This is a genomic window from Nonomuraea sp. NPDC049129 (assembly GCF_040648495.1).
Lineage (GTDB): Bacteria > Actinomycetota > Actinomycetes > Streptosporangiales > Streptosporangiaceae > Nonomuraea.
The window spans coordinates 1-164849 of the sequence record NZ_JBEZDU010000024.1 but is presented as its reverse complement, the minus strand read 5'-3'; the positions used below and the strand labels follow the sequence as shown (position 1 = coordinate 164849).

144 protein-coding genes are annotated in these 164849 nt (G+C 69.6%); 49 read left to right on the top strand and 95 right to left on the bottom strand.

Annotated features, from left to right (window positions below):
* The first annotated feature begins 262 nt into the window (after positions 1-262).
* Positions 263-1303 (top strand): AI-2E family transporter, encoded by a 1041-nt coding sequence (locus tag AB0B64_RS47795; protein ID WP_357943090.1) that lies wholly within the window; start codon positions 263-265, stop codon positions 1301-1303.
* Here the strand turns inward: AB0B64_RS47795 and AB0B64_RS47790 are convergent.
* The 10 genes from AB0B64_RS47790 to AB0B64_RS47745 all read right to left on the bottom strand — a co-directional run bounded on the left by AB0B64_RS47790 (position 1260) and on the right by AB0B64_RS47745 (position 11566).
* Entirely contained in the window at positions 1260-1982 is a 723-nt protein-coding gene (locus AB0B64_RS47790; RefSeq protein ID WP_358191958.1) for a DUF6597 domain-containing transcriptional factor, read from the bottom strand. The two genes, AB0B64_RS47795 and AB0B64_RS47790, sit on opposite strands and share 44 nt — an antisense overlap.
* 59 nt (positions 1983-2041) lie before the next feature.
* Complete coding sequence (locus AB0B64_RS47785) at positions 2042-2902, bottom strand: hypothetical protein (RefSeq protein WP_357943087.1); 861 nt, start codon at positions 2900-2902, stop codon at positions 2042-2044.
* Positions 2903-3003: 101 nt separating this feature from the next.
* On the bottom strand, positions 3004-4206 hold the full coding sequence (locus AB0B64_RS47780; RefSeq protein ID WP_358191947.1) for an ABC transporter permease: 1203 nt from the start codon (positions 4204-4206) through the stop codon (positions 3004-3006).
* Positions 4203-4907, bottom strand: coding sequence for an ABC transporter ATP-binding protein (locus tag AB0B64_RS47775; protein ID WP_358192014.1), 705 nt, complete (start codon positions 4905-4907; stop codon positions 4203-4205). Before AB0B64_RS47775 ends, AB0B64_RS47780 begins: the two co-directional genes overlap by 4 nt.
* Positions 4907-6001 (bottom strand): peptidoglycan-binding domain-containing protein, encoded by a 1095-nt coding sequence (locus AB0B64_RS47770; RefSeq protein WP_358191938.1) that lies wholly within the window; start codon positions 5999-6001, stop codon positions 4907-4909. The genes AB0B64_RS47775 and AB0B64_RS47770 overlap by 1 nt, the downstream gene beginning before the upstream one ends.
* Positions 6002-6035: 34 nt before the next feature.
* Positions 6036-6578 (bottom strand): hypothetical protein, encoded by a 543-nt coding sequence (locus tag AB0B64_RS47765; RefSeq protein ID WP_358191930.1) that lies wholly within the window; start codon positions 6576-6578, stop codon positions 6036-6038.
* A gap of 44 nt (positions 6579-6622) precedes the next feature.
* Complete coding sequence (locus tag AB0B64_RS47760; protein ID WP_358191923.1) at positions 6623-8011, bottom strand: ATP-binding protein; 1389 nt, start codon at positions 8009-8011, stop codon at positions 6623-6625.
* Complete coding sequence (locus tag AB0B64_RS47755) at positions 8008-8688, bottom strand: response regulator transcription factor (protein ID WP_357943077.1); 681 nt, start codon at positions 8686-8688, stop codon at positions 8008-8010. Before AB0B64_RS47755 ends, AB0B64_RS47760 begins: the two co-directional genes overlap by 4 nt.
* 41 nt (positions 8689-8729) lie before the next feature.
* Positions 8730-10508, bottom strand: a complete 1779-nt coding sequence (locus AB0B64_RS47750) for a hypothetical protein (RefSeq protein ID WP_358191913.1) — start codon at positions 10506-10508, stop codon at positions 8730-8732.
* Positions 10505-11566, bottom strand: a complete 1062-nt coding sequence (locus AB0B64_RS47745) for a MoxR family ATPase (RefSeq protein WP_357943118.1) — start codon at positions 11564-11566, stop codon at positions 10505-10507. Before AB0B64_RS47745 ends, AB0B64_RS47750 begins: the two co-directional genes overlap by 4 nt.
* Before the next feature lie 226 nt (positions 11567-11792).
* On the opposite strand from AB0B64_RS47745, the gene erm reads away from it, so the two are divergent.
* A complete protein-coding gene (gene erm, locus AB0B64_RS47740; protein ID WP_357943073.1) occupies positions 11793-12614 on the top strand; it encodes an ErmE/ErmH/ErmO/ErmR family 23S rRNA (adenine(2058)-N(6))-methyltransferase in 822 nt (273 codons plus the stop codon).
* Here erm and AB0B64_RS47735 read toward each other — a convergent pair.
* Positions 12603-13994: a hypothetical protein gene (locus tag AB0B64_RS47735; RefSeq protein WP_358191895.1), complete on the bottom strand. Its 1392-nt coding sequence runs from the start codon at positions 13992-13994 to the stop codon at positions 12603-12605. The genes erm and AB0B64_RS47735 overlap by 12 nt on opposite strands.
* 117 nt (positions 13995-14111) lie before the next feature.
* Here AB0B64_RS47735 and AB0B64_RS47730 point away from each other — a divergent pair, with 117 nt between their 5' ends.
* A complete protein-coding gene (locus AB0B64_RS47730) occupies positions 14112-15695 on the top strand; it encodes a molybdopterin-dependent oxidoreductase (protein WP_357943069.1) in 1584 nt (527 codons plus the stop codon).
* A 56-nt stretch (positions 15696-15751) separates the two neighbouring features.
* Here AB0B64_RS47730 and AB0B64_RS47725 read toward each other — a convergent pair whose 3' ends face one another.
* From AB0B64_RS47725 to AB0B64_RS47715, 3 genes are all read right to left on the bottom strand, one after another.
* Complete coding sequence (locus AB0B64_RS47725; protein ID WP_358191885.1) at positions 15752-17416, bottom strand: carbohydrate binding domain-containing protein; 1665 nt, start codon at positions 17414-17416, stop codon at positions 15752-15754.
* 317 nt (positions 17417-17733) lie between these two features.
* Positions 17734-19422 carry a carbohydrate-binding protein gene (locus AB0B64_RS47720; RefSeq protein WP_358191874.1) on the bottom strand — a complete coding sequence of 563 codons (1689 nt, stop codon included), beginning with the start codon at positions 19420-19422 and terminating at the stop codon, positions 17734-17736.
* A gap of 392 nt (positions 19423-19814) precedes the next feature.
* Positions 19815-21647 carry a M14 family zinc carboxypeptidase gene (locus AB0B64_RS47715; protein WP_358191861.1) on the bottom strand — a complete coding sequence of 611 codons (1833 nt, stop codon included), beginning with the start codon at positions 21645-21647 and terminating at the stop codon, positions 19815-19817.
* A gap of 192 nt (positions 21648-21839) precedes the next feature.
* Here AB0B64_RS47715 and AB0B64_RS47710 point away from each other — a divergent pair, with 192 nt between their 5' ends.
* A complete protein-coding gene (locus AB0B64_RS47710; RefSeq protein ID WP_358191853.1) occupies positions 21840-23462 on the top strand; it encodes a CocE/NonD family hydrolase in 1623 nt (540 codons plus the stop codon).
* Here the strand turns inward: AB0B64_RS47710 and AB0B64_RS47705 are convergent.
* Both AB0B64_RS47705 and AB0B64_RS47700 read right to left on the bottom strand, forming a co-directional pair.
* Positions 23435-26791 (bottom strand): BTAD domain-containing putative transcriptional regulator, encoded by a 3357-nt coding sequence (locus tag AB0B64_RS47705; RefSeq protein WP_358191843.1) that lies wholly within the window; start codon positions 26789-26791, stop codon positions 23435-23437. The two genes, AB0B64_RS47710 and AB0B64_RS47705, sit on opposite strands and share 28 nt — an antisense overlap.
* Positions 26792-26879: 88 nt before the next feature.
* Complete coding sequence (locus AB0B64_RS47700) at positions 26880-27974, bottom strand: putative sulfate exporter family transporter (protein WP_357943056.1); 1095 nt, start codon at positions 27972-27974, stop codon at positions 26880-26882.
* A gap of 196 nt (positions 27975-28170) precedes the next feature.
* Between AB0B64_RS47700 and AB0B64_RS47695 the strand changes: the two genes are divergently transcribed.
* The 3 genes from AB0B64_RS47695 to AB0B64_RS47685 all read left to right on the top strand — a co-directional run bounded on the left by AB0B64_RS47695 (position 28171) and on the right by AB0B64_RS47685 (position 30995).
* Positions 28171-29376 (top strand): serine hydrolase domain-containing protein, encoded by a 1206-nt coding sequence (locus AB0B64_RS47695; RefSeq protein WP_357943054.1) that lies wholly within the window; start codon positions 28171-28173, stop codon positions 29374-29376.
* A gap of 47 nt (positions 29377-29423) precedes the next feature.
* The gene (gene leuE / locus AB0B64_RS47690) at positions 29424-30104 is read left to right on the top strand and encodes a leucine efflux protein LeuE (protein WP_357943052.1); all 681 of its coding nucleotides are present in this window, start codon (positions 29424-29426) and stop codon (positions 30102-30104) included.
* Between the two features lie 261 nt (positions 30105-30365).
* Positions 30366-30995, top strand: coding sequence for a VC0807 family protein (locus AB0B64_RS47685; RefSeq protein ID WP_357943050.1), 630 nt, complete (start codon positions 30366-30368; stop codon positions 30993-30995).
* Here the strand turns inward: AB0B64_RS47685 and AB0B64_RS47680 are convergent.
* Positions 30903-31880, bottom strand: a complete 978-nt coding sequence (locus tag AB0B64_RS47680; protein ID WP_357943048.1) for a hypothetical protein — start codon at positions 31878-31880, stop codon at positions 30903-30905. The genes AB0B64_RS47685 and AB0B64_RS47680 overlap by 93 nt on opposite strands.
* Before the next feature lie 438 nt (positions 31881-32318).
* Between AB0B64_RS47680 and AB0B64_RS47675 the strand changes: the two genes are divergently transcribed.
* The 8 genes from AB0B64_RS47675 (at position 32319) to AB0B64_RS47640 (ending at position 41882) form a co-directional block, all read left to right on the top strand.
* Positions 32319-32936, top strand: a complete 618-nt coding sequence (locus AB0B64_RS47675) for a DedA family protein (RefSeq protein ID WP_357943046.1) — start codon at positions 32319-32321, stop codon at positions 32934-32936.
* Positions 32937-32972: 36 nt separating this feature from the next.
* Positions 32973-33776: a DMT family transporter gene (locus AB0B64_RS47670; RefSeq protein WP_357943044.1), complete on the top strand. Its 804-nt coding sequence runs from the start codon at positions 32973-32975 to the stop codon at positions 33774-33776.
* Between the two features lie 93 nt (positions 33777-33869).
* Positions 33870-35084, top strand: a complete 1215-nt coding sequence (locus AB0B64_RS47665) for a glycosyltransferase (RefSeq protein ID WP_358191808.1) — start codon at positions 33870-33872, stop codon at positions 35082-35084.
* A complete protein-coding gene (locus AB0B64_RS47660) occupies positions 35081-35791 on the top strand; it encodes a DUF998 domain-containing protein (RefSeq protein ID WP_358191803.1) in 711 nt (236 codons plus the stop codon). The genes AB0B64_RS47665 and AB0B64_RS47660 overlap by 4 nt, the downstream gene beginning before the upstream one ends.
* A gap of 111 nt (positions 35792-35902) precedes the next feature.
* The gene (locus tag AB0B64_RS47655) at positions 35903-36688 is read left to right on the top strand and encodes a cytochrome P450 (protein ID WP_357943038.1); all 786 of its coding nucleotides are present in this window, start codon (positions 35903-35905) and stop codon (positions 36686-36688) included.
* Positions 36685-37437, top strand: coding sequence for an isocitrate lyase/phosphoenolpyruvate mutase family protein (locus AB0B64_RS47650; protein ID WP_358191794.1), 753 nt, complete (start codon positions 36685-36687; stop codon positions 37435-37437). The genes AB0B64_RS47655 and AB0B64_RS47650 overlap by 4 nt, the downstream gene beginning before the upstream one ends.
* Positions 37438-37506: 69 nt before the next feature.
* On the top strand, positions 37507-40326 hold the full coding sequence (locus AB0B64_RS47645; protein ID WP_357943034.1) for a BTAD domain-containing putative transcriptional regulator: 2820 nt from the start codon (positions 37507-37509) through the stop codon (positions 40324-40326).
* A 35-nt stretch (positions 40327-40361) separates the two neighbouring features.
* The gene (locus AB0B64_RS47640) at positions 40362-41882 is read left to right on the top strand and encodes an MFS transporter (RefSeq protein WP_358191782.1); all 1521 of its coding nucleotides are present in this window, start codon (positions 40362-40364) and stop codon (positions 41880-41882) included.
* Positions 41883-41885: 3 nt separating this feature from the next.
* Here the strand turns inward: AB0B64_RS47640 and AB0B64_RS47635 are convergent, their stop codons facing one another.
* The 7 genes from AB0B64_RS47635 to AB0B64_RS47605 all read right to left on the bottom strand — a co-directional run bounded on the left by AB0B64_RS47635 (position 41886) and on the right by AB0B64_RS47605 (position 49651).
* The gene (locus tag AB0B64_RS47635; protein WP_357943030.1) at positions 41886-42758 is read right to left on the bottom strand and encodes an alpha/beta hydrolase; all 873 of its coding nucleotides are present in this window, start codon (positions 42756-42758) and stop codon (positions 41886-41888) included.
* An 82-nt stretch (positions 42759-42840) separates the two neighbouring features.
* Complete coding sequence (locus AB0B64_RS47630) at positions 42841-44235, bottom strand: FAD-dependent oxidoreductase (RefSeq protein WP_358191772.1); 1395 nt, start codon at positions 44233-44235, stop codon at positions 42841-42843.
* Positions 44236-44270: 35 nt separating this feature from the next.
* Positions 44271-45056 carry an ABC transporter permease gene (locus AB0B64_RS47625; RefSeq protein WP_357943026.1) on the bottom strand — a complete coding sequence of 262 codons (786 nt, stop codon included), beginning with the start codon at positions 45054-45056 and terminating at the stop codon, positions 44271-44273.
* Positions 45053-45904, bottom strand: coding sequence for an ABC transporter permease (locus AB0B64_RS47620; RefSeq protein ID WP_357943024.1), 852 nt, complete (start codon positions 45902-45904; stop codon positions 45053-45055). Before AB0B64_RS47620 ends, AB0B64_RS47625 begins: the two co-directional genes overlap by 4 nt.
* Positions 45905-45907: 3 nt before the next feature.
* Positions 45908-47101 carry a spermidine/putrescine ABC transporter substrate-binding protein gene (locus tag AB0B64_RS47615; RefSeq protein WP_357943023.1) on the bottom strand — a complete coding sequence of 398 codons (1194 nt, stop codon included), beginning with the start codon at positions 47099-47101 and terminating at the stop codon, positions 45908-45910.
* A 39-nt stretch (positions 47102-47140) separates the two neighbouring features.
* Positions 47141-48208: an ABC transporter ATP-binding protein gene (locus AB0B64_RS47610; protein ID WP_358191746.1), complete on the bottom strand. Its 1068-nt coding sequence runs from the start codon at positions 48206-48208 to the stop codon at positions 47141-47143.
* 9 nt (positions 48209-48217) lie between these two features.
* A complete protein-coding gene (locus AB0B64_RS47605) occupies positions 48218-49651 on the bottom strand; it encodes a gamma-aminobutyraldehyde dehydrogenase (RefSeq protein ID WP_357943019.1) in 1434 nt (477 codons plus the stop codon).
* Between the two features lie 265 nt (positions 49652-49916).
* On the opposite strand from AB0B64_RS47605, the gene AB0B64_RS47600 reads away from it, so the two are divergent.
* Positions 49917-50411 carry an Lrp/AsnC family transcriptional regulator gene (locus AB0B64_RS47600; protein WP_225290547.1) on the top strand — a complete coding sequence of 165 codons (495 nt, stop codon included), beginning with the start codon at positions 49917-49919 and terminating at the stop codon, positions 50409-50411.
* A gap of 54 nt (positions 50412-50465) precedes the next feature.
* Here AB0B64_RS47600 and AB0B64_RS47595 read toward each other — a convergent pair whose 3' ends face one another.
* From AB0B64_RS47595 to AB0B64_RS47550, 10 genes are read right to left on the bottom strand one after another with little or no spacing between them, the layout of a single operon-like run.
* Positions 50466-50720 (bottom strand): hypothetical protein, encoded by a 255-nt coding sequence (locus AB0B64_RS47595; protein ID WP_357943017.1) that lies wholly within the window; start codon positions 50718-50720, stop codon positions 50466-50468.
* Between the two features lie 34 nt (positions 50721-50754).
* Positions 50755-51600 (bottom strand): hypothetical protein, encoded by an 846-nt coding sequence (locus AB0B64_RS47590; RefSeq protein ID WP_357943015.1) that lies wholly within the window; start codon positions 51598-51600, stop codon positions 50755-50757.
* A gap of 49 nt (positions 51601-51649) precedes the next feature.
* Positions 51650-54328 (bottom strand): alpha-mannosidase, encoded by a 2679-nt coding sequence (locus tag AB0B64_RS47585; protein WP_358191727.1) that lies wholly within the window; start codon positions 54326-54328, stop codon positions 51650-51652.
* The gene (locus tag AB0B64_RS47580) at positions 54325-55416 is read right to left on the bottom strand and encodes a Gfo/Idh/MocA family oxidoreductase (RefSeq protein ID WP_357943011.1); all 1092 of its coding nucleotides are present in this window, start codon (positions 55414-55416) and stop codon (positions 54325-54327) included. The genes AB0B64_RS47585 and AB0B64_RS47580 overlap by 4 nt, the downstream gene beginning before the upstream one ends.
* Positions 55417-55450: 34 nt before the next feature.
* The gene (locus AB0B64_RS47575) at positions 55451-56344 is read right to left on the bottom strand and encodes a TIM barrel protein (RefSeq protein ID WP_358191718.1); all 894 of its coding nucleotides are present in this window, start codon (positions 56342-56344) and stop codon (positions 55451-55453) included.
* Positions 56335-57519, bottom strand: a complete 1185-nt coding sequence (locus tag AB0B64_RS47570) for a CehA/McbA family metallohydrolase (RefSeq protein ID WP_358191712.1) — start codon at positions 57517-57519, stop codon at positions 56335-56337. Before AB0B64_RS47570 ends, AB0B64_RS47575 begins: the two co-directional genes overlap by 10 nt.
* Positions 57516-58586 (bottom strand): ABC transporter ATP-binding protein, encoded by a 1071-nt coding sequence (locus AB0B64_RS47565; RefSeq protein WP_357943005.1) that lies wholly within the window; start codon positions 58584-58586, stop codon positions 57516-57518. The genes AB0B64_RS47570 and AB0B64_RS47565 overlap by 4 nt, the downstream gene beginning before the upstream one ends.
* Positions 58586-59404: a carbohydrate ABC transporter permease gene (locus AB0B64_RS47560; protein WP_357943003.1), complete on the bottom strand. Its 819-nt coding sequence runs from the start codon at positions 59402-59404 to the stop codon at positions 58586-58588. Before AB0B64_RS47560 ends, AB0B64_RS47565 begins: the two co-directional genes overlap by 1 nt.
* Positions 59401-60327, bottom strand: coding sequence for a sugar ABC transporter permease (locus AB0B64_RS47555; RefSeq protein ID WP_357943001.1), 927 nt, complete (start codon positions 60325-60327; stop codon positions 59401-59403). The genes AB0B64_RS47560 and AB0B64_RS47555 overlap by 4 nt, the downstream gene beginning before the upstream one ends.
* Positions 60302-61696: an extracellular solute-binding protein gene (locus AB0B64_RS47550; RefSeq protein WP_358191690.1), complete on the bottom strand. Its 1395-nt coding sequence runs from the start codon at positions 61694-61696 to the stop codon at positions 60302-60304. Before AB0B64_RS47550 ends, AB0B64_RS47555 begins: the two co-directional genes overlap by 26 nt.
* A 260-nt stretch (positions 61697-61956) precedes the next feature.
* On the opposite strand from AB0B64_RS47550, the gene iolC reads away from it, so the two are divergent.
* From iolC to iolD, 4 genes are read left to right on the top strand one after another with little or no spacing between them, the layout of a single operon-like run.
* The gene (gene iolC / locus AB0B64_RS47545; RefSeq protein ID WP_358191672.1) at positions 61957-62880 is read left to right on the top strand and encodes a 5-dehydro-2-deoxygluconokinase; all 924 of its coding nucleotides are present in this window, start codon (positions 61957-61959) and stop codon (positions 62878-62880) included.
* Between the two features lie 5 nt (positions 62881-62885).
* Positions 62886-63782, top strand: coding sequence for a deoxyribose-phosphate aldolase (locus AB0B64_RS47540; RefSeq protein WP_358191999.1), 897 nt, complete (start codon positions 62886-62888; stop codon positions 63780-63782).
* Entirely contained in the window at positions 63779-64618 is an 840-nt protein-coding gene (iolB, locus tag AB0B64_RS47535) for a 5-deoxy-glucuronate isomerase (protein ID WP_357942995.1), read from the top strand. Before AB0B64_RS47540 ends, iolB begins: the two co-directional genes overlap by 4 nt.
* Positions 64615-66471, top strand: a complete 1857-nt coding sequence (gene iolD, locus AB0B64_RS47530) for a 3D-(3,5/4)-trihydroxycyclohexane-1,2-dione acylhydrolase (decyclizing) (protein ID WP_358191647.1) — start codon at positions 64615-64617, stop codon at positions 66469-66471. The genes iolB and iolD overlap by 4 nt, the downstream gene beginning before the upstream one ends.
* A 58-nt stretch (positions 66472-66529) precedes the next feature.
* Here iolD and AB0B64_RS47525 read toward each other — a convergent pair whose 3' ends face one another.
* Positions 66530-67078, bottom strand: coding sequence for a DivIVA domain-containing protein (locus AB0B64_RS47525; RefSeq protein WP_357942991.1), 549 nt, complete (start codon positions 67076-67078; stop codon positions 66530-66532).
* A gap of 142 nt (positions 67079-67220) precedes the next feature.
* Here AB0B64_RS47525 and AB0B64_RS47520 point away from each other — a divergent pair, with 142 nt between their 5' ends.
* The 3 genes from AB0B64_RS47520 (at position 67221) to AB0B64_RS47510 (ending at position 69409) form a co-directional block, all read left to right on the top strand.
* Entirely contained in the window at positions 67221-67958 is a 738-nt protein-coding gene (locus AB0B64_RS47520; protein WP_357942989.1) for an ATP-binding cassette domain-containing protein, read from the top strand.
* Positions 67955-68626, top strand: a complete 672-nt coding sequence (locus tag AB0B64_RS47515; protein WP_357942987.1) for a hypothetical protein — start codon at positions 67955-67957, stop codon at positions 68624-68626. Before AB0B64_RS47520 ends, AB0B64_RS47515 begins: the two co-directional genes overlap by 4 nt.
* Positions 68627-68707: 81 nt before the next feature.
* Positions 68708-69409 carry a GDSL-type esterase/lipase family protein gene (locus AB0B64_RS47510; protein ID WP_358191622.1) on the top strand — a complete coding sequence of 234 codons (702 nt, stop codon included), beginning with the start codon at positions 68708-68710 and terminating at the stop codon, positions 69407-69409.
* A 24-nt stretch (positions 69410-69433) separates the two neighbouring features.
* On the opposite strand, the gene rlmN is transcribed toward AB0B64_RS47510, so the two are convergent.
* Positions 69434-70534 carry a 23S rRNA (adenine(2503)-C(2))-methyltransferase RlmN gene (rlmN, locus tag AB0B64_RS47505; protein WP_358191609.1) on the bottom strand — a complete coding sequence of 367 codons (1101 nt, stop codon included), beginning with the start codon at positions 70532-70534 and terminating at the stop codon, positions 69434-69436.
* A gap of 132 nt (positions 70535-70666) precedes the next feature.
* Here rlmN and AB0B64_RS47500 point away from each other — a divergent pair, with 132 nt between their 5' ends.
* Positions 70667-71689 carry a suppressor of fused domain protein gene (locus tag AB0B64_RS47500; protein WP_357942981.1) on the top strand — a complete coding sequence of 341 codons (1023 nt, stop codon included), beginning with the start codon at positions 70667-70669 and terminating at the stop codon, positions 71687-71689.
* A 7-nt stretch (positions 71690-71696) separates the two neighbouring features.
* On the opposite strand, the gene AB0B64_RS47495 is transcribed toward AB0B64_RS47500, so the two are convergent.
* From AB0B64_RS47495 to AB0B64_RS47470, 6 genes are all read right to left on the bottom strand, one after another.
* Positions 71697-72536 (bottom strand): phosphatidate cytidylyltransferase, encoded by an 840-nt coding sequence (locus AB0B64_RS47495; RefSeq protein WP_357942979.1) that lies wholly within the window; start codon positions 72534-72536, stop codon positions 71697-71699.
* Between the two features lie 68 nt (positions 72537-72604).
* The gene (gene frr, locus AB0B64_RS47490; RefSeq protein ID WP_357942977.1) at positions 72605-73162 is read right to left on the bottom strand and encodes a ribosome recycling factor; all 558 of its coding nucleotides are present in this window, start codon (positions 73160-73162) and stop codon (positions 72605-72607) included.
* Positions 73163-73205: 43 nt separating this feature from the next.
* A complete protein-coding gene (gene pyrH / locus AB0B64_RS47485) occupies positions 73206-73904 on the bottom strand; it encodes a UMP kinase (protein ID WP_225290523.1) in 699 nt (232 codons plus the stop codon).
* Between the two features lie 123 nt (positions 73905-74027).
* Positions 74028-74861, bottom strand: a complete 834-nt coding sequence (gene tsf, locus AB0B64_RS47480) for a translation elongation factor Ts (RefSeq protein ID WP_225290522.1) — start codon at positions 74859-74861, stop codon at positions 74028-74030.
* 300 nt (positions 74862-75161) lie between these two features.
* Positions 75162-76091 (bottom strand): 30S ribosomal protein S2, encoded by a 930-nt coding sequence (gene rpsB / locus AB0B64_RS47475; protein WP_358191569.1) that lies wholly within the window; start codon positions 76089-76091, stop codon positions 75162-75164.
* A 220-nt stretch (positions 76092-76311) separates the two neighbouring features.
* Positions 76312-76920: a winged helix-turn-helix domain-containing protein gene (locus AB0B64_RS47470; protein WP_357942971.1), complete on the bottom strand. Its 609-nt coding sequence runs from the start codon at positions 76918-76920 to the stop codon at positions 76312-76314.
* Between the two features lie 110 nt (positions 76921-77030).
* Here AB0B64_RS47470 and AB0B64_RS47465 point away from each other — a divergent pair, with 110 nt between their 5' ends.
* A complete protein-coding gene (locus AB0B64_RS47465; RefSeq protein WP_358191992.1) occupies positions 77031-78365 on the top strand; it encodes an MFS transporter in 1335 nt (444 codons plus the stop codon).
* Between the two features lie 338 nt (positions 78366-78703).
* Here the strand turns inward: AB0B64_RS47465 and AB0B64_RS47460 are convergent, their stop codons facing one another.
* On the bottom strand, positions 78704-79180 hold the full coding sequence (locus tag AB0B64_RS47460) for a GNAT family protein (protein WP_357942967.1): 477 nt from the start codon (positions 79178-79180) through the stop codon (positions 78704-78706).
* Between AB0B64_RS47460 and AB0B64_RS47455 the strand changes: the two genes are divergently transcribed.
* On the top strand, positions 79179-80588 hold the full coding sequence (locus AB0B64_RS47455; RefSeq protein ID WP_358191554.1) for a M23 family metallopeptidase: 1410 nt from the start codon (positions 79179-79181) through the stop codon (positions 80586-80588). The two genes, AB0B64_RS47460 and AB0B64_RS47455, sit on opposite strands and share 2 nt — an antisense overlap.
* A gap of 1655 nt (positions 80589-82243) precedes the next feature.
* Here AB0B64_RS47455 and AB0B64_RS47450 read toward each other — a convergent pair.
* The 7 genes from AB0B64_RS47450 to AB0B64_RS47420 all read right to left on the bottom strand — a co-directional run bounded on the left by AB0B64_RS47450 (position 82244) and on the right by AB0B64_RS47420 (position 91501).
* Positions 82244-82453: a hypothetical protein gene (locus AB0B64_RS47450; RefSeq protein ID WP_357942963.1), complete on the bottom strand. Its 210-nt coding sequence runs from the start codon at positions 82451-82453 to the stop codon at positions 82244-82246.
* A gap of 276 nt (positions 82454-82729) precedes the next feature.
* Positions 82730-83626, bottom strand: coding sequence for a tyrosine recombinase XerC (locus tag AB0B64_RS47445; RefSeq protein WP_358191544.1), 897 nt, complete (start codon positions 83624-83626; stop codon positions 82730-82732).
* Positions 83627-84650: 1024 nt separating this feature from the next.
* Complete coding sequence (locus AB0B64_RS47440) at positions 84651-86213, bottom strand: cellulase family glycosylhydrolase (RefSeq protein ID WP_358191537.1); 1563 nt, start codon at positions 86211-86213, stop codon at positions 84651-84653.
* A gap of 179 nt (positions 86214-86392) precedes the next feature.
* Positions 86393-87142: a sulfite exporter TauE/SafE family protein gene (locus AB0B64_RS47435; RefSeq protein WP_357942957.1), complete on the bottom strand. Its 750-nt coding sequence runs from the start codon at positions 87140-87142 to the stop codon at positions 86393-86395.
* A gap of 703 nt (positions 87143-87845) precedes the next feature.
* On the bottom strand, positions 87846-89534 hold the full coding sequence (dprA, locus tag AB0B64_RS47430; protein WP_358191529.1) for a DNA-processing protein DprA: 1689 nt from the start codon (positions 89532-89534) through the stop codon (positions 87846-87848).
* A 76-nt stretch (positions 89535-89610) separates the two neighbouring features.
* Positions 89611-91146, bottom strand: coding sequence for a YifB family Mg chelatase-like AAA ATPase (locus AB0B64_RS47425; protein ID WP_357942953.1), 1536 nt, complete (start codon positions 91144-91146; stop codon positions 89611-89613).
* A 1-nt stretch (position 91147) separates the two neighbouring features.
* Positions 91148-91501 (bottom strand): YraN family protein, encoded by a 354-nt coding sequence (locus AB0B64_RS47420; RefSeq protein WP_357942951.1) that lies wholly within the window; start codon positions 91499-91501, stop codon positions 91148-91150.
* A 728-nt stretch (positions 91502-92229) separates the two neighbouring features.
* Here AB0B64_RS47420 and AB0B64_RS47415 point away from each other — a divergent pair.
* Complete coding sequence (locus AB0B64_RS47415) at positions 92230-92883, top strand: maleylpyruvate isomerase N-terminal domain-containing protein (RefSeq protein ID WP_357942949.1); 654 nt, start codon at positions 92230-92232, stop codon at positions 92881-92883.
* 1009 nt (positions 92884-93892) lie between these two features.
* Here the strand turns inward: AB0B64_RS47415 and AB0B64_RS47410 are convergent.
* The 14 genes from AB0B64_RS47410 to AB0B64_RS47345 form a co-directional block, all read right to left on the bottom strand.
* Positions 93893-94216: a DUF2469 domain-containing protein gene (locus AB0B64_RS47410; RefSeq protein ID WP_026215037.1), complete on the bottom strand. Its 324-nt coding sequence runs from the start codon at positions 94214-94216 to the stop codon at positions 93893-93895.
* Positions 94217-94255: 39 nt separating this feature from the next.
* Positions 94256-94924, bottom strand: a complete 669-nt coding sequence (locus tag AB0B64_RS47405) for a ribonuclease HII (RefSeq protein ID WP_357942947.1) — start codon at positions 94922-94924, stop codon at positions 94256-94258.
* 53 nt (positions 94925-94977) lie between these two features.
* Positions 94978-95577, bottom strand: a complete 600-nt coding sequence (gene lepB, locus AB0B64_RS47400; protein WP_357942945.1) for a signal peptidase I — start codon at positions 95575-95577, stop codon at positions 94978-94980.
* On the bottom strand, positions 95577-96437 hold the full coding sequence (gene lepB, locus AB0B64_RS47395; protein WP_357942943.1) for a signal peptidase I: 861 nt from the start codon (positions 96435-96437) through the stop codon (positions 95577-95579). The genes lepB (AB0B64_RS47400) and lepB (AB0B64_RS47395) overlap by 1 nt, the downstream gene beginning before the upstream one ends.
* Positions 96438-96578: 141 nt before the next feature.
* Entirely contained in the window at positions 96579-96941 is a 363-nt protein-coding gene (rplS, locus tag AB0B64_RS47390; RefSeq protein WP_214641562.1) for a 50S ribosomal protein L19, read from the bottom strand.
* A gap of 137 nt (positions 96942-97078) precedes the next feature.
* Positions 97079-97939: a tRNA (guanosine(37)-N1)-methyltransferase TrmD gene (gene trmD, locus AB0B64_RS47385; RefSeq protein ID WP_358191498.1), complete on the bottom strand. Its 861-nt coding sequence runs from the start codon at positions 97937-97939 to the stop codon at positions 97079-97081.
* A complete protein-coding gene (rimM, locus tag AB0B64_RS47380; RefSeq protein ID WP_358191489.1) occupies positions 97939-98439 on the bottom strand; it encodes a ribosome maturation factor RimM in 501 nt (166 codons plus the stop codon). The genes trmD and rimM overlap by 1 nt, the downstream gene beginning before the upstream one ends.
* A 70-nt stretch (positions 98440-98509) precedes the next feature.
* The gene (locus tag AB0B64_RS47375; RefSeq protein WP_020546537.1) at positions 98510-98755 is read right to left on the bottom strand and encodes an RNA-binding protein; all 246 of its coding nucleotides are present in this window, start codon (positions 98753-98755) and stop codon (positions 98510-98512) included.
* A 1-nt stretch (position 98756) separates the two neighbouring features.
* Positions 98757-99218, bottom strand: a complete 462-nt coding sequence (rpsP, locus tag AB0B64_RS47370; protein WP_358191473.1) for a 30S ribosomal protein S16 — start codon at positions 99216-99218, stop codon at positions 98757-98759.
* A gap of 220 nt (positions 99219-99438) precedes the next feature.
* A complete protein-coding gene (gene ffh, locus AB0B64_RS47365; RefSeq protein ID WP_357942936.1) occupies positions 99439-100989 on the bottom strand; it encodes a signal recognition particle protein in 1551 nt (516 codons plus the stop codon).
* Positions 100990-101138: 149 nt separating this feature from the next.
* The gene (locus AB0B64_RS47360; RefSeq protein ID WP_214641567.1) at positions 101139-101729 is read right to left on the bottom strand and encodes an ATP/GTP-binding protein; all 591 of its coding nucleotides are present in this window, start codon (positions 101727-101729) and stop codon (positions 101139-101141) included.
* Positions 101710-102057 (bottom strand): DUF742 domain-containing protein, encoded by a 348-nt coding sequence (locus AB0B64_RS47355; RefSeq protein ID WP_214641717.1) that lies wholly within the window; start codon positions 102055-102057, stop codon positions 101710-101712. Before AB0B64_RS47355 ends, AB0B64_RS47360 begins: the two co-directional genes overlap by 20 nt.
* A 65-nt stretch (positions 102058-102122) precedes the next feature.
* A complete protein-coding gene (locus AB0B64_RS47350; RefSeq protein ID WP_214641568.1) occupies positions 102123-102545 on the bottom strand; it encodes a roadblock/LC7 domain-containing protein in 423 nt (140 codons plus the stop codon).
* Positions 102542-105268: a nitrate- and nitrite sensing domain-containing protein gene (locus AB0B64_RS47345; protein ID WP_358191456.1), complete on the bottom strand. Its 2727-nt coding sequence runs from the start codon at positions 105266-105268 to the stop codon at positions 102542-102544. The genes AB0B64_RS47350 and AB0B64_RS47345 overlap by 4 nt, the downstream gene beginning before the upstream one ends.
* A 559-nt stretch (positions 105269-105827) precedes the next feature.
* Between AB0B64_RS47345 and AB0B64_RS47340 the strand changes: the two genes are divergently transcribed.
* From AB0B64_RS47340 to AB0B64_RS47320, 5 genes are read left to right on the top strand one after another with little or no spacing between them, the layout of a single operon-like run.
* Positions 105828-106817 carry an ABC transporter substrate-binding protein gene (locus AB0B64_RS47340; RefSeq protein ID WP_358191450.1) on the top strand — a complete coding sequence of 330 codons (990 nt, stop codon included), beginning with the start codon at positions 105828-105830 and terminating at the stop codon, positions 106815-106817.
* Entirely contained in the window at positions 106814-107623 is an 810-nt protein-coding gene (locus AB0B64_RS47335; protein ID WP_357942930.1) for an ABC transporter permease subunit, read from the top strand. Before AB0B64_RS47340 ends, AB0B64_RS47335 begins: the two co-directional genes overlap by 4 nt.
* Complete coding sequence (locus AB0B64_RS47330; protein WP_357942928.1) at positions 107620-108396, top strand: ABC transporter permease; 777 nt, start codon at positions 107620-107622, stop codon at positions 108394-108396. Before AB0B64_RS47335 ends, AB0B64_RS47330 begins: the two co-directional genes overlap by 4 nt.
* A 9-nt stretch (positions 108397-108405) precedes the next feature.
* Positions 108406-109863 carry a dihydroorotase family protein gene (locus AB0B64_RS47325; RefSeq protein WP_357942926.1) on the top strand — a complete coding sequence of 486 codons (1458 nt, stop codon included), beginning with the start codon at positions 108406-108408 and terminating at the stop codon, positions 109861-109863.
* Positions 109864-109874: 11 nt separating this feature from the next.
* Positions 109875-110642 (top strand): ABC transporter ATP-binding protein, encoded by a 768-nt coding sequence (locus AB0B64_RS47320; RefSeq protein WP_358191428.1) that lies wholly within the window; start codon positions 109875-109877, stop codon positions 110640-110642.
* A 96-nt stretch (positions 110643-110738) separates the two neighbouring features.
* Here the strand turns inward: AB0B64_RS47320 and AB0B64_RS47315 are convergent, their stop codons facing one another.
* From AB0B64_RS47315 to AB0B64_RS47290, 6 genes are all read right to left on the bottom strand, one after another.
* Complete coding sequence (locus tag AB0B64_RS47315; RefSeq protein WP_225290495.1) at positions 110739-111317, bottom strand: ATP/GTP-binding protein; 579 nt, start codon at positions 111315-111317, stop codon at positions 110739-110741.
* A complete protein-coding gene (locus AB0B64_RS47310) occupies positions 111298-111699 on the bottom strand; it encodes a DUF742 domain-containing protein (RefSeq protein WP_225290601.1) in 402 nt (133 codons plus the stop codon). Before AB0B64_RS47310 ends, AB0B64_RS47315 begins: the two co-directional genes overlap by 20 nt.
* A gap of 26 nt (positions 111700-111725) precedes the next feature.
* A complete protein-coding gene (locus AB0B64_RS47305) occupies positions 111726-112139 on the bottom strand; it encodes a roadblock/LC7 domain-containing protein (RefSeq protein ID WP_214641718.1) in 414 nt (137 codons plus the stop codon).
* Between the two features lie 5 nt (positions 112140-112144).
* A complete protein-coding gene (locus AB0B64_RS47300) occupies positions 112145-115450 on the bottom strand; it encodes a nitrate- and nitrite sensing domain-containing protein (protein WP_358191419.1) in 3306 nt (1101 codons plus the stop codon).
* Between the two features lie 173 nt (positions 115451-115623).
* Entirely contained in the window at positions 115624-117021 is a 1398-nt protein-coding gene (locus AB0B64_RS47295; RefSeq protein ID WP_358191414.1) for an aminobutyraldehyde dehydrogenase, read from the bottom strand.
* Positions 117014-118297: a glycosyltransferase gene (locus tag AB0B64_RS47290; RefSeq protein WP_357942918.1), complete on the bottom strand. Its 1284-nt coding sequence runs from the start codon at positions 118295-118297 to the stop codon at positions 117014-117016. Before AB0B64_RS47290 ends, AB0B64_RS47295 begins: the two co-directional genes overlap by 8 nt.
* Before the next feature lie 119 nt (positions 118298-118416).
* On the opposite strand from AB0B64_RS47290, the gene AB0B64_RS47285 reads away from it, so the two are divergent.
* Entirely contained in the window at positions 118417-119022 is a 606-nt protein-coding gene (locus AB0B64_RS47285) for a TetR/AcrR family transcriptional regulator (RefSeq protein WP_225290491.1), read from the top strand.
* A 20-nt stretch (positions 119023-119042) separates the two neighbouring features.
* On the opposite strand, the gene AB0B64_RS47280 is transcribed toward AB0B64_RS47285, so the two are convergent.
* Genes AB0B64_RS47280 through AB0B64_RS47265 form a run of 4 tightly spaced genes read right to left on the bottom strand, consistent with a single transcriptional unit; the run spans position 119043 to position 122953 of the window.
* Positions 119043-120104, bottom strand: coding sequence for an ABC transporter ATP-binding protein (locus tag AB0B64_RS47280; protein ID WP_358191398.1), 1062 nt, complete (start codon positions 120102-120104; stop codon positions 119043-119045).
* Entirely contained in the window at positions 120091-120951 is an 861-nt protein-coding gene (locus tag AB0B64_RS47275; RefSeq protein ID WP_357942913.1) for an ABC transporter permease, read from the bottom strand. Before AB0B64_RS47275 ends, AB0B64_RS47280 begins: the two co-directional genes overlap by 14 nt.
* Positions 120944-121783 carry an ABC transporter permease gene (locus tag AB0B64_RS47270; RefSeq protein WP_357942911.1) on the bottom strand — a complete coding sequence of 280 codons (840 nt, stop codon included), beginning with the start codon at positions 121781-121783 and terminating at the stop codon, positions 120944-120946. The genes AB0B64_RS47275 and AB0B64_RS47270 overlap by 8 nt, the downstream gene beginning before the upstream one ends.
* A gap of 51 nt (positions 121784-121834) precedes the next feature.
* Positions 121835-122953 (bottom strand): spermidine/putrescine ABC transporter substrate-binding protein, encoded by a 1119-nt coding sequence (locus AB0B64_RS47265; protein ID WP_357942909.1) that lies wholly within the window; start codon positions 122951-122953, stop codon positions 121835-121837.
* 256 nt (positions 122954-123209) lie between these two features.
* Between AB0B64_RS47265 and AB0B64_RS47260 the strand changes: the two genes are divergently transcribed.
* Both AB0B64_RS47260 and AB0B64_RS47255 read left to right on the top strand, forming a co-directional pair.
* Positions 123210-124283, top strand: a complete 1074-nt coding sequence (locus AB0B64_RS47260; protein WP_358191360.1) for a hypothetical protein — start codon at positions 123210-123212, stop codon at positions 124281-124283.
* Between the two features lie 40 nt (positions 124284-124323).
* Entirely contained in the window at positions 124324-125316 is a 993-nt protein-coding gene (locus AB0B64_RS47255; protein ID WP_357942905.1) for an SIS domain-containing protein, read from the top strand.
* Between the two features lie 55 nt (positions 125317-125371).
* Here the strand turns inward: AB0B64_RS47255 and AB0B64_RS47250 are convergent, their stop codons facing one another.
* From AB0B64_RS47250 to AB0B64_RS47235, 4 genes are all read right to left on the bottom strand, one after another.
* Entirely contained in the window at positions 125372-125950 is a 579-nt protein-coding gene (locus AB0B64_RS47250; RefSeq protein WP_357942903.1) for an ATP/GTP-binding protein, read from the bottom strand.
* Complete coding sequence (locus tag AB0B64_RS47245) at positions 125931-126245, bottom strand: DUF742 domain-containing protein (protein ID WP_357647311.1); 315 nt, start codon at positions 126243-126245, stop codon at positions 125931-125933. Before AB0B64_RS47245 ends, AB0B64_RS47250 begins: the two co-directional genes overlap by 20 nt.
* A 67-nt stretch (positions 126246-126312) precedes the next feature.
* Positions 126313-126726: a roadblock/LC7 domain-containing protein gene (locus AB0B64_RS47240; protein WP_357943114.1), complete on the bottom strand. Its 414-nt coding sequence runs from the start codon at positions 126724-126726 to the stop codon at positions 126313-126315.
* Between the two features lie 8 nt (positions 126727-126734).
* Positions 126735-129218 (bottom strand): nitrate- and nitrite sensing domain-containing protein, encoded by a 2484-nt coding sequence (locus tag AB0B64_RS47235; RefSeq protein ID WP_357942901.1) that lies wholly within the window; start codon positions 129216-129218, stop codon positions 126735-126737.
* A gap of 347 nt (positions 129219-129565) precedes the next feature.
* Here AB0B64_RS47235 and AB0B64_RS47230 point away from each other — a divergent pair, with 347 nt between their 5' ends.
* From AB0B64_RS47230 to betA, 5 genes are read left to right on the top strand one after another with little or no spacing between them, the layout of a single operon-like run.
* Positions 129566-130627 (top strand): glycine betaine/L-proline ABC transporter ATP-binding protein, encoded by a 1062-nt coding sequence (locus AB0B64_RS47230; protein ID WP_358191347.1) that lies wholly within the window; start codon positions 129566-129568, stop codon positions 130625-130627.
* Complete coding sequence (locus AB0B64_RS47225; protein WP_358191338.1) at positions 130624-132537, top strand: ABC transporter permease subunit; 1914 nt, start codon at positions 130624-130626, stop codon at positions 132535-132537. The genes AB0B64_RS47230 and AB0B64_RS47225 overlap by 4 nt, the downstream gene beginning before the upstream one ends.
* A complete protein-coding gene (locus AB0B64_RS47220; protein WP_358191330.1) occupies positions 132534-133502 on the top strand; it encodes an ABC transporter substrate-binding protein in 969 nt (322 codons plus the stop codon). Before AB0B64_RS47225 ends, AB0B64_RS47220 begins: the two co-directional genes overlap by 4 nt.
* A 56-nt stretch (positions 133503-133558) precedes the next feature.
* Positions 133559-134512 (top strand): ABC transporter substrate-binding protein, encoded by a 954-nt coding sequence (locus tag AB0B64_RS47215; RefSeq protein WP_357942893.1) that lies wholly within the window; start codon positions 133559-133561, stop codon positions 134510-134512.
* Complete coding sequence (gene betA, locus AB0B64_RS47210; protein WP_357942891.1) at positions 134509-136137, top strand: choline dehydrogenase; 1629 nt, start codon at positions 134509-134511, stop codon at positions 136135-136137. Before AB0B64_RS47215 ends, betA begins: the two co-directional genes overlap by 4 nt.
* Positions 136138-136214: 77 nt before the next feature.
* On the opposite strand, the gene AB0B64_RS47205 is transcribed toward betA, so the two are convergent.
* Both AB0B64_RS47205 and AB0B64_RS47200 read right to left on the bottom strand, forming a co-directional pair.
* Positions 136215-137051 (bottom strand): ABC transporter permease, encoded by an 837-nt coding sequence (locus AB0B64_RS47205; protein ID WP_358191315.1) that lies wholly within the window; start codon positions 137049-137051, stop codon positions 136215-136217.
* Positions 137052-137132: 81 nt separating this feature from the next.
* Positions 137133-138056, bottom strand: a complete 924-nt coding sequence (locus tag AB0B64_RS47200) for an ATP-binding cassette domain-containing protein (protein ID WP_358191309.1) — start codon at positions 138054-138056, stop codon at positions 137133-137135.
* Between the two features lie 78 nt (positions 138057-138134).
* On the opposite strand from AB0B64_RS47200, the gene AB0B64_RS47195 reads away from it, so the two are divergent.
* Positions 138135-138908 carry a TetR/AcrR family transcriptional regulator gene (locus AB0B64_RS47195; RefSeq protein WP_358191299.1) on the top strand — a complete coding sequence of 258 codons (774 nt, stop codon included), beginning with the start codon at positions 138135-138137 and terminating at the stop codon, positions 138906-138908.
* Positions 138909-138967: 59 nt separating this feature from the next.
* Here the strand turns inward: AB0B64_RS47195 and AB0B64_RS47190 are convergent, their stop codons facing one another.
* The 8 genes from AB0B64_RS47190 to AB0B64_RS47155 all read right to left on the bottom strand — a co-directional run bounded on the left by AB0B64_RS47190 (position 138968) and on the right by AB0B64_RS47155 (position 148072).
* The gene (locus AB0B64_RS47190) at positions 138968-139759 is read right to left on the bottom strand and encodes a hypothetical protein (protein WP_358191292.1); all 792 of its coding nucleotides are present in this window, start codon (positions 139757-139759) and stop codon (positions 138968-138970) included.
* An 8-nt stretch (positions 139760-139767) separates the two neighbouring features.
* Positions 139768-140346, bottom strand: a complete 579-nt coding sequence (locus tag AB0B64_RS47185) for an ATP/GTP-binding protein (protein WP_225290471.1) — start codon at positions 140344-140346, stop codon at positions 139768-139770.
* Positions 140327-140689: a DUF742 domain-containing protein gene (locus tag AB0B64_RS47180; protein WP_357942881.1), complete on the bottom strand. Its 363-nt coding sequence runs from the start codon at positions 140687-140689 to the stop codon at positions 140327-140329. Before AB0B64_RS47180 ends, AB0B64_RS47185 begins: the two co-directional genes overlap by 20 nt.
* Before the next feature lie 26 nt (positions 140690-140715).
* Positions 140716-141138 (bottom strand): roadblock/LC7 domain-containing protein, encoded by a 423-nt coding sequence (locus tag AB0B64_RS47175; RefSeq protein WP_214641598.1) that lies wholly within the window; start codon positions 141136-141138, stop codon positions 140716-140718.
* A 25-nt stretch (positions 141139-141163) separates the two neighbouring features.
* Positions 141164-144073: a nitrate- and nitrite sensing domain-containing protein gene (locus AB0B64_RS47170; protein ID WP_358191272.1), complete on the bottom strand. Its 2910-nt coding sequence runs from the start codon at positions 144071-144073 to the stop codon at positions 141164-141166.
* Between the two features lie 131 nt (positions 144074-144204).
* Complete coding sequence (locus tag AB0B64_RS47165) at positions 144205-146430, bottom strand: [protein-PII] uridylyltransferase (RefSeq protein WP_358191266.1); 2226 nt, start codon at positions 146428-146430, stop codon at positions 144205-144207.
* Positions 146427-146765, bottom strand: coding sequence for a P-II family nitrogen regulator (locus AB0B64_RS47160; protein ID WP_184756141.1), 339 nt, complete (start codon positions 146763-146765; stop codon positions 146427-146429). Before AB0B64_RS47160 ends, AB0B64_RS47165 begins: the two co-directional genes overlap by 4 nt.
* Complete coding sequence (locus AB0B64_RS47155) at positions 146762-148072, bottom strand: ammonium transporter (RefSeq protein WP_357942875.1); 1311 nt, start codon at positions 148070-148072, stop codon at positions 146762-146764. The genes AB0B64_RS47160 and AB0B64_RS47155 overlap by 4 nt, the downstream gene beginning before the upstream one ends.
* Before the next feature lie 189 nt (positions 148073-148261).
* Here AB0B64_RS47155 and AB0B64_RS47150 point away from each other — a divergent pair, with 189 nt between their 5' ends.
* Entirely contained in the window at positions 148262-149176 is a 915-nt protein-coding gene (locus AB0B64_RS47150) for an iron-siderophore ABC transporter substrate-binding protein (protein WP_357942873.1), read from the top strand.
* Here AB0B64_RS47150 and AB0B64_RS47145 read toward each other — a convergent pair whose 3' ends face one another.
* Positions 149177-149974 (bottom strand): alpha/beta hydrolase, encoded by a 798-nt coding sequence (locus tag AB0B64_RS47145; RefSeq protein ID WP_358191247.1) that lies wholly within the window; start codon positions 149972-149974, stop codon positions 149177-149179.
* 113 nt (positions 149975-150087) lie between these two features.
* Here AB0B64_RS47145 and AB0B64_RS47140 point away from each other — a divergent pair, with 113 nt between their 5' ends.
* On the top strand, positions 150088-150657 hold the full coding sequence (locus AB0B64_RS47140) for a TetR/AcrR family transcriptional regulator (protein WP_358191241.1): 570 nt from the start codon (positions 150088-150090) through the stop codon (positions 150655-150657).
* 147 nt (positions 150658-150804) lie between these two features.
* Here AB0B64_RS47140 and AB0B64_RS47135 read toward each other — a convergent pair whose 3' ends face one another.
* The 4 genes from AB0B64_RS47135 to AB0B64_RS47120 all read right to left on the bottom strand — a co-directional run bounded on the left by AB0B64_RS47135 (position 150805) and on the right by AB0B64_RS47120 (position 155188).
* A complete protein-coding gene (locus AB0B64_RS47135; protein ID WP_357942866.1) occupies positions 150805-151746 on the bottom strand; it encodes a sigma-70 family RNA polymerase sigma factor in 942 nt (313 codons plus the stop codon).
* A 105-nt stretch (positions 151747-151851) separates the two neighbouring features.
* Positions 151852-153015, bottom strand: coding sequence for an imidazolonepropionase (gene hutI, locus AB0B64_RS47130; RefSeq protein WP_358191232.1), 1164 nt, complete (start codon positions 153013-153015; stop codon positions 151852-151854).
* Positions 153012-154358 carry a formimidoylglutamate deiminase gene (locus tag AB0B64_RS47125; protein ID WP_358191224.1) on the bottom strand — a complete coding sequence of 449 codons (1347 nt, stop codon included), beginning with the start codon at positions 154356-154358 and terminating at the stop codon, positions 153012-153014. Before AB0B64_RS47125 ends, hutI begins: the two co-directional genes overlap by 4 nt.
* Positions 154359-154501: 143 nt before the next feature.
* Positions 154502-155188, bottom strand: a complete 687-nt coding sequence (locus tag AB0B64_RS47120; protein ID WP_357942859.1) for an SDR family oxidoreductase — start codon at positions 155186-155188, stop codon at positions 154502-154504.
* Positions 155189-155241: 53 nt separating this feature from the next.
* Here AB0B64_RS47120 and AB0B64_RS47115 point away from each other — a divergent pair, with 53 nt between their 5' ends.
* The 3 genes from AB0B64_RS47115 to AB0B64_RS47105 are packed head-to-tail and all read left to right on the top strand — an operon-like array spanning position 155242 to position 157482.
* Positions 155242-155775 carry a PadR family transcriptional regulator gene (locus AB0B64_RS47115; protein WP_357942857.1) on the top strand — a complete coding sequence of 178 codons (534 nt, stop codon included), beginning with the start codon at positions 155242-155244 and terminating at the stop codon, positions 155773-155775.
* 10 nt (positions 155776-155785) lie between these two features.
* Positions 155786-156739 (top strand): ATP-binding cassette domain-containing protein, encoded by a 954-nt coding sequence (locus tag AB0B64_RS47110; RefSeq protein WP_358191210.1) that lies wholly within the window; start codon positions 155786-155788, stop codon positions 156737-156739.
* Positions 156736-157482, top strand: a complete 747-nt coding sequence (locus tag AB0B64_RS47105; protein ID WP_357942853.1) for an ABC transporter permease — start codon at positions 156736-156738, stop codon at positions 157480-157482. The genes AB0B64_RS47110 and AB0B64_RS47105 overlap by 4 nt, the downstream gene beginning before the upstream one ends.
* 62 nt (positions 157483-157544) lie before the next feature.
* Here the strand turns inward: AB0B64_RS47105 and AB0B64_RS47100 are convergent, their stop codons facing one another.
* Both AB0B64_RS47100 and AB0B64_RS47095 read right to left on the bottom strand, forming a co-directional pair.
* Positions 157545-158369, bottom strand: a complete 825-nt coding sequence (locus AB0B64_RS47100) for a MurR/RpiR family transcriptional regulator (protein WP_358191196.1) — start codon at positions 158367-158369, stop codon at positions 157545-157547.
* 234 nt (positions 158370-158603) lie between these two features.
* Positions 158604-160316 carry an ABC transporter ATP-binding protein gene (locus AB0B64_RS47095; RefSeq protein WP_358191187.1) on the bottom strand — a complete coding sequence of 571 codons (1713 nt, stop codon included), beginning with the start codon at positions 160314-160316 and terminating at the stop codon, positions 158604-158606.
* Between the two features lie 219 nt (positions 160317-160535).
* Here AB0B64_RS47095 and AB0B64_RS47090 point away from each other — a divergent pair, with 219 nt between their 5' ends.
* The 3 genes from AB0B64_RS47090 to AB0B64_RS47080 all read left to right on the top strand — a co-directional run bounded on the left by AB0B64_RS47090 (position 160536) and on the right by AB0B64_RS47080 (position 164758).
* Positions 160536-161912: a DUF4331 domain-containing protein gene (locus AB0B64_RS47090; protein ID WP_357942849.1), complete on the top strand. Its 1377-nt coding sequence runs from the start codon at positions 160536-160538 to the stop codon at positions 161910-161912.
* Positions 161913-162074: 162 nt separating this feature from the next.
* A complete protein-coding gene (locus AB0B64_RS47085) occupies positions 162075-163280 on the top strand; it encodes a hypothetical protein (RefSeq protein ID WP_357942847.1) in 1206 nt (401 codons plus the stop codon).
* Positions 163277-164758 (top strand): High-affinity nickel-transporter, encoded by a 1482-nt coding sequence (locus tag AB0B64_RS47080; protein WP_357942845.1) that lies wholly within the window; start codon positions 163277-163279, stop codon positions 164756-164758. The genes AB0B64_RS47085 and AB0B64_RS47080 overlap by 4 nt, the downstream gene beginning before the upstream one ends.
* Positions 164759-164849 lie beyond the last annotated feature (91 nt).

The window sequence follows — 164849 nt, the reverse complement described above, 5'->3', positions numbered from 1 at the left end:
CCGGCCCGGTGTCAAATTGACCCGACCCGCTCCGACCTGCTGGAATAAAGACCGCCCCGTTTCTGGGACAACCCCTCTAACTTACCAGACCATCCTGAGTGATGCGAACACCATCCGAAGGGATCTGTTTGGAGGTTGCCCCCGAGTGAGACCGACGATCATCGCCGTCCTCGTGGGACTGGTGAACTCTATGTACGCCTCCCGGAACCGTCAAATCAACCACCCGCCGGTGTCATCCGCCGCCCACGGGTAGGAAGCCACTGTGCCCCGAGCCCTCACCATCCTGCTGGGTATCGCCTGCGCGGTGATCGTCCTGTTCGGCATGCGCGAGGTCGCGTCGATCCTGGGTCCGGTCGTGCTCGCGCTCGTGCTGGTCATCGCCGTCGCCCCAGTGCGCGGCCGGCTCGCCCGCGCGGGCGCTCCCGGCTGGGTGCAGGTCGTCGTGCCCTTCCTCATCGTGCTGTTCGTGCTGCTGGGCATGGTCGCGGTGCTGACCGTCTCCGTCACCCAGCTCGCCTCGCTGCTCCCCGCGTACGCCCCGCAGTTTCAGCAGTTGCTCACCGACGCCCAGAACTTCGCCACCACCCACGGCGTCAGCAACGCCCAGCTCGACAAGGCGATCCAGGCCTTCGATCCGGCCAAGGTGCTCGGGCTGGCGCAGAGTCTGTTGTCGAGTCTGCTGGGGATCCTCTCCAGCCTGTTTCTCATCGTGGTGCTGTTGCTCGGGATGTGCCTGGACACCCCGGCCATCGCCAGGATCATCGCGTCGGGTGAGGCGGCCAAGCCGCACCTGGTGGAGGCGTTCGGCACGTTCGCCCACAACACCAGGCGCTATCTCATCGTCTCCACGATCTTCGGTCTCATCTGCTCGGCGCTGGACGTCGTGGCCCTGTCCATCCTGGGTGTGCCGTTGCCCCTTCTCTGGGGTGTCCTGGCGCTGATCACCAACTACATCCCGAACATCGGCTTCGTCCTCGGACTGATCCCGCCCGCGATGCTGGCGCTGCTCGACGGCGGCATCAAGCAGATGCTCCTCGTCGTCGCCGCCTATATCGCCATCAACGTGGTGATCCAGTCGTTCATCCAGCCCAAGTTCCTGGGTGACGCGGTGGGGTTGTCGACCACGATGACGTTCCTGTCACTGATCGTCTGGGCGTTCGTCCTGGGGCCGCTGGGCGCGCTCCTGGCGATCCCGCTGAGCCTGCTCACGCGGGCGATCCTCGTCGACAGCGATCCCAGCGCGGGCTGGGCGGCCGCTCTCATCTCCGGAGCTCCGCCAGAGTCACGCCGCTCAAGCGCTTGACCTCGTTGGCCAGGTGCGCCTGATCCGCGTAGCCCGAGACCACCGCCACCTCCACCGGCGCCACCCCCGCACGGGCCAGTTTCAGCGCCCGCTGGAACCGGACGACCCGCTGCAGGACCTTCGGCCCGTATCCGAACGAGGCCAGACTGCGCCGCAACAGCTGCCGCTCGCTGAACCCCAGCGTCCAGGCCACCTCTCCCACGGTCCGCCCCGTCCGGAGCGCCTCGGCTATCGCGGGCGCCGCGGCGTCGGCGGGCGCGGTGGCCCGAAGCCGGGCCACGACCGCGGCCCGCATGCTCGCGAGCCGCCCACCGGACATCGCCACATGCCGCCCTACGGAGAACTCCCCGTCGAACACGGACGACCCCCCGTCGGACACGGAGAACCCCAGGTCCGCCACCGGCACGCGCTGGTCGCGCAGGGCGTGCGCCGGAACGCCGAACACGTCCCCGACGCCGCCCGGCTTGAACCGGATCCCGGTGAAGGCATCCCCCGCGCGCACCCGCACCGGCATCGGCCCGGTGTCCGGACCGGCCACGAACGCCCCCGAAGGCCCCCAGATGAGGTCCACGCACCCATCGGGCACCACGAGTCGCGCGCCGTCGACGTCGCTCACCTGCCGCCACACGCAGGCGACCCGTCCGTCGAAGCCGTCCCCAGGAGGCCGCTCTTCGTACATGCCTCCAAGCTACGCACCCCCACCGACAAGAAGTCGCACCCGCCCGTACGCCCGAGGAATCACAGCCGCCCGTACGCCTGGAGCGTCCGCAGCCGGTGCACGGTGATGAAGCCGCCCCACTCGTGCTCCACCACGGGCGTCCAGATCAGCCAGTTCCCCTGCCACCCGCCCTCGTCCGACTGGGCGGCGGCGAGCGCCTCGAGGTGCCGGTCCAGGACGTCCTGCGTGAAGAGCGGCAGCCGCAGCGGCGACGGAGCGAAGTCGAGGGGGAAATGCACCTCGCCGGACGCGTCGGGGTCGAAGGTGACCATGGCCAGCAGGGCCTCGCGCAGCCGGGCGAACTCCGCCTCGGCCCGTGCCCGGTCGGGGACGAGGTCCAGGAACTGGACGACGGCCCGCGCCTCGTACGGGGTCGTGGCCGAGATGCCGGCGATCGCCGCCCAGCAGAAGTCGGTGGCGGGCCCGAGCCATGGATGGGCGACGCCGTGCTTGTGCAGGAGCCCGGCGATCGACGCGGTGGGGATGAGGTTGCCCGGAGACTCGTCACCGGGCTCCCACCAGGGCGCCCGCGGCGTGTCGCGGACGCTCGGCAACGCGAACGGCACGCCGCCGTCCTTGGCCGTGATCCCCAGGAGGTAGTCGCAGGCGGCGGCCACCATCGGATCGTCGAAGGCGTCCAGCTCGTCGAGGATCCAGAACGCCACCTCCACCGGCTCCGGCTGGCTGCCCGACCCGCGCAGGTCCGGTTCGAGCGCGTTGCCGAAGCCGCCGTCGTCGTTCCGGTAGCAGCGCAGGGCGTCGAGCACGCGTGTACAGGAGGCACCCTTGAACAGGGCCTCGAACCTGAGCCTGTCGATCAGCCGCCCGTGCAGCAGCAGGTATCTCTCAGCGCGGGAGACCGCCCGCGAATTCAGCTCCATAGCGGTGAAGCTATCCCGGTCTGGCCAGGCTCTTCTTGTAAGAAACGGACACGCGGGGCGCCGGGGTGCGCGCCGCACGGGCATCTCCGCCCGCCTGTTCGTCACGGCGTGGCCAGGGCCTCCGTGGGCGACATGCGGGCGGCTCGTACGGCCGGATAGAACCCGGCGATCCCGCCGATGACCAGGGTGGCGAGCACGCCGCCGAGCATGGCCCAGACCGGCACGATCGCCGGCCAGCCCTGGAAGCTCGCGTACGCGGCGGTGACGCCGATGCCCAGCATGACGCCGCCGACACCACCGATGGCGGACAGGAGCAGCGATTCGGCCAGGAACTGCAGCCGGATCTGCCCGCGGGTGGCGCCCAGCGAGCGGCGCAGCCCGATCTCGGCGCGTCGTTCGAGCACGGAGATCACCATCGTGTTGGCCACGCCGACCCCGCCGACCAGCAGGGCGACGCCGCCGAGACCGAGCAGGAGGGCATTCAGCGTGGCGTCGGTGGCCTGTTTGGCGGCCAGCGCGTCCGACGGTCGGGAGACCTCGACCTCGTTGGGCTTCTCCGGGTTGGCGGTGGGGCCCAGCACATCGCGTACGGCGACGACGGACGCCTCCTCGGCCCTGGCGTAGATCGTGGTCGGGTAGCCGTCGAAGTCCAGCCGTTCCTCGGCGACCGGCCAGCCGATCAGTGCCGCGGTGTCGAGTTCGGGGGCGAGCGGCGCGGGACCGAGCACGCCGACGACAGTGAACCACTCCCCGCCCAGCCAAACCCGCTGGTCGGGGCCCGCCCGTACGACACCGAGCCGGTCGGCCGCCTTGGCGCCGAGCACGGTGGCCGGGTACCGCTGGGTGGCCTGGTTCAGCCAGGTGCCGCTGACGATCTGGGCGCCCACGTCGTGCGGCAGGTCGAGGCGGGCGGCCGTGACCGAGATGCTGCCCGACTGGGCCGCCGGAATGTGGTCGTTGCGGTAGACCTTGGCGGGCGTGGTGCCCGTGGCGGTGACCGAGGTGACGGGTGCGATCCGCTCGATCATGCCCTCCGCCTCGGCGGGCAGGTGGGAGCTCTCGCCGAAGAGCGTCTGGCCGGGTGAGACGGTGAGCAGGTTCGTACCGAGTGCTTCGAGCTGGCGGTTCAGGTCCTCCTGGCTGGAGGCGGAGATGCCGACGACGCCGAGCATGGCCGCAATGCCGATGGCGATGCCGAGCGCCGACAGGAACACCCGCAGTGGCCTGGCCCGCAGGCCCGCGCCGCCGACCCTGAGGACGTCGCGCGGGCGCAGCCGGGCGGAGGTGAGGATGGCGGCGGTCATAGCCCACGTCCGTCCGCAACAAAGCCGCCCACCACAAGGCCGTCCGCAGCGCCGTCCACCACGAGGCCGTCGAGCATCTCGACCTGCCTCGGGAGCGAGGCCGCGATGTCGCGGTCGTGGGTGATGACGACCACGGTGGTGCCGCCGGCGTTCAGCTCGCGCAGCAGGTCCATGACGCCCGCGCCGGAGCGCGAGTCCAGGTTGCCCGTCGGCTCGTCGGCCAGCAGCAGCCGCGGCCCGCCGACCACAGCACGGGCGATGGCCACCCGCTGCCGCTCGCCGCCTGACAGCTCGTGCGGCCGGTGGCCGAGCCGGTGCCCGAGCCCGACCCGTTCGAGTGCCTCGCAGGCGCGCAGACGGCGTTCGCGCAGGGTGGGACCCGCGTACAGGAGACCGTCGGCGACGTTGTCCAGCGCGGGGACGCCCGCGGCGAGGTGGAACTGCTGGAAGACGAAGCCGATGACGTTCGCCCGCAGCGCCGACAGCTGCCTGTCGTTGAGGGTGAGCACGTCGTGCCCGGCGATGCGCACGGTGCCGCTCGACGGGCGGTCCAGGGTGCCGATCATGTTGAGCATGGTCGACTTGCCGGAACCCGACGGGCCGACGATGCCGACGAGTTCGCCGTACTCGATGCCCATGGAGACGCCGCGCAGCGCGGCCACCTCGCCGTACTCCTTGCTCACCGCACGCAGTTGGACGATCACTTGGGCACCGCCACGGTCGCGCCCTCTTGGACGCCGCCGACCTCCACCTTGCCGTCGGCGAACATGCCGATGTCGACGGCCGCGTACTGGGTGGTGCCGCCCGTCACGACCTGTACGCCGTAGCCGCCCTCCGCGAGGGCCAGCAGCGCTCCGACGGGTACGGCCAGCACGTCCTCGCGCTGGGCCGACACGATCGTGACGTCGACCGGGGCGGAGTCGAACGGCTTCTTCAGACCCCTCACCGACACCTTGACCTCGATCGTGGTGGTGGCGTCGCCGCCCGTGCCCGTCTCGGTCGCGACCTTGCCCACGCTGGTGACCTTGCCCTTCACAGTGGAGCCGTCCGGCAGCTCGACCGTGGCGCCGAGGCCCTTCTTGACCAGGTGCGCGTCGGCCACGTCGAGGTTGACGAGCACCTGGCGGGTGGTGCCCGTCGCGGTGAGCACAGGCCCCGTGCCGCCGGCGCCGAGCGTGGTCTTGAGGCCGGCGACGCGGAGGGGTCCGCGCTCCACGACCACGTCGGTGGGCTGGACCTCGCCGGTGACGTCCAGGCCGAGGTCGTCCTGCCAGTCCTCGACGGCCTCGCGGGTGGCCCAGGTGAACTCCTTGTCGACGTCGAAGCCGGTGTAGCCGAGCTTGGCCAGGTTCCGTTCCAGCAACTCGACGTCCTTGCCCTCGACGCCGTCCTTGAGCACGCGGTAGAGGGGCATGCCACCGTAGAGCAGAGGGCGGCGGTCGGCGTCGACGCTGTAGACGGCCTTGCCCCGGGTGATGGTGGCGCCTTCCTCGGGCAGCCAGGTGATCGTGCCCGGCGACTTCGCGGTGACCGTGATGGTGTCGCCGTAACCGAGCGTGCCGTCGACGGTCTTGGTTTCGGTGAGCGTCGTGCGGGTCACCTTCGCGGTGGCCGGGGGCGTACGGCCGGCGACGGCCGTACCCGAGCCGTTGCCGCCGAAGCCGATGGCGGCGGCCGCGACGGCGGCGGCGAGCAGGGCGGTGCCTCCGGCCCAGGCGACGGTGCGGAACGAGCGCCGCCTAGGTCGGAGCGGGCGGCCGGGAACGACCTCAGGCTGGGACTTGACCTGCGTCATCGAGTCCGTCCCAACTGCGAGAACGTGACCCGCGTCATTGCGTCTTGCCCAGCTTCGGGAACTTGGCTCGGCAGACCTCATAGGCCTGCTTGAAGTCGGGGTCGTCCAGCCTGAAGCTCTTGGCGAGGTTCTGGTTGGTCTTCCCGCTGAAGTCCGGGTCGGGCAGGTCGATGCCGTTCTCGCGCATACAGGCGGCGAACTGGCGCATCTTGTCCTGGTCCGCCGGGCTCAGCTCCTTGGCGTCCCTGATGGGGGCGACGGAGCGGCAGGCCTGCAACGCCTCCTGGACCTTGCCCGAGTTCATCTCCGACTTGGGCAGCGCCTGGAACATCCCTTCGCCGTTCGGGTCGGGGTCGGGAACGTCGAGGCCGTGCTCACGTAAGCAGGCGGCGAACTTCCTGCCCTGCTCGGCCTTGTCCACGCTGGCCGAGGGCGACGGACTGGCCGTGGCGGCGGGCGAGGTGGTCTTGACGGAGGCGACTCCGGCGGAGCTGGGCGCCGAGCCGCATCCGGCGGCGGCCAGGGCCAGCACGCCGGTGGCGCTCAGGATTTTTCTGGTCAGGAATCTTCGCTTCATGTCCCGAATGTGCCGAGCGCCGATCAAAGGAGCCTGGGAGCCGCCTAGGAGCCGGGTAGGAGCACGCGGAAGGTGGCGCCCCGGCCCGGCGCGGAGTCGAGTTCGATCGTGCCGCCATGGGCGTGCACGATCGCGGCCACGATGGCCAGGCCCAGTCCCGCGCCGCCGTCGGTCCTCGATCTGCCCTGGCCGACGCGGTAGAGGCGGTCGAAGACGTGGGGGATGTGCTGCTCCGGCACGCCGGGCCCGGTGTCGGCCACCTCGAACACCGCCATGCCGCGTGCGGTGCCCACGCTCACCGTCACCGACGCGTCCTCCGGGGTGTGAGTGAGGGCGTTGCCGACGAGGTTGGCGGCGACCTGGCGCAGCCGGGCCTCGTCGCCCACCACCGAGACGGGGGCCAGCGTCCCGCCCAGGCCGCTCAGCCTGACCTGCCTGCCGGGCACCCGGACGCGGGCGTCCCGGATGGTGTCGGCCGCCACCTCCAGCAGGTCGACGGGGTGGCGGTCGATGGGGCGTTCCTGGTCGAGCTGGGCCAGGGTGAGCAGGTCGTTGACGAGCATGCCCATCCTGGCGGCTTCCTCCTCGATCCTGCGCATCGTCTCCTGCTCGTCGCCGCCGCCCCGGCGGTAGAGCTCGGCGAAGCCGCGGACCGAGGTGAGCGGGGTGCGCAGCTCGTGCGAGGCGTCGGCCAGGAAGCGGCGCATGCGGGACTCGGAGTCGGTCCTGGCGGCGATCTCGTTCTCGACGCGGTCCAGCATGACGTTCATGGCCGCGCCCAGGCGGCCCGCCTCGGTGTGCGGGTCGGGGGCGGGGACCCGGCTGGCGAAGTCGCCCATGGCGATCTGACCGGCCGTACGCTCCATCCTGGTCAGCGGGCGCAGGCCGAGGCGTACGACGGCGTCGGCGGCCAGGCCGAGCAGGAGCAGGATGAGCGCGCTGACGGCGAAGGCGATGGCGACGAGCGAGGCGCGGGTCGCCTCCAGTTCGCCGAGGGACTGCGCGACCACCACGGTGCCGCCGTCGCGGGTCGTGATCGCTTTCAGCCGCCAGGACGGCCCCGTGGTGCCGCTCACCGTGTAGGGATCGCCCACGTGGACGTCGCCCAGCACCGGGCCGGGGTCCGAGTCGCCCGGCAGCTCGCTGACCAGCCTGCCGTCGGCGGAGTAGATGTAGATCCTGGCCACGGAGGCGACCCGTTTGGTCAGCACCTTCTCCCAGTCCATGGTCTTACCGCCGGAGATCAGGCCGGCCATCATCGGCAGCTTGCCGACCGCGCCGCCCATCGTGTTGAGCTGGGAGTCCACGCGTCGCAGCAGATTGTCGCCGAGCAGCGCGATGCCGACCACGTTGGCCAGCACGAGCGCGACCGTGGTGAGCCCGAGTATCGCCATGACGAGCCGGGCGCGCAGCGTCCACCTGCCCGGCCTCACCGCGGGGTCCTGAGCGTGTAGCCGACACCGCGCACGGTGTGGATGAGCTGCGGCTCGAACTTGTCGATCTTCTTGCGCAGGTAGTAGACGTACGACTCGACGATGCTGGAGTCGCCGTCGAAGTCGTAGCGCCACACGCTGTCGAGGATCTGCGCCTTGCTCACCACCCGGCCGGCGTTCGTCAGCAGGTATTCGAGCAGGTTGAACTCGGTGGGCGACAGATCGACGAGCACGCCGCCGCGGCGCACCTCGTGCGCGGCCACGTCGAGCTCCAGGTCGGCGTAGCGCAGCACGTCCGCGCGCCCGGTCTCGGTACGGCTGCGCCGCAGGATGGCCCGGATGCGCAGCACCACCTCCTCCAGGCTGAACGGCTTGGCCACGTAGTCGTCGGCGCCCAGCGTGAGCCCCTTGACGCGGTCCTCGACCGTGTCGCGCGCGGTCAGGAACAGCACCGGGACGCTCTCCCCGAGCCGCCTGGCCACCTCGAACCCGTCGATGTCCGCCATCATCACGTCGAGCACCACGATGTCGGGCTCGAACTCCCTGGCGGCCCGCACCGCCTCGGCGCCGGACTCGGCGGTCCTGACCTCGAACGAGACCAGGCGCAACGTCTGCGAGAGCAGGGCACGGATGTTCGGCTCGTCGTCCACGACGAGCACCCTGGCCGGTCGATCCATGGTCAAAGGTCTACCCAAGCCAGCTCAAAGCCGGCTCAAAGTCATTTCATGAAGAAGATCGGCCCGCGCGGCCGGAACGGCAGCGAAGCGCCCTGTGGCACGAGGAAGGCGTGGTCGCGGCGGATGCGGATCACGTCGCACTGGCCGTCGGTGATGAGCAGGATCGGCCCGTCCGTCGGGAAGTCGTCGGCCCGTTCCAGCAGGCTGACTCCGGGCTGCAGGATCGTGCCGCCCCGGCCGCGTACCTTGACCCGGTCCGCGATGTCCTCGACCGGCAGGTAGCCGGCGTCGTACGCGATGGCGTCGCAGAACACCACGCGCGCCCGCGGCACGTCGCGGACCGAGGCGTAGGAGGCGATCGCGCCGAGCGCCTTGCCGAGCAGCTTGACGTCCATCGAGCCCGAGGTGTCCAGCACCACGCCGAACGTGGCCTTCCTGACCACCTCCTCCGGCCGCACCCGGCAGGGGCGCGGGATGTGCGGGGTGGCGGCCTGGCGGCGGGAGGCGCGGGCGTAGGAGCGCCGCGTCTCCTCCGGCTGGAAATGCTCGTCGAACCAGCGGGCCAGCTGCGCGTCCCACGGCAGCGGCGGCTGGTCGAGCGCCCGGATCTCCTGCTCCAGCCCGGCCGGTACGTAGCCGCGGCCGTTGCCCTGGTGGAAGGCCAGGCCCGTGCAGAGGGCGCTGCGGTAGTACTCGTCGAGGTCGACGCCGCCGCGGGCCGGGCGTGGTGGCCGGTCGAGGAGGTCGCCGAGGCCGCGCCCGCGCAGCGTGGCGAGCTTCCGCATCCGCCGCAGGTCGGTGACGATCGTGTCGTAGACCGCCTCGGCCGACATGCCGGACAGGGTCTGGTCGAACAGCAGCCCTTCGGGCATCTCGCCGACGCCCATCTCGGTGAGCCAGCCGTTGATCACATAGTCGCAGGCGACGTTCCAGATGTACGGCTCGCGCGGGCCGACCCGCTCGCCATGGCGGAGCGCGGCGTGCAGCATCTCGTGGGCCAGTACGAACCGCCACTCCTCCTCGGAGTGCCGGGCGAGCGGATTGATGTAGATCTCGCCGGCTTCCGCGCTGACCGCGGCGATGGAGATCCCCCAGCTCCTGGCCAGCTCCACCTCGGCGACGATCTTCATGCCGGCGGCGAGCGCGCCCAGCAGCGGGTAGGAGGAGACGAACCAGCGCAGCGCCGCGTCCCACGGCCCCTCGACGTGCTTGTCGGTCGTGACGCGCGGGGTGCCCGCCTGGTCGAGCGCGGCGGTGGCCGCCTCGGCGACGCCCACCGCGAACATGGACGGGAAGTCGAAGTGCTTGGCCATCTCCGCCGAGCAGACGCGGAAGTCCTCCTCGCCGAGCGGTTTGTACGCCTCGGGGATGCCGAGCCTGCGCCAGCGCTCCGACAGCGTGACCTCGTCCTGCTCGGGCAGTTCGGCGGGCAGCGGCGCGGGGCAGCGGCCGATCTTGAGCGTCCGCAGGAACCGGTCGACGGCCAGGCAGCACGCGGCCCGGTAGGCGGGCTCGGGACGGTCGCCTTCGACGTCCTTCGGCGCGCAGGTGCGCGGGTCGGCGTGGCCGAAGCCGAGATGGAGCAGCAGGTGGGCGAAGATCCACGCCCACTCGGCCGCCTCGGCGCGGCGGCGGGGGTGGTGGCGGATGTCCCCGTCCTCCGTCACCACCGCCCAGGTGTCGGCCGACAGCTCCCCCTCATCCGCCGCGTAGAGCCAGCTGTGGTAGACGGAGAACAGCGGGTGCCGGTCGACGAGCTGCCAGCCCTTGCGCACCTCGGCGCGCCACGGGTCGGTCTTGGCCTTGTTGCGGGGGCTCATGATCGGGCCGCCATCAGCCTGGGCACGTCCCTGCCGACCTCGACGAGGAACCAGGTGGGCAGCGCGGGCGCGCCGTTCGCGTCGGAGGCGATGACGAGCTGGGCGCACTCCAGCGAGATTTCGGCCAGCTCGACCAGCAGCGTCTTGGCGCGGAAGCCCAGGTCACGCCCTCTGGAGGAGGCGCCGCGCTTGTCCGCGGGCAGCTCCTTGACCAGCCGGGCCCGGAACGCCTCGGCCAGGAAGTAGAGCAGGTCGCGCTCCTCGGGCCGGCGCGGCCATGGCGCCTCGCCCTTGATCACCGCGTTGAGGTCGTACGCGTGCCGGACGGTCTTGACGTAGGCGCGGAAGGCGGAGGCGTGGTTGGCGGTGAGCGTGCCGAACGCGAGCATGGCGAGCGTCTCGTCGGCGACGTCATCGCCGTAGGAGGTCAGCACGTCGGAGAGCATGTGCCAGGCGCGCGGCGAGGAGAACGGCTCCTCGGTCTTGGGCGGCGCGCTCCACAGGTGGTCGGGCCGCTGCGCCAGGTAGTCGACGATCCACGGGTGGATGCCGTTGGCGGCGGCCCACTTGAGCCAGTCGTCGGGCGAGGCCCGCAGGTGTACGTGGACCAGCCGGTTGATCAGCGCCGAGGCCATCGGGCGGGCGAGCGCGTTGTCGGTGGCCCGGTTGCCCGCGCCGATCACGACCGATCCGGCGGGCAGCTCGTACGCGCCGATCCTGCGGTCGAGGATCAGCGAGTAGAACGCTTTCTGCACCTCGGGCGCCGAGGCGTTGAGCTCGTCGAGGAACAGGCAGTAGGGCTCGGCGCGGGCGATCGACTCGGGCGGCGCGAACCGGCTGCGGCCGTCGACCAGCTCGGGCACCCCGATGAGGTCCTCGGGCGCGAGCTGGGTGCCGAGCAGCGTCACGCAGTCGAGGCCGAGGGAGTCGGCGAACTCGCGGACCAGCGAGCTCTTGCCGATGCCGGGCGCGCCCCACAGGAACACCGGCCGGACGACGGCGACGTGCAGCAGCAGCTCGGGGAGCTGCATGGGAGTGACCGTGACCGTCGCCTGCACGTCTTCAGAGTGGCGAATCGTGGCTGTCACGCGCATCAGGTTTTTTATTGGGTTGCCGCGCCGGCTGCCGCGTTCCTAGCATCGTCGGCATGTATTGCTGCTTCATGCGTCTGCGCAGCGACCGGGCTCGGGCCCGCTAGCTGACGCGGTTACGATCTAGGCGTCCGCCGGCGCGCCCCGGGCCCTTCGAGAGACCCATACATCTCGAAGACCCGAGAGGGCGGCTGTGGCGCAGAACTTCGCGCACGGAAACTATTCACATACCCAGAAGAACGCCAGGAACAGCGGCGGTCGCACGCCCAGAGACCGGGCCAGGCGGGCCTTGTCGCAGAACTTCCTGGTCGACCGGCATGCCGTCGAGCTGGTGGTCAAGGCGGCCGCCCCCGAAGGGCTGGTGCTCGAACCCGGCTCGGGCGAGGGCGTACTGACCTGGGCACTGGCCGAGGCCGGCGCCCAGGTGATCGGCTACGAGATCGACCCGCGGCTGGCCGGCCGGCTCGCCGCGCGCACCCGCGACGATCCCCGGATCGACGTGGTCAGAGGCGACTTCACGAGCGCGCGGGCGCCGCGTGAGCCGTTCGCGGTCGTCGGCAACATCCCCTACTCGGTCACCTCGCGGATCGTCGACTGGTGCCTGCGGGCGCCGGGGCTCACCTCGGCGACGCTGCTCACCCAGCGGGAGTACGCCCGCAAGCGCTCGGGCGACTTCGGCCGCTGGAGCCTGGTGACGGTGGAGTCGTGGCCGTGGTTCCACTGGCGGCTGGGCGACCGGATCGGCAGGGAGAGCTTCCGGCCGGTCCCGTCGGTCGACTCGGCGATCCTGCGGATCGAGCGGCGGCCCACGCCGCTGGTCGAGGCCCGGCGTGGCTATCAGGAGCTGGTGGAGGTGGGGTTCGGCGGGGTGGGCGGCTCGGTGCGCGCCTCGCTCAGACGCCGCTATGAGGGAGTCGACGTCGCCATCGCCGCCGCGGGCATCGCCCGCGACACGGTGGTGGGCCACGTCCACCCCGACCAGTGGATCACGTTGTGGGAGCGGCTATGCCGCTGACGTGACCGTGGCCTTCTCCGCCGGCCCGACGGGCGGGGCGAGCACCTGGGCCGCCGGGGACCGGCGGCCCCAGGGCATCGCCATGAGCAGGATCGGCAGCAGCACGATCGACGCTCTCGACCAGTCGCGGTGCAGCAGCCACCAGGCGTTGTCGTCGAACTGGGTCATGTACAGATAGCCGTACGCCGACCACAACGAGACGCCGATGATCGCCGGCCAGGCGAACTTGGTGGGCCTGGCGATCAGGAACGGCATGAACCACAGGAGGTATTGGGCGCCCAGCCGCGGCGTGACGACCATGAAGATCAGCAGGATGGCCAGGGTCATGTCGATCGGGTCGGCCCGCCGCCAGATCAGCACCGCGAGGACGACGCAGATGTAGATCAGGTAGGTGCCGATCTTGGCCAGGCCGGGGATCAGCGCCCAGTCGCCGCCGGTGAAGTGCGGCGTCCAGCCCCACTCTCCGATGATCGGCCGGATGTCCTGAATGGTGTCGATGACCGCGGGGATCTGCTTGAGCGACGTGCCGGCGAAGATCGGCAGGGTGACCAGGAAGAACACCGGCAGCGCGCCGGTCATGAACAGAGCCGCGATCCTGGCCCGCAGGTTGGGCAGGAGCAGCAGCATGCCGGGGATCAGCCAGATCGGCCAGCTCTTCGCGCACAGGGCCAGGCCCATCAGCAGACCGGCCAGCGCGCCGCGCTTCAGATCGGCCCGGTCCATCGGGCCGGGCATGAGGGCGCGGTGGAGCATGCCGCCGGGGCCGATGACACGGGGCAGCGAAGCCCGCCAGCCGTAGGCCGCGACGCCTCGGCGTACCTTGGCGACCACCTGAGTCGTGACGCCGGCCCGATCGGGCGAGCCGGGGCCGCGGGCCACCACGAAGGCGGCCACGCCGAAGGCCAGCGCCACCGGCTCGACCTGGCCATGGATGCAGGCGACGAGCAGGGCGAGCGGGTTGAGCGCGTACTGCAGGGCGCGCAGCGACGCCTTGGGGCCGCCGGCCAGCTTGGCGACCAGCGGGATCAGCACGATGTCGGCGACCACGGTGACCAGGCGTCCGGCGTAGACCCACGGGATGCCCAGCCACAGCAGGATCCCGTAGACGTAGGGGATGGTCGGCAGGAAGTGCCAGCCGCCCTCGCTGGCCAGGACCGGGTCCTGACCGTTCAGCACCGCCTGACCCGCCGGCTGGAAGCTCTCCATGAAGTCGACGGGCTGCCAGGAGTCGTGGGCCGCGGTGAACATCAACACCACGCGTACCGCCACGCCGACCAGCACGGAGACAAGGAGAGGGGGTCGCCAGTCACGCCATTGGGCGATGAGAGCGAACAAGACACCTGCGACGAGGATCGTCCCCGTGAGAACTGCGTAATCCATGGCGGCTTCTAGCCTGCCGTACTCCTCTGAGTACTTCCACCGAGGCTTCCGATTCTTAACTCTGACATGGCGGGTCGTAACGCGATAGAACATGACCCTCTGTGCTGAACTTTTCTCATGGGGGGATCGCAGGTCAACCAGGCTCTGGTCAGGCTCTACTTCGAGGTGAAAGACGGGCTGCGTGACCCGGTCGCGGCGTGGGCGAAACTCACAGGAAATTCGCAGGTCTACCAGCAGGCCAGGGGTGGAAGGCGGGTTCCGCTGGACGACGGGACGGCGGCCGAGCTGACCGCCGCGGCGATCGTGCACACGGCCAGCGAGCACGGCGCGGACCGGGTGGCCGCGCTGTCCACCTCGCCGCTCGCCGGGCTGATCGGCGGCCTGGGCGGCGCGGTGCTGACCGAGCAGTCCAGCGTGCCGGACCAGCTGCTCGGCCAGGGGTTCCCCGGCACCTCGCCGGAGGACTGGCCGCGAGCGGCGTATGTGCTGCTGTGGGGCGAGAACAACAGGCTCGTCCGCACGCCCGACATGCCCCTGGTGATCGCCGGGCGCTACAAGGGCCAGAAGGTCGTGGCGATCGGGCCGCATCCGACGCGCCTGTCGGACGAGACCCTGGTCGTCCGGCCGGGCACCGACGGGGCGCTGGCCATGGCCATGGGGCATGTGCTGCTCAAGGAGTTCTTCCTGGAGCGGGCGGCGTTCGCCGGGCACGCGATGGAGCATACGGACCTGCCATACCTGGTGCGGCTGCGCGAACACGGCGGCGCCTTCGTGGCCGGCGGGCTGACCGGGCGGCCCGCCGAAGGACTGAGCGTGTACGGCGGCGACTCGGTGGAGGTGCTGCTGCCGCGCTTCGACGACGGGCCGGGGCTGCTGCGCCGCGGGGTGCCGGTGGTCAGGGACGGCGACGAGCCGGTGACGACGGTGTTCGACCTGCTGCTGGCGGTGTACGGGGTGGCGCGCGACGGGTTGCCGGGCTGCTGGCCCGACGGCTATGGCGATCGCGGTGAGCCGTACACGCCCGCCTGGCAGGAGGCGTACACGGGGGTGGCCGCCGCGCGCACGCTGAAGATCGCGCGGGAGCTGGGGGCGACGGCGGAGCGGACCGGCGGGCGGTGCATGATCGTGCCGGGGCGGCTGGAGACGAACCACGCCGACACCGCCTACCGGGCGATGCTGGCGCTGCTCGTACTGACCGGCTGTGGCGGCGGCTGGGCGCAGGCCGGCGCGGGGTCGGCCATTCCGCTCGTGCCGTACCTGTGTCTGCACGCGTGCGGCGAGGACGGCACGGACGTGGGCGCGCTGAGCTGGCCGCTGGCCGAGGGGCTGTTCGACCGGCGGTCGTCGCGGTCGATGCTGCTCGAAGCGGTGCGTGACGGGTTGCCGATGGCGCCGACGCCGCGCGTGCTGGCCATCCCGCGCCCGATCTATCCGCTTCCGCCCGAGGTGGAGTTGCTCATCGGGCCCGACGACCGGTGCGACCTCGCGCCGCCCGACGCCTACCTGGTGGCGGACGCGGTGGCCAAGCTGACCGTCGATCACATGGAGCCCGCCGCGCCGGATCCGGCGGGGGTCGCCGCCGGAGGACGGATGCGGTTGCTGGTCGATCACGCGTGGATGCACGAGTACGGGGAGGCCCTGCCGACGTACCGTCCGCCGGGGCAGGGCCTGCCCGTGAAACCGACCCAGTTGGTGCGTTAGCCGGCTGGCGCGTTAGCCGGCTGGCGCGTTAGCTGGCTTGGTGCGTTAGCCGGCGCTCATCCGGCGAACCCAGTGAAGCCCTTGAAGATGCCGGTGAACTCGTACGCCGACTGGGAGATCCCGCTGCACGTCGGCGAGACGCTGCCGTTGGGGCAACCGCCGTTGTCGCGGCCCACCGACCAGAAGCCGACGAAGCCGATGTGGTTGGTGTTGGCCCAGTCGCGCAGCTTGCGGGCGTCGGCCTGAGTGGTGGTCTGGCCCGTGTCGTTCTTGCCGATCATCGGGGTCACGCCGAGCATGCGCTTGAGCTGGGCATCGGTCTTCGACGGCCACACGCCCTTCATCTGGCCGAGCGTCGCCTGGGCGGCCGAGACCATCGCGTCGCCCCAGTTGCCGGTGTAGCCGAAGTCCATGACCATCGGGTTGACGATCACGTTCAGGCCCTTGGCGGCGGCGTCCTGGAGGATCTGCACCGAGAACGGGTCGAGGCCGTAGTCCTGTGCCTGCACGCGCAGCGTGTACCTCACCACGGTGCCGCGTTCGGACTGCAACTGCTTCAGCGCGCTGTTGACCTTGTTCACATCGATCGACGCTTCGACATCGACGTCCAGCTGGTTCGTGCCGACCGCGTCGAGCACCTTCTTGTAGGCGGCGAGCAGGGTGGCGGTGGTGCCGCAGTTGTGCTCCAGGTACGGGCCCTGGGCGCCGCCGCTGGCGACGACCACCTGGCCGCCCTGGGCCTGGAGCGCCTTGACGTCGTTGATGATCCTGGAATCGGTGAGCGGGATGACCCCGCCCCAGGCCGGGTTGCAGCCCGTGCTGTCGCCGAGCACGAAGGCCAGCGTGTAGTTCTTCACCCCGGTCGCGGCGGCGGCGCCGGTCAGGGACGGGGTGTTCATGGTGATGTCGATGTAGGGCGCGTAGCGGATGTCACCGGTCGGCGGCGGCGTGGTGTCGTTGGTGGTCTTCCCACTGACGGAGGCCGTGTACGCCGAGCAGTTGCCGGCGGCGTCACACGCCCGGACGCGGAAGCCGTAAGTCGTGGCGGCGCTGAGCCCGGTGGCCGTGTAGGTGGTTCCGGTGACCGCCGTGGGCGCCGCGTTGTCCCTGGACACCTCGTAGCGGGCGACGCTGCCGGAGTTGTCGGTGGAGGCGGACCACGTCACGGTCAGGCTGGAGTTGGTGGCACCGCCGACCGCCGGGCTTCCCGGCACGGTCGGCGCCTGCGTGTCCGGGGCACCGCCCGGTCCGTCTAGCACGACGTCATCGGCGTAGTAGGCGCCCTGGCCGTACCATCCGTTGACGTAGACGATCACGCTGGTCACTCCCGCGCCGGTGGTGAACGACGTTTTCAGCTGCTGCCATTGACCGCCCGGGGCACCCCAGGTGCTGACGTCGATCCCGGTGCCCGTCGCTCCCAGGAAGATGTAGTTGCCCTGGACCCATGCCGACAGCTGGTAGGTCGTGTTGGGCTGGACCGTCACGGTCTGCTGGCATCGGGCGTAGTCATTGCCCGCCGGGGTGGCCTGCAGGGCCTTCGTACCGCCGTGAACGGGTTGTGACACCGCTTGGGCGGCGGCGGAAGTCTGGCAGGTCCAGCCGGACAGGGCGGACTCGAAGCCGGGGTTCGTCAGGATGTTGGCGGCTGAGGCGGGTGTGGCTTGGAGGGCTATGAGGCCCAGGGCGATGGCGGCGGTCGCCGCGAGTCCTCGCAGGTTCATGGAGGTCCCTAATGTTCTCGGGTCTTCACGTTCTCGTCTTCGCGAAGCTCGGGTCTTCGCGAAGCTCGGGTCTTCGCGAAGCTCGGGTCTTCGTGGAACTCGGTCTTCGCGAAAGTGCCGCCGCGCCCCCGTGGGCCACCCGTCGCACCGGCGGCGGGACACCGGTGCGACGGGTGCGGTGGGCCGGTCCCGGTTCAGGAATCGGCAGTGGGTCGGTTCGGTTCAGAAACCGGCGGTCGGCCGGTCCTGGTTCAGAAGCCGACGGTGGGGCCGGTCCCGGTTCAGAAGCCGGTCCCGGTTCAAGAGCCGGTCCCGGTTCAGAAGCCGGCGGTGATCCTGGTGAAGTCCCAGTTCGACTGGGCGATCCCGCTGCAGTTGGACACGACCCCGCCGCCCGGGCACGGCCGGTCGCGGTTGACGGCCCAGTACGCGAGCCTGGTCAAGCCGTTGTTCCTGGCGTAGTCACGGATCTGCGTCCAGGTGGCCGTGGAGGTGAGCTCCTGCTGGTCCGACAGGCCGTTCATGCCCGAGATGCCCATGTGCGCGTACGCCTGTGCGTCCGACCAGCCGAAGGCCGTCTTGAGGGTGTTCTTCAGCCCTTCGGAGGCGTTGACCGTGCTCTGGTACATGTTCGAGCCGCCGCCGAAGTCGAACGGCATGATCGTGTAGTTGTCGATCGGGACCGCGAGCTCCTTCGAGCGGTTGATCAGGCGGGTGCCCCAGTAGGTGGGGCCGGTGGTCGAGGTGCCGAAGGTGACGACGACCTTGACGTTGGGGTTGTTCTGCTTGACGATCTTGAGGCCGTTCAGGATGCGGTCCTGGACCGCCTCGCTCTCGAACTCGTCGGTGTTCTCGATGTCGAAGTCGACGGCCGCGGGACCGACGGCGTTGATGACCGTCTGCACCGCGCCGGCGAACGCCGAGGGCGAGGAGCAGTTCGGGCCGAGCTTGTTGCCCGACCAGCCGCCGAAGGAGACCTGCACGCTGCCGCCGGCCGACTTGATGGCCGAGATCGCCTGCGCGTCGGCGCCGCCGGTCAGCGGACGGCTGCCGTCCCAGGCCGCGTTGCAGCCGCCGCTGGACAGGATGAACGCCATCGTGAACGACTTGACGCCGGTCGCGCTCATCACCGTGGCGGGCGCGGGCGGGTCGCCCCAGCCCATGTAGAGGTAGGGGGCGCCGGGCAGCTTGCTGCCGCCGCCGGTGCAGCCGGTGGTCGTCCCGGTGACCGCGGCGCTGGAGGCCGACTCGCCTACCGAGTTGTACGCCCTGACGGTGAAGGTGTGCGAGGTGCAGGTGCCCAGGGAGCCGATGGTGGCCGATGTCCCGGTGACGGTGGCCTTGACCGTGCTGCCCTCGTACACGCGATAGCCCGTGACCGTGCCCGACGACGCGCCCCACGACAGGGAGAGCGAGCTGTTCGTGGACCCGCTGACGCTCGGCGAGCCCGGCTGGCCGGGGGCGCCGGTGCCGGCCGAGGTGGTGGCGGTGACGGAGTTGCCGGCCGCGGAGAGGTTCCCGGCGGCGTCACGGGCGCGGACCGTGTAGGTGTAGCTGGTGGAGGCCGCGAGCCCGCCGTCGGTGTAGGTGGTGCCGGTGGCCGTCGTCACCAGCGTCGAGCCCCTGTAGACGTTGTAGCCGGTGACGCCGACGTTGTCGGTGGAGGCGTTCCAGGCCAGCGAGACGCTGCTGGAGGTCGTGCCGGTCGAGCGGAGGTTGCCCGGCACCGAGGGGGCGGTGGTGTCGCCGCCGCCGCCGGAGACGGTCTTCCACAGGGCGGGCACGGCATCCGGCGTCCAGTCGGGCTGGGAAGTGTGAGCCTGGATGCACTCGTAGTCGACGCCGTTGTAGGTGACGCGGGTGCCCACGCTGTAGGCGGTCCATGCCGTCCACGCGGGGTAGGCGAGGGCCACAGCCCCATAGGCGCTGGTCGAGACGGTGGTGAGCCCGGCCCCCATCATGGCCAGGGCGGCGAGTAAGGCGAGGAACATGCGGCGAAATCTCATGGCATTCCCTGGTGGTGCGGCTGTGACGGGTCATGTCCTTGTGGCGTGCCGTACGGCTTGCGCCGGGGGGTGAGAGCGCAAGCCGTACGGCATGGGCCCGCGGGGTGGCGCGGGCCGCTGGGGGGTGGCAGCAGGAGGGGTTCGCTTTGTTCGGCCAGTCAGCGGCCTACGCCGGAGGGTCACTTCGACGGCCCGGAACACTCTGGGTCAGAGTGGAGGAAGGCGGCGGCGACCGGGACATGGCTTCCTGATTCATGATTTCTTTTAGGAAAGTTTCCTAAGAGTTGCCGCGATCGTAGCCTTGACACCGGGGTCTTACAAGACCCAAAGAAATGGTTACGGCGGAGCACCCGCACTCGGTGCTCCGCCGTGGTGACCGGCCGAAGAGACGATCAGTTCTGCTGGGTGATGCGGACGTCGTCGACGCCCGCCTCGACCAGGGACGCGCCGGAGGCGTCGGCGGCGTCGATGAGGATGCGGACCGTCTGCCCCGCGTACGCGCTCAGACTGGCCGTGGCCGTGGCCCAGGTCCCGTTGCGGTTGGCCGCCGCGCCGGCCTGCTGGAAGACGGTCGTCGTGGTGTTGCCGACCACCCTGACCCGGAAGTAGTCGGCGCTGGAGGCGTTCGAGCCGTGCGCCAGGTACCACGACAGCGAGAGGCTGAGCGTGCCGGTGGCGGGCAGCGTGATGGGCGGCGACTGGATCGAGGTGATGCCGCCGTCGACGTCGAAGTCACCCGCGGCGGTGCCCGCGAGGCGGCCCGTCACCAGGTCGTTGGTGCCGCTGACCGTGGTGGCGAGCTGCTTGGCGCCGGAGGAGGTGGTCGCTTCTGGGACACCGCGCTCCCACGCGCCGAGGGTGGCCGTGTCCGTGGCGCTCGGGTTGACGGTCCAGCCGGTGCCCGTCTCGAAGGTGTCGGAGTAGACGGTCACGGGCGGGGTGCCGGTGCCGCAGTACTGGGACTCCTTGCCGATGATCCGGTAGACGCAGTCGGAGTACTCGAGGAAGCGGAGCACCGCCTCCCTGTTCCGGGTGGTCTGCGGGACGATCTGCTCGTCCGGCGGGTAGAAGCCCGGGCTGGAGCTGACGGGGTACATCTCGAAGGTGAAGCTGAAGATCTTGTACGCGCCCCACAGCCAGTCGTCGATCGTCCCGTCGGTGATGTAGAGGTCGCTGGCCTGCTCCGGGGTGTAGTTGTTGGTGGAGGCCATGTTCCGGCCGAGTGTCGCGAACGCGTCGTGGTCGTCCTGGGTCAGGCCCGGGGCCGTGTCGTTGAAGGTGAAGCCGTAGGGCCACAGGACGAGCTCGGCGTAGGTGTGGAAGTCGATGTTCGACTTGATCTGCTGGACGCCGCCGACGACGCGGCCGCGTACGAAGTTGGCCACGGCCCTGACCTCGGGCGCCGACTCGGCCGCCGCGCCGCGGTAGGTCTCGCTGGAGGTGCTGCCGGAGGAGCCGCCGCAGCAGCCGAAGTTGTAGGCCCAGTTGCGGTTCAGGTCGGTCCCGACGGCCGACGAGCCGCTGTTCGGCTGGCGGTTCTTACGCCAGGAGCGGTAGGAGCCGCTGGCGATGTCGTACTCGCCGCCGTCCGGGTTCAGGTCCGGCATGATCCAGATCTCCCGGGAGTTCACCAGGTTCGTGATCCGGGGGTCGGTGCCGTAGTTGTCCACCAGCAGGTGCGCCAGGTAGAGCGCCATCTCCACCGTGAGGTGCTCGCGGGCGTGCTGGTGCGCGGTGAAGAGCACCTCCGGCTCGGCCTCGTCGGTCGCGACGTTGTCGCTGATCTTGATGACGCGCAGGGCTCTGCCCTCGTACGACGTGCCGTACGTGGAGACCGTCGCGAGGTTGGGATGAGCGGCGACGAGCGCGTTGATGTCGGCGTTCGCCTCGGCGTAGTTGTGGTAGCCGGAGTCCGCCGGCGGGAAGTCAAAGGTCCCGACGCCGCCGGACGGCGATAACGGGCGCGGCACCTCCGAGACCCGGTAACCGAGGCGCCTGATCGCGTCCACCTCGGCCGTCGTGGCGGTGATCAGGACCGACCCCGTGGCCACCTCGTCGATCGCGGCGCCGGTCGCGGCGACGGCGCTGCGTTGCTGGGCGTTCGCCGGTCCCTCCACGCGATACTGCCGGTTCGGCGGCGGCTCGGCGGCGGCCCCGGCTCCGGTCATGCCGGTCAGGCAGACCAGGCCGAGGACGGCGAGCAGGATGACAAAACGGCGTTTCACCTAGTCCTCCTCGGGCGCGTGGGATGTCGTTGACACGCGCCTGAACCGAGGGTGAGGACGTTGCGGTGGTTGGGAAAGGCCCAACTTTCCGGCCCGTCCGGTGGGCCCGTTTCCTGCCGGCTCCAGAGCCTGACAGACAGGTGCCAGGTTAATGCCAGCCCTCTACCAGGGCGTTCAGACACGCTGAGTGACATGAGCATCAGTGCTGAGGGCCTGCGACAGGAGGATCCCGTGATCAAGACCACGGAGACCATGACCACCCGCGACGGCGTCACCCTCGTCGCCACGCTCTGGCGGCCCGCCGGGCCCGGCCCCTTCCCGGTGCTGCTGTCCCGCACGCCGTACGGCAGGACGGATCCGGGGCCTGGAATGCACCTGGACCTGGCCCGGCTGGTGGCCGCCGGATACGCGGTCGCCGTCCAGGACGTGCGCGGGACCGGCGACTCGGACGGCGAGCTCACCTTCATCGCCGGCGAGGCCGCCGACGGCTACGACGCGGTGCGGTGGGCGGCCACGCAGCCCTGGTCGGACGGGAACGTCGGCATGTTCGGCGATTCCTACCTGGGCATCACCCAGCTCCTGGCCGCGCAGGAACGCCCGGCGGGCCTGCGGGCCATCGCGCCGCACGTGGCGCCCGCGTCACTGCACGAGGTGGTCTACCACTCGGGCGTGCCCAACCTCAACGTGGTCCTGACCGTCAGCGCGGCCGTGCTCGCGCTCGACGAGCTGGAGCGCCGGATCAACCGGGGAACGGCGCTCGCCGCCGACAGGGACGCCTATCTGGCGGCACTGGGCTTCCCCGATCGCTTCCCCGAGACCATGCTGCGGCTGGCCGAGCGCCTGCCGCTCAGCGACCAGCCGCTCCTGACCGACCTTGTGCCCTTCTACGCCGGCTGGATGGACCATCCCGACCCGGCGGCGGAGATGTGGCGAGACGGCGCCGTCCGCTACGCCGAGATCGAGGTGCCGGCTCTGGTGGGCACCGGCTGGTACGACTACTTCCGCGACGCCTCCGTCGGCCACTACCAGCACCTGCGCGGCGGATCCCGGCTCGTCGTGGGCCCGTGGGCGCACTTCACGCAGGACGGCAATGTCTGCGGGCGTGACTACGGGGCAGGAGCGAGCCAGGACGCGATCGACTGGACCGGCCTGCACCTGGAGTGGTTCGGCCAGTGGTTGCGCGGGGAGTCGCCGGCCGACCGTGCCACGGTGACGTACTTCCTGATGGGCGCCGACGAGTGGCGTACCGCGTCCGACTGGCCGCCACCCGCCGCCCGGCGCGTGGCGTACCACCTGGGCCCGGACGGCACGCTCAGCACCGTCCCGGCGGGCGGCGGGGGCGGCGAGTTCGTCAGCGACCCCGACGACCCGGTCCCCACGGTGGGCGGGGCGGTGATGACGTTCGACGCCTTCGGGCCGCTCGACCAGCGCCCGCTCGACGACCGCGGCGACGTGCTGCGTCACCAGAGCGAACCGCTCGACGCCGCGCTGGAGGTGACCGGGGACGTCGAGCTGATCGTGCTCGTGTCGTCCACCGCGACCAGCGCGGACGTCGCCGTCAAGCTGATCGACGTACACCCCGGCGGCCGGGCCGAGCTGCTGACCGACGCCATCACCCGGGTGACGGACCTGACGCCCGGCGAGGTGCGCGAGGTCAGGGTCGAGCTGGGCGCGATCTCGAACCTCTTCCGCCCCGGACACCGGATCAGGATCGACGTGGCGGGATCGAACTTCCCCAGGTTCGCCAGGAACCCCCAGAAGGGCACGACCACGGTCCACGAACCCTCCTACGCGATGCTGCCGATCATCTCGTAGACCTCCTGCCTGGTCATGGCGGCGCCCTCGCCGTACAGGTGGTCGTAGCGCGCATCGCCGAGCGCGGCCCTGGCCGACGCCGTCCCCGCGACGGTGTCGGCCGACGCGTCGGGCGGCTCGACGGCGGCCGACGCGCCGAACAGGACGGCCGCGCGTTCCGGGTCACCGCCCGACAGCTCGGCCAGCGCGCACCCGGCCAGCACGATCGACAGGTACGGCAGATCCGGCGTGGCACCCAGCAGGCCGAGCGCCAGGCGGTGCTGTTCGAGCCCGACCGCGGGGTCGCCACCGGCCGTCAGCGCCCTGCCGTAGCCGGTGTGCACCGCCACCGCGAGCTGCGGAATCGGCGGTGCCTCGGCCAGCAGCGGGAAAAGGTCGCGGTAGGTGGCCAGGCTCTCCTCGACATCGCCGAGCCGGTAGGCCAGCGCGGCCTCCCCCATGCCGAGCTGGATGAGGGTGAACGCCGAGATCTCCGCATCCGCGCCGAGCCGAGCACGGCTCCGGTCGGCCGCCCGATCGGTGGTTCCGTCGGCGGCCCGATCGGTGGTTCCGTCGGCGGCCCGATCGGTGGTTCCGTCGGCGGCCCGGCTGGTGATCCGGTCCGCTGTGACTCCGCGTCGGGCTTTGGCCAGGTCGGCGGCGGCGCCGTCAAGGTCGCCGCTCTGCGCGCGGAGCGTCGCCAACCGGGTCAGCGTCGAGATCGTCTCCTCCGAGCTCACCCACTCGCTGGTGAGAGACTGGGTCTCAGCGATCAGATCTTCCGTGGGTTCCCCGCGCGCGGCGCGCAGCGCGGCCAGATTCAGCAGCGCCTCGCTCAGCCCCCACCGTTCGCCCAGCTTCCTGAACCCGGCCACCGCCTGCTCGAGCCGCTCTTCGGACGCGTGCGGCCCGCCGAGCATCCTGGCCGAGCTGGCCAGCCAGAGGTCGTCGCTCTCGGCGAGGTGATCGAGCAGCGCGGCGGCCCGCTCGTCCTGCCCGGCCGCGCTCGCCATGACGGCCCGGCTGATCAGCAGCAGCGGGTGGACGGGTCCTTCCCGCTCCGCGGCCGTGATCAGCTCGTTCATCCGCACGGACAGGACCCGCATGGCCGCCCGATCACTGACGATCGACGCGAACTTACTCACCCCATCCGCGAACAGACAGGCCACGTACGCCCTCACCAGACCCGGAGGCGGGGTGTCGCCCGCCAGGTCCAGCACCTGCGCCGCCCAGTTCGCGCTCTCGTGCCGGTAGCCGCACATCCACCAATACCAGTTGAGAGCCGCGCAGAGCCGCAGCGCGATCTCCACGTCGCCCTCGTCGAGCGCCCAGCGCAGCGCCACCGAGCAGTCGTCTCGCTCGGCCGAGAGCCGCTCGATCCACTCGATCTGCGCGCCGGTCCGCAGCTGGGGAACCGCCCGTTCGGCGAGATCGAGCAGGTGTACGGCATGGCGCCGCCGGTAGGCCGCCGTCTCCCCGGTCTCGGCCAGCCGGTCGGCGGCGTACGCGCGGATCGTCTCCAGCATCGAATAGCGGCCCTCCGGCGACACCTGGACCAGCGACTTGTCGGCCAGCGCGCCCAGCACGTGGGCGGTGCCACCGCACACCGCCTCGACGGATTCGAGTGTGGCGCCGCCCGCGAAGACCGCGAACCTGCGGGCAAGCTCGCGTTCGGGCTCGTCGAGCAGGTCCCAGCTCCACTCCACCACCGCTCTGAGCGTCTGCTGGCGGGGCAGCGCCGTACGGCTGCCGCCCGTCAGCAGCCGGAAGCGATCGTCGATGCGGTCGGCGAGCTGCCGCGGCGTCATCGTCCGCAGCCGGGCCGCGGCCAGTTCGATGGCCAATGGCATGCCGTCCAGCCGGCGGCACAGGGCCACCACGGCCGTGACGTTCCCCGCGTCGAGGGCGAACGCGGGCCGGGCCGCGGTGGCGCGGTCGAGCAGCAGGCGTACCGACGGGTATTCGGCCGCTCGGGTCGCGTCCACGCCGGTCGGGGGCGGCTCCAGCGGCGGGATGGGCACCAGCCGCTCCCCCGGCACGCCGAGCGGCTCCCGGCTGGTGGCCAGCACATGCAGGCCGGGGCAGCCGGCCAGCAGGTCATCGGCCAGGCGCGCGGCGGCGTCGACGAGGTGCTCGCAGTTGTCCAGCACGACCAGCACCTGGCGCTCGCCCAGGGCCTCGACCACCTGCTGGAGCGGCCCGGCCCCGCCAAGCCGCCCGGCCCCTACCGGTTCTCCGCCCCCTCCCGGTCGCCCGTCCGCCCAGGCGCCCGGCGTGTCCGGCCTTTGGCGCGGATAGTCGGTCATATCCGGCCGGTGATGCGAGTAGCCGGGCCGGTCCTCGCGCAGGCCAAGGGCGTCGAGCACCGCGCCGGGCAGAGCCGTGGGGTCGGTGACGGAGGCCAGCTCGACCATCCACGCGCCGTCGAACCGCGTGTCCATGCGCAGGGCCGCCTCGGCGGCCAGCCTGGTCTTGCCCGCGCCGCCCGGGCCGACGATCGTGACCATCCGGGCGTGACCGAGGACGGTGGTCAGCAGGTCCAGCTCGTCCTCGCGGCCGATGAACGTGGTCAGGGGGACCCGGACGTTGCCCTTGGGCAGGCCCTTGGGAGGGTCCTGCCGTACGGGGACCTCGCCCGACACGACCGCCAGGTGAGCGGCGCGCAGCTCGGGCCCCGGGTCGACGCCGAGCTCGTCGGCGAGTGTCCGGCGGGTGCGCTCGAACAGGGCCAGCGCGTCGGCCTGCCGCCCGGCGGCGGCCAGCCCGCGCATCTCCAGCGCGCACAGCCGCTCACGGAGGGGGTGCGCGGCCACCTCGGCGGCCAAGTCGGCCGGCAGCCCGGCCGCCAGCCGCGCCTCGGCGCGAGTCTCGATCGCGGCCAGCCGGTCCTCCTCCAGCCCGGCGGCCGCGTTGGCCAGGTGCGGCACGGCGCCGAGACCGGCGAGCGCGGGCCCCCGCCAGAGCGCGAGCGCCTCATCGAGCTGCGCCAGACCGGTCAGATCGAGCTTGGCGAGGCCGGTCAGATCGATCTTCGCGAGGCCGGTCAGGCGGCGAAAGCGCAGCGCGTCGACCTGGTCGGCGTCGACGGCCAGCGCGTAGCCACCCGCCCGGCTCTCCACGATCTCGTACGGCCTGACCGCCACGCGCAGCCGCCTGACCAGCGTCTGCAGCGCGTTGGCGGCGTTGCCCGGCGGCTCCTGCGGCCAGAGCATGTCGATGAGCCGCTCCGACGTGACGGTCCGCCCGGCTTCGAGGGCGAGGATGGCCAGGAGCGCCCGTAACCGGAACCCACCGACCGCGATCGGCTCCGCGCCGGTCACTTCCAGTGTCCCCAGGATGGATATCCGCACGAAACCCATCCTGCCGCTTTCCCCCGGATGGGCGCTCAAGTGGTACGGCTCGCGCGACCACCCCTAGCCACGCGAGCCGTACCCACTCTCAAACGGCGAACCCGCCGAACAACAGCGCGGCCAGCCCCAGCGCCAGCAGCAGGTTCACCGCCGTCGCGGCGGCGAAAACGCCGACCGGACGCCAGCCGGCCTCCCTGAGCGAGGAGACGCGGAACTCCAGCCCGATACTGACGAACGCCAGGATCAGGAAACACACCCGCAGGTCGTTCACCACGGCGATGGCGGCCTTGTCGCCGCCCGCGCCCAGATACCAGGTGGCGATCACCGAGGCGGCGACGAAGCCGAGCACGAACTTCGGAAAGCGGTGCCACAGGTCCGCCAGGCGCGGCAGGGGCGCGTCGGGGCGGCGCTCGACCTTGAAGGCGAAGTAGGCGGTGAGCGCGACGGCGACGACGCCCATGAGCGCGTTCTGCGTCACCTTGACGATGGTGGCGACCTGCAGCGCCTGCTCGCCGACGATCGCCCCGGCCGCCGTGACCGCCGCTGTGGTGTCGATGTTGCCGCCGATCCACGCGCCCGCCACCTCAGGGCTCAACCCCAGCACCCCGGCCAGCCAGGGCAGCACGAAGATGGACGGCAGCGCGAACGCGATCACCAGGCTCGCGCTGTAGGCCAGCTGCTCCTTCTTGGCCTGTACGGCTCCGGCCGCGGCGATGGCCGCGCTGACGCCGCAGATCGACACGGCGGAGGCGAGGAGCGCCCGCAGCTTGTCGTCCAGCCCCAGCTGCCCGCCGAGCCACCAGGTGAACAGGAAGACGCAGCTGATCAGTACGACCGCCTGGGCGATGGCCGGGCCCGCGGCGGTGACGATCACCTTGAGATTGATCGACGCGCCGAGCAGCACCAGGCCCGTCTTGATGAAGAACTCGGTCCTGAAGCCGCCGGCGAGCCGCTCCCGCAGCCCGGTGGCGCTCAGGACGGCATTGCCGAGCAGGCCGAGGGCGATGGCGTAGACGGGATACTCGACGGCCGCGCCCAGCTGCTCGAACGGCCCTCCTTTGGTGGCGTCGGGCACGCTCTGTTCCAGGAACCTGGTGGCGGCGCCGAGCACCAGCACCACCAGCACTCCTCCGGCGACGTCCAGACCGGTGGCCGTCCGGCCTTCGGTTGCTTCGGCGCTCATCAGGGCACCAACCCGGCCGGGATCACACCGGTGATGACGAGCAACAGCAGCGCCAGGCCGACGATGGTCGCCGCCCAGTCTTCGTTGATCGACCGCATGTTTTCACACTAAACCTACATGGAATCAAGGTAAAGGGGGTCCGCAGTCATCGGGGTAGCCGGTTTACACCGGTCGGCTTTCGTGATGGATTCGGGCAATGACCGTACAAGGGACGTGCGACCCCAGGTTCTCCCAGGTCGCGGAGGAGTTCGATCGTAACCTCGCGCTTCGCGGCGAGGTCGGCGCGTCGGTGTGCGTGGTGCTCGACGGTGAGATGGTCGTCGATCTCTGGGGCGGCCAGGCCGCGCCCGGCGTCCCCTGGCTGCACGACACCATCGGCCATGTCTGGTCATGTACGAAGGGCGCCACGGCGCTCTGCGCGCACATGCTGGCCGCGCGCGGTGAGCTGGATCTCAATGCCCCCGTCGTCCGCTACTGGCCCGAGTACGGGGCCCACGGCAAAGAGGCGACGCTGGTCAGGCATCTGCTCTCGCACCAGGCGGGGGTTCCGGTGTTGCGCGAGCCGCTGGCGCCCGGGGCGTTCTACGACTGGAAGCTGATGGTCGATCGGCTGGCCGGCGAGCGGCCGTTCTGGGAGCCGGGCAGCCGTCACGGTTATCACGCGCTGACGTTCGGGTTCCTGGTCGGCGAGGTCGTCCGCAGGGTGAGCGGGCGCTCGCTCGGCACGTTCTTCCGCGAGGAGGTGGCCGAGCCGCTCGGCCTGGACTTCTGGCTGGGCCTGCCGGAGGAGCAGGAAGGCCGGGTGGCGCCCACGATCCCCGCCGACCCGCCGTCGGACCCGCCCATGTTCTACGTCAAGGCGTTCACCGATCCCGCCTCGATTCCGGGGCTGCTGCTGGCCAACGAGGGCGGCTACATGACGACGCCCGGCGAGTCGGACAGCCGCCAGGCGCACGCGGCCGAATACGGCGCCGTCGGCGCGGTGACGAATGCCAGGGGCCTGGCGGGCATGTACCGGCCGCTGTCCCTCGGGGGTGGTGAACTCGTGACCGAGGAGCAGCTGACCGTCATGGGGCTGACCGCCTCGGCCGGGACCGACGCGGTGCTGGCCGTGCCGACCCGGTTCTCGACCGGGTTCATGAAGGCGGTCGACAACAGGTACCTGCCGCCCGCCGACAGCGAGGGCGCGCTGCTGTCGGCGACCGCGTTCGGGCACGCGGGCATGGGCGGCTCGCTCGGCTTCTGCGACCCGGCGGCCCGGCTGGCCTTCGGCTACACGATGAACAAGCAGGGCATCGGACTCGGCGTCAACCCGCGCGGCCAGGCCCTGGCGGACGCCACTTATCGGGCGCTCGGTTACCAGCAGGTGCATGGAGGAATTTGGTACGCGCCGAGGGATTAATCGCGCGATACCCTGGCTTGTCATTACGCATTCCAGGAGCGAGCGGCATGTTCTTCGGTATCACGGATCTCTCGACCTATGTCCTCGGTGCCTTCCTCATCATCCTGCTGCCGGGCCCCAACTCCCTGTACGTCCTGAGCGCGGCCGCCCAGCACGGGGTGCGGCACGGCTACCGGGCCGCGGCGGGCGTCTTCGTCGGTGACACGGTTCTCATGGCGTTCACGGCCGCGGGCGCGGCGTCCCTGCTGCGCTCCAGCCCGGTGCTGTTCAGCATCGTCAAGTACGCGGGCGCCGGCTACCTGGCGTGGATCGGCTTCCAGATGCTGCGGAGTGCCTGGCGCGCCTGGCGCTCCCGGCCCGGCACCGCCGAGACCGCCGACACCGCCCCGGCCAAGGCCGTTGACGCGGAAATCCCGGGCAGCCGCCTACGCCCGTTCCGCAAGGCGTTGACGATCAGCCTGCTCAACCCCAAGGCGATCCTCTTCTTCGTCTCCTTCTTCATCCAGTTCGTGGACCCGGGCTACACCGCGCCCGTGCTGTCGTTCCTCATCCTGGGCGCGATCATCCAGGTCTTCAGCCTGCTCTACCTCACCGCGCTCATCCTCGGGGGCACCTTCCTGGCCACCCAGTTCCGCGCCCGCAGAAAACTTAGCGCGGGCTTGACCTCGGGTGTCGGCGCCCTTTTCCTCGGTTTCGGGGCCAAGTTGGCGACCACTTCACTGAGCTGAAACCGCTTCTACGGCGGGGCTCAAGCGAGCTCTGGTTGAGTGACGATCGGCGGCGGCGCGCCACCCGCGCCGCACCGAGTCGGACAGCCACAAACTCATGGAACGTGGCAAAAGAGGCAGTGGCATACCGATTCGTCGGGTACGGTAAGCCACCGGCAGACCCGGAGTAACCAATTCGTAATCTCCACCGGTCCGTCCGGGAAGCCTGGTCTCCCGAAGCTCGGGTAGTTCGCTGATCGTCGGCCAATTTGCGGAGCAGTCGTGAATCACCCTCCCGTAACCCTGCCGCGTCTGACCGCTCTTGTGCGACAGGCGGTGCCTCGGCTGCTCGAAGGCGTGGTCGCGCCGCTCGCCGTGTTCTACGCCGCCCTGGCCGTGCTGGGGCTCAACGGGGCGCTGGCCGCGGCCGTGTCCTGGGTCTACCTCGGCGTCGCCTGGCGGCTGATCAGGGGCATCCGGGTGCCCGCCACGATGATCCTGGCCGCGATCGCGATCACCGCGCGCGCCGCCGTGGGCTTCTGGACCGGCAGCTGGGTGGTCTACTTCATCCAGCCGGAGCTGGGCACGCTCTGCATCAGCGTGGCCTTCCTGGCCTCGGTACGGCTCAACAGGCCGCTCGTGCAGAAACTCACGCTCGACTACATCCACCTGCCGTCGGCGGTGCTCAAGCATGAGCGGGTCCGCAGGTTCTTCGCCAGGATCACGCTGCTGTGGGCGTTCGTGCTGATGGCCAACTCGACGGTGAGCATCTGGCTCGCGCTGCACGAGTCGCTCAGCACCTTCATGCTGCTCCGCACCTCAGTGGTGGCCGTGATCAGCGGTCTCGCGATCACCTTCTCGATCTTCGCCTTCAAGCGCCTCCTGCGCCGGTTGCACGTGGCCCACGCCTGACCGTTCGGCCAGCAGGAACGCCCCGCACATCGCCATCACCAGCCCGGTCAGCGTGCCGAACAGCTCCACCAGGCCCGCCGCGCCGGTCATCTTTGCCCCGAGCGGCCCGGCGGTGACCGTGAGGATCATCGCGTACAGCCCCCAGCCGAACATGACGCCCGTGCCGAGCCAGCCCACCACCAGTGGCGGCCAGAACGCCCCGGAGCCCCGGCCTCTGACGAGGAGGACCAGCGCGAGCCCCGCCCCGAGCGCGAGCAAGCCCTTGAAGCCGTCCTGCAGCACCTGATCCGGCGCGGCGTTACCGGCGGCCCAATACAGGCGGGTCGCGCCGAGCACGGCCGACACCGGTAGCGCCCCTCTGGCGACGACGGTCTGGAACGACCTGGTCGGGCTCACGTAGCCGTACCCAAGGGCTGTGGAGAAGACGACGGGCCACCGGTCCCGGGCGTACAGGACGAACGCCACCATCAGCCCCACGCCCTGCCCGATGAACCCGCCGTAGACCATCATGTACACCCAGGGCGCGATGGGCCCGTCCGTCACGAAGATCGACGGGCCGGAGACCAGGACGCTGACCGGCACCGTGACGATCACCACCGACAGCAGGCCGGTGCCGACCCAGAGGGGCAGCAGCACCAGCCAGGCGGGCAGCCGCATGCCCCGCCGCGTGGTGAACGCCAGCGCCAGCAGCAGCGCGACCGCGTCCATGCCGAATGTCATCACGTTCAGCCCGACCATCGCCGGATCGTTCATGAACGCCGGGTCGGAGACGCCCACCGGACGGCCGGTCAGCCAGAAGATCTTCAAAGTCAGGTACGGGAGCATGGCGGCCATCGCCACGACCGCCGCCGTGATGCGGCCGATTCCGGCCTTCTGGGGAGTCATGTGCCCACAGTGCGCCTCGCCACCCCGGCCATCCCTCCCGCAGCGGAGGGATCCGCCTCACCCGTGAGGGGGAACCCGGCGTCCGGATGGGAGTAGGGGAACTACCCTGACGAAAGTCAGGGTGGTGCTGGATAAACCATCCCCGGTGGTGTTAACCCCACCCCAAAGCCGCCCACCCACACTCCTGTGCTGGTAGCGGCGACCCGCTTTGATCGAAGAGTGTCGCCCGGAGGTCGTATGACCGCCCCTGACGAAAGTCGGGGGTCATGTGTGCCGATCGACTGATGTGCCGTGACCTGCGGAGTTTCTAGCTTCAAAAGGTGCGCGCCCTGACCCCTATCGGGGTGGGGCACGCGTTCGACCGGGGTGATCCCCGATGTCCCACGGCACCTCACACAGACACGCTGTGAGGGCGCCTCAACGATCGGAGTACACGCAATGTCGCACGCCATTCTGGAACTGGTCCAGCAGGTGATGTCGTCACCTTGGCTGTACGTGGCGCTGTTCGCGCTGGCGCTGCTCGACGGGTTCTTCCCGGTCGTGCCGGCGGAGACCGCGGTGATCACCGCGGCCGTCTTCGCCGCCTCCGGGCAGACGAACCTGGCGCTGGTGATCGTGGTGTCCGCGCTGGGCGCCTTCGCGGGCGACCATGTCTCCTACCTGATCGGTAAGAAGTCGGGCGGGCGGCTGCGGCACCGCAAGGCGTTCGTGTGGGCCGGGAACGCACTGGCCGAGCGCGGCGGGATGATCCTCGTGGCCGCTCGCTACATCCCCGGCGGGCGCACCGCGACCACGCTGACCATGGGCGCCGTACGCCATCCGCTGCGTTCCTTCACCTTCTTCGACGCGATCGCGGCCGCCTCGTGGGGCCTGTACTCCGGCCTGATCGGCTTCTTCGGCGGGATGGCCTTCGAGAACGACCCGATCAAGGGACTGCTGCTCGGCCTGGGCATCGCCCTGTCCGTCACCGGCCTGGTCGAGGTCATCCGGTGGGCGCGGAAGCGACGCGCCACCCAGGCTTCCCCGGAGCGCCTTCCGGTGGACACGTCTGTTTGACCTCGCCCGGTAACCATCTGTTTGAGAGGAGTGGGCATGACTGTCCTGGCCGCCGTTATCGCCCTGGTCGGTTCCCTATTCTTCGCGCTCGGCGCCGCGCTTCAGCAGTTCGAAGCGGCCGGTACGACCAAGCCCACCCTGCTCATGCTGTTGCGGAGGCCGCGCTGGCTGCTCGGCGGCCTGTCGATCCTGTCCGGCGGCGGCCTGCACATCGTCGCCCTGGGCCTGGGCCCGCTGACCGTCGTGCAGCCGATGGGGGTGGCGAGCCTGCTGTTCGCGCTGCCGATCGCCGCCGCGCTGCACGGCCGCCGGCCCTCACGCAAGGAACTGAGCGCCGCGGGTGTGGTGGCGGCCGGGCTGATCGGCCTGGTCCTGCTGGTGCCCGCGGCCGAAGGCCCGACGTACCTGAGCCCGAACGGCGTACTGACGCTGCTGGCGGTCGCCGGCATCGCGTCGGTGCTGCTCTGGGCGGGCTCGAAGATCGCCTCGCCGGCGGGCCGGGCGGCGCTGCTGGCCACCAGTTCGGGCGTGTTGTACGGCGCCACGGCCACGCTCATGCGGGCGCTGGTCGACGGCTCCTGGAACTGGTGGTACCTGCTGGCGATGCCGGTGCCCGCACTGCTGGCGCTGATGATGCTCCAGCGGGCCTACGCCGTCGGCCACTTCGGCGTCTCCTTCGCCTCGCTGCAGATCGCCGACCCGCTCACGGCGGTCGCCTTCGGCGCGCTGCTGCTGGGCGAGCCGCTGCCCTCCGGACTGGCCCCGATCGCGGCGGCGGCGCTGACCGCGGCGGGGACCTTCGCACTGGCTCGCACCACTCCGCTGGAGGCGCGCCACTGACCTGCCCCCGAACCACCTACCCCCCACCACCTACTCCCGCACCGGCCTTCCCCAGCCGGTCGGCGATCATCTTTTCGACTGGAGTCCCCTGTCATGGTCATGCCCCTGCGCACCACCGCCGCCCAGCGCCCCGAGCTCGCGCCCGCCCCCGCGCGTCCGCGGCGCATCCTGATCTCCACCGACACCTACCCACCCGATGTCAACGGCACCGCCGTCTTCACCTACCGCCTGGCCAGCGGCCTGGCGGCGCGCGGCAACGAGGTGCACGTCGTCTGCCAGTCGGACCAGGGCCCGGCCACGGCCGACGTGGTCGACGGCGTGGTGGTGCACCGGCTGCGCTCCGCGCCCCTCCTGGTCCACCCCACGATGCGGGTCACCGTCCCCACCCGGCTGGACTGGCTGATGAACGCCGTCCAGCCCGACGTCCTGCACTCCCAGGGGCATTTCGTGGTCGGCCGGGCCGCTATCGCCGCCGCCCGCCGCCGCCAGGTGCCCATCGTGGCCACCAACCACTTCATGCCGGACAACCTCTTCCAGTTCGGCCACATCCCCGACCGGCTCCGGCAGAAGGCCGGTCAACTGGCCTGGCGCGACTTCGCCCGGATCTTCGACCGTGCCGACCACATCACCACGCCCACGCCGCTGGCCGCCAAGCTGCTGGCCGACCAGGGCTTCGCCCGCGAGGTGGAATCGGTGTCCTGCGGCATCGACCTGGCCCGCTTCTACCCGCACGCCGAGCCCAAGGCGTGGGCCCGCAAGCTGTTCGACCTGCCCGACCGCCCCACCGCGCTGTTCGTCGGCCGCCTGGACGAGGAGAAGCGCCTCGACGAGCTCGTCCGCGCGCTGCCGTACGTGCTCAACGAGACCGACGCGCAGATCGCGCTCGTCGGGCAGGGCAACCAGCGGCCGGAGCTGGAGCGGCTGGCCGAGCGCATCGGGGTCCGCGAGCGGGTGTTCTTCCTCGGCTACGTGCCCGACGAGAACATGCCGCAGGCCTTCGCCGCCGCCGACCTGTTCGCCATGCCGAGCGTCGCCGAGCTGCAGAGCATCGCGACCCTGGAGGCCATGGCCAGCGGGCTGCCCGTGGTCGCGGCGAACGCCATGGCCCTGCCGCACCTGGTGGCGGACAACGGCTACCTGTTCGAGCCGCGAGACGTCATGTCGCTGGCCCGCCACATGACCACCATCCTCACCGACGACGACCTGCGTGCCCGCCTCGGCAAGGCGAGCCGCGACCTGGCCCTCACGCACGACCACCAGAACTCCCTGGCCCGCTTCGAGAAGATCTATGACGAGGTGACCCGATGACCCGAACGGACCTCCCAGGTCGCGGTGTGGAGCCGGTTCCGGTGACGGTGCCCGTGGTGAGCGCCGTGGCCGGCGCGCTGGCCGCCGTCGCCGCGCTCGGCTACGCGCAGTTCGCGCTGCCCGGTCAGCCGCTGCTGAGCGACTACGCGCTGATCCCCGGCGGGATGGCGCCCGTGCTGATCGGCATGCTCGCGCTGGCCGGGTCCTGCCTGTCCCTCGCGTACGCGCTGGCGACCCGCGAGCCCGCGCGCAGCGCGGCCGCCCGGGTACTGCTGCTGGCCGCCACGGCCGGCTTGATGCTGAGCGCGGTCTTCCCCACCGACCCCGGCAACGCGGCGGTCGGCTCGCTGGCAGGTGAGATCCACCGCTGGTCCTCGGCCGTCATCTTCACCACCCTGCCCGTGGCCGGCTGGACCCTGGCCAGGGGCCGCGCGCCCCTGCCGAAGTGGAACCGGGTCAGGGCGCTCAGCGTGACCTCGGTGGTGGCGCTGGTCGCCTATCTGGCCGCGCACCCGGCCGCCTTCACCTCGCCGCTGATCGGCGGCGGCGCCTACTACGGGCTGCTGGAGCGCGGCGTGGTGCTGGCCGACATCGCGCTGGTCGTCTGCATGGCCATGACCGCCGTGGAACGGCGCCCCGCAGCCCGGTCAGCGGCACGGCCCGGTCCGGCCGAGCACCCCGAGCATCCCGAGCGCCTGGCGGCCTGACGCGCCGGCACGTCGCCTCGCCCGTCAGCCTGCCAGGGGGACGCTCCCCGGCGGTCTGACGCGCCGACACTTCGTCCGGCGTCGAAGGGATTCCGGCCTAGCGTGGGTCCCATGCTCATCACCCGCCATGCCGAAGCCGTATCGGTGCTGGCCGACACCCGTTACGTGCCGCCTCCGGTGCGCCAGGACGCGCCCTACGGGACGCTGGCCTGGCTCCGTTCCCAGGTGTCCCGGTTCAGCACCGGCGAGGTCCACGCCGAACGACGCCGACTGGTCACCGAACGACTCGCCGCGCTCGACCCGGCCGCGCTGAGACAGGCCGCCACGGCGAAGACGCTGGAGCGGGGCGGCGACTGGCCGGGCGTCCCGACGGCGGTGCTCGGCGCCGCGCTCGGGGTCACCGACGAGAAGCGGCTGACGGGAGCGGTGACGGCCGCCGCCGCGGGCTACCTGTCGGGCGAGGCCGGGCCCGAGGCCGACGCCGCGGTGGCCGAGCTGGTCGAGCTCCTGTCCGGCGCGGGCGACCCGATCCCCGGGATCACCATCCTCCTGCAGGCCCACGCCGCCACGACGGCCCTCATCACGAACGCGCTCACCCACGCCGAACCCGGCGACGACACCGACGACCTGCTGCACGAGACGCTCCGCCACGATCCGCCGCTCAAGGCCAGCCGCAGGCTCGACCGGCAGACGGGCGAGGAGGTCACGATCGACCTGGTGGCCGCCAATCGCGACCCGGCCGTCTTCCAGCGACCCGAGCTGTTCGACGTCTCGCGCGGCCCGACGCCCCACCTGACATTCGGCTCGGGCGTGCGCCCCTGCCCCGCCTCCGCCCACGCGCTCGCCCTGGCGGCCGGCGTGCTGGAGGCGATCCTGCGACCGAAGGACATCCGATGAGCACCGCGTTCCGCGACCTGCACCGGCCGGGCGACCCGCTGCTGCTGCCCAACGCCTGGGACTACGGGTCCGCCGCCATGCTGGCCGCCCAGGGCTTCCCGGCGATCGGCACCACCAGCCTCGGCGTGGCCGCCGTACACGGCAAGCCGGACGCCGCGGGCGCCACCAAGGCGGAGACGATCGAGCTGGCCGAGCTGCTCACGGACCTCGGCGTCCTGATCACCGTCGACATCGAGGGCGGCTTCAGCGACGATCCGGCACAGGTGTCCGACCTGGTCGCGGCGCTCGCGGCCCTGGGCGTCGCGGGCGTCAACCTGGAAGACGGCCGGCCCGACGGCACGCTGCGGCCGATCGGGCTGCACCAGCGGATCATCGAGGCGGCCCAGGGCCACGGCGTGTTCGTCAACGCCCGGACCGACACCCACTGGCTGAAGACGGGCGACACGCGGGAGCGGGTGAGCGCCTACGGGCACGCCGACGGCGTCTTCGTCCCCGGCCTGCGCGAGCTGGGGGAGATCGCCGAGGTGGTGGCGAGCACGCCGCTGCCGGTCAACGTGCTCTTTTTGCCTGACGGGCCCACGCTGACCGAGCTCGCCTCGGTGGGCGTCGCCAGGGTGAGCACCGGGTCGCTGCTGTACCGGGCCTCGCTGCACGGGGCGTTGTCTAGCCTGCTGGCCGTACAGGGGAAGACGGCACCGCCGGCGCCGACGTACGCGGAGATCGTCGCGATGCTGCCGGGACCGCGATAGCGGAGATCGTGGCGATGCCGCCGGCGCCGCGATAGCGGACTAAGCGGAGATCGCCGCGATAATCGAGGCATGCGCTTCGAAATCCTCGGCCCGGCCCGGGCGCTGGGTGAGGACGGCGAGCCGATCGCGCTCGGCGGCCCCCGGGTGCGGGGGCTGCTCACACTGCTGGCACTCGACGCGGGCCGGGTCGTCGGCGCCGAGCGACTGGCCGCCGCCCTGTACGGCCCGCAGCCGCCCGAGGGCGTGGCCAACGCGCTGCAGGCGCAGGTGTCGAGGCTGCGCCGGGCGCTGGGCAAGGACCGGGTGGAGTTCCACCCGGCGGGCTACCGGCTGGCGGCCGACCCGCAGGACGTCGACGCGCACCGGTTCGAACGGCTGGCCGGTGACGGCCGGCTCGCCCTCGGCGCGGGCGACCCCCGCCGCGCGACGTCACTGCTGCGCGAGGCGCTGGCCCTGTGGCGAGGCGCGCCGCTGTCCGACGCCCCGCACGCGGAGGCGGCCGCCGCCGGGCTGGAGGAGCTGCGCCTGGCCGCCGTCGAGGACCGTGTCCAGGCCGATCTGGAGCTGGGCGCCCATCGCGAGCTGGTCGCCGAGCTGCGGCGGCTCACGGCCGCCCACCCGCTGCGCGAGCGGATGCGGGCCCAGCTCATGCGGGCCCTGTACGGCAGCGGCAGGCAGGCCGAGGCGTTGACCGCCTACGCCGACGCCCGGCGGATCCTCGACGAGGAGCTGGGCGTCGAGCCGGGAGCCGAGCTGGCCGCGGCGCACTTAGCCGTGCTCAGGGCCGACCCTTCGCTGGCGGCCACAGTGGCGACCACAGTGGCGGCCGTGAGCAGGCAGGGCCTGCGCGCCCAGCTCACCAGCTTCGTCGGCAGGGCCGAGGAGCTGCGCCAGGTGGGCGCCCAGCTGGAGGCGGCCAGGCTCGTCACGCTCATCGGACCGGGCGGGGCGGGCAAGACCCGGCTCGCGATGGAGGCCGCCGAGCGGACCACCGGTGACGTCTGCGTCGTGCAGCTCGCGCCCGTCACCGACCCCGCCGACGTGCCGAAGGCGGTGCTGGCGGCGCTCGACATCCGTGACACCCGGCTGTCCGGCCACGACCGGCCCGCCGTCGATCCCGTGTCCCGCCTGCTCGCCGCGCTCGCCGACCGCGCGCTGCTGCTGGTGCTCGACAACTGCGAGCACCTCGTCGCGGCCGCGGCCGAGCTGACCGACCTGCTGCTGGCCTCCTGCCCCGCGCTGCGGGTGCTGGCGACCAGCCGCGAGGCCCTGGGCATCACCGGCGAGTCCCTGCTGCCCGTGGCGCCGCTGCGGCTGCCGCCGCCCGACGCCGCGAACCCCCTCGACTACCCCGCCGTCCGGCTGTTCGCCGACCGGGCGGCCGCGGTCCGGCAGCCGGTCGACGAGACGAACCTGGCCCAGGTGGCCGGCATCTGCCGGGCGCTCGACGGGCTGCCGCTCGCGATCGAGCTGGCGGCCGCGCGGCTGCGCACGATGTCGGTCGGCGACGTGGCGGCGCGGCTCGACGACCGCTTCCGGTTGCTGGCCCGCGGCAGCCGTACGGCCCTGCCCAGGCACCAGACGCTCCGCGCGGTCGTGGCGTGGAGCTGGGACCTGCTCGACGAGCGGGAGCAGCGGATGGCCAGGCGGCTGACGGTGTTCGTGGGCGGTGCCACGCCCGATTCCGCGGAGCGGGTGTGCGGGCTGCCGGAGGAGGTGCTGTTCTCGCTGGCGGAGAAGTCGCTGGTCGAGGCCGTGGACGGCCGCTACTGGATGATGGAGACGATCCGGGCGTTCTGCGCCGAGAAGCTCGCGGAGTCGGGCGAGACGGAGGTGGTGCGCGAGGCGCACGCCGACTGCTACCTGGCGCTGGCCGTCGAGGCGGACGGCCACATGCGCAAGGCCGAGCAGCTGGAGTGGCTGGCGCGCCTGGACGAGGAGAGCGACAACCTGGCCGCCGCCGTGCGCTGGTCGGCCGAGACCGGCCGGCAGGAGCTGGGCCTGCGGATCCTCGCCTACTCCGCCTACTACTGGTGGATGCGCGGCCACCGGGGCACCAGTGCGAACCTGGCCGACGGGCTGATCGCCGATATGGGCAGCACCCCTCCCGAGGGCCTCGAAGAGGAGTACGCCATGTGCGTGCTGGTCGCGGCCTGGGGCAGGCAGCCGGGTGACGAGCTGCGTGCCCGGCTGGACAAGCTCCGCCGCCTGCTGCCGATCGCCTACCTGCCGACGCGGCTGGAGTCCCTGACGATGATGCTGTCGATGTTCACCGGCCCGCCCGACGACTACGAGAGCCTCCAGAAGCTGGTGGCCCACCACTCCGACACCCTGCCGCCCTGGTCACGGGCCTTGGCGCACTGCGGCTTCGCGTTCATGCTGCAGATCATCGGCCGTGGCGACGAGGCCAGGGCCGAGTTCGAGCTGTCGCTGACCGCCTTCCGGGCCCTCGGTGAACGCTGGGGCGCCACGCTGGCGCTCGGCGGGCTCGGCGAGCTGGCCTATGAGCAGGGTGACTACGCGGCCTCGCGCGACCTGGCCGACCAGGGGCTGCGGACGTCCGGGGAGCTGGGCGCGAAGGCGGACATGGCCGAGTGCCTGTGCCTGCGCGCCGACTCCGTGGCCCGGCTGGGCGACCTCGACGGGGCGCGGGTCGACTATCTGCGGGCTGCCGAGATGGCCCGCCGGATCGGCTCGGGTGACACGATGGCCAGGGCGCACGTGGGGCTGGGCGAGCTGGCGATGCTCCGCGGCGACCGCGACGAGGCCCGCGCGCTCATGGAGCAGGCCCTGGCCGAGTGCCCTGGCGACTGGTACAGCGCGGGAGAGGTCCGCGCCCGTATCCAGGCCGGGTTGACCGAGCTCGGGGAGATCGTCAGCGAGCGGTAGGCGATCGGTCAGCGCCTCCGAACATGGTGGTCCGCATGCGCACCATCAACAGCAAATGGTCCTGTCTGGCCGTCGCGTGCCTGGCCAGCCTCCTCCTCTCGCTCGATATGACAGTCCTGCACCTGGCCCTGCCCAGGCTGGTCGGCGACCTCGGCGCGAACGCCACGCAGCTCCTGTGGATCGGCGACATATACGGCTTCGCGCTCGCGGGGCTGCTCGTCACCATGGGCAATCTCGGCGACCGCGTCGGCCGCAAGCGCCTGCTGCTCATCGGCGCCGCCGCGTTCGGGGTCGCCTCGGCGGTGACCGCCTACGCCCCCAATCCGGAGCTGCTCATCGCGGCCAGGGCGCTGCTCGGCGTGGCCGGGGCGACGATCATGCCGTCGACGCTGTCGATCCTCCGGAACGTCTTCACCGATCCCGGGGAGCGGACCGCCGCCGTCGGCCTCTGGAGTGGGATGAGCGCCGCCGGGTTCGCCGTGGGGCCGGTCATCGGCGGGCTGCTGCTCGACCATTTCTGGTGGGGCTCGGTCTTCCTGATCAACGTGCCGATCATGGCGCTGGTGCTGGTCGGCGGCGTTCTCGTACTGCCGGAGTCACGCAACCCCGACGCCGGCCGCGTCGACCTGCCGAGCGTGGCACTCTCCTTCGTCGGCATCGTGACGGCCATCTACGCGATCAAGGAGGCGGCCCACCAGGGGTTCGGGAACGTCGGCGTGCCGGTGGCGGCCGTGCTGGGCGTGGCGTGCCTGGGGCTGTTCGGGTGGCGCCAGACCAGGCTGGCGGAGCCGCTGATCGACGTGCGGCTGTTCAGGAACCGGGCCTTCAGCGCGTCGATCGGCACCAACCTACTGGCGATCTTCACGATGACCGCCATGTCGCTGATGTCCGCCTGGTACTTCCAGCTCGTGCTCGGCTGGACGCCGCTTCAGGCCGGGCTGGCGAGCCTGCCGGGCGGGCTCAGCGGCGCGATCAGCGGCATGCTGGCGGGCCGGGTCATCGGGCTCCTGGGTAGGAACGGCGTCGTGGCGCTCGGCCTGGCGCTGGCCGCGGGCGCGTTCCTCTGCTACAGCACGTTCGGGCTCGACACGAGCCTGCTCGCCATACTCGCTCCGCAGTTCCTCAGCGGGATCGGGATCGGGCTCGCCTTCACCGTCAACCACGACAACGTGCTGGCCACCGCGCCCAAGGAGCGGGCCGGGGCGGCGGCCGCGGTGTCGGAGACGGCGTTCGAGCTGGGCGGGGCGCTGGGCATCGCCATCCTGGGCACCCTGCTGAACAGCTCCTACAGCGCCGGCCTGCGCCTGCCCGCCGGAGTGCCGGACGAGGCCGCCAGGGAGTCGATCGCGGGCGCGCTGCACACGGCCCAGACGCTGCCCGCGGCCCAGGCCGGGCAGCTCATCGAGGCGGCCCGGGTCGCCTACGTCGAGGCCGTCCAGGTCACGGCGCTGGCCACCGCGGCGATGCTGGCCGTGGTGGCGGTGCTCGCGCTGGTGGGGCTGCGCGGCGTGCCCAAGGTCATTCCCGAGACCGTGTCCGAGACGGCCAGAGTCTGACGTTCACAGGTGCTCGCGCAGGAAGTCCGCTGTCGCGTCGACGGCCAGAGTGACGTACGGCTCCTGGTCGTAGAGGTCGATGTGCTGCTTGGCGTCGACCCAGACGAGCTTCTTGGGCTGGTCGAGCCGCCGGAACGCCTCCTCCGCGCCCTCCGGCGAGCAGAACCGGTCCACCACGCCGTGCACGATCAGCGCCGGTTTGGGCGACAGGAAGTCGGCGCCCATCACGTTGTCCATGGTGATCAGCTCGCGGACACTGGCCCGGGTGACCTCGTTCGCCCAGGTCGCCGACGCGCCGCGCGCGCCACCGTAGTAGGCGTACGGCTCGTCGCCGGGCATGGCCGCCTCGCCCTCCTGCGCCACGGCGGGCAGGTATTCCACCGGCCCGCCGAGGTCCTGACGCTCCAGCACCTCGGTGAACGAGGTCAGGGCCGCCTGGTAGTCCATGCCCGAGCGCATCGCGTAGGGGTTGTTGTACGCCCCGGCGATCCCGGCGAAGACCTTCACCCGGGGATCGAAGGCGGCGAACCGCAGCGCGTATCCCCCGCCCAGGCAGATGCCGACCGCGCCGATCCGCGCCGCGTCCACCTCGGGTCGCGCCCGCAGCAGCGACACCGCGGCCCGCAGGTCGCCCAGCTTGCCCTGCGGGTCCTCGTGGCGGCGCGGCTCTCCGCCGGACTCGCCCCAGTTGCGGTGGTCGAAGGCCAGCGTCGCATAGCCCCGCGCGGTCAGCCGCTCCGCGTAGCGCCCGGTGACCTGGTCACGCACCCCGGTGAAGGGTCCGGTGAACACCAGACCCGGCCACGGGCCCGCTCCCTCGGGCACCCGCAGGTCCCCGGCCAGCACGATCCCGTCAGCGGTGAACTCAACCCTCATATGTCCATGATCTCGCCTTCTGATGGACTATCGGTCTTTGGCGGGTTATGAGCCTTGGACCGGGTCATGAGTCTTCGGCTGGTTATGAGTCGAAGCCGAGGCCCATCCGGTCGAGTGCGCGCAGCCAGAGGTTGCGCCTGCCCTCGTGCTGGTCGGCCTGCGCGATCGACCACCGGGTGAACTGGATCACCCCGGACCGCACCGGCTCCGGCGGGAACGGGATCGGCTTCTCGCGTACCATCCGCAGGTCGGTCCGCTCGGTACGCTCGCCCGAGAGCAGGTCGAGCATCACGTTCGCGCCGAAGCGGGTGGCGCCGACGCCCATGCCGGTGTAGCCGACGGCGTAGGCCAGCCGGCCGGCGTGCGCCTGGCCGTAGAAGGCGCTGAACCGGCTGCAGGTGTCGATCACGCCGCCCCAGCGGTGCGTGAAGCGCACGTCGGCGAGCTGCGGGAACGTGGTGGCGAAGTGCCCGGCGAGCTTGACGAACGTCTCGTCGCGCTGGTCGTACTCCGGCTTGACCAGGCCGCCGTTGTAGTAGACGGCGTCGTAGCCGCCCCACAGGACACGGTTGTCGTCGGTCAGCCGGTAGTAGTGGAACTGGTTGGCCCCGTCACCGACGCCCTGCCGGTTGCGCCAGCCCACCTCGGCGAGCTGCGCCTCGGTCAGCGGCTCGGTCATGAGCGCGTAGTCGTACACCGGCACCACGAAGTGCTTGAGCCGCCGCAGCAGCGGCGGGAACACGCCGGTGCCGAGCGCGACGCGGCGGCCGGTGGCGACGCCGTGCGGGGTGCGCAGGCTGATCGTGACGCCGTCGTCGACCAGCGAGCGGACCGGGCTGCGCTCATAGACCCGGACGCCGAGCGACACGCAGGCCTCGCGCAGCCCCCAGGCCAGCCGGGCGGGGTCGAGCATGGCGCAGCCGCTGCGGTCCCAGAGCCCGCCCAGGTAGGTGGGCGAGTTCACCTCGGCCCGGACCTGGTCCTGGTCGAGTGGCACGTAGTCGAGGCCGAGCTCGGAGACGAGATCGAGGTGCTCGTTGAGCGCGTCGAGCTGCCATGGCTCGGTGGCGACGTTCAGCTCGCCGGTGCGCTCGAAGGAGCAGTCGATGCCGTAGCGCTCCAGCGTCCGCTCGATCTCGTCGAGATTGGCCACGCCGAGGCGTTCGAGCCGGTCGATCTCGTCGGGCCAGCGTTCGAGGCCGTTGGGCAGGCCGTGGGTGAGGGTCGCCATGCAGAAGCCGCCGTTGCGGCCGGAGGCCGCCCAGCCGATCCTGCGGCCTTCCAGCAGGATGACGTCCTGGTCAGGGTCGCGTTCCTTGGCCAGCAGGGCGGTCCACAGCCCGGTGAAGCCGCCGCCGACCACGACGAGGTCGGCGCTGGTGTCTCCGAAGAGCCGCGGTCGCGGCTCCGGTCTGGCCGGATTGTCCAGCCAGTACGGCTTGCGCTCCGCGTCAGCAAGCGCCTTCAGCGGATCCACACATTCCACTTCCCCACAGTGTCAGTCAGGAATTTTCAGGCACGACGGCGAGCCGTGACCGAGGTGGCGATGGCGATCAGTACCCCGACGCCGAAGATCAGCGTACCCATGACGTTGACCTGCGGCGGGATGCCGGTCTTGACGGACCCGACGATCCACAGCGGGAAGGTGACGGTGGAGCCGTTCACGAAGCTGGTCACCACGTAGTCGTCGATCGACAGCGCGAACGACAGCATCGCCCCGGCCAGCACGCCCGGCAGGATCGACGGCAGCGTCACCTGCCGGAAGGTCCCCCAGCTGGTCGCCCCGAGATCCTTGGCCGCCTCCTCCAGCGCCGGATCCAGCACGATCACCCTGGCCCGTACGGTGACGACGACGAACGACAGCGAGAACAGCACGTGCGAGACGATGATCGTGTTCGCGTCGCGCGGCACGTTGCCCGAGACGAACAGCGACAGCAGCGACGCCCCCATGACCAGCTCGGGCGTCGAGATCGCGGCGAACACCAGGAAGTTCGTCACCCCCTGGCCCCGGAAGCGGTATCGGCCGATGGCCAGTCCCAGCATGGTGCCGATCACGACCGTGATGAGCGTGCTGACCAGGGCGATCACCAGCGAGTTGCGCAGCGCGACGGTCAGGTCGGAGATGTCGAAGAGCTGGCCGTACCACTTGAGGGTGAAGCCCTGCCAGGTGGTGTTCGACTTGCTCTTCTTGTCGTTGAACCCGAACAGGATCATCACCGCGATCGGCGACGACAGCCAGACGATGATCAGCCAGGTGTAGACGTGCAGCAGCCGGTCCCCGAGCCCGCGGCCCCTCATCGCGCCGCCGCCTCTAGGACGTTCTCGGTGCCGAGCGCTTTGGCGTAGATGAAGATGCCCACAAGCAGCACGGCCATCAGCGTGAACGACAGTGCCGAGGCCGTCGGGTAGTCGAGGTTCGTCAGATACTCGGTCTGGATGATGTTGCCGATCATCGTGTTGGACGTGCCGCCGAGGATCTGCGCGTTGACCGGGTCCGCCGTGGCGGGCACGAACGTCATCAGCACCCCGGCGAACACCCCCGGCAGCGACAGCGGCAGCACCACCCGGCGGAAGGCCGCCGTGCGCGAGGCGTACAGGTCGTAGGCCGCCTCGATGACCCGCGGATCGACGCGCTCCAGCGCCACGTAGATCGGCAGGATCATGAACGGCAGGAAGTTGTAGGTCAGGCCGCCCACCACCGCGAACGTCGTGGCCAGCACGTGGAAGCCGACGGGCAGCACGCCCCAGCTCTTCAGCGGGCCGAACAGGACGCCGTCGTCGGCCAGCAGGAAGCCCCACGAGATCGTCCGCAGCACGAACGACACGAAGAACGGCAGCAGCAGCAGGAACAGGTACATCGACTTGCGCGCGCCGCCCTTGAAGGCGATCCAGTACGCCACGGGATAGCCGATGACCAGCATCGCCACCGTGGCGAGCCCGCCGTACAGGAGGGAGCGCAGGAGCTGCGGGCTGTAGCGGCTGAGCGCGTCGGTGTAGTTGGAGAAGCTGAACGTCATGGCGAAGCCGTCGATCGCGTTGCCCGTCTGCAACGACACCGACGCCATGGCGGCCATCGGCACGACCAGGAAGATCCCCAGCCACATCCAGCTCGGCAGCGCCAGCAGATAGGGGGTGAGCCGCCTCATCGGCTACGCCTGCGTGATCGACTGGAAGATCGGGTTGAACACCTGCTCCTGCTTGGTGCTCAACTTGGTGTAGGTGCGCAGCTTGGCGTAGTCGGCCTCCGACGGGAACATCAGCGGGCTGTCGACCATGTCCTCCAGCGACTTCTTCGCCTCGCCCGTCGCCTTCCCGGCCTTCTCGCGCAGCAGATCCTGTACGGCCGGCACCGGCGTGACGTACTGGATGAACTCATCCAGTTCGGCGGCGACGGCCGGCTGGTAGAGGTAGTCCATGAGGATGAGCGCGTCGAGCGGGTTGGCGGCGTTCTTGGGGATGAGCATGTTGTCGGTCCAGATCGTGCCGCCCTCCTCGGGCACGACGAACTTGACCGGCTCACCGGCGAGCTGCCGCTGGAAGACGTCGCCCGACCAGGCCATGCTGATCCAGACGTCGCCCTTGGACACGGCATCGATATAGCTCTGGTCGTAATATTTCCGGACAATTCCGGCGTCGCGTTGGGCCTTGAGCTTCGCCCCGGCCTTCTGCCAGTCGGCCTCGGTCGACTTCTCCGGGTCCAGGCCCAGGGCGAACATGCCGAAGTTGGCGATCTCCTGCGCGTCGCTCATCATGCCGACCCGGCCCTTGTACTTCGGATCGAAGAGCGCCTCGATGCTCTTGGGCTCGTCCTTGACGTACTTGGTGTTGTAGGCGATCCCCGTCACACCCGACGTGTACGGCATCGTGTAGACGTTGCCGGGGTCGTAGGCGCGATCCTTGTACTTGTCACCGACGTTGGCCAGGAAGTTCGGCATCTGCGAGTGGTCGAGCGCCGTGACGTAGCCCAGGTCGATCATGTGCTGGAGCTGGACGCCGTTGGTCATCACGACGATGTCGAAGCCGAGCGACTGGCCCGCCCTGAGCACGGGGTCGGCCTTGCCGAAGAACTCGGCGTTCTCCTGGATGACCTCCTTGTACTCGTACGAGATGCCGGTGGCCTGCTGGAACTTCTTCAGCGGCGCCTGGTCCTCGGGCATGTACTCGGGCCAGTTGGCGAAGACCACCCGGCCGTGCTTGGTCTGCTTGGCCCAGAACTCCTTGACGGCGTCGGCCTTGGGCGGCGCCGCCTTCTTGCCCTGCACGCCGCAGGCAGCCAGGGCGAGCCCGGCGGCGGACAGACCGGCGATCCTGAAGGCGTCTCGACGGGTACGGGCTTGGGTCATGCCCCTCAGGAGGGCTGGGTTGATCGAGGGGTCCATGAATCAACTTCCGATCGCATAAGAGTGCTGCGCCCTCCACGACAGCCAGACGGGATCGCCCCGCTCCGCGGTGGTCGTCGAGTCGAGCGCGTTCTGCTGGAACACCGTGATCTCGGCCCCGTCGGCGAGGCTCACGGCGTAACTGTTGTAGGTCCCCAGGTAGACCACCTCGGCCACGGTGCCGGGCACGGCGCTGACGTCGCCGTCGGGCTGCTCCGTCGAGATGGTGATCTTCTCCGGCCGGACGGTCACGGTGACCTGACCGTTCCGCTCGGGCACCAGCACCCGGCCGCCGCCGACGGTCAGCACGCCGCCGGCCGCCGTGCCCGCCAGCAGGTTGGAGGTGCCGATGAACCCGGCCACGAACGCCGTCGCGGGCCGCTCGTAGATCTCGCGCGGCCCGGCCAGCTGCTCGACCAGGCCGTCGTTCATGACCGCGATCCGGTCGCTCATGGTGAGCGCCTCGCCCTGGTCGTGCGTCACGTACACGAACGTGATGCCGACCTCGCGCTGGATGCGCTTGAGCTCGATCTGCATGGCCTGGCGGAGCTTGAGGTCGAGCGCGCCGAGCGGCTCGTCGAGCAGGAGCGCCCGCGGCTTGTTGACCAGGGCGCGGGCCAGCGCCACCCGCTGCTGCTGGCCGCCGGACATCTCGCGCGGCCGGCGCTTCTCCCGGCCGGTGAGATCGACGATCTCCAAGATCTCGCCGACGCGCTGCCTGATCTCCTGCTGCGGCACCTTGCGCTGCTTGAGCCCGAACGCCACGTTGTCCCACACGCTCATGTGCGGGAACAGCGCGTAGGACTGGAAAACCATGTTCACGTCACGCTTGTTCGGCGGGACATCCGTCACGTCCTTGCCGTGCAGCCTGACCACGCCACGCGAGGGGTCCTCGAACCCCGCGACCATCCGCATGGTCGTGGTCTTGCCGCACCCGGACGGGCCAAGGAGCGAGAAGAACTCCCCCTCGGCGATGCCCAGCGTTATGCCCTTCACGGCCTGGACGACCTCGCCGTGCGAGAGGTACTCCTTGACGACGTCATCCAGTTCGATCGCGTTCAAATCGGCCATGCACAGTCCTTAGTCGCCGATGTAGTGCATGACGTGCTTGACCCGGGTGTAGTCATGCAGACCGAACACCGAGAGATCCTTGCCGTAGCCCGAGTGCTTGAAGCCGCCGTGCGGCATCTCCGACACGAACGGGATGTGCGTGTTCACCCAGACCACGCCGAAGTCGAGCCTGTTGGACATGCGCATGGCGCGGCCGTGGTCGGAGGTCCAGACGGAGCCGCTCAGGCCGTACCTGACGTCGTTGGCCTTGGTCAGCGCGTCGGCCTCGTCGGAAAAGGTCTGGACGGTGATGACCGGGCCGAACACCTCGTTCTGCACCATCTCGTCGTCCTGCTTGAGCCCGTCGACGATCGTGGGGGCGAAGAAGTACCCCTTCTCGCCGACGCGGTGACCACCGGTGAGCACCTTGGCGTGCGCCGGGACGCGCTCGATGAAGCCCTGCACCCTGGCCAGCTGGTTCTCGTTGTTGAGGGGGCCGTACAGCGCCTCGTCGTTGGACAGGTCACCGGTCACGGTGCCGGCGGCGGCCTCGGTCAGCGCGGCGACGAACTCGTCGTGCACGCTCTCGTGGACCAGTACGCGGCACGCGGCCGTACAGTCCTGGCCCGCGTTGTACAGGCCCGCGGTGGCGATGTCGCCGGCGGCCTTGCGCAGGTCCTTGACGTCCTCGAAGACCACGACGGGCGCCTTGCCGCCGAGCTCCAGGTGCACCCGCTTGAGGTCGTCGGCGGCGGTCTTGGCCACCGACATGCCGGCGCCGACGGAGCCGGTGATGGCGACCATGGCCGCGGTCGGATGGCCCACGACGAGCGCGCCGGTCTCCCGGTCACCTGTGACCACGTTGAAGACGCCGGCGGGCAGCACCTCGCCGAGGATCTCGGCCAGCTTGAGCGTGGAGGCCGGGGTGGTGTCGGACGGCTTGAGCACGATCGTGTTGCCGGCGGCCAGCGCCGGGGCGATCTTCCAGACCGCCATCATCATCGGGTAGTTCCACGGCGTGACCTGCCCGATCACGCCGATCGGCTCGTGCCTGATCACGCTGGTGTGCTCGGCGAGGAACTCGCCCGCAGTGGGGCCTTCCAGCGTACGGGCGGCGCCGGCGAAGAAGCGGAAGTGATCGGAGGCGACCGGGGTCTCGTCCTCGGCCATGCGCGCCCGCGGCTTGCCGGTGTTCAGGCACTCCGCCTCGTTGATCTCGTCGGCGCGGGCGTCGATGGCGTCGGCCACCTTGAGCAGCAGGTTGGCCCGCTCGCCCGGGGTGGTCCGGCCCCATGACTCGAACGCGGCAGCCGCGGCGGCGTAGGCGGTGTCGACGTCCTCGCTGCCCGAGATCGGGGCCTGCAGATAGGCCTCGCCCGTGCAGGGGTCGATGACATCGGAGAATCGGCCGCTCTTGGCGTCCACATACTCACCGTTGATGAAGTTCTGCAGACGGGTCGTCATGCGCTCTCCTTCGTCGGTCGCCTGACCAAGGTGCTGTGCCTATGGATGACCTCGACAAGCTCGGTCATATGACCTCCTGGTGAGGTGGCTGAGATGCCGAGACTCTTACAGAGCACACGCCTCACGACAAGGGATTTCGTGGCGAATATACCAAATTGCTACGAATTCGCTTGACAGAGCGATCAGAACTGACACCATGTCGCACCAGGACGGCAACACCGCGGGAATGCGCCCGCAACGCCGGACCGCTAGGAGGATCCTCGCAATGTCCACGCCGCCCCGCGTACGACGCAACAGTGACGCGCCCTCTGGGCCGTTCGTGCTCGACGATCTCTCCAAGCAGATCATCGAACAACTGCAGAGCGACGGGCGCATGCCGTACGCGGCGATCGGCAAGGCCGTGGGCCTGTCGGAGGCGGCGGTCCGGCAGCGGGTACAGCGCCTGCAGGAGGCCGGGGTAATGCAGATCGTCGCGGTGACGGACCCCCTGACGCTCGGCTTCCCGCGCCAGGCGATGATCGGGGTCAACTGCGAGGGCGACCTGGAGTCGGTCGCGGACGAACTGGCGGCCATCGACGAGATCGACTATGTCGTGCTGACGGCCGGGTCCTTCGACGTGATCGTCGAGGTGGTGTGCGAGGGCGACGGGCACCTGCTGGAGATCCTCAGCAAGATCCGGGCCATCCCGGCGGTGCGGGCCACCGAGTCGTTCGTGTACTTGAAGCTGCGTAAGCAGACTTACTCGTGGGGGACGCGCTGAGCTGACTGGAGGCGGGGTCTGTACGCCCGCCTCAAGTCATCGTTCGGCTGCGGGTCAGGCGAAGAGTTCCTCCGCCGTGGAGACCAGAGCCGCCCGCTTCAGCCACAGCTCGAGCTGTGCGGCGTCATCGCAGGTCGTGATGTGCTCGCGGTCGCTGTCGGACAACACGATCTCGCAGGCCGCGAGCACCCTGAGGAGCCCCTTGACCATCCCCTTGGTCACGCCCTCGGCGTATCTCCTGGCGTACCTCTTGGCCATCCCCTCGGGATACCCCTGGGCGATCGCCTCGGCGTATCCCTCGGCGATCAAACTCTGGGCGCACGCCTCCTAGTAGAGAGAGTTCTCAGGCAAAGACTTCCTCCACCGTGGAGACCAGAACCGCCCGCTTGAGCCACAGCTGGAGGCGTGCGATGTCGCCACAGGTCGTGATGCGCTCACGGTCGCCGTCGGACAACGTCATCCCTCGAGTCTCGAGCACCATGAGCAGGGATTCGATATCGCCCTCGACACGCCCCTTGGCGAGCAGGCTCTGGGCGTACTCCCCTTGGTAGAGGTAGGTCTCTGTGGCCATGAGTCGCTCCATTTCCTTGTGTGCGTTGCCTTTCAGCGCCACGGTGACATATTCAGCGTAGCGTCGGGCCACCTGCGGATCGAGGCTGTCCAAAGCCTTCGTGAGGGTGGCGAGGATGGTCGCTATCTGCGGATGGCTGCTCTGCGTGATCGCCGAGATGGCCGCCAGCCCGATGTTGCCGACGGCTTCGGCCACATCCGTGATGACCGGGGTGTTGTCGGGCCCGATCACCAACGGGGTGAGAGTCAGGCCGGGATGGCCGGTTTCGATGGGAAGCGACGCCCACTCGGCGGTGCTTCGCTTCGGGCAGATGACGACCAGACAGACGGGACAGTTGTCGCGGGCGCGGAGGTTGGCGATGTAGGCGAGCCAGGACAAGCGCTTCGTCTTGTCCTGCTCCAGTTGTACCTCGGCGATGACGCCCAGCTTGCTCTTGGCGTCATCGCTGTACAGCAGCGCCGCGTCCGCCCGGTAGACGGCCGGTACGCATTCCGACAAGTCGCAGGACACCTGGGCGCCCTTGGACTCGTCGGGTATCGGGAGGGCGAACAGCTCGCGCAGCATCCGCGCCGTAAGTTCGGGGTCGAGAGTAGTGATCCCGACCAGCCCCTCGTGCAATGGGGTGATCATGGCCGAGATATTACTCTACGTAGTCATGAAAATACTCTCAGTTTCCAAGCTGGATGGTGGCGATCTCCCAAGGGCGCAGAGGAAGGTGGACCGTACCGGAGGAGACCGGGAGCGGGTCGCCTGGGCGGCCGCGGAGGTCGGCGTGGCGGGCCTGAGTGAACGTGCCGGAGATGATCGCGTTCGTGGGGGTTTCCGAGTACGCCACGACGCGGAGTTCATGTCGGCCGTCGCGGACCCTGAGCGAGGTCATGACCACGCCGTCGCCCGTCACCGACAGGCCGGGGGCCGCCGGGGGCAGGGCGAGTGACGGGTCGCCGGTGCCGGGCACCGCGAGGAGGTCGTGCCGGAATGTCTCGGCCGCCGACGGCACCGCCGCCCACGACTCGCCGTACGGCATGAGCGCGAGGCTGACCGAGCGCAGGCTGCGCGACTGAGCGGCCGGGGTCGGCAGCTGGGGGCCGGCGGGCTCGGGGCGCATGACGTGCAGGTTGCGGGAGAGGTAGCCGACCGAGCGCAGCAGGGTGAGGGCCAGCTCCGCGCCGTCGTCCACCAGCTCGTACTCGGTGACGTGCTCCAGCAGCGCCGCGACACCACCGGCGGCCACCCACCCGGAGGCCGGGAAGGTGGGCAGTGGTTCCTCGCCGCAGCCGCCCTCCGAGGACAGGCCGCGGGTGACGACCGCGAACTGGCCCTCCGCGTGCGAGGCCGCCGCCCGCGTGGGCAGCGGGACGTGCAGGCGTACCCGGTGGTCGGAGCAGCGGTTGTCGAACGAGACGTGCAGTCTGACGTACGGCTCTCCGGCCCGCAGTTCGACCCGCGTGTCGACGACGATCTCCTCGGTCGCCTCGCTCCTGGCGGCGGCCGGGATCTCGGGAGTGCCCTCGATGCCCTGACCGGCGGCGGGCCAGCGGTAGGTACGGCGGACGTCGAAGGCGGCCACCAGCGGGCCCGAGCAGACCAGCGTGAGCTCGACCGACACCGGGTCGGACACGATCCGGTCCTGGGCCGGAGGCGCGTAGTTGTAGGTGTCGCCCACGTCGCCGCCGTCGACGACGCGGCCGGCGCCCGTGAGGGTGGTCCCGTCGGCGCCGGTGAGCGCCAGTGTCCCGTCCGCCGCCACCTCGACGCGCAGCAGCCCGTTGTCGAGCGCCCGCTCCTCGGCCCGCACCCCGCCGGCCGGCGCGCTCATCGCGGCGGAGGCACCGGACGCCGGTCGGATGCTGGTGTGTCCCAGAGGTGGCGTATCGACGAGTGCGGCGACCGTACGGCGGGCCTCGGCGACGATGCGTACCCGGGTCACCCCGTCCAGTGCCCCGCGCAGCTGCGCCACGTTGAAGGCCGTCGACGACTCCCGCGCCACCGTGAACGTCAGCGTGCCGTCGTCCACCGACCAGCCGGTGATGTGCTGGCCGTACAGCTCCGTGCCATGGATGAACGTCAGCGCCGTGGCCGGGTCCATCTCGGCGTCCAGCAGCAGCGTGGGCGCGTACTCCAAGGTCTGGGCGGGCACCCGCGCGCCGGTCGGGTCCACCAGGGGATCCCGGCCCGCCACATCCACCAGCACGACGCCGCGCCGCGTGGCGGGCGTCGGGTTGACGACGAGCACCCCGTCCGACGGGACGGCGGCCGACAGCCGGGCGGTGACCATGTCGCGTACGGCCTGCCCGAGGTGCTCGGCCTCGGCGATGCGCGCGGCGACCTGCTGGGCCGTGTCGTCGACGCCGCAGCCGGTCACCGAGTCGTGCCCGCTGGCGTCCACCAGCCGCCACCACGCCATGTCGAGGAAGCGGCCGGGCCAGTCGCCGCCCCAGAGGGTGGCCAGCGGCTCGGCGTAGCGTTCGACCATCCGCTCGGCCCGGCCCATGGCCTGCTTGACGTGGGCGCGTACGGAGATGACGCCGGGCAGGATGTTCGCGCGGGCGTGGGAGCGCAGCTCGCCGGAGACCCGGGGCAGCCCGTCCACAGAACCCGAATAAGCGCCGATATATCCGGACAAGGTGTCCATGCGGGCGCCGATGTCCGCCACCATGCCGGGCAACCCGCGCACGGGGGCCGAATGGTCGGTCCCGTACATCGCCAGCAGCGCCCCCTCGGGCCCGTGCCACTCCCGCATCCGCTCGGTGAACTCGGCGGCCCGCTCCGGCAGACGCGCCGGATCCTCGAAGAGGTGCGCCCCGTTGCCGTAGCCGCCGGCCGGAAGGTACTGGGTCCGCAGCGCCGAGCCGTCGGGCGCGACCCAGGCGAAGGCGTCGGTCACCACCGACGACGGCACACCCCGGTAGACGCAGGCGTGCAGCAGCCCGGCCCGCCGCAGGATCTGCGGCATCTGCGCCGTGTGCCCGAACATGTCGGGCAGGTACCCCACCGACATGGCCCCGCCGAGCTTGTCGGCCCGGTTCATGCCGAGTTCGAGGTTGCGCACGATGTTCTCGCCCGAGCACAGGAACTCGTCGAGCAGGATCTGCCACGGCCCGACCGCCAGCCGCCCGGACTCGACCAGCGCGGCGATGCGGTCGCGGTTCTCCGGCCGGACCTCCAGGTAGTCGTCCACGCAGGCCAGCTGCCCGTCGAGGGTGAAGTGGTAGTCGGGCTCGCGCTCCATCGTGTCGAGCACCTCGTCGAGCAGCGCCACCAGCCGCAGCCGGAAGCGCTGGAAGGGCTCGTACCACTCCCTGTCCCAGTGCGTGTGCGGGACGACGACGATTTCGGCGCTCACGCGGCTTCCCCTCCGATGGGCAGGTCATGCTGTACGGCATAGCGCGCAGCGATGCTCTGGGCCGTGACGATGTCGGCCAGCCCGCCGGCCGCGGCGGTGAGCGGCGGCTCGTCCTCGGTGACGTAGGCGTGGAAGGCGGCCAGCTGCACCTCGAACGCCTCGGTCACATCACGCCACTCGGTCCGGCTCTCGCCGCCCGAGCCGTCACCCGAGACCACGGTCAGCGTCGTGGGCGCGTTCATCAGGTAGGGAGAGGGGAAGACCAGCTCCAACGAGCCCTTGTCGTGGTGGATGACCACGGTCTCCCGGTAGGCCGGGTAGTCCTCCAGGTAGTGCCACCGGATCGAGAACCGCCCGCTGACCGGCAGCGTTCCGGAGATCTCGACGGATCCGGGCCCCGGCCCCCACGTCTCAACAGCCGAAATTTCCGCAGGCGACCCGCTAAATCGCCTCAGGAGCGACAAATCGTGGCATATCGAGCCGAGGGCTACCCCGTAGAGGGCCCGGACCGAGTCGGGAGCCGACTCCCCCAGCGCCGAGGAGACCAGCGAGTGCTCCGCCGCGCGCAGCGAGGCCAGCAGCGCGGGGTCGACGTCGCGGGCCGGCGTCAGGCTCGCGAAGGCCAGCTGGGACTCGGCGCTCGGATGCAGCACGGTCACCTCGACCGACCGGATCGCGGCCGGACCGCCCAGCTCGGCCAGCAGCGCCTCGGCTCGGCGCACGGCCGGGTCGTACTGCTTCATGTAGCCGACCATCAGCCGCCCCTCGGGCAGCGCCTCGACCTCGGCCCTGGTCAGCGCGAGCGGCTTCTCGCAGAGCACGGCGTAGCCCGCGGCCAGCGCCCGGCGTACCGGCTCGCCATGGGAGCCGGAGGCGAGGATGAGCACGGCGTCGAACCCGCCCTCATCCAGCATGCTCTCCACGGCCGTGAAGCGCCCGGACGCCCCCAGCCGGTCACCGACGACGTCGGCGAGGGCCCGCGACAGGTCACAGACGGCGGTCACCTCGAACAGGTCGCGGCGCCTCGACAGCAGCGGCACGTACACCGCCTGCGTGACGGCGCCGCACCCGACAAGCGCGATCTTCAAAACCCGATCCTCCAGCGTGGGGTCAGCCTGGGGGTCACAGTCCCAGTTCTCTCAGCTTCTCGCGGTTGGCGGCTTGATCGGCGATGTTCCGCTCAACCGACCGGCGGCCCGGCAGGGTGTCCTGCTCGATGATGATCCAGCCCTGGTAGCCGATCTCGTCGAGCGCGCGGACGACGCCCGGCAGGTCCAGCTCGCCCTCGCCCAGCGGCGCGAAGCCGCCCCGGCCCATGAGCTCGCGCAGGTCCACGCCGTCGGCGAGGGCCTGGCCGAGTATCGCGGTGTCGCCGTCCTTGACGTGCACGTGGCCGACCCGGTCCGACCAGTCGCGCAGGGCGGTCACCGGGTCGCCGCCGGCCAGCAGCAGGTGGCCGGTGTCCAGGCAGAGTTGTACGTCGGTCAGCTCCAGCAGCCGCTCGACGTCCTCGGGCGTCTCGACATAGGTGCCGAGGTGGTGGTGGAAGGCGGGCTCGAAGCCGCGTTCGCGGCAGCGGTCGGCCGCGATCTGGACGCGGGAGGCGTAGCCGGGCCAGTCGGCGGCGGCCAGCCCCGGAGCGTTCCCACCGGGCCTGGCGAACCTCGCCGGCGAGCCCGAGCAGCCGAGCGTGGGCCGGGGCGCCAGGTGCTCGGGGGCGGCCGGCGCGGCGGCGAACACGTCGAGCGTCGCGTCCAGCGCGGCCAGTCCCTTCTCGAACTCCACGGCGTCGCTGTAGCGCAGGTCGGCCCAGCCGCCGGCGAGCAGCAGCCCGTCGAGGCGTTCCACCAGGTCGGCGCCGGTGCCGAGATAGCCGATGGGCCCCAGGTCGATGCCCACGTACCCGGCGTCGGCGAGCGCACGGACCATCTGGTCGGCGCTCAGCGGGGGCGGCGCGTCGGCCAGTTCGAACACGCCGAAGCTCACGGGGGCGTTGGCGACTCGTGTCACGCGCATATGGCGATCACCTCGTTCTCGTACGTTTCCAGGCGGTGCCGTCCCTCTCCCGCGGAGACCAGTACCCGCTCGCCGCGGATTACCTGGCGATCACCGCCGGGGCGCACCAGGACGAGGCCGTCGGCGCCGAGCGCGAGCAGCTCGTCGCCCAGCCTGAGCAGCAGCGGCTCGCCGGGGCCCGCGGAGATCGCGGTACGGCCCGCGGCGACGGCATCGAAGATCGTGCTGGTGTCCTCGGCCAGGACCCAGGTGGTCGGCGCGCCCGGCAGGCCGTCGTCGCCGACGCGGTGGAAGTCGCTGGCGCCGATCGCGACCAGGTCGGGTCCCCAGGCGTCGGCCCAGGCGAGGGGCGCGCCCCAGCGCCGATCCCACCAACCGGAGTGCCATACCTCGGCGATCCGCGGCCGCTCGCTCAGCGGCTGGAGCCAGGCGCAGTCGCCGCCGAGCGGGTGGTTGATCGACATCAGCCCGCCCTCGCGCGCGGCGTGCCGGACCCAGGAGTCGGCGGGCTGCCGGAAGTCCACCCAGCCCACGTCGCCGAACACGTTGGCGTGCCCCCGATCCGTGGTCACCTCCTGGCCGGGCAGCAGGGCGATGCCTCGATCGTCGCCGAGCCAGGGGTGGTGGCTGACGGTGTTGTGGTCGGTGACGACCAGGAAGTCGAGGCCACGGCCCTTGGCCAGCTCGGCCAGCTCGGGGACGGTCAGCACGCCGTCGCTGTGGACGGTGTGGGAGTGGAAGTCGCCCGCGAACCAGCGCAGACCGTCGACGCCGGGCAGGTCGCGGCGCGGCGGCCGGTCCCCGTGGGGCGGCTCCTCGATCACCGGCCGTGGGGGCGCGGCGGCCTCGGTGTGGATCTCCAGCGTGTAGTCGAGGCCCTGCGGCGGCACCCGGTGCAGCCGCAGCCACACCTGCCACGTCCCCGGCGCCGGCTCGCCGGGCAGGTAGCCGGGAGTCGCCCAGTCGGCGGTGATCGTGTACTCGTCGCGCGCGCCGCCCGACCAGCCGCGGAACCCGTCCGGCGAGCCGCAGCCGAGGTCGAGCACGCCCTGTGACCGGTCGAAGCTCAGCCGTACGGACAGCGCGGCGGTGCCGGCCGGCACCTCGAAGGGCACCTCGCGCAGGATCCGCTCCAGCCGGTCGTCCAGGCTCCAATGGCCGCGGATCATGGTCATGCCGACACCAGCTCGCCGTCCCGATAGACCAGGGCCCGATCGCGGCGCGGCGTGGCGAAGCCGTCGGCGCCGATGGACGGCTCGCCGCCCTCGGGCACGACCGCCTGCACGAGCACCGCGCCGACCTCCAGCGTCACCAGGTGGGACGCCCCCAGGTTCTCCACGATGACCACCTTTCCCCCCAGCGAGCCCTCGGCGGGCTCGGCCGAGTAGGTGTTGTACTCGGGCCGCACGCCGTACACGACCCGCTCGCCGTCGGTGAGCAGGCCCTCGGCCGAGACGGGGACCGGCACCTTGCATCCGGCCACCTCCAGCCTGTCACCGCGGACGGTCCCGTCGAGCAGGTTCATCGGCGTCGAGCCGATGAAGGCGGCGACGAAGGTGTTGGCGGGCCGCTGGAACACCTCGGCCGGCGTGCCGATCTGACGGATGTGCCCGGACTCCATGACGGCCATCCGGTCGGCCATGGCCAAAGCCTCGGCCTGGTCGTGGGTGACGAAGACGGTGGTGACGCCGAGCTCGCGCTGGAGTTTCTTCAGGAACGTACGGGCCTCCAGGCGGAGCCGGGCGTCGAGGTTCGACAGCGGCTCGTCGAACAGGAACGCCTGCGCCTGCGTCGCCATGACGCGGGCCAGCGCGACCCGCTGCTGCTGGCCGCCGGACAGCTGGCCGGGGCGCCGGTCCATGAGCTGGTCCAGGCCCAGCCTGGCGCCGACCTCCTCGGCCTTGCGCTGCCGGGCGGCCTTGCCGACCTTCTTGATGCGCAACGGGTAGGCGATGTTGTCGGTGACGTCCATGTGCGGGAACAACGCGTAGTCCTGGAAGACCATCGCGATGTCCCGGCCGCCCGGCTGGACGCCGGTGACGTCGCGGTCACCGATGACGACGGCGCCGCCCGTGGCGGTCTCCAGCCCGGCGATCGTGCGCAGCAGCGTGGTCTTGCCGCAGCCGGACGGGCCGAGCAGGGCGAAGAACTCGCCGTCGGGGATGGCCAGGTCGAGCGAGTCGAGCGCTTTGACTCCCCCGGGGTAGACCTTGGTCAGGGCTCGCAGTTCGATTGCGGCCATCAGCGCTTGATCCCTCCGTGGAAGCGGAAGCCATACTTCTTGCTGACGAACAGGTACATGAGCACCACGGGGACCGAATAGAGCAGGCCGAACGTGGACAGCAGGGTGAGGTTGGCCTGGCCGCCCTCGGTGTACAGCGTGTACATGATGACCGCCGCGGGCTGCTTCTCGACATCGCTGAGCAGCAGGTACGGCATCAGGAAGTTGCCCCACACGTTCGCCACGGCCCACACCGCGATCGTCGCCAGCCCCGGCCGTACCAGGGGGACGACCACGTGGCGGACGATCTGCAGCGGCGAGGCCCCGAAGACGCGCGCCGACTCCTCGTAGGACTTCGGCGTGGAGTCCATGAAGTCCTTGAGCATGAAGATCGCCGCGGGCAGCAGGCCGCCGGTCAGGATGAGGATCACCCCGAACTGCGAATCGATCAGGTTCAGCTCGACGGCCAGCTGGAACAGCGGCACCATCGCGGCCGTGCCGGTGATGATCGAGGACAGCAGCAGCAGCGCGTAGAGCAGCGCGTCGCGGCCCGGCAGCCGCACCCGGCTCAGCGCGTACGCGGCCAACGCCGCGAAGACCACCACGAGCAGGGCCGTGCCGACCGCCAGCACCAGCGAGTTCAGGAGCGACGGCAGCGCGTACGGATGCTCCAGGATCGCCGTGAAGTTGTCCAGCGTGAAGTCGGGCACCCGGACCTCGTAGGTGGGGTCCGAGGTGAACGGCGCGGCGGCCAGCCACAGCAAGGGGATGGTGAAGAAGGCCAGCAGCACCGCGATCAGCGTGTAGAAGCCGATCCGGCCCAGCACGAACCGCGTCATTTCTTTCTCCTGAGCAGGCGCAGGTAGAACACCGCCACGACCAGGTTGATCAGCAGGATGACCGTGGAGACGGCCGCGCCGTAGCCCAGTTCGCTGCCCTGCAGCGCGACCTTGTAGACGTGGACCGCCAGCACCTCGGTCTGACCGTCGGGCCCGCCCGCGGTGAGCATGAACGGGGTGAAGTCGTTGAACGTCCACAGGCTGATCAGCAGGAGGTTCGTCAGGATGTGTCCCCTGATGTGCGGGAACACCACGTCACGTAACTGCTGCCAGCCGGAGGCCCCGGCCAGGCGGGCGCTCTCCAGGTGCGAGGGCGGCACGTTCCCGAGCGCGGCGCCGTACAACATCATCGAGAAGGCGGCGCCGCGCCAGGTGTTGAAGATGACGATCGACAGCATCGGGTGGTCGAGCAGCGGCGCGAATCCCGGGACGTGCAGCAGCGCTTGGAGCGTGCCGCCGTCGCGGTCGAGCAGCGCCACCCACAGGAACGAGACCACCGCGCTGGGCAGGATCCAGGCCAGGATGACCAGGCCCTCGACGGTCCGTTTGAGCGGTCCGGTGCGATCGCGCATCAGCCAGGCGATCGTGAACCCGAGCACGACCTGGCCGATGACGGCCGAGCCGAGCACGAACTGGACGGTCAGCCAGGTCGAGTTCCAGAACGCGGGGTCGGAGACCGCCTTGACGAAGTTGTCCAGGCCGACGAGCTGAGGCTCGGCGGCGGCGGTGCCCGTGAGGCGGTAGTTGGTGAGGCCGAGGTAGAGGACCCAGAGCGCGGGGAAGACCAGGAACACCGCGATCAGCGCCAGCGCGGGCGCCACGAACGCGCCCGCTCTCAGCCTGCCCAGGCCCGCCGCGTCCGAGCTGTAGCGACGGGCCGGTGCGTCCTCGAGAGCTTCAGGAGGCGATATTGCCTGCGCCACCGACGATTCCTTCGAGCTTCTTCTGGTAGTCCGCGGCGGCCTGGTCGGGTGCCGTGCCCCCGACGACGGCGGCCGTGGCCTCCTGGAGTGCGGCCGACACCTGCGGATAGACGGCGACCGGCGGCCGGTAGGCCGTCAACGGCAGCACCTTCTCCGAGATGAACGTCAGCAGCGGCTCCCCGGCGAGGATCTCCTTGTTGACGTCGGTGCGCGGGGTGATGCGCACGTTGCCGTTCTTGGTCTCCTCTTTCAGCCCCTCCGGCGAGAGTGTGAAGGCCAGCAGGTCGAAGGCCTCCTTCGGATGCTTGCTGTTGGGGTTGACGGTCCGCAGCGCGCCGCCCGACATGCTGACGAAGTCCTGGCCCCGCAGGCCCTTGCCGGGCTCCATGGCGGGGATCAGGGCGTAGCCGACGGTCTGGTCACGGTCGGCCATCTTGGCCACGCCGTCCTTGGGGTTGACGACGCCGCGCCAGAAGTAGTCGCCCTCCATCAGGATGCCGATCTTGCCGCCGGCGAACTGCTGGAAGGACTTGTCGCGGCCCTTGGCCTCCTGCTGGAGCTTGGGGTCACCGAGGCCGCTGCCGCCGTAGATCTTCTGGTAGAGGCCGAGCGCGTCCTTGAGCGGCTGGGACGCGCCGGTCCACTTGCCGTCCTTCTGCACCTCGCCGCCCGCGCCCGCCAGCAGCGGGAGCACGCCCTGCATCGAGGTGGCCTCGCCCATCGCGGTGCCGGCGTTGATCTGGATCGGCACCGGTACGCCCGCCGTCTTCAGCTTGGCGCCCGCGTCGAGGATCTCCTGCCAGCTCTTCGGCTGCCAGTCGGCGGGCAGCCCGGCCTTCTGGAAGAGCGTCTTGTTGAAGTAGAGCACCCGGCCGTCCGTGCCGACGGGCAGGGCGTACTTCTTGCCGTTGAAGGTGGCCAGTCCCTGGACCGACTCGGGGATCTGCTGCCAGCCGTCCCAGCTGTCGGCGCTCGCCCCCACCACATCGGACAGCGGCTTGATGTAGCCCGCCTCGGCGAACTCACCGGCCCAGATGCCGTCGAGGTCGATCACGTCCGCGCCCTTGCCTGACTTCAGGTCGAGGGAGAGCTTGGTCTTGTACTGCTCGTCGTCGACACCGCTGGGGATGAACTTGACCTTGACGTCCTTCCCCTTCGCCTTCTCGGCCGCCTCGAACTTGGGGGCGACCCAGTTGGCGAGGAAGTCGGCCGCCGCCGCGTTCTTGCCGCCCGCGATGGCGTTCTGGGCGATCGTTAACTCGATCGTGCCACCGGAGTCGCCGCCGGACGACTGGCCGCACGCGGCGAGCCCCAGCGCGGACACGGCGAGGACCGCGACCGCGCCTACCGACCTTTTCCGCAATCCCATGCAAACCCTCCGACATGTCCTTAAAGCCAGGAACCCGGCCAATATGTCATGACATCCAGATGACGTAAAGGCCTGCCGATATTTCAGGAGTGTGTCCGCATGCTGCATCTTTGTCACGAGGAGGTCTCGGCGGGAGGTCCGACCCTAGACGATCCACCTATCGGGGGTTTCGGTCAGGGAAAAAAGCCCGGCATAGCGGACATCCGAATGTCATGACAATATGCCATAGTAGGCACGAAGGCTCCGTCACTGGAGGTGCGTTGTACGACCTGATCACGATCGGCCGCTCCGGGGTCGACGTCTATCCGCTGCAGACCGGCGTGGGCCTGGCCCACGTCGACACCTTCGGTAAGTTCCTCGGCGGGAGCCCGACAAACGTCGCGGTCGCGGCCGCGCGCCACGGGCTGCGCGCCGCCGTGATCACCGCGGTCGGCGCCGACCCCTTCGGGGAGTACGTACGGCAGGCGATCCGCGGTTTCGGCGTGGACGACTCCTTCGTGGCCACCGTCGAAGGCCCCCCAACGCCCGTCACGTTCTGCGAGATCTTCCCGCCGGACGACTTCCCGCTCTACTTCTACCGGGGCGAGCATCCGCCGGACCTGCAATTGACCGCCGAGTCGCTGGACCTGGCCGCCATCCGGGACACGAAGCTGTTCTGGTTCACCGGCACCGGCCTGAGCCAGGAGCCGAGCCGGGCCGCGCACGCCGCCGCCCTGGCCGCGCGCACATCCGGCTGGACCGTCTTCGACCTGGACCACCGCCCCATGCTGTGGGAGTCGCCCGAGGCTTCCCAGGAGGCGGTACGCCAGGCCCTTCCGCACGCGAACGTGGCCGTCGGCAACCTCGACGAGGTGGAGAACGCGGTGGGCACCCGCGACCCGGAGGCGGCCGCGCAGGCGCTGCTCGACGCCGGGATGCGCGTCGCCATCGTCAAGATGGGCCCCAACGGGGTGCTGGCCCGCAGCAGGGACGAGTACGTGGTGGCGGAGCCGGTCAAGGTCGACGTGGTCAACGGCATCGGCGCGGGCGACGCGTTCGGCGGCGCCGTCTGCCTGGGGCTGCTGAGCGGCTGGCCGCTGGAGCGGACGATCCGCTTCGCCAACGCCGCCGGCGCCTACGTGGCCGCCCGCCTGGCCTGCGCCGACGCGATGCCCACGACTGACGAGGTGCAGGCACTCCTATGAGCGACATGACGCTGCCCAGAACCGCCCGCTACGACCACCTGACCCACATCCGGGCCACCAGGCCGGAGGAGATCGAGCGCGCCGCCGCCCGGCGGCAGCGCCGGGGGCTGCCAGGTGAGGGCGAGCGCCTGCTGATCATCGCGGCCGACCATCCGGCGCGCGGGTCGCTCGGCGTCCGCGACCGGCCGCTGGCCATGGCCAGCCGCCCCGACCTGCTCGACCGGCTCCAGACGGCGCTGGCCAGGCCCGGCGTGGCCGGCATCCTGGCCTCCCCCGACGTGCTGGAGGACCTGCTGCTGCTCGGCGCGCTGGAGGAGAAGCTGGCCTTCGGCTCGATGAACCGCGGCGGCCTGCAGGGCTCGGTGTTCGAGCTGGACGACCGGTTCACCGGTTTCGACGCGGCCGCCATCGACGCGATGCGCCTCGACGGCGGCAAGATGCTCTGCCGCATCGACCCGGCCGACCACGCCACGGTCACCACGCTCGAATCATGCGCCCACGCGGTCACCGACCTGGCCCGCCGGCGGCTGCTGGCGATGGTCGAGCCGTTCTGGGCGGCGCGTACGGAGGCGGGCGTCCTGCGCAACGACCTGTCGCCCGAGGCGGTCATCCGGTCGATCAGCGTCGCCCAGGCACTCGGCACGACCTCCGCCTACACCTGGCTGAAGATCCCCGCGGTCGCCGAGATGGAACGCGTCATGGCCGCCACCACGCTGCCCGCGCTGCTGCTCGGCGGCGACCCGCCCGACATCGACGCCGCCTACGCCGACTGGGACCGCGCGCTGCGCCTGCCGGGGGTGCGCGGGCTCGTCATCGGCCGCGCGCTGCTCTACCCTCCGGACGACGACGTGGCCGCCGCGGTGGACGGCGCGGCCGCGCTGGTTCGAGAGGTGCGCTCATGACATACCTTCCGTACGGCAAGGCCGCCGGCGGGTCGTGGTCGGTGGAGATCACGCCCGCGTTGGCCGGTTGGACCTACTCGGGGCTGCGCGTGGCCGACCTCGGCGGCGCCCCGGTCTCTTTCTCGACCGGGGAGGAGGAGATGCTCGTCCTGCCGCTGTCGGGCTCGTGCACGGTGACGTGCGGCGCCGAGCGGTTCGAGCTGACAGGCCGCACGTCGGTCTTCGCCGGGCCTTCTGATTTCGCCTATATCCCGATTTCTACGGATGTGACGGTGGAGGGGACGGGCCGCATCGCGTTCCCCTCCGCTCGGGCGACCCGGCGGTTGGCACCGCGGTACGTTCCGGCCTCGGAGGTGCCGGTCGAGATCCGGGGCGCGGGCCGGGCCAGCCGCCAGGTGAACAACTTCTGCGCCCCCGGCGTCTTCGAGTGCGACAAGCTCGTGGCCGTGGAGGTGCTCACGCCGGGCGGCAACTGGTCGTCCTATCCCCCGCACAAGCACGACACCCCCAACGAGGGCGAGGCCGTGCTGGAGGAGATCTACTACTTCGAGGTGGCCGACGGCGGCCTGGGCTACCAGCGCGTCTACTCCTCCGAGCGGGGCCAGATCGACACGCTGGCCGAGGTCTCCTCCGGTGACGTGGTGCTGGTGCCCTATGGCTACCACGGACCGTCGATGGCCGCGCCCGGCTACGACCTCTACTACCTGAACGTCCTGGCCGGTCCCGCCGACGAGCGGTCGATGGCGTTCTGCGACGACCCCCGGCACGCCTGGATCCGTTCTTCCTGGGACGGCCAGGCCATCGATGCGAGACTGCCGTTCGGGAGGACTTCATGACCCGTTTGACCGTAGCGCAGGCTGTGGTGCGCTTCCTGTCCCACCAGTGGAGCGAGCGCGACGGCGTCGAGCACCGGCTGTTCGGCGGCTGCTTCGGCATCTTCGGCCACGGCAACGTGGCCGGGCTCGGCCAGGCGCTGGCCACCTCGACCGAGGACCTGCCCTACCGCCTCAGCCGCAACGAACAGGCCATGGTGCACGCGGCCGCCGCCTACGCGCGGGCCGCCAACCGGCTGTCCACCCTGGCCTGCACCACCTCGATCGGCCCCGGCGCGACCAACATGATCACCGGCGCGGCGGGCGCGACGATCAACCGGCTGCCCGTGCTGCTGCTGCCCGGCGACGTGTTCTCCACCCGGGTCGCCAATCCGGTGCTCCAGGAGCTCGAAGACGCCCGCTCGTACGACATCTCGGTCAACGACTGCTTCAAGCCGGTGTCGCGCTTCTGGGACCGGATCAACCGGCCCGAGCAGCTGCCATCGGCGCTGCTGGCCGCCATGCGCGTCCTCACCGACCCGGCCGAGACGGGCGCGGTGACGCTGGCGCTGCCGCAGGACGTCCAGGCCGAGGCCTACGACTGGCCGGAGGAGCTGTTCGAGCGCCGCCTCTGGCACGTGCCGCGCCCACGCCCCGAGCGGGCGGCCCTGACGCGGGCGGCCGAGCTGATCAAGTCGGCCAGCCGGCCGCTGATCATCGCCGGCGGCGGGGTGATCTACAGCGAGGCCACGGCCGAGCTGCGGGCCTTCGCCGAGGCGTACGGCATCCCGGTCGCCGAGACGCAGGCGGGCAAGGGCGCGCTGCCGTACGGGCACCCGCTCGCGATGGGCGCGGTCGGCGCGACCGGCACCACCGCGGCCAACGCGCTGGCCCGCGAGGCCGATCTGATCATCGGCGTCGGCACCCGCTACAGCGACTTCACCACGGCCTCCCGCACGCTCTTCTCGGCTGAGGCCCGGTTCGTCAACCTGAACATCACCGGCTTCGACGCGGCCAAGCTGTCGGGACTCCAGCTCGTGGCCGACGCCCGCGAGGGCCTGACCGAGCTGACCGGGGCCTGCGCGGGCTGGAGCACCACGGAGTCCTACCGCTCGCGCGCCGCCGAGCTGTCGGCCGCCTGGGACGCGGTGGTGGACGAGGCGTACGCGCTGGACGGCCGGCCGATGCCACAGTCGGCCGTGATCGGCGCGGTCAACGCCGCGGCCGGCGACGACGGCGTGGTGGTCTGCGCGGCCGGCTCCATGCCCGGCGACCTGCACAAGCTGTGGCGGCCGAGCGGCCCTGGCAGCTATCACGTGGAGTACGGCTACTCCTGCATGGGCTACGAGATCGCCGGCGGGCTGGGCATCAAGATGGCCGTCCCCGACCGCGAGGTGTTCGTCATGGTGGGCGACGGGTCCTACCTGATGATGGCCCAGGAAATCGTCACGGCCGTCTCCGAGGGCATCAAGCTGATCGTGGTGCTGGTGGACAACTCCGGCTTCGCCTCGATCGGCCGCCTCTCGGAGAGCGTCGGCGCCCAGCGGCTCGGCACCTCCTACGCCTACCGGGGCACCGGCCGCTACGACGGCGACGGCCTGCCGGTGGACCTGGCCGCCAACGCCGCCAGCCTCGGCGCCACCGTGCTGCGGCCCGACACGCTGACCGACTTCCGCAAGGCTCTGGAGGCGGCCCGCGCCGCCGAGGAGACGACCGTGATCTATGTCCGCGCCGACCCCATGATCGACAGTCCGTCGTCGGAGGCGTGGTGGGACGTCCCGGTCGCCGAGCTCTCGACCGCGCCGGAAGGCCCTATGGTGCGCGCTTCGTACGAGTCCGAGAAGAGCGCCCAGAAGCCGCACATCACGCCCACCTGACAGAAGGGGCGCTGCTTCAGGCACGCTGCTTCAGGCACGCTGCTTCAGGCACGCTGCTTCAGGCGCGCTGCTTCAGGACGTCGGCGATGCCCGCCAGGAACGAGTCGACGTCCGCGATCAGGTAGCCGGGCCGCAGCAGCACGGTCGAGAACTTCGCCTCGCGGACGTCCTTGGCCGTCACCGGATAGTCGGTGGTGCCGCGCAGCGTGGCCACGATCCGGTCCAGGAAGGCGTCGACCTCGTCCTCGTTGTAGCCCGTGCCCATCCGCCCGGGCCGGAAGGCCACCCGCTCCACCCGCGCCGCCTGCGTCTCGAACCACTCCTCGCGCAGCATCTCACCGGTCGGCTCGGCCATGGCCAGCCGTACGGGACTCTTGGCCCGCGTCTCCAGCGCCACCACGAACGCCTCCAGCGCGAAGTCCACCGCGGTCTCCTGATAACCGCCGCGCCTGGCCCGGAACGTCGCCCTGCGTACGTCGTCGGCCGTGACCTGCTCGATGTCGCGCGGCCCCCTGCCCAGTGTGGCCTCGATGCGCCCGATCAGGGCGTCGACCTCGACCGGGTCGTAGCCTGAACGCATACCCATGACGCGTGGAAAGCGGTTCAAGCTCACTCCTTCTGCGGTGTGCTGGGGGCCTGCTCATATTGTGGGGCTCTTTATCCTGACAATGCGAACTGAGATATACCGTTACTGGACCATGAGATTGACCAAGGTCTCTTTCCGTTATCGAAGACGTGATCCTTCTGTCATGAAGGACGTGGACGCGCACCTTGATCCCGGTGACGTGATCGAGGTCGCCGGCGTCAACGGTGCGGGCAAGTCCACACTGCTCCGCCTGCTGGCCGGGCTCACCAAGCCGTCGTCGGGCACCATCACCGACCGCCCGGCGGTGGTCGGCTTCGCCCCGGACCGCTTCCCGCTCGAGCAGCCCTTCACGGTCTCCGGCTACCTGCGCCACATGTCCCGGATACGCGGCGGCGCCCGATGGGAGCCCTGGGCGGAACGCCTCGGCATGGCTCACCTGCTCGGCCTGCGGCTGGGCGAGTTATCGAAGGGCAGCGCCCACAAGGTCGGGCTGACCCAGGCCCTGATGTGCGGGCCCGGCCTGCTCATCCTGGACGAGCCGTTCGCGGGGCTCGACGCCGACACCCGCGAGGTGCTGCCGTCCATCGTCACGGAGCTCTCCGAGGGCGGCGCCATCGTGGTCGCCAGTGACCACCAGGGCGGCCTGCGTCACCTTCCCTCCATCCGGCACTGGACGGTGGTGGACGGCCTGGTCAAGGAGGGTACGGCGGGGCAGCGGGCGACCGTGCGGGTGGATCTGCCGGTGGACGAGGTCCGGTCGTTCGTGGCCAGGATGCGTGACGAGGGCTACCGGGTCCAAGACGTGTCCGTCGCCACATCCGTCGCAGAGGTCGGCCACGTCGCGGAAGTCACCGACGCCAACGTTACGAACGTCGCCGACGTCACCGAGGAGCAGCGATGATCGCCTTGACTGTCTTCCGGGTCGCGGCCTACATCCGGTCCCACCGCATTTTCCAGGCGCTCCTGCTCATGCTCGCGCTGGTCGCCATCCTCTACGGCAGCCGCGCGCCCAAGGGCGCCGAGACCGAGGTCCTCACGGACGCCGCGGTGCTGGTGATCCCGATCCTGGCCTGGTCCAGCAGGAGCGTGCTCGACACCGAGCCGGATCAGCAGCGCGCCATGTCGGCGATCAGCGTGGGCGGCCGGCTGCGCGAGCTGAGCGCGGGCCTGCTGGCGGCCTTCGCGACGTCCCTGGTGCTCATCGCGCTGGCCCTTGGCTGGGGCCTGGCACTGGGCGTCAGCACGGTCCCGGCGCCCGAGGAGTTTGCCGCGGTCCTGACGTTGTACGGCCTCGCGACGCTCGCCGGGGTCACGCTCGGCGCCCTCACCAGCCGGGCGATCCTGCGCTCCCCCGCGATCTCCATCATGTCGCTGCTGCTGGGCTTCCTGGCCATGCTGATGCTCAGCGCCTCGCCCCTGTACTGGCTGACGGTCCCGGTCATCACCTGGATGAAATCCGCGAACTCCGCCGAGCTGACCGCCCGGCTGCCTGAGCTCGCGACCATCTCGCTGGCGTGGTGCCTGCTCGGCCTGGGCTGTTACGCCTGGCTGCGCCGTACCCGACCCTGAAAACCCGACAAGTACGTCGCGTCTGCCTCCTTTAGCCACTAGGTTAGTGAGCACTCACCCACCTATGAGGAGTCAGGCGTCATGAAAGTGATCTGTGTCGGCGACAGCATCACGCGTGGTCAGGTCAGCGCGAACTACGTGAAAATGCTGGAGTCCAGGCTGCCGGGCACCACTGTGATCAACGCGGGCGTCAACTACGACGTCTCCGCCCATGTGCTGGACCGGCTCTCCGAGGTCGTCGACCAGGATCCCGACGTGGTCACCGTGCTCATCGGCACCAACGACGCCACCGCCACGCTGGGCGAGAGCACCGCCCGCAAGCTGCGCGACCGGTGGAAGCTGAGCGAGGACATCAGCCCCGACGGCTACGCGGCGAACCTCTCCGCCATCGCCACCCGGCTCAAGGACGAGACCCGGGCCCGCATCGCGCTGATCTCGCCGCCGGTGCTCGGCGAGGACCTCGACTCGGAGGCGCTGCGGCGGACGTCGGAGTTCGGGGAGATCGTACGTAAGGTGGCGGCCGAGCAGTTCGTGCAGTATCTCCCGCTCAACGAGCAGATGGTGGCGCACCTGGAGAAGGCGGAGCGCAAGCCGCGCGTCCACTACCGGGCGGACAGCCTGCTGGCGCCCACCGCCGCGATGCAGCACTTCTTTCTCGGGCGCGGCTTCGACTCGATCGCCAAGAGCCGCGGCCTGCTGCTGACCACGGACACCGTCCACCTGAACAGCTGCGGCGCCGGGATGATCGCGGACCTGATCGAGGGCGTCGTGCGCTCTTCCTGAGCCTTCCTAGAGCTCTTCCCAGGGCTATTCGGCGGCGGCGAGCTGGCCGCAGGCGCCGTCGATCTCGCGGCCGCGGGTGTCGCGGACGGTCACCGGCACACCGTGGTATTCGAGCCGCCGCACGAACGCCCGCTCGTCCTCCGGCCGGGAGGCGGTCCACTTGGAGCCGGGCGTCGGGTTGAGCGGGATCAGGTTGACGTGCACCAGCTTGTTGCGTACCAGCTTGCCGAGCAGGTCGGCCCGCCACTCCTGGTCGTTGATGTCCTTGATCAGCGCGTACTCGATCGAGATCCGCCGCTTGGTCTTGGCCGCGTACGCCCAGGCGGCGTCGAGGACCTCCGACACCTTCCAGCGCGTGTTGATCGGCACCAGCGTGTCGCGCAGCTCGTCGTCGGGTGCGTGCAGGGACAGGGCGAGCGTGACCGGCAGGCCCTCGTCGGCGAGCTTGCCGATGGCGGGCACCAGGCCGACCGTGGAGACCGTGACGCCGCGCGCCGAGATGCCGAGGCCGTGCGGGGCGGGCTCCACCATCCGGCGTACGGCCCCGATGACCTGCTTGTAGTTGGCCAGCGGCTCGCCCATGCCCATGAAGACCACGTTGCTCACCCGCCCTGTGCCGCCGGGCACCTCGCCCGCGGCCAGCGCGCGGGCGCCGGAGACCACCTGCTCGACGATCTCGGCGGTGGACATGTTGCGGGTCAGCCCGGCCTGGCCCGTGGCGCAGAACGGGCAGTTCATGCCGCAGCCGGCCTGTGACGACACGCACATCGTCACCCGGTCGGGATAGCGCATCAGCACCGACTCGACCAGCGCGCCGTCGAACAGGCGCCACAGCGTCTTGCGGGTGGTGCCGGCGTCGGTGGTCTGCTCCTTGACGGGGGTGAGCAGCGACGGCAGCAGCACCGACAGCTTGTCGCGGGCCGCCGCGGGCAGGTCGGTCATCGCGTGCACGTCGGCGTTCAGGCGCTCGAAGTAGTGCCGGGACAGCTGGTCGGCGCGGAAGGCCTTCTCGCCGAGCTCCGTCACCGCCGCGCGGCGGTCGGGCATGGACAGGTCCGCCAGGTGCCGAGCCGGCTTGGCCCTGCGCGGCGCGACGAAGGTGAGCTGGCCTGGCTGCTGGGACACGTTCCTGCCTTTGCTTGGGTGGTTACCGACCAGGTTAGTGAACGTTCGGCTCCCAGGTGTCATTCCATGAGGGAACTCCGGGTGGCGGAAGCTCTCGCATGAGGGTATGGGCCGATCTAGAGTGCATCTCGTATGGCGATTTTCCGGTCGGCTTCTGGCGAGGGGCAGACCGAGGTCGTCCTCACCGCCGGCAACCCGTACGGCAGCCGAACGCTCGTGGTCGAGCGGGACGAGGACGCCTCGGTAGCTTACCTGTGCTCGCCTGACGGTGCCGTGCACGGCGCCGTGTGGCTGGCCAACCACCGTCCCGCGCCCGAGGTGGTCGATCTGGCCAGGCTCAACTCCGGGTTGCCGCCGCTCATGCCCCGGCCCAACACCACGCACCCGGCCGGGCGCCGGCCGCTCGGGCAGCTGACGGCGCTGTGGTTCGAGGAGGGCGACGGGGTCGCGGTCTATGAGGACGAGGACCTGCTGGCGGTCATCCCCGGGTGGGCCGACATGAGCAGGGGCATGCCCGGCTACGCCCGTGACGCCGTGGGTGAGACGCCGTTCGCCTGGGCGCTGTCCGAGGCGCTCGACGGGCTGCGGCCGCGCATCTCCAACGCCAGGTCCTACTGGCGCTGGCGGCATCTGGAGGGGTCCTGGGCGTCGTTCCAGGAGTTCGTCATGGGGCATCTGGAACGGGGGCTCGGGCCGGCCGGGCGCTACTGGGACGTGAGCGGGGAGCGGCTGCCGACTGTCGGCGTCACCGAGCGGCCGCCGTACGGGCGCCGGGGGTTCACGGTGCTCTCCACGGTCGGGATGAGCTGCCAGCGGATGCCCACCGTCGAGCAGTGGATCGACCGGCCGGGCGCGTACGCCAGAATCGAGCTGGCCGTGGCCACCCGTGAGGATCCGCGTGAGGCGGCGCTGCTGCTGGTGTGGCTGTCGCAGTATCCGTGGCACTCGGTCACGTGGCTAGGGCACGGGCATACCGCCAAGTGGTATCACGAGCCGGCCACGTTCCCGCTGGGCCCGCAGTACGCGGGGGTCATGATGGTCGCCGACCCACCCGCCATGCCGGATTTATCAGGATTCGCCTTCGGCGGTGAAGCCGTCCGCTGGCTCTGGCTCCAGCCGATCACCATCGAGGCGATGGAAGAACACCGCCACTAGCGACACGTCAGAAGAACAGCGTCATCAGCAGCCAGACCGGCACCAGCGTGGTCACCAGCGAGTCGAGCCGGTCCATGAGACCGCCGTGGCCCGGCAGGAGCGTGCCCAGGTCCTTGATGCCGAGATCCCGCTTGATGATCGACTCGATCAGGTCACCGACGGTCGCCAGCACCGCCACGAGCGCGCCGATCAGGGCGCCCTGCCAGAGCTGCCCGTCCATGAGCCAGCTCACCAGCCAGGCGCCCACCGCCACGCACGCGATGATGGACCCGGCCATCCCCTCCCAGGTCTTCTTCGGGCTGATGACGGTCATCTGGTGCTTGCCGAACAGCACGCCCGCGATGTAGCCGCCGATGTCGCTGGCCACGGTCACCGCGATGAAGATGACCACCCGATCACGGCCGTCACCAGGCGCCAGCAGCAACGCCGCGAACCCGGCCAGCAGCGGCGGATAGACCAGGATGAACACCGAAGCGGTCGTGTCGCGTACGTAGCCGTCGGTGCCGTCACTGAACATCCGCCAGATCAGCAGGACGAAGACGACCACCACGAACGCGCCGAGCAGCCAGACAGGCCCGCCCCAGTAGGCACCGGCGAACATCGCGACCATGCCACCGAGCAGGGGCACGGCCGGCACCTTGATGCCGCGGCTCCCGAACGCCTGGATCAGCTCCATGACCCCGACGCCCACGGCTCCCGCCAGCACCAGGAGAAAGAGTTCTTTGACGGTGTAGAGCGTGCCGATGACGAGCGCGCCCAACCCCAAGCCCACCGCTATGGCGGCAGGAAGGTTCCGTCCGGTACGGCTGCCGCCGCTCGGGCTGGTGCCAGCCGTACTTTCGTCCACAGATCTCTTCCTGGGTCTTCCATGAGCCACGGCCCCCGCCACCGGGCGAGGGCCGTGCGGCGCGCCGCTCAGACCTCGAGCAGCTCGGTTTCCTTGTGCTTGAGCAGCTCGTCGATCTTGGCGACGTGCTTCTGGGTGATGTCGTCGAGCTCCTTCTCCGCGCGGCGGACCTCGTCCTCGCCCGCCTCCCCGTCCTTGATCATCTTGTCGAGGATCTCTTTGGCGGAGCGGCGGATGTTGCGCACGGAGACCTTGGCGTGCTCGCCCTTGTTCCTGGCGACCTTGATGTACTCCTTGCGCCGGTCCTCCGACAGCTCGGGGAACGACACGCGGATCACCGCCCCGTCGTTGCCGGGGTTGACGCCCAGGTCGGACTCACGGATCGCCTTCTCGATCGCGGCCATCGAACCCTTGTCGTAGGGCTGGATGATCACCATGCGGGCCTCGGGCACATGGAACGAGGCCAACTGCTGGATCGGGGTCGGCGTGCCGTAGTACTCGGCATTGATCTTGTTGAACATCGAAGGGGTTACCCGGCCCGTCCGGATGCCCGCGAAGTCCTCCTTCGCGACCGTAACGGCCTTGTCCATCTTTTCCTCGGCTTCGAGGAGGGTTTCGTCGATCACAGCGGCTCCCTGTCTTCTGGCTGGCGATGTCGGGCGCGCTCCCTCATTTGCCTGCGGGACTCACCAGCGTGCCGATTTTCTCACCGCGGACCGCTCGCAGGATGTTGCCCTCGCCCATCAGGTCGAAGACGACGATCGGGAGGTCGTTGTCCTTGCACAGGCTGATCGCGGTGGCGTCCATGACCTGGAGGTCGCGGATCAGCACCTCGCCGTAGTCGAGGTGGTCGAACCTGACCGCGTCGGGATTCTTCCGTGGATCGGAGTCGTAGACCCCGTCCACCTGAGTGCCCTTGAGCAGCGCCTCGGCGCCGATCTCCAGGGCGCGCTGGGAGGCCGCGGTGTCGGTGGAGAAGAACGGCGAGCCGAGCCCGGCGCCGAAGATGACCACGCGACCCTTCTCCAGGTGCCTGATCGCGCGGCGCGGCAGGAACGGCTCGGCGACCTGCTGCATGGTGATGGCGGTCTGCACGCGGGTCTCGACGCCGCGCCGCTCCAGGAAGTCCTGCAGTGCGAGACAGTTGATGACGGTGCCCAGCATCCCCATGTAGTCGGCGCGGGCGCGGTCGATGCCCTGCTCGGACAGCGCCGCGCCGCGGAACATGTTGCCGCCGCCGACCACCACCGACACCTGCACACCCTCGCGTACGGCCTCGGCGATCGAGTCGGCCAGGTGGTCGACCACCAGCGGGTCGATCCCCAGCGGGTCGCCACCGGCGAACGCCTCACCTGACAGCTTCAGCATGACCCGCTTCCACCGGAGCGGGTTCTGATACGAAGAAGCCGCCGACGTAGCTGGCTCCTGGTTCTCCTGCACGGCGGCGGCCTCCCTCTTAGGCGGTTCGATGGGCTGGAATTTCGTTCAAGCCTAAGCCTGGCCGACTTTGAAGCGAACGAAGGCCAGCACCTCGGCACCGTTCTCCTCGGCGTACTTGCCGACGGTCTTCTTGTTGTCCTTGACGAACGCCTGCTGGAGCAGGGTGAAGTCCTTGTACCAGCCGTTGACGCGACCCTCGACGATCTTGCCGATGGCGGCCTCGGGCTTGCCCTCCTCGCGCGTCATCTCCTCGAAGAGCTTGCGCTCCTTGTCGACGACGTCAGCGGGCACGGCGGCGGCGTTGAGGTATTGCGGGGCCATCGCGGCGGCGTGCTGCGCGATGTCCTTGGCGACCTCGGCGTTCGGCTTGTCGAGCTGGACCAGCACGCCGACGGCCGGCGGCAGCGCCGGGTCGGTGCGGTGCATGTAGGCGCCGATGTAGCCACCCTCCAGCACCGCGAACCGGCGGATCTCGATCTTCTCACCCAGCGCGACGTTGGCCTCGTCAAGGAGTTCCTTGACGGTCTTGCCGTCGAGCGAGGACTCGAGCAGCGTCGCCACATCGGCCGGCTTGGTGGCCAGGATGTGCGCGACGACCTGACCGGCCAGCTCCTGGAAGCGCTCGCCCTTGGCCACGAAGTCGGTCTCGCAGTTGAGCTCCAGCAGCGCGGCGGCGGAGTCGCCGTCCTGCTTGAGCGCGACCAGGCCGTTGGAGGCGGTGCGCGCCTCGCGCTTGCCCACGTCCTTGGCGCCCTTGAGGCGCAGCAGCTCGATGGCGCGGTCGATGTCGCCGTCAGCCTCTTCGAGCGCCTTCTTGCAAGACATCATTCCGGCCGCGGTGATCTCGCGAAGCCGCTTGACGTCGGCCATGTTCACGGAAGCCATTGCTTTTTTCCTTGTGGGATTTCGTCGTGGATCGGGTGGGCGCCGACCTTCCGGCACCCACCCTATGGTTCGAACGGCCGGCGGCTGCCGTACAGGAGCTCAGCGTCTTACCTGGTGAGCAGCCCTGCCTTCGCGGCCTGCCCGGCTCTTCCGGCCTTGCCCGGCGGCGGGGGTCTCGACCCCCCGCCGCCGGGCTCAGCGTCTGCGATTTCCGCTCGGCCTCGCGTGCGGGTCACTCCACGGAGCCGGGCTGGGTAGGCGACTGCTCGCCACCTCGGTGTTCACCCGAGGTGTGAGCGGTCAGGCCTGCTGCTGCTCGGTCTCGCCCTCGGCGGCGGCCGGAGCGGCCTCAGCCGCGACCTCAGCCTCAGGGGCAGCGGCCTCAGCCTCAGGAGCGGCAGCCTCAGCCTCGGGAGCGGCGGCCTCGGCGGCCGGCTCAGGGGCGGCCTGCTCGGCGGCGCCCTGCTCGATGAGCTCGCGCTCCCACTCGGCCAGCGGCTCGGCGGCAGCGGGCTTCTCGTCACCGCGGGCGGCGCCCGAGCGAGCCATCAGACCGGCCGCGACACCGTCGGCGACGACCCTGGTCAGCAGGCCGACGGCGCGGATGGCGTCGTCGTTGCCGGGGATCGGGTAGTCGACCTCGTCGGGGTCGCAGTTGGTGTCGAGGATCGCGACGACAGGGATGCCAAGCTTCTTGGCCTCGCTGATCGCGATGTGCTCCTTCTTGGTGTCGACGATCCACACCGCGCTGGGCACGCGGCCCATGTCACGGATGCCGCCGAGCGTGCGCTCGAGCTTGTCCTTCTCACGCCGGCGCATGAGGAGCTCCTTCTTGGTGAGCCCCGAGGCGGCGACGTTGTCGAAGTCGAGCTCCTCGAGCTCCTTCAGACGCTGAAGCCTCTTGTGCACGGTGGAGAAGTTAGTGAGCATGCCACCCAGCCAGCGCTGGTTGACGTACGGCATGCCGACGCGAGCCGCCTGCTCGGAGATGGCCTCCTGCGCCTGCTTCTTGGTGCCGATGAACAGGATCGTGCCGCCGTGGGCGACCGTCTCCTTGACGAAGTCGTAGGCACGGTCGATGAACGACAGCGACTTCTGCAGGTCGATGATGTAGATGCCGTTGCGCTCGGTGAAGATGAAGCGCTTCATCTTCGGGTTCCAGCGGCGGGTCTGGTGCCCGAAGTGAACGCCGCTCTCGAGCAGCTGTCGCATGGTGACGACGGGGGCCATGTGATGGTCCTCCAGGTCTGGGCGCCCGTGCGGGCGGGCGCGGTTCTCGGTTGTGCCGCGGCAGCCCAATGGCTGTCGCCCTGATGCCCCGAACCCGCTCCAGCCGAGCCGTGGCTCGGACCGATGGGGCGGTCCGCGATGGGGCATGCGAAGTCGGCCTGTGATGCGCAGGCCACCCAAAAGTCTACCTCCCACGCCGCCCCGGCCTGACCGTCTCGGGTCAGCCCGCGTCGTGGTCCTCCGTAGGCAGCCCCGGCGCCGCCCTCCGCACATGCGGGAAGAGATTGACCTGGGCCTCGGCGATCCTGGCACCGGGAGGCGCCGCCCGCTCATCGCGATGGCGCGCCAGGTACGGCTCGAACAGCTTCTCGACCTCGACATTGAGCCGCGCCATCTCCTCGGCGTCGAGCCGCAGCATCAGGCGGCTGAAGCGGGTCGCCTCGCGCCACTCCTCGGGCTCCTGGTCGATGTTCTCCAGCGCCCGCCGGGCCTCCTCGTCCGCTTCCTTGCGAAACGCCTGGATCAGCAGGTGCTTGGCCTCACGCACCTCCGGCTGATCGCCGGGCTGCACGCCGACCGACAGGGGCGTACTCGTCGGCTTCCAGACCCGCTCCCGCCCGTCGCCGCGCGGCGGCGCATCTTCCACGAACCCGTACTTGGCCAGCATGCGCAGGTGGTAGCTGGCGGCACTCGGAGTGATGCCGGCGACCTCGGCGACCTCGGTGGCGGTGGCGCTGCCGTCGACACCCAGCCGGTTCAGGATCGCCAGCCGGGCCGGGTGCGCCAGGGCCCGCATCGCCTTGGGGTCACTGAGGCTCTCCCGCGTCATGGCACCAAGGTACCCGGAAGTGATGTGAAGCATTGCCTTCATAACCCTGAAGGGTTACTTTCATAGTTATGAAGCATTCCCTTCACAAATCGGCGCCAACTCGCGATCCGATCGCACCCGGAGGCGCGCCGGCCTCACCTGGGGACGCCCCACCGGCGCCAGACCTCACCCCGCTCCTCAAACAGCGCGACTATCGACTGCTCTGGACCGCTCGCACCATCTCCATAACCGGCTCCGAGGTGTCCAAGCTGGCCGTGCCGCTGACCGCGGTCACCCTGCTCGCCGCCTCCCCCATGGAAATGGGCCTGCTCACTGGGGCGGCCTCACTCCCCGCCCTGCTCCTCGGCCTCCAGTCGGGCGCGATCGCCGACCGCCTCTCGCGCCACCGCCCCCTCATGATCGCCTGCGAACTCGTCTCCTGCGCCGCCGCACTGACGGTCCCTGTGGCCTGGCTCCTGGGCGTGCTCAACGCCTTCTGGCTCATCGTCGTCGCCCTGGTCATCGGCTCAGCGGGCGTGCTCTTCAGGGCCGCGAACTTCCCGCACGTGGCCGCGATCGTCTCCCCCGAACAGCGAACGGAGGCCATGGCCGGCTTCCACGCCTCCTACTCAGTGGCTTCCGTCGGCGGCCCCGGCCTGGCCGGGCTCCTCGTACAACTGCTGACGGCCCCGCTGGCGGTGTTCACGGAGGCGCTGTCGTTCCTGGCCTCGGCACTGCTGCTGCGCTCGATCCGTACCCCGGAGAAGAACGAGCCGGCCCCCTCCCGAGGCATGTGGCGAGACGTGACCGAAGGGCTCCGCGTCAGCGCCACCCATCCCGTACTCCGTGCCCTCCTCGGCGCGGGCGTCACCATCAACTTCTTCGCCCTGGCCTACACGGCCGTCTACATGCTGTACATGGTGAACACCCTCGGCATCCCCAGGGGCCTCATCGGCGCCCTCATCGCCCTCGGCGGCGTCGGCGGGCTCATCGGCGCCTGGATCACCACCCGCGCCGCCAAACGCTACGGCGAGAACCGCGTGCTCCTCGCCTCCGTACTCTTCTTCCCGATCGAAATACTGGCAGTGGGGCTGCTCAGCGGACCCCTCTGGTGGAAGCTGGCTCTGCTCACGCTCACCGGCGTCGTCACAGGTGGCGTCGTAGTTGCGTTCGCGACCTGCATGGGCGCGATCGTCCTGCGCGAAACCGCCCCCGAACTCCGTGGCCGCGTCAATGCCACCATGACGTTCGCCGTACAGGGCGTCATGGCTCTGGGCGGCCTCGCGGGTGGCACGCTGGCCGAGTTCGCAGGCCTGCGTCCCGTCATTCTCGTCTCAGCGGTCGGCATCGCACTCAGTACGATCTGGATCTGGGCCTCTCCCCTGCGCCCTGGCCGCCGCCGTCGCTTCACGGACCCCACTGACCCGGCATCGGCCCAGCCCTCACCAGAGCCCTCGAAGTCCTGACCCTTCCAGACGAGAACGCCTCGTTCACCGCCACCCACTGACGTTCCCCATCGAACCGACGCACCATGGCGACCGACGTCCACCGTCCGCACCACGGCGACCGACATTCACCGTCCGCACCACACACCATGGCGACCGACACCGTCTATCCGACGCACCGTGGCGACCGAACATCAACCTGACGGCCCAGCTCTGCGAACACCGCAGCGTGGAGCATCCAGCGTCGCCATCCGTGACATACGGCTCAGGCAACTACACCCCGGCCTCAGCCACCAACCCTTCGAGCACAGGCCCTCAAACACAATCCTTCACCCAGCCAGACGCGGCCCCTCGTTTGGCTAGATCAACTCGTCCGCCAGTAGGTCCATAAGCAACCCATCGTGAAACTCTCCAGTCACCGGATTCCGCTCATAGGCCCGCATAATCCCCACCCGCTTGAACCCCACCCGCTCGTAGGCATTGATGGCCACCGTGTTGTGCGCCGCAGGATCGATGGTCAGCCGGTGATGCCCCCGCTCCTCGATCAACCATCGCGCCAACGTACGAACGGCTTCCTGCCCGAACCCGCGTCCGTGCCACCGCGGTCCGAGGAAGATGTCGATCCCCGAACTGCGATACATCGGATCCTCGACCTCCTCGTACTGGATGGCCCCGATCACCTCGCCGCCGACCGTAATGGCGAGCATGTCGTCGAACTCATCGACCGGCCCCCACCACTTGGCCACCTCCGGCGTCCCCGCGATCTCCCGCAGCCGCGCCTCGTCATCCCGTACGACGTCCCGCAGTATCACCCGGGACCCACGCAGCTCAACCATGCCGCCTCCCCAACCCCGCCCGCGCCACGATGGCAGCAGTAATCCACAGGCTTACCGACCCGCACCCTCCTTTTCCACAGAATTACGTTCGCCCCTCCGACCGCCCCCACCTTTCCCGCAAACTCACCGCATGCCCATCCATCCCACCCCCTGCTGTCCGCCACCTCTTACCTCTTCCAACTCCGCCCCTCAATCACCGCATCACTTCCACCCCACCCCTCCATCACGGCATCGCAACCATCCGCTTCACTCCCGCCCTGACACTCCCAACAGCCACTCCAGCCCCGAATCCCCGCACCTCTTCGGCCCCACAGCTCCACGCCTCTTCGGCCTCAAACCCACGCACCTCTTCGCCCACCAAAAGCCCACAACTCACCACCACCCCTTCAACCACGAAACCCCCACAATCCGCCCACGCCCCTCCGACAGCGGCAGGTCAACCCATCCCCCGCCAACAAAGCACCTTCAGCGAGGAGCGCCGTCATACCCGATGACGCTTCTGGCCGCCCTCCTCGCCCTAGCCATCCCCCTGATCTCCTTGGCACTCGCAAGCCCCGCCGCCGCTGCCGACCGCCCCACCTGGCGATGGCCACTGAGCGGACACCCCAGAGTCCTCCGCCAGTTCGCACCCCCACCCGAGCCATGGCTGTCGGGCCACCGGGGCATCGACCTCGGCGCCCCACCCAGCACCCCTGTCGTAGCCGCAGGCCCAGGCATCGTCCGCTTCGCCGGCCCCCTCGCGGGCCGGGGTGTGGTCACCATCGAGCACACGGACGGCCTACGCACGACGTATCTGCCGGTCAACGCATCAGTACGCCGGCACCAGCGCGTAACGCCCGGCACCCGCCTGGGAGTCATCGAACGGCCAACTGGCCACTGCCGAGAATCCTGTCTTCACTGGGGCCTCCTGCGCGGCTCCCACTACCTGGACCCCTTGCTCCTCCTCGGACAAGCCCACATCCGCCTCCTCCCTCCTTACTGGAACCTGGACGCCCTGGACACCGCCGCCCTCTGGACGCAGCCACCACCCTCAAGCACCGAACACCTCCACCCGGCATCCGCCGACATGACTCCCTCTACGGCAACAACGGCAACTACCCGACCGCTGACATCGCCACCTCAGCCAGGTCGCACCCCTGCGCCCGGCCCCACCGTTTCGAACGAACCCTCCTGGCCTCCCGACGCCAATCCCGCCTTCCGCTTCGCGGCACGTTCCGCCTCGACACCCGCCATCTCAATCATCAGCGTGGGCACGCTGTTCAGCGCATTACTGCTGATGACCCTGATCCGCCGCCATCGAAGTACGCGCACGCAGCACCCGCGCACCACACGAGGTCAACACCGCAAACAGCAGCGAAATCGACCCCCACGAAAGCGCCGACGCAGAGCCAGGCCCATCAAGCGATAACCCAGGGCGCCCGCCTGCCTGATGGCTGATGGCTGCTGCCAGCCTCTGTGAGGCAGCGTCCCACTGAGTGGTGGATCCACGATCTCGCTATAGGACTTCTACCGGGGACTCACAGGGCCGAGGAGCCGAGGAGCCGAGAAGCGACACCGCTCCGCGGGACGTCATCCAGGCCTTGCCACACGGGACCCCAGCTGACACGGTCATGCGGCCAGTCGGTCCGACGAACCCGCCAAATCTCACCGAGCGAAGTCGGTCATACGCCAGCGCGCACTAGGTCCACCCCGCCGAACCCCACAATTTCGTCCCCCGGCCGGACCCAGCCCCAGCAACAACCCCGCTGGACTGGAAACCCGAATCCCGCAGGACCCGAAACCCAGCCCTCTCGAGCTGACGTCCCGCAACGCGGTGAAGTTTCTCACCCCCTCGGCCCTGTTCGCCCACGTAGGAAAGGCACAACGAGATCGTTGTTCCGCCACTGGGCGGGACACCATCTCCCTCTCTCGAACCAGGGAACCAAGCCCCCGCTGAACCCGGAACTCAGTCCGCTATTGGACTCGAACCAGGAGTTCAGGGTTTTGATGAGTCCACGCGAGTTCAGGTGCGTGGTTAGGCCGGTCAATCGAGCCCAGACCTGTTCGCGCCCGTTCACGCTGTGTGGCTCCCATTCTGGCTCCCTTCGGGCTCTCAGCCAATCACGCCTCTCCAGCTTGGGCGTGTCCGACGGCCAGGGCATAGAGTCCTGCCAGCAGTTGAACCACTGTGCTGTCGAGGGCGCAGCAGCGCGATGACAGTCACTCACGCGAGGAGCGCTCGCAACGAGCAGGCTACCTTTCAGCCGGCGGGTCTAAACCGTCCGCAAAATGCCCCCTCCCAGAGACTTACGAAAAGTCAAAAATTCAGAAATCAATACAAGCTGCGCGACTTAACGGGTATTAGTGCGGAGATGAAGGGGGGCTGCATGCCTTGGCTGGATCACGAATTTATATTGGGTGACGACAGCATGTCATCTCCAACCGTTGGGTGCTCTTGCGGCTGGCGAAAGAAGGCATACTGGGGAGAGCCCGCAGACGCTTGGCAAAAGCACCTGCGCAAGGCGCGTGCATATTTCGAGCACGATGAGAGCGATGCGACTCGGTGGACTGATTCCAACGGAGAAACTCGGGTGGCTTGTAGGTGTGGCTGGGAAAGTGCACCTGGACGCCGACTGGATCTTATAGATGCATGGGAACAGCATCTACGCGACGCAAACTAATCCCCAGGCCGAAATATCAGCTGAGGAGCCGAGCCGACCACACATTCTTCTGTCCATCCTGCCGTTGACCCACCGCGGAGCGGCAGCGGACCGGCAGCGGACCGGCGACGGAGGTGCAAGCCCGGCTTGACGTGTCCCTCAGCGTGGGCAGCTTCCACGTTCATTGGCCGCCAACGGTTACAGCCGGGCTTGCGGCGGAGGAGGCGGTCTGCTGGGCTTGCCTGGGTCGATGGCAGGCGGGATGGACCCCACCAGCCACCCCACAACCCGCACGTGCGTGCGATCGACATCCCGGAGCCGGAGCGCCCCCGCCGGAGGCATGCAGTGAGGCCGGCCCCGTGACCGCGCACGCGTGCGCTGGCTGGCTCGTCCACGTGAACCGAGAAGTGCGCCCCCTGTGTGGTCAGGTCTGTACTGTCGCCTGGCGGCCCCTTCCACTCGTCCGCGCCAGCCGTCCGGCGTTCTGCGCGTCGCCGCCGGGAGCGCAGCGGGAGGTGGTGGCGTGCGCCGTGACGGCGGCGCGTGCGGCTCCTTGGGCCGCCTTGAAGGTACGAGAGCTCCGCCACTCTTTCGTCTCGATCTTGAGCGATGGGGACGTCTCGGTGGAACGCATCGCCGATCTCGTCGGGCACTCGACGCCCACCACCACGCAAACTGTCTATCGACACCAGATCAGACCGGTCATCGTCCATGGCGCTGAGACCATGGATGCTGTCTTCGGCAACGGCGACCAAGCTGGGTAGTGGCTCCCCCGTTGGCTCCCGGAACGACTCAGGCCCCTCATCCTTGATCCCGGAGAGGGGCCTGAGCTGTGTCTACCTCGGTCTTGCCGAAGCTCCCGCGATAGGACCCGAACCAATCCCCCACTGGGCCCGAAACAGATGTCCAGTCACGCCCTGGGGTGTGCCTGGCGGTATGCCGTGCGGAGGCGCTCGATCGAGACATGCGTGTAGATCTGGGTGGTGTGCAGCGATGCGTGTCCGAGAAGCTCCTGGACGCTGCGCAGGTCGGCGCCGCCTTCGAGCAGGTGCGTCGCCGCGGTGTGTCGCAGCCCGTGCGGGCCCATGTCCGGTGCTCCCTCGACCTCACGCAAGCGAGCGTGCACCACCCGGCGCACCGTACCCGCGTCGATCCGCCCGCCTCGTACCCCAAGAAACACCGCCGCCCCCGAGCCGGCGCGGATCCACCGGGGGCGTCCGTGGACGCACCACCTGTCCAGAGCACGGAGCGCGGGCAACCCGAACGGCACCGACCGTTCCTTACGGCCCTTGCCGAGCACCCTGATGACGTGCCGATCCCGATCGACATCGTCGACGTCCAGCGCGCACAGCTCACTCACCCGCACCCCTGTGGCGTAAAGCAGCTCCAGGATGGCCTGATCCCGCAATTCCTTGGGCTCTCCGTCCGACGGCACTTCAAGGGTGGCCTGAGCCTGCTCCAGATCGAGTACGGCAGGCAACGGACGGGGAGCCTTGGCACTGCCCAACAGCAGGCCGGGGTCGTCCGGCAACCAGCCTCTGCGATGGCAGTAGGCCGTGAAGGTACGTACGCAGGCGGTCCTGCGCGCCAGCGTCGCCCTCGCCTTGCCGTTAGCGTGCTGCTCGGCCAGCCATTCGCGCAACGTACTGATATCAAGACCGTGGAGCTGACCGTCCAGGTGCTCGAACAGGGCCGTGACGTCGGAGAGATAAGCACGCACGGTATGCGGGGACAGGTCTCTTTCAAATCGCAAGTACCTGCCGAATTCGGCTGTCACCTCATCCGCCCCCAGCCACCCGTCGGTCATAAGTGCCTCCCCTCCCACAGAAGCCGACCGCTGCCGGAGCCACGCGCACCAGGCGATCGACAGCCCACGGCCGGGCTTGTACCCGTATATCGGCCTACCGTCGCCTCGTTTCTTTCACCTTTGCACATTGGTCCACGACCAGCAGCCGACCGATGGGGCGGTGTCTCGTTGGTCGCGAATCGATGACGCCCCGCGGAGTGGCGTGGTTTCTCGGTCGCTCGGACCGATCCTCCCTGGTAGAAACCAAGCCATGCGGCGAGTTCGTGGATCCACCACTCAGTGGGACGCCACCGGCAGATCAGTGATCTAGCCAAGCTGAAAGCCGAGATCGCCCGCTCGCACCGGCGCGCCAGAAGCGGTCCGGGTCACCGACCGTTTCCACCTCTGGCAAAACCTGTCCACCGCACTCGGTCGTCGGTCGAAGATGACGTCCCGCAGAGCGGTGTAGTTTCTGCGCGCTCGTTGTTCGCCATGTAGGAAACACACAACAAGATCGTTGATCCACCACTGGGGTGAGACACGACCCGCCGCCCTGGCCCGAGGCGGCTCAGATCGCGATCACGCGCCCACACCCGCTGGGCCCACCCTCGATGATCCCTTGCTCGCGGCAGCGCCTCCCCCGTGAAGGGATGAGCAACCCATGCTCCCCCAGCGGCTGTCAGTGCAATCTGCGCCGGCCGCCCGGCAGCCCCAGCCAGAGACCTCGGATGCGTTGGAATTCGCCGTCCTTGGGGGAGGGCCGTTGGGGTGCCGCCCCTTGAAGAGGGAAGGCGAGCGCCCGCCCCGCGGTGCTCGGTCGCGGATCGCGAGGCGGGCGCTCGTTCGGAGGCGCGGGCGGGAGCGCGTCCGCCCGCGACGGCGGGAGGGTCAGGAACTCGCGACGGTCGTAAGGCCAGCAGCCTTTGACGGTGGGAAGAGTCGAGCGCCCATGGCAGTGGGGAGGAGCGGGGAGCCCGTGACGGTGGGAAGGAGCGCGAGTTCGGGACGGTGGGAAGGGTCAGGAGCAGGTGGCGTGGAGGAAGGGTCAGGAGCAGGTGGCGTTGGTGGGCTGGACGGCCGGGCCGTTGGCGGTGAAGCCGACGGCGACCGACGCGCCGGGGGCGAGGTTCTTGGCGTAGTCGGGGCCCTTGGCGGTCCACGTCGTGCCCGACTGGGTCACGACCGCGTTCCAGCCGTTGACCAGCGTCACGCCCGACGGGAACGTCCAGGTGGCGGTCCAGTCGCTGATCGTGCCGGTGCCGGTGTTCTTCACCGTCAGCTCGCCCTGGAAGCCGCCCTGCCAGGAGTTCGTCTGCTGGTACGTCACCGTGCACTGCCCGGGAGGGTTGGGCGTGGGCGTATCGGAGGGCTGCCCGGTGCCGCCGGTCGGCGGGATCAGGTACGGCTGGAGAATGGCCTGCTTGGCCTGGTTGACGGTGGTCCAGTCGTCGTTGAGGATGCCCCCGGTATCACCGGAGTTCGGGTTCCACGACCAGTAGGTGAACGACATCCCGTTCACCCCGGTACCCGTGTACTTCAGGAGCTCCTGCAGCCAGATCTTGTCCACGTTCGCGGCCAAGGTGGTGCCGAACTCGCCGATCATGATCGGCGCGATGTTCTGCTTGTACAGGTAGCCCCAGTACTTGTCCCAGATGGCCGGCAGGTTGGCGGGGTAGTCGGGGGCGTCGAACCAGGTCTGGTGGTAGACCGAGGTCGCATAGTCGTGGGGCGAGTAGACCAGGCGGTTGGCCACGTTGAGCCGTACCGGATACTGGCCCGCCTTCGACAGGTTCCCGCCCCACCAGCCGCAGTCCTCGTCGTTGCTGGGATCGCCGTCCCACACGTTGGACAGGCCGCCGCTCGGGCAGCTCACGCCCTCCACGAAGATCAGCCAGTTGGGGTTGACCGACAGAACCGCGTTGCCGGCACGCTCGGCGGCCAGCCGCCAGTCGCGGGCCTGGTCGCCGCAGCCCCAGCAGGAGCCGGTTGCGTTGGGGTTGGTGCCCTCGGCGTGCGGCTCGTTGTGCAGGTCGGCGCCGATGACGGTGGGGTTGTTCGCGTAGTGCTGGGCCAGCGCCTTCCAGTCGTTGATCCAGGTGCTCTCCGGCGTGGCGGAGACGTACCAGAGCGCGGACTGGCCCGCGGCGGTCGGGCGGTGACGATCGAGGATGATCCGCATGCCCTTGCCGCCCGCGTACGCGATGATCTTGTCCAGGATCTGCAGCGGCGACAGGCCGATCAGGTCGGGGTTGACGTAGTCGTTGATGCCGGTGGCCGTGGCGCCGGACTTGAGCGCGTCGTTGGAGTACGGCACGCGGATCGTGTTGTAGCCCAGCGAGGCCATCTTGTCGAGGTGGCCCTTCCAGGGAGTGCTCGACCACAGGCCGTGGAAGGTCCGGTTGTCGGTCTCCATGCCGAACCAGTTGAGGCCGGTCAGGCGCACGGTCGCGCCAGTACTGTCAACGATCTTGTTGCCGCTGGTGTGCAGGTAGCCGGTGCCCGTGCCGCCGGCTGCGCCTGCCGGGGCAGCCGTGGTCACCGCGACAGCGACTGCCGCTCCGGCCACCAGCGTGGCCAGGGCGGCCGTCATCGCCTTGGACAAGTGCATGGGGGTGCCTTTCGGAGAGGGAGAACGCGGCGTCATGCTCGGCTGCCGTCTTCACGCTCGTCAATGCACCGTGAGTTCTATGGCTGTGACCAGGCAGAATGCTTGAAAGTTTCACTGGGCAGACTAGTGCTCTGGAGCGGGGAACAACCGGTGCATGCCCGCAGCCACCCTCCGGCTGATCAGGCCGTCAGGAGCTTGGCGATCGCGACGACGCCGATGCAGACGATCACGCCGCGCAGGATCGGCGCGGGCAGCCTGCGGCCCAGGCGTGCGCCGAAGAAGCCGCCGATCATCGAACCCAGCGCCACCAGCAGCACGGCCTGCCAGTCGACGTCCGCGACCAGGATGTACAGGACAGCGGCGGTGAAGTTGACCAGCAGGGCGAGCACGTTCTTGGCCGCATTGATGCGCTGCAACTCCTCGTCCAGCATGATGCCCATCAGGCCGATGAGCAGGATGCCCTGGCCCGCGCCGAAATAGCCGCCGTACGCGCCGGCAGCGAGCGTGCCCAGCCACAGCCACGGCCCGCCGTGCGCGTGCCCCGGCCGGGCGGACAGCAGACGGCTCAGCCTGGGCTGGGTGATGACCAGCGCGCAGGACAGCGCGATCAGCACGCTCACGATCACGTTGAAGCTGCCCTCGGGCAGGGTGAGCAGCAGCAGCCCGCCGGCCAGCGAGCCGATGACGGAGGCCGGCGCCAGCCTGAGCAGCCGCTCCCGCTGGCCCTTCAGCTCGGCCCGGTAGCCCATGACACCGGTGAGGCCGCCGGGGACCAGGCCGATGTTGTTGGAGACGTTCGCCGTGATCGGCGGCAGGCCGACGGCCAGCAGCGTGGGAAACGTGATCAGTGACCCGGAGCCGACGACGGTGTTGATCGCTCCGCCCGCAATCCCGGCCGCCAGCACCGCGACCATCTCAAGTGGTGCCATGCTCGGAACTCTAGAGCGCATCTCTCTTTCTAAGACAAATCAGTCCAATATATGGGAATGATCGGGCGTGGTTTCAGAGGGAGATCACGACCTTGCCGGATGCGTGGCCCAGGGCCGTACAGGACCAGCGCCCCGAACGCCGCCAGGCCACGCGGCCGCCGAGCGGCGGCGCGCGTCCGCTTCCGGTGCGCCGCCGTGGACGATCGCCCGGCCGGGCAGCTAATCCCCCGGTAGCAAGACCCGGTGACCCCCGCCCCCGCCTCGATCCGCATCTGGGTCAGCAGACCGGCCCGCCACGCCACGCCACGCCTCGGGCTCACGGGAGAAACGCTTGGCCGACCCGACCTGGTCGTCCTCTCCGGTCACCAGCAGCACCGGCCCGTTGATCCGCCCCACCGGAATCGCCGCCGCCGCAACGACGTCGGATCGGAGGCTGCGTTCGTAGATCGGGCGAAGCGGCGGGAGCCGTCGTGAATGGCGTGGTTATACGGGAAATAAGACAACGGGTGGTCGCCCAGGGGCCAGATCGGTAGGCGTTTCGCCCCTTCGCCCCTTCGCCCCTTCGCCCCTTCGCCCCTTCGCCCCTTCGCCCCTTCGCCCCTTCGCCCCTTCGCCCCTTCGCCCCTTCGCCCCTTCGCCGGGGAGTATCGCCTACGGTCATGGGCGACTCGCTGGCACATGGGTGTGGACTGCCCGCGGAAGTTCACGGATCGTCGGGTGAAGGTGGGAGATCGTCGTCATCTGTTAGGTCTGAGGGGTACTGCCTAGGAGGTGCTGTTTCGTCGGCCTTCACGTACGTCCTTGATGGCGTTTTGCGGGTGCGCCAGCCCTTGGCCACTCGTTCTATGTAGCCTGCGGCGGCCAGGCCGCCCAGTGCGCTCAGGGCCGTGTCCAGAGAGACTCCGGCCGCTACGGCGATGGAGGCGGGGCCTGCGGCGCCGCGTGTGGGGATGGCGTCGAGGACCCGGCTGGTTGTCTCGCTCAGTGTGTCTCGTGGGACGACCGGGCCGCGAGTTTGGGGGGCTAGGTCGTCGCCTATCGAACCGACCAGTTCGATCACTTCCTCTGGCGAAGTGACACAGACGGCCTTGCGTTCGCGAAGGAGGCGGTGGCAGCCGGCCGACATGGTGGAGGTGATCGGGCCTGGCACAGCCGCCAGGTGGCGTTGCAGTGACAAAGCGTGACCGGCTGTGTTGAGTGCGCCGCTGCGGAGTGCCGCCTCCACTACGACGGTGCCTCGTGACAGGGCGGCGATCAACCGGTTTCTGATGAGGAAGCGCGCACGGGTGGGGTGTACGCCGGGAGGGCACTCGCTGACCACAACGCCCTGGTCGCGGGCGGCGGCGAACAGTTCGTGATGTCCGGTCGGGTAGCTGACGTCGACGCCGCAGGCCAGGACGACGACCGTCGGAGAGTCGGCGGCCAGGCTGCCGCGATGGGCCGCGCCGTCGATCCCGAACGCACCGCCCGAGACCACGGTCCAGCCGGAGTCACTGAATCCCACGGCGAACTGAGCCGCGACGTGCACACCATACGCCGTGGCAGCTCGTGCGCCGACGACGGCGATCGATCGCAGGCAGGAGAAGCGCAGGTCGGCCGAGCCGTGGAGCCACAGGCCGAGAGGGCGGCGCGGTCCGAGTTGGTCCAGCTGAGTAGGCCATTCTGGACTGCCGGGGATGATGAATCTGGCGCCGCTTCGTTCGCCGTTGGCGAGGTCGGCTGCGGGATCGGCGGACTCCAGACGGGCGCGCCAGGCGCGTAGTCGCTGGGTGAGCTCTGTTATGCGACGCTCTGTGAAGGCCGTGCCGAGTTGCTGGCCGGGGCCTGTGACGTGCTGCTGAGTGGAGTCGGAGATCCGTTGCTGGGGGATGGTCGTCGTTCCGCATTGCCCCCCGGAGTCTGTGGTCTGCCGCTGGGTGGGATTGTCTCCGTGTTGTCGGCTTGGGTCATTTAGCTGACGTTGGGTGAGGTCGGCTGCGATGTGCTGCCACATTGGGTCCGGGATGTGTGGCTGAGTCGGGTCCGGCATGTGCTGCCGGGTGGGATCCGACAATTGGTGCTGGGGGGCGTCCGAGATGTGCTGCCCGTTGAGGTCCGCCCGTCGGCGTTGGGTGGGGTCCAGGAGGTGCTGCCCGCTGGGGTCCACCAGTCGGTGTTGGGCGAGGTCCGGAAGGTGCTGCCCGCTGGGGTCCGCCAGTCGGCGTTGGCCGGGGTCCGGGATGTGGTGGTCTTGGGTTTCCTGGGAGATGAAATCGGGCGGGAGGGTCTCCGTACGTACCGCGTCGATTGCTGCCTCGGCGCCGCAGCAGGCGACGAGGCGACCCATCGTCGGGTCTCCAGCGTCGGCTACGCGCATGAGCGCGGCCCTCGCCTCCACTTCTGCTCTCGTCATCGACGCTCCTGAGGGGTGGGAATGCGGGCTTCGGGTGCGCCGGGCCTCGGTGGTGGCTGCGCGGCGGGTTGAGGGGTCACGTGTTCACCCCCAGCCACAAGGCGAGGGCTGTCGACGTTTCCGTGTCTTCGGGGCGGGGTTTGCCGGCCAAGTCCGTAAGGGTCCACGCGACTCGTAGGACGCGATCGAGGCCGCGCGCGCTGAGGGCGCCCGAGTCGAGGGCGGTCGTCATGCACTTCATGGCGGCGTCTGAAGGGCGGTAGTCGGCGTGGAGGGCGGCGGACGGGATTTCGGCGTTCGTGCGCCAGGCGGTGCCGGCCAGGCGTTTGGCGGCTCGTTGGCGGGCTGCCAGCACGCGCTCGGCCACGATCTTGCTCGGTTCGACGAACTGGCGGTCGGCCATGAGCTCGCGTCTGGACGTACGGGCGACTGTGACCTTCATGTCTACGCGGTCGAGAAGCGGGCCGGACAGTCTGGCCAGGTAGCGGCGTCTCATCGTGGGTGAGCACTGGCAGCTTTCGCCCTGGTCCTGGGGCTGAGCGCAAGGACAGGGGTTGGCGGCGAGAACGAGCATGAAGCGGGCCGGGAAGGTGACGGAGCCCGCTGATCTGCACACCGTCACGCGACCGGCCTCCAGGGGCTGGCGGAGGGAGTCGAGGATATGGCGGGGAAATTCGGGGGCTTCATCCATGAACAAGACTCCCCGGTGGGCGAGAGAGACCGCGCCGGGGCGTATGACGGTGCTGCCGCCGCCGATGATGGCCGCCGCCGTGGCGGTGTGGTGAGGGCTGACGAACGGCGGTCTGCTCAGCATGGGGCTGCTGGCCGGGAGTACGCCTGCCACCGAGTGGATGGCCGTCACCTCAAGGGCGTGGTCCAGCTCCAGGTCAGGGAGGAGTGTGGGGAGGCGTTCGGCCAGCAAGGTCTTGCCTGTGCCGGGCGGGCCGAGCATCCAGAGGTTGTGGCCTCCCGCCGCGCATATCTCAAGTGCTCGGCGGGCTACCGGCTGGCCGGCCACGTCGGACAGGTCGACGGCGGGCTGAATGGTCGGCTGAGGCGGCTCTGGAACGTCTTGGATGTGCCACTCGGGCAGGTCGTCTCCCCGTCGTAGCCACTCCACCAGCTGGCGCAGGTCGGTGAACGGCGCCACCTTGACATCGGGCACCAGCGCCGCTTCCGCCGAGTTCGCGGCGGGGACGACCACCGTGACGTCTCCGTGCTCGGCAGCGCCCAGCACCGACGGGAGAACGCCACGCACGGGTCTCAGGCGTCCGTCGAGGCCGAGTTCGCCGAGGAAGAAAGGCTCCGCGACCCGGTCGGCGGGGACCACCCCGGCGGCGCCCAGTATGGCCACGGCTATGGCGAGATCGAACTGGCTGCCACGCTTGGGAAGGCTTGCGGGGAAGAGGCTTACTGTGATGCGGGCGTCTGGCCAGGGGAAATGGCTGTTGACCATCGCTGATCTGACCCGTTCTCTGGCCTCGCTGAGTGCCATGTCCGGCAGGCCGATGAGGTGGATCCCCGCCAAGCCGTTGCCCACATCGGCTTCCACTTCCACGCTGCGGCCTTTGACGCCGACCAGGGCCACGCTGCGGGTCCTCGCGACTGCCATCTCAGATCGCCCCCCGTACGTGCTGGAGGGAGTAGTCACCGGCGAAGCGCTCCAGGGCGATCACGTCGATTCTGACCGTGTCGAAGGCGCGGGGCTGGGTCATGAGCCATTTGGCGGCGAGCATGCGGAGCTTGGCCAGTTTGGCCGGTCGTACCGACTCCAGGGCTGTGCCGTGTGATCGGCTGGATCTGGTCTTGACCTCTACCACGACCAGGTTGGGGCCGTCCTCGGCGATGACGTCGATCTCGCCGTGGCGGCAACGCCAGTTGCGTTCGATAATGGTCATTCCCTCGGCTTCCAGGTAGTTGACGGCGAGCTGCTCGCCGTGTTTGCCGAGGTCGTTCCTCGCGGCCATGTGGCACCTCCGGGCCCTGACTTTCGCGGATCGGGGATGGGCGATTGGGGCCGAGCGAGGTTCTGTGGACAGAGGGGGCTGTGGGTCCGGGGGTTGTGGATAAGTCGGGGGCGGGGTTGGGCATCTGGCAACGCGCCAGGCGCCGGGTGAGGTGCGCTGCCGCTCCGGGTGGCCTCGCCGAATGGCTGCTCCGGATGGCCTCGCCGTAAGCCACCCGCCCAGAATGAGCCGACCCAGGTGATCCATCCGCCCAGAATGAATCGGTCCAGGTGATCCATCCGCCCTGAGTGGCCTGTGGCAGGTGCAGGTGGTCAGTGGCGGTGCGGGTGACCGGCCTGCGGCGGTGCGGGTGCCCCGTGGCGGCTGCGGGACGGCTGTAGCGGGTGACCGCGGGGAGCGCGGGTGGCTTACGGCGGTGCGGCTGACCGGCCTGCGTCGGTCAGGGGCCCCATGGCGGCTGCGGGACGGCTGTAGCGGGTGACCGCGGGGAGTGCGGGTGGCTGTACGGGTGCAGGTGGCAGTGGAGCGACAGTGCGAGTGCGGGTGACTGCGGGGATTGCGAGTGGCCCGTCGCGTTGCGGGTGGCCTGTGGCGGAGCAGGTGGTGGCGGGTGAGCTGCGCTAGTTAACGTGGGAGGCCGCCGAGATGCGCGAACAACCGTCCGGGTACGTTAATCGGGCGTTCTATTACGCTTGTCCGCCGTTCGCGTCCGGCATTACCGTGCCGCAGTGGATCTCTTCTCACGCTCTTGGACGGCGTTGCGTACGGCGGTCGCCGAAATCCCGGATGAGGACTTCGAGCGGCCGTCCGGTTGTGTCGGCTGGCTCGTTCGAGACCTGGCGTGCCACCTGGTCATCGACGCCCAGGACGTACTGATCACGCTGGTCACGCCCGTAGAAACCGAGCCGACCGTGGACGCGGTCACCTACTGGAACCTTGTCGAGCCCCCGACCGGCGAGGACCCGCTCGATGCGCTGATCCCCCGGCTGGCCGCCGCGTACGGCGAGCCGCGGTTGCTCAAGTTCCATCTCGACGACGTCGGTTCCGCCGCTGGTCGTGCTGCCGAACTCGCCGATCCCGCCGTGCACGTCAGTACACGCGACGAGGTGCTGACCGTCGGCGACTATCTGTCCGCGTACGTGCTCGAATGGACCTTGCACCACCTCGACCTGATCGCGCATCTGCCGTCGGCCGCCGAGCCGCCCGCCGAGACCCTCGTGGCGGCGCGCGCGTCGCTTGAGAAGATCGGCGGGACCTCGTTTCCCGCCTCGTTCTCTGACAAGGACGCGCTGCTGATCGGCACCGGACGTCGTACGCCGACCGACGCGGAGAAGGCCGCGCTGGGTGATTTCGCCGCTAAGCTCCCGCTTATCCTCGGTTGAGCGGTTCACCGTGGGCTACGGCCCGCAGGGTCTACGGCCTGTGGGGTTCTACGGCCCGCAGGGTCTACGGCCCGTGGAGTTCTACGGCCCGTGGGGTTCTACGGTCCGCAAGGGGTCTACGGCCTGTGGGGTTCTATGGGCCCTAGAGAGGGCTATGGGGGTGGCCGGCAGGGGGCTGTGCTTGGGGCCCATGAGGAGCTGGCGCCCTAACGGGCGGCCCTCTGGGGATCCCGCGAGTGCCTAGGAGGAAGGGACCCGGGCGGGTAGCCAAGTGGTTGCGGCGCCCAGTGGTTGGCTGTGGGTAGGCCCGGCGCGGCTGTGGATCGGCCCGGTCGATGGGCCCTGACGGCCCGGCGGTTCGTCACGGGCGGACGTGCGAGGAACCACGGCGTCGACCCCAAGTTGGATGAGTGGTTCGGGGGGCGGGCGGGCTGGCGGGTGACCGTGTGGCTGCGGTGCCCGGGCGGCCGGCTACGGGTAGGCCCCGGCGGGTGATTGTGGATTGGCTATGGCGGCCAGGCAGTCGGATATCCGTGAGCGCGCGGGAACCGGGCGACTGACCCCCGATTGAGCGTGTGGCCCAGCAGGTGGCGGGCTGTCGTGGCTGTGATGCCCAGCGGCTGACTGCGGGCAGACCCCGGCGGCGGGGCTGTGGATCGGCCCGTTCGATGAGCCATGACGGCCAGCCGGTTGGCCACGGGCGGACGTGTGAGGAACCGGGGTGACTGACCCCGAGTGAGTGAGTGGCTCCCAGCGAGCGAGTGGCCGAGCAGGTGGGTGGCCATGCTGGCCCATGGGCGACCCTTCAGGGCTGGCCCGGACGGTGACCCTTCGAGACGGCCCTGGACGGTGAACCCTTCAGGGCGGGCCTGGACGGGCCTCAGGGCTGGCAGGGCCCCGGCCACGGGTGTTCCGGCCCCCCAAGGCACTGTCCTCCCACCGGACAGCCGCCCACAGCAACCCGCTCCAACAAACCGAGCCACCCCGAACGAACACCCTCAAAAAGCGCCTACCCCGAGAACCCCTCCTTCGGCATCTCCAGGTCGGCCTTGGCCAGTTCTTCGACGTTGACGTCCTTGAACGTGACCACCCGTACATTCTTCACAAACCGCGCCGGCCGGTACATATCCCAAACCCAAGCATCCTGCATCTTCACATCGAAGAACACGTCCCCGTTCTCCGCGGTCCGGACGTCGAGGTCTACCGAGTTGGTCAGGTAGAAGCGCCGTTCCGTCTCCACGACATACGTAAACAGCCCGACGACATCGCGGTATTCGCGGTAAAGCTGCAGCTCCATCTCGGTTTCGTACTTTTCGAGATCCTCTGCGCTCATCGCGGTCCTCCTGTCGTACCGGTCTTCCGGTTCGCCTGGTCAGGCAACCCCGGCCCCCATTTCATTTTCCCCCATCTCCCTGGCCACCGTGACGAAGGAGTAACGGTGGTGGGAGCACGGCCCGTTCGTCTCCAGCGCCAGCCGATGTCCGGGAGTGACGTACCCCTTGTGCTCGGCGAAGCCGTAACCCGGGAACTCGGCGTCCAGTTCGATCATCATGCGGTCCCTGGTGACCTTGGCCACGATCGAGGCCGCCGCCACGCAGGCGGCCACCTGGTCCCCCTTCCACACCGCCAGCGAAGGCGCCGGCAGGCCCGGGACGGGGAAGCCGTCCGTGAGGATGTACCCCGGGTCACAGGTCAACCGCGCGACGGCCCGGCGCATTCCGGCCACGTTGCTCTTATGCAGCCCTCGCGCGTCGATCTCCGCCGGCGGAATGACGACGATCCCGACGTGCGCCGAGTCCATGATCAGGTCATAGAGCCGTTCTCGTACGGCCGGCACCAGCAGTTTCGAGTCGTTGAGACCCTCGATCGGCCTGCGCAGGATGGTCGCGGCGACCACCAGCGGACCGGCGCAGGCCCCCCGGCCTGCTTCGTCGACCCCGGCGATCGGGGTCAAGCCACGGCGGGCCAATGCCCGCTCGTAGGCATAGAGTCCGGAATCACGCCGGACAACGCTGGGCCGAGGGCGGAACGCAACTGTCATGACAAGAGGCAGCGTACGCCCCAATCGCCGCAAACCGCGACTGGGAGCCGCCGCTATTTGACCTTGGCGAAGGTGTCAGGGTGCATGAAGATGCTGCCTCGCGACAGCGGCCAGTAGCGCATGACGGCCTTGCCGACCACCGCGTCCTCCGAGATGAACCCGCCCCCGGGCTCCTCGACGTGGCTGCGCGAGTCGGCGGAGGCGCTGCGGTGGTCGCCCATCAGCCACAATTTGCCGGGCGGCACGGTGTACTTGAATGGTTCGCCCGGATCCGATGGGAAGTCGCCCGGATAGAGGTAGGACTCCTCATCCAGCGGGGTGCCGTTGACCGTCACCCGCTTCTTGGCGTCGCAGCAGGCCACCTTGTCGCCGCCGATGCCGATGACCCGCTTGATGGTGTCCTCGCCGTTCCAGCCCTTGAACACGATGATGTCGCCGCGTTCGGGTTTGCCCGAGAGCTTGTTGACGAACACCCGGTCGTTGATCAGCAGGGTGTTCTCCATCGACTCCGACGGGATGTAGAACGATCCGATGACGTACGCCTGCAACAGCAGCGCGATGCCGACGCCGAGGACCAGCAGCAGGATCGTCTCGCGGAAGCCGCCCTTTTTCTTCTTGTCATCCCCCGCCGCCGCCTTCTTGGTGAAGGACATCAGGGCCTCCTGCTTCGCCTGCGCCGACGGATCAGCACCAAGGGTAGTGCTCCCGCGAACCCGGCGACCAGCGGCACGGAGCCGCCCAGCGCCTGCAACGCCGGCTGCGCGAACGTGTCGGGGATGGGCAGCGTGGTCGCCCTGTTGAACGGCCAGACGATGACGAACGCCCGCCCGACCACCTGGCCCACGGGAATCGAGCCGCCGCCCGGATCACCCTGGTGCGAGCGCGAGTCGAGCGACACCGAGCGGTGGTCGCCCATCACCCACAGCCGCCCCTCAGGCACCTTGATGTCGAAGAACTTGTCGGAGGGCACATTGCCCGGATAGAGATAGCCACCCTCGTCGATCGCCACGCCGTTGACCGTGATGCGCCCCTTGGGGTCGCAGCACTTGACGTGGTCGCCGCCGACGCCGATGACCCGCTTGATGTAGTCCTTCTCGCCGGGCACCACGCCGAACGCGGTGCCGACCCAGCGGAAGAACGCCGCGACCGGGTTGGACGGCTCCTCCATCTCGAACTCGCCGTCCCAGGAGTCGACGCCCGAGAACACCACCACGTCGCCGCGCTCGATGTCACGCGTGTGGTAGACCATCTTGTTCACCAGGACCCGGTCGTTCTTCAGGAGAGTGTTCTCCATCGACTCCGACGGGATGTAGAAGGCCTGGATCACGAACGTCTTGATGATCAGGGCCAACACCAGCGCCACGACGACCAGGACGGGAAGTTCTTTCCAGAACGATCCCTTTTTGTCCTTCTTGCCGCCCTTTGCTGGCTTCTCTGTTTCTTCGGCGACCACGTCCACCTCGTCCTTGACAGGGCGGCGCGACGCGCCGTGCTCCTGGCTCTCGCTAGTCATCGCTGACGAGCCTAGATGATGCGTCGGCTCGACAAGTCTCGACCGACGTTACACCCGCGCCCGAGTCGCTCCACATAAAGGAAATGCCCCTGCAAAGCCGAATGGCCCGCGCAAGACGCGGGCCATTCGGAAAGGTCTGTGTCACTTGGCGGGCACGGCCTCGCGCTTCTCGCGGATCCGGGCGGCCTTGCCGCGCAGATCGCGCATGTAGTAAAGCTTGGCGCGACGCACGTCACCGCGGGTCACGAGCACGATCTTCTCGATGATCGGGCTGTGCACGGGGAAGGTCCGCTCGACGCCGACGCTGTAGCTGACCTTGCGGACCGTGAAGGTCTCGCGGGCGCCGCTGCCCTGCCTGCGCAGCACGAAGCCCTTGAAGACCTGGACGCGGGAGCGGTTTCCTTCGACGACGCGGACGTGAACCTCGAGCGTGTCACCGGGGCGGAAATCCGGCACGTCGCCGCGCAGGGTCGCCTTCTCGAGCTCCTGAATCTTCGTGTGCATGAGAGCTGTCCTCAAGTCCTCGCGAGCACGCGGAGGTCCACCCGGCCTGAGCTCGCGGCGGACGCGCCTGCTGATTCGATGAACCCGGGACTGTCCCCCGGGCATGGCAGACCAACCACATGATGGTCGGTAGCGCTTCAGTTTGCCATATCTTCCGGCTGGAAGCGAAACGAGAGCTCCTCCAGCAGCCGCCGGTCGTGCTTGTCGAGCGTCTCGGGGTCGAGCGCCGCCGCCAGCTCGGGCCGGTTGGCGACGGTACGGCGCAGCGCCTCGTCACGCCGCCACCGCGCGACCTTCCCGTGATGCCCGGACAGGAGTACGGGCGGCACCTCGTGCCCCCGCCAGACCGGCGGCTTGGTGAAGACGGGGCCTTCGACGAGGTTGCGCATGGCCCCCGGCGCGAAGGAGTCGTCGACGGCCGAGTGGGCGTTGCCGAGCACGCCGGGCAGCAGCCTGCCGATGGCCTCCACCATCACCAGCGTCGCGACCTCGCCGCCGGCCAGCACGTAGTCGCCGATGCTGATCTCGTCGACGCGCAGGCGCGTGCCGTACTCGGCCATGACACGCGAGTCGATGCCCTCGTAGCGCCCGCACGCGAACAGCAGCCAGGGCTCGTCGGCGAGCTCCTGGGCGAGCTCCTGGGTGAACGGCCGCCCGCTCGGCGTGGGCACGATCAGACGCGGCAAGCCGCCCCCAGCGACCGCAGCCGACGAGCCACCCACGGCGCCCGCGGCCGGTGAACCGCCCTCAGTGACCGTGGTCGGCGAGCCGCCGGCGATCACCGCGTCGATGGCCTCGCCCCACACCTCGGGCTTCATGACCATTCCGGGTCCGCCGCCGTAGGGGGTGTCGTCCACGGTCTTGTGCACGTCGTGCGCCCAGTCGCGGAGCTGGTGCACCCGGACGTCGAGGGTGCCGCGCTCGCGGGCCTTGCCGATGAGGGAGACGTCGAGCGGCGCGAAGTATTCGGGGAAGATCGAGACGATGTCGAGCCGCATCACAGCAGCCCTTCGGGCGGGTCGACGACGAGCCGGCCGCCTTCGAGATCGACCTCGGGCACCAGCGCCCTGACGAACGGGATGAGCGCGTCGTCCTGGCCGCTCCGCCGTACGACCAGGAGGTCCTGACCGTGATGGAGCACGTCGGTGACCTCGCCGACGGCCTCCCCGGAGACGGTGACGACCGTGAGCCCGATGAGCTGGTGATCGTGGAACTCGTCGGGGTCGTCGGAGGGCGTCACCTCGTCGGAGTCGATGACCAGCATCGTGCCGCGGAGTTCCTCGGCCGTGTCGCGTTGGGTCACCCCGGCGAAAGTGATCAGCAGCGCGCCCTTGTGCCAGCGGCGGCTCTCGATGACCAGTGGCCCCCTGTCGGCGGGATCGGTGGCGACGGCCGCGCCGACGGCGAAGCGGAGCTCGGGATCGTCGGTACGCACCTCCACGGTCACGTCACCGCGTACTCCGTGCGGGCGGCCTATCCGGCCGACGACCAACTGCACCCTGAACCCACCTTTTCTAAAGCAAGCGCCCCCATCGGCAAGAAACCGATGAGGGCGCAGGAACCTGACGCTAACGGACGGCTTCGTCCAGGTCGAGCAGATCGACCCGGACGTACTTCCCGTCGGCCAGGGCATTCACGACAGTGCGCAGCGCCTTGGCGGTGCGCCCACCGCGACCGATGACCTTGCCCAGGTCCTCGGGGTGCACCCGGACCTCCAGGACGCGCCCGCTGCGAATGCGGCGTGCGCGGACCCGGACATCGTCGGGATGTTCGACGATGCCCTTAACGAGGTGCTCGAGAGCCTCCTCGAGCACGTCAGGCCTCGCCCTCGGTCTTGGTCTCGGCGGGAGCGGCCTCGACGGGGGCGGCCTCGGCCGTCTCGTCCTTCTTGCGAGCCTTCTTCGGCGTGGTGGCGGACGTGCCGGTGTCGCCACCGGACAGCGTCTCCTTGGCCGCGGCCTCGTAGAGGGCGTGACGGTCGGGCGCCGCCTCGGCGACCTTCATCGGCGCAGGGGCGGCCTCGCCCTTGAACTTCTGCCAGTCACCGGTCAGCTTGAGCAGCTTGAGCACCGGCTCGGTCGGCTGCGCGCCGACACCGAGCCAGTAGGCCGCGCGCTCGGCGTTGACCTCGATGCGCGAAGGGTCTTCCTTCGGGTGGTACAGGCCGATCTCTTCGATCGCCCGGCCGTCACGCTTGGTGCGGCTGTCGGCGACGACGATGCGGTACTGAGGGCTACGGATCATGCCGAGCCGCTTGAGCTTGATCTTGACTGCCACTGGTGTGGTCTCTCCTGCATTCGAGCGTGGGTGAACGGCATCACATCGAGTGGGGCACGATGGGAGTCCGCTCCAGGGACAGGCATGACCGGCGGGAGGTGAGAGGGCACCCACCTGGCCACGGTGTTCCAACATGTCATTGTGCCAGACGCACAGGACTGCGCACGACCCGCAGGCGCGGGTCGCCGCACTCTTAAACCCGGAATATCCAGAAAAGTTGCTACTTCTGGCCCGGGAGATTGAACTTGCTGGGGTCGAAGCCCGGCGGCAGCTCCATGCCCGGAGGCAGCTTCCCGCCCAGGTTGCCCAGCAGACCACCCTTGGCCGGCTGCTGCGGCTCGGCGGGAGCCGAGTCGCCCTTGCCCAGAGCGGCCTTGCGCGGGTCGCCGCTCACGCGCCGCCCCTTCTTGGCCTTCTTCTGAGCCTTGGCCACCTTGCCCCGGCCGCCCGGCATGCCGGGGATGCCCATGCCCCCCGCCATCTTCTTCATCATCTTCTGGGCGTCGAAGAACCGCGTCACCAGGTTGTTGACGGCGCTCACCGTCACACCGGAGCCGGCGGCGATGCGGGCACGGCGGGAGCCGTTGATGATCTTCGGGTCCTGGCGCTCGCCCGGCGTCATCGAGCGGATGATGGCCGCGATGCGGTCGAGATCGCGGTCGTCGATGGAGTTGAGCTGGTCGCGCATCTGCCCCATGCCGGGCATCATGCCGAGCAGGTTCTTGATCGGGCCCATCTTCTGGACCATCATCATCTGCTCGAGGAAGTCTTCGAGCGTGAAGTTCTCGCCCGAGGTGAGCTTGCCCGCCATCTTGGCGGCCTGCTCCTCGTCGAAGGTCTTCTGGGCCTGCTCGATCAGGGTGAGGATGTCACCCATGTCGAGGATGCGGGAGGCCATCCGGTCGGGGTGGAAGGCGTCGAAGTCCTCGAGCTTCTCACCGGTCGACGCGAACATGATCGGCCGGCCGGTGATGTGCCTGACCGACAGCGCGGCACCGCCACGGGCGTCGCCGTCGAGCTTGGTGAGCACCACCCCGTCGAAGCCGACGCCCTCCATGAACGCCTGGGCCGTCGTCACGGCGTCCTGGCCGATCATGGCGTCGACCACGAACAGGACCTCGTCGGGAGAGACCGCGTCGCGGATGTCGGCGGCCTGCCGCATCATCTCCTGGTCGATGCCCAGACGGCCGGCGGTGTCGATGATGACGACGTCGTGCTGCGCGCGCTTGGCCTCGTCGATCGACGCGCGGGCGACCCGGATCGGGTCGCCGACGCCGCTGCCGGGCTCGGGCGCGTAGACGGCCACCTGCGCGCGCTCGCCCACGACCTGGAGCTGCTGCACGGCGTTGGGGCGCTGGAGGTCCGCGGCGACGAGCATGGGCGCGTGGCCCTGCTCGCGCAGCCACTTGGCGAGCTTGCCCGCCAGCGTGGTCTTACCGGCGCCCTGCAGGCCCGCGAGCATGATGACGGTCGGTGGGGTCTTGGCGTAACGGAGCCGGCGCGTCTCACCGCCGAGGATCTCGATCAGCTCGTCGTTGACGATCTTGACGACCTGCTGCGCCGGGTTGAGCGCCTGGGAGACCTCGATGCCGCGGGCGCGCTCCTTGACCTGGGCGACGAACGCCTTGACCACCGGCAGCGCGACATCGGCCTCGAGCAGCGCGATGCGGATCTCGCGGGTGGTGGCGTCGATGTCGGCCTCAGACAGCCGACCCTTGGAGCGGAGGGAGGAGAAGACCGATGTCAGCCGGTCGGAAAGCGTCTCGAACACGTGGTAGGCCAGTCCTCGAAGCGAATGTTGGTCTAATGGTTCAGCCTATCCGCTCCGGCAGCCCTTCCAGCCTGGCTCGGCCATCCGGTCTGTCAGCATGCCCCAGACGGCGACATCCCGGACGGCGGCCTGCCAGGCGGCAGGCGAGGTCAGCTACCGCTCCAGCCCGGCACCGCCATCCGGACAGTAAGCGCGTGTTCGACCAGGTTGATGAGCGCGCTCTTGACCGAGTCCTTCGACCGGGCGTCCAGCCGCACCAGCGGGATGTGCGGCGCCAGTGTGAGAGCGTCGCGCACCTCCGCGTCACTGTGCGGGTATGACCCATCCCACCCGTTCACGCCCACGACGAACGGCAGTTGCGCCTCTTCGAAGTAGTCGATCGCGGGGAAGCTGTCGGCCAGCCGCCGCGTGTCCACCAGCACCACCGCGCCGATCGCACCACGCACCAGGTCATCCCACATGAACCAGAACCGGTGCTGTCCGGGCGTGCCGAACAGGTAGAGGATCAGGTCACGGTCGAGCGAGACCCGGCCGAAGTCCATGGCCACGGTCGTGGTGGACTTCAGCGGCGTCATACCGAGGTCGTCGATGCCCGCCGAAGCGTCCGTCATGACGGCCTCGGTCGTCAGCGGCATGATCTCCGACACCGCGCCGACGAACGTCGTCTTGCCCACCCCGAACCCTCCGGCCACCACGATCTTCGTCGAGGTGAGGCCGGGGCTAGAGCCTGCGAAGTCCACTGAGCACCCTTTCGAGCAGGTTTACGTCTGGCCGTCCGGACTCCAGCGCTGGCTGGTGTACGCGTACCAGACCTTCGGCCGCCATGTCGGCGATCAGCACGCGCACCACGCCGAGCGGGATCCGCAACAGGGCCGATACCTCGGCCACCGACCGGACCTGCCGGCAGAGCTGGCTGATCGCCTGATACTCCGGCGTGATGTGGGAGAACTCCCGGTGCTCGGCCGTCGCGGACGAGACCAGGGCCTCCATCGCCAGCTTGACCCGCGGCGCGGTCCGTCCTCCCGTCACGGCGTAAGGACGGACCGGCGACGCGGGATCTGAGCTCAGCTGCGGCTGGGGTTGCGGATGGGGATCCCAGCCACCGCTGTTCCACCTTGGGTCCGTCACCTACATCACCTGGTCTGGCTAGCGCGCAGCTCGGCGCGCACCGCCGGAGTAAGTACCTGACCGGCACGATCGACCATAAGCGTCATTTGGTACGCGACCAGGCCCATGTCGCAGTCGGGTGCCGCCAGCACGGCCAGGCAGGAGCCGTCGCTGATCGACATGATCAGCATCAGCCCGCGTTGCATCTCGACGATGGTCTGATTGACCGCGCCGCCCTCGAAGACCCTGGCCGCTCCCTGCGTCAGGCTCACCAGGCCGGACGCGATCGCGGCCAGTTGATCAGCCCGGTCCACGGGGAAGCCCGACGATGCCGCCAGCGGCAGACCGTCGGACGAGACAACGACCGCGTGGGCGACACCTGGAACGGTACTGACGAAGTCGGTTATCAACCAGTCGACTCCGCGTGCCGCGTGGCTCAGGTCGTTCATACGCCCTCCTCCCTGCTATCAACGGGCCTCGAGCCGGTGGGGTGCGCCCTGCCCTCGCTGATGTCGTCACGTGCCGCGCGGAAACCCTGCTGGAAGCTGGACAGCCGACTGCGGACACGATCGGGCGAGACGGAGGGCATCGGGGCGACGCCCTTCGGCGCCGAGGCGGTGTCGGCGGAACCCGGCACGAGGTTGGCCTTGGGAACCCGCTTGGGCAGCCCTGCGGCCGTCGAGCCGTCACGTACCGGCTCGACCGCGGCCGCCGCAGCGTTCCAACCGGCATCCGCCTTGGAGGAACCCCAGTTCGCGCCGCTTTCACCACCGTGCTCGAACCAGGCCGACTCCACTGAGGCGAAGATCGGCAGGTACTCGTCACCCGACGAGGGCGGGTTGACCACCGGGATGGGGCCGGTCGCCGCCGACTCCGTCTCCGGGAAGTCGTACCTCGGCCTGGGCGGCAGGCTCTGCTCCACCGGCCGGTTGCCGAAGCTCCAGTCCGGTGGCGGCTGGAACGGCGGCTGGTCGTTGGTGGGCCGCTTGGGCAGGCCGTTGTCGCTGCCCCAGCCGCCACCGCCGCCACCACCCTGGCCTCGCGACGGCACCCAGACGTCGGCGGTGTCGTAACCGCCGCTGCTGGCGCGCGGGTCGGAGGGCCAGCCGTTGACGTCGGACGGCCACTGAGGCATGGACGGCCAAGCGCCCGCGCCCGCACCGGCGGGCTCCGGGTTGGACGGGTAGGACGGGTGTCCCGGGCCCATCTGGTAGCCGCCGCCCTGCCACTGCGGAGGCGCGGGGGGCGCGGCCGTGGGAGCGGGAGCCGCGTAGGTCTCCTCGCGCACGGGCATGCCGCCCTGCGTCCCGGCGTAGGCCGGGGACTGGCTGCCGAGCAGGCTCTCGGGTACCAGGACCATGGCGGTGAGACCGCCGGAGCCGTGCGGGCGCAGCTGTACGCGGACGCCGTGCCGGTGCGCCAGCCTGGCGACCACGAACAGGCCCATACGGCGCGACACCGAGACGTCCACGATGGGCGCGTCGGTGAGGCGGTCGTTGGCCTGGGCCAGTTCGTCCTGGGTCATGCCGATGCCGGAGTCGGTGATCGACAGCATCACGCCGCCGCCGTCGATCCGGCTGCCGGAGACCGTGACGCGGGTCTCGCGGGGCGAGAACGACAGCGCGTTCTCCACCAGCTCGGCCAGCAGGTGGATGACGTCGTTGACGGCCTGACCGGCGACGGCAACGCCGTCGGGCACCTGCAGGACGACCCGCTCGTAGTTCTCGACCTCCGACAGGGAGGCGCGGGCCACGTCGACCAGCTTGACCGGCTGGCTCCAGCGGCGCGGCGGGTCCTGACCGGCGAGGACCAGCAGGTTCTCACTGTTACGGCGCATACGGGTGGCCAGGTGGTCCAGCTTGAACAGGTTCGCCAACCGGCTCTCGTCCTGCTCGCCCTGCTCCAGCCCGTCGATGAGGGTGATCTGCCGCTCGACCAGCGTCTGGCTTCTGCGCGAGAGGTTGACGAACATCGCGTTGACGTTGCTTCGGAGTCGGGACTCCTCACCGGCCAGCCGGACGGCTTCCCGGTGTACCTCGTCGAACGCCCGCGCGACTTCACCGATCTCGTCCTCGGACATGACGCCGATCGGCTCGACCTCTACGGGGCCGCTCGCCTCGGACTCACGCAGCTGCTGGACCGTCTCCGGCAGGCGGCGGCTGGCGATGAACAGCGCCTCCCTGCGCAGCCGGCGCAGCGGGCCGCTGAGCGAACGCGCCATGAACGAGGTGATCACCAGCACCAGGATCAACAGGATGGCGATGGCGATCGCGATGATCATCGCGCCCTGCTGCTCCTGGCCCTGCAGGGTGCGGCTGCGCAGCAGGATCGAGTCGGAGACCTGCTGTTCGACCTTGCGCATGCCGTCGATGGTCTTGCCGATGGCCTTGAGCCATTCCTCGCCGTCGCGCGCGAGGCCGACCTCCGGGTCGACCAGCTGCGCCCCCGAGTCCTGCAGGAACAGGGCGCGGGCCTGGATCAGCTCGGCCTTGTCGACGGCCGAGCCGCTGACGACGTCGTCGTACGCCTGGCGGATGTTCAGCGGCACCTGGGCCCTGAACGTCGCCAGCTCGCTGTTGCGCTGGGCGCGAGCGGCGATGAAGGCGTCGAGCTCGTCCTTGCTGAATCGCCTGGCGGCCAGCGCGGACACCAGGAGCGCGCGCTGCCTGGAGACGAACTGCTTGGCTCTGGACAGAGCGGCGAAGCCGGAGACGCTGTCGGCGAGCTCCTTGTCAGCGGCACCCAGGTCGATGTTGTCGTTGAGCCCGATGAAGTCGGAGATGCTCCGGTCGTACAGCTCGATGACGGAGCCGACGTTCAGTTGCGAGTCCACCGCGGTCTTGCGTGACTGGTCGAGCTCGTCCAGACGGTTCTTGATGCGGATGGCCTGCGCGCGCTGGGGGCTGTCCGAGGCCGCGAGCGTGTTGACCGGGCCGCGTACGCTGTCGCGAAGCTTGTTGACCGTGGTGTATTGGGCGTCGACATCCGCCTTGCCGCTGCTCCTGCGGCCGAGGGCGACAAAGCTGGCGGTGAGGTCGCGTTCGAGCTCGACCTCGTGGGCGAGCGCGGTCAGCTGGCTCGCCAGGACGGCGACCTCGTTGACCCTCTCGTACTCGGTGGCACTGCTGATCGAGGTGGCTACGCGGAAGCCGCCGAGGACCAGGGCCGCCAAGGTGGGAATGACAACCAGAACGAGCAGCTTCGAGCGCACGCGCCAGTTGCGCAGCGCGAGGCCGCCCGTCTTCTTCGCACGCCCGGCCCGTGCTTTGGGCTTTGACTTGGCGTGAAGTGCCGCAGGAGCGGGCGCTTCAGCAGTTAAGCCGGGATCCCCACCTGCTGGGGGGAATGCGTTCCTCACTGGCCTCCGCAACCTCTCCTCTGATGGTCTGGTGCAAGAGGATCACGTCATGCATTGTGTTTGCCGTGTGACGCCGACGCACCCATGGGGCGAGAGCTTATTTGAGCACAACAACAGGAGATCGGCCAATACCGCAAAGGTCGCAGTCAACCCATCTCTTCGCAGAACATGCCAAACCCGGACAAATGCCACATCCTCCTGGTGGATGCCGGGCCGCCACCTCCTTGATTCGGACAATCATCCCAAACCTACATTGTGATCATCATTTCCGTATATATATTGGTAATTTCCAGAATCGGGGGACCATGCGCAAGAGTTAGCTGCGCTAGGGTGCGACCGTCGTCGATCACCCCCCGTTCGAAGGAGACGCGACATGAGGTTCGGTGCACTAGGGCGCACCGCCCTGATTGGACTTGTGGCCACCCTTGTCATTACGGGGTGTTCCAGCTCAGATAGCAAGACCGGAGGCGCCTCGAATGCCAACGGTCTTGAGAAGACAGACCTCCTGATCGGCGAGTACCCCGGGGCGGACGCAGCCCCGCTGTTCATCGCGATCGAGCGCGGCTTCTTCAAGGAGCAGGGCCTCAATGTCAAGACGGAGGCCATCCAGGCTCCGCAGGCCGTACTGCCCAAGCTCGCCAACGGCAGCATGGACGTGGTGCTGGGCAGCTACGCCACCATCTTGTCCATCCAGTCCCAGGGGCTGGAGAAGTTCAAGTACATCGCGGACTCCTACCAGGGAGCCGCAGGGGCCTTCGGCGTGATGGTGTCGAAGAACTCGCCCATCAAGAGCGTCGGTGACCTCAAGGGCAAGAAGATCGGCGTCAACGCGCTCGTCGGCCTGGGTGTTCTCACCATGAACCCCCACCTCAAGATCGCCGGCCTCGACCCCACCAAGGACGTCAAGTACGTCGTCGTGCCGAGCACCGACTGGCTCAAGTCGCTGAAGAGCGGTGCCGTGGACGCCGTCTGGATGACCGACCCGTACGTCAGTCAGGCCAAGAACCAAGACGGCGCGACGATGCTGCTCGACACGATGTCCGGCCCCACGGACAGCCTGCCGATCACGGGCTGGGCGGCCACGGAGAAGTGGATCGGCAAGAACCCCAAGACGATGGCCGCCTTCCAGCGGGCGATGGCGAAGGCGCAGAACGTCGCAGCCACCGACCGCAGCGCCGTGACGAAGATCCTGCCGACCTTCACCCAGATCCCGGCCGCGACCGCTGCCACGATCAACCTGGGCAACTACCCGACCTCACTGAACGCCCAGCGCATTCAGCGGGTGGCTGACCTGATGGCCGAGTACGGCTTCATCAAGAACAAGATCGACGTCTCCTCGATGATCGTTACGTCGCAGGGATGACCGCTGCCACAACACTGACGCGGGGCGGGCGTTCCACGCTCGCCCGCGCCAGGGTCGGAAAGCTCATCCGCCACGCCATCGGCGTGGCGGTTTTTCTGCTTGTCTGGGAGCTCGCCAGCAGGACCGGCCTGGTCGAATGGCTGCCCCCGGCCTCTACCTGCCTGGCCAGAGTGATCGGCCTGGCGTTCGATCCCGAATATCTCGCCGATCTGAGCTCCACGATGCTCGCCGCCGTCATCGGCCTGCCGCTGGCCATCCTGCTGGCCGTCCCCGTAGGGCTGCTGCTTGGGACCGTTCCCGTCGTGGAGGAGATGACCCGCGCGATCGTCGAGTTCCTGCGTCCCATCCCCTCGGTGGCGCTGATCCCGCTGGCGCTGTTCCTGTTCCAGCCCGACATCAACGCCAAGGTCGCGCTCATCGTCTACGCCGCCTCCTGGCCGATCCTGATCAACACGCTCTACGGCGTGCGTGACGTCGACCCGCTGGCCGCGGAGACGCTGCGCTCGTTCAGCTTCGGCTCCGCGGCCGTCGTCTGGCGGGTGTCGCTGCCGAGCGCCGCGCCGTTCATCTTCACCGGCATCCGGCTGGCCGCCTCGATCACGCTCATCCTGGCCATCAGCGTGGAGTACGTCGTCGGCGGCGCCGGCGGGATCGGCGCCTTCCTCATCCAGGCGAGCACCGCCCTGGACGATTCGGCGATGGTCGACGTGATAGCCGTGCTGGTCTGGTCGGGCGCCATCGGACTGATCGTCAACACCCTGCTGCTGCGTGCCGAGCGGCGGCTGTTCAAGTGGCGGAACGCATGATCAAAACCCTGGTCAAACGGCTCTGGCTGGTGCCGGTGGCCCTCGTCGCGTGGGAGCTGATCACCAGGGCGGTGGACGACCCCTTCATGCCCCGCCCCACGGTCATCGTGGCGCGCATGTACGAGATGTGGTTCTCCGGGCCCCTCATCCTCACCGACGAGGCGGTGGACAACTTCGTCCCCAGCATCATCAGGCTGGTCGGCTCGTGGAGCGTGGCCGTGGCCCTCGGGATAGCACTCGGTGTCGCGATCGGCAGGACCGCCTGGCTGTCCGACTACATCGACCCGCTGGTGGAGTTCGCCCGGGCCGTGCCGCCACCTGTGATGTTCCCCGTGTTCCTGGTGCTCTTCACCATGGGCACGCAGGTCCAGGTGGCGACGATCGTCTTCGGCGTCATCTGGCCGATCCTGCTGAATTCCATCGATGGCGCGCGTAACGTGGATCGTCTCCAGATTGAGACCGCTACCGTCTTCGGCGTCCCGGCGAGCCTGCGCCTGGTCCGGATCATCCTGCCCGCCGCCTCACCGAAGATCTTCGCTGGTCTGCGGCTGAGCGTCTCGCTGGCGCTGATCCTCATGATCGTCTCCGAGCTCAAAGGCGCTACCGACGGCATCGGCTACCTGCTGGCCAGCGCGAGCGACCGCTCCGACATGCCGGCCCTCTGGGGAGGAGTGGTCGTGCTCGGAGTGCTCGGTTACGTACTCAACACCCTGTTCCTCATGGTCGAGCGCCGGATGCTCACGTGGCACCGTGGCGCTCGCCGTACCGCGTAGGAGGCGGATGTGACTGACCTGTTGCTGAAGAACGTGCGTATTGTTACGCACGACCGAGACGAACCGGTCGTCGCGGACATCGCCGTGACGGACGGGCGCATCGAGCAGGTGGCAGCCGGCCTGTCCGCCGAGGGCGTCGAGGAGGTGCTCGACGGCGACGGGAAGCTGGCCTTCCCGGGCGTCGTGGACGCCCACCAGCATTGGGGCATCTACAACCCGCTGCCCGAGGACACCGCCTCGGAGAGCATGGCCAGCGCCCAGGGCGGCGTCACCACGGCGCTCACCTACATGCGGACCGGCCAGTACTACCTCAACAGAGGCGGTTCGTACGCGGAGTTCTTCCCCGAGGTGCGCAGGCAGGCGGAGGGGCAGGCCTACATCGACTACGGCTTCCACCTCGCGCCCATGTCGAGCACGCACATCGGCGAGCTGCCCGACCTGGTGGAGAAGTTCGGGGTCTCGTCGTTCAAGATCTTCATGTTCTACGGCGGGCACGGGCTGCACGGGCGCTCGGCCGACCAGAGCAAGTTCCTGATGCTGCCCGAGGGCGAGCGCTACGACTACGGGCACTTCGAGTTCGTCATGCGTGGCGTGCAGGAGGCCCGCGAACGCTTCCCGCACCTGGCCGACGAGATCTCACTGTCGCTACATTGTGAGACCGCCGAGATCATGACCGCCTACACCAAGCTGGTGGAGGAGGCCGGCGACCTCAGCGGGCTGGCCGCCTACAGCGCCTCCCGGCCGCCGCACTCCGAGGGGCTGGCGGTCTTCATCGCCTCCTACCTCGCCCACGAGACCGGCCTGGCCAACATCAACCTGCTCCACCTGTCCTCGCGCAAGGCGCTCGACGCGGCCGTGCGGATGGCCAAGACCTTCCCGCACATCGACTTCCGCCGCGAGGTCACGATCGGGCATCTTCTCGCCGACATCGAGACCGCCAACGGGATCGGCGCGAAGGTGAACCCGCCCATCAGGCCGCGCGAGGACGTCGAGGCGCTGTGGGAGTACGTGCTCGACGGCACCGTCGACTGGGTGGTCAGCGACCACGCCTGCTGCCGGGAGGAGCTCAAGTTCGGTGCTCCGGCCGACGACGTGTTCCTGGCCAAGGCCGGGTTCGGCGGCGCCGAATACCTGCTGCCCGGCCTGATCACCGAGGGCCGCCGCCGCGGCCTGTCCTACGGGCGCATCGCCGCCCTCACCTCCTGGAACCCCGCCCGCAGGTACGGCCTGCGGAGCAAGGGCACCATCGCGCCCGGCTTCGACGCCGACTTCTGCCTGGTCGACACCGGCAGCACGTGGACCGTCCGCGCCGCCGAGTCGGAGTCGACGCAGGAGTACACCCCGTTCGAGGGCTTCGAGCTGAGCGCGAAGGTCACCGACACGTTCGTCAGGGGCAACCACGTCCTCGACGCGGGCAAGATCGTGGGTCGTCCGGTGGGCCAGTACATCTCCCGGCCGCTGGGCTGAAAGGAAACCCCTTGCTTGAGATAGACAACCTCACGCACGTCTATGGCGAGGGCCCGACGCGGCACCACGCCATCGACGGCCTGAACCTGAGCGTCGCCGAGGGCGAGCTGCTGTGCATCGTCGGGCCCTCCGGGTGCGGCAAGTCGACGCTCCTGCGCTCCATCGCGGGCCTGATCAAGCCCACGGGCGGCGCCATCAAGGTCCAGGGCGAGCTGGTCCGCCAGACGCCCGCCAACCTGGCCGTCGTCTTCCAGGACTACAGCCGGTCGCTGTTCCCGTGGATGTCGGTGGCCGACAACGTCGCGCTGCCGCTGCGTCGCAAGGACATGACCAAGCAGCAGCGCCGCGAGGCGGCGCACGAGGCGCTGGACTCGGTGGGGCTGGCGGAGGCCGGTCGCAAGTACCCGTTCCAGCTGTCGGGCGGCATGCAGCAGCGCGTGTCGATCGCCCGCGCGCTGGCCTACCGGCCGGCGCTGATGCTCATGGACGAGCCGTTCGGCTCGGTCGACGCGCAGACGCGTGAGGACCTCGAAGACCTCGTGCTGAAGGTACGCGGGCACCACCAGATGACGATCGTGCTCATCACGCACGACATCGACGAGAGCGTGTACGTGGGTGACCGGGTCGTCGTGCTGTCCAAGGCGCCCGCGCACGTCGTGGGCGACCTGAAGGTGGAGCTGCCCAGCCCCCGCGACCAGATCAGCTCTCGCGAGCACCCGGACTTCGTCCACCTGCGCGCCGAGGTGGGGCGTCTGGTGCGCGGCGTGGCCTCAGTCTGAGCACGTCCCCATACCCGCACGTCCCCACAACTGAAGCACAGGCCGAACCACCAGTGCCGCCGGGCGTCCAGCCCGGCGGCACTGGTGCAGAGGAAGTCAGGCCGGAGTGTGGGAGTGGCGGGTCAGGGCGTGTTCGACCAGCGTGATCAGCGTGCCCTTCACCGAGTCCCTGACTCGGGCGTCCAGGCGGACGATCGGGATGTGCGGGTTGAGTGACAACGCCTCCCGGATCTCCTCCTGCTGGTGCTGGAAGTTCCCGTCCCAGCCGTTGATGCCGATGACGAAGGGGAGTTTGGCCTCTTCGAAGTAGTCGATCGCGGGGAAGCTGTCGGCCAGCCGCCGCGTGTCCACCAGCACCACCGCGCCGATCGCACCACGCACCAGGTCATCCCACATGAACCAGAACCGGTGCTGTCCGGGCGTGCCGAACAGGTAGAGGATCAGGTCACGGTCGAGCGAGACCCGGCCGAAGTCCATCGCCACGGTCGTGGTCGTCTTGTTGGGCGTGAGAGAGACGTCGTCGACACCCGCCGACGCGTCCGTCATCACCGCCTCCGTGGTGAGCGGCAGAATCTCCGAGACCGCACCCACGAACGTCGTCTTGCCCACGCCGAAGCCGCCGGCCACGACGATCTTCGTCGAGGTTAGGCCGGGGCTAGAGCCTGCGAAGTCCACTGAGCACCCTTTCGAGCAAGTTGAGGTCCGGCTTTCCCGCGTCCAGCGCAGGCTGGTGCACGCGGATCAGGCCCTCCGACGCCATGTCGGCGATCAGCACCCGGACCACCCCAAGAGGCTGCCGTAAAAGGGCGGAGATCTCGGCAACCGACCTGACGTTCCGGGTTAGCTGAATGATCGCCTGATACTCCGGACTCAATAGTGAAATGTCTTTATATTCCGAGGTCACGGAGGACACGAGGGCCTCCATGGCGAACTTCATCCGTGGGGCCGTGCGGCCCCCTGTCACGGCATATGGCCGGACAAGGGAGCTCGGCTTCTGCGGACGCGGAGCCGACGGATGCGGCGGAGTGCTATCACCAGCCCAACCCTGACCTGACATCATGTTCTTCTCCTGTCACCGTCCCACTAACGCGGGCGGGACGCCTGCAGCTCGGCGCGCACGGCCGGGGTGAGCACCTGGCCCGCCCGTTCCACGAGCAGCGTCATCTGGTACGCGACCAGGCCCATGTCACAATCGGGCGCGGCGAGCACAGCGAGGCAGGAGCCATCGCTGATGGACATGATCATCAGGAGTCCGCGCTGCATCTCGATGACGGTCTGGGTGACCATACCGCCTTCGAACACACGAGCCGCGCCCTGCGTCAGGCTGATCACACCTGAGGCGACCGCGGCCAGCTGGTCGGCCCGGTCCTTGGGAAAACCCTCGGAGAAAGCCAGCGGCAAGCCGTCGGACGACACCACCACGGTGTGCGCGACTCCAGGCACGTTATTGACGAAATCGGTGATCAGCCAGCTGATGCCACGCGCTCCCTGGCTCAGTTCTCTCATTGCTCCTCCTCATTGTCTTCTCCGCGGGTGAACGCGCGGCCTTGCCGTACCCCCTGCTGGAAGCTGGACAGCCGGCTCCGCAATCGATCGGGAGAGATCTGTGGCGCCGGTGACGTCGCCTGCGGCTCGGCCAGGCTGGCCGTACCGGGAACCAGGTTGGCCTTTGGCACGCGCCGCGGCAGGCCAGAGGCCGTCGTGCCGCCCATGGCCGGCTCGGCGGCGGCCTGCGCGGCCTGCCAGCCGGTGTCGGCGGGCGAGGACCACGTCGAGCCCGCGCCGGACTTGCCCGGCACGCGTTGCGGCAGCGAGGGCTTGTCCGACGTCCCGGCGGAGGCGGCGGACGCGGCGACCGGCGGGGGCGCGGCGGGCGTGGCCGCGGGAGGCACGGGGAGCTGAGCGTAAGGCTGGGCGTAGGGCTGCCCGGCGGGCTGCTGCGGGAACTGGCCGATCGGCGGCACGGCCGGTATCCCCCCGATCTGCGTCTCCTCCTGCGCGGAGATCTCGGAGTGCTGCTCCTGATCCGGCTTGGCCGGCTCGGGCTCCGGCTCCGGCCTGCGGAACCAGTCGGAGCCGACCGAGGAGAAGATCGGCAGGAAGTCGTCGCTCTGCTCCAGCGGCGAGTTGTTGCGCACCGCCGGGAGCGGGCCGGTCAGGTCCTTGGAGGAGTACTCGCCGGGACCGAACGGGTTGAACGCGCCACGACCGTTGTGCGTGAAGGGCTCGACGGGCGGGATCGGCGAGTCGGCGAACGACGGCCAGCGCTGCTCCTCGAACCCGTACGCCGGCCGCGGCTCGGCGTCGAAGGGCTTGGGCGTCGCGACGAACGGCGACCTGGGCGGCAGATCCTCGGCCGAGCCGAAGGACGGCCAGCGCGTCTCCTCCGAGGACGAGGGCGGGGGCGGCTCCGTGGCGAAGGACGGCCAGCGCTGCTCGTCCTGCGCCGGAGGCGGCGGCTCGGTGGCGAAGGAGGGCCAGCGCTGCTCGTCCTGCCGCGGCGCCTCCTCGGCGAAGGACGGCCAGCGCTGCTCGCCCGGAGCGGCGGCCGCGGGCGGCTCCTCGGCGAACGACGGCCAGCGCTGCTCGTCAGGCTGCTGCCTCGGCGGCTGCTCCTCGCCGAACGGCGGCCAGTTGCCGCCACCGCCCGGCACGGGCAGCGTGCCCGGCCACTGCGTGTCGACCGGCGCGTCGTCACGGATGTCGGGGGTGTCGATCGTGCCCTGCGGCGCGGCGTAGACGCCCGAGCCGTTCGTCGAGGACGGCTCCAGCTGGCTCGGGTCGAAGGTGGTGAAGGCTTCGTACTGGCCGCGCTGCTGGGGCACCGCGCCGGCGGCGGTGCCACCGCCGAGGAGCATGTCGGGCAGCATGACGAGCGCGGCCAGGCCGCCCGCCTCTCGCATCCCGAGCTGGACCCTGATGCCGTGGCGCAGCGCCAGGCGGCCGACCACGAACAGGCCCATGCGGCGCGAGACGGCCACGTCCACCACCGGCGGGTTGGCCAGCCGCCAGTTGGCCTCGGCCAGCTCGTCGGCCGACATGCCGATGCCCAGGTCGGTGATCGTCACCTGGATGCCGCCCTCGATGGGCGAGCTGGTGACCTGGACCTTGCTCTCGCGCGGGGAGAAGGAGATGGCGTTCTCGATCAGCTCGGCGAGCAGGTGCACGGCGTCGGTGACGGCCGGGCCGGCGACCTCGATGCCGGACGGGATCTGGATCTGGACCCGTTCGTAGTTCTCGACCTCGGACAGCGAGGCGCGGGCGATGTCGACCAGCGGCACCGGCTCGCTCCACTTGCGGGCGGCCTCCTGGCCGGCGAGGACCAGGAGGTTCTCGCTGTTGCGGCGCATGCGGGTGGCGAGGTGGTCCAGCCGGAACAGGTTCGCCAGCCGGTTCTCGTCCTCCTCACCCTGCTCCAGGCCCTCGATGAGCTGCAGCTGCCGCTCGACGAGCGTCTGGCTGCGCCGGGAGAGGTTGACGAACATCGAGTTGACGTTGGCGCGCAGCTTGGCCTCGTCGCCGGCCAGCCTGATCGCCTCGCGGTGGACCTCGTCGAAGGCCCGGGCCACTTCCCCGATCTCGTCGCGGGTGTTGACGCCGACGGAGGGCACGTCGGGCACCTCGGCGCTGTCCCCGGACTCGCGCAGCAGGCGGACGGTCTCGGGCAGCCGGGTGGTGGCCACCTGGAGCGCCTCGGCGCGCAGCCGGCGCAGCGGGCGGACCAGCGAACCGGCCACCCGGGTGGTGATCACCAGGACGAGCAGCAGCAGGACCAGGATGGTCGCGCCGGAGATGATGGCGTTGCGCTGCTCGGTGTCGCTCAGGTCCCGGGTGGTGGCCACGATCCTGGTGGTCAGGCCGTCCTCGACCTTGCGCATGGCGTTGGCGGACAGCGAGGTGCTCTCGTACCAGAGCTGGAGGTCACGGCGAGTCGTGATGTCCAGGTCCCTGATGGTCTTGAACTCGCGCAGCTGGGCCAGGGCCCGCTGGCGCATCGCGTCCGCGCGGTCGATCTGCGGGCCGCGCACGCCCTTCTTGTACGCCTGGAGGTCCGCACGGGTGGCTTCCTGCTCGAAGGCGGCCAGCTGCAGCTGCTGACTGTTCCAGGAGCCGAGGAAGTCGGACAGGTCGTCATAGTCCAGCCGCCGCTCGATCAGCGCCACGACGAGGATGCCCTGCTGGCGCAGCACCTGTTCTCTGGTCTGGTCGAGGGCGGCCAGCGCGGCCACGTCGCCCTGGAGGGCGTCGTCGCTGATGCCGTCGCCCAGGTCGTTCTGGAGGCGCTCGAGGACCTCGATCAGGGAGGAATAGGTGCGGATGGCGGCTCGGGGCGGCACGCTCGCCTCACCCGCGATCGACCTGCGCAGGCCGTCGAGTCCGGTCAGCCACCGGCGGATCTCCACGACCTCCTGCTGGACGCGGGTGGTGTGGGTGGCGTCGATGGACGTGGTGGCGGCGAGCACGCGCTGCTTGGCCGCGTCGGACGCCTCGCGCTGGGTCTTGAGCTGGCTCAGGCGGATGGGACGCCGGCGGTCGGCCATGTACCACGCGGTGAGCGTGCGTTCCTTGGCGAGCTCGTGCGACAGCGCGGAGGCACGCTGGACCAGCTCGGCGACCTGGGTCAGCCGGCGGTACTCGGCGCTGGTGCCGATGGCGTTCGCGAGCTGGACGCCGGCGAGGAGCACACCCACGATCGTGGGGATGAGGATCAGCGCCACCAGCCTGGAGCGCACGCGCCAGTTCGCCAGCCGGAACCGTCCGCCTGTGTACTCCCCTGACCTGGTGTGCCTGGGGTTATCCGTCCTCACTGACTCTCGCAACCTCTCGCCGTTACGTGCTCGAAAATCTGACACGCTTGGGGCGCATGGGATTTCTGCGGGCTGGGTAATTGGAACACAACCCGTACCAGACGGCCAACCGTACATATCCCATCAAATACGACCAAACGTGCCCACAAGGTCGCATTTCGCCGCGCGCGTTTTCAGGCGGGCCGAAAGGAGTCTCGCTCCACCGGCGCCGCGTGCTTGACCATCAGGTGACGGGTCACCGAATACTCCTGCACCGCCTCCTGGCTCATGTCCTTGCCGAAACCACTGCCCTTGACCCCGCCGTGCGGGGCCTCGCTGGCTATCGGCAGGTGGTCGTTGATCCAGGTCACACCCACATCGAGGCGGTGCGAGACCCGCATCGCCCTGGCAACGTCTCGTGACCACACGGACGAGGCCAGACCGTAACGCGTGTCGTTGGCCAGCGTGACCGCCTCGTCCTCGGTGTCGAACGGCAGGACCACGAGGACGGGACCGAATAGCTCTCCCTGGACGATATCGCTGTTCTGTGACACTTCGTTAACAAGTGTCGGAAGGTAGTAGAAGCCGGGTCCGTCGACCGGCGCGCCACCGTGCACGACGCGCCCGCCGGAGCCGGAGACGAAGCCGTGCACCCGGTCGCGGTGGGCCGCCGAGATCAGCGGGCCGACGTCGGTGGCGGGGTCCCACGGGTCGCCCACGGTGATCCCGGCGAGCGTCTGCCTGATGGCCTCCACCGCCTCGTCGTAGACCGGCCGGGCCACGTAGACGCGGGTGGCGGCGGTGCAGTCCTGGCCGGTGTTGTAGGTGGCGCCCATGGCCACCCCGCGGGCCGTCTCCTCGAGGTCGGCGTCCTCGAAGACCAGCGCGGGCGCCTTGCCACCGAGCTCCAGGTGCACCCGCTTGAGCGTCTTGGCGGCGCCGCTCATGACGGCTCGGCCGGTCTCCGTCGAGCCGGTGACGCTGACCATGTCCACGCCCGGATCGGTGACCAGCGCCTCCCCCACCTCGGCGTCGCCGGTGACCACCCGCACCAGACCGGCCGGCGCGCCCGCCTGGGCGAACAGCTCGGCCAGGCGCAGCGTGGTGCGGGGCGTCTGCGGGGCGGGCTTGATGACCACCGCGTTGCCCGCGGCGACGGCCGGGCCGAGCTTCCACACGGCCATCACGAAGGGGAAGTTCCACGGCGCGATCGAGCCCACCACGCCGACCGGGCGGCGCAGCATGACCGAGGTGTAGCCGCGGCTGAACACCCCAGCGCCCGACCCTTCGAGCGAGCGCGCGGCCCCGGCGAAGAAGCGCAGGTTGTCGGCCGCGAACGGCAGCTCGCCGTCCCTGAAGACCGCCGCGGGCTTGCCCGTCTCCTCGACCTCCAGCCGGGTCAGCTCCTCGGCGTCGGCCTCGACCAGGTCGGCCAGCCGCAGCAGCACCCGGGCCCGCTCGGCGGGGGTGGCCTGCGACCACTCCTCGAAGGCGGCGCGCGCCGTCCCCACGGCCCGCGTCACGTCCTCGACGGGGGTGTCGGGGATCTTGTCGAAGACGAGCCCCGTCGCGGGGTTGATCAGCTCACGCATCGGACCGCTGCCCCAGCTCCTCGATGAGGTCCGCGGCCTTGCGCAGCCCGTCCAGGCCGCGGATCCGCTCACCCTCGGCGGCCAGCCGGGCGCGCAGCTGCTCGTCGCCGAGCAGGCGGTCGAGGGCGCCCGTCAGCTCCTCGTCGGTGAAGGCGTAGGTCGACAGCCGCACGCCGTAGCCGAGCTCGTCCACGCGCTGGGCGTTGTCGTACTGGTCCCAGAACAGCGGCAGCAGGATCATCGGCTTGCCGAAGTGCAGCGCCTCGGTGGTGGTGTTGTTGCCGCCGTGCGTGATGACCAGGTCGCAGAGCGGGATGATCTTCGTCTGCGGCAGGAACTCGGCGCCCCACATGTTGTCGGCCAGCTTGATCTCCTCGTGCAGCGGGCCCTTGGAGACGATGAACTGGTGCGGGGTGGTGGCCAGCACGTCGATCACCCGCTGCATCAGCTCCACGTCGGAGGAGCCGAGCGAGCCGAGCGAGAAGTAGACCAGCGCGCCGCCGGTGCGCTGGAAGGGCAGCTGGAAGTCCTCGTCGGTCTCACGCACCGAGGAGTCGAGGCGGTGCCAGGTGGGGCCGAGCGGGCGGGCGTCGGTGTAGTCGAGGATCTCCGGGAACACGTAGAGGTTCAGGTCGCCCTCGTGGATGAAGTCGAGGTCGGGCAGCGGCTCGGTGCCCTGCTCGACGCACCACTCGTTGAAGGCGTTCCAGATCTCCCGGTGCGTACGGTCGTACTCGGCGCGGAAGGCGTCCCACTCCGCGCGGTGGTCGGCGGGCAGACCCGAGAACACCGGCGCGACGTCGTCCCCGCGCACCTCCAGCGGGTTGCAGGACACGATGCGGACGAACTTCTTGCCGGCCGTGAGCAGCGCGGGGAAGGTGATGACGTTGTCCTCGACGATGACGTCCGGCTGGACCCGCTCGATGATCGCCTTGAGCTGCGGCTCGCAGTACTTGGCGCCGTCGATGAGCGAGTCCCAGATGGGCTTGGTCACCGTTTCGAGCTGCTCCAGCGTGCTCTTGCGGTATTCCGGGGCGGTCTCGCGGATGAAGTCCTTCCAGAACTGTCCCGCATCCTGCTCCTCGTCCCCCTCGGCGGGCGGCGCCAGGTCGACGAGGTCCTCCTCGAAGCCGAGCGCTTCGAGCTTGCCCTTCCACGAGGCCTCGGCGGCGAAGACGACGCGGTGACCGCGGCGACGGAGAATGTCGCCGATGCCGATGCTGTTGTTCGTGGGCCCGTAGGCGCTTTCCGGCATGAACAGGATGGTGAGGGACATCACGCGCTCCGAGGTGGCATCAATTTGAAGGGGAATTCAAATACTCATCTAGCGGGCCGGTCAACTTCAAGGCACTATGGTCACGGCTTCCTGAACGGCAGACGAACAAGGCGGTGAGTGTGACCCAGCGAAAGAGCCGCAGCGACCGGCGCATCGACCTGATCGAGGCGGCCCGGCGGGCCATCATCCGTCACGGCATCGACCGCGTCCAGCTCTCGCATGTGGCCGAGGAGGCGGGGCTTACCTCGGGCGCCGTGCTCTATCACTATCCCGACCTCAGCGAGCTGCTGGTCGAGGCGCAGCACGCCGGGATGGAGCGATTCTACGAGCAGCGGATGCGGCAGCTCGCGGCGCTCACCGACCCGGCGGAGAAGCTGGTCATGACGATCAGGTCGGGGCTGCCGACCGGTCCGCTCGACCCCGATGTCCGGCTGCTCAACGAGCTGGGCGGGGCGGCGGGGCGCAGCCGGGTCTACGGGGTGCTGCTCACGTCCCTCTATGACCGGCAGGTGTCGATGTACCAGTCGATCCTGGACACGGGGGCCGCGCTGGGCGTCTTCACGCTGAGCTCCGACTCGCTGACGATCTCGCGGAACCTGGTGGCCCTGGAGGACGCCTACGGCTACCGGATCACCGCCCGGCACCCGGTGATAGGCCCGCAGGAGGCGGCCGAGCTGATCCTCTCCTACGCGCGCACGGCGACGGGCCACGGCCTCGCTCACTGAGCCGTTCGCCGGCCCGCCGCTCATTGAGCCGTTCCCTGGTCCGCCGGGATGATGACGGCCTCGTCGTGCCGCCAGTGCAGCTTGACCTTGGCGCCCTGCTCCACGGCGCTGGCGCCCTGCACGGCCACCAGGACCGGCTTGACGCGGCCGGGCAGGTCGACCGAGACGTGGGAGACGCCGCCGTAGAAGCTGACGTCGAGCACGGTCCCCTTGAGGCCGTGCGCGGCCGTCTCCTCGCGCAGCTCGATCTTCTCGGGGCGGACGCCCAGGAGTGCCTTGGCGCCGGTCTCCAGCTCCTCCAGCGGGGTGCCGGGCAGCAGGCCGAAGTCGTCGGTCCGCAGGGCCTCGGCGCCGCCGGCCGTACCCTCGAACAGGTTGTTGGCGCCGACGAAGTCGGCGACGAAGGGGGTGCGGGGCCGCTCATAGAGCTCGACGGGCTGGTCCACCTGGCGCACGCCGCCGCGCTCGAAGACCGCGATGCGGTCGGCGAGCGACATGGCCTCCTCCTGGTCGTGGGTGACGACCACGAAGGTGATGCCGACCTCGTGCTGCAGCCGCTTGAGCTCCAGCTGCATGTCGGCGCGGACCTTCTTGTCCAGCGCGGACAGCGGCTCGTCGAGCAGGAGCAGGCGCGGGCGCTTGACGATGGAGCGGGCGAGCGCGACGCGCTGGCGCTGACCGCCGGACAGCTGGGCGGGCTTGCGACCGCCGAGGTCCGACAGGCCGACGGTCTCCAGCACCTCGCCGACGCGCTGCTTGATCTCCTGGCGCGGCAGCTTCTCGCGCTCCAGGCCGTAGGCCACGTTCTTGGCCACGGTCATGTGCGGGAACAGCGCGTACGACTGGAACATCAGGCTGATCGGCCGCCGGTTCGGCTGCTTGCCGAGCAGGTCCTCGCCGTCCAGCGTCACCGTGCCGCTGTCGGGCGTCTCGAACCCGGCCAGGATGCGCAGCAGCGTGGTCTTGCCGCAGCCGGAGGGGCCCAGCAGGGCGAAGAACTCACCCTGGCGGATGTCCAGGGAGACCCCGTCGAGCGCGGTGACGTCACCGAACCGCCGGGTGATCCCGTCAATCTTCAGCACGTGACACACTCCTCATGGTCGAGTCCGCCTCACCTTGCACCCTGAGGTCCGCACGTGGTCCTCCAGGTGTCCGGTTCGGCTCCCTCTCCCCGATCTTGGTCATCCGCTGGCCCACGATCACCGCGGTGAAGCTCACCAGGAGCAGGATCGCGGCCAGCGCGTTGATCTTCGGGGTCACCCCGAAACGGATCATCGAATAGATGACGATCGGCAGCGTCTGCTCGTTGTTGCCGATCGTGAAGAAGGCGATGACGAACTCGTCCAGCGACAGTGTGAAGGCCAGCAGCGCGCCCGCGATGATGCCGGGTGTGAGCTGCGGCAGCGTCACCTTCATGAACGTGACGACCGGGCCCGCCCCGAGGTCGCGCGAGGCCTCCTCCAGCGAGGTGTCGGCGTTCGACAGCCTGGTACGCACCACCGCGGCGACGAACGCCATCGAGAAGACGCCGTGCGCGAGGATCACCGAGTAGAGCCCCAGGGTGAGCTGGATCATCCCGTAGAAGACCAGCAGCCCGATGGCCAGCACCAGGTCGGGTAGGACGGCCGGCATCAGGGCGAGCGCGTCGAGCGTCTTCGACCGGGTGTACCTGGCCAGGCCGACGGCCAGCAGCGTGCCGAGCACGGTCGCGACGACGGTCGAGCCCGCGGCCACGATGAGCGTGTTGACCACGCCGTCCCTGATGCGCTCGTCCTGGGCCAGTTCGCCGTACCACTTGAGGCTGAAGCCCTCGTAGGTGTAGGCCGACCTGCCGGAGTTGAACGACATCACGACGAGCACGATGATCGGCGCGTACAGGAAGACGTACGTCGCCCAGAACGGGACATGCAGCCACTTCGACCTACGCACGACGGGCCACCCACGACTGCGCGATCAGCAGCACCACCAGGACCGCCACGAGGGCCAGCGTCAGCGCGGAGCCGAAGGGCCAGTCGCGCGCCTGCAGGAACTCGGTGCGGATCAGGTTGCCCACCATGACCGACTTGCCGCCGCCGAGCATCTCGGGGATGACGAAGTTGCCGAAGCTGGGCACGAACACGAACAGGCACCCGGTCAGCACGCCCGGCACCGTCAGCGGCAGCGTCACCTTGCGGAAGGTGCTGAACGCCGACGCGCCCAGGTTCGCCGACGCCTCGCGCAACTGCGGGTCGAGCCGCTCGATCGCCGCGTAGAGCGGCAGCACCATCAGCGGCAGGTAGGAGTAGAGCAGCCCGAGGACGATGGCGCCCTGGTTGTAGAGCAGTTCGTACGGCCCCAGGCCGAGCGCCTTCAATCCCGAGTTCAGCAGGCCGGGACCGTTGAGCAGGATGATCCAGGCGTAGACGCGGATGATGAAGTTCGTCCAGAACGGCAGCACGACGGCGACCAGCGCGACCGTCTTCCACTTGCGCGGCAGCTGCGCGATCAAGTACGCCGTGGGGTAGCCGAGCAGCAGCGCGAGCAGCGTCGTGAGCCCCGCGATCTTCAGGGAGGCGCCCACCACGCTGAGGTAGAGCGGGTCGATCAGGCGGCTGAAGTTCTCGCCGGTGACCTCGTAGACGACACCGCCGAACCGGCCGCGCTGGAAGAGCGTGTAGCTCAGCACGAGCACCAGCGGCACCAGCAGGAGCACCACCAGGTACGTCAGGCCGGGTGACAGGAAAACGAACGCACCCAGCCGGCGTCCTCTGGAAGGAGACACCGGCCGGGCTTGAGCTTCTGACTTCATTCGTGTTCTGACTTCATCCCGCGACTACGACTGCGCCTTGATCTCGGTCGCCAGGCGCGTGTACTTGACGCCCGCCTGGCCCAGGTCGATGAGTGACTCACCGTTGAGCAGCTCGGCCGGCTTGATGTCCAGCAGGGAGCCCTTGGCGATCTCCACCTTGTCCATGGCGGCCTTGTTGGGCACCTTGTAGTTGATGTTCACGGCGGCCCAGCTGTGGATCTCGGGGTCGAGGATGTAGTTGATCAGGGCGTGCGCCGCCTCCTTGTTCTTGGAGGACTTCATGATCACCATGGTGTCCACCCAGAGGTCGCTGCCCTCCTTCGGCACCACGAACTTGATGTTCTGCTTCTCGTCCGTGGTCGGGCACCAGCCGTCCCACGCCTCGACCATGACCGCCTCGCCGGACTTGAGCTTGTCGCCGAAGGTCGTGTCGTCGTAGCCGAGCAGGTGCGGCTTGGCCGCGACAAGGAGCTCCTTGGCCTTGGCGATCTCGGCGTCCTTGTCGGTGTTGACCGAGTAGCCGAGCGCCTTGAGGGCGGGCAGGGCCAGCCAGCGCTCGGTGGTCATCATGGTGACCTTCTTGTCGGCCCACGACGGGGGCTGCAGGAGGTCCTTCCAGCTCGTCGGCGGCGTCTTCACCAGGTCGCTGCGGTAGCAGATGCCGGTCGTGCCCCAGGTGTAGGGCACCGAGTACTTGTTGCCCTTGTCGTAGGACAGCTGGGTCGCCTCGGGGTAGAGGTTCGACAGGTTCGGGATCAGCTCGGGGTGGATCGGCTCCAGCAGGCCCTGCTCGTTGAGCGCCTGGGCGTACTGTCCGGACACGAACGCCACGTCGATGCCGCTGTCGCCACCCGCGGTCAGCTTGGTCATCGCGGTCTCGTTGGTGTCGTGGATCGCGATCTTCAGCGGGAACTTGAGCTTGTCCTTGACCTTCTGCGGCAGCTCCTTGGGCGTGTACCCGTCCCAGACCGTCACGTTGACCGACTGCTTCGACAGGTCGGCGTTCGGGTTGAGCTGGTCGGCAGTCGCCGCCGGCGCCGCGCCTGCGTTGGTCGACTCACCGCCGCACGCCGCGGCGGCGAGCGCGAGGCCGGCCACCGCTACGGCGGCCGGAAGACGACGGGTGAACCGGGTACGGAACACGGCCGCTACTCCTTCAGGGTTCCGGTGGATGAGGGGTCGCGCGACCAACCGGGCACGGCAGACCAGACGAGGAGTGTTGCAGCAGAAATCAACATGAGCAAGACTTTTGCGGACACTGTTACCTGGATGTTTGGTATTCCTGTTGAACATGGATTCAATTTGGAGGCGGTTGCTCTCTCTCGGTGAGAAGCCCCTCACATCACGGGACCGCGGCGTCTCGGCCGCGCTCGTGACGGCGCTGGGGGGAGGGGATGACGTGCCGCCGCCGTTCGCGGTCCGCCGCTTCTCCGCGCTGCCCAGCCTCTCGTACGAGGCTGGGGATCTCGACACTGGGGTGCCGGTCGAACGGGATTTCGGCGCGCATGTCGACCAGACGAACTATTCCGTGGTCGTGGCCGATCGGGTGGTCGTCAAGTGGCTGACGCCGCCGGCGGCGCTGCCGCATCCCGCTCCCGATCTGCTCGCCCACCTGGCCGGGGCCGGGTTCCGGGACACGGCTCCGCCGTACGCCGCTCTGACCCGGGTGGACGGGGCGGGAGAGACGCTGCTCGCGCTGGTCACGGGCTACCTGCCGGAGGCCAGGGACGGTTGGGAGTGGTGCGCCGACGAGGCCGCTGCCGGCCGCACCGCCTTCGCGGAAGCCCTCGGCCGCCTGGCCGCCGACCTCCACCTGGCGCTCTCCACTTTCCCACCCCCTTCCATCGTCGCCACTCCCCCAACCGTTACACCCATTTCCGGTCTGGCTGTTTCCCGTCTGGCGGGTTCCCCTCTGGCTGAAAGGGCCGAGCAGGCGCTGGCCGAGGCTCTCGCCCTGACGGACGGCGAGGACGGCGCGTGGCTGGCCGGACGAGCCGACGCCCTCAGAGCCGAGCTGGCCCCGCTGACCAGGCCGATCAGCACGCCGCTGATCCGCATCCACGGCGATCTGCACGTCGGCCAGATCCTGCGGTGGCGCGACGGTTACGCCGTGATCGACTTCGACGGCAACCCCACCGTCATGGAGGCCGCGCCGTACCAACCGGCGGCCAGGGACCTCGCCCAGCTCGCCACGAGCCTGGAGCACGTCGCCCAGGTGGCGATCAAGCGCCGCGGCACCCCGCCGAGTCAGGCGCTCGACTGGGCCGGCGAGGCTCGCGAGCTCCTGCTGGCCGCCTACCGGAGCCGCCTGGCCGAGCGCGGGCGGCCGGACCTCCTGGACGAGTCGCTGCTGCGCCCGTTCGAGATCGAGCAGGAGTGCCGGGAGCTGGTCTACGCCGCCCGCCACCTGCCCCGCTGGCGCTACGCCCCGATGGGCGTGCTGCACGCCCGCTATCCCGAGAAGACCCCGTGAACCCCGAGCCGTGCCAGGCAGACACTTCTGAGGAGACCCCGTGAATTCCGAGCTCTACCTGGCCGACCTGGAGGCCAAGCCCGCGGCCCTGGCCACCCTCGCGGACGAGCTGGCGGCGGGCGGCCTCTACGAGGGGCTGCCTGCCGGTGTCCGGCGGGTGCTGTTCCTCGGCATGGGCAGCTCCCGCTACGCCGCCGGAGTGGCCGCGCTCCGCCTGCGCGCGGCGGGCATCGACGCCTACGCCGACTACGCCTCGGCCGCCGCGTCATACCCCGCGAGCCCGGAGACGCTCGTGGTGCCCATCTCGGCGACGGGTACCAGCCGCGAGACGCTCGACGCGGTGGCCCGCTACGCGGGCGGCCCGTCGTTCGTGGCGGCGCTCACCAACCATCCCGGCTCGGCCCTCGCCGAGGCGGCCGACCTGGTCGTGCCCATGCACGCGGGTGAGGAGCGGGGCGGGGTGTCCTGCCGTACGTTCCAGCACACGCTCGCCCTCCTGCTCGCGCTGGAGGCGCACCTCACCGGCGACGGGCGCGACCTGGCCGACCTCGTACGACGCAGCGCCGAGGCGTCGGCCGACCTCCTCGACCGCAGGGAGGAGTGGCTGCCCCTGACGCTGGAGCTGCTGGACGGCCCGGACGGCGTCTACACCATCGCGCCCGTGGAGCGCCTGTCGTCGGCGGAGCAGTCGGCGCTGATGTTCCGCGAGGGTCCGCGCCGGCCGGCCGACGCCTGCGAGACGGGCGACTGGGCCCATGTGGACGTCTACCTCACCAAGACCCTCGACTACCGCGCCCTGCTCTTCCGCGGCTCCGGCTACGAGGACCAGGCCATGGACTGGGTGCGGCAGCGCGGCTCGACGGTCGTCACGGTCGGCGGCGACCTCATCGGCGGCGATCTGCTCGGCGGGGATCTCAAGGACGCCACGGCCGCCATCCGCTACGCGCACGACGGCGACGCGGACGTGGCACTGCTCACGGAGACGCTGGTGGCGGAGCTGGTGGCCGCCCACTGGTGGTCGGCCGTGTCCTAAAGGCGGCGTCCTGGGAGGTGGGCGGCGTCCTGAAAGAGCGTCCTAAGACAAGCCGTCAGCGGGCGCCGGACGCGGCGCTGGCGTTCAGCGCGTGCTCGACCAGCGCGATGAGCGTGTTCTTGACCGGCTCGCGGGCCCGCGCGTCGGTGCGCACGATCGGGATGTGCGGGGAGAGCGTGAGTGCCTCCCTGACCTCGCTCTCCACGTGCGGGAACCGCCCGTCCCACCCGTTGAGCCCGACGATGAAGGGCAACCCGGCGTTCTCGAAGTAGTCGATCGCGGGGAAGCTGTCGGCCAGCCGCCGGGAGTCCACCAGGACCACGGCCCCGATCGCCCCCCGCACGAGGTCGTCCCACATGAACCAGAACCGGTGCTGTCCTGGCGTACCGAACAGGTAGAGGATCAGATCACGGTCGAGCGACACACGCCCGAAGTCCATGGCCACGGTGGTGGTCGTCTTGCCCGGTGTGTGCGCGAGGTCGTCGATGCCCGCCGAGGCGTCCGTCATCACCGCCTCCGTCGTCAGCGGCATGATCTCCGACACCGCGCCGACGAAGGTGGTCTTGCCCACACCGAACCCACCCGCGACGACGATCTTCGTCGAGGTGAGCCCGCTAGAGCCTGCGAAGTCCACTTAGTACCCTTTCGAGCAGGCCCTTGTCAGGGATGCCCGCCTCGAGCTGCGGCTGGTAGACGCGTACCAGCCCTTCCGACTCCATGTCGGCGATCAGCACCCGCGCCACTCCGAGCGGGATCCGCAGCATAGCCGACACCTCGGCCACCGAGCGGACCTGTCGGCACAGCTCGCTGATCGCCCGGTACTCCCGGGTGTAGGCCATACCGAGCCGCATCGAGGTCGACGAGGAGATGAGCGCCTCCATGGCCAGGCCACCGCGTGGGGCGGTCCGGCCGCCCGTGACGGCGTACATCCGGACCAACGAGCTGCGCTCGGGCTCCGGTCCGCGGTCGTCCCACGCTGCCAACAGTCCGCTCCCATCACCAGGTACGCGCGGCCGAGAGTTCCGCGCGGACGGCGGGCGTGAGCACTTGCCCCGCGCGCTCGACCAGAATCGTCATCTGGTAGGCCACCAGGCCCATGTCACAGTCGGGTGCGGCCAGCACCGCCAGGCACGAACCGTCACTGATGGACATGGCCAGGAGCAGCCCGCGGTCCATCTCGATGAGGGTCTGGGTGACTCCGCCGCCTTCGAAGACGCGCGCGGCGCCCTGCGTGAGGCTGATCAGCCCCGCCGCGATGGCCGCGAGCTGGTCGGCGCGGTCCTGGGGGAATCCCCGCGAGATGGCCACCGGCAGCCCGTCGGCGGAGACCACCACCGTGTGCGCGACGCCGGGCACCTGCTCCACGAAGCCGCTGACCAGCCAGTTCAGGTCCCTGGCCGCCTGGCTCAGGTTCTTCATCATGAGTCCTCCTCTAACTCTGCACGGCCCTTGCGCACGCCCTGCTGATAGCCGGCGAGCCTGCTGCGCAACCGGTCGGGCGAGACCGGCGGCGCCTGCGCGGGCGTCGGCGGGGGCGCGGCGGAGCCGGGCACGAGGTTGGCCTTCGGCGTCCGCTTGGGCAGTCCGGATGTTGTCGTCCCGCTCTGGGCGGGTTCGCCGATCGCTCCCGCCGCCTGCCATCCGGTGTCGGCCGGCGAGGTCCAGGCGGGGTCGCGCTGGTCCGGCGTCGGTGTCGCCTTGGTGAACCAGCTCGACTCGAAGGTGTCGTAGAACTCGTTGTCAGCCCGCGCCGGTGGGGCGGCCAGGTCGGGCATCGGCACCTCCACCGAATGCGTGTGCTGTGAGCTGAACCACGACGCCGAATCGAGCGGCTGATCGAACGCGGGGTCGTACGACGGGTGGCCGAGGCCGGGCATCGCCGGTGTGGCCTGCATCGGCACCTGGACGAACGGCGGCGGCTCCGGGGGCGCCACGGGCCCGGGGAGCGCGGTGAGCAGCATCTCGGGGATCAGCACCATGGCGGTCAGGCCGCCGGTGTCCTGGGGGCGCAGCTGCACCCTGATGCTGTGCCGCAGCGCGAGCCGGCCGACCACGAACAGGCCCATCCGCCGGGAGACCGAGACGTCGACCACCGGCGGGTTGGCCAGCCGCCAGTTGGCCTGGGCCAGCTCCTCCGGCCCCATGCCGATGCCGTGGTCGGTGACCGAGACCATCAGCCCGCCGCCGTCGATGTGGCTGCTGGAGATGATGACCTTGGTGTCGCGCGGGGAGAACGAGACCGCGTTCTCGACCAGCTCGGCGAGCAGATGCACGACGTCACTGACCGCCTGGCCGGCGATGGCGGCCGCCGACTGCACCTGGACGCTGACCCGGTCGTAGCTCTCGACCTCGCCGAGCGACGCGCGTACGACGTCCATCAGCTCGACGGCCTCGCTCCACTTGCGCGCCGCCTCCTGGCCGGCCAGGACCAGCAGGTTCTCGCTGTTGCGGCGCATGCGGGTGGCCAGGTGGTCGAGCAGGAACAGGTCGCCGAGCCGGGTGTCGTCGCGCTCGCCCCGCTCCAGCCGCTCGATCAGCGTGAGCTGCCGCTCGACCAGGGTCTGGCTGCGCCGCGACAGGTTGACGAACATCGCGTTGACGTTCGAGCGCAGCCGTGCCTCGTCGCCGGCCAGTCGTACGGCCTCGCGGTGCACCTCGTCGAAGGCCCGCGCGACCTCGCCCACCTCGTCCTTGGAGAAGATGCCGATCGGCGGCACCTCGGCGTTGAGCGCGCCGTCGCGCGACTCGCGCAGGTGCTGGACGAACTCCGGCAGCCGCCGGCCGGCGATCTCCAGCGCCTCGCCGCGCAGCCGGCGCAGCGGGCGGACCAGCGATCTGGCCACCCCGGTGGTGATCAGCAGGACGGCGATGAGCAGCGCGAGCACGGCGCCCGCGATGACGAGGGCGCGCTGCCGCTCGTCCGCGCCCAGCGCCTCGCTGCGGGTCAGGATGCCGGCCGCCTGGCGCTGCTCGACCTTGCGGAAGGAGTCGACGACGACGTTGCCCGCGTCGTACCACTCCTTGGCGTCGTCGCCGCGGCTGGCCTGGTCGAGCCCGCGCAGCGGCAGCCCGGCCGTGGCCCGGATCAGCACCAGCTCGCGCAGGAACAGCATCCGGTCGGCGGGCCTGCCGTTGACGGTCTCGTCGAAGAAGCGGCGCTCCTCGGCGGTGGCCTCGTCGCCGAAGCTCTTGCGCTCGTTGCGCTCGCGCGACAGCTCGCCGAGGAAGCGCTTGAGCTGTTCCTGGTCGAGACTTCCCTCCACCAGGCCGGTGGTGACCAGCGCCTGCTGGAGCGAGACGCTCTCCTTGGCCTGGGCCAGCGCGTCGAGCATGCGGGTCTGCCGGAACAGCTCGTCGTCCTGGCTGCCCTTGATCAGCTCGTTGTGCACCGACAGCAGCTCATTGATCACCGTGGTGTAGAGCTCGACGCAGGCACCGGGCAGCAGCTCGGCTTCGAGCGCCTGCTCGCGCAGGCCGGCCAGGTCGTTCAGGCGGCTCAGCATGTTCTCGATCTGGTCGGCGGTACGGCCGGTGACGTCGCCCACCAACTGCTCGGCGCTGGCCCGTACCTCCTTGGTGGACTCGTCCACCTGGTCCATCTGGTTGCGCACGGCGGCCAGCCCCGTCACGGGCCGGCCCCTGGCGATGAACCACGAGGTCCTGGCGCGCTCGCCGGCGACCAGGTGGGTGAGCGCGCCGACCTGCTGGGACAGCTGCGCCAGCCGGTTGGTACGGGTGTAGTCACCGGCGGCGCCTATCGAGGCGAACACCTGGAAGCCGCCGAGCAGGACGGCGGCGGCGGTCGGGATGACGATGAGGGCGACCAGCCGCGCCCGGACACGCCAGTTGCGCAGACGCCAGTTTGCCTCGTCCGCCTGCCGTTCACCCAACTGAGTACTCACCGAACGCAACCTCTCGCCCGAATCGGCGTATATGAAGGGCGCCTGAGGCCCCTGGGGAAAATCAGCAAGTGCCGGTAATTGGAACACATACCTACCAGCTCGGCCAAGCGAACATAAGGCCACAAAAGTTGAGTTGTGTGGCACATGAGGCGAGAACCTGGAGCCCCATTTATGCCGACCATTGGCCGAGAAATATTCCAATAACTGAACAAGTGTCCGCTTGTGGGCGTTTGTACCGTTCCAGGGCTGTAACACCGGAGAAGCGCAGATGTCTCCTAAAGGTCACAGCGTTGAGATTTGCGTTATCCACGACATAGGTTGAGGCCCGTCAAAGCGAGGAGGCGAGTGTGGCGGTTTCTCCCGACAGTGCGGCCATCGAAGTCGACGGGCTGTGGAAGATCTTCGGCCCAAAGGCGGAAAGGGTCCTGGAGTGCGATGACAGGTATCTCGAACCCGCCGTACTGAGAGAGAAGACAGGTTGCACCGCCGCAGTCAGAGACGTCAGTTTCGAGGTACGGCCCGGCGAGGTGTTCGTCGTCATGGGCCTTTCAGGAAGCGGTAAATCCACCCTGGTCCGCTGCCTCACCAGGCTCATCGAGCCGAGCGCGGGCGAGGTGAGGATCGACGGCGAGGACATCGGCCGCGCCGCCCCCGCCCGCTTACGCGAGATCCGCCGCCACCGGGTCAGCATGGTGTTCCAGCACTTCGGCCTGCTCCCCCACCGGCGGGTGATCGACAACGTCGCCTACGGCCTGGAGGTCCAGGGCCTGGCCAAGGCCGCCCGGCACGCGCGGGCCGGGGAGATCCTCTCCCTCGTCGGCCTCGACGGGCACGCCGACGCCTACCCCGACCAGCTCTCCGGCGGCATGCAGCAGCGGGTCGGCCTGGCCCGCGCGCTCGCCGTCGACCCCCGGGTGATGCTCTTCGACGAGCCGTTCAGCGCGCTCGACCCGCTGATCCGCCGAGACATGCAGGCCGAGGTGATCCGCCTGCACCGCGAGGTCGGCAAGACGATGGTGTTCATCACCCACGACCTGTCCGAGGCGCTGAAGCTGGGCGAACGCATCGCGATCATGCGGGCCGGGTCGATCGTGCAGCTCGGCACGCCGGAGGAGCTGGTGGGCGCGCCGGCCGACGACTACGTGGCCGACTTCGTGCGCGACATCCCCAGGAGCCACGTGCTCACGCTTCGCTGGATCTGCCGCCCGCCCGAGCCCGGCGAGCCCCTCGACGGCCCGGTCCTGCCCGCGCACACGGTCATCAAGGACGCGATCGGCGCCATGTCATCCTCCTCCCGGCCCATCTGGGTCGTCGACGGTGACGAGCTGGCCGGAGTCGTGGACCGGGTGGACATGCTCACCTTCCTCGCGGGGCAGGACTCGGCGACCGCCGTACAGGCGAACGCATGAGCACCACGGCCGTCACGACTCCCTCCAGGCTGCGTGTGCCCAGGTGGGCGCTGCCGGCGGGGATCGCGGTGCTGTTCGCCGTCGCCTACCTCCTCTTCCGCGGCACGGGAACGCTCCCGCACGACAAGTCGGCGCCGCAGTTCCTCGCGGTCACCGACCTGCGCGAGTGGATCGACGACCACCGCAACTCCAACCCGCTGTTCCTGTACTTCCTGAACTACATCCGGATCTTCGTCGGCTCGGTCTACACGGCCTTCCAAACTGGGCTGTACGCGCTCGGCTGGCCCGGACTCATCGGCGTGATGGGCGCGCTGGCCTGGCTCGCGGGCGGCTGGCGGATCGCGCTGCCGGCGGTCGCCGGAGTCGGCTCGTTCGGCGTGCTCGGGCTCTGGCAGTCGAGCGTCGACACGCTGGCCCTGGTCGCGGCCTCGGTGCTGCTGTCGCTGGCGATCGGGATCCCGCTGGGCGTCTGGGCGGGACTCTCGCCACGGGTACGCCGGGCGATCACTCCGGTCCTGGACGTCATGCAGATCATGCCGACGTTCGCCTACCTGGCGCCGCTGGTGCTGTTCTTCCACATCGGCGCGCCCGCCGGCGCCATCGCGACGATGATCTACTCGATTCCGCCGGCCATCCGCATCACCGCGCTGGCCATCGAGCAGGTCTCCCCCACCGCCGTCGAGGCGTCGTCCTCGCTGGGTGCCACGGGCCGCCAGACGCTGTTCAAGGTCTACCTGCCGCTGGCCAGGTCGACGATGGCGCTGGCGGTCAACCAGACCATCATGATGGCGCTGTCGATGGTCGTCATCGCGAACCTCATCTCGGCGCCGGGCCTGGGCGGCGACATCATCCGGGGCCTGTCGCGCGCCCAGGTCGGCATCATGCTCCCGGCCGGGATCGCGATCGTCATCATGGCGGTGGTGCTGGACCGCATGCTGGTCGCACTCGCCAGAAAAGACCCGCACAGCCGAATCGGCCGGGTGCGGCTGATCGTCGCCGCCGCGCTGGCCGCCGGCGGGCTGGCCCTGACGCCGCTGCTGCCCGCCGAGTGGCCCGAGGACTGGACGGTCAACTTCGTCGTCCAGGTCAACGACGCGGTGCACTGGGCCGAGACCAGCTGGTACGGCGTCACGACGTTCGTCAAGGACGTCACCACCGATCTCCTGCTCAACCCGCTGGAGGACCTGCTCACCTCGGCGCCGTGGTGGCTGATCGCCGCCGCCGCGCTGCTCCTGGCCTGGCGGGTGAGCGGGGTACGACCGGCACTCACGGCACTCGGCTGCCTGCTGGCGATCGCGCTGCTCGGCATCTGGGAGCACGCCATGCAGACGCTCACCACCGTCGCGGTCGCGGTGCTCGTCACCCTGGTCATCGGCCTGCTGCTGGGCGTGGCCGCCGCGCGGTCGGCCCGATACTCGGCCGTGCAGCGCCCGATACTCGACGCCGCGCAGACCATGCCGGCCTTCGTCTACCTGCTGCCCGCGCTCGCCCTGTTCGAGACGACCAGGTTCACCGCGATCTTCGCCTCGGTCATCTACGCGGTGCCCCCGGTCGTCCGCCTGGTCGAGGACGGCATCAGGGCGGTGCCCGCGACCGTGGTGGAGGCGGCCACGGCCGCCGGGTCCACCTCGGGCCAGCTCCTGTGGAAGGTGCAGCTGCCGATGGCCCGCCGGGCGATCCTGCTGGCCGCCAACCAGGGCATCGTGATGACGCTGGCCATGGTCGTCGTGGGCGGCCTGGTCGGGGCCGGCGCCCTCGGCTACGACGTGGTCGTGGGCTTCTCCCAGCGGACCGACTTCGGGATGGGGTTCGTCGCCGGCATCGCGACGGTCCTGCTCGGGGTCATGCTCGACCGCATCACGCAGGGTGCCGACAGGCGCCCTTCCCCCCAAAGAAGGAAAACCACATGAAGATTCGCCTGCTCGCAGGCCTTCTCGCGCTCGGGCTCGCGGCTGCGGGATGCGGCGGCGCCAAGGTCGAAGAGCCGTCCAGCTCCGCCGCGCCCAAGGCCCAGGGCAGCGCCTCGAGCGCCGGAACCGTCAAGATAGCGATCAACCCGTGGGTGGGCTACGAGGCCAGCGCCAACGTGGTGGCGTACCTGCTGAAGAACGAGCTCCACTACGACGTCCAGCTCCCGGAGATCAAGGAGCAGCTCGCCTGGGAGGGCTTCGAGACCGGCGACGTGGACGTCATCATCGAGAACTGGGGTCACCCGGACCTGGCGAAGAAGTTCATCGAGGAGAAGAAGGTCGCCCTGTCGGCCGGTTCGACCGGCAACAAGGGCGTCATCGGCTGGTACGTGCCCAAGTGGATGGCCGACAAGTACCCGGACATCACCGACTGGAAGAACCTGAACAAGTACGCCAGCCTGTTCAAGACGTCGGAGTCCGGCGGCAAGGGCCAGCTCCTCGACGGCGACCCCAGCTACGTCACCAATGACGAGGCCCTGGTCAAGAACCTCAAACTGGACTTCAAGGTGGTCACGGGCGGCAGCGAGGCGGCCCTGCTCAAGTCGGCGACCCAGGCGCAGGAGCAGAAGAAGGCGCTGCTGTTCTACTTCTGGACGCCGCACTGGCTCTTCGACAAGGTCGATCTCGTCCGCGTCAACCTGCCCGCCTACACCCAGGGCTGCGACGCCGACGCCAAGAAGGTCGCCTGCGACTACGCGGAGCTGGACCTCGACAAGATCGTGAGCAAGAAGTTCGCCGACACCGGCGGCAAGGCCTACGACCTGGTCAAGAACTTCAACTGGACCAACGAGGACCAGAACGCCGTCGCCAACGACATGACCAACGCGGGCATGACCGGCGAGCAGGCCGCCAAGAAGTGGGTCGAGGCCAACACCGCCAAGTGGCAGGCGTGGATCCCCAAGTAACCGTCTTAACCCCTCTTGACCGCGGCCCCCGGCGGGCCGCGGTCGTGGAGCCTCTCATGCCTCTCATTTCTCTCACGCAAGGCAAGACGATCGCCGGGCCGCTGGTGGCGGCCCTGCTGCTGACGGCCTGTTCCAGCGGGGCGCCGTCGCCCGCCGCCGCGGCGAAGGGCACGGTGCACATCGACGTGCACGGCTGGGTGGGCTACGAGGCCCAGGCCGCCGTACTGACCTACCTGCTCGAACACGAGCTGGGGTACAAGGTCCAGAAGCGCAAGATGAAGGAGGAGGACTCCTGGAAGGGCTTCGAGACCGGCCAGGTCGACGTGATCGTCGAGAACTGGGGGCATAACAATCTCAAGAAGGAGTACATCGAGGACAAGAAGGTCGCACTCTCCGCTGGTCTCACCGGAAACAAAGGCGTGATCGGATGGTACGTCCCCGAGTGGATGGTCAAGAAATATCCGGACATCACGAACTGGCGGAGCCTGAACAAGTATTCGAGCCTATTTCGGACCGCTAAATCCGGAAATTTCGGTCAGGTGCTCGACGGCGATCAGTCGTTCGTCACCAATGACGAGGCGCTCGTGAAGAACCTCGGCCTCGATTACCGGGTCGTCTACTCCGGCAGCGAGGACGCTCTGATCAAGGCGGCACAGGTGGCGACCAAGAATCGTACGCCGGTGCTGATGTATTTCTACGAACCCCAGTGGCTGTTCACCAAGGTCAAACTCGTCAAGATCAACCTGCCCGCCTACTCCATAGGCTGCGACGCCGCCGCCACCAAGGTCGCCTGCGACTATCCGCCGTACCTGCTCGACAAGATCGTGAGCAAGAAGTTCGCCGAGACCGGCGGCCCGGCGTACGAGCTGGTCCGCAATTTCACCTGGAGCAACGACAACCAGAACGCGGTCGCCAGTGACATGATCAACGGCAAGATGACCGCCGACGAGGCGGCCAAGAAGTGGGTCGACGAGAACAAGATCGTGTGGAAGGACTGGATCCCCCGTTGAGGTTCGACTACGTCATCGTGGGCGGCGGGTCGGCGGGGTGCGCCCTGGCCAACCGGCTCAGCGCCGATCCCTCTGTGTCGGTGCTGGTGCTGGAGGCGGGCCGGCCCGACTACTCCTGGGACGTGTTCATCCACATGCCGGCCGCGCTGATGTTCCCCATCGGCAGCCGGTTCTACGACTGGAAGTACGAGTCGGAGCCCGAGCCGTACATGAACGACCGGCGCGTCTACCACGCGCGCGGCAAGGTGCTCGGTGGCTCCAGCAGCATCAACGGCATGATCTTCCAGCGCGGTAACCCGCTGGACTACGAGCGCTGGGCCGCCGATCCGGGCATGGAGAGCTGGGACTACGCGCACTGCCTGCCGTACTTCAAGCGGATGGAGCACTGCCTGGCCGACCCCGGCTCGGAGTTCCGCGGCGACGACGGGCCGCTGATGCTGGAGCGCGGTCCCGCGAAGGGGCCGCTCTTCGATGCGTTCTTCGAGGCCGTCCAGCAGGCCGGGCACCCGCTCACCGACGACGTGAACGGCTTCCGGCAGGAGGGCTTCGCCGCCTTCGACCGCAATGTCTTCCGGGGCCGCCGGCTGAGCGCCGCCCGCGCGTACCTACATCCCGTACGGCATCGCCGCAACCTCACGGTCAGGACGCGGGCCTTCGTGGAGAAGGTGGTCTTCGAGGGCACCCGGGCGGTCGGGGTGATCTGCGACGGCCGCCGCATCCCGGCGGGCGAGGTCATCCTGTGCGGCGGCGCCATCAACTCCCCGCAGCTGCTGCAGCTGTCCGGCGTCGGCCCGCGCGCGCTGCTCGAACCACTCGGCATCGACGTGGTCCACGACCTGCCGGGCGTGGGCGAGAACCTGCAGGACCACCTGGAGGTGTACGTCCAGCACGCCTGCGCCGAGCCGGTGTCGCAGCAGCCGTCGCTGGCCATGTGGCGCCGACCCTTCATAGGCGCGAACTGGCTCTTCCTGCGCGGCGGCCCCGGCGCCACCAACCATTTCGAGGCCGGCGGCTTCATCCGCTCCAACGACCAGGTCCGCTACCCGAACCTGATGTTCCACTTCCTGCCGATCGCGATCCGCTACGACGGCTCGGCCCCGGCTGGCGGCCACGGCTACCAGGTGCACATCGGGCCGATGTACTCCGACGCCCGCGGCTCGGTGCGGATCAGGTCGGCCGATCCCCGGCGGAAGCCCGCGCTGCGGTTCAACTACCTGTCCACCGACCAGGACCGGCGCGAGTGGGTGGAGGCCATCAGGCATGCCCGCGCCATCCTGTCCCAGCCCGCCTGGGCCGGTCTGGACGCCGGTGAGCTCTCGCCGGGGCCCGCCGTACAGACTGACGAGGAGATCCTGGACTGGGTGGCCAGGGACGGCGAGACCGCGCTGCACCCGTCGTGCACCTGCACGATGGGCACCGGCGAGCTGGCCGTCGTGGACCCCGCGACCATGCGCGTCCACGGCCTGGACGGGCTGCGGGTGGTGGACGCCTCGGCCATGCCGTACGTCACGAACGGCAACATCTACGCGCCGGTGATGATGCTGGCCGAGAAGGCGGCCGACCTCGTGCTCGGCAACACCCCCCTGCCACCCGAACCCGTCGAGTTCTACCGCCACACTCCGTGATCCCCCCGAAGGGACCCCGCCCCGACGGACCGTCACCCGCGTGACGAAACACCCGGGAAACCATGGTGGCTACCGCGCTACCGGTCCAGGCGCTGGTAGAGGCGGACCGACAGGACGAAGAAGACGGCGGTGATCGCCAGCGGCCAGACGATCGCCATCGTCACCGCGTGCTGGGCGACCCACGAGTCGCCGCCCCAGCCGGGATTGCCGAACAGCTCCCTGGCCGCCGCGACGGTCGACGACAGCGGGTTCCACTCGGAGACGGCGCCCAGCCAGCCCGGCATGGTGGCCGGGGCGACGAAGGCGTTCGAGAGAAACCCGATCGGAAACTCCAGCGTCTGGATGACCGTCACCGCCCCCGGGTCCTTGGTCACCAGACCGAGGCACATCCCCACCCACAGCAGGGCGAAGCGCAACAGCAGGAGCAGTCCCACGGCCCCGAGCGCCCCGCCGAGGCTCGCCGGGCGCCAGCCCACCGCGAAGCCGCAGGCCAGCAGGCCCGCCAGGACCAGCACCGAGTTGAGCAGGTCGGCGACGGCCCGGCCGATGAGGACGGCCGAGGGGGCCATCGGCATGGACCGGAACCGGTCGGTCACGCCACGGGAGAGGTCCATGGTGATCGCGACCATGGTGGCACCGAGTCCGAACAGCATCGTCATGCCGTACATGCCGGGCATGAGGAAGGCGAAGTAGTCGGCTCCCTCCGGCACGTCCACCGCGCCGCCGAACAGGTAGCCGAACGCGAGGGTGATCACCACGGGGAACGCGACCCCGAACACGATCGTCATGGGCTGGGCGATCCAGTGGATCAGGTCACGCCGCGCGACCGACCACCCGTCGGCCAGCGCCCAGCGCAGCCGGGTGAGCGGCCCGTCCACGGCGGTCGCGGTCAGGTCGGAAGCTACTGCGGTCATGTCGGAGCTCCTAAGGTCGGTTGAGGTCCGAGGAGTTCACTCGGCGCTGCGGTCTGTGAGGGTCTCGCAACAGGAGGGCTTTCAGGCGGCGGTGAGGCTCAGGAAGACCTCGTCGAGTGTCGGCCTGCGCAGCGCGACGTCCTCGGCCTCGATGCCCGCGGCCGAGAACGCCGCCAGGACCGCCGTGAGCGCCTGAACCCGCTCGCTTACCGGGGCGCTCACGTGACGGGTGTCCTCGTCGATCTCGGCGGCCCCGGCGGCCACCCGGCCGACGATGCCGGCGGCCTCGGCCAGCCGCGCCGCGTCCCTGACGACCACGTCGAGCCGGTCGCCGCCGAGCTTGGACTTGAGCTCGCCCGGCGTGCCCTCGGCGACGACCCTTCCGGTGTCGATGACCGAGACGCGGTCCGCGAGCTGGTCGGCCTCCTCCAGGTATTGGGTGGTGAGCAGCACCGTGGTGCCGGTGGCGACGAGGGCGCGCACCGCCTTCCACACCTCGCCGCGGCTGCGCGGATCGAGCCCCGTGGTGGGCTCGTCGAGAAAGAGCACGGGCGGGGAGAGGATCATGCCGGCCGCCAGGTCGAGCCGGCGCCGCATACCGCCTGAATACTCCTTGACCGGGCCCGGATGCTCCAGGCCGAACGCGTCCAGCAGCTCGGCGGCCCGCCTCCTGGCCGCACCGGCGTCCAGGTGGTAGAGGCGGCCGAACAGCTCCAGGTTCTGCCTGCCGGTCAGCACCTCGTCCACCGCCGCGTGCTGGCCGACGAGGCCGATGCTCCGCCGTACCAGCCGGGGACGGGCCGCCACGTCGAACCCGGCCACCTCCGCGCGGCCGCCGTCCGGGCGCAGGAGCGTGGTGAGGATCCTGACGGCCGTGGTCTTGCCCGCGCCGTTCGGGCCGAGCAGCCCGCAGACCGTGCCCTCGGCCACCTCCAGGTCGAAGCCGTCAAGGGCCGTCTTCTTGCCGTACGCCTTGTGCAGGCCCTGTGCGAGCACCGCCGCCATAACGCCTCCTTGAATTCCGTACGCCGTACCGTACAACATACGATCCAGCCCGGCAACCGTACGGTGTACCGTACGAAGGTGACCATCGAGTACTCCGGCAAGGGCGACCCGGCACGCAGCCTGGCCCTGCTCTGGCGCACCAGCGAGCGGACCAGCCGCAAGGGCAAGCCCGACCTGAGCGTCGACCGGATCGTCCGCGCCGCCATCGAGGTGGCCGACGCCGAGGGCCTCCAGGCGCTGTCGATGCGCCGCGTCGCCGAGCGGCTGGGCGTCGGCACGATGTCGCTGTACACGTACGTGCCGGGCAAGCCGGAACTACTCGACGTCATGCTCGACACCGTGTACGGCGAGACTGCCAGGCCGGAGGAATCGCCCGGCGGCGACTGGCGAGCCAGGCTGACGCTCATCGCCAAGGAGAACTGGGCGCTCTACCAGCGCCACCCCTGGCTCCTGCAGGTGGCGACCAACCGGCCGGTGCTGGGACCGAACACCACGGCCAAATACGACTACGAGCTGCGCGCCGTCGACGGCATCGGGCTGACGGACGTGGAGATGGACTCGGTGATCACCTTGGTGACCGGGTTCGTGCACGGCACGGCCCGGGGGGCGGTGGAGGCCGCGCAGGCGGAGAGCCAGACCGGGCTGACGGACGAGCAATGGTGGGCGGCGCACGCGCCGTTCCTCAGCCGAATCACCGACCCGGCGCGCTGGCCCACGGCCTCCCGCGTCGGACAGGCCGCGGCGGAGGCCCTGGGCGGCGCCTACAGCGCGGAACACGCCTTCGAGTTCGGCCTCGAACGCGTCCTCGACGGCATCGACGCCCTGATCAGCCGGCGCGCCGGATCGGCCTAGCCCGGAAGGGTCACCCAGCGGGTCGGATCGGCCTGGCGATCCCCGTTCCGCCGGTTCCGCTAGTGGTCGGCCGCCTGCTTGACGGTGGGTGCGGGGCGGCGATCAGGCAGGCCCGCGGTGGCGAGCGCGTTGCCGAGTTGCCGGTCCGTAGGCGGTACAGTCCAGGTCAGGCCGGGTCCGCCGTTGGCGATCGCGCTCGTCAGCACGCTCCGGAGCACCACCTCGTCGGGTGCCCCCGGCTGCCGGGCCCGCGACTCGTCGTACTGGTCACGGATTCGGGCCAGGTCGAGCAGCAGCGTGGTGCCGGGCCGCCCGTCGTCATCCGGCACGGCGACCCCCTGCGGGCTAAGGCCGTCCCCACCCGGTACGGCGACTCCCAGCACGCCCAGAGCGCTCCCACCAGGTACGGCGGCCTCAGAGCGGATGATCGCGCGCACCCTGGCGGCAAAGCCGTCGCCATCCGTCCAGCCGGGACGCAGGTGCAGCACCCCCGGCTCCTCGGTGGCCAGGAAGCCGGCCAGCAGCGCGCCGACCGTGGTCTGGGGGTCGTGCATGGCCTCCTGCCCCCGGGCGGCGAACCGGTCGGCGAGCAGGTCGAGCGAGATGAGCCGCGGCGGCTCGAACACCGTCAGGACACCGCACTCCCCGCCGATGTCCACCGCGTTCCCCGCGTCGGCGTAGGCCCTCAGACCTTCCAGCAGCGCGGTCGCGGCCTCTTCGTCCAGCCGCGTCTCCCACCCCGCCCTGGGCCCAGCCTCAGGCACGCCGGATGATCCCGATACGGCGACACGGCGGGACCACCAGACGGTCACGCCGAGCACCACGGCGGCGGCCGCGAGCGCGATCCACATGATGCCCGCTAGGAGACGGGCGCCGCGCGCAGGCGAACGACGTGCTCGACGAGGGAGATCAGCGTCCCCTTCACCGACTCGCGGTGCCGCGCGTCCGTACGCACGATCGGCACGTTCGACGACAGCGCCAGCGCCTCGCGCACCTCTTCCTCCGAGTGCGGGAACTGACCCTCCCAGCCGTTGACGCCGACCACGAACGGCAGCTTGGCCTCTTCGAAGTAGTCGATCGCCGGGAAGCTGTCGGCCAGGCGCCGCGTGTCGAGCAGCACCACGGCGCCGATCGCGCCGCGCACGAGGTCGTCCCACATGAACCAGAACCGGTGCTGTCCCGGTGTGCCGAACAGGTAAAGGATCAGGTCACGGTCCAGCGACACGCGCCCGAAGTCCATGGCGACGGTCGTCGTCTGCTTGTTCGGCGTCATGCCGAGGTCGTCGATGCCCGCGGACGCGTCGGTCATCACCGCTTCCGTGGTGAGCGGCAGGATCTCGGACACCGCCCCCACGAACGTCGTCTTGCCGACGCCGAACCCGCCCGCGACGACGATCTTCGTCGACGTGAGGCCGGGGCTAGAGCCTGCGAAGTCCACTGAGCACCCTTTCGAGCATGTTGAGGTCTGGCTGTCCCTCGCTGAGACGTGGCTGGTGCAGGCGGACAAGTCCTTCGTCGGACATGTCCGCCACGAGCACTCGAGCCACGCCCAGCGGGACGCGGAGCAGGGCCGAGATCTCGGCGACCGACCGGAACGAGCGGCAGAGCTGCATGATGGCCTCCTGCTCGGGAGTGAGCATGGACATCTCGTCATCCGGTATGGACATCGACGAGATCAGCGTCTCCATCGCCAGGTGGTAGCGCGGCTCTGAGCGGCCGCCGGTCACCGCGTACGGACGGAACAGGGGCTCATCGTCCCCGGTTCCGTCAATGCCGTACACGGCCCTCCCCCATCAGTTCCATTGCATCACCGCGTCCTGGCCGCCTGAAGCTCCGCCCGCAGGGCCGGCGTCAGCGCCTGGCCCGCCCTGTCGACGAGCAGCGTCATCTGGTACGCCACCAGTCCCATGTCGCAGTCGATCCCCGCCAGCACAGTGAGGACGGAGCCGTCGCTGATCGCCATCACGACGAGCAGCCCGCGCTGCATCTCGACGACGGTCTGCGACACGGAGCCGCCCTCGAACACCCGGGACGCGCCCACGGTCAGGCTCAGCAGGCCTGCGGACACCGCGGCGAGCTGGTCGGCGCGGTCCGGCGGGAAGCCCTCGGAGCTGGCCAGGCAGAGGCCGTCGGCCGAGACGACGACGGCATGCGCGACTCCGGGCGTGTTCCGCACGAAGTCGGTGATCAGCCAGTCGAACCTGTGGGCCTCATGGCTAAGGGTGGTCACTCGCCCTCCCCGGCAGGACGCTCCATCACTGTTGTTCCTCCTGTCCACGTACTTCCGCACGACCCCGGCGTACTCCCTGCTGGAAGCTCGCCAACCTGCTGCGCGACCGCTCGGCGGAGACTGGTGGCATCGGGACCTGCCGCTGCGACTGCTGCGGTTGGCCGGCCGTACCAGGAACCAGGTTCGCCTTCGGAGTGCGCTTGGGTAGCCCCGAGGACGTGGTGCCCCCAAGGCTGGGATCGCTCGCGGCGGCCGCCGCCTGCCAACCGGCGTCAGCGGGGTTTCGCCACGAATCCTCCACAGAGAGTATGGCTTGTGCGGGGGTCGACTCATCCCGGCCCGGCGAATCCGGTGCCCGCTCTTCCGACGGCCGGCGGAACCAGGCGGATTCCACGGCGGCGAAGATCGGCAGGAACTCCTCCTGACCGGGCTCCATGGGCGAGACGTCCACCGACGGCGGCGCGTCCTGCCGACGCGGCTCACCGGTGCTGTAGGGCGTCTGGAACGCGCCATCAGAGCCGGGACCGGGGTAGGAGGGGAAGGAACCGGTACGTTCCTGGCTGGGGTACGACGGGGGCTGGGCCGGATACTGCGGCCCGGAGGCCGGCGGCTGCACCGGATACGCGCGGCCGGGCGACCGCGGCCCCTGGTCCGGTGTGGGATACGACTGCGGCTGGCTCGGGCTGGGGTACGACGGCGACTGGCTCGGGTACGACGGGAAGCCGCCCGAGTCGAAGGACGGCCGGTGCGCCCCGCCGTCCGTGTCGGCGGTGAAGGGACGCGACGTCCCCGAGCCGGTGTCGAAGGAGTCGAAGCTGGCGAACGACCGGAACGTGCCGTTGGGCGCGGGCACGCCGTTGGACGGTGTGGCCGACGGCACGCCGTTCGCGGGCATGCCGTTCGGAGGTGTACCGGCGCCGAACCCGGGCCGCTGGGGCAGCGGCGGCCGGGAGCCGTCGGGGATCAGCGACGGCGGCAGCAGCACCATGGCGATCAGCCCGGTGCCTTCGCCCTTGCGCAGCTGGACCCGGATGCCGTGGCGCAGCGCCAGCCGGCCGACCACGAACAGGCCCATCCGCCGCGACACCGACACGTCCACGACCGGCGGCTCGGCCAGGCGCCGGTTGGCCTCGGCGAGCTCGTCGTCGGTCATGCTGATGCCGACGTCGTTCACCGACAGCAGCGCGCCGCCGCCTTCGATGAGGCTGCTCGACACCACGACGTTGGAGTTGTTCGGGGAGAACTGGATGGCGTTCTCGACCAGCTCGGCCACCAGGTGGACGAGGTCGTTGGCCGCGCTGCCGAGCACCGAGGTGGCTCGGTGCACCTTGACCTGGACGCGCTCGTAGCCCTCGACCTCCGACAGCGCCGCGCGGACCACGTCGACCAGCTTGGCCGGCTGACTGCGCCTCCGAGTGGCCTCGTGCCCGGCCAGGACCAGGAGGTTCTCCGAGTTGCGCCGCATGCGGGTGGCCAGGTGGTCGAGCTTGAACAGGTCGGCCAGGCGGGCGCCGTCCTGCTCGCCCTTCTCCAGGCCGTCGATCAGTGAGATCTGCCGCTCGACCAGCGTCTGGGTGCGGCGCGAAAGGTTGACGAACATCGAGCTGATGTTGCTGCGGAGGTCGGCCTCCTCGCCCGCCAGCCGTACGGCCTGGCGGTGCACCTGGTCGAAGGCCCTGGCCACGTCGCCGATCTCGTCGTCGCCCTCGATCTCGATCGGGCGGACGTCGGCGGGGGCGTCACCGGTGACGCGGAGCTTGCGCACCACGTCGGGCAGCCGGAACCCGGCGATCTCCAGGGCCTCGGTGCGCAGGCGGCGCAGCGGCGTGACCATCGAGCGGGCGATCGCGACGGTGAACAGCAGGACGAGCAGCAGCAGCGCCACGATGAGCACACCGGCGATGATCGCGTTGCGGGTCTCGGAGTCGCGTAGCTCCTGGCTACGCAGCGCCACCTTCTGGCTCAGGTCGCCCTCGATCGAGTGGAGGATGTCGATGGCGGTGGCGTTGTCGTCGAACCACTGGTCCGGCGCCGGCTTCTTGGGGTCGGTCTGGGCGAGCAGGTCGTCCCTGATCCTGACGCCCGGTGCCTTGCCGGCGGCGAGCGTGATGGCGCGGGCCTTGGTCAGCTCGGTGTTGTAGTACTCGGGCGCCGTCAGCGCCTTCGACAGCGCGAGGCCGACGACCGGTCCGGCCTCCTGGCCGACGGAGGCGATCTCCGCGCGCTGCCTGGCGTTGGAGGCGATGAACCGCTCGACCTCCTTGGCGTCCACGCTCGCGGAGTTGTAGTAGCCCTTGAGCAGCTGGACGCGCTGCTTGGAGACCTCCTCCTTCGCGCGCGCCAGCGCGCTCAGCGCGCGGAACTGGCCGATGATCTGCGAGTCGTCGCTGAGCAGGCTCAGCTCGTCGTGCAGCTTGAGCAGCGTGTCGAGCAGCGAGTCGTAGCGGGTGGTGTCCTTCTGGCCCTCGCTGCGGGTCCTGTTCAGGACGTTGAAGTCGTAGCGGGCCCGCTTGACCGCGTTGAGCACGCGGTCGCCGTAGGACTCGTCCATGACCGCCATGTCGGCCTGCACGGTCCTGACCAGCGCGTCGACCTTCGCCTTGCGCTCTTTGTACGGCTCGGTGAGCTTCTTGCGCACCCTGCTGGAGGCGGCCAGCCAGCCGCCGGTGTCACGCTCCAGCCCGAGCGCTTGTACCAGGTCGCGGATGTGACCTGCCTGCTCCGCGGCGAGCGCCGTGCGGTCGTAGTCGCCGATGCTCTGAACCGAGCCCACCACGCGCGCTCCCCCGAGCACGACTCCCGCCATGGTGGGAACGAGGACCAGCGCGGTGAGACGCCATCTCACGCGCCAGTTACGCAGCCCCAGCCGGGGCAGCAGCCGCTTTCCGCGGGCCTGCCTGGCGGTTTGGCCGCCTTCGGAGTTCCCCGTAGTCACTGCTTCCGCTACCCCTCAATCATCCCGTTCCGTCGGCGGGTTGAGCCCGTCCACTAGGTAAAGCACCCGACTTTCCCGGCAAAACGGGCACGTCGCTGCAAAACATACCCGTAACTCGTGTGTGCTGTTGGTTATCGAAGTGCCGCAAGCACCTGATCGCGGACCAGGGTCCGCTGGGCGCCGTCGCTGAGGGGCCGTCCGGCACGATCGACCACGTAGAAGACGTCCACCGCCTCCGCGCCGAGAGTCTCCACGCGAGCGGCCCTCACGTCAAGACCACATTCGCCGAAAGCCCGTCCAATGCGCCACAGGAGTCCCGGTCTGTCATGGGCCCTGACTTCAACGACGGTAGCGGTCGCCGAGGCGTCGTCTACCAAGGTGACACGGGGTGGAGCGACAGGAACACGAGGGGGTCTCATAGACCTGGTACGGCGGGCAAGACGCTGCTCGATGTCAAGGCGCCCAGCAAGGACCAGACGGAGATCGGCCTCCAGCGTGGCGGGGTCCGGCGGGGTGCCGTATTCGGGGATGACGGAGAACTCGATCACCGCGGTGGAGCCGGCGGCGGCGGACGAGGCGGAGCGGACGATCAAGCGATGCGCGGCCAGCACGCCGGCGGCGCTCCACAGAAGCCCGGCCCGGTCGGGGGCGACGACCGTGACGGCTCCCCCATGAACGCGGATGGCGGCGCCGCCGTGACGGGCAAGCGCGGCCTGCTCGGCCGACAGGCTGGGCGCCTTGGGCGGCGGCGCGCCGGACAGCACGGAGCGGACGCGGCGCACGAGGTCGGCGACGAGCCCGGCCTTCCAGGCGTTCCAGGCGGCCGGGCCGGTGGCGTGCCCGTCGGAGACGGCCAGCGCGGCGAGCAGGTCCAGCACCTCGCGCGAGCCGACCGTGCCGGCGACCTTCTCGATCGTGACGGGGTCGTCGAGGTCCCTGCGGGTAGCGGTCTCGGGCAGCAGCAGATGGTGGCGTACGACGGTGGCCAGCGTCTCGACGTCAGCGGCGGGCAGGCCGATGCGGGTCCCGATGTCGCGGACCACGACCTCGCCGGTCGCCGAGTGGTCACCGGGCCAGCCCTTGCCGATGTCGTGCAGCAGCGCCGAGATCAGCAGCAGGTCGGGGCGGGAGACCTCGCGGGTGTGGCTGGCGGCGTTGGCGGCGGCCTCGATCAGGTGCCGGTCGACGGTGAACCGGTGGATCGGGTTGCGCTGCGGGCGGTGTCGTACGCGCTCCCAGTCAGGAAGCAGCCTGACAAGAATGCCCGCTTGGTCAAGCTCCTCCCAGACGGGCACGGCGGCACGGCCCGCGCCCAGGATGGACACCAGCGCGTCACGGGCCTCCTCAGGCCACGGCACGGGCATGGGGGGCGACTGAGCAGCCAGGACGGACATGGTGGCGGGGGCGAGCGGCAGCCCCGAGTCGGCCGCCGCGGCGGCGGCGCGCAGCACCAGGACCGGGTCCTTGCGCGGGTCGACGCCACGCGCGAGCACCACTTCACCACCGTGCTCGACCACGCCGTCGGCCAGCGGTCGGCGGCCCCGTGGAGCCGGTCCCGACACCAGCCTGTCAACCGTGCGCCAGGTGGCGTCGAAGGCGTGAGAGATCGTCCGGCCCGCCTCGGCGAGCCTGCGCATCAGGGCCTCGGCGTCGAGCAAGCCGAGCAGCCCGGCGACGGCTTCCTGCTCCTGGAGCACCAGTCTGTCGGTGCCTCGCGCGGTGACGGTGTGCAGGGCGTGGCGTACGTCGAGGATGAACTCATAGGCCTCACGCGCCCGGGGACCGGGCGCGGAGGCGACCCAGGCCGCTGCCACGGCCTGCATGGCTTGGACGTCGCGAAGGCCGCCGCGGCCGTCCTTGAGGTCGGGTTCGAGAAGGAAGGCCAGCTCGCCGCTGACCTGTGCGCGCCGGTCCGCCGCCTCACGCAGCTCGCCGAGCCGGCGGCGGGAGTCGGCGCGCCACTCGGCGAGCACGGACTCCCTGGCCTTCTTCGTCAGCTCGGGATCGCCCGCTATGTGCCTGGCCTGGATGAGGCCCAGCACGGCTTTGAGATCGTCGCGGGCGACCGCCACGGCCTCGTCCACGGTTCGCACCGAGTGGTCGAGGCCGACGGCGGAGTCCCAGATCGGATACCAGACGCGGTCGGCGATCCGCGCCACGTCGTCCCTGCCGTTGTGCAGGAGGACGAGGTCGAGGTCGCTGCCGGGGGCCAGTTCGCCGCGCCCCAGGCTCCCTACGGCGACCAGTGCGACGTGCTCGCCGTCACTCGCCGTACGGAAGAGGTCTTTGAGCCAGCGGTCAGTGTCCGCGGCCCGCTCCTTGCGGGCCGCGGCGTAGGTACGAGCCTCACCCCTCACAGGGCCTCTGGACCCCGTTCTCCGGTGCGGACCCGGATCACCGTGTCGACCGGGACGGACCACACCTTGCCGTCACCGATCTTGCCTGTCTGAGCCGCCTTGACGATGACGTCGATCACGTCCTCGGCGTCCTCCTCCTCGGTCAGCACCTCGAGGCGCACCTTGGGGACCAGGTCCACCTGGTATTCGGCGCCGCGGTAGACCTCGGTGTGGCCGCGCTGGCGGCCGTAGCCGCTGGCCTCGCTGACCGTCATGCCCTTGACGCCGAACTGTTCGAGGGCGGCCTTCACGTCGTCCAGCTTGAACGGCTTGATGACGGCGGTGATGAGCCTCATGCTTCCACCTTCTTGGTTACCGGGGCCAGAGGGCCGTTCGGGGAGCTCACGCCCGAGGCGTGGACCGTGCCGAGGTCGTATCCCGTCTCGGCGTGGGTGGTGACGTCGATACCGGTGACCTCGTCCTCGACCGGGATGCGGAAGCCCATCGTCTTGTCGATGATCTTACCGATGACCCAGGTCACGATGAAGGAGTAACCGCCGACCGCGATCGGGCCGAGCACCTGGAGACCGAGCTGGGTGAAGCCGCCGCCGTAGAAGAGGCCCTTGTTCTGCTGGTCCAGGAAGGGGTAAACGGCCAGGAAGCCGAGCGAGACGGCGCCGATCACGCCGCCGACCAGGTGCACGCCGACCACGTCGAGCGAGTCGTCGAAGTTGAAGCGGTACTTCAGGCCGACCGCGTAGGCGCACACCGCGCCGGCGATCAGGCCGAGCAGCATCGCGGCCCAGGGGTCGATGAACCCACAGGCGGGGGTGATGGCGACCAGACCGGCGACCGCGCCGGAGGCGACGCCGAGGCTGGTGGCGTGGCCGTCGCGCAGCTTCTCCACCACGATCCAGGCGCCGGCCGCGACGGCGGTGGCGATCTGGGTGTTCATGAACGCCAGGCCGGCCGTGCCGTCGACCGCCAGCTCGGAGCCCGCGTTGAAACCGAACCAGCCGAACCACAGGAGGCCCACACCGAGCAGCACCAGGGTCAGGTTGTGCGGCCGCATCGGCTCCTTGCGCCAGCCCTTGCGCTTGCCCAGCACCAGGGCCAGCGCCAGCGCCGCGGCACCGGCGTTGATGTGGACCACCGTGCCGCCGGCGAAGTCCTCGATGCCCAGGGCGTTCAGCCAGCCGGTGCCCCACACCCAGTGGGCGATGGGGAAGTAGACGATGCTCGCCCAGATGAAGCTGAACAGCACCCAGGCGCCGAACTTGGCCCGGTCGGCGATGGCGCCGCTGATCAGGGCGACGGTGATGATGGCGAACGTCAGCTGGAAGGCCGAGAAGACCAGGCTGGGCATGCCGGTGCCGTCGGGCTTGGTGGCCGTCTCGACCAGGCTCTGCAGCCCGAGGGCGTCGAGACCACCGACGAAGTTGTTCAGCCACGACATGCTGTTGTCGGTGAACGCCAGCGAGTGTCCGTAGAGCACCCAGGCGATGGTGACGGTGATGATGCTGACGAACGACATCATCATCATGTTCAGGACACTCTTGGCCCTGGTCATGCCCCCGTAGAAAAACGCGAGCCCTGGTGTCATGAGCAGCACCAGCGCGGTGGCCGCTAGCATCCAGGCCGTCGTGCCGCTGTCGATCTTCACGACGCGACCCTCCTTACATGTGACGTGTGGCCACAGCGTGTTCGCCCGGAGTTTCGTGGCTCGACCGGGTGTGTTTCACATTCGTGAATCTCGTCCCACTGGTGTTTCGTCCATGTTTCGGACCGCGCGTTCCGAATATTCGGGCATAGACTTAGGCTTGCCTAACCTAATCGATCAAGGGATCCCCCAATGCGTCTGGCGTTCCTGCTGCCCCTTCTCGTGCTCGCCGCCTGCGGCACCTCCACCACCGCCCAGCAGGCGGGGCCGACCAGGACGGTCACCCACGCCATGGGCCAGACGAAGGTGCCGATGGAGCCGAAGCGGGTCGTGGTTCTCGACACCGACAAACTCGACACGATGGTCTCGCTGGGCCTGGCCCCCGTGGGCGCGGCCCAGGCCACCGAGAGCCAGGCGTGGCCGAAGTACCTCGGCTCGGCGCTGTCGGCGACCAAGGCGGTCGGCACCCTCCAGCAGCCGAACATCGAGGCCATCATGGCGCTCAAGCCGGACCTCATCCTCGGCACCAAGTTCCGGCAGGCGGCCTTCTACGACAAGCTCAGCAAGATCGCCCCGACCGTGTTCACGGAGAAGGTCGGCGTCACCTGGAAGCAGAACTTCCTGCTCGACGCCGAGGCCCTGGGCAAGAAGGACCAGGCGGCCGGGCTGCTGTCGGCCTACGAGACGCGGGCCAAGCAGGTCGGCGCCAAGTACGCGAAGCTGAAGGTGAGCATCGTCCGCTTCATGCCGACGGAGATCCGGATGTACGGCCCCGAGTCCTTCAGCGGCATCGTCGTCGGCGACGCCGGCATCCCCCGCCCGGAGACGCAGATGCTGGCCACGCAGCAGGACAAGCGCTTCGGCAAGCTGAGCCAGGAGAACATCGCCCAGGCCGACGCCGACGCCGTCTTCTACACCGCCTACGGCCAGGCGGCGGCCAAGAGCCAGGCGTCGGTGACCGGCGGCCCGCTCTGGAAGAACCTCGGGGCGGTCAAGTCGGGCAACGCCCACAACGTGGACGACGAGGTCTGGATGCTCGGCATCGGCGTCACGGCCGCCGGCGGGATCCTCGACGACCTGGACAAGTACCTGGCCCCGCTCGCCTGATCAGCCCCAGAACCGGCGCAGGTGCGGCACCAGCTCGCCGGCCCGCTCGTCGGGGAAGAACAGCCGCCCGCCCTCGATCTCCACGATCTCCTTCACGCCCGGGATCGTGTCGCGCAGCCAGCGGGCCCAGCTCACGTCGAAGAAGAGGTCGCCGGTCCCCCACACCACCAGGGTCGGCACGGCCAGCACGGTGAGCAGCGGCTCGATCGCGATCATGTCCTTGGCGTCGATCGAGGTCAGCAGCCGCTCGAAGGCCCGCCCGCCGTCGGGCTTGTCGAAGATCGGCCGCAGGTAGTGGTCGACCAGGTCCGCCGGATCGTCGATGCGCTCATAGCCGTCGCCGAGCGCCGTCCGGGCCAGCAGCTCCGGCTGGTCCAGCAGCGCGGCGGTCAGCGGCGCGAGCTCGCCCCGGGCGGCCAGGTCGACCGTGGGCTGGAAGGTCTCCGGCGGCGTGTTGGTGTGGACGTCGCAGTTGGTGAGCGTGAGTGAGCGCAGCCGCTCCGGGTGGCGTACGGCGAAGACCTGCGCCACCGCGCCGCCCGTGTCGTTGGCGACCAGGTCGACCTGGTCCAGCTCGAGCTCGGCGCAGAGCTCCTCCACCGCCTCGGCCATCGCGGGGATGGAGAGGTCGTCGCGCGGCGCGCTGCCGCCGTGCAGGGGCAGGTCGATCGCCACGCACCGGCGCTCGTCGCGCAGCTCGGCGATGACGTTGCGCCAGAGGTAGGAGCTGGTGCCTACGCCGTGCACGAACAGGGCGACCGGTCCGTCGCCGACGTCCACGTAACTGATGTCGTTCATGATCTTGTGTCCTCATGCCTAGATTACAAACCGACTGTCGGTCTACGAAATTACAGACCGACTGTCGGTTTGTCCATGGCCTGCGGGCAGAGGTCCGCTTCTACAGTGGTTCCATGAACCTCAAGGCGGAACGCGGCGCGGCCACCCGCGACCAGCTCCTCGCGATCGCCACGCGGCTGTTCGCCGAGCACGGCTACGAGGGCACCTCGATCGAGGCGGTCCTCCAGGAGTCGGGGCTGAGCCGAGGCGCCCTCTACCACCACTACGCGGGCAAGGACGCGCTGTTCGAGGCGGTGCTGGAGGCGACGGAGGCGGGGATCGGCGTCAAGATCGTCGAGGCGGTCGCGGGCATCACCGACCCCGCCGAGGCGCTGCGGGCCGGCGTTCTGGCCTGGATCAGGCTCGCGGGCGATCCGGTGATCCAGCGCATCGTGCTGATCGACGCGCCGTCGGTGCTGGGGTGGGAGCGGTGGCGGGCGATGGAGGAGCGCTACTCCTTCGGCATGCTGAAGGGCGCGCTACGCGCCACGGACGCCATCCCCGACGGCTTCCTGGACCTGCACGCCCACATGCTGCTGGCCGCCATCAACGAGAGCGCCCTGCTGGTCGCCAGGGGCGGCGAGCGCGAAACGGCGGAGGCGGCGGTAGAGGAGTTCCTCCGGCGCATCCTGCGCCACCCCTGAAGACGGCTGGGATCCACGGACCGGGGCCAAGAATGCGCACGTCACGGCGCCCAGCCCGCGCCACCGGAGGAGCGTGCCCCTGGACAGACGGCAACCGAGCACGGCGGGTGGGGCCCACCGTGCTCTGCCGTAAAAGAAAATTGGTTGTTATGCCGCCGCGGTGGCCATCTTCCGCAGCCGGGCCAGCGCGTCGCGCTCGATGCGGCGGGCGCGGTCGCGGCCGATGCCGTAGCGTTCGCCCACCTCGGTCAGGGTGTGCTCGCGACCGTCCACCAGCCCATAGCGCCAGCGCAGCATGTCGCGGGTGTCACCCTCGAGATCGGTGAGCCACTGGTCGAGCCGCTCGCGCTCCAGGATGTCGATCGCCTGCTGCTCCGGATCGGCCCAGGTCTCGTCGGCGATCATGTCGCCCAGCTCGGTCTCGTCCTCGTCGCCCACCCCGAGCTGCAGCGACACCGGGTCCGACGCCCAGCGGCGCAGCTCCCGGACCCGCTCGATCGGCAGCTCCAGGATCCCGGCGAGGTCCTCGTCGGTCGGCTCGACGTCGAACTCCGCCAGCATGTCCCGGCGCACCCGCATCAGCCTGGTCATCTGCTCACCCGCGTGGGTGGGCAGCCGCACCGGCCGCGCCTGCTCGTGGATGGCCCGGCCCACGGACTGCCTGATCCACCACGTGGCGTACGTCGAGAACTTGTAACCCCGCTTGTAGTCGAACTTCTCCACCGCCCGGACCAGCCCCAGGTTCCCCTCCTGGACCAGGTCGATCAGCGGCATCCCGCGGCCCGAGTATTTGCGGGCCACCGCCACCACCAGGCGAAGGTTCGCCTGGATGAACTCGTCTTTCGCCCGCCGGCCGGAGACCGCGACGCGCTCCAGCTCCTCATCGGCCGCGTCACCGATGCGCGGCTCCGCACCCCCGCTGTCGAGCAGCTGCTCGGCGAAGAGGCCCGCCTCGATGCGCTTGGCGAGCTCCACCTCTTCCTCCGCCGTGAGCAGCGGGACCCGCCCGATCTCCGCCAGGTAGGTCCCCAGCAGATCGCGATCAGCGACGTGCTGCTCCTGCGTGCGACTCCCCGTAGGCCTTGCCATCCCCAGGCACCTCGTTCCGCAGCTACGTTCTTATCCGGCCAACGTCCGGCCAGATGCAAAGATTCCCTAAAGGGCTACGACCAGGGGACGGTTCTGGATGTCCTCCTAAAGGAGGAGACCACCGAGAAACACCTGGTGAACGAGGGGAACACCCGGCCGATAGGCGAGATGGACGTAGGACGGAGCGTCGAGCACGACGAGGTCCGCGCGGGCTCCCGGTAGCAACCAGCCTACGTCCGTACGCCGCAGCGCGCGGGCCCCTCCACGGGTCGCGGCCCTGATCGCCTCCAGCGGCGTCATGCCCATCTCCCGCACGGCCAGCGCCACGCAGAACGCCATCGACGAGGTGTATGAGGAGCCGGGATTGCAGTCGGTGGCCAGCGCGACGACCGCCCCCGCGTCGAGCAGCCTCCTGGCGTCGGGGTAGGGCGAGCGGGTGGAGAACTCGGCGCCGGGCAGCAGCGTCGCCACGGTGCCAGGGGCGTCCTTCGGGGCGCAGGCGGCCAGCGCGTCGACGTCGGCGGCGCTCAGGTGGGTGCAGTGGTCGGCCGAGGCGGCGCCTACCTCGCAGGCAATCTGCACGCCGGGCCCCTCGCCGAGCTGGTTGGCGTGCACTCTGGCCTGCAGCCCCGCCTTGATCCCGGCCTCCAGCACCGCTCTGGTCTGGTCGCCGTCGAAGGCGCCGCGCTCGCAGAAGGCGTCCACCCACTTGGCGTACGGCGCGCACGCCCGCAGCATCTCGCCGGTGACCAGCCGCACGTAGTCGTCGGCCGCGATGCCCGACGGCACCACGTGCGCCCCGAGGTAGGTGGTCTCGTCGGTCAGCCCGGTGGCGATCTCCAGCGAGCGCCGTTCGTCCTCGACGGTCAGCCCGTAACCGCTCTTGATCTCCACGGTCGTGGTGCCCTGCGCCCGCATCTCGCCGACCAGGGCGGCGGCCCTCGTCGCCAGCTCCGCGTCGGAGGCCGCGCGCGTGGCGGCGACCGTGGTCCTGATGCCGCCACCGGTGTAGGGCACGCCGGACATGCGCGCCTGGAACTCGTGCGTCCGGTCACCGGCGAACACCAGGTGCGCGTGGCTGTCCACGAACCCCGGGATGACGGCCCGGCCCCCGGCGTCCACCCGCTCGTCGGCGTCCGGCGCCCGCTCCGCCGGGCCCACCCAGGTGACCAGGCCGTCCTCGGCGACCAGCGCCGCGTCCTCGATCTCCTCCCGCTCCGGATCCCCGGTGTAGAGCAGCTTGATCCCGTCGAACAGCACAGAGGTCATCGAACCCATCCAATCGCCTCGGTCAGCATGGCGCCCACGTCGCCCAGCGTGTGCCGCCCGTCCGACACGACGCGCCGGCCACCTGAGATCACCGAGTGCACGTCGGCCGCCGTCGCCGCGAACACCAGCGCCTCCACCCCGCCGGCACCCGCCGTACGGACCGAGTCGAGGCGTACGGAGACCAGGTCCGCCCAGGCGCCCGGCACCAGCAGCCCGGCGTCGGGGAAGCCCAGCGAGGTGTGGCCCGCGGCCGTGGCGGCGGTCAGGAGCTCCTCGGCGCGCCAGTGGCCGCGCTCGCCGGTGGCCAGCCGTTCGTCCAGCTCGACCGCCCTGGCCTCCTCGAACAGGTCGACGACGGCATGGCTGTCGGAGCCGAGCGTGATGGGCGCGCCGCGGTCGAACAGCGTCCTGGCGGGCCCGATGCCGTCGGCCAGGTCGCGTTCGGTGGTGGGGCACATGCAGATGTGCGTGCTCGACTGGGCGAGCAGCTCGATGTCGACGTCGCTCAGGTGGGTGGCGTGGACGGCGGTGGAGCGCGGTCCGAGCACGCCCCGCTCGTGCAGCACCTGCACCGGGCTGGCCGCGTACATCTCCACGCACGCGGCGTTCTCGGCCCGCTGCTCGGAGACGTGCGCGTGCAGCGGCGCCGCGTGGTGGCGGGAGAACTCGGCGACCACCGGCATCTGCTCCGCCGGCACCGCCCGCACCGAGTGGACGGCCGCGCCGATCTCCACGTCGGGCTGCCCCTCGTAGGCGGCGGCCAGCTCGTCGGCCCGGCTCGCCCACCGGTCGGCGTCCCCGTCCCCGAAGCGCACCTGCGCCCCCACCAGTCCCGTGCCGCCACCGGCCGCCGCGCCTGTGCCGATGCCGCCCGTCAGGTAGCAGGTGTCGAGCAGCGCGATGCGCAGGCCCGCGTCTCGGGCGGCCTGGATGAGCGCGTGGCCCATCGCGTTCGCGTCGTCGTACGGCCGGCCGTCCGGCGCGTGGTGCAGGTAGTGGAACTCGCCCACGCAGGTGACCCCCGCCAGCGCCATCTCCGCGTACGCGGCCCTGGCCAGGGCGAGATAACGGTCCGGGTCGAGCGCCGCGGCCACCTCGTACATCCGCTCGCGCCACGTCCAGAAGTCGCCCGCGCCCGCCTGCGTGATGCCGCGCAGCGCCCGGTGGAAGGCGTGGGAGTGGGCGTTGGCCAGGCCGGGCATCGTCAGGCCCACCAGGCGTTCGGCGCCGTCAGGGTCGCCCTGCGTCACGTCGGCGATTCGGGTCCCGTCCACCCTGATGAGCACGCTTTCGTGGACGCCGTCGGGCAGCCAGGCGTGCTCGCACCAGTAGGTCACCGACACAGGTCCTCCAGAACGTTCGCGAGAGCGACGACCCCCGCCTCGCAGTCTGCCTGCTCGGCATGCTCGTCCGGGGATTGGGACACGCCGGTGGGATCGCGTACGACCCCCGGCGGGGGCGAGGACGCGGTAGTGAATGAATCCATTCAGTTGACCGGGCCCGCGCTGGGCCGCAGCGTGAGCTCGGTCAGGTGCGCATCGGGCCCGGCGTTGACGATGGCCAGCACCGCGCGGGCCACGGACTCGGGCTTGAGGTATTTGTCGGGCTCGTAGTCGCCGCCCTCTTGCTCACGGACGCCGCGCTGCATGTCGGTGTCCACCCGGCCCGGGTAAATGGTGGTCACCCTGAGCTCGGTCTCCTCCTGGCGCAGCGCGTCGGCGAAGGCCCGCAGCGCGAACTTGCTCGCCGCGTAGGCGCCCCAGCCGGGGTTCGCCCGGAGCCCGGCGCCGGAGTTGACGCAGATCACATGACCGCCGGCCCCTCTGAGCGCGGGCAGCAGCAGCCGGGTCAGCTCGGCGACGGCGATCACGTTGAGCTCCATCGTCCTGCGCCACACGTCGGTCTTCAGTTCCGCGACCTTGCCGAGCAGGCCGATCCCGGCGCTGTGCACCAGCAGGTCGAGCCGCTCGACGCCCGCCACGTCGGCCTCGGTGACCTCGGTCAGCTCGACCGGCCACACCCTGGCATCGGGCAGTTCGGCCGCCAGGGCGGCCAGCGTGTCGCGGTCGCGGCCGCCGAGGATGACGTGGTGCGTGGGCCCCAGCGCTCTGGCAATCGCTTCGCCGACACCACGGGAGGCGCCGGTGACCAGCGCGATCGGTCGTTCAGTCATGCGGCTCAGTTTATGACCTTGACATGAGTTCAAATTTGACTACAAACTTGTACATGTCTTCTTCAACCCGTGTGCTCATCCTCGGTTGCCTCCTCGACAAGCCGCTCAACGGATATCAGGTCCGCCGGCATCTGGAGGTGATGGGCGCGGAGCACTGGGCCAACGTGGCGTTCGGCTCGATCTATCACGGGCTGAGCAAGATGGCCGAAGAGGGCCTGCTTGAGGTGGTCGAGAGCGGCAAGGGCGGCAAGACGGTCTACGAGATCACCGAGGCGGGCCGCAGGGACTTCCACCGGCAACTGCTCGAGACCTGGTACGACATCAGGCCGATCATCGATCCCTTCCAGGTGGCGCTCACGTTCATGGACCGCCTGCCCAAGCAGGAGATCCTCGACGCGCTCGACGGCAGGATCCGGCAGCTCAGGATGTCGATCGAGACGATGGAGAGCATCTACGGCGTCAAGCAGCGCTACGGCGCCCCCCGGCACGTCGACGAGAACCTCCGCCTGACCGTCGCCATGCTCGCCGCGCACCTCGACTGGGCGGAGAAGGCGGTCACCAGAGTCGAGAACGACGAACTACCGTAAGGAGCCGCAAATGATCATTGAGGCGCACGGCTTACGCAAGACATTCATCACCAGAGGCAGAAGGGGCACCCAGACCGTGGAAGCGGTCCGTGGTGTCGACCTCGAAGTGGGCAAGGGCGAGATCTTCGGCGTCCTCGGCCCGAACGGCGCCGGCAAGACGACCACGATCAGAATGCTCGCCACGCTGATCACGCCCGACGCCGGCACGGCCACCGTCGCCGGGCACGACCTGCTCAAGGCACCCGGCGCCGTCCGGCGCAACCTGGGCTACGTCAGCCAGGCCGGCGGGGTTGAGGAGAGCACCACGCCACGAGCGCAGATCATCATGGCCGCGAAGATCCACAGTGTGCCCGACCCGGCCGGGGCCACGGCCGACGTGCTCGCCAGGTTCGACCTGACGGAGATCGCCGACCGGCCCGGCCGTACACTCTCCGGCGGCCAGAAACGGCGCGTGGCCATCGCGCTCGGGCTGGTGCACAGCCCGCCGCTGCTCTTCCTCGACGAGCCCACCACCGGGCTCGACTCCCAGAACCGCGCCAATCTCTGGGACCGCATCAGGCAGCTGCGCGAGCTCGGCACCAGCGTGCTGCTCAGCACCCACTACCTCGACGAGGCCGACGCGCTGTGCGACCGGCTGGTGATCGTCGACCACGGCCTGGTGGTGGCCGAGGGTACACCGGGCGAGCTCAAGCGCGAGGTCGCCGACGACGTCGTCACGCTCAGGCTGGACGAGACGGAGCGGGCCGCCGCGACGCTCAAGCCGTACGCCCGCGAGACGCGCGTCGACGACGACGTGCTGCGCGTGTACGTTGACGACGGCGAGCACGCCCTGCCCACACTGCTGCGGGCGCTGGAGGAGCAGCGCCTGGCCCTGTCCTCGATCGCGCTCGACCGCGCCACCCTCGACGACGTCTTCCTGGCCAAGACCGGCCGATCCCTGCGCGACACCGGAGCCGCCGCATGATCCGCCACACGCTGCTTTTTCTGGTGTACGAGCTGCGCAACACGTTCAGGAACCCGATCTGGCCGCTGTTCGGCATCGTCCAGCCGGTGGTGTACCTGCTGCTGTTCGGCCCGCTGGTGGCGGGTGCCGCCGGGCAGCCCATCTCCGCGCAGCTCACGAGCTTCGCGCCGGGCATGCTGGTGATCACCGCGCTGTTCGGGGCGATCGGCGTCGGCTACGGCATGATCTACGAGCTGCGCAGCGGCGTCCTGGAGCGCATCGCGGTCAGCCCCGCCTGGCGCCCGTCGATCGTGCTCGGCCGCACACTCCGCGACGGGGTCGTGCTCATGCTCCAGTCGGTCGTGGTGATCGTGATCGCGCTGGTCATGGGCATGCGCGCCAGCCTGCCCGGGCTCGTCGTCATGGTGCTGCTCATCGCGGTGACCGGCCTGTTCTCCTCCGGCATCGCGTACGGTCTGGCGCTGTCGCTGCGGGACGAGAACGGCATGGCGCAGATCATGCAGTTCTTCGCCCTGCCCGTCATGCTGCTGTCGGGGGCCTTGCTGCCGATGACGCTGGCGCCGGAGTGGATGCAGAAGGTGGCCGTGTTCAATCCGATGTACCACCCGGTGGTGGCGGGGCGGGCGCTGTTCGCGGGGAATCTGACCGACGTGTCGATCCCGATCGCGTTCGCGGTCATGCTGGTGCTGGCCGCGCTGACCGTGACCTGGTCGGTGCGCTCACTGCGCCGGATCGCCGGTTAGCCCCAAGCCGGTCGGGCCGGAACCGGAACCGGTCAGACCGGAGGCGGGCGGCCCGGAACCGGTCAGGGGAGATCGCCGGTGACGAATGTGCCGGTCTCGTCGGTCATCCGCTCGTACTCCTCCAGCCGGGCCTGGGTACGCAGCGGCGCGGCGTCGGCCATGGCATCGACCAGGGCCATGGCCAGCGTGAGCGGCGCCGCGTGGGAGTCGAACACCAGCCGATCCCCCACCGGCGCGTCGAGCACCACCTCGGCGGGGAAGTCGGCTTTGTCGCAGATGACGGCGATCCGCAGCCCCAGCTTCTCGGCGTACTCCAGGGCGTGCATCACCTCGGCCGGATAGCGCGGCAGCACCACGGCGAGCAGCCATTCGGCGCCCGCCCGCCGCGCGGCGTGCAGCCCCTCGATCAGCTCGGAGCCGCCGTGCGTCAGCAGCCGCACTTCCGGATGGATCCGCCGCGCGTAGTAGGCGAAGGTGGTGGCCAGCCCGCAGGAGACCCGCAGTCCCAGCACCGGGAGCGGCTCAGTGGCGGCCAGCGACTCCCCCAGCTCCTTCAGGGGCAGGCCCGCCAGCCGCTCCCTGACTGCGGCCAGGTTACGGATCTCACTGTCGATGGCGCCCTGGAGCAGGCTCTCCTCCGGCGGTCCGCCCAGCACCAGCGGACGCAGCGCCTGCCGCAGCTCCGGATAGCCGGCGAAGCCGAGCACCATGGCGAACCTCGTCACAGACGGCTGGCTCACCCCTGACCGCTCGGCCAGCTCGACGCTGGACAGGAAGATCGACTCGTCGAGATGCTCGGACAGGTAGTGGGCGATCCGCCGCTGCACCGGAGAAAGTCGCCGCCCGTCGAGAAGCCCGGCCAGACCACTGTGGTATCCACCTGTCACAGCAGCTCCAACACTATCTGTCCGACTTCTCATCCCTCCCGCGCCAGGTGGATCCACCCGGCCGGCGGCTCGTTGCCGGGGAACAGCCCCAGGATGGCCCGGTTGTCGGGCCTTGCGGCGCTCGCCCGGCGCGATCCCTGAATGAGCATATTCACCTATGTCACTCGCAGTACTGGCCCGGTTCACCCAGACAGGGCTGGGCCCGCCAAGGGGCGGCACGTTCGGAAGACGGGACTAGCTCACCAGGAACTGGGTCGCGGCCAGTTCGCGGTAGAGGTCGTCCTGGCCTACCAGCTCGTCGTGGGTGCCCACCGCGCGCACCCCGCCCGCCTCCATGACCACGATGCGGTCCGCGTTGGTCACCGTCGACAGCCGGTGCGCGATGACGAGGACGGTCGTCTCGGCGGCCACCTCGGCGATGACCTCGCGCAGCCGGAGCTCGTTGACCGCGTCCAGCTGCGAGGTGGCCTCGTCGAGTAGGAGCAGCCTGGGCTTGCGCAGCAGCGCCCTGGCGATCGCCACCCGCTGCCGCTCGCCGCCCGACAGCAGCACACCCCGGTGTCCGACGGCCGTCTCGAGCCCCTCGGGCAGCCTGGCGACCAGGTCGTCCAGGCGGGTGCGGGTGATCGCGCGTCGCAGCTCCTCCTCGGTGGCGTCCTGGGCGGCGAAGAGCAGGTTCTCCTTGAGCGTGCCCGCCAGCACGGGCGCGTCCTGCTCGACATAGCCCAGCGTGGCCCGCAGCTCGGCGAGCGGCCAGTCGCGGATGTCCCGGCCGTCGACCGTGATCAATCCGTCCTGGTGCTCGTAGAACCGCTCCAGCAGGGCGAACACCGTCGACTTGCCCGCGCCCGACGGCCCGACGAGCGCGGTCAGCCCGCCGGGCGGCACCTCGAAGCTGACCCCGTCGTGCACGATCGGCCGGTCGTCCCCGTACCGGAACACCACGTCCTCGAACCGCACCCCGGCCGGCCGCGCCGCGAGGAGTGCCGGAACCGTGGCGCCGACGGGCTCGGCGGGCAGGTCCTCGATCTCCTTGATCCGCTTCATCGCCGCCAGGCCCTGCTGCAGCTGCACCATGCCCTCGACGATCTGCCCGATCGGCGCGACCAGGTAGAACAGGTAGAGCAGGAACGCGATCAGCGACGAGACCTCCAGCACGCCCGAGGCGACCCGCGCCCCGCCGACGGCCAGCACGCACAGGAAGGCGATCTGCACCGTCATCCAGGTCGCCACCCCGGCCAGCGAGGTCCACCCGGCCACCTGCAGCCCCCGGTCGCGAGCGCGCGTGGCGGCGCCGCCGACGACCGCGATCTCGCGCTCCTCCGCGCCGCTGGCCTTGACCGTCCGGTACGCCTGCAGCGCCCGGTCGAGCACGGCGCCCATCTCGCCGACGGCCTCCTGGGCCTGCTTCTGCGCCCGCTGGATCCTGGGCATCACCAGCCCGGTCAGCCCGCCGATCACCACCACCACAAGCAGAGTGACCAGCAGCAGCACGCCGTCCATGGTCGCCATCATGATGATCGCGCCGGCCATCATGAACACCGCGCCGATCGAGTTCACGACCCCGTTGGTCAGTACGGCCCGCAACAGCGTCGTGTCACCGGTCACCCGCGACAGCAGGTCGCCGGGCTTGAGCCGGTCCACGTCGGCGACCTTGAGCCGGAACATCCGGTCGATGAGCCGGCGCCGCGCGCCCAGCACGATGCCCTCGCCGGTGCGCTCCATCAGGTACGTGCCCAGAGCCGACACCACCGCTCCGACCAGCACCGCCACGGTCAGCCCGAGCAACGGCCCGGCCATCGACCGGTCCTGGCCGAAGGCGTCCACCACGTACTTGGCCAGCAACGGCATCGCCAGGCCCGCCGCCGAGCCGACCAGGCCGAGTAACCCCCCGAGCACCAGGATCTTCCTGTGCGGGCGCATGTAGGCGAGCAGCTCTCTGATCACCGTGTCTCCTCTCGCGACATATCCCGAAAACCCAACGAACGGCGGATCGCGATCCGCACCCGTCAACCTAAATTGACGACCAAAGTATGTCAACCTTCGTTGACGTCTCATTCTCGAGGAGGAGAAGACACATCCGTTCGCGGAGTTGCGACGAATACGCCGTCGAGGAACCCGGCCGGAACCTCTCGATCTCGATCAGCACTCTCGAAAGGACCGAACATGGAGCTCCGGATCAACCGGCGCGCTCTAGTCGGACTGGGCGTCGCGGCGGCGTTGACCGCCTCCTCGTTCGCCCTGCTCCGTACCGACTCCGGCGACGCTTCCTCGCACCGCGAGGCGCCGATGATCGCGGGGGACCCGCGTAACGACAACACCGACGTGTACGCGTTCGTCAGCCCCGACAAGGCCGACACGGTGACACTGCTGGCCAACTGGATCCCGTTCCAGGAGCCGCAGGGCGGCCCGAACTTCTACACGTTCGACACCAAGTCCCGCTACAACATCAAGATCGACAACGACGGCGACGCCAAGCCCGACATCGTCTACCAGTGGACCTTCCGCGATGAGGACCGGCGCGGCAACGCCACGTTCCTGTACAACAACGGGCCCGTCACCTCGCTCCACGACGAGAACCTGCTCTTCCGCCAGCACTACACGCTCAGGCGGATCACCGAGGGCGGCACCAGGACGCTCATCTCGGACGGCATCGTCGCGCCGAGCAACGTCGGCCCCGCCTCGATGCCCGACTACGGCACGCTGCGCGCCCAGTCACTGAAGAGCCTCCCGAACGGCGGCAAGGCCTACGCCGGCCAGTCCGACGAGGCGTTCTTCCTGGACCTGCGCGTCTTCGACCTGCTCTACGGCGGCAACCTGTCCGAGGTCGGCCAGGACACCACCAAGGGCTACAACGTGAGCACCCTGGCCGTCCAGGTGCCCGCCCACGACCTGGCTCTCCGGGGCGACGCCCGGCGCAACCCGGTGGTCGGCATCTGGTCCACCACGGACAAGTGGCGCCCGAACGGCTACGTCCAGGTCTCCCGCCTGGGCAACCCGCTGGTCAACGAGGTCGTGATGCCGGCCGGTCTGAAGGACGCGTTCAACTCGCTGCCCCCGGTCAAGGACGCCGGAATCCCGGCCGTGGTCAAGCGCGTCACCGACCCCGAGGTGGCCAGGCTGCTGGAGGGCATCTACGGCATCAAGGCGCCGGCGACCCCGCGTGGCGACCTGGTCGAGATCTTCCTGACCGGCATCGCCAAGGGCAACGGGCCGATCAAGGCCGACCTGAACTCGCAGACCCTCAACAAGGACGCCGGCCGGCTGCGGCCCGCCGAGATGCTGCGGCTCAACATGGCGGTCCCGCCGTCCAAGGACCCCAACCGGCTCGGCGTGCTGGCCGGTGACCTGGCGGGCTTCCCGAACGGCCGCCGCCTGTCCGACGACGTCGTGGACATCTCGCTGCAGGCCGTGGCGGGCGCCGCGCTGTCCGGCAAGCTCGTCCCGGGTCTGACGGACAAGGTCGACAAGAACGACAAGCCCATCCTGGACTCGTTCCCGTACATCCCGCTGCCCAGCAACGTGGCGGTGAACCAGCGGTGAGCCCCGACCGGTCGGCCTCCTCTCCGGGCCGGCCGGTCCCTCCGCGGCGGGCCCGTCTCCCAAACTCCCGCCGCGCCCCCGGCCGGCCGGCCTTGTCCCCCGTCAGGGCCGGCCGGCCCTCGACCCGTCCGCGCCGACCCCTTCCGATCTCCGGAGCCTTGGATGCGATCCCTCGCCCTTGCCGGTGGCCTCGTCGTGGCCGGCGCGCTGGCCGTCACGGCCTACGCCGTCTACGCCCCGCCGGCGACCTCTACTGGAACCACGCAGGCCGTGACCTTCACGGAGACGCTGCAGGCCCGCCTGAAGCGCCTGCCCGGCGACTACCGCGGCTGGGCCCAGCTCGGCCTGGAGTACGTCGACCAGGCCAGGGTCACCGGCGATCCGTCGTACTACACCAAGGCCCAAGGCGCCCTGGCCACCGCCGCCCGGCTGAACCCGGCCGATGACGCGGTCCTGACCGGCCAGGCGGCGCTCGCCGCCGGCCGCCACGAGTTCTCCGACGCGGTACGTCTGGCGCAGCGGGCCATCGGCGTCAACCCCTACAGCGCGGTGGCGCACGGGGTGCTGGCCGACGCGAAGACGCAGCTCGGCGACCTGAACGGGGCCTCGAAGGCCGTGGACAGGATGATGGGGCTGCGTCCCGGCGTGGCGTCGTTCGCCCGCGCCTCCTACGCGGCCGAGCTGCGGGGCGACCGGACGGGGGCGCGCAAGTTCCTGGAGTACGCCCAGAACGACGCCTACGCCCCGGCGGACGTCGCCTACACCCGTTACTACCTGGGCGAACTGGCCCTGCATTCGGGCGACCTGGCCGCGGCCGGCGGCTGGTACGCGAAGGCGCTCCAGGCTTACCCCGCCTACACCCCCGCGCTCGCCGGACAGGCCAGGGTCGCGGCGCTCGGCGGGCGGACGGCCGAGGCCCTCGATCTCTACCAGCGGGTGGTCGAGCGGCTGCCGCTGTCGCAGTACCTGATCGAGCAGGGCGAGACCCGGATCAAGGCGGGCCTGAAACCGGACTGGACCCTGCTGGAGGCCCAGCGGAAGCTGTTGCGGGCCGCGGGGGTGCGGGACGACCTCACCTGGGCCGAGTTCGAGGCCGATCACGGCGACCCGGCGCTGGCCGTACGGCATGCCAGGACCGAGTACGCGCGCAATCCCAACCTCGTCGCCGCCGACGCGCTCGGCTGGGCCCTGTTCAAGGCGGGCAAGCCGCGCGAGGCCCTGCCGTACGCGAAGAAGGCCACCTCGACCGGCTGGCGCAACCCGCTGCTCGGCTACCACCGCGCCCGGATCGAGCGCGCGCTCGGCAAGCCCGCGCGCGTGCCTCCGGGCTTCGATCCGTCCCTGCCCGCACTGGCGAGGTTCTCATGAGGGTGCTCCGGCTCGGCCTGCTGTCCGTCGTCGCGGGCCTGGTGTTGTCGACGTGCGCCTCGGCGCTGTTCGTGGCGGCGGCGCGGGCGGAGACGGTGGCCCGGCATCCGCTCGGGAACTTCACCGTCAACCACTACAACGGGCTGCGCCTGCGGCCCGACCGGGTGGAGAACGAGGCGGTCGTGGACGCGGCGGAACTGCCGACACTCCAGGCGAAACCGGGCGTGGACGGCTCGTACGCGGCCAGGACCTGCGCCACGCTGGCCGCCGCCCAGCGACTCACCGTCCGGGGTACGGCGGTGCCGTGGCGAGTGTCGCGTTCGGCGTTCGCCTACGCGCCGGGGCAGGGCGGTCTGCAGACCAGCCGCCTGACCTGCGGGCTGGTCGCCGAGGCCCGGGTGTCGGGCGCGGTGTCCTTCACCGACGCGTTCGAGCAGGAACGGATCGGCTGGCGCGAGATCACCGCCGTCGGCGATGGGGTACGGCTGACCCAGTCGTCCGTGCCGGCGGTCAGCGTGAGTAACGAGCTGCGCAAATACCCGGAGGACCTGCTGACCGACCCGCTCGACCAGCGCACCGCCGCCGTCACCGTCGGCGGCGCCGCCTCCGCCCTGTCCGGCGGCGGCTCCCCCGGCTCCGGCGGTACGCCTTCCGGGCTCGGCACGATCAGCGTCGGTGGACCGATCGGGGACGCGCTGGCGGCGCTGGACCGGACGTTCACCGGCCTGGTCGGCGCCGACTCGCTCACCGTGCCGCTCGGGCTGCTGGCCGTGGCGCTGGCGATGCTCCTCGGGGCCGGGCACGCGCTGATCCCCGGACACGGCAAGACGATCATGGCCGCGTACCTGGCCGGGCGGCGCGGACGACCGCGTGACGCCCTGGTCGTGGGGGCCACGGTGACGGCCACGCACACGGTCGGGGTGCTGGTGGTGGGCCTGCTGCTGAGCGCGTTCACGGCGCTGGCCGGGGAGGCGGTGCTGGGGTGGCTGGGGGTGGCCAGCGGCGTGCTGATCGCCTTCATCGGCCTGCGCCTGCTCCTGTCCACCCGCCGTGCCACTGGTCACGGGCACGGCCATGGGCACGGTCACGGTCACGGCCATGCGCACGAGCACGGCCATGGGCATGGGCATGGGCATGGGCATGGGCACGAGGGCTCGACGCGGGCCGGGCTGCTGGGGATGGGGGTGGCGGGCGGCCTGGTGCCGAGCCCGTCGGCGCTCATCGTGCTGCTGGGGGCGATCGCGCTGGGTCGTACCTGGTTCGGGGTGGCCCTGGTCACGGCGTACGGCCTCGGCATGGCGGCGACGCTCACCGTGACGGGCCTGCTGCTGGTCAAGCTCGTCGACCGCCTCGAACGGCGCGCCTCACGGGGGCGGGGCCTCGCCGCCCGGCTGTCCACCCTGGCACCGCTGGGCACGGCCGGCATGGTGATGCTGCTGGGCGCGGGCCTGGCCCTCCGCTCGGCCATCGCGCTCTAGGGCCTGTATGGAGTTCGGATCTTTAGATCGGTTGAAGGCTTCGGATCCACAAGATGGCTCCGCGTAGGTGGAGCCCGGCGAGATAGCTTTC

Bases quoted from the DNA above. Each gene is read 5' to 3' on its own strand.
- AB0B64_RS47565 (WP_357943005.1), bottom strand. From the start codon at position 58,586: ATGGCCGCAATCGAACTGCGAGCCCTGACCAAGGTCTACCCCGGGGGA.
- AB0B64_RS47295 (WP_358191414.1), bottom strand. From the start codon at position 117,021: ATGCGTGAGCTGATCAACCCCGCGACGGGGCTCGTCTTCGACAAGATC.
- AB0B64_RS47780 (WP_358191947.1), bottom strand. From the start codon at position 4,206: ATGACCGCCGCCATCCTCACCTCCGCCCGGCTGCGCCCGCGCGACGTC.
- AB0B64_RS47205 (WP_358191315.1), bottom strand. From the start codon at position 137,051: ATGACCGCAGTAGCTTCCGACCTGACCGCGACCGCCGTGGACGGGCCG.
- leuE (WP_357943052.1), top strand. From the start codon at position 29,424: ATGTTCTTCGGTATCACGGATCTCTCGACCTATGTCCTCGGTGCCTTC.
- AB0B64_RS47720 (WP_358191874.1), bottom strand. From the start codon at position 19,422: ATGAGATTTCGCCGCATGTTCCTCGCCTTACTCGCCGCCCTGGCCATG.
- AB0B64_RS47160 (WP_184756141.1), bottom strand. From the start codon at position 146,765: ATGAGGCTCATCACCGCCGTCATCAAGCCGTTCAAGCTGGACGACGTG.
- AB0B64_RS47510 (WP_358191622.1), top strand. From the start codon at position 68,708: ATGAAAGTGATCTGTGTCGGCGACAGCATCACGCGTGGTCAGGTCAGC.
- AB0B64_RS47455 (WP_358191554.1), top strand. From the start codon at position 79,179: ATGCCGCCTCCCCAACCCCGCCCGCGCCACGATGGCAGCAGTAATCCA.
- AB0B64_RS47605 (WP_357943019.1), bottom strand. From the start codon at position 49,651: ATGACGACCCGTCTGCAGAACTTCATCAACGGTGAGTATGTGGACGCC.
- AB0B64_RS47105 (WP_357942853.1), top strand. From the start codon at position 156,736: ATGATCCGCCACACGCTGCTTTTTCTGGTGTACGAGCTGCGCAACACG.
- AB0B64_RS47655 (WP_357943038.1), top strand. From the start codon at position 35,903: ATGCTCATCACCCGCCATGCCGAAGCCGTATCGGTGCTGGCCGACACC.
- AB0B64_RS47080 (WP_357942845.1), top strand. From the start codon at position 163,277: ATGAGGGTGCTCCGGCTCGGCCTGCTGTCCGTCGTCGCGGGCCTGGTG.
- AB0B64_RS47560 (WP_357943003.1), bottom strand. From the start codon at position 59,404: ATGACGCGGTTCGTGCTGGGCCGGATCGGCTTCTACACGCTGATCGCG.
- AB0B64_RS47350 (WP_214641568.1), bottom strand. From the start codon at position 102,545: ATGAACGACCTGAGCCACGCGGCACGCGGAGTCGACTGGTTGATAACC.
- AB0B64_RS47460 (WP_357942967.1), bottom strand. From the start codon at position 79,180: ATGGTTGAGCTGCGTGGGTCCCGGGTGATACTGCGGGACGTCGTACGG.
- AB0B64_RS47575 (WP_358191718.1), bottom strand. From the start codon at position 56,344: ATGCGCGTGACACGAGTCGCCAACGCCCCCGTGAGCTTCGGCGTGTTC.
- AB0B64_RS47440 (WP_358191537.1), bottom strand. From the start codon at position 86,213: ATGCACTTGTCCAAGGCGATGACGGCCGCCCTGGCCACGCTGGTGGCC.
- rpsB (WP_358191569.1), bottom strand. From the start codon at position 76,091: ATGGCCCCCGTCGTCACCATGCGACAGCTGCTCGAGAGCGGCGTTCAC.
- AB0B64_RS47310 (WP_225290601.1), bottom strand. From the start codon at position 111,699: ATGTCAGGTCAGGGTTGGGCTGGTGATAGCACTCCGCCGCATCCGTCG.
- AB0B64_RS47515 (WP_357942987.1), top strand. From the start codon at position 67,955: ATGATCGCCTTGACTGTCTTCCGGGTCGCGGCCTACATCCGGTCCCAC.
- AB0B64_RS47115 (WP_357942857.1), top strand. From the start codon at position 155,242: ATGTCTTCTTCAACCCGTGTGCTCATCCTCGGTTGCCTCCTCGACAAG.
- AB0B64_RS47710 (WP_358191853.1), top strand. From the start codon at position 21,840: ATGAGCATCAGTGCTGAGGGCCTGCGACAGGAGGATCCCGTGATCAAG.
- AB0B64_RS47150 (WP_357942873.1), top strand. From the start codon at position 148,262: ATGCGTCTGGCGTTCCTGCTGCCCCTTCTCGTGCTCGCCGCCTGCGGC.
- AB0B64_RS47445 (WP_358191544.1), bottom strand. From the start codon at position 83,626: ATGACCGACGGGTGGCTGGGGGCGGATGAGGTGACAGCCGAATTCGGC.
- AB0B64_RS47650 (WP_358191794.1), top strand. From the start codon at position 36,685: ATGAGCACCGCGTTCCGCGACCTGCACCGGCCGGGCGACCCGCTGCTG.
- AB0B64_RS47085 (WP_357942847.1), top strand. From the start codon at position 162,075: ATGCGATCCCTCGCCCTTGCCGGTGGCCTCGTCGTGGCCGGCGCGCTG.
- AB0B64_RS47680 (WP_357943048.1), bottom strand. From the start codon at position 31,880: ATGACTCCCCAGAAGGCCGGAATCGGCCGCATCACGGCGGCGGTCGTG.
- AB0B64_RS47435 (WP_357942957.1), bottom strand. From the start codon at position 87,142: ATGGCACCACTTGAGATGGTCGCGGTGCTGGCGGCCGGGATTGCGGGC.
- AB0B64_RS47550 (WP_358191690.1), bottom strand. From the start codon at position 61,696: ATGGGATTGCGGAAAAGGTCGGTAGGCGCGGTCGCGGTCCTCGCCGTG.
- AB0B64_RS47635 (WP_357943030.1), bottom strand. From the start codon at position 42,758: ATGAGGGTTGAGTTCACCGCTGACGGGATCGTGCTGGCCGGGGACCTG.
- tsf (WP_225290522.1), bottom strand. From the start codon at position 74,861: ATGGCTTCCGTGAACATGGCCGACGTCAAGCGGCTTCGCGAGATCACC.
- AB0B64_RS47120 (WP_357942859.1), bottom strand. From the start codon at position 155,188: ATGACTGAACGACCGATCGCGCTGGTCACCGGCGCCTCCCGTGGTGTC.
- hutI (WP_358191232.1), bottom strand. From the start codon at position 153,015: ATGACCTCTGTGCTGTTCGACGGGATCAAGCTGCTCTACACCGGGGAT.
- AB0B64_RS47640 (WP_358191782.1), top strand. From the start codon at position 40,362: ATGCGCACCATCAACAGCAAATGGTCCTGTCTGGCCGTCGCGTGCCTG.
- AB0B64_RS47600 (WP_225290547.1), top strand. From the start codon at position 49,917: ATGTCCACGCCGCCCCGCGTACGACGCAACAGTGACGCGCCCTCTGGG.
- AB0B64_RS47625 (WP_357943026.1), bottom strand. From the start codon at position 45,056: ATGAGGGGCCGCGGGCTCGGGGACCGGCTGCTGCACGTCTACACCTGG.
- AB0B64_RS47790 (WP_358191958.1), bottom strand. From the start codon at position 1,982: ATGTACGAAGAGCGGCCTCCTGGGGACGGCTTCGACGGACGGGTCGCC.
- AB0B64_RS47335 (WP_357942930.1), top strand. From the start codon at position 106,814: ATGACCGCTGCCACAACACTGACGCGGGGCGGGCGTTCCACGCTCGCC.
- AB0B64_RS47735 (WP_358191895.1), bottom strand. From the start codon at position 13,994: ATGGATTACGCAGTTCTCACGGGGACGATCCTCGTCGCAGGTGTCTTG.
- AB0B64_RS47520 (WP_357942989.1), top strand. From the start codon at position 67,221: ATGAAGGACGTGGACGCGCACCTTGATCCCGGTGACGTGATCGAGGTC.
- AB0B64_RS47220 (WP_358191330.1), top strand. From the start codon at position 132,534: ATGAAGATTCGCCTGCTCGCAGGCCTTCTCGCGCTCGGGCTCGCGGCT.
- AB0B64_RS47425 (WP_357942953.1), bottom strand. From the start codon at position 91,146: ATGGCAGTCGCGAGGACCCGCAGCGTGGCCCTGGTCGGCGTCAAAGGC.
- AB0B64_RS47135 (WP_357942866.1), bottom strand. From the start codon at position 151,746: ATGGCAAGGCCTACGGGGAGTCGCACGCAGGAGCAGCACGTCGCTGAT.
- AB0B64_RS47090 (WP_357942849.1), top strand. From the start codon at position 160,536: ATGGAGCTCCGGATCAACCGGCGCGCTCTAGTCGGACTGGGCGTCGCG.
- AB0B64_RS47730 (WP_357943069.1), top strand. From the start codon at position 14,112: ATGGGGGGATCGCAGGTCAACCAGGCTCTGGTCAGGCTCTACTTCGAG.
- AB0B64_RS47615 (WP_357943023.1), bottom strand. From the start codon at position 47,101: ATGACCCAAGCCCGTACCCGTCGAGACGCCTTCAGGATCGCCGGTCTG.
- AB0B64_RS47570 (WP_358191712.1), bottom strand. From the start codon at position 57,519: ATGACCATGATCCGCGGCCATTGGAGCCTGGACGACCGGCTGGAGCGG.
- AB0B64_RS47695 (WP_357943054.1), top strand. From the start codon at position 28,171: ATGACCGTACAAGGGACGTGCGACCCCAGGTTCTCCCAGGTCGCGGAG.
- AB0B64_RS47665 (WP_358191808.1), top strand. From the start codon at position 33,870: ATGGTCATGCCCCTGCGCACCACCGCCGCCCAGCGCCCCGAGCTCGCG.
- AB0B64_RS47190 (WP_358191292.1), bottom strand. From the start codon at position 139,759: ATGTGGATCGCGCTCGCGGCCGCCGCCGTGGTGCTCGGCGTGACCGTC.
- AB0B64_RS47200 (WP_358191309.1), bottom strand. From the start codon at position 138,056: ATGGCGGCGGTGCTCGCACAGGGCCTGCACAAGGCGTACGGCAAGAAG.
- AB0B64_RS47670 (WP_357943044.1), top strand. From the start codon at position 32,973: ATGACTGTCCTGGCCGCCGTTATCGCCCTGGTCGGTTCCCTATTCTTC.
- AB0B64_RS47245 (WP_357647311.1), bottom strand. From the start codon at position 126,245: ATGTACGCCGTCACGGGCGGCCGGACCGCCCCACGCGGTGGCCTGGCC.
- rplS (WP_214641562.1), bottom strand. From the start codon at position 96,941: ATGCACACGAAGATTCAGGAGCTCGAGAAGGCGACCCTGCGCGGCGAC.
- AB0B64_RS47450 (WP_357942963.1), bottom strand. From the start codon at position 82,453: ATGCGTTCCACCGAGACGTCCCCATCGCTCAAGATCGAGACGAAAGAG.
- AB0B64_RS47420 (WP_357942951.1), bottom strand. From the start codon at position 91,501: ATGGCCGCGAGGAACGACCTCGGCAAACACGGCGAGCAGCTCGCCGTC.
- AB0B64_RS47750 (WP_358191913.1), bottom strand. From the start codon at position 10,508: ATGAGCCCCCGCAACAAGGCCAAGACCGACCCGTGGCGCGCCGAGGTG.
- iolD (WP_358191647.1), top strand. From the start codon at position 64,615: ATGACCCGTTTGACCGTAGCGCAGGCTGTGGTGCGCTTCCTGTCCCAC.
- AB0B64_RS47340 (WP_358191450.1), top strand. From the start codon at position 105,828: ATGAGGTTCGGTGCACTAGGGCGCACCGCCCTGATTGGACTTGTGGCC.
- AB0B64_RS47500 (WP_357942981.1), top strand. From the start codon at position 70,667: ATGGCGATTTTCCGGTCGGCTTCTGGCGAGGGGCAGACCGAGGTCGTC.
- AB0B64_RS47755 (WP_357943077.1), bottom strand. From the start codon at position 8,688: ATGGATCGACCGGCCAGGGTGCTCGTCGTGGACGACGAGCCGAACATC.
- AB0B64_RS47700 (WP_357943056.1), bottom strand. From the start codon at position 27,974: ATGAGCGCCGAAGCAACCGAAGGCCGGACGGCCACCGGTCTGGACGTC.
- AB0B64_RS47470 (WP_357942971.1), bottom strand. From the start codon at position 76,920: ATGACGCGGGAGAGCCTCAGTGACCCCAAGGCGATGCGGGCCCTGGCG.
- AB0B64_RS47410 (WP_026215037.1), bottom strand. From the start codon at position 94,216: ATGAGCGCAGAGGATCTCGAAAAGTACGAAACCGAGATGGAGCTGCAG.
- AB0B64_RS47290 (WP_357942918.1), bottom strand. From the start codon at position 118,297: ATGTCCCTCACCATCCTGTTCATGCCGGAAAGCGCCTACGGGCCCACG.
- AB0B64_RS47620 (WP_357943024.1), bottom strand. From the start codon at position 45,904: ATGAGGCGGCTCACCCCCTATCTGCTGGCGCTGCCGAGCTGGATGTGG.
- AB0B64_RS47765 (WP_358191930.1), bottom strand. From the start codon at position 6,578: ATGAAGCGAAGATTCCTGACCAGAAAAATCCTGAGCGCCACCGGCGTG.
- trmD (WP_358191498.1), bottom strand. From the start codon at position 97,939: ATGCGGCTCGACATCGTCTCGATCTTCCCCGAATACTTCGCGCCGCTC.
- pyrH (WP_225290523.1), bottom strand. From the start codon at position 73,904: ATGCTGAAGCTGTCAGGTGAGGCGTTCGCCGGTGGCGACCCGCTGGGG.
- AB0B64_RS47725 (WP_358191885.1), bottom strand. From the start codon at position 17,416: ATGAACCTGCGAGGACTCGCGGCGACCGCCGCCATCGCCCTGGGCCTC.
- AB0B64_RS47330 (WP_357942928.1), top strand. From the start codon at position 107,620: ATGATCAAAACCCTGGTCAAACGGCTCTGGCTGGTGCCGGTGGCCCTC.
- lepB (WP_357942945.1), bottom strand. From the start codon at position 95,577: ATGTCCTTCACCAAGAAGGCGGCGGCGGGGGATGACAAGAAGAAAAAG.
- AB0B64_RS47540 (WP_358191999.1), top strand. From the start codon at position 62,886: ATGACGCTGCCCAGAACCGCCCGCTACGACCACCTGACCCACATCCGG.
- AB0B64_RS47675 (WP_357943046.1), top strand. From the start codon at position 32,319: ATGTCGCACGCCATTCTGGAACTGGTCCAGCAGGTGATGTCGTCACCT.
- lepB (WP_357942943.1), bottom strand. From the start codon at position 96,437: ATGACTAGCGAGAGCCAGGAGCACGGCGCGTCGCGCCGCCCTGTCAAG.
- AB0B64_RS47645 (WP_357943034.1), top strand. From the start codon at position 37,507: ATGCGCTTCGAAATCCTCGGCCCGGCCCGGGCGCTGGGTGAGGACGGC.
- AB0B64_RS47785 (WP_357943087.1), bottom strand. From the start codon at position 2,902: ATGGAGCTGAATTCGCGGGCGGTCTCCCGCGCTGAGAGATACCTGCTG.
- AB0B64_RS47145 (WP_358191247.1), bottom strand. From the start codon at position 149,974: ATGAACGACATCAGTTACGTGGACGTCGGCGACGGACCGGTCGCCCTG.
- AB0B64_RS47140 (WP_358191241.1), top strand. From the start codon at position 150,088: ATGAACCTCAAGGCGGAACGCGGCGCGGCCACCCGCGACCAGCTCCTC.
- AB0B64_RS47660 (WP_358191803.1), top strand. From the start codon at position 35,081: ATGACCCGAACGGACCTCCCAGGTCGCGGTGTGGAGCCGGTTCCGGTG.
- AB0B64_RS47770 (WP_358191938.1), bottom strand. From the start codon at position 6,001: ATGACGCAGGTCAAGTCCCAGCCTGAGGTCGTTCCCGGCCGCCCGCTC.
- AB0B64_RS47405 (WP_357942947.1), bottom strand. From the start codon at position 94,924: ATGACAGTTGCGTTCCGCCCTCGGCCCAGCGTTGTCCGGCGTGATTCC.
- AB0B64_RS47225 (WP_358191338.1), top strand. From the start codon at position 130,624: ATGAGCACCACGGCCGTCACGACTCCCTCCAGGCTGCGTGTGCCCAGG.
- AB0B64_RS47215 (WP_357942893.1), top strand. From the start codon at position 133,559: ATGCCTCTCATTTCTCTCACGCAAGGCAAGACGATCGCCGGGCCGCTG.
- dprA (WP_358191529.1), bottom strand. From the start codon at position 89,534: ATGACGAGAGCAGAAGTGGAGGCGAGGGCCGCGCTCATGCGCGTAGCC.
- AB0B64_RS47110 (WP_358191210.1), top strand. From the start codon at position 155,786: ATGATCATTGAGGCGCACGGCTTACGCAAGACATTCATCACCAGAGGC.
- iolB (WP_357942995.1), top strand. From the start codon at position 63,779: ATGACATACCTTCCGTACGGCAAGGCCGCCGGCGGGTCGTGGTCGGTG.
- AB0B64_RS47610 (WP_358191746.1), bottom strand. From the start codon at position 48,208: ATGGCCGATTTGAACGCGATCGAACTGGATGACGTCGTCAAGGAGTAC.